Origin of the sequence: Gordonia malaquae NBRC 108250 (genome assembly GCF_000344135.1) — a bacterium.
In the GTDB taxonomy this organism is placed as follows: domain Bacteria; phylum Actinomycetota; class Actinomycetes; order Mycobacteriales; family Mycobacteriaceae; genus Gordonia; species Gordonia malaquae.
Genome location: NZ_BAOP01000003.1, coordinates 1 through 227,907 on the forward strand (window position 1 = coordinate 1; position 227,907 = coordinate 227,907).

Here is a 227,907-nt window from a genome sequence, read left to right on the forward strand (position 1 = left end):
TTGTTCCAACAGATTTCGCTCATCTCTTTGAGTTGATTAGTCAAGGCGCCGAGGATGTCTTCGCGAGTCAGCGCGGATCGAATCCGCAGCGCATCCATCATCTTGAGATGTCCGAAGTAGATGAAGTGACTCGAATCGATCCTGCTGTCCACGATGGTCTTGAGATTCGGCTTGATTGCTGCCAACGAATACCCGCCGGCGACCACCGCCAACGCGACAGACAGCGAGAGGAGCAACACTGAAATCGGTCCACTCGGGGCTAGTCGGCCGTCTTGACTGACGACGGCCGCTGCGATGCCTAGGAACGCACCGTCGATCGCCAGTACGAAGGATGCCTTCTGGTCGACCGACGAGGTCCAGGTAAGTAGGGCGGAATGAATTCTCCAGGCCGTGTCGACCGCTTGCGCATCGGAATGCGTCGTTTCATCGCCGTTGTTCTGCGGTTCTATAGCCATCGTTTGTCAAGGCTAGAGGCTTGATTTCGGACCAATCAAGCCTCAGGGGTTGATTGGCATCCTGGCGTCGACAATCAGTCCGATCACACCGACCGCGAACAGGCAGCCCGACAGCACGAGCATCATCGGGTTCGTCTTGCCTGTGAGCGCGTCGCCGAGGAACACCACGGCGGCTGTGCCCGGGGCCGATCCGAGCACGGTGGCCGCCAGATACGGGCCGGGTCGGATCGAGGACAGGCCGGAGAGATAATTCACAAGAGAGAACGGCGCCGCCGGAATCAGCCGAAGTGAGCCGACGGCGAACCATCCGCGTCGTTCGAGCCTGAGTTCGACAGTCTCGACCACCGGCTTGGCCAACCACGGCTGGACTCGTTCACGACCGAGGCGACGTGCCAGATGGAACGCGACGATCGCCGCAACGGTGGCCGCGGCGAGCGATCCGATGAATCCGACCACCGGCCCGAACAGCACGCCGGACATCACGGTGAACGTGGATCGGGGGATCGGCCCTATCGTCACGACCGCGTATGCGACGAAGAACACGGCCACGAACCACGGGCCGAGTGTGTCGGACCAGCCACGGGCCTGGCCGATGGACGGCAGCGGCACAAAATACGCGCCGGCAAGAATGCCGACGACCACGACGAGGCCGACTACGGCACGACCGGTCACCCGGCGTCGTTGTGCTGTGACCTCGGGAGAGACGGCGGGGGACGCCGATTGTGGTGAAGGCTGTGCATCAGGGCGCATCAAGTGGGATTCTACGTCGTGGGTCACAGCCCGATTGACCGCCCGAGCGATCGATCGGTTACTGTGCCTGTGACACGTTCCAATTCCCGTCAAACGGAAGGCCCTGACCATGACGGCAGGTGAGAAGCCGGTGGCCCCGGACCTCGACGACCAGTTGAACCAGGCGTACGACCGCTGGACGACGGCAGCCGCAGGGGTGCTGGCGAAGTCGGCTCGGGTGACGCCCGCCGAGTTGCCCGACACTCCCGAGGCGATGCTCTCGACGGACACCCGCGACGGTGTCGCCGTCCGCCCGCTGTACACACGGCGTGACGAGACCGCCGAGGTCGGCGCGCCGGGTTCGTTCCCATTCATCCGCGGCGCGGATCCCGCGCGCGACGTGACTCAGGGCTGGCGCGTCACCGAACGATTCGGCGACGACGACGTCGATGCGGCGTCGGTGAACGAGTCGATCCTCGACGCCGCCGCGAACGGCACCAGTGGTCTGTGGCTGTCCGTCGCCGCCGACGACCTCGCCGCCGCTCTGCAGGGCGTCTACCTCGATTTGATGCCGGTGACACTCGATGCAGGCGCGGACGGGCTGGCCGCGGCCCGCGCGTTCCTCGCAACACTCGACGCCGCTCCGGACGCACCCGAGACCGCGCCGACCACGGCCGCGACCACACACAGCCTCGGGCTGTCGCCGTACACCGCGCAGTTCTCGGGACGGCCGACAGTCGCCGCGGCAGATGCCGCAGCACTCGCCGCACAGGTCCCCGCAGGCGTCCGCACCTTCCGCGTGGACGGAACCGACTTCGCGCAAGCGGGGGCATCGAACGCGCAGGAGCTCGGACTTCTCGTGGCAGCTGCAGTTGCGCATGTCCGTGACGCCGTCGACGCCGGACTGGACACGGCATCGGCCCTCGAGCAGATCACCTTCGCAGTGTCCGTCGACGACGACCAGTTCGCGGGCATCGCCAAGCTCCGTGCCCTTCGCACCGTCTGGGCGCGCGTCTCCGACGTCCTCGGCGCCCGGGAGTCCGGTGCCGCCATCACCCATGCGGTCACCGACCTCTCGATGTTCACTCAGCGCGACCCGTGGGTGAACATGCTGCGCAGCACCATCGCCGCGTTCGGCGCGGGAGTCGGCGGCGCCGACCAGGTGACCGTCCACACTTTCGACGCGGCGATTCCGCTCGACGCACGGACGTCGCGCACGTCGTTCACCCGTCGCATCGCCCGCAACACCCAGCTTCTACTACTCGAAGAGTCGAACCTGGGTCGTGTCCTCGATCCGGCAGGCGGATCCTGGTACGTCGAGTCGTTGACGAGCGACCTCGCCGCAGCCGCGTGGGACGTCTTCACCGCGATCGAGAAGCAGGGCGGATACCTCGCGGCCCTCGAGTCCGGTGCGATCAGCGATCAGGTCGAGGAAGCCCTCGCCGCTCGTGAGAAGGCCGTCGCACATCGCAAGGCGCCGATCACCGGTGTCAGCGAGTTCCCGAACCTGGGCGAGCCGACGCTGGCCGCAGGATCAGCTGATTCGGGCGACGTCCCGACGGCGACTCCGCGCCTCGCGCGCGTCGCACGACACTTCGAGGCACTCCGCGACCGCGCGGACACCGAGTCGACGCGGCCGAGTGTGCTGCTGCTTCCGCTCGGCTCCGTGGCCGAACACAACGGTCGGACCACGTTCGTCGCGAACCTGCTGGCGGCGGGTGGAATCGACGCGGTCAACCCCGGCCCGCTGAGCCCCGACACCGTCGGCGCCGCCGTCGCCGCCAACCCGGCGTCGATCGCTGTGCTGTGCGGAACCAAGGCGCGGTACGCCGACGAGGGCCCCGCCGCAGCCGATGCCGCCCGAGCCGCCGGAGTCGAGCGTGTCCTGCTCGCCGGACCTGAGCGTGAATGGCCCGCCGATTCCGGCATCGACGGTTCACTGCGGGTCGGCATCGACGCCGTCGCCGTTCTCACCGAACTGCTCGACTCCCTCACGACAGCCCGAGAAGGAGCGTGAATCCCATGAGCGACACCACGATTCCAAGTTTCGCCGACGTTGAACTGACGCCGGCAGCTGCCGAAGTCGGCTCCGGCGACGCGCTGACAGCTCCGTTGGCGTCTGCACACGGCTACACGGCCGAACAGGTCACGTGGAGCACTCCGGAGCAGATCGACGTCCAGCCGGTGTACACCCGCGCCGATCGCGACGCGATCGCAGCCGACGGCGGGTACCCGCTCGACTCGATCCCCGGTGAGACGCCGTTCATCCGCGGCCCGTACCCGACGATGTACGTCAACCAGCCGTGGACGGTCCGTCAGTACGCGGGCTTCTCCACCGCAGCCGAGTCGAACGCCTTCTACCGCAGGAACCTCGCCGCAGGCCAGAAGGGCCTGTCGGTCGCCTTCGACCTGGCGACACACCGCGGCTACGACTCCGATCATCCGCGCGTCGCAGGCGACGTCGGCATGGCCGGAGTCGCCATCGACTCGATCCTCGACATGCGCCAGCTGTTCGACGGCATCGACCTCGGCAACGTCTCCGTGTCGATGACGATGAACGGCGCCGTGCTGCCGATCCTCGCGCTGTACGTCGTCGCCGCCGAAGAGCAGGGCGTGCCGCCGGAGAAGCTGGCCGGAACCATTCAGAACGACATTCTGAAGGAGTTCATGGTCCGCAACACCTACATCTATCCGCCCGAGCCGTCGATGCGGATCATCTCGGACATCTTCGCGTTCACCAGCGCCAAGATGCCGAAGTTCAACTCGATCTCGATCTCCGGTTACCACATCCAGGAGGCCGGAGCGACGGCCGACCTGGAGCTGGCGTACACCCTCGCCGACGGTGTCGACTACATCCGCGCCGGACTGGCTGCCGGTCTGGACATCGACAAGTTCGCTCCGCGTCTCTCGTTCTTCTGGGGCATCGGCATGAACTTCTTCATGGAGGTCGCGAAGCTCCGCGCCGCGCGACTGCTGTGGAGCGAGCTCGTCGCCGAGTTCAACCCGAAGAACGCGAAGTCGCTGTCGTTGCGAACCCACTCGCAGACCTCAGGCTGGTCGCTGACCGCGCAGGACGTCTACAACAACGTGGCCCGCACCTGCGTCGAGGCGATGGCGGCGACACAGGGCCACACCCAGTCGCTGCACACCAACGCGCTCGACGAGGCGATCGCCCTGCCGACCGACTTCTCGGCCCGCATCGCCCGCAACACGCAGCTCCTGCTGCAGCAGGAGTCGGGAACCACGCGACCGATCGACCCGTGGGCAGGGTCGAACTACGTCGAGTGGCTCACCCACCAGCTCGCCGAGAAGGCGCGCGCGCACATCGCCGAGGTCGAGGCCGCGGGCGGCATGACCAAGGCGATCGAAGAGGGACTGCCGAAGCTGCGCATCGAAGAGGCCGCAGCGCGCACCCAGGCCCGCATCGACTCCGGTCGCCAGCCGCTCATCGGCGTCAACAAGTACAAGGTGGCCGACGACGAGGAGATCGAGGTCCTCAAGGTCGAGAACTCGAAGGTGCGCGCCGAACAGCTCGCCAAGCTGGAGAAGCTGCGCGCCGAGCGCGACCAGTCCGCCGTCGACGCAGCCCTGGCCGAGCTCACTCGTGCCGCGGACGACACCAGCGGCGGCATGGAGAACAATCTGATGGCGCTCGCCATCGACGCCGCGCGTCACGGCGCCACCGGTGGAGAGATCTCCGATGCGATGGAGAAGGTCTACGGTCGTCATCAGGCCGAGATCAAGACGATCAGCGGCGTCTACAAGAACGAGGCGGGTGACGCTGTGACCAACATCGACGACGCGCTGGCCGTGGTCGACGAGTTCGCCGAGGCAGAGGGACGTCGTCCCCGTGTCCTGGTCGCCAAGATGGGACAGGACGGCCACGACCGAGGACAGAAGGTGATCGCCACCGCGTTCGCCGACCTCGGATTCGACGTCGACGTGGGCCCGCTGTTCGCGACGCCGGAAGAGGTGGCGGCACAGGCTGCGGACAACGACGTCCACGTGGTGGGCGTGTCGTCGCTGGCGGCCGGTCACCTCACGCTGGTGCCCGCGCTCCGCGAGGCGCTGGCTGCGGTCGGTCGCGAGGACATCATGATCGTGGTCGGCGGCGTGATCCCCCCGGGCGACTTCGATGAACTGTACGAGGCGGGCGCCGCGGCGATCTTCCCGCCCGGCACGGTCATCGCCGACTCCGCGGTCGACCTCATCGGCAAGTTGGCCGACAAGCTGGGTCTGGAACTCGCGTCCCGGTCGGCATGAGTCCCGCAGGTGCCCGTAAGCCAGTGGATGTCGAAGCCTTGGCCGAAGGCGTCCTCGCCGGGCGGCGTGCCGACCTCGCGAGGGCGATCACGCTGGTGGAGTCCACCCGCACCGACCACCGCGAGGCGGCGCAGCGTCTGCTTCTGCAGTTGACGCCGCACGCCGGGAAGTCGTTCCGGGTCGGCATCACCGGTGTCCCCGGAGTCGGGAAGTCGACGACGATCGAAGCGCTCGGCATGCACTTGATCTCGCTGGGACACAAGGTGGCGGTGCTGGCCGTCGACCCGTCGTCGACTCGGACGCGCGGGTCGATCCTCGGTGACAAGACTCGGATGGGTCAGCTCTCGGCGGCGCCGGAAGCGTATGTCCGGCCGTCGCCCACGTCGGGCACACTCGGCGGTGTCACCAAGGCGACGCGCGAGACGATCGTCCTCGTCGAGGCTGCGGGCTACGACGTGGTGCTCGTCGAAACGGTCGGCGTCGGTCAGTCGGAGGTCAGCGTCGCCAACATGGTGGACACATTCACCTTCCTGACGCTGGCCCGGACCGGCGATTCGCTGCAGGGCATCAAGAAGGGTGTGCTCGAACTCGCGGAGATCGTCGTCGTCAACAAAGCCGACGGCAAGCACATCAACGAGGCGCGTGGCGCGGCCCGCGAACTGCGGAACGCGTTGGGCTTCATCTACCCGCACGATGCTCTCTGGACACCGCCCGTCCTCACGATGAGCGCCATCGAGAAGACGGGCGTCGACGATTTCTGGAACTCCATCCTCAAGCACCGCGGCGTGCTGACCGAGGCGGGCCAGTTCGATCGGCGCCGCGCGAATCAGCAGGTGGACTGGATGTGGACGATGGTCCGCGAGTCCGTTCTGCACCGTATCGAGTCGGCTTCCGATGTCCGAGCGGCCCGCGCCGAGGTCGAAGCCGGTGTCCTCGACGGGACTCTGACTCCGACGCTCGCCGCCGAGCAGATCGTCCGCGCCGCCGGCTTCTGACATCCCTCCTGCTCCTCGACGCTGCGCTCCTGCCCTGTTCCTTGACGCTGCACTCCTGCCCTGCTCCTTGAGCGAGCGAAGCGAGTCGAAAGGTCGGACGGTTCAGCGGACCTGGGCGCGGGAGCGAATCCGGCCGAGGACACCGAGGATCACCACGGTCACGAGTACCAACAGCAAGGTGTTCGCCGCGGCGGTGAACAGTTCACCGCGGTCGGATTGCGTGAAGATCGTCACCGGGAGGGTGCGCCACGAACCTGGGTAGACCATGATGGTCGCTCCGAGTTCGCCCATGCACAGCGCCAACGAGAGGCCGGCAGCGGCGGCGATGGCCGGGGCGAGCAGCGGAAGGGTCACGCGCAACAAGATCCGGGCGCCGGATGCTCCGAGAGAGCCCGCTACTTGGTCGAGCGCAGGGTCGAGCGACTTCGCCGCGGCCGATACCATCGAGAACGCGAACGACAGCACCAGCAAGGCCTGGACCAGAATCACGATCGACGCGGTGCCGTTCAACACGATCGGCGGCCGTGAGAAGGCGATGAGGACGGCAAGACCGATCACCACCGAAGGGACCGCGACCGGAAGGTGATAGGCGGCGTCGAGCAGACTCCGCAGCCGCGGCGGGGCCTTGCGGACGGCCAGCGCCGCCCACGTGCCGACGGCGACGGCGATCGCCGACGCGATGATCGCGGTCTGCACCGACACGGCGACGCTCTCGGCGTTCTCGGCCGACAGAACGTCGGACACGTGCGCCGTGGTCCACGCAGTCGGCAGGACTGAGGTCCACGAATCCGCGAACGCGGTGATGGCGGTGACGGCGATCGGCGCGACGATCAACACGCCGACGGCGAGGAGGAAGATCAGCCAGATGAGCGCTCTCGACGAGCGGCTGCGGACGAGCATGGGTCAGGCTCCCGTCGTGTCGAACCGGCGCACGACGGCCCGGTAGAGCAGGTAGGCGCTCAGTGAGAGCGCGAGCTGAATTGTCGCCAGCACCGCAGCGGTCGCGAAGTCGGAACCGACGATGGAGGTCGTGTAGATCAGCATGGGCAGGGTCGTCACGTCTTTTGCACCGGTGAAGAGGACGATGCCGAATTCGTTGAGCGTCAGCAGAAACACGAGTGACGCAGCGGCAGCGAGAGCGGGCCAGACCGCAGGCAGAATCACTCGGGCCGCGATCCGCAGCGGGCCGGCGCCGAGCGAGGACGCAACGTCGATCTGCGCGCTCGGGAACTGGCTGAACGCCGCGAGCAACGGCCGGACGACAAACGGGGTGTAGAAGGCGATCATCGCCAGGACGACGCCGATCACCGAACTCATGAAGGTGAACCGATGCCCGGTGCTCGACGACACGACGCCGACGGGCCCGAACAGGACTCCCAGCGCCAGCGGAATGAGGAACGACGGCAGGGAGACCACGGCCTCGATCACCCGCACCACGAACCGCGATCCGACGAACGGGATGAAGGCGAGCACAAACGCGACGAAGGTTCCGACGATCACGCAGCCGACGGTGGACAGTGCCGCGATCTCGAGGGTCCGCGCGAACGCCTTCTGCACGGCGCCGTCCGCGAGGGCGTTCGACCAGGTCTGCGTGCCGACATAGTTGTCGTCGCGGTCGGTGAACGATCGGGAGACGGCCAGTGCCAGTGGGTACCCGAGGCTCGCGATCAACACCACGAGTGGTCCGACGAGCACGGCGATCCGCGTGACTCGGGCGAGAGCGAGGCGAGGTGCAGCGGTTCTGACCACCGCGCTCCTGGAGGGTGCGACAGCGGTGCTCATCACGCGCTCTTGTCTGCCGGAACCATGTGGACGTCGTGTGGCGCCACGTCGACGAACAGGCGTTCACCGGGTTCGGGAGCGCGGTCGAGGACGGGCACGTCGACTCCGAGTCGCTGGTCGGTGGCCACGATCCGGACACGGACGTGTCGCGTGGACCCCCGCCACTGGACGTCGTCGACTTCGACCTCGAAACCGTTCTCTGGCGGCACACTGGTGAAGCGCCAGGCCCACGGACGGACGGCGAGCGCGACATGGCGGTCCGCCGCCACCCCGTCGACACTGCGGGCGCGCACGGGCAGACCTCCGTGATCGAGTACTCCGATCTCGCCGGCGGCGATGTCCGTGGTCGCGCGCACCGGGAGGATGTCGGCGCCACCGAGGAACGTCGCCGCGAACTCGCTCGGCGGGCGGTGGAAGAGACGGTCGGCGGTGTCGATCGACTCGAGCCTCGCGTTGCGCATCAGGGCGATCCGGTCGGCGAGAGCGAGTGCCTCCGCTTGATCGTGAGTGACGTGCACGATCGCCACGTCAGGCAGGTCTCGGCGCAGTTGCTGCAATTCGATCAGCATGTCCTGTCGAAGACGGGTGTCCAGGGCCGACAGCGGCTCGTCGAGTAGAAGGAGATCGGGACGTCCAGCGAGGGCCCTCGCGATGGCGACGCGCTGCTGCTGACCGCCGGACAGTTCTCGGGGGAGACGGTCGGCGTAGGAGAACATGCCGACCATGCGGAGGACTTCGTCCACTCGCGGTTTGATCTCGGCGCGTGGAGTGCGCCGAGCCTGGAGACCGAACGCGACGTTCTTCCGGACCGTCATGTGCGGGAACAGCGCGTACTGCTGGACGACGAATCCGACGCCGCGGGCCGACGGCGGGAGCGCCGTCACGTCTCGGCCGTCGATCTCGACACGTCCGGAGACGACGTTCTCGAAACCGGCGATCGCTTTGAGGGCCGTCGACTTCCCCGAACCCGACGGGCCGAGAAGGGCGAGCGTCTCGCCTCGAGCGACCTCGAAGGAGCAGTCCTGCAGGGCGACCGTCTTCCCGTAGGCGACGGACACGGAACTCATTCGGACAGCGGGAACCACACCCGTCGCCGCATGACTCGCTTCGGTGCTCGCTGCGGTCCGGCGTGCGCGTCCGGTCTCCATGCTCACTGCCCGGTCGCCTTGTTGTAGGCGTCGACCAGCGCGTCGAATCGGTTGTTCACATCGGTCCAGTCCGGGGACCAGACGTCGACGCCTGCGAGGGCCTTGGTGATGGCGTCGACGTTCGGGCCGGTGGCGTTGACGTCGGTGCGTGCTGAGATGCCGAACGCATCGGGTGCGAGGGACTTCTGGGCGTCGACCGACATCAGGAAGTCGATGAGCTTCTGTGCGTTGTCGGCGTGCGGCGCCTTAGCGGCCTTGCCCATGAAGTAGGGGAGAGCAAGGGTGGTGCGCTTGCCGTCCGGGCCCTTGGGGGCGAACGTCTCGTAGGCCATCTTGTCGTTGGCGATCGCCGCGAGGGCCATCTGGACGTCGCTGTTGGCCACGGACAGCTCGCCGGTGCTGACCTTCGGCCCCAGTTTTCCGGTGGACGCCGACGGGCCGACGTTGTTGGCCTGGAGCTCAGCGAGGAAGTCCAAGCCCTGCTGCTCGCCGAACACGTGCTGGACCAGGAGGAGCAGGGCTGTGCCGTCGCCCGCCTGTCCGGGTGTCGAGTACTGGAGGCGCTGCTTGAAACGCGGATCGAGGAGATCGTTCCACGACTCCGGCTTCGGATCGACGGTGGTGCCGCGGATCATCGTGAAGTAGTTGTTCGCGAGCGACACGTAGTGACCGTTGGCGGCCTTGGCGGTGGCGGGCAGCTTGTCGACGCCCGCGGGTGTGGTCTCGCCGATGACGCCCTTCTTGTCGGCCTGCTGGATGAACGGGGGAAGGGTCACCAGCACGTCCATCTGCGGGTTCGACTTCTCTTTGTCGGCGCGGGAGACGACCTCACCCGATCCGCCCTCGACGTAGTTGACCTTGATGCCGGTCTTGGCTTCGAAGGCCTTGAACTGCGGGGTGTACCAGTCGGCCAGGCCGTCGGCGCTGTACAGGGTGACGGTGTTCGGATCATCCGAGCTGCCGCCGGTGCCGCCGCAGGCCGCGACGGATGCGAGGGAGACGGCGGCGACCGCGACGGTCGCGGCCTTCAGATAGCGCTTCATGGGAGTCCTTCGAGGTGTTGTGGAGTGGGTTGTGCGGGGGAATAGGGGTCAGACGAGTTCGCCTGCGACGTGCCGGGCTGCGAGTTCGAGCCCGACAGTCATGCCGACGCCGGTGGTGACCGAGCAGGCACGGACGCCTGGCGCGAGTTCTGCGGTCAGGTACGGGCCGCCGGGGCGGGACGCGTACACGCCCTGCCAGCGGCCGATGACAGTGAGATCGGTGCCGAGGATCGTCTCGACCTCGTGGACGATGAGGTCGGCGACCCGCTCGTCGAGGAACGGGTCGAGGGTGCGGTCGAGATGATGGGAGTCGCCGATGAGGAGCGATCCGTCGGGTCGCTGGGTGAACATGATGTTCGTGTCGGCGGCTCGCAGGTCGGGTCGGTCGTCGTCGATCCGCGTGGCGAGTGCTCGGACGGCCGTCGTCTCGGCGAAAGCGCCATAGCGTAGGAACGACGTCGCGGTCAGGACGGCCGAGTTCACACGGAAGCCCGGGTCGGCCACCTGGAGCATGGACAGACCGCAGCGATGCACGTCGTGCTCCTCGGCGACCACCGGCGCGGTGTAGTCCAGGTCGTGCCCCACGCACACGAAGACCCGTGCCGCGCGTATCTGGCCGCGGGAGGTGCGGATGCGGACGTCGCCGTCGGTCGCGTCGTCGACGCCGAGGTACGAGGTGTTCCAGCGGAACTCGACGTCGTCGCGCGCGGAGAGCCATGCCGCCACGGCAGGCGCCGTGGTGCGCGGGTCCACCCGGAGGTCGTCGAGGAGGAGGGCGCCACCGACCACGTCGTCCGCACCCGCTCCGCCCAGGGCTTCGCGAGTCGTGTTCGCGTCGATCGGTGACACGCTGTCGCGTGTGGACGCGAGCTCGTCGAGCACCGCCATCTCGTCAGCTGCGCGGGCCACGCCGAGACCGGCCTGCGTCCGGACGGCAACTCCCGCCCTGGTGGCGAGGTTCAGCCAGCGTTCCCGGCTGCCCACGGCCAGATCGCGCAGTTCGCCAGTCTGCCCGGTCACGCAGATGTGCCCGAAGTTGCGGACCGAGGCGCCGACCGGGCGACGGTCGCGGTCGATCACGATGACGCTGTTCCCGGCATCGGCTGCGGCCAGTGCATGGCCGAGGCCGACGATGCCCGCTCCTACGACGAGTACGTCGCATTCGTTGTGGCTCACGCCGAGGAGTTCACCGCTGGACGCAAGTCTCCGCAACCGCTGGACGCAGTTGTATGTACAAGTTCTGAATCAGTTCACCGACTGTTTCATATGGTCTTGATCGTTCATCGTTCGTTCATTCGCTGGATCAGACGAATGGCGTTTGACTTGTATACTCAGCGGCATGTCGGCACCCATTCATCAACGACTCGCGGACGAGTTCCGTGCGCGCATCGCCACAGGTCAGTGGCCCGAGGGTGTGCGTGCGCCGAGTGAATCCGCATTGTGCGACGAGTTCGGAGTCTCCCGGGGGCCGGTTCGTCAAGCGCTGGCCACGCTCCGCGTCGAGGGACTGCTCGTCGGCGGACAGGGGCGTCCGCCGCTCGTTCGCACCGGCGTTCCGCTGCATGCTGCGAGTGCGCTCGGTTCGCTGACGGCGTGGGCGGCGGATGCTGGGCGGACCGCAGGGCAGCGGACGATCCTTCAATCGAGGCATGACGCCGACGCTGAGCTCGCGCGGCGTCTCGGCGTCGCGGCAGGCGACCCGGTGCTCACCATCGTCCGTGCGCGCTATTTGGACGACGAGCCCGCGGTGCTCGAACGGATGTCGTTCATCTGGGACGTGGGCCGAACCCTGATGGAGTTCGACCCCGACTCGGGGTCGATCAATCGCTTCATGCTCGACCGAGGCATCGACCTGTACAGCTCCAACCACGAGGTGGACGCGGTGGCCGCCGCCGACGACGACGTCCAGTACCTGGGGATGGCCCCAGGCGCGCCGATGCTCCGAGTGCGCCGCACCACCGAGGACTCGACCGGCCGGGTCATCGAGTTCGCCGAAGACCGCTACGTGCCGGGGCAATGCGCCATCAGCATCACCAATCGTCTGACCGCCGCCGGCGGCAGAAGTCACATCCGCCTGGCATGACGCCGGGCGTCCGACGAGGAGACCTCCACCCCATGATTGAACTCGCCGCATTCGACATCGCAGGCACCACGGTCGACGACGGCGGCGCCGTGTACGAAGCGCTTCGCACGTGTGTCACCGAACTGGGCGCAACCGTGTCCGATGCGAACCTCTCGCATTGGATGGGCACCGACAAGGTGACCGCCATCGAGAACCTCGCCCGTCTGGGAGGCGTCACCATCGGACGGGACGAGGCGCTCGGCGCCTTCGCCCGTTTCCAGGAGCTTCTTGCCGAGCGCTACCGCGCTGACCCGCCACGGCCGATCGCGGGAGTTGAAGAACTCATCTCCCGACTGCGTGGCGCGGGCGTGAAAGTCGCTCTGACCACCGGTTTCGACCGTGCTGTGGTCAATCCGCTGCTGGCGTCGCTCGGGTGGTCGCAGGGTCGGGGTGACGGTGTTGTGCTCGATGCCGTCATCACGACCGACGACGTGCCCGCCGGACGCCCTGCGCCATACATGATCTTCCGCGCGATGGAAGCGACCGGCGTCGTGGACGTGTCTGCGGTCCTCGCGGCAGGCGACACCGCAGTCGACGTCCAGGCCGCCAACAACGCTGGCGCGATCTCTGTTGGAGTGCTGACCGGTCAGACTCCTGCTGCAGTGCTCGAAGGGAACGGGGCCGACCACGTGCTGGAGAGTGTCGTCCGGGTCGCCACACTTCCCGGCATCCTCGACTGACATCCGCTTCCGCCTGGACGGGCGGGGTGTCGTGAATCCTCACGAGGCAATCAGTGTTGACACTGTTCACATCGAGTCCTACCCTCTGTGTTAGCAGTGTAAACATAGATCGTCTCGTGAGGAGCCCACCATGCCGTCCACCGCCCAGAAGACCGTCGACGTCGAGCTAGGACAACGTGTGGTCCCGGTCCCGGAGGGCGGTCTGTTCGACCGCTACCGCATGCAGACCGACCTCGACGAGGTGTCGCAGGACCCACGCGTGCAATCCGTCGACTTCTTCCGTCGGCTCCGCAAGACGCGCGTCGAGTCGCCCATCGGTCCGACGTACACCCCGAACTTCTACTATGCGATGTCTTCGGCGCGACTGACGATGCTCGCCCCGACCTCGGCCATCCGCAAGCGCATTCCCGCCGAACTCGAGCCGCTCGAGGTGCTTCCCGGACTCGGCATCGCGTCGGTCATGTTCTTCCGCTACGACGTGTGCGACATCGACTTCTACACCGAGGCCGCCGTCGGTGTGGCAGTCCGCCCCGCGCGCCACGGCGGGCCAGGCGTGCTCGACCTCACCACTGCGCTCGTCGACGACCACCTGCACTCTTATGTGCTGTCGCTGCCGGTCAACACCGACATCGCCCAGGTCCGAGGGCATGACGGCTACGGATTCCCGAAGTGGGTCACCGACCTCGACGTCGACATCGACGCCTCGCGCACCACCGCACGCATCGCAAACGCCGACGGGGGAGTAGACGTCGAATTCACCGCGCGAACGCCGCGCCAGAAGGCGTCGAGCACGGGGACGAACGTCTCGAGCCTCACCTCGTACACCCTGCTCGACGGCGTGTGGCAGTCGACGCTCAACCAGACGAACGTGCTCGCGACCGGTTCGTCGTCGCTCCCGCGTGGTGTCGACCTGACTCTCGGCGACGGACGCATGTCCGACGATCTCCGTTCGCTCAAGCCGATCCGCACCATCCGCTTCGACGTGACCACCAAAGCGCAGGCGGCGCTGCACATGCCCGTCCCCGTCCCCGCACTCTGACAAAACGAGGGGTGCACGCGACGCAAACGCGGACTTCCTCGACACAGACCGACGCTTCGTCGACAATCGCGGCCTTCCTGAAGGCCGCGTTTGTCAGTGAGGGTCGCGGCGAGTGGTTCGGCGGTCGTTCCCGGCGTTCGATCCCTTCGGGATCGGGATTCAAAAGATCCTTTGACCACATGCCCGCGGGACTAGGAATGCTCAACCGGCAATCTGCGCTGTCCCCAGCATCTTTGAACCGAAGCCTGCCACCGCGTGTCTCCTGCGACGAAGTCGGTCTCCGCCGCGTTCGGTGAGGTGCGACATGAACGACACAGGCCCTTCATCGTGAGATGAAGGGCCTGTGTCGTTGAAGAGTGTCCGAGGGGGGACTTGAACCCCCACGTCCGTTAATAGGACACTAGCACCTCAAGCTAGCGCGTCTGCCATTCCGCCACTCGGACTCGTTCAGGTATGAAATTGTCGCGCTCGCTTTCGCTTGCGCCGCATAACCATAACCAAGGTTGCCGTGAGATCCCAAATCCCCTAGTAATGGGGGTGTGACGACCCCTCAAGCAACCGAAGAAGTAGTCGATCTCGTCAGCCGCCTCATCCAGTTCGACACGTCGAACACGGGAGTGCCGGAGACGACCGTCGGCGAAGCCGAATGCGCCCGCTGGGTGGAGCAGCAACTCCAGGAGGTGGGCTATGAGACCGAGTACATCGAGTCGGGCATGCCTGGTCGTGGGAACGTCTTCGCTCGGCTCGCAGGCGCCGACTCGAGTCGCGGAGCGCTGCTCGTCCACGTCCACCTCGACGTGGTCCCCGCCCAGGCCGAGGACTGGAGTGTCCACCCGTTCTCCGGCGCGATCCGCGACGGCTACGTCTGGGGACGCGGGGCCGTCGACATGAAGGACATGGCCGGCATGGTCCTGGCACTGGCTCGCCAGTTCAAACGAGACGGCACCGTGCCGCCCCGCGACATCGTGTTCGCGTTCCTCGCGGACGAGGAGGCGGGCGGAACCTGGGGGTCGCATTGGCTCGTCGAGAACCGACCCGACCTGTTCGACGGAATCACTGAGGCAGTCGGCGAGGTGGGCGGCTTCTCGCTCACCGTGGATCGTCCCGACGGAACCGTTCGTCGGCTGTACCTCGTCGAGACGGCCGAGAAGGGCCTGTCATGGATGCGCCTGACGTGTGATGCGACCGCAGGCCACGGTTCGTTCCTGCACTCGGACAACGCCGTCACCGAGATCGCGTCCGCCGTCGCGCGCATCGGCGCCCACCAGTTCCCGCTCGTGATGACCGAGTCGGTGTCTGAGTTCCTGAAAGCGCTGTCGGAGGAGACCGGCCTCGATTTCAGCCCGGAGACGCCCGATCTGGAGACGGCGCTGTTCAAGATCGGGAACCTCGCTCGCATCATCGGCGCCACCCTGCGCGACACCGCCAACCCGACGATGCTGTCGGCCGGCTACAAGGCCAACGTGATCCCGCAGCAGGCGGAGGCGGTCATCGACTGCCGTGTGCTCCCGGGCAGGCAGAAGGAGTTCGAGGCCACCATCGACGAACTCATCGGGCCGAACGTCAAGCGGGAGTGGATCACTCACCTCGACGCGTACGAGACGACGTTCGACGGGCATCTCGTCGACGCGATGAACGACGCCGTCGTCGCGCACGACGCCGACGGACGCACGGTGCCCTACATGCTGTCGGGCGGCACCGACGCGAAGGCGTTCGCGAAGCTCGGCATCCGGTGCTTCGGGTTCGCGCCGTTGCAGCTACCACCGGACCTCGACTTCGCGGCGCTGTTCCACGGAGTCGACGAACGCGTGCCGGTAGAGTCGATCCTGTTCGGCACCAAGGTTCTTGAGCATTTCCTGCGTCACAGCTGACGTGGGTGAGAAGGAGACGATAGTGACCGCATTCGACCCGTACTCGGTGCTTCCGACGCTGCCGGAGATCTCCGTGACGTCGACGGACTTCACCGACGGCGACACGCTTCCGACGCCACAGGCGTCCGCGATCTTCGGCGCGGGAGGCGAGGACGTCTCACCGCAACTGAGCTGGTCGGGCTTTCCGGCGGAGACCAAGAGTTTTGTCGTGACCTGCTTCGATCCGGACGCTCCCACCGCATCCGGTTTCTGGCACTGGGCGGTCGTCGACATTCCGGCGACCGTGACGTCGTTGCCGACCAATGCGGGATCTCCGGGCTCGGCCGACCTGTCGGCGTCGGCAGTCACGCTGCGCAACGACGCGGGCCTGGCTCAGTTCGTCGGAGCAGGTCCGCCTCCCGGACACGGACCGCATCGTTACTTCTTCGTGGTGCATGCCGTCGACGTTGAGTCGCTCGGCCTTCCGGACGGCGCTTCGCCCGCCTTCCTCGGCTTCAACCTGTTCTCGCGCGCGATCGCCCGTGGAACCCTCACCGGCGTGTTCGAACTGCCCGGCGAGGAGTAACCCGCCCCGCTGCAACCCTACTGCTCGTTGCGGACCACTGCTTGTTGAGCGAGTGGGGCGTGTTCGTCCCGCAGAACCGCGACGTTGAGCGAACGGAGGACGCAGTTCCTACTGCCCGTTGAGCGAACGAGGAGGTCCTACTGCTCGTTGAGCGAACGAAGTGAGTCGAAGCGTCTGGTCGATCACGCATTCGTGGGTCGGCGAGGGACCTTTCGACTCACTTCGTTTGCTCAAGGAGCAGGGGATGCGTTCGCAAGGAGCGGGATGCGGTCGGTCAGGGAGTAGGGCGGGAGCCGACTGCCTCGGCGAGTGTGGCGAACCCGCCTGCACGGAGGCGAGCGGCGATGCCGTCGTTGAGTTCCTTGAGCCACACCGGGCCGCCGTAGATGAACCCGGTGTACACCTGCAGCAGATCGGCGCCCGCGATGATGCGCTCCCACGCCTGATCGACGGTCTCGATCCCACCGACGCTGATCAACGACACCTTGCCGCCGACACGGCCGTACAGCCGACGCAGGACCTCGAGCGAGCGGTCGGCGACAGGAGGTCCCGAGAGGCCGCCTGCGCCGATCGCGTCGACGTCCGAGGTCGGCGTCTGCAGGCCGGCCCGGCTGATGGTCGTATTGGTCGCGACGATCCCGGCCAGGCCGAGTTCCACGGCGAGGTCGGCCACCGCATCGACGTCCTCGTCGGACAGATCGGGTGCGATCTTCACCAGGACGGGAACCGTCGCTTCGTCGAGAACCGCCGCCAGGACCGGCCGCAGGGACTCGACGGCCTGCAGATCGCGAAGTCCGGGGGTGTTCGGCGAGCTCACGTTCACGACGACGAAGTCGGCGAGGGGCGCGAGCAGTCGGGCCGACACCCGGTAGTCGTCGACGGCGCCGTCGAGGGGCACAACCTTCGTCTTCCCGATGTTGGCGCCGATCGGGGCGCGGACCGGACCCGGTCGCGGCTCACGGAGCTTCACGGCGGCGGCCTCGGCGCCGGGGTTGTTGAAGCCCATCCGGTTGATCAGGGCACGGTCGGCGGGCAGCCGGAACAGGCGTGGAGCCGGGTTGCCCGGTTGAGCCTGCCCGGTGATCGTGCCGATCTCGGCGTACCCGAAGCCGAGCTGCCCCCAGGCATTGACGCACGACGCGGTCTTGTCGAAACCTGCGGCCAGTCCGATCGGAGCGGGGAAGTCGACACCGAAGGCGGTGCTTCGGAGAATCGGGTCCTTCGGTGCGAACACCTTCGCCAGAAGCGAACGCACGACCGGTGTGCGGCCCGCAACGCTGATCGCGCGGTGAATCACTGTGTGAATACGTTCGGGCTGAACGAGGAACATCACCTTCAGCAAGGCGGGGTAGATCAGTCGGTTGACGGTGCTCAGCATGATGTCGCCTTCTCCTGGCTGGGTCTGAGGGGACGGTGAAGCGCTACGGCGCGTGTGCGTCAGGGGGTCGTCGCGGTGGCGGGCACGAACTGGAGGCCGTCACCACGCGCCGAGACGAGCAGGAGCCCGCCGTTCGCCGGATCGACGGTCATCGCCGAGACCTGACCGACGGTCGCGATGCGGGCGCGTTCCTTGCCGTCACCGCGCGACAGGTCGTAGGCGACGGCCTCATTGACGCCGGTGGACGACACCCACAGCAGGTCACGCTTCTCGTCGTAGGCGAGGGCGTACGGGCTCGGCGACACCGGCCGCCGCAGGCGCATCACGATCGGTGCGCCGTAGTAGGCGTAGATCTCGTCGTCGCGAGTTCCGGTCGCCATGATTCGACCGAACCTGTCGACGACGGCGTTCGTCGCACCGTTGCCCGCACGCAGCGCAGCCTTGTGCTCGCCCGTCTCGATGTCGACCGGCAGGATCGCCGATTGAGCCCGATCGAGCACGGACACCTGGCCGTCGACGCCGTCGGCGGTGTCCGGCGCGACGAGGATGCGGTCGACCCGCACGAATCCGCCGATCGTTCGAGGCGACGCATGCGGGTCGGCCGGGTAGACCAACAAGGTGCCCTTCGCCGTGCCGACCAGAGTCTGGTCTCCCTTCACCGCGACGGACAGGGGGGAGTCGATCGAATCGCGGCGGATGGTGAAGGCGCCGTCGGGTGCGATCTCGATCAGACCGTCGGGCCCGACTGCGAGGAACGCGCCGTCCGCGGCGATCAGGTCGACGAGACCGGACACCGGCAGCGACACCGTCTTCGGCGGCGGGGTGTCCATCGCACCCGGTTGGACGTGCAACGTGACCGACCGTCCGTCGGCGTTCAGGACCGCCGTGGTCGAACCGACCTGAGCGATCGCGATGCCGGCGACCTGGGGGACGTTCACACCCGCAGGCGACGCCGGAGTCGCGGGGGACTCGGCCGCCACCGCCGGAGCCACAGTCTGCGCGTTGTCGGCGTTCTCCGACGCATTGTCGCCGCAGGCCGCGAGCGTCACCGCCATCGTCGTCGCCAACAGGACAGCCGCCACCTTGGTTCGCACATGCATGTCCTCCATTTTGCGTGACCGCCGCCCGCCGCCTCGTGATGGGTAGCATCTACGCCCGTGACTGAAACGATGAGCTGGCTTCAGGCGGTGGTCCTCGGGGCCCTGCAGGGTTTGACCGAATTCCTTCCGATCTCCTCGTCCGGACACCTGCGGATCGTGTCGCAGATCTGGTTCGGGCAGGACGCAGGTGCGGCATTCACCGCGGTCACGCAGTTGGGCACCGAACTCGCCGTCCTGATCTTCTTCGCCAAGGACATCTGGCGAATCGTTCTTGCTTGGTTCGGCGGACTGCGGAATCCAGAGCGACGCGGCGTCGACTACCGGATCGGCTGGTACGTGATTCTCGCCACCATCCCGATCGGAGTCCTCGGCTTCGTGTTTCGGCACCAGATCAGCACCGCCGCGCGCAACCTGTGGTTGGTCGCGATCATGCTGATTCTGTTCTCGTTCGTGTTCATCGCCGCCGAACGCATCGGTTCACGGTCGAAGTCGATCGAGACGATGACTCGCCGCGACGCGATCGCCATGGGCCTCGCTCAGTGTCTGGCATTGATTCCCGGCGTCTCTCGGTCGGGTGCGACGGCGTCGGCCGGTCTGTTCGTCGGCATGGAACGCGCGGCGGCGTTCCGCTTCTCATTCCTCATCGCCATCCCCGCGGTCGTCGCGTCGGGCCTGTTCAGCCTCAAGGACGCCTTCGAACCGGCCGCCGCCGGCCAGGTGACCGCGTCCGGGCCGCAGATCGTCGTCGCGACCGCCATCGCCTTCGTCCTCGGCTACGTGTCGATCGCGTGGCTGCTCAAGTTCGTTTCGCATCACTCGCTCGCGTGGTTCGCGGGTTACCGGATCGCGCTCGGTCTCCTCGTCATCGGCCTGCTCGCCGGTGGCGTCATCTCGGCGACATAGGCTCGGACCATGACGGTGATACTGGTCCGCCACGGGCGGTCGACGGCCAACACCTCGGGTGTCCTCGCCGGTCGCACACCCGGAGTCGCACTGGACGACGCGGGCCGTGCCCAGGCGACGGCTCTGATCGAACGCCTCGACGGCGTGACCGACCGGCTGACCGCAGTGGTGCGGTCTCCGCTGCAACGTTGTGCAGAGACCGTTGCGCCCCTCGTCGGCCATCTCGACGGCATGACCGACGTCGAAGACGCGCGGTTGGCGGAAGTCGACTACGGCGAGTGGAGCGGCCGCAAGTTGTCCGAACTCGTCGACGAACCCCTCTGGCGCACAGTGCAGCGTCATCCGTCGGCGGCGGTGTTCCCTGGCGGGGAGGGTCTCGCCGACGTGTCTCGTCGGGCCTGCGCCGCCGTCCGGGAGCTCGACCGAGTTCATGGCGGTGACGACGGGAACGGAGTCTGGCTGGCCTGTTCGCACGGTGACGTGATCAAGAGCGTCATCGCGGACGCCTACGGGATGCACCTCGACTCCTTTCAGCGCATCGTCGTCGACCCTGCGTCGATCACCGTGATCCGGTACACGCGGGATCGGCCCTATGTGATCACCGTGAACAACCCGGGAGCGATCGTGCTTCCCGCGCCGCGCCACCACACCGACGCCGATGTCGGCGGAGGCAAGGGCGCGTAGCCTTGCGGTCATTGGGCGTCGCAGTCATCAGCAGGAAGGTGGAGTAGCAGTGTCGCGCACGATTCATGAGTTCCGCAGCCCGGCCCGGTTCGTCGCCGGCACGGTCGGCGTCCCCGGGGATCGCACCTTCTTCCTCCAGGTGTCGCAGGACCAGCGGGTGATGAGCGTCGAACTCGAGAAGCAGCAGGTACTGATCCTCGCGGACCGCCTCGGGTACCTCCTGGACGAGGTGGCCCGCCGGTTCGGCGCGAGTGTGCCGCCGGAGACCGAACAGGTCGTCGACACCGAGCCTCTCGCCAATCCGATCGAATCCGAGTTCCGTGTCGGGTCGATGGGGTTGGGTTGGGATGCCGAAGCGTCGGCAGTGGTGGTGGAACTGCTCGCGATCACCGAGCAGCCACTGGACGAGAGCGTCATCCTCGACGACACGGAAGAAGGGCCCGACACGGTCCGGGTGTTCCTGTCGGCCGATGCCGCCCGGCAGTTCAGCGCGCGGTCGATGAGGGTGATCGCCGCAGGCCGTCCCCTCTGCCCGCTCTGCACGATGCCGCTCGACGCGTCGGGTCACATCTGCGCCCGCAGCAACGGTTACAAGCGGGACGTCGAGTTCTCGCGGTCCGACGAGTTCATCGATCCCGACGTGCTCGCCGCGCTCGGACGCGTGGTGCCGGGATTCGACGCGTCCTTCCAAGTGGACCACGATTCGACCACCGCAGACGACGACACAGACGACGACCGCCCGGAGTGAACCGGACCATCCTCGAGGTCCTCACCGATGGGGACCTGACGCTGTTGGGACGGATACCCACGGCGAGCAACCTCACCCTCGCGTGCCATGCCGGACCCGACGAGTTGATGTGCGTCTACAAGCCCGTCCGAGGTGAGGTGCCGCTCTGGGATTTTCCCGACGGCACCCTCGCCGGCCGCGAGGTCGCGTCATACCTGATCAGCGAAGCGCTCGGCTGGGGCGTCGTCCCGGAGACGGTGCTCCGCCAGACCGGACCGTCCGACGCCGATCTGGGGCCGGGAATGCTGCAACGCTGGATCCATGTTCCCGACGAACCCGAGGTGCGCGATCCGGTCGACCTGGTTCCCGTCGACGCCGTCGGCGACGATGTGATCCCGATACTTCGTGCATACGACGAGGACGGATCGCTGGTCGCACTAGTCCACTCCGACACCCCGAGCCTCAGACGACTCGCAGTCTTCGACGTGGTCGTGAACAACGCCGACCGCAAGGGCGGTCACATCCTCGTCGATCAGAACGGACACGTGTACGGGATCGACCACGGGATCTGCCTGCACACGGACGACAAATTGCGCACCGTCCTGTGGGGATGGGCGGGGCAAGCCGTTCCGGGCGACCTTCTCGTGGACTTGACTCGGGTGGCCGAGCGGCTCGCGGACGGTGACGACGCGCTGACCGTGCGACTCGGTGCGTTGATCACACCAGGCGAGATCGGCGCCCTCCGGGACCGCATCGCGCGCCTCCTCGACGGCGGGACGATGCCGCTGCCGCCGGGTGAGCGCGCGATCCCGTGGCCGCCGTTCTGACCCGAGCGAGAAGAACACGGCCCGTTCGACGGCCGACCGACCGCTCGACATACAGTTGTGGACATGCAGTCGTGGCCGTCGCCCCAGATCCCGTCCGTACCCGGCGTCTCACCGGCTCTACGTCTGTTCGACACGTCGTCGAAGCAGGTGGCGCCGCTCGCGCCCGGACCCGTCGCCGGAATGTACGTCTGCGGCATCACCCCGTACGACGCCACCCACCTCGGTCACGCCGCCACCTACGTGACGTTCGACCTGATCAACCGGGTGCTCCGGGACCAGGGACACGACGTCCATTACGTGCAGAACATCACCGACGTCGACGATCCGCTGTTCGAGCGCGCCGAACGCGACGGTGTGGACTGGCGAGACCTCGGCACGAGGGAGATCGACCTGTTCCGCGAGGACATGGCGGCGCTGCGGGTCCTCCCGCCGAGGGATTACATCGGTGCCATGGAGTCGGTCGACGAGGTGATCGCCGCCGTCGGCCGCCTCCTCGAGAACGGTTCAGCCTACGTCGTCGACGACGCCGAGTACCCCGACGTGTACTTCAGCGTCGATGCGACCGAGCAGTTCGGCTACGAGTCGGGCTACGACGCCGAGACGATGGCGAAGTACTTCGCCGAACGCGGCGGCGACCCGGACCGTGCGGGTAAGCGTAATCCGCTCGACGCACTCCTGTGGCGCATCCAACGGCCCGGAGAGCCGTCGTGGGAGTCACCGTTCGGCGCCGGGCGACCAGGCTGGCACATCGAGTGCTCAGCCATCGCCCTCAACCGACTCGGCATGGCGTTCGACGTGCAGGGCGGCGGCAGCGACCTGATCTTCCCCCACCACGAGTTCTCTGCGGCGCACGCCGAAGCCGAGACGGGGGAGCGCCGCTTCGCCCGCCACTACGTCCACACCGGAATGATCGGTCTGGACGGCGAGAAGATGTCGAAGAGCCTCGGCAACCTCGTCAAGGTGTCCGTCTTGAGGCGCAATGGAGTGGACGTCGGCGCCGTTCGACTCGGCCTGATCAGCGGGCACTACCGCGACGACCGCATGTGGACCGATCTCGTCCTGTCAGACGGCGAGCGTCGGCTCGCCACCTGGCGTCGTGCCGCAGCTCTCGAGACCGGACCCGACGCGACTGACACCGTCGCACGCCTCCGTCAGCATCTCGCGGACGACCTGGACACACCGAAGGCGCTCGCGGCCGTCGACGCGTGGGCCGCCGACGCCATTCTGGGCATCGGTTCGTCGACCGAGGCCCCCGGACTTGTCGCCGCCGCCGTCGACGCCCTCCTCGGCGTCGACATCAACCCGAGTGCGTAGGAAGCCATGACCCGCGTCAGCGAGATTCCATCCGGCACCTCAGACGGTGTCTGGACGGTGATGACCCACACGTCGACTTACGTGCTCGACTTCGAGGAGATGACCCTGCTCCGAGCTCCGGGCGTGGGGCGCAATGAGGATCAGCGCTGGGAGGTCAGCGAACTGCGGCGCGACTCCGAAGACATCCCCCTGATCGGCGTCAAGCAGTGCGTTGTCGGAGAGCCCGCACAGTTCTGGGTCACCGCGGCCGACGATCCGGACGTCCGTACCTGGCGTATCACCACGCCGGTCGTCGACATTGAACGCATCGGCTAGCTAGTGTCGCGTGTTGAAAGTTCCTTAATGGTTGGCGGCACCCCGCTGCACACCTGGCGGCGTTGTCGTCGGTCGTGATACCTGCCGGTATCCCTCCCTCCTCCGCCTTGCCAGCTGCACAGCGGAGCACCTCCAACCGTCTAGGAACTTTCAACACGCGACACTAGTCCGAGCCCTCGTTCCTTCTGCGGAGGTACTTCTCGAACTCCGCGGCGAGGGCGTCGCCGTCTACTTCGACCATCGGGTTCTCGTCGCCGGCCTCGTCGTCTTCCCGTTCCTCGAGATCACGGACGTAGGCGGCCATGTCGTCATCGTCGGACATCATCTCGTCGACGTCCTCCTGCCAGTCTCGAGCCTGCTGATCGAGACGGCCGAGAGGTATAGGGACCTCGATGATGGGCTCAAGACGCCGAAGCAGCGCGACGGTGGCCTTGGGGTTCGGCGGGTGCGCGATGTAGTGGGGGACCGCAGCCCACAGCGAGATGGACGGTACTCCGGCCTGGACGAATGCGTCCTGGAGGACGCCGGTGATGCCGGTCGGGCCCTCATACTTGCTCGGGGACAGCCCGAAACGCGTCGCGGCCGCGCTCGTTTCCGCCGATCCGGACACCGGGACGGGCCGGGTGTGGGGCGTGTCGGCGAGCAGCGCCCCCATCATCACGACGAGCTCGACGTCCAACGCGTCAGCGAGTTCGACCAGTTGGGAGCAGAACGCGCGCCACCGCAGGTTCGGTTCGGGTCCGAGGACGAACACCACGTCTCGATCGGCGTCCGGAAGGCGCGCATACGAGACAGACGTCGACGGCCACGCTATGCGACGCGTCACACCGTCCACGGTCGTGATCGTCGGCCGGTTGGACTGGTAGTCGTAGAAGTCGTCGCCGTCGATCTCGCGGAGATCCGTTGCGTCCCAGGTCAGGGCCAGATGTTCGACTGCGGACGAGGCTGCGTCTCCGGCGTCGTTCCATCCGCCGAACGCGGCGATCATCACCGGGCGGCGCAGTTCGGGCAGACCGGACGGGCGTGGAGAGTTCATCGAGAAGAGCCTACGGCGGACCGCGTTCGACGGCGAACTACGCTGGAGGGATGCCATACTCCGTTTCGCGCCAGGATTCGTACGACTCGACATTGCTTCAGGCCATGTCGCGTCGTGTACTGATCGGTGACGGGGCTATGGGCACGATGCTTCAGGCCGCCGATCTCACGGTCGACGGCGACTTCCTCGGGCTCGAGGGCTGCAACGAGATCCTCAACGACACTCGCCCCGATGTTCTCGCCGACATCCACCGCAGTTACTTCGAAGCCGGGGCCGACGTCGTCGAGACGAACACCTTCGGCTGCAACCTGTCGAACCTCGGTGACTACGACATCGCCGACCGCATCCGTGAGCTCGCTTACAAGGGGACCTCGATCGCCCGCGGCGTCGCCGACGAGATGGGTCCGTCTGCCGACGGAACCGACCGCTACGTCCTGGGCTCCATCGGACCCGGCACAAAACTCCCCAGCCTGGGACACACCACGTTCGCCGTGATCCGCGACGCGTACCAGGAGTGTGTTCTCGGCATGCTCGAAGGCGGCGCCGACGGCATCCTCATCGAGACGTCCCAGGATCTGCTGCAACTCAAGGCGGCGGTCATCGCGGCACGTCGTGCGATGGACGAGATGGGTCGCCATCTCCCCATCATCGCGCACATCACCGTCGAGACCACTGGAACGATGCTCGTCGGATCGGAGATCGGCGCCGCACTGGCGGCCATCGAGCCGCTCGGAGTGGACGTCATCGGCCTCAACTGCGCCACCGGTCCGGCCGAGATGAGTGAGCACCTCCGGTACCTGTCGAAGCACGCGCGAGTACCCGTGTCAGTTATGCCGAACGCCGGGCTCCCCGTACTCGGGGCGAACGGTGCCGAGTACCCGCTCACGGCTCCCGAGATGGCGGAGGCGCTCGCAGGGTTCGTCCGGGACTACGGCCTGCAGTTCGTCGGCGGCTGCTGTGGCAGCACCCCGGAGCACATCCGCCAGGTGGCCGCGGCCGTCGCCGCCGTCGAGCCCAAGCCGCGCACCCCGGAACACGTGTCGGAGACGTCGTCTCTGTACACGGCCGTGCCGTTCGATCAGGATGCAAGCTTCCTGGTCATCGCCGAACGCACCAACTCGAACGGTTCCAAGGCGTTCCGCGAGGCGATGATCGCAGGCGACTATCAGAAGTGCCTGGAGATCGCGAAGGACCAGACGCGCGACGGGGCGCACATGCTCGACCTCAACATCGACTATGTGGGCCGCGACGGCGCCGCGGACATGACAGAGCTCGCGTCGCGATTCGCCACCGCGTCGACGTTGCCGATCATGATCGACTCCACCGAACCCGAGGTGATCCGGGCCGGACTGGAGCATCTGGGCGGTCGGTGCGCCGTGAACTCGGTGAACTACGAGGACGGCGACGGACCCGATTCCCGTTTCGCGCGCATCATGCGGCACGCGGTGGAACACGGTGCCGCGGTCGTCGCGTTGACGATCGACGAGGAGGGGCAGGCCCGAACCGCCGACCACAAAGTCGCCATCGCCGAACGGCTCATCACCGACATCACCGAGAACTGGGGCCTCGCCGAAGAGGACATCATCATCGACGCCCTCACGTTCCCGATCTCGACGGGCCAGGAGGAGGTTCGCCGCGACGGCATCGAGACGATCGAGGCGATCCGTCGTCTCAAGCAGTCCCACCCCACGATCCACTTCACACTGGGCATCTCGAACATCTCGTTCGGTCTCAATCCGGCGGCCCGCCAGGTGCTGAACTCGGTGTTTCTGCACGAGTGCGTGCAGGCCGGACTGGACACGGCCATCGTGCACGCTTCGAAGATCCTGCCGATGGCGCGCATCCCAGACGAGCACCGGGAGACGGCTCTCGACCTCGTGTACAACCGCAGGCGTGAGCAGGGGACTGACGGTCCCGACGACAAGGGCTACGACCCCTTGCAGAAGCTCATGGAGTTGTTCGAAGGCGTGTCGGCGGCGTCGGCCCGCGAATCCCGTGCCGCGGAGCTGGCGAAGATGCCGCTGTTCGAGCGACTGGAACGCCGGATCGTCGACGGGGAGCGCAACGGCCTCATCGAGGACCTCGACGAAGCTCGTGAGACCGTCCCGCCGCTGTCGATCATCAATGACACCCTGCTCTCGGGCATGAAGACCGTCGGTGAGCTGTTCGGCTCAGGCCAGATGCAGCTGCCGTTCGTCCTGCAGTCCGCCGAGGTGATGAAGGCCGCTGTCGCCCATCTCGAGCAGTTCATGGAGGCCTCGGACGAGGACGGCAAGGGGCGGATCGTGCTCGCCACCGTGAAGGGCGACGTCCACGACATCGGCAAGAACCTGGTCGACATCATCCTGTCGAACAACGGCTACGACGTGGTCAACATCGGCATCAAGCAGCCCATCGCCACGATCCTCTCGGTCGCAGAGGATCAGCGTGCCGACGTCATCGGGATGTCCGGCCTGCTCGTGAAGTCGACCGTCGTGATGAAGGAGAACCTCGAGGAGATGAACTCGCGCGGTAAGAGCGAGTTCCCCGTCCTCCTCGGCGGTGCGGCGTTGACTCGTACCTATGTCGAGGGTGATCTCGCCGACATCTACGAGGGAGACGTCCGTTACGCGCGTGATGCGTTCGAGGGTCTGACGTTGATGGACGAGATCATGGCGATCAAGCGCGGGGAGGGACCGGACCCCGACAGCCCGGAGGCCAAGGCCGCTGCAGCGAAGGTCGCTGAGCGCAAGGCCCGCCGAGAGCGGTCGCAGCGGATCGCAGCGAAGCGCAAGGCGGCCGAGGTTCCCGTCGAGGTTCCTGCACGGTCGGACGTCGCCGCCGACAACGAGATCCCGGAGCCGCCGTTCTGGGGCACCCGGATCGTCAAGGGCATCCCGGTCGCCGAGTATCTGACGATGCTCGACGAGCGCGCGCTGTTCCTCGGCCAGTGGGGGCTTCGCGGCACGCGCGGCGACTCGGGTCCCGACTACGACGAGCTCGTCGAGACCGAGGGTCGTCCCCGCCTGCGCGAATGGATCTCGCGACTGGCCACCGAGGGAATCCTCGCCCACGCGGCTGTCGTGTACGGGTACTTCCCGGCTGTCAGCGAGGGTGATGTGGTGCATGTCCTCGAGTCGGCCGACCCGTCGTCGCCGATCCGGCACAGCTTCGAGTTCCCGCGCCAGCAGCGGACTCGTTTCCTGTGCATCGCCGACTTCATCCGGTCCCGCGAGGACGCGATCGAGGCCGGCCGTGTCGACGTTCTGCCGTTCCAGCTCGTGACCATGGGCCAGCCGATCGCCGATTTCGCGAACGAGCTGTTCGCGGGCGACGAGTATCGCGATTACCTGGAAGTTCACGGCATCGGCGTGCAGTTGACAGAAGCGCTCGCCGAGTACTGGCACCAGCGGGTGCGGAGTGAGCTGACGTTCGACGGCGGTTCGATGGCCGACGGCGACCCGGATCGGCCGCAGGGCTTCTTCGATCTCGAGTACCGCGGCGCACGCTATTCGTTCGGCTACGGCGCCTGCCCGAGCCTCGAGGATCGCGCGAAGATGATCGATCTGCTCGAGCCGGAGCGCATCGGCGTCGAACTGTCGGAGGAGCTCCAGCTGCATCCCGAACAGTCGACCGACGCGTTTGTGCTCCACCACCCGGAAGCGAAGTACTTCAACACCTAGGGTGGGGGCGGAGACATCATTCGCCACCAACCACCAGGAGGACACAGTGATCGACGAAGCAGGCCAGCCCGGAGCGGTCTTCTGGGACATGGACGGCACCCTGCTCGACACCGAACCACTGTGGGAGCAGGTCCTGGTGGAGTTCGCCAACAGACTCGGGATCGAGATGACCCCGACGTTGCGCGAGTCGACGATGGGGAACAGTTCTCCCGACGCGATGACGAAGGTGTACGACGCCGCGCTCGTGCCCGAATCGGGCCGGGACTTCGAGGCCGACGAGGCGTGGATGGTTCAACGAGTGATCGACCTGTTCGCGGCCGGTACGCCGTGGCGTCCCGGTGCGGTCGACGCACTGGACATGGTGGCCGCCGCCGACATCCCCATGGTGCTGGTCACGAACACGATGCGCGAGGTGACCGACGTCCTGTTGGAGACGATCGGCGCCGACCGCTTCGTCGCGACCGTCTGCGGGGACGAGGTGGAGGCGGGCAAGCCCGAACCGCATATCTACCGTCGTGCGGCGGAGATCGTCGGGCTTCCCGTGCGCCGCTGCCTCGCCATCGAGGATTCTCCGACGGGTGCGGCGTCGACGTTCGCCGCCGGTGTCCGAGCGATCATCATCCCGTCCGCGATCCCGGTTCCGCCGCGCCCGACATTCACTTTCCGCGAGTCGCTCGTCGGGCTCACCCTGGACGACCTCGTCGCGGCTTTGGCCTGATGACTGAAATCGTCCCCGAGCCTAGACTCCAAGGGCTATTCGCCCTCTGCGAGCCGCCTCGGGGACGATTTCAGTCATAGTTGGTTGCGCCGAAGAGATCGGTCGACCGCACGGCGGGAGCGAACGCTCCGGACTCGGTGTCGGTCGTCGTCCGTGACGCCGCGGATGTCGGCGAGTGTGTCCGCCCAGCCGAAGATGACGTCGTCGTAGATGAAGCGCATCGACATCCACCCGTCCTTGAGGGACCGTCGATCGCGCCTGCGGTCCTTGGCGTACTGCTTTTTCGTCTCGTGATACTGCCGACCGTCGCATTCCAACAGCAGACGACCGATGCGCATGTCCGCCCATTCGTATTCGGCGATACCCGGTTGGACGACCACGTCGAAGCCGGTCGCACGCAATCGCACTCGCATGATGCTCTCGGTGCCCGACTGCGAACGCTCGTCGACCTTCTCCAACAGACCGGCCAGTCTGTACCCGGTGAACGGTTCGAGCCGGAATCGAAGGTCGTCGACCGAGGTCCCCGTCGAGTTCAGATACGAATCGCATACGGCGATCCAGTCCTCGGCCGTCATACACGATGCCGCACATGCCAGCGCGTACTCGACCGGATCGACCGCGGTCAGTGTGGCCGGCGCGCGGCCGACCGGAGTGGTGCAGCCGGCGCGCTTCCCCGCACCGCGCAACGCCTTGCTCCGCCGCACATGGACGTTCGAATACCCCGGTGGCACCCACAGGCTGTTGAGGGTCAGCGCGGACACGCACCCGAGAACCCCACCCGCCTTGACGGCGGACACGACGGTGGGATCAGCATCGTCGAAGGCGAACCACCCCTGACGGAGTCGCCGTACCCTGCCCTGCCGGATCGCTGTGCGCAACGTCGCATCGGTGAAGCCCAAGCGGCCCATCTGCGCCCGGCTGAACACCTTCACATCCTTCACATGAGGTAAGACGCACGACACGACCGACCGGTTCCACCGACACACTCGGGGCGTGAAACAATACGTCCCGTGAAGACCTTCGACGAACTGTTCGCTGAGCTGGCCGAGAAGGCGCAGACGCGCCCCGACGGGAGCGGCACCGTCGCCGCACTCGACTCCGGCATCCATACCCTCGGCAAGAAGATCATCGAAGAGGCCGGCGAAGTGTGGTTGGCCGCCGAGCATGAGTCCGACGACTCGCTCTCCGAAGAGATCTCCCAGCTCGTCTACTGGCTCCAGGTGATGATGATCAAACGTGGTCTGACTCCCGCCGATGTCTACAAGTACCTCTGAGCCGACCCGAACACCTCTAGGAACAACCACTCATGTTGCGTGTTGCAGTCCCCAACAAGGGCGCGCTGTCCGAAGCCGCCGCCGCGATCCTCTCGGAGGCCGGTTACCGTAAGCGGTCCGATCCGAAGGACCTGTCGGTCATCGACGTCAACAACGACGTCGAGTTCTACTTCCTGCGCCCGAAGGACGTCGCGATCTATGTCGGCGCGGGCACACTCGACCTCGGGATCACCGGCCGCGACCTGGCGGCCGACTCCGGTGCCGAGGTCATCGAAGAAGTAGCGCTCGGGTTCGGGTCGTCGACGTTCCGGTATGCGGCCCCGAACGACCAGACGTGGACCGTCGACGATCTCGCGGGCAAGCGGATCGCGACGTCGTACCCCAACCTCGTCCGCCGCGACCTCGCCGCCCGCGGGATCGACGCCGAGATCATCCGGCTCGACGGCGCGGTGGAGATCTCCATCCAGCTCGGTGTGGCCGACGTCATCGCCGATGTGGTGGGTTCAGGTCGGACCCTGCGTCTACATGATCTGGCAGCCTTCGGAGAGTCTCTCTGCGATTCCGAAGCGGTCCTCATTCGGAACCCGGAGTCGGCGGAGGCGTCGAAGGCGGCCAAGCAGTTCATCGCTCGCGTGCAGGGTGTCGTGTTCGGTCAGCAGTACGTGATGATCGACTACGACTGCCCCAAGGCGCTCCTCGACCGCGCCGTCGCCATGACGCCGGGCCTCGAATCGCCGACGGTGTCACCGATGCTCGACCCCGATTGGCTCGCGGTCCGGGCGATGGTGCCGCGCAAGACCCACCAGTCGCTCATGGACGACCTGTCGGAGATCGGCGTCCGCGCGATCCTCGCCTCCGACATCCGTTCCTGCCGCTTCTGAGTGGAAGCGTCAACGGACGTCGACGATCATGTCCGTCTGCGCGGACCGGCCGAGGAAGCCGGCCACGTCGTACAGGTCGGCGAACGTGGCGCCGTAGCCGTCGCGTCCCACCGCGAGATCGGAGTCGAGACCCAGCCACGGGCTCGTCGGCTGTCCGACGAGGTGGACTGTCGTGTCCATGTTCATCCATGACCACTTCGTAGGGTCCAGGCGCGTTCCGACGCCGTTGGCCACATCGAGCACGGTGAAGATCGACTCGAGGTGCGATGGCGTCTCACCTTCGACGAGCTCGCGGTCCGGCCGGATCCAGATCGACGGCGTAGAGCCGGTGCGACCCTCCTGCCGGGCGATGACGGTGGTGCCGATGAACCCGACGCGTCCCCACGCGACGGCTTCGTCGCCCTCTGCGGGGAAGCCGACGACCTGTCGGAGGTCATCAGGTCCGGCAGGCAGCGGTTCGCGCGGGATGCTCTGGGCGTCCGCCGAGTCGGCCGCCAGGATCCGCCAGGCCACGGTGCGACCGGCGAGCCGGAACTCGCCGTCGGGCATCTGACATTCCAGTTCGGCCGTGACCTGCGAGATGCGGCGGCCGGGCCGCGACACCCAGGCGCGGACGCGGTTCACCCCCAGGCCCATGGCCCCGAGGATCTCCGTGGTCACCCGCGTGAAATGCTGGCCGTCGTCGGCGACCGCCCGGACCATCGCACGCATCATCAGGCCTGCAGGCGGGCCGCCGTGCTGCAAGTCGGCCGACCAGACGCTGATCGTCGCTTCAGTGGGCTGGAAGTACTCGAACTCGGCGTCGGCCCCGGCGGGCGCCGCCAGCGGGACGTAGTAGCTCGTCGCCGTCGATTCACGATCTGCCATGGGCGTCACTCTATGCTGATAGCAGTTCATGCCCTGCTCTCGACCCGTAAGGAATCAGCCACCGATGCCGACCACCGGCCCGTTCGCCGAAGGCGACCGCGTACAGCTCACCGACTCCAAGGGACGCAAGTTCACGGTGGTCTTGGAACCCGACAAGCAGTTCCACACCCACCGCGGCGGGATCGAACACAACTATCTGATCGGCGCAGACGAAGGCACGATGGTGAAGTCGGCCAACGGAACCGAATACCTCGCACTGCGGCCGCTGCTGACCGACTACATCCTGTCGATGCCGCGCGGAGCGCAGGTCATCTACCCGAAGGACACCGCGCAGATCGTCGCCGAGGGCGACATCTTCCCCGGGGCGAAGGTCCTCGAAGCAGGCGCCGGATCGGGGTCGTTGACCCTGTCACTGCTCCGCGCAGTCGGCACCAGCGGCTCGGTCACGTCGTACGAGGTGCGTGACGATCACGCCGAACACGCGGTCCGCAACGTCGAGACGTTCTGGGGCGGCGCTCCGGACAACTGGAAGCTGATCATCGACGATCTCGCGAACCACGACCCGGCCGACCAGTTCGACCGGGTGATTCTCGACATGCTGGCGCCGTGGGAGCACCTCGAGCTCGTCTCGAAGACACTCAAGCCCGGGGGTGTGCTGACCGTGTACGTCGCGACGGTCACTCAGCTCTCCAAGGTGATGGAGGGCCTTCGTGAACTCCAGTGCTGGACCGAACCGCGGGCGTGGGAATCGTTCGTTCGGGATTGGAGCGCTGTCGGTCTGGCAGTGCGTCCGGAACATCGCATGCAGGGGCACACGGCGTTCCTGATCACTGCACGACGACTCGCCGACGGCACCGAAACCCTGCGCGTGCAGCGCCGTCCGACGCGCGGGTAGCGTAGAAACACGTAGCGATGAAGGAGGCCCGATGATCCCGACTGTGCAGTCAGGCGCGGAGTCCGGTGCGAGTGGCGACAGCCCGCAGGAGCGGATCGAGAAGCTCACCACCCGGAACACGAAGCTGACCGAACTCCTCAAGGAGGCGCGGCAGCAGTTGATCGCCCTTCGCGAAGAGGTCGACAACCTCGGCCAGCCGCCGAGCGGATACGGCGTCCTCCTCGGGGTCACCGACGGCGACACCGTCGACGTCTTCACCTCGGGCCGCAAGATGCGTCTCACCGTCTCCCCGAACATCGACACCGACACGCTGCGTCGCGGACAGTCGTTGCGGCTCAATGAAGCGCTGACTGTCGTCGAAGCGCTCGGATACGACGAGGTCGGCGAGATCTCCACCCTCCGCGAGATCCTCGCGGGCGGACGCCGCGCGCTGGTCGTCGGCCACACCGACGAAGAGCGTGTGGTGCAGTTGGCCGACGCACTCGTCCACCAGGGCGACGGTGGCGAGAGCGAGCGCAAACTGCGGCCCGGCGACTCGCTGCTCGTGGACGGCAAGGCCGGGTACGCGCTCGAACGGATCCCGAAGGCCGAAGTCGAAGACCTGGTTCTCGAAGAGGTCCCGGATGTCGACTACGAAGACATAGGCGGTCTCCGTCGTCAGATCGAACAGATCCGCGACGCCGTGGAGCTGCCGTTCCTGCACAGCGATCTCTTCGCCGAGTACTCGCTGCGGCCGCCGAAGGGAGTGCTGCTGTACGGCCCGCCCGGCAATGGCAAGACGCTCATCGCCAAAGCCGTCGCCAATTCTCTCGCTCGCCAGATCGCGCAGGCGCGCGGCGACGATTCGAGTGAGGCGAAGAGCTACTTCCTGAACATCAAGGGGCCGGAACTGCTCAACAAGTTCGTCGGTGAGACCGAGCGGCACATCCGCTTGATCTTCCAACGTGCGCGGGAGAAGGCGTCCGAAGGCACTCCGGTGATCGTCTTCTTCGACGAGATGGATTCGATCTTCCGCACTCGTGGCTCGGGTGTCTCGTCCGACGTCGAGACCACGGTCGTGCCGCAGCTTCTGAGCGAGATAGACGGCGTCGAGGGGCTTGAGAACGTCATCGTGATCGGCGCGTCCAACCGCGAGGACATGATCGATCCCGCCATTCTCCGACCCGGTCGACTGGACGTGAAGATCAAGATCGAACGGCCCGACGCGGAATCGGCCGTGGACATCTTCACCAAGTACTTGACCACGGATGTGCCGCTGCACGCCGACGAGGTCGCGGAGTTCGGTGGTGATCCGCAGGCCTGCGTCGACGCGATGATCCAGCGTGTGGTCGAGCGGATGTACGCCGAGACCGACGACAACCGCTTCCTCGAAGTCACGTACGCCAACGGCGACAAAGAGATCATGTACTTCAAGGACTTCAACTCGGGAGCGATGATCCAGAACATCGTCGACCGTGCCAAGAAGTACGCGATCAAAGCGCATCTCGAGAGCGGTCAGCGCGGTCTGCGGATCGGGCATCTGCTCGACGCGATCCTCGACGAGTTCGCCGAGAACGAAGATCTCCCGAACACCACCAACCCCGACGACTGGGCCCGCATCTCGGGCAAGAAGGGCGAGCGGATCGTGTACATCCGGACGCTCGTCACCGGCAAGGGAAGTGGCGCCAGCCGCGCGATCGACACCGAATCGAATACCGGCCAATACCTGTGACCAGGTTCCGGGGGGGCCGGACACGCCGTGCGGTCATTCCGGTGAACGGGGTGCTCGTCATTGACCGGCTAGTCTGATTCGGTGACGAGCACTCCAGGTATCACTCCGCTGCAGGTTCGGGTCGGGCAAGGCAACGCTCAGGTCATCCGCACCTCGCCGGCATCCCTCGGCCGGACGCCCGACAACGAGATCGTGGTCAACCATCCGCTCGTGTCGCGCAGGCACCTGTCGGTCGAGTGGTCGGCGTCGGCCGGGTGGCAGGTCATCGATGCGGGCAGCACCAACGGCATGTATGCGAACGGGGTGCGACAGAACGTCGTGACCGTCGGCACCGGCGCTCGTGTGCAGCTCGGTGACGGCCAGACCGGACCGATCCTCGAACTCACCCCGCAGGCGCCCGCACCGAAGACGCTCATCGGTCCGGGCGGTGATCACGCGCCACGAGCAGACGCCTCCGGTCGCCTGCCCGAGCAGCGGACCACCCCGATCCAGTCCGGCCCACAACGGGCGCAACAGCCCCCGCCGTCGTCGACGCCTCCGCCGAAACCGCCGACCCGCCCGTTGGGCGGCCCGGCGTCTGCACCGTTCGGCGCCCAGCCGGCCCAGGCTTCCCAGCACCCGCAGTCGGCGCCGTTCCAGGCTCAGCCGGGCGAGCGGGGCTGGCGTCCGGCTCCGCGTTTCGGTGAGCTCCAGAACGCACCTCACCTCGCGGCGCTTCACCAGAACGCCTCGGCGGTGTTCCAGGTGCCGGGGGAGCTTCGCAACAATGGCCGGGAGACGATCTCCCTGTCCGGCGTCCAGTCGATCGGCCGCACCCCGGACAACGACATCGTGGTCAGCGACGTCCTCGCGTCGCGGCATCACGCGCGACTCTCGTCCAGCCCACAGGGACTGCTCCTCGAAGATCTGGGCAGCGTCAACGGCACGTTCGTCAACGGCCAACGTGTCATGGCGCACCGACTCAGCGAGAACGACGTCGTCACGATCGGAAACTCCGACTTCGTGATGTCCGGCGGGGCACTCGTCCGAGGCCGCCCGCAGGTCGAGGTGGCAGGCGGTGTCCAGGTCGACTCGGTGAGTCTCACCATCGACGGCAAGACACTCCTCAACGACATCTCGTTCAACGCCGCCCCAGGCACGCTGACGGCCATCATCGGTCCGTCGGGTGCGGGCAAGTCGACGGTGTCGAAGATCGTCGCCGGTCTCGGAAACCCGACCGTCGGTCTCGTCACGTTCGAGGGACGTGGCGTGCACACCGAGTACGAGGCGCTCCGCACGCGTATCGGCATGGTCCCGCAGGACGACGTCCTGCACCGCAAGCTCACGCTCCGCCAGGCCCTCCGGTATGCGGCCGAACTACGGCTCCCCGCCGACTTGAGCACGGCCGACCGCGATCAGGTGATCGACGGCGTGCTCAGTGAGTTGCAGCTCACCGAGCATGTAGACACCCGGGTCGACAAACTGTCCGGCGGTCAGCGAAAGCGCGCGTCCGTCGCGATGGAACTCCTGACAGGTCCGTCATTGCTGATCCTCGACGAGCCGACCTCGGGACTCGACCCCGCGCTCGATCGTCAGGTGATGCAGACACTGCGCCGACTCGCCGACGCCGGTCGTGTGGTGCTTGTGGTCACCCACTCACTGACGTACTTGAGCCTGTGCGACCAGGTGCTCCTTCTCGCACCAGGTGGCAAGACCGCCTACTGCGGTGCTCCGAAGGAGGTCGGAGCAGAGCTCGGCACCACCGATTGGGCGGAGATCTTCGCGTTCACCGCCGATCAGCCCGACGCCGCGTGGGCGCGTTACCGACAGCGGCATCCGCACACGTCGAAACCGCCCGCGGCGCCGCCGAGCGGGCCGCCGATCACGGTGCCGCAGGCCTCCGGTGGGCGACAGGCGAGCACGGTGTTCCGCAGGCAGCTCCGCTTGATCCTCGCCGACCGCGGCTATCTCGTGTTCTTGCTGCTGTTGCCGATCGTTCTCGGTCTGCTGACGAAGGTGATCCCGGGCGACCTCGGCTTCGGCAAGGCCGAGGTAGGTCTGCCGGGGCCGGGCGAACTGCCGAAGGTCTCGGTGGAAGCGGTCCAGCTTCTTGTCGTCCTGGTGATCGGTGCCGCCTTCATGGGTGCCGCGCTGACGGTCCGAGATCTCGTCGGCGAACGCCCCATCTTCGAGCGGGAGCGTGCGGTCGGCCTCCGTCCCGGTGCCTACCTCGTGGCCAAGGTAGTCGTGTTCTTCCTGCTCACTGCGGTGCAGAGCGCGATCATGCTGGGCATCTGCTTCGCCCTCAAGGGGGTTCCGGAGGAAGGCGGCGTGTTCCTTCCGCCGCCGGTCGCGCTGTTCGCGGCGATCACCGCACTCGCGTGTGTCAGCACACTCGTCGGTCTCGCGATCTCGTCGATGGTGAAGTCGAACGAACAGACGATGCCGCCGTTGGTCATCGTCGTGATGGTGCAACTCGTGTTCTGCGGCGGACTGTTCCCGATCACTGCGGCCGGCGCCGCTCAACTCGGGTGGATCTTCCCGGCCTACTGGGGTTACACGGCCGCCGCTCAGGCTGTCGACATCCCGAAGATCAATCCCGATGCGGCGCAAGTGAAGACGACTCAGACCGAGAGCATGAAGTATCCGCTGTGGGAGCCGACCGCAACGCACATGATGATCTCCTACGGTGTGCTCGCACTGATGGCCGCACTGCTCATCGGGCTGGTGTACTCGCGCCTGCGGCTGCGTCGACGCTGACCGTTACGCTGAACTCATGGAGCGCATCATCGGCACGGAGGTCGAGTACGGCATCTCGGCGCCCGGAGACCCCTCGGCGAACCCGATCATGACCTCGACGCAGGCCGTTCTCGCGTATGCGGCGGCCGCATCGGTCCCGCGGCGTGACCGTCGGACGAGGTGGGACTACGAGGAGGAGTCGCCAATGCGCGACGCCCGCGGGTTCGACCTCGGGCGCCATTCGGGGCCCGCGCCGATCATCGACGCCGATGAGATCGGCGCGGCGAATATGATCCTCACCAACGGTGCGCGGCTCTACGTCGACCATGCGCACCCGGAGTACTCGGCGCCCGAGGTCACCGATCCGCTCGACGCCGTGATCTGGGACAAGGCGGGGGAGCGAGTGATGGAGGAGGCCGCGCGTTTCGTCGCCAGCGTCCCGGGCGCTCCTCGCCTGCAGCTGTACAAGAACAACATCGACGGCAAGGGCGCGTCGTACGGCACCCACGAGAATTACCTCATGCGACGGGACACCCCGTTCGAAGCCGTCATCACCGGGTTGATGCCCTTCTTCGCGTCACGTCAGGTGATCACCGGTTCGGGTCGTGTCGGGATCGGGCAGCGGGGGGAGGAGCCCGGTTATCAGCTGTCGCAGCGGGCCGACTACATCGAGGTGGAAGTCGGGCTGGAGACGACTCTCAAGCGCGGCATCATCAACACGCGGGACGAACCGCACGCCGACCCTGACAAGTACCGTCGCCTGCACGTCATCATCGGCGACGCTAATCTCGCCGAGACCGCGACGTACCTCAAGGTCGGCACCACCTCCCTCGTCCTCGACTTGATCGAGGCGGGCGTCGACCTGTCCGACCTGGCGCTCGCCTGGCCGGTGGACGCCGTGCACCAGATCAGCCACGACCCCTCACTGCGAGCGACGGTGGCTCTCGCCGACGGTCGTGAGATGACCGGTCTGGCACTGCAACGCGAGTACCTCGCACGCGTGACGGCGTTCCATCACGACCGGGACTCCGGCGACGAGCGCGCCGCGCACGTGATCGAGACCTGGGCCGACGTGCTCGACAAGCTCGAACGCGACCCCATGGAATGCGCAGACATCCTCGACTGGCCTGCGAAGCTCCGCCTGCTGGAGGGATTCCGGCAGCGTGAAGGACTGTCCTGGTCGGCGTCACGCCTGCAGCTCATCGATCTGCAGTACTCGGACGTCCGGCTCGACAAGGGGCTGTACAACCGACTGGTGGCCCGGGGCTCGATGAAGCGTCTCGTGACCGAAGAGCAGGTGCTCGCCGCGGTCGCGAACGCACCCGAGTCGACCAGGGCCTACTTCCGCGGGGAGTCGGTCCGCCGATTCGGCGCCGACATCGCGGCCGCGAGCTGGGACTCGGTGATCTTCGACGTCGGATCGGACAACCTGGTCCGCATACCGATGCCGGAACCGTTGCGCGGCACCAGAAAGCATGTTGGTGAACTGTTGGAGTCCGCGACGTCGGCAGCCGCTTTGGTCGAGGAGCTCACTGCGGGCTGAAACCGGCGGTTCGCGGCCTCGGGCCCGGTGCGGCACCGGTAGGGTTGATCACACGACGATCCTTTCCAGGAGGCGAAGATGGCGCAGGAGCAGACCAACCGCGGTGGCGGCGCAGGTGACGACGACGTGATCGGTGGCGGAGCCGCCGGTCAGGAACGCCGCGAGAAGCTCACCGAGGAGACCGACGATCTGCTGGACGAGATCGACGACGTCCTCGAGGAGAACGCCGAAGACTTCGTGAAGGCCTACGTCCAGAAGGGCGGGCAGTGATCGCCGATCGCGGCGGCCGCTCAACACACGACATCTCGTCGTTCACCGAGTTCTTGCGGGTCACCGCCCCTGATCGATTGCCCGGCGCAACCGCTTTCGGGGGTGCGCCGATCAACGTTGAACAGGTGCCGCACGGCACCACGATTGTGGCGATCGCCTACCGAGGCGGCGTGATCCTCGCCGGTGATCGGCGCGCGACGATGGGGAACCTGATCGCCACGCGCGACGTCGAGAAGGTGTACGTCACCGACGAGTATTCTGCGGCGGGCATCGCGGGCACGGCCGGCATCGCCATCGAGATGGTGCGGCTGTTCGCGGTTGAACTCGAGCACTACGAGAAGATCGAGGGCGTTCGGCTCACTCTCGACGGCAAGGCGTCACGCCTGGCCTCGATGGTGCGGGGCAACCTCGGCGCCGCCCTTCAGGGACTCGCGGCGATTCCGCTGCTCGTCGGCTACGAACCGGCCGACGACGACCAACGACGGGGACGGATCTTCTCGTTCGACGTCGCCGGCTCGCGGCACGAGGAACGCGGCGGCTACGAGGCGATCGGATCGGGCTCGGTGTTCGCGCGATCATCTCTCAAGAAGTCGTACCGGTCGGACCTGACCGCTGCCGAGGCGCTCTCGGCAGCAGTCGAGGCTCTGTACGATGCGGCCGACGACGACTCCGCCACCGGCGGACCGGACCTCGTCCGACGGATCTTCCCGACGGCCGTGCGCATCGACGACGACGGCGCTCTCGCCGTCGAGGAGTCGGAGATCGCGGCCGCCGCGCAAGCCGTCATCGACCGACGCGTCGAGCGGGAGGAGAACGCATGACGTTTCCGTACTATGCGAGCGCCGAACAGATCATGCGTGATCGTTCGGAGCTCGCGCGAAAGGGCATCGCGCGCGGGCGCAGTGTCATCGCGGTGACGTATGCCGACGGAGTGCTGTTCGTCGCGCACAATCCGTCCAACACCCTTCGGAAGATCAGTGAGATCTACGACCGGATCGGGTTCGCGGCGGTCGGCAAGTACAACGAGTTCGAGAGCCTTCGCAAAGCCGGAATTCAGCTGGCTGATCTCCGCGGGTACTCCTACGACCGAGCCGACGTGACCGGATTGTCCCTCGCGAGCGCGTACGCGAACACTCTCGGCACGGTCTTCACCGAACAGGCGAAGCCGTTCGAGGTCGAGTTGTGCGTCGCCGAAGTGGGTCGCGTCGGGAGCACCACACCGTCGCAGTTGTACCGCATCGGATACGACGGCTCGATCGTGGACGAACGGTCGTTCCTGGTCATGGGCGGATCCACCGAACCGGTGATCGCCGCGATGAAGGACTCGTACCGGCCCGACATGACCCTCGCCGAGGCGTTGCGAGTGTCCGCTCTGGCGCTCGCACCGGTGAATGCGGATGCCGAGGGCGCGGAGGCGGCGCCGTTGACCGCCGACGACATCGAGGCCGCCGTCCTCGACCGAACCCGACCGCGGAGAGCGTTCCGACGTCTCACCGACGACCGGGTGACAGCACTGCTTCGAGAGGACTGACGTGGAACGCCGCATCATGGGCATCGAGACCGAGTTCGGTGTCACCTGCACCTTCGAAGGGCAGCGTCGACTGAGCCCGGACGAAGTCGCCCGGTACCTGTTCCGACGTGTCGTCGCGTGGGGTCGGTCGTCGAACGTGTTCCTCGAGAACGGCGCACGTCTGTACCTCGATGTCGGGTCGCATCCCGAGTACGCGACGGCCGAATGCGATTCGGTGGCGCAACTCATCGCCCATGACCGCTCGGGCGAGCGGATCCTCGAGGAGCTGATCATCGACGCCGAGCAGAGGCTGGCCGACGAGGGGATCGGTGGTGACATCTATCTGTTCAAGAACAACACCGACTCGGCAGGAAATTCGTACGGTTGCCACGAGAACTACCTCGTCAACAGGATGGGCGAGTTCGGCCGGGTGTCGGATGTGTTGTTGCCGTTCCTCGTCACGCGCCAGTTGATCTGTGGCGCCGGAAAGGTCCAGTCGGTCGGCCAGGAGACCCGGCTCTGCCTCTCTCAGCGCGCAGACCACATCTGGGAGGGCGTCTCATCCGCGACCACCCGCTCGCGTCCCATCATCAACACGCGTGACGAGCCGCACGCCGACGCGGAGAAGTACCGACGGATGCACGTGATCGTCGGCGACTCCAACATGTCCGAGACGACCACGATGCTGAAGGTCGGCTCCGCTCTATTGGTGTTGGAGATGATCGAGTCGGGCATCTCCTTCCACGACTTCGCGCTGGACAACCCGATCCGGGCGATCCGCGACATCAGTCACGACACCACCGGTCGTCGCGAGGTTCGCCTGGCGGGCGGACGGACGGCGACGGCACTTTCGATCCAGCGCGAATACCACGCACGAGCGGTGGCCCATCTCGCAAACCGCACACCCGATCCGGTGATGGACAGGGTGGTCGACCTGTGGGGGCGCACGCTCGACGCCGTCGAGTCGGGCGATTTCAGCGGAGTCGACACCGAGATCGACTGGGTGATCAAGCAGAAACTGTTCCGTCGCTATCAGGACCGGTACTCGATGGACCTCGGCGATCCGAAGATCGCGCAACTGGACCTCGCATATCACGACATCCGCCGGGGTCGCGGCGTGTTCGATCTCCTGCAGCGCAAAGGCCTCGCGGCGCGGGTGGTCACCGATGAGGAGATCGACGCCGCCGTCACGACGCCGCCGCAGACCACGCGAGCGAAGCTTCGTGGCGACTTCATCGCGGCGGCGACCAAGGCGCAACGCGACTTCACCGTGGACTGGGTGCACCTCAAGCTGAACGACCAGGCTCAGCGCACAGTTCTGTGCAAGGATCCGTTCCGAAATGTGGACGAGCGCGTCGATCGACTCATCTCGTCGCTCTAGCCTCTACGATGGCCGCGTGGCCACCGGAAAGAATGAGCGCCTGCTCAACCTCGTCATCTGCTTGATGTCGGCACGTCAGTACGTGACCGCCGACTATCTGCGGAAGAACGTGATCGGGTACAAGGACGCGCCCGACAAGACCGACGACACCTTCAAGCGGATGCTCGAACGCGACAAGAACGAGCTCCGTGAGATGGGGATCCCGGTGGAGACGGGCCGCAACCCGTTGTCAGCGGAAGACGGCTACCGCATCAAGCCCGCCGACTACGCGCTGCCCGCGGTGTCCTTGGAGGCGGACGAAGCGGCCGCAGTGGCGGCCGCCGCAGCGGTGTGGCGCGATCCGGACGTCAGTGTCGTGTCGCAGACCGCGGTGCTGAAGCTACGCGCTGCAGGGGTCGAGGTGGCGTCGCCGGACGAACTTGCCGTCATGTCTGGTGGAGCGACCAAGTCGATGGGGTCGGAGGCGACAATTCGTGGTCTGCTGAGCGCGATCGAGGCGCGGCAGTCGGTCACCTTCACGCACCGGACCGCGAAGGGGCGGGCTGAGCGCAGACTGGAGCCGTGGGGTGTGGTCGGCAATCGTGGACGCTGGTACGTCGTCGGTCACGACCTCGACCGTGACGCCACGCGAACGTTTCGGCTGTCCCGGGTGGAGAACGTTGCGACTGCATCCGATCGGGGATCGGTGCACGTGCCGACGGACGTCGACCTGAACGCACTCGTCGAGTCTGCCGTCTCGGGCGCGAACGGCGCCTCCGGCGTGACGGCGTCGATCTGGCTCGCCGCCGACCGCGGGCACGCCCTCCGCCGGCTCGCGACCACCACGACTCCTCATTCGCTGTCCGGCGACGAAGGCGACGTCGTCCAGATCGAACTCCGTTCGCCGTCCGCCGTGATTCGGGCCGTGCTCGACGCGGGCGCCGACGCCGTCGTCCTCGAACCCGCTGACCTGCGCGCCGAGGTGATCGCCGAGCTCGATCGGCTCGTCGACATGGAGGTGACCCGATGAATGCCGCAGCACCCACCCGACTGTCCCGCCTGCTGGCGATGGTTCCGTACTTCCTGGCGCGTCCCGGCATCAAGCTGTCGGTCGCCGCTGCCGATCTCGGTCTCACCGAACGTCAGCTCACCAAGGACCTCGAGCAGTTGTTCGTGTGCGGTCTGCCCGGCTACATGCCGGACGACCTGATCGACATCGAGTTCTCCAGCGGATGGGTGCATGTCGGTTTCACCGCAGGCATGGACCGCCCGCTGCGGCTGACCGGCGCCGAAGCGAACGTGCTGCTCATCGCCCTGCGTATGCTCCTCGACGCGGGGGCGGTCGACGCGGACGCGGTCCGCCGTGCGATGGCCAAGATCGAAGCCGCGGTCGGCGAGACGCTGCGTCCGTTCGCCGCAGCCGACGTTGCCGGACAGATCGCCGACGATCCCGTCCATAAGACGATCCGGTCCGCAGTGGCCGCCGGTCGGGCGCTCGCGATCCGCTACTACACGCCGAGCCGCGACGAAGTGTCTGATCGGGTCGTCGATCCGATCATGATCCAGGCGATCGACGGGCAGAGTTACCTCGAGGCGTGGTGCAGAACCTCCGGTGGAGTCCGCCTGTTCCGCTTCGACCGTGTGTACTCGGCGGAACAACTCGACGAGGCAGCCAACCCTCCGAAACGTGCCGACCTCGAACCGATCGGTGGGACGTCGTCGTTGACCGGTGATCTGCCGACCGTACGGGTCGAGATCGACGCCGATGCACTCTGGTTGTTGGAGTACTACGCCGCGGAGGCCGAGACCGAACTGAACGGTGAACCGGACGGCCCGATCGTCGCAGTCCTCCATTACGGCTCGGCCCAGTGGCTCGAACGCTTCCTCCGCAGCTTCGGCGGTCGGGTGCGGCTTCTCGAAGGTGAAGCCGACGAGGTGGCCGCGGCAGTGCAGACCACCGCGGTAGCGGCTCGGGCCCGATACTGACTGAACGACTCGATACGCCCGCACCGGGCAGAATCGACCACATGTCGCCATCTGATCGAGTCCGTGCCGCAGCGTTCAGTGCAGGTTGGTGGCTGGCGTCGGTTGTCGCACTCATGGCGCCCACCGCCGGCAGTCGCGACGTCATCGCCGACTCGTGGCGGACTCCAGTGACGGGTGCGGCATTCGCTCTCGCCGCGGTGTGCGCGCTGGGCGTGTCGCTGACCGCACCAACTGTCGGCGATGCGTCTCGCGTATGGACAGCGGTGGCGGCCTTCGGCGCCGTTCTGACGCTTGTCCCCGAGGTGACCGCGATTGCCGACGACCGGATGAGCTCGCTGTTCCAGGACGAGACGCCGGGGAGTCTGGTCGCGGCCGGATACGCATTGATGTTCGTCGCGTGGGGCGGTAGGCGTCGAGCAGCCATTCGATCGGTGCCGGCTGGCGCGGTCGTCGGGTTCATCGTTGCGATCGCGATGTCCGAGGCCGTGTGGCGCACCACGTTCAACGATCAAGGCATGGTCGAACGAACCCGGACGGCGGAGTTCCTCGACGATCTGTGGCCGGTGCTCGGGTCGCAGAGTGTGTCCGTTCTGGTCACGGTCGGGTCCGCGTGGCTGGTCGGCGTTCGCCGATCGAGCGGCGTGCAGGGGCGCGACACCCTCACCGCGTGACACAGATCGGGCGAAATCTCGCGCGCCGGGTAGAGTCGGAGACGACATCTGTTACTCGTGTGGAGGTTTTGGTCATGGGCGCCCTTTCCTGGTGGCACTGGGCAATCGTTCTGGTGGTTCTCGTTGTGCTCTTCGGCTCGAAGAAGCTGCCCGAGGCCGCACGTGGACTCGGTCGTTCGATGCGCATCTTCAAGTCCGAGATGGCCGAGATGGCCAACGACGGATCCGACAAGAAGGCTGCCGAGGATGCTCCGCGTGAGCTTCCCGCGGTCGACCCGGCCGTCGAGGTCAACGTCGACGTCGAGAAGAAGAAGTCGGCCTAGCCGCCATCTGTCACTCGCGTGGGAATCAACCTCCGTCGACTCGATCCGCGCAAGCGGCGCAGTAAGACCAATCCGAACGGCTCGATGCCGCTGGCCGAGCACTTGTATGAGCTCCGCTACCGGCTGCTGCTGTCGCTCGCTGCGATCGTGCTGACGACCGTTTTTGGATTCATCTGGTACACGCACGGCCCCGGGCCGATCGAGTCGCTCGGAGAGCTGCTTCGCGGCCCGTATTGCGAGCTCGACCCGTCGGTCCGTGCGACGCTCACTCCGGACGGATCGTGCCGCCTTCTCGCAACCGGTCCGTTCGACCAGTTCATGCTTCGGCTGCAGGTGGCGCTGACCGCGGGAATCGTCATCGCCTGTCCGATCTGGTTCTACCAACTGTGGCGTTTCATCACCCCCGGCCTGCATGCCAACGAACGCAAGTACGCGGTCAGCTTCGTCTCCGCCGCCGCGGTCCTGTTCGTCGCAGGCGCAGTGCTCGCCTACATCGTCGTCGCGAAGGCGTTCGAGTTCCTCCTCACCGTCGGACAAGACGTCCAGGTGACGGCGCTGTCCGGCGATCAGTACTTCAGCTTCATGCTGCACCTGCTGATCATCTTCGGCATCAGTTTTGAACTGCCCCTGTTGATCGTCGCGTTGAACATGGTGGGGATCGTCAGTTACAAGCGGCTCAAAGCGTGGCGCCGCGGTCTGATCTTCACGATGTTCGTCTTCGCCGCCATCGTGACGCCGGGTCAGGACCCGTTCACGATGCTTGCGCTGGCGTGCGCGCTCACGGTGCTGCTCGAGTTCGCGATCCAGATCGCGCGCATCCACGACAAGCGCAAGGCGAGGCGGAACCCGGACTGGGCCGACCTGTCCGACGACGAGGCGTCTCCGCTCGACCTCGCGAGTGACCGCGCGACGACAACCGCGGTGCCCGCTCCGACGCAGGTGGCGTCGTCGGGTCCGATCGGCGCCACGCGGAGCCGGAATTCCGTTCGCACAGATTCGGCGTTCGATGAGATCCTGTAGGGGATGAGCACAGACGCACCGGCCTCCGGACCAGAACTGACCGCTTTCACATCCCGACTCGACTTCGGGATCGACGACTTCCAGCGTCGGGCGTGCCAGTCCCTCGAAGAAGGCCGTGGAGTTCTCGTCTGTGCTCCCACCGGAGCAGGCAAGACGATCGTCGGAGAGTTCGCCGTCCACTTGGCGCTCGCCGAGGGCGGCAAGTGTTTCTACACCACACCGATCAAGGCGCTGAGCAACCAGAAGTACCACGATCTCGTCGAGGTGCACGGCGGTGAGAACGTCGGTCTGCTGACCGGCGACAACTCGATCAACTCGTCGGCCCCGGTGGTCGTGATGACGACCGAAGTGTTGCGCAACATGATCTACGCGGACTCTGCTGCGCTCGTCGGCCTCTCCCACGTCGTGATGGACGAGGTCCACTTCCTCGCTGACCGGTTCCGCGGTGCGGTGTGGGAGGAGGTGATCCTCGGGCTCGACCAGAGTGTCCGCGTGGTGAGCTTGTCGGCGACGGTCAGCAACGCCGAGGAGTTCGGCGATTGGATCACCACAGTCCGCGGCGACACCGCCGTGATCGTCGACGAGCATCGCCCGGTGCCTCTGCACCAGCACATGCTTGTCGGGAACCGGATGTTCGAACTCTTCGACAGGCGCGGGCGCGGCACCGAGAAGGGGAAGCGGCAGGTCAACTCCGAACTGTCGCGGTACATCAAGCACCGCATGCTCAGCCCGGACGCGGTCGGCGGGTACGAGGATCGCCTGTCTCGGGAACGCAGGCGGCGCGGCAACCGGACCGGGGGAGTGAACCGGCCCCGCATGATCGCGAATCTCGAGGCAGAGGGTCTGCTTCCAGCGATCGACTTCATCTTCTCCAGAGCCGGTTGTGAAGGCGCTCTTGCGCAGTGCCTGCGTTCCGACCTGCACCTGCTCGAACCCGACGAGGTGGCGAAGGTCGATGCGGTGGTCGACGCACATCTCGCCGAACTCGCGCCCGGCGACTCCGATGTGCTCGGCGTCGACGACTGGCGGTGGGCGCTGAGACGGGGATTCGCCGCGCACCACGCAGGGATGCTCCCGACATTCCGGCAGGCAGTCGAGGAGCTCTTCTCCCTCGGCCTGATCAAGGTGGTGTTCGCAACTGAGACGCTTGCACTCGGCATCAACATGCCGGCCCGCAGTGTTGTCCTCGAACGCCTGGTGAAATACAACGGCGAATCGCATGTCGACCTGACACCAGGGGAGTACACCCAGCTGACCGGACGAGCAGGCCGACGCGGCATCGACGTCGAGGGACATGCGGTGGTGATCTGGACACCCGAGGTGCAGCCCGAACGGGTCGCCGGACTGGCGGGCGCCCGGACCTTCCCCCTGCGGAGCTCGTTCGCACCCGAATACAACATGGCGATGAATCTGATCGACCGCCTCGGCGTGGACGGCTCACGGGCTCTCCTGCGTCAGTCGTTCGCTCAGTTTCAGACCGACAGGTCGGTGGTGGGCCAGGCGCGTCAGTTGGACAACGCCGATCGGACGCTTCGCAAGCTCAACAACGAGATCGACGCTGCGGCGGGACGCAGCGGCATCGACCCGGAACGGTTCACCGAGTACGTGGGTCTTCGTGAGGACATCCGTCGAAAAGAACGCGCCCAGAAGTTCGTGCGCCGTGTCGACGGTGCGCACGCGATCGCCGAGGATCTGTCGGCGTTGACGCGCGGTCAGGTGATCTCGGTCGAGACCGGCCGGCACAAGGGCCTCGCCGTGGTCCTCGAAAGCGCGTGGAAGGGGGCCGACCCGAAGCCGCTCGTCCTCTCTGAAGACGGGTGGGTCGGTCGAGTCGGGACCGACGACTTCGTGAACCCGCCGGTTGTCCTCGGCGGTATTCGTATTTCGAAGAACGCCGACACTCGCTCACGCCACGCCCGACGCGAGATCACGGCGGCGCTGCAGAAGTCCGGGATCGAGCGGCCCCGCGGCAAGGTCAAGAAGAAGGCCGCCGAGCCCGACTACGAACTCGACGAACTCCGGCGCAGACTGCGAACACATCCGATGCACAAGGCGTCCGGACTGGACGAGCTGTACCGGATGTCGGAGCGACGCGCCCGCGTGCAGCGCGAAGTCGCGGCGCTGGAGAAGGCCGTCCACGAGCGGACGTCGCAACTGGAGACCGATTTCGACGCCGTCGTCGGTGTGCTCGTCGAACTGGACTACCTCGAGGACGACGGAGCGGGGTCGCTACGCGTGACGCCCACCGGCGCCGTGCTACGTCGCATCTACAGTGAGAGTGACCTGCTCGTCGCCGAGTGCATCCGAGCCGGCGTGTGGAACGGACTCTCGCCGTCGGACCTCGCTGCCGTCGTGTCGTCGGTGCTGTTCGTCTCCAGACGCGAGTCGTACGGAGCCGGTGTCGACTCGATGCCCGGCAATCCAGCGATGCGGGACGCACTCACCGGGACGATTCAGGTGTGGGAGGCGACCAATCGGGTCCAGGACCGACACGGAGTCGTTCAAACGCGTGAACCGGATACCGGATTCTGCGCTGCCGTGTCGGCGTGGGCGTCGGGCCGATCGTTGCGCGAAGCGTTGGGCGCGGCCGGTTCTCAGGGGAATCTGTTGTCGCCGGGCGACTTCGTGCGGTGGAACCGCCAGGTCATCGACCTGCTGGAACAGATCCGGCTCGGTGTGGATCCCGCCGATCCGCTCGCGGGCGCCGCGAAACGAGCGGTTGCCGGAGTTCGCCGCGGAGTGGTCGCGTCGGAGCTCAGCTGACCTGCGCGACACCGCCGTTCGTCCCCGGCGTCGAGTGTGCACTGGGGTAGCCTGACACCCGATAGAGAAACGGGCATTCCCCATCGACGAGGAGAGGTCTGCGATGACCACTGGTAACGAGCCGACCGACGCGGGCGCGAACGCGCCTGGGCCCGACGCGAACAACGACGCGACGTCGATCGTCGAGCGTCCCGACCTGTCGACGAACGACGACAATGCAGATGCGACGACGATCTCGCAGCTTCCGGTGACCCCTGCGCCGGCTCAGCCGACCGAGCTCAACAAGCCGTTGCCCGCGACTGAGATCAACCAGCCTCTGCCGCAGCAGAACGCACAGACGACGCAGTACACGGCGCCCGGTGCACCCGCGGCGCCGGCTCCGGGTTTCCAGCCGCCTTCCGCAGGCCAGCCCCAATACGGTCAGGCCCAGTACGGTCAGCAGCCGGCGTACGGACAGGCCCCCGGCTACGGTCAGGCTCCTCAGTACGGCAACCCGGCACAGCCGCAGTACGGGGCTCCGGCCGCTCCGCAGTACGGCGCACCGGGACAGGCGCCGCAGCAGGCCGCACCCGCGCAGCCGGGATTCGGTCAGCCTCAGTACGGCGCGTCTGCGCAGCCCCAGGGCGGTGCGCCCCAATACGGTGCTCCCGCATACGGCGCGACAGGCCAGCCGCAATACGGAGCGCCCGCATACCCCGGCGGTGTGGACCTGAACGCGACACTGGATCCGAATGCGCCGAACCCGGCAGCACCCGGCGCGAAGGGCGGCAAGGGCAAGCTCATCGCCGCCATCGTGGGCGGCCTGGTCGTGGTGGCGGCGATCGTGCTGCTCACCGCGTTCGTCTGGCCGAAGTGGGCCCAGGGAGGACTCTCACAGAGTGCCGTTCAGGACGGTGTCCAGAAGATCCTCACGCAGCCTGAACCCGACGGCTACGGGATCTCCGACGTCAAGGACGTCAGCTGCCCGGACGGTCAGAAGGTCGAGTCGGGCACCACGTTCACCTGCTCGGTGAAGGTCAACGGCGAGAACAAGCACGTGACCGTCACCGTCAAGGACTCCGACGGAACGTATGAGGTGTCCCGTCCCGTCAATTGACCGGTGACATACGAATCGGCCCGAACCCCGGCATGGGTTCGGGCCGATTCGCGTTCGCGACGCGGACCGTGAGATCAGCTCAGCTGGACGAGTCCGTGTGGTCGGGTGTTGACCGGTTCGCAGCCGTCGGCGGTCACGATCACGATGTCTTCGATGCGTGCACCCCAGTCGCCGGTCACATACACGCCCGGCTCCACGCTGAACGCCATGCCTTCGCGGAGGACGTCGGTGTTGCCTTCGACGATGTAGGGCTCCTCGTGCACGGACAGGCCGATGCCGTGTCCCGTCCGGTGGATGAAGCGGTCCCCGAGGCCTGCGTCGACGAGGACCTGCCGGGCGGCGGCGTCGATGCTCTCGGCAGTGACTCCGGGGCGGACCGCGGCGACGGCCGCCGCCTGCGCCCGTTCCAGAACGGCATACGCGTCGGTGATGTCCCGTCGTGGGGGAGCGAAGCAGTAGGTACGCGTCGAATCGGAGTTGTAACCCGGTGACACGGGTCCCCCGATGTCGATGACGACGATGTCGTCGACGCTGATCACGCGGTCGGACTGCTCGTGGTGCGGGTCGGCGCCGTTCGGCCCTGACCCGACGATGATGAACTCCGCTCCGGTGTGGCCCTCAGCTCTGATCGCCGCGTCGATGTCGGCGGCGACGGCGGCTTCGGTCCGGCCGGGCCGTAGGAACTCGCCCATTCGAGCGTGGACCCGGTCGATCGCGGCACCTGCGCGACGAAGCGCGTCGAGTTCGGCGTCGTCCTTGATCATCCGCAGTTCGCGGAGGATGTCGGTGGCGAGCTCCGGCGGGGTCGAGGTGCGCGCTGCGAGCGGAATCAGATGCAGGGCGGGCAGTGAGTCGGACACCGCGATCCGTGCGTCGTTCCGAAGGCCGTCCATCGCGAGCCGGTACGGATCCTGGCCGTCGACCCAGTCCGTGACCGACAGCTCGAGGTCGCCGATGGCGGACTCCCGGAGCGCGGCGAGTTCGAGCTTCGCGGTGACCACGCGCGGATCGCCACCTGCGGGGACGACGAGCGCGGTGAGGCGTTCGAATGTGTCGGCGGTCGATCCGGTGAGGTAGCGGAAGTCGGGCCCGGTGCCCACGATCAACGCGTCGACGCCCGCTTGTGCGGTGAGTTCCGCGGCGCGCTGCAAGCGCTGCCGGTACACGTCCGAGGGGAATCGGTCTGCGGTGTCAGCCATGCCCGCCAGGCTACGCGGGCCCACCCGGTGGCGCGTTCGGTCGGTCCGATGTCCCCGGAGTGTGGAACAGTGTCTTCCATGACCGGATCAGTGATGCTGCTCGATGGCGCCAGCCTGTGGTTTCGTTCCTTCTTCGCCCTCCCGGAGAAGATGACATCGCCGGACGGGAGACCGGTCAACGCCGTGCGCGGGTTCGTCGACACGATCGCCGCCCTGGTCACCGATCATCGCCCCGACAGGCTCGTCGTGTGCCTCGACCTCGATTGGCGCCCGTCGTTCCGCACTGATCTGATTCCCTCGTACAAGGAACATCGAGTCGCGACGGTCGGATCCGGGGACACGCCGGATGTCGAGGAAGTACCCGACACGTTGACGCCACAGGTCGACATGATCATGAACGTCCTCCGGTGTGCGGGCATCACGACGTCGGGAGCGGTCGGGTGTGAAGCCGACGACGTGATCGGAACGCTCGCCTTCGCAGAGGCCGAGGACGCCGTCCTCGTCGTCAGCGGGGACCGTGATCTCTTGCAGGTGGTGGCCGACGATCCGGTCCCGGTGCGTGTCCTCTACGTCGGACGCGGATTGCGCAATGCTGAGTTGATGGGACCGATCGAGGTCGCCGCGAAGTATGCGGTGCCGACCGAACGCGCGGGCACCGCATACGCTGAGATGTCGATTCTGCGTGGTGACCCGTCGGACGGGCTGCCAGGCGTTCCGGGAATCGGGGAGAAGACCGCCGCGAAGCTCATCACCGCGTTCGGCGACCTCGACGCTCTTGAAGCGGCCGCCTACCAGCCGGAGTCGACGATGGCGGCGCGGGCTCGCAATTCGATCCAGGACTCGAAGGACTATCTGCGTGCGGCGCGCACCGTGGTCGCTGTCCGAACCGACGCCGACACCGTGGAGAGCAGGCCCGACGATCGCCTTCCCACGCAACCTGACGATGCAGACGGATTGCGAGCCCTCGTCGAGGAGCTCGGGATCGACGCGAGCGTCGGCCGCCTCGCCAAAGCCCTGGAGTGGGACTTCTAGCCTAGTCTCCTGCGAACATCGGCGCCGCACCCATCACTCGGGTCACCGTGACCTCGATGACCACGCGTCGGGGATTGGCGCGCGGCTTGCGGTAGCGCGCTTCGTATCGGTCCTCCGCGTCGCGTACCGACGCCGAGTCGCGGAGCACTCGCGCGGGTCCTTCGAGCGTGAGCCACCGCGCACCGTCGACGTGGGTGAGTGCCGCGTACCGGCCGCGTTCAGCGTTCTTGACCTTCTGGTTGCCGTCGGACGTGATGACCCGCGCGACGCCCGCGTCGCGGTCGATGGTGAAGCCGACCGCGCACACGTGTGGAGTGCCGTCCGCACGGGTCGTGGCAAGGCTGGCGAGTTGGTACTCCGCCAACAGTTCATCGGCTGCGGGACTCAGATCGGCGAGAGTACGGGGCATAGATCGAGACTAGTGGCTCATCCTCCTGCTTCCTGAGCCGGTCAGACGCCGCCCGGCCGTCGCCCGGAGTGGACACGCTGGAATACTGCAGGGGTGGGAACCATTGTGCTCTTCGGCGGACGCAGTGAGATCGGCGTCGCCACCGCTGCCCGGCTCGCCTCCGGCAAACGTGTGGTCCTCGCGGCCAGACGCCCCGACGACCTGACCGTCGAGAGTCGAATCCTGCTGGCGGCGGGTGCCGACGACGTGCACACGATCGAGTTCGACGCCGATGACGTTTCCGGCCATTCCGCACTCGTCGAACGGATCGTCACAGATCACGGGCCGATCGAGGCGGCGATCATCGCATTCGGCATTCTCGGCGACGCGGCGCGCGCCGAGAGGGACGTCGAACACGCACTGCAGATCGCTCACACCGACTACTACGCACAGATCAGTGTCATCACACCGTTGGCCGTGGCACTTCGCCGACAGAAGTCCGGGACGATCATCGTCTACTCGTCGATCGCCGGCGTGCGGGTCCGCAAAGGCAACTACGTGTACGGCTCCACCAAGGCGGGCCTCGACGGGTTCGCTAGTGGACTGTCCGACGCCCTGCACGGGAGCGGTGTGCGAGTGCTCCTCGCCCGTCCAGGGTTTGTCGTCGGCGCCATGACCAAGGATCTGATGGAGTCCGGCGTCAAACCGGCACCCATGTCGTTGACGCCGGACGACGTGGCCGACGCGGTGGCAGTCGCGTACCGCAAGGGACGCCGCGAAGTGTGGATTCCACGCCGTCTGAGTCTCGTGGGCTTCGCCACGCGCTTCGTGCCTCGCGCGATCTGGCGGCGGATGCCGCGGTGACCGGACGCTTCGTGGTCGTCGGCATGGGCGCCGACGGGTGGGAGTCGTTGTCGTCGACTGCTCGGCGTTCGTTGGAGGCGGCCACCGACGTATACGGCTCGGCTCGTCAGCTCGACCTGCTGCCGGCCGATCTAACCGCGGTCCGGACCCCGTGGCGCAGTCCGATGTCCGAGCATCTCGCCTCGCTGGCCGCAACGATCGGCGGCGCCGACGTCGTCCACGTCCTTGCCAGCGGCGATCCGATGTTCCACGGCGTCGGGGCGTCGCTCGTACGGCTTGTGGGGCCCGACAGGGTGACCGTGCATTCGTCGCCGTCGAGCGTGTCACTCGCCGCCGCCAGACTCGGCTGGGATCTCGCATCGACGATGGTCGTCAGTCTGGTGACGGCGCCGGTCGAGACGCTCGCGCTGAACTTCACGGACGGCGCACGTCTTCTTGTCCTCTCTCGTGACGGGTCCACGCCTGCACAGGTCGCCGAACTGCTCAGGTCTCTCGGCTTCGGCTCCTCCGAGATGACGGTCCTCGGCGATCTCGGCGGAGCCGCCGAACACGTCGTCACCGGCCGCGCCGACGTCTGGAACGACGGTGCGCCCGCTCTCAACGTCGTCGCCGTGGATTGTGTCGGACCGGCCGTCTCCCGGGCGCCGGGACTGCCCGACAGCCACTTCGCGAACGACGGACAGCTCACGAAACAACCGATCCGTGCCCTCACGGTCAGTGCTCTCGCGCCCGCGGAGGGACGCCTCCTGTGGGACGTCGGCGCGGGGTCGGGGAGTATCGGCATCGAATGGCTGCGCCAGCTGCGTACGGGGCGAGTCGTCGCGTTCGAGTCGGACACCGACCGGGCCGCCGTCGCCACGGCGAACGCATGCAGGCACGGAGTCGGAGACCGTTACGAGATGCGAGGTGCAGCCCCCGCATCACTCGACGGCGCCCCCACGCCTGATGCCGTGTTCATCGGCGGCGGAATGACTGCTGACGTCCTCGACGCCGCTTGGTCGGCGCTGTGCGTCGGCGGCCGCATCGTAGCCAACGCCGTCACCATCGAGACCGAACGACTCCTCGTGGAGGCGGCCGGTGCACGCGGTGGCGACCTGATCAGAGTGAGCGTCGAACGGGCCGCTCCGCTGGGGCGGTCGACCGCATGGCGCCCCGCACTCCCCATCGTCCAGTGGACGGCCGTCAAGGAATCAGGAGCCGGACTCTCGTGACCGTCTACTTCATCGGCGCAGGCCCCGGCGCTGCCGACCTCATCACCGTTCGCGGTGCGCAGCGCCTGGCCGAGTGCCGGACCTGCCTCTACGCTGGTTCCCTCGTTCCTGCGGAACTGCTCGAGCGTCTGCCCGCCGGTGCTGTCACGATCGACACGGCGAGGATGCCTTTGGACCGCATCGTCGCGGAGATCGCGAAGGCCCATGCCGCGGGACACGATGTCGCACGTCTGCATTCGGGTGATCTCTCCCTGTACTCGGCGATGACCGAACAACTGAGCCGTCTCCGCGCGCTCGACATCCCGTACGAACTCGTGCCGGGTGTGCCTGCGTTCGCAGCAGCAGCGGCCGCTATCGACGCCGAGTTGACCGTGCCCGGCGTCGGTCAGAGCCTTTTGATCACGCGAGTCTCGACCCTGTCGACCGACATGCCCCCGGGCGAGGACTTGGCGGCCCTCGGACGCAGCGGCGTCACGCTCGCCCTCCACCTGGCGGCTCACCGCACCGAGCAGATCGTGGAGGCTCTCGCGGACAGTTATGGTTCGGACTGTCCGACGGCTACTGTCGCCTTCGCCTCGCGCAGCGATCAGCTCGTGGTCCGTGCACCGCTCGCCGAGCTCCCTGCGGCGCTCGCAGCGGCCGGCATCACCAAGACGGCGGTGATCTTCGTCGGACGTGCGCTCGACGGCGCCGCCCATCCAGACCTCGTCGACAGTTACCTGTATTCGCAGGCCCGCATGACCAAACTGCGCACCGATGGCTGACGTTCTGATCCTCGGCGGAACCGGTGAGGCTCGGGCTCTCGCGAAGACCCTCGTGGACAACGGTGTCGACGTCGTGAGTTCACTCGCAGGACGTGTCGCATCGCCGCGACTGCCCGTCGGCGCCGTGCGCATCGGCGGCTTCGGCGGACGGCGTGGCCTCGCGGAGTTCATGCGGGACAACGGCGTCCGTGCCGTGGTCGACGCGACGCACCCGTTCGCGGCGCGGATCACGCCCAATGCGCATGCGGCCGCTGCCGACGAGGGGGTGCCCCACCTTCGACTCACCCGACCCGAATGGGTCGAAGGGCCGGGCGACGTCTGGACGCGGGTCCCGACAATCGGTGCCGCCGCCGCTGCCGTGGGCGGGCGCCGCGTCTTCCTCACCACCGGACGTCAAGACGTGTCGGCGTTCGCCGACGTCGCGGACTCGTGGTTTCTGATCCGGGTCGTCGATCCACCCGAGCGCACTCTGCCGCCACACCACGAGGTGCTGCGCTCGCGCGGCCCGTACACGCTGGACGGCGAACTCGACCTGATGCGTCGGCATCGGATCGAGGTCGTGGTCACGAAGAACAGCGGCGGATCATTGACCTCAGCGAAGCTGGCCGCCGCCCGCGAACTCGGACTGCCGGTGATCGTGGTCGATCGCCCAGCGGAATCTGACGGCATCCAGTGCGTCTCGACAGTCGACGAGGCCGTGGTGTGGCTGCAGGCTCAGCTGTAGTGACGCGGTGTGAAGACCAGGTCGCCGGCTGATCGGGGCACCGCCGTCGTGGTTGAGGAACCGACGATCACCAACGTCCGCATGTCGACGGTGGCAGGCTCGAAACCGGCAGCGGTGGTGACGGTGACCTTCTCGCCCGGTCCGCCGACGTCGCGCCCCTGAATGATCACCCGATCGGCCGGAACCAACTCCGTCAGCAGTTCTTTCAAACGGACTATCTGCTCGGTCCGCTTCGACGACGCCGGGTTGTAGATCGCGACGGCGAGATCGGCGGCGATCGCGTGACGCAGACGGTTCTCGATGACGGCGTCCGGTTTGAGAAGGTTCGACAACGAGATGATTGCGAAGTCGTGACCGAGTGGAGCGCCGGCGGCGGCGGCGACCGCGTGAGCGGCGCTCACTCCCGGCACCACACGCACCGCGACGTCGTGCCACCGGGGCTCGGCAGCCACTTCGCTGACCGCCGAGGCCATCGCGAACACGCCCGGGTCACCGGACGACACGACGACCACGCGCGCGCCGCGGGCGGCGAGGTCGAGGGCGAACTCGGCCCTTTCGGCCTCCACCCGGTTGTCGCTGGCGTGCACCCGCTGACCCGGCCGAGGAGTGACCCTTCGGAGGTACGTCGTGTACCCGACCAGGTCGGTGGCTGCGGCGATCTCTGCGGCGACCTGCGGTGTGGTCTGTTCGACGGGCCCCGGGCCGAGTCCCACCACGACGACTTCACCCGCAGACGCATCCGACTGTCCCGCGTAGGGGTTGTTGCGTCCACCCGGAACGACGATGAGCGAGAAGTACGGGACGGACTCGGGATCGACGTCGACCACACGCTCGACTCGCTGTCGATCGGTCGACGCACGCTCGACATACCATGCCTCGTCGAGCCTGCCTGCCGACTCGAGAGCATCACGGACCTTCACGAAGGTGCGACCCAACTTCATGATCGCCAGCGCCTTGCCCGACCGCATGTGCGCGATCAGTTCACCCGGTTCCGCGGTACCGGGGAGCACGGTGAGCGTCTCCTCGCCCTCCACAAGCGGGATTCCGACCGCCGCCGACGCCGCACTCACCGACGTGACGCCCGGAATGATCTCGGCGTCGAATCGGTCGACGAGCCGTTTGTGCATGTGCATGTACGAACTGAAGAACAGCGGATCACCCTCGGCGAGAACCACGACGGTCCGCCCGGCGTCGAGGTGCGCGGCCAGACGCGCCGCGCTCTCGGTGTAGAAGTCGGCCATCGCACCGGCGTATCCGCCGGGATGATCGGTGGTCTCGACGGTGAGCGGGTACATGAGACGCTCGTGGATCTGGCCTTCGCGCAAATACGGCTGAGCTACCGAGAGCGCGATCGAGTTCCCGTGCCGCGCACAGTGGAACGCGATGACGTCCGCATCGCCGATGACTCGCGCGGCCTTGACCGTCACGAGTTCGGAGTCGCCGGGACCGAGTCCGACACCCCACAGCTTGCCGTTCATTCGACTGCCCTTCATTCGACGGGGCTCGCGAGTGCGTTGAGAGCGGCCGCGGTGATCGCCGACCCGCCGCGTCGGCCGGTCACGGTGATGAACTCGAGATCCGCGCGGGCGGCGAGCGCTGCGCACGATTCGGCGGCCCCGATGAATCCGACCGGTGCACCGATGATCGCCGCCGGTCGCGGCCAACCGTCGTCGATCAGGTCGAGCAGCGCGAACAGGGCAGTGGGCGCGTTCCCGATCGCCACGACAGACCGCTCGAGGTCGTCGCGCCAGAACTCGAGCGCCGCCGCCGTGCGAGTGTTCCCGATCCGTTCCGCGATGTCAGAGATTCCGGGTTCACGCAGGTGGCAACGCACATCGTTGTCGGCAGGCAGTCGGAGGCGGGTGACGCCGGACGCGACCATGTTCGTGTCGCACAGGATCGGTCCGCCTGCTTCGAGTGCGCCGCGTGCGGCGGCGACAACACCGGGGGAGAAGGCCACGTCAGCTGCGAGGTCTATCTGTCCCGACGCATGGATCATGCGTACGACAACTGGTTCGAGGTCCGCGGGGAAGCGGGCCAGATCCGACTCCGCGCGGATCGTTGCGAATGACTGGCGATAGATCTCCGCGCCGTCTCGGATGTAGTCGGTCATAGTGCGTTCGACACTACTGAGTGCCCGCACACGGCCACTGCCGTGGGTACACGGGTTGCGTGCGGCGGAATCAGGTCGGCCCTGGCGCCGAGGCGCGGGGCGCGGTGTCACCTGCGTCCACGGCCGTGCCGACCTCGTCGATCGCCTGCCGAATCATTCGACCGTACCCGTCTGATCCGAGTTCAGGCGACGCTGCGCGCGCCGCCGCCAGGTGTTCGCGGGCGGCGTCGAACGAGCCCAGACGCCGGAAGTCGTCGGCCAGATTGAGGTGGAGCGAGGGGTAGAAACCCGCGACCGTGACACCGTTCGCGTGTTCGGCGACTCGTTCGTCGGTCAGGGCGTCCGCCGCGTCGAGCGCCCGAACGTTCCACACGAGTGATTGCGCGGGATCGGTGTACAAGTCGGCGAGATAGTGCGCGAGGGTGCACCTGTGGAGTGCGTCGCCGCCGGGACCGGTCGCAGCCCAGACGGTCAGGAGATCGGTGCGTGCACCGGCGACGTCTCCGGTGCGTCCACGCATCACTGCGTCGGACATCGCGGCCATCGTGCGGTCTGTTTCGGGAGTTGTCATCGGAGGTCCTGTCAGTGGGGACGGGTTGAGCCGTCGACGGGCGGCCGCGTGGGCATCACGAGGGCGGTCAGGTCACCGCCGTCCGCGGATCGGATGGTGGCAGGCATGTCCGGGCCGCGAAGATCGATCAGCACGTCGGCTCCGATCGCCGAGCTCACGGCCGGGTACAGAGTTCTCAGTTCGAACCAGACGTCGGTCGGGTCGCCGTCGACGGTCGCGTCGATCGTCGTGGTGTTCCCCGATCCGCCCAACTCGACACCGGCCCGGCCGACCCGTACCGCGACGACGTCTGCCGACGTCGTTTCCAGAGCGCGACGGATCGCCGACGTGCCGACGGCGACCCGAGTGGTGACGGCGGGGAGTGCGTCCAGCATGGCGCGATGATCGGGAAACGGTTCGTCGATCAGGCGGCATCGACGGTCGATTCCGCCGTTCGACGTGATGCGCATGTCGCGCAGTCCTACTTCGATGTGCGCCCGAGGAGACCGGCGGAGGTCGGCCAGGCACAGCCGGAGGTCATCGCCGTCGACGGTGACGGACCATTCGACAGCCGTCGGGTCCAGCGTGGGCAGCGTTCTTGTCGCCAGTCGATATCGATCCGTCGCGGTGATGGTGACTCCGGTGGACTCGGCATCGAACCGTACGCCGGCGAGGGCCCGGAGAAGCCCGCCGCTCGCGGCGGCCGTGAGTACCTGATCGATCGCCGCAGCGGTCACCGGCCCGTTGACGGTGAGCGCCATCGATGAGGTCTGTCGGACATGGTGGCCGAGATCGGCTTTGATCTCCTCGGCATGCGCGGCCGCTGCGCGAGCGGCATTCACAACGTGGTCGATGTGGTCGTCGACGAGCCGCGCCGCGTGCTCCGGCCCGGCGTCGAGTACGTCGGCGACGGCCGACAGCGGCATGTCGACGTCCCGGAGGCGGCGGACCAGTTGTGCGCGATCCACCTGCTCGAGCGCGTAGAAGCGGTATCCAGAGGAGGGATCTGTCCTCGCGGGGACAAGCAGGCCGGCGTCTGCGTAGAAGCGCAATGCGCTCGCGGTCAGGCCGGTTCGTCGAGCGAAGGCGCCGATCGCCATGAGTTCGGAATCGTCCACGCGCCCATCTTCAAGCCTCAACCCACCTGAAGGTCGACACCATCCCCTTATTCGGGCGACGTTCACCGCGAGAGCAGTGGCACAGCAGTCGCAGATTCGGTCAGAAAGTCTATTGACCGCACCGAAATGTCAGATTATAATCGAATGTACGTTCGAATCAGGGGGTTGATGTGAGCACCACACTCGCCGATCAGGCCGGGGCGACGCTCACCGTCGAAGGCGGGATGTTCGTCTTTCGGATGGTGATGCCGGACCTTGCTGAAGGGTCCGATGCCACTGATGCGGCATTGATGTTGTTCGCTGCCCGGTCGGATCTGTTCCAGGGCATGGTCTTGTGGGATCAGTACGAGGCGATTTACCGCGTGTATCAGCGTCGTCTCGCCCAGGTCTGCGAGGAGGCGGGTGCGTTCACCAATCTGTATGACCCGCTGTGTCAGGTCGCCGCGTCGTACGCGACTGTGCGTGGGGTTCGTCAGCACACTGGGGAGAAGTTCGTCGATGAGGCTGTCTCGTGCATGGAACGTGTCCCGGCGATCGGCGTACTGCTGCGTGGGGGTCTCCTCACGCCCAAGCAGTTCCGTCTGGCTCTCGATCAGACCGCTGCGGTCATCGACACCGATGTCCTCGCGGTGATCGACGCAGAGGCCGCCGACCGGCTCCGTGGCGCCGGGAATCTGACTGGTCCGCGGGTGACCGAGATCGTCGCTGCTGTTGTCGCCGAACACGATGCCGACGCCGCCCAGGCGGCTCGTGAGGCCGCCAAGCCGCGGAAGAAGGTCGTGGTGGAGCCGGTCGACGGGACTCTGGCCGATCTGCGGGTGACCGGAACGGTCGAGGACGTTCGTCTGGCGCAGGACTCGATCGATGCAATCATCGCGGGCGTGTGCCCGGATGATCCGCGTGGCAAGGCTGTGCGGCGTTCGGACGCGGTGATCGCGCTGCTCACCGGCAAGGTCTTCGCCTGCCAGTGCGCGGGCGACGACTGCCCGTCCCGGGCGGGCGTCGATGTCGCGGCGCGTCTGGCGACCGTCGTACTGCATGTGGTGGCTCGGCGGGAGTCGCTGACCGGGGAGTCCGATATCCCCGCCTACCTCGACGGGTTCGGGCCGATTACCGCCGAGCATGCCCGCGACATCGCCGCCGACACCGATACCGTGGTCCGTGACCTCGACGTCACCGACCTGCTCGGCGGGGCGTCACAGCCGAGCAACGGGTATCGGCCGACCGCGGCGTGCGATGCCCTCGTGCGGGCGGTGCACGGCAGGTGCACCCATCCGGGGTGCGATATGCCCGCCTACCGGTGCGATCTGGATCATGTCGCCGAGTACAACCACGACGACCCGGCCGCGGGTGGTCCGACGTGTCCGTGCAACCTCAATCCGAAGTGCCGGTTCCACCACGGTCTGAAGACGTTCGTCGACGGCTGGTTGGACGATCAGATCGTCGACGCCAACGGAGTTATCTGGACCGAGACCACCACCCCGGAAGGCATCACCGTCCGGTCGCGGGCATTGAACCACTGGCTGCTGCCCGAACTCGGGCTCCTCCCGTGCGTCCACCACGACGCCCCGACAACCTCGCGGCCGACCACCGAGTCAGACCCCGGGCGCCCGCGGGCGCGCACCGCCGCCAAACACCGGTACCGCATGCGGATGCGGGCCTACAACCGCCGCACACGGGAACGACCAGCCGGCCCGTCGAGCGCAGTCGAGACGCCCCCGTTCTGACCCGACACAGTTCAGGTTCGATTCGTCGACACAGTCTCGACTGCGCTCGACAACGTCAGGACTCGACAAACGACCGGGCGCGACCGGAGGAGCTAGTCGACACGTCGAAGGGTGCCGTCGGCGGATGCGAGGACGCGGACATGGCTCCGAGCCGGAGATCCGCAGCCGCGATCACATCCAATCCAGTGTCCGTGCGGCGGTGCATCAGCGTCCGGGTCGAGGTCCGCGACGTGATCGCGCAAGGCAGTCCGGACATCGGCGGCCGACTTCGCACAGCCGGGTGATCCTGTGCACGCGGTGAGCGTGGTCCAGGGGGAGCGGGAGTCGAAGATGAAACCCAGGGGAGCCAGCACTCGGACGACGGTTTCGGCGACCGCTTCGTCGAGGTCACCGATCAAGATCTCGCGTTCGGTCGTGATCGACACATGCACTCCGATCGCGGCCGCGTATCGCGCTTGTTCGGCGCTGAGGTTGCCGAACGGCACAACTGCACCGAGCATCACGCGGCCGTCGGTCTGGTCGAACCATCCGACACGGGGTTCGGGATGACGTGGCACCGGCAGCGGCCCCTCGGCCGATGCCCCGAGGGCGGAGAACAACGTGGTACGACGGTCCTCGTCGAGGTCGGAGATCCGCCACGCACCCTCGGCGACGTCGAGGAACGCCCGAGCGGCCGCGACCATCTGATCGGGAAGATCGCGCAGCGGTACCGGTCCGATGACGTGTGAGCCGCCGATCACGACGACGGCGTGGTCCGAGTCGACCGCGACACCCGCGACGTCCGTCGTCCTGGCGAGGACGTCACCGCGTCCGTCGTCCAAGCCGAACCAGAACCGGCCCGACAGGACCGCCGACCAGTCAGCGGCCACCAGTGTGTCGACGAGAGCATCCGCGAAAGGCCGCAGGTCGGCGAGCCCGCCGACCCTGCCGCTGAACGGAGAGACGATCACGTTGCGGACCCTGTCATGGGCCGAGTCCGACGCGAGGCCCGCCGCGATCACGGCCTCCGCGAACGCCGCGACATCGTTCTCTGCAATCCCCCTGACCTGGAGGTTTCCGCGGACCGTCAGTTCGATGGTGCCGTCTCCGAACTCGTCAGCCGCCAGCGCGAGGGCGTCGAGAGCTTCGGACGCGATCACGCCGCCCGGCACCCGAATCCGGGCCAACGCGCCGTCGGCGGCCTGGTGGGTCCGGAAGACACCGGGGCAGCGGTCTGCGGGAATGCTCACCCGTTCAGCCTAGTTGTCGCCGGGCTGGCTACGATTGGCGGCGAACTCGATGTGGAAGCCGGTGTGAAACCGGCGCGGTCGCGCCACTGTGAGGATCCGGTGTTCATTGGCCGGTCCGAGCCAGACCCACGTCGTCAGGCCGAGAAGCCTCGGCCGTCCCCACGATGCCGGGCGCGTATTCCCGGCGAGGAGTACGCCGTGATCACGCTGCTGTCCACGTCCGACACCGATCTGCGCACCGCCGCCACCTGCGGCGCCGACTACCGGGTGGCGAACCCGAGCCGCATCCTGCTCGACGAGATCCCCGCCCTCATCGACGGCGCCGATCTCGTCGTCGTCCGAATCCTGGGTGGTCGACGGGCGTGGGAAGAGGGGCTGGACGCCGTCTTGGCCCAGCAGGTTCCGGTGATCGTCCTGTCCGGTGAACTCAATCCCGACCCGGACCTGATGGCCATGTCGACGGTTCCGACAGGCGTCGCCGCTCAGGCCCACAGCTACTTCGTCGCAGGCGGTCACGCGAACCTCGCCGCCGTGCACGACTTCCTGTCCGACACCGTGCTGCTCACCGGCCTCGGCTTCGCTCCTCCCGTCGAGACTCCCGCCTGGGGAATCCTGGAACGCACCCCGTCCGGCCGATCAATCGACTCTTCCGGCCGATCGAGCGAGTCTTCCGGCTCATCGAGCGAGTCTTCCGGCTCATCGAGCGCAGTCGAGATGCGCGTCGGCGTCCTGTACTACCGCGCCCAGCATCTCGCTGGAAACACCGAGTACGTCGACACCCTGTGCACCGCGATCGAGAACCACGGCGGGCAAGCAGAAGCGGTGTTCTGCGCTTCGCTGCGTGCCGCCGACGACGAACTGATCGCACATCTCGGCACCTTCGACGCGTTGATCGTGACTGTGCTCGCGGCAGGCGGCATCACGCCGGCCACGGCGGGCGCAGGCGGAGACGACGAAGCATGGAACGTCGAACGTCTTGCGGCTCTGGACATTCCGATCCTGCAGGGGCTGTGCCTCACATCGTCGCGTGACGATTGGGAGTCACAGGACGACGGGGTGTCGCCGCTCGACGTCGCTAGCCAGGTCGCGGTACCCGAGTTCGACGGCCGGATCATCACCGTGCCGTTCTCGTTCAAGGAGTTCGACGACAACGGTCTGCCGTTCTACGCGCCCGACGTCGAGCGCTGCGCGCGCGTCGCAGGAATCGCCGTCCGGCACGCTCGGCTGCGTCACCTCCCCGCGACGGAGCGCCGCATCGCGCTGCTGTTGTCGGCCTACCCGACGAAGCATGCACGAATCGGCAACGCCGTCGGCCTCGACACCCCGCGCAGCCTCGTTCATCTGCTGAGGGCGCTCGGCGACGCCGGTTACCAGGTCGCCGGCGACGTGCCGGGCCTCGGCGCGACCCCGGATGCCGACGATCCCGATGCACTGATGCACGCACTGATCGACGCCGGAGGCCAGGACGCCGACTGGCTCACGGAGGAGGCACTGGCGGCCAATCCGATCCGGGTGGGCGCGGCCGACTACACCCGCTGGTTCCAGACGCTGCCCGACGGTCTCCGCGGAGCGGTCATCGAGCATTGGGGACCGCCACCCGGCGAGCTCTTCGTCGACCGGTCGGCGAATCCGGACGGCGACATCGTGATCGCCGCCATGACGTTCGGGAACATCGTGCTCCTGGTTCAGCCGCCCCGCGGCTTCGGCGAGAACCCCGTCGCGATCTACCACGATCCGGATCTGCCGCCGAGTCACCACTACCTGGCGAGTTACCGCTGGCTCGCATCGCGGGCCGACACCGACGGGTGGGGTTTCGGAGCCGACGCCGTCGTCCACGTCGGCAAACACGGAAACCTGGAGTGGCTGCCCGGTAAGACCCTCGGGATGTCGGCGGACTGCGGCACCGATGCTGCGCTGGGCGATCTTCCGCTGATCTACCCATTCCTGGTCAACGACCCCGGCGAGGGCACGCAGGCCAAGCGTCGAGCGCACGCTGTCCTCGTCGACCACCTGATTCCGCCGATGGCCCGGGCCGAGTCGTACGGCGACATCTCCCGCCTCGAGCAGCTTCTCGACGAGCACGCGAACATCTCGGCACTCGATCCGGGCAAGCTGCCAGCCATCCGACAGCAGATCTGGACCCTCTTGACCGCAGCGAAGATGGACGCCGACCTGGGCCTCGCGGAACGGCCGGAGGAGGACGTGTTCGACGACATGCTCCTGCACGTCGACGGATGGCTGTGCGAGATCAAGGATGCCGCGATCCGCGACGGTCTCCACGTGCTCGGCCAGGCGCCGGACGCCGAGACCGAAGTGGACCTGGTCCTCGCCATGCTCCGGGCCCGTCAGCTGTGGGGCGGTTCGCAGAGCCTGCCGGGCCTGCGCGAAGCACTCGGTCTGGTCGAGAACGACTCGTCGCGCGGCGACGTCGATCGTGTGGAGCAGATCGCTCGCGACCTCGTGTCGACATGCGCCGACGACGACTGGTCGACGGAGGCCGTCGCTGCTGCGACGGCCGATCATCCGGACGAGGTGGGGGAGATCCTCACGTTCGCCGCCACCGAGGTGGTTCCACGGCTGCGTCAGACGAGTCGCGAGATCGACCAGGTGCTTCACGCGCTCGACGGCGGTTTCATCGAGGCCGGGCCGAGCGGCTCCCCGCTTCGCGGTCTGATCAACGTGCTCCCGACGGGTCGCAACTTCTACTCCGTCGACCCCAAAGCGGTCCCGTCGCAGTTGGCTTTCGAGACCGGCCGCGCGATGGCCGACTCGCTCGTCGAACGGTACCTCGCCGATCACGGCGAGTATCCGGCGTCAGTGGGACTGTCGGTCTGGGGAACCAGCGCGATGCGGACCTCGGGCGACGACGTCGGCGAGATCCTCGCGCTCCTCGGTGTGGCACCCGTGTGGGATGAGATGTCCCGCCGCATCACGGGTGTCGAACTGGTCCCGCTCGCTGAGCTGGGCCGCCCGCGCATCGATGTGACGATCCGCATCTCCGGGTTCTTCCGCGACGCCTTCTCACATGTGGTCACCATGCTCGACGACGCCGTGCGCCTCGCCGCCGACGCCGACGAGCCGGACTCCGACAACTTCGTGGCCGCCCATGCTCGGGCGGCGCTCGCCGAGCACGGCGACGCGCGACGCGCGACGACCCGCGTGTTCGGCTCTCGTCCGGGCACGTACGGGGCTGGACTCCTGCAGTTGATCGATTCGAAGCAGTGGCGGACCGATGACGACCTCGCGGCCGTCTACACCGAGTGGGGCGGCTACGCGTACGGCCGCGAACTCGACGGTGTCGCCGCGGTCGACGACATGCGTGCGGCGTACCGCAGGATCGCCGTCGCCGCGAAGAACACCGACACCCGAGAGCACGACATCGCCGACTCCGACGACTACTTCCAGTTCCACGGAGGGATGATCGCCACCGTCCGATCGCTCACCGGATCGAACCCGGAGGCGTACATCGGTGACTCGACCCGCCCCGACGCGGTGCGCACTCGCACGCTGCACGAGGAGACCTCACGGGTGTTCCGGGCTCGCGTGGTGAACCCGCGCTGGTTGTCGGCCATGCGGCGGCACGGCTACAAGGGCGCGTTCGAGATGGCGGCGACGGTCGACTACCTGTTCGGGTACGACGCCACGACCGACGTCGTCGCCGATTGGATGTACGAACAGCTCACCGAGCAGTACGTTCTGGACAAGACCAACCGCGAGTTCCTGCAGCAGTCCAACCCGTGGGCACTGCACGGGATCTCCGAGCGGCTCCTCGAAGCCGTGGAGCGCGACATGTGGCACGAGCCTCCCGCCGAACTCCTCGACGAGCTTCGTCGCGTGTACCTCGACGCCGAGGGCGACATCGAGGAGCGCACCGAGAGCTAGCGCGGGCTTGTCGTGAGCGAGCGAAGCCAGTCGAAGGGCTTGTCGTGAGCGAGCGGAGCGAGTCGAAGGGAACTCTTTTGTGGACGCAAGCGTTGTAGCTACAGACAAGCGCACGTGACACGACAGAGAGACACGGACATGATCAGGCTTCTACTCGCGGGCTACGTCGTCGTGGAGATCGCGGCGTTCGCAGCGTTGACCTACTTCCTCGGCTTCGGGTGGGCGTTGCTCATCACCCTGGGCGCTGCGGCGGTCGGCTTCGCTGTCCTGGGCCGTCGCGCTCGCGGGCTCACCGCAGATCTTCGACGAGCCTCCCGTCGCGAGCCGACAGACGGGGAACCCGCGTCCGACGCTGCGTTGTTCGCCGGTGCCGCGTTGTTCACGATCCTTCCGGGTGTGGTGTCGACCATTGTCGGACTCGTGTTGATGACACCGCCGGTCCGTCGCATGCTCGCGCCTGCCGTTGAGCGGAGCCTCGTCCGACGCGCGTCGTTCGTCGTCGCCGGGGTCCCCGGTGGCATGGGCCGTCGTTACGTGGACGGAACCGTCGAGGGAGACGTCGTCGACCAGACGTCCGACGTGGTTGACATCACGCCCCGCAACCCGGACGGAAGCGTCTACATCGACCTGCCCCGGCTGCCGCAGTCGCCGGTCACCCAACCCTGACGGCACGCTCGCCGGGCCTTTGACACAATCGAGGGTGTGACCACACAGCTTCTGGTCGGTGGAATGGTCTATTCCTCGCCGGCCGTCCCCGATGCCACTGCACTCGCGATCACTGACGGAGTCGTCGTCTGGGTCGGGACCGACGATGTGGGTCGGGCGCTGCATCCGGACGCGGAGGTGGTCGACCTCGACGGTCACTTCGTCGCACCGGCGTTCGTCGACTCGCACGTTCATCTGACCGACATGGGGCTTCGACTTACCGGCCTCGACCTGACCGACGCGACGAGCCGAACAGACTGCCTCGATCGGCTCGCCGCGCACGTCGCCGACTCCGATCAGGCGATCGTGTGGGGTCTCGGATGGGACGCGTCCACCTGGTCGGGAGACCGACCCGACGACGACATGCCGCCCACCACCGACGACATCGATCGCGTGGCCGGTGGACGCCCGGTCTACCTGGCGCGTGTCGATGAGCATTCGGCAGCGGCCTCTACCGCACTGCGGGAGCTCGTTCACGGCATCGAGGCCGCCACCGGTTTCGACGCGCAGGGACCGCTCGTCGCAGACGCCCACCATCGTGTCCGTGCTGCGGCACGGGCGCTCATCACTCCCGAAGCTCGCCACGATGCACAGATCAAGGCACTCGACCACGCGGCGTCACGCGGTGTCGTCGCCGTTCACGAGAACGGCGGCCCCGATATCAGCGGGGTCGACGACTTCCGCTCGCTCGCCGACCTCGACCACGGCGTCACGGTGCGCCGATACTGGGGCCAGCCGGTCAGCACGCTGGAGGAGGCGCGCGCAGTCGTCTCCGCGATGGGTGCCGACGGCATCGGCGGAGACCTGTTCGTCGACGGCGCTCTCGGGTCGCGCACCGCGTGGCTGAGCGCGGAGTACAGCGATGCACCGGGTGAGTTCGGGGTGAGCTACCTCGACGAGGAGACCATCGCCAACCATCTGCGCGCCACCACCCTCGCAGGTGTGCAGGCCGGGTTCCATGTGATCGGCGACGGAGCCGTCGCGGCTGTTGCGGCCGCAATGACCCTCGTCGCCGACGAACTCGGCACTCCCGCGCTCGCACGATGTGCCCACCGTCTCGAACATGCCGAGATGGTCACCGCGGAGCAGGCGGAGGTGTTCGCACGATGCGGTGTGGTGGCGAGTATGCAGCCGCTGTTCGACGACGAATGGGGCGGGGACGACGCCCTGTACATCAAGCGGCTCGGCGATCGGGCTCCGACGCTCAACAACTTCGCCGGACTCGCCAAAGCCGGTGTGGCCCTCGCGTTCTCCAGTGACGCCCCGGTCTGCGACATCGACCCGTGGGCGACCATTCGTGCCGCCGCGCATCACCACACGCCTACCAACGCGATCTCGCCGCGTGCAGCGTTCGCCGCCTGCACGCGTGGCGGATGGCGCGCCGGAGGTGTCAACGACGGGCTCACCGGCACACTCGTGCCGGGCGCCCCCGCACACTACGCGGTCTGGGACGTCGACGAACTCGTCGTCGCCGCCTCCCATGCCGGTGTCCAGCGCTGGTCGACCGATCCCAGATCACGCGTTCCGGCTCTCCCGGACGTCGCACCCGGTGCGCGACTGCCCGAATGCGTCCGGACGGTCGCTGCCGGCGTCACCATTTACGAGCGGCCGACTGCGTGAGGCTTCCCGGCTGGGCGTGGCGACTTCTAGCGTCGGCCGCGTCCGGCGGGCTGATGTACGCCGCATTTCCGCCGCGTGACCTCTGGTTCCTTGCTCCGCTGTCGCTAGCAGTGCTCTACGCAGTCCTGCGTGTCGGGCGCCCCAGGATTCGAGTCGGCGCTCTGTCGGGGTTCGTGTTCGGCGTCGCGTTCTTCGTGCCGCTCCTGCCGTGGATCGGGGAGTACGTCGGCCCGCTGCCATGGCTTGCTCTGGCGGTGGTGATGGCCCTCTATCTGGCCGCGTTCGGCGCTGTGGCAACGCTCACCATGCGCCTGCAATGCGCGCCTGTATGGTTCGCCGTCGCCTGGGTCGGAGTCGAAGCGATCCGTTCGTCGTTCCCGTTCGGTGGATTCCCGTGGGGACGAGCGGCATTCAGTCAGACGACCGGCCTGCTTCTTCCGTTGACGTCTCTCGTCGGAGCACCGGGGCTCTCGTTCCTGGTCGCGATCGTCGGAGCCGGCGTCGGTGCTTGCGCCCTTGCTCTTATCGATCTTAAGCGGGCGAGCGGCGGGCGTCTGCGCCCGGCCGCGGGTGCCGCGGTGGTCGTAGCCTCGTTGATCGCGGGCGCGGTGATGAGCTTGGTCGGTGCACCCGGAACGCATGCAACGGGGTCGATCGAGGTCGCCGCCGTTCAGGGCAACGTTCCGCGACTCGGCCTCGACTTCAACGAACAACGTCGTGCAGTGCTCGACAACCACGTTGAACAGACGATGGAACTCGCCCGCCAGGTTCGAGACGGCAGCCGCCCTCAACCCGACATCGTGCTGTGGCCGGAGAACGCATCCGACATCCCACCGTCGCTGAACCCGGACGCCGCCGAGTTGATTCGCTCAGCGGCGACCTCCGCCGGTGTGCCGATCGTGCTCGGCACCCTCGTGCCGAACGACGACGGTCGGCCGTCCAACTCAGTCCTGCTGTGGGGGGTCACCGACAGGGTCGCCGACTCCGATCCGTCTGGCCGCTACGACAAGCACATCATCCAGCCCTTCGGCGAGTACCTCCCGTGGCGGGGATTCTTCCGGCACTTCTCGTCGTACGCCGATCGTGCAGGCGACTTCCGTCCGGGCACCGGACCCGCGATCCTCACCGCTCAGACGTCTGAGGGGCCAGTTCGTCTCGGCGTCTCGACGTGCTGGGAGGTCGCGTTCGACCGTTCCCCACGTCAAGCGATCGACGACGGCGCACAACTCCTGTACGTACCGACCAACAATGCGACGTTCGGGCTCACAGAGATGAGCAGCCAGCAGCTCGCGATGTCGCGCATCCGCGCCGTTGAGACCGGCCGCGACGTCGCCGTCGTCTCGACCAGTGGACTCAGCGCCCTGATCCGGTCCGACGGAACGATCATCGACCAGAGTGAGCTCTTCGAGCCCGCCCTGTTGCAGAGTCCGCTGGAACTGCGCGACGGACGCACCGTTGCGGTCCGACTCGGGGCCTGGCCGGAACGCGCGATACTGCTGATCTTGGTGGTCGGTTTTTTGTACGCACTGATGCGAGCGACTAACCTCGATGTGTTCGCCGGTCGACGCCGACCGGCCGGAGGGATGAAGGAGCACGATGAGCGGTAGCGGTCAGGAAGTGATCGGACAGCGGGGCGCGGGGGCGCTCGTCGTCATTCCCACATTCAACGAACGTGAGAATCTGCCCCTGATCGTCGGACGCCTGCTCGACGCGATGTCCGACGTCCACGTGCTGGTGGTCGACGACTCGAGTCCCGACGGGACCGGTGACGTCGCCGATCAGCTTGCAGCGGACGACGCTGCGGGCCGTGTCCACGTGATGCACCGCACGGCGAAGGACGGCCTCGGCAAGGCCTACCTCGCGGGTTTCGCGTGGGGCCTGGACCGCGATTACCGCGTGATCGTCGAAATGGACGCCGACGGCAGTCACGCTCCCGAGCAGCTGCACCGGCTGTTCGACGAGATCAACGCAGGCGCCGACCTAGTCATCGGCTCGCGTTACGTCCCCGGCGGTGCATTGGTCAACTGGCCGAAGCGGCGCGAGGTGCTGTCGAAGGGCGCGAACACCTACGCGCGTCTGGCACTCGGATCCAAGATCAAGGACATCACCGCCGGTTACCGGGCGTTCCGTCGTGAGGTCCTCGAGAAGATCGGGCTCGACCAGGTCGATTCCGCGGGCTACTGCTTCCAGATCGATCTCGCCTGGCGCACCATGCAGGCCGGGTTCGTGATCCGCGAAGTCCCCATCACGTTCACCGAACGCGCCATCGGCGAGTCGAAGATGGACGGCGGCGTGATCGCCGAGTCGTTCCTGAAGGTCGCCCGCTGGGGCATCGAAGGCCGCACCGCTCGATTCCGTCGCTGAGCGACCAGACAGATGAGTGAGGCCCCGTCTTTCGACGGGGCCTCACTCTTTGTTTCGCGGTGTTATGCGGTGCCGCCGCGGCGACGCTGCTTGAGCAGGTCGAGACGCTCGGCGAGCAGAACTTCCAGTTCCTCTTCAGAGCGGCGCTCCAGCAGCATGTCCCAGTGGGTGCGTGGCGGCTTGCCCTTCTTCTCCTCCGGCTCGGCGCCTTCGAGGATGGTGCCCTCCATGCCGTTCTTGCACGGCCACTTCGACGGGATCTCGGCGTCGTCGGCGAACGGGATGTCGAAGATCTCACCATTGTCGGTGCGGTACTGGACGATCCGCCGCGGCGCGAGGTCGTGGTCGCGGTCGGTCTCGTAGCTCACCGCTCCGAGCCGGCTACCGCGCAGTACTCGATCAGCCATTCATGGGTCCTCTCAAAAGACAGTGGTCCGGCCATTCTACGCGTCCCGCGCGAGTGATGCGCGGACCGGGCCGTCTGGGCCGGTAACGTAGGCAAGCGTGTCAGAGACGTCGACTCACAAGCGGCCGTACGCCTGCGCGTGGTGCGGTCGGCAGATGGTCGACTCCGAGACTGGTCGACGGCGGAAATACTGCAAACGATCGTGCCGTCAACGCGCTTACGAACAGAGAACACTCCTGGAGGGCACGGCTATTCCCGGCGACGCCCTCATCCTGTCGGCGGCCGAGGCCGAAGCTCTCGGCGATCGACTGTTCGAACTCCGATGCGCCGCCGAAGACATCCGTACCGCGCTCGCCGAGAACGCCGACCAGGCGTCGTTGACCTCGATGGCCGACGAGCTTGTTCGGATGGCTGACGAGGCAGAAAGGCTCCGATGACCACCTTCCGAATCTTCGGGGCGTCGATCGCCGTCACCGTCGTCGCGCTGATCGTGGCCTTCCTCTACGGAGGCTGGGCCGGGGTCGCCGTGGCCGCCATTCTCGGCATCCTCGAGATCTCGCTGTCGTTCGACAACGCCGTCATCAACGCCACCGTCCTCGAACGGATGAGCCCGATCTGGCAGCGGATCTTCCTGACCGTCGGTGTCCTCATCGCGGTGTTCGGCATGCGTCTGGTGTTCCCGCTCGCCATCGTGTGGGCGACGTCCGGGCTCAACCCGGTCGACGCGATGGATCTTGCGCTCAATCCTCCCGCGGACGGAGCATCACACTTCCCAGACGGGTCCGCGAGCTACGAGACACTCCTGACCGACGCTCACCCACAGATCGCGGCGTTCGGCGGAATGTTCCTGCTCATGCTGTTTCTCGACTTCCTGTTCGACGACTCCGGGATCACCTGGCTCTCGCCGATCGAGGACCCGCTGACGAAGGTCGGAAGACTGCCGAACGCATCGACGATCCTGGCCCTCGGAGCGCTGGTCATCGCGGCACAGTTCGCAGAATCTGATCACCTCGTCGGTGTGCTCACCGCAGGGGTGCTCGGCCTGTTCACATACCTGCTCGTCAACGGGCTCACGGGACTGGTCGGCCAGGGCGATCCGGACGAGGGCCGCGCCGGCGCCACCGAGGTGGTCAAGGCGGTCGGCAAGGCGGGGTTCTTCCTGTTCCTCTACCTCGAGGTCCTCGACGCGTCGTTCTCGTTCGACGGTGTGATCGGCGCGTTCGCGATCACCTCGGATCCGATCCTCATCGCGCTCGGACTCGGATTCATCGGCGCGATGTTCGTGAGGTCCATCACCGTGTACCTGGTGCGGGCGGGAACATTGGCGGAGTACCGCTACCTCGAGCACGGTGCACACTGGGCGATCGGCGCTCTCGCGGTGATCATGCTGGTCAGCATCCACCTCGAGGTGCCAGAACTGGTCACCGGACTGATCGGAGTCGCCTTCATCGGGGCGTCCGCGTTGTCGAGCATCGTCGCCAACCGTCGTGATGCGGCACGCACCGACGACACGGACGATCTGCCCACCGTAGAATCTCGTACGTGACACCACCGCGCCCGGAGCCGAGTCCAGAGGACACCTCGTGGTCGTCGTTGAACCGGGCGAACAAGTTTCTGACCCGCACGGATTCGAGCGAGGCGGCACTGAAGGCCGCTCGATTCGCACGCAGCCTCGCGCCGGGGGAGACGATCGCACCGAAGACCGACCGGACGTCCGATCGAGTCGCGCGGATGATCGGCGACGCGAACGCCGACCGACCGAGCGCGGTACGCGAGCTCGGGCTGGCATCGGTAGCCGTGTGGCAGAACATCGTCGAACGCCGCAGACCTGCACCCGACAGCGCACCTGTGCCCGCGACGATTCTCTTCACCGACATCGTCAGCTTCTCCACCTGGGCGCTCCGCGCGGGCGACGATCACGTGCTCGACCTCATCGGCCAGGTCAACGAAGCGTGTGCGCGCGTGATCCGACGGCGGGGCGGACAGGTCGTCAAAACGCTCGGCGACGGAACGATGGCCGTGTTCGTCGACGCCGAACAGGCGATCTCCGCTGCCTACGAGTGCGGTGAAGCCGTCAACGCGATCACCGTCGCAGGGCATCGTCCGGCATTGCGAGCAGGCTTGCACACCGGCGCGCCGCGCGCGGTCGGCGACGACTTTCTCGGCGTCGACGTCAACATCGCGGCCCGCGTGTGCGATGCGGCCGGGGCGAGCGAGGTGTTCATCAGTGACGCGACACTCGCCGCCGTCGACGCTGACAAGTATGTGGTCAAGCGCCGTCGATTCCGTGCGAAGGGTGTGCCGAAGGAGATGACCGTGTACCGCGTCCTCCCTCGGTACGACGAGGAGTGAGCTGTGATGCCGCTCTTCGACGACGACGAGCTTCGCGAGTACTACCAGCGGATGGAGGACAGGACGGCGGCCGCGCACGCCCGTCCGCGTCGACGCCGTCGCGAGGTCCCGACTGTCACGTTCACCTGCCCGACGCCTGAGAAGATCGCGTACGACGACTATCCCGCGGTGATGGGCGCGATTCTCGCCATCAGCCGCGCATCACGTGCGCGTCCGTCTCTGCGTTGTTACGAGTGTCGCTGCGGTTTCTGGCACCTGACAAGCGGTATTCCGCGACCGTCGTAACCCTCGGGAAGAACGAAAAGGGCCACGACCTCGGGTGAGGTCGTGGCCCTTCGCGGGTGTTGAGGCGAGTCAGCGGCGGCGCTGCGTGGGTCCGAGCACCGAGACCGGCGAGTTGGACAGCTGCAGGTTCGTGCGATCAGCGTGGCTCATGTTCATCGCCCGGTTGATGCGGCGTCCGTAAACGCGAATCGTCGAGCCGATAGTGGGACTGGTGCGGTTGTTGCGCATGGTGGAGTCCTCCTCCGTCGTCTTCAGTCCACACAAATGTAACCAACGAGAAAGCCCACGTCAACTTTCATTACCGGCGTGTTCACTTTGTGTTCACCTTGTGGGTAACCCGGCGCACACCAGACGCGAGAGAAGTCACTCGGCGACGAGAGCCGCCAGTCGTTCCACTTCGGCAGGCGATCCGGGGGAGACGAGCATCGTTGTCACGCCCGCGGCCTCCCAGCGCTTGATCTCCTTCTGGACGTGCGCCTCGTCGCCGATGATGGCCGAATCGTCGACCGCTTCGTTGGGAATGATCGCTGCGGCTTCGGCCTTGCGGCCGGAGCGGAAGAGTTCGGTCACCTCGTCGACGACGTCGCCGTAACCCATGCGGCGGTACACCTCGGCGTGGAAGTTCGTGTCCTCGCTGCCCATGCCGCCCATGTAGAGCGCGAGGAACGGCTTGATGCCGGCGTACGCGGCCGCCGGGTCGTCGGTCACCACGATCTGCGCAGTCGCACAGATCTCGAACGTCTCGCGGGTGTTGCGCGCGCCGGGACGGTTGAAGCCTTCGTCCAGCCACTCGTTGTACTGATCGGCGAGGCGGGGTGTGTAGAACAGCGGCAGCCAGCCGTCGGCGATCTCTGCAGTCAGCGCGATGTTCTTGGGCCCTTCGGCTCCGAGGAAGATCGGGATGTCCTTGCGAAGGGGATGCACGATCGACTTGAGCGGCTTACCGAGTCCGGTGGTTCCCTCGCCCGCCAACGGAAGTCGATAGTGCGGTCCGTCGCTGGTCACCGGCGCTTCACGAGCCCAGACCTGGCGCATGATGTCGATGTACTCGCGGGTCCGCGCGAGCGGCTTCGGAAACTTCTGGCCGTACCACCCTTCGACAACCTGCGGACCGGACACGCCGAGCCCGACGATGTGACGCCCTCCGGAGAGGTGGTCCAGCGTCTGAGCGGCCATCGCACACGCGGTGGGTGTGCGAGCGGACAGCTGAATCACCGACGTGCCGAGGCGGACCCGCTCCGTGGAACTGCCCCACCAGGACAGGGGAGTGTAGGCGTCCGACCCCCACGCCTCGGCGGTGAACACCGCGTCGAAATCGTGCTCTTCGGCGGCCGCCACGAGTTCGGCGTGATTGTGCGGGGGCTGTGCGCCCCAGTATCCGAGCTGCAATCCGAGTTTCATTCCGCCAATGTAGCGCGCGCCACAATCACAGCCGGGCCGGGCCCATGAAGGACCCGGCCCGGCATGTGGCAAGCGTCAGCGCAGGTCGAAGCGATCTGCGTTGATCACGTGATTCCACGCGGCGACGAAATCGTCGACGAACTTGCGGCCCGCATCGTCGGCGCCGTAGACCTCGGCGACGCCGCGCAGCTGCGAGTTGGCGCCGAACACGAGGTCGGCACGACTGCCCGTCCACTTCTGCTCACCGGACGCATCGGTGCCGACGAACGTGCCGTCGCCCTGGTCCGTCCACGACACGTCCATGTCGAGGATGTTGACGAAGAAGTCGTTCGACAGCACTCCCGGACGGTCGGTGAGCACACCGAGCGACGAGTCGCCGTGGTTCGCGCCGAGCACACGCAGTCCGCCGACGAGGACCGCCAGCTGGGGCGGCGTCAGCTGCAGCAGGTACGCGCGGTCGAGCAGGAGGTACTCCGCAGGCGTGTCGACACCGTCGGCTACGTAGTTGCGGAAGCCGTCCCAGCGGGGCTCCATCTCGGTGAACGATGCGACGTCGGTCTGCTCCTGGGTCGCATCTCCGCGACCGCCTGCGAACGGCACGGTCACGTCGTGACCGGCGGCGGCGGCCGCCTTCTCGATGGCTGCAGCGCCGCCGAGCACGATCACGTCTGCCACGGAGACAGTCGTCGACGACGACGCGTTGAACTCCTCGGCGACGGTCTCGAGGACCGGCAACACCTCCGACAGCGCCTGCGGATCGTTCACCGACCAGCTGCGCTGCGGCTCCAGTCGAACGCGGGCGCCGTTCGCGCCGCCCCGGTAGTCGCTGCCGCGGAACGATGCGGCGGACGCCCACGCGGTGGAGACGAGCTGCGAGACCGACAGCCCGGTGGCGAGAATCCGTGCTTTCAGATCGGCGACGTCCGCGTCGGTGATCGGCGCTCCGGCCGGAGCGTCGACGACGTCCTGCCAGATCAGCTTCTCGGAGGGCACCTCGGCGCCGCGGTAGCGGGCGAGCGGTCCCATGTCGCGGTGCGTGAGCTTGAACCATGCACGAGCGAACGCGTCGGCGAACTCGCGAGGGTTGTCGAGGAAGCGACGTGAGATCGGGCCGTAGATCGGGTCCTCACGCAGGGCGAGGTCGGTGGTCAGCATGACCGGCTGGTGGCGCTTCTCGGGGTCATGTGCGTCGGGAACGCTGTTTGCGCTCGCGCCGCCCGCCGGCACCCACTGCTGTGCGCCTGCAGGGCTCTTGGTCAGCTCCCAGTCGTACGCGAACAGGGTCCAGAAGAAGTTGTTGTCCCAGGTGGTCGGGGTGCTGTTCCATGCGCCCTCCAGACCGGAGGTGATGGCGTCGCCGCCCTTGCCCGACTCGTACGTGCTCTTCCATCCGAGGCCCATCTGCTCGAGCGGAGCAGCTTCGGGCTCCGGGCCGACGTTGTCTGCGGGGCCCGCACCGTGAGTCTTGCCGAACGTGTGGCCACCGGCGATGAGGGCGACGGTCTCCTCGTCGTTCATCGCCATGCGGGCGAAGGTCTCGCGGATGTCCTTCGCCGCGAGCAGCGGGTCGGGGTTGCCGTTGGGGCCTTCGGGATTGACGTAGATGAGGCCCATCTGGACGGCTGCGAGCGGGTTCTCCAGATCACGTTCGCCGGTGTAACGCTCGTCGTCGAGCCATCCGCGTTCAGGGCCCCAGTAGACCTCTTCCGGTTCCCACTTGTCGGGGCGTCCACCCGCGAAGCCGAATGTGTCGAAGCCCATGTCCTCGAGTGCCACGTTGCCTGCGAGCACGATCAGGTCGGCCCAGGAGAGAGCTGCACCGTGCTTCTTCTTGACCGGCCACAGCAGACGACGCGCCTTGTCCAGGCTCGCATTGTCCGGCCAGCTGTTCAGCGGCGCGAAGCGCTGCATGCCGTGGCCTGCACCGCCGCGGCCGTCTGTGACGCGGTAGGTGCCCGCGGCGTGCCATGCCATGCGGATGAAGAACGGTCCATAGTGGCCGTAGTCGGCGGGCCACCACGACTTCGAGTCGCGCAGGACCGCGGTGATGTCGGCCTTCACCTCGGCCAGATCCAGGGTGTCGAACGCGGCGGCGTAGTCGAATCCCGCTCCGTTCGGGTCGCCCTCGGCGGGGTTCTCGGACAGGACCTTCAGGTTGAGCTCATTGGGCCACCAGTCGCGGTTGCCGCCGCCTGCAGTCGGCGGCTGCATGCGTCCTTCGTGCATCGGGCAACCGGTGACGACGGGGACTTCCTGCTCGGGCGCTGCTTGATCGGACACTGGGATTCCTTTCGGTGGAACGGGCTGAAGTTGGGGAGAGTCTGGAAGCGGGTGCGCTACTCGGGCGCATCCGAGGCGGCGACGCAGTCAGCGCAGACGCCCCAGTAGATGACCTCCGCCTCGTCGATGTGGAAGCCGTGATCGTCCGATGCGGCGAGGCAGGGCGCCTCACCGACGGCGCAGTCGACGTCGTGCACTGTGCCGCACACGCGGCAGACGAGATGGTGGTGGTTGTCGGCGATTCGCGTCTCGTACAGCGAGACGTGACCTGAGGGCTGGATGCGGCGAACGAGTCCCACATCGGTCAAGGCGCGGAGGACGTCGTAAACGGCCTGTCGAGACACGCCGTCCAGCGTGTCTCGCACGGCGGCGAGGATCGTTTCCGTGTCGGAGTGAGGGTGTGCGTCGACCGCTTCCATCACGGCCAGACGCGGGCGGGTCACACGGAGTCCGGCAGCCCGGATGGCTGCTGTGTGCTCGTTCGTGACCATGCCTCGATCATGCCCTGTTTTCTGGACTGAGTCCAGTCTTTTCGGGATGAAGATCAACAAGATCCGCATGAACTCCTGGTGACAGCAGGCGGGCGGGCACGTCGACGAGCATCGATTCGATGGCGGTCTCGGCGACTCCGCTCGCTCGCAGATCCGGAATCACTCGACCGGTGACCTGGAAGAAGTCCCAATCGCCGACGTGCGTCATCGCCGTGGCGTCGAACCAGTCGCTGACGCAGAACGCGTCCTGCGACAACACCATCCGGTCGGCGTACCCGTGTTCGAGCATCGTCAGCAGGGTCGCCAGACGGTCGCCGTAGGGGAGCAGCAGATCAAGACCGAAACGATCCATGCCGATGATCGAGCCGGCGTCGGCGATCCGCATCAAATAGTCGACATCGGTCGAGTCGCCGCTGTGCGCCAGCATCACCCGCGTCAGATCGACGCCCTCCTCGGCGAGTACGCGCTGTGCGACCAGACCCGACTGCGTGTGCGGATTGGTGTGAACCACCACTCCGATGCCCGTGGCGGCCGCGACGCGCCCCACCGACCGCATCACCCGCTCCACACCTGGCGTGAGCCCCTCGGACTCCAGCACGCAGACGAGAAAACCCGCCTTGATCGACGTGGTCCCGATCCCCTCGGTGATGTCTCTGGTGAGCATCTCGTCCAGCGGGTCGTCGACGTCGAATCCCAGTCCCGGCCCCGTGTAGTGCAGTTGGAAGGGCAGGTCGTTGAACGTGAACACCCCGGTCGCCGCGACGATGTTCAGGTCGACCCGTTCGGCCACCTTCGCGACCCGCTCGATGTCTCGACCGATGCCGAGAACCGACACGTCCATGATCGTGTCGATTCCGGACTGCTTCACTCGGGTCAGCGTCTCGACCGCACGATCGATCTCAGCGGTCTCGTCCCAGTCGCGGAGATAGTTCAGCCGGAAGTCCTCCTGGACGGCGAAGACGTGCTCGTGGGCGAGCACCCTACCCAGCTGATCGGCGCCGACGGCTCCGGCGACCGTGTTGATGCGGTCCAATATGACCTCTCGTCGAGACAGGCACCCGACGGCCTGTAGTAGTGACGACCACGCTAACTGTTCCGGACTGCGCGCGAAGGGTGTTCGCCCGACCCGAGCGAGGACCACAGCACTCTCTCAGGACCGGTGGTCGATGCTGGAGTGATGCACTCGACTGACACCACGACGCGACGGCCCCTTCGGTGGGCGGCAGCCGCGACCGGCGCACTCCTGGTCCTCATCGCCGCTGTCGCCGTTCTCGGCGGCCCACTCCGCAACGATCGACTCGTCACCCGGTTCGTCGCGGGCCACCGGACCGACTGGCTCATCGACACGGCGAAGGCGATCTCGACGATGCTCAGTCCGGTGACGACGGTCGTCTTCGCCGTCACCATCTCCGTGGTGTTCATGTACCGCGACCGCTCTGTTCGGCGGGCGGCTGCACTCCTGACGGGAGTGTGCGGGGCGGCTGGAGTCGCCGAACTCCTGAAACTGCTCGTTGATCGTCGTCGGCCTCCGTTCGCCGTTCAGGTCGAGACCCACGAGGCGGCCCAGTCGTTCCCGTCCGGACACGTCACCGGCGCCACGGCGCTGGTGGTCGGTCTCGCGGTGCTCGCTGCGCCGGCGGCATCGGCAAACCTTCGGGCGACGATGCTGTCGATGGCCGCAGTCGTCGCAGTCGCGTCAGCCGTCTCTCGCGTCTACTTGGGCATGCACTGGACATCGGACGTCGTCGCAGGGCTGCTCCTCGGGGCGGCAACGTCTCTGACGGCGCCTGCGATCGTGAACCGCCTCGACCGTGTGATCGATCCGATCGACGCGCGGTTGTTCCGACGCGGCACGGCGTCGGCATAGAACCATCGCCCGGTGGCACTGGTGTCGCGTGTTGGAAGTTCCTTAATGGTTGGCGGCACCCCGCTGCACACCTGGCAGCGTTGTCGTCGGTCGCGATACCTGCCGGTATCCCTCCCTCCTCCGCCTTGCCAGCTGCACAGCGGAGCACCACCAACCCGTCTAGGAACTTCCAACACGCGACACTAGGCTGTCCTCATGTTGAGTCCAGGTCAGCTGTTCGCCGGTTACCGAATCGTGCGCTCGCTCGGAGCCGGAGGAATGGGCGAGGTGTACCTCGCGCAGCACCCCCGATTGCCTCGTCAAGACGCATTGAAACTTCTGCCCAGCGAGTTGACTGCGGATCCGACGTACCGTGCCCGGTTCATCCGGGAGGCCGACCTCGCGTCGGCGCTCGACCACCCGAGCATCGTGAGCGTCTACGACCGAGGTGAGGATCGCGGTCAGCTGTGGATCACGATGAAGTACATCCCCGGCGCGGACGCCAACGAGCTGATGAAGCAGAATGGTCCGTTCAGTCCGTCTGACGCCGCGGAAGTGATCACTGCAGTGGCGGACGCGCTGGACTACGCACACGGCAAGGGCCTGCTGCACCGGGACGTGAAGCCGGCGAACATCCTCATCGACAGCACCCAGGCGACGCACCGCAAGGTGTACCTCACCGATTTCGGCATCGCGCGGACCGTCGGCAACGAGACCGCGCTCACTGCCGCAGACCTCACCGTGGGGTCGATCCAATACACCTCGCCCGAACAGCTCCGAGGCGGCGACCTCAACGGACGTGCCGACCAGTACTCCCTGGCGTGTACCGCATTCCGACTCCTCACCGGGCGTGCGCCGTACCCGGAGCGCAAGCCGACCGAGATCATCAACGCGCACCTGCACAACCCGATCCCGCACGCCAGGTCGATCCGTGCCGACCTGCCGCCGAGCGTCGACGCAGTGCTCGCGCGGGGGATGGACAAGCAGGCGGTCAATCGTTACCCGACCTGCATGGACTTCGCTCGCGACCTGCGAGCCGCACTCAACTCCGGTGCAGCGACCCCTGGCGGGTACCAGCCGACGATGATCAACCCGGGGTCGGTCGGCGTTCCGGCACAGCCGCCGCAGCAGCCGAACCTGGCGAAGCCTGCACCTGTGCCGCCACAGACGCCATCACCGCAGTCCGCTCCACAGCAGCCGTACACGCGGCCCTACACTCAGCAGGCCGCCTACCCGCAGAATCCTTACCAGCAGGCGCAGTCGTCCGGCTACCAGTCGGGACAACCGTACGGGCAGCCGCAGTACACGCCGCAGTACGCGCAACCTGCGTTCTCGGGTCCCGGCCAGCAGGCCGGAGACAGCAACAACAAGAAGACGATCATGATCGTCGTCGCCGTCCTCGCCGTCACGATTCTTGTCGCGGCGCTGATGGTCTGGTTGATCAACCGTGACTCGGACTCCTCGACAGACACCGCGTCCAGCAGCAGTTCGACGACAACCACGACATCCACGACATCCACGTCATCGCGACCGACTGACCCGGCGGTGGTGGCCGGAGTGCCCACCCAGTGCGTCGACGGCCGGGCGACGAGCACCGTCGGCACCTCGCGAATCGAGTCGGGAAGGATCGAGATCCCGGCATCGGCGATGCCGCCCACTGGCTGGACCGCCGACTCCGGTTCCTCGACTTTCCCGTTCGTCACCGACGCCGAAGGGGTCTACAAGCGGACGGTGGGAACATGGATCGCTCAAATCGCGGTCGGTACGCTTCCATCCGACTTCAGCACCAACACTGACGGAGTCGCGCGCAAGATCCTCGAATGCCTCGCCGTCGGCCCCGGATACAGCTCCGTCACCACAACCGGGCCTACGGGCACAGTCGTCGAGCCGAATCGGTTGGAGAAGTCGAAGACCGCGGTCAGCCTGTTGACCAGTACCATTCCGGTGACCGGCAGACCCGGAATCATCGGTGACGACATCATGATCGCGGTTGTGAACAGTTCCCCGATGACCGTTGCCATCGGAATCAATCCGACGGGCGACTCGGCCACGCGTACAGCTGTGAGAAACGCCGTTCAGGGACTGCTCGTCGACAGCTGACGCTCGGCGCCAGGACAGCGGTTCGTCCCATCGGTCACAATAGTGCGCATGGCTGACATCGCTCCTCCCGCAGACTCGCACGACCAGATCCGGGTGCACGGCTCCCGAGTGAACAACCTCAAAGAGGTCTCGGTGGTGCTGCCGAAGCGCCGTCTGACGGTGTTCACCGGCGTGTCGGGCTCCGGCAAGAGCTCACTCGTGTTCGGGACTGTGGCGGCGGAGTCGCAGCGACTGATCAACGAGACGTACAGCTCGTTTGTGCAGGGCTTCATGCCGAGCCTCGCTCGCCCAGACGTCGACCTCCTCGACGGGATCACCACGGCGATCATCGTCGACCAGGAACGAATCGGCGGCAACCCTCGATCGACCGTCGGCACGATCACCGACGCGAATGCGATGCTCCGCATCCTGTTCAGTCGCCTCGGCGAACCACGCGTCGCGTCGGCCAACGCCTTCTCGTTCAATGTCCCGACTGTCAGCGGCAGCGGCGCCATCAAGGTGGGCGACAAGAAGGCGTCCAAGGCGACTTTCGAACGACTCGGCGGCATGTGTCCTCGATGCGAAGGAATGGGCACTGTCTCCGACATCGACCTGACGCAGATCTACGACGGGGAGAAGTCGCTCAACGAAGGCGCCATCACCATTCCGGGGTTCAGTTCGGACGGCTGGTACGGGCGGGTGTACGGCGGTTCCGGCTTCTTCGACGCCGACAAGCCGATCAAATCGTTCACCAAGCGTGAGCTCGACGATCTGCTGTACAAGGAGGCCGTCAAGATCAAGGTCGACGGCATCAACATCACCTATGAGGGCCTGATCCCGAGGATCACGAAGTCGATGCTCTCGAAAGACATCGACTCGGTGCAGCCGCATGTTCGGGCGTTCATCGAGCGGGCGGTCACCGCCGACACCTGCCCCGAGTGCGACGGCACTCGCCTCGCCGAGCATGCCCGCAACTCGCGCATCGCGGGGATCAGCATCGCCGACGCGTGCCGCATGCAGATCTCCGATCTGGCGACGTGGGTGGCCGGCCTCGACGATCCGACAGTGGCGCCGCTGCTGGACAAACTCGGTGCGACCCTCTCCTCGTTCGTCGAGATCGGGCTCGGCTATCTCGCACTGGAACGCCCGACGGGCACCCTGTCCGGAGGTGAGGCCCAGCGCACCAAGATGATCCGCCACCTCGGGTCGGCACTGACAGACGTCACGTACATCTTCGACGAGCCGACCATCGGGTTGCACCCGCACGACATCGCGCGGATGAACACCCTCCTGCTTCGCCTGCGCGACAAGGGGAACACCGTTCTGGTGGTGGAGCACAAGCCGGAGACCATCATGATCGCCGATCACGTCGTCGACATCGGCCCCCGAGCCGGCTCGAACGGCGGTGAGATCTGTTTCGAAGGCAGCGTCGAAGGCCTGACCTTGAGCGATACTCTGACCGGCAGGCATCTCGGGTACCGAAGTTCTCTCAAATCCGGATTCCGTGCACCGGCCGGACACATCCAGATCCGGGGTGCCTCGACCAACAATCTTCGCCAGGTCGACGTCGACGTGCCGCTCGGTGTGCTCGTCGTGGTCACCGGTGTCGCGGGTTCCGGAAAGAGCTCACTGATCCACGGGTCGATGCCGTCGGACGCCGATGTCGTCACCATCGACCAGACCGCGATCCGAGGCTCCCGGCGGAGCAACCCCGCAACCTACACGGGCCTCCTCGAACCTGTCCGCAAGGCGTTCGCCAAGGCCAACGGGGTCAAGCCCGCCCTGTTCAGTGCGAACTCGGAGGGCGCCTGCCCGACCTGCAAGGGCGCGGGCGTCATCTACACCGACCTGGCCACCATGGCCGGCGTGGCCACGCCCTGCGACGACTGTGAGGGCAAACGTTTCAACTCCGACGTCCTGGAGTACCGCCTCGGGGGCCGCGACATCAGCGAGGTGCTCGCCATGTCGGTCGACGAGGCGCTCGAGTACTTCGCGGACGGAGAAGCCCGTACGCCGGCCGCGCACAAGATCCTCGTGCGGCTGACCGACGTCGGACTCGGTTACCTGACCCTCGGCCAGCCGCTGACCACGCTGTCCGGCGGCGAGCGCCAGCGCATCAAACTCGCAACCGCTATGGCTGAGAAGGCGTCGACCTACGTGCTGGACGAACCGACGACCGGCCTTCACCTTGCCGACGTGGCGCAGCTCTTGGGCCTGCTCGACCGACTCGTCGACGCGGGCAAGTCGGTGATCGTGATCGAGCATCATCAGGCGGTCATGGCGCACGCCGACTGGATCATCGACATCGGCCCTGGCGCGGGACAGGACGGTGGCACCGTGGTCTTCGAGGGCACTCCCGCGGATCTGGTCGCTGACGCGACGACGCTCACCGGGCAGCACCTCGCCCAGTACGTGACCACCGACTGACCCGCGCAGCCGGCGTCAGTCCACTAGTTCGGAGGGGGCCTCGCCGCTCGCGACACTCGCGGTTGCGGCGAGTTCCTCGCCGACCGATTCGTGGTGTCGCTCCGCGAGGGGCACGTCGTCGGGTGCCGCCGGCTTCGAATCAGTGAACAGCGAGAACACTGCTCCCAGCACGCAGCAGACGAGTGCGAAGGTGAACGCTGCACTCAGACCGTCCGAGAACGGGTCGGAGATGAGATGCGGGAAGAAGTCCAGGCCGGTCAGGTGATCGACATCGACACCCGGCACGTGACCGCCCGTGCTTCCGAGCAGTTCTTTGATCGGGTTGTAGCCGAGGAATGCGGCGAACAGCACACCGACTGTCGGAAGGTTCGCGATGTCCGTCGCCTGACTCGCCGGAAGCCCGTTCTCGGTGAGTCCCGAGTACATCGCGTCAGGCAGATGTGCGCTCAGTCCGGCGATCATCAGCGAGAAGAACACACCGATCGACAGGACCATGGCCGCGTTCTGGAACGTCGTCATCATGCCGGCACCCGACCCGCGCGCGTTGGCGGGCAGCGAATTCATGACCTCGGCGCGGTTGGGGGAGGCGAACAGCCCCATGCCGACACCGTTGATCAACAGGATGATCGCAAACCACACGTACGAGAAATCGACAGGCAACGCGATCAGCGCAACGAAGGTCCCCGCGGTGATCAGCATGCCGAGCGTGGTGAACCACTTCGTCCCGAGGCGATCGGACAGTGCACCGGACACGGGAGCCACGAGCAGGAAGCCGATCGTCATCGGGACCATGTAGATACCGGCCCACAGCGGTGTCTGCGAATAGTCGTAGCCGTGTTGGGGGAGCCAGATTCCCTGGAGCCAGATGATCAGGATGAACTGCAGTCCGCCGCGTCCGATCGAGGCCATCAGGTTGGCGGCGTTGCCTGCGCTGAACGACCGGCTCTTGAAGAGGCTGAGGTCGAACAGCGGACTGTCGACACGGGTCTCGATCCAGAGGAAGAGCACGAGGACCGCAAGGCCGCCGATGAGGCCCGTGAGCACCCAGGGGTTGGTCCAGCCCATGTCGGAGTCGCCGTAGGGCTGGATGCCGTAGGTGATGGCGATGAGAATCGCGATGAGACCGACGGCGAAGGTCACGTTGCCCCACCAGTCCATGCGTGCGGTGGTCCGGACCCCGGTGTCGCGGAGCTTGAGGTACGCCCAGACGGTGCCCACGACGCCGAACGGAACCGAGACCAGGAAGATGTAGTGCCACTGGATCGGCGCCAGCACTCCGCCGATCAACAGACCGAGGAACGAACCCGCGATGGCTGCGACGCCGTTGATGCCCATCGCGAGCCCTCGCTGGTGCGCGGGGAACGCGTCGGTCAGGATGGCCGACGAGTTGGCCATCAGAAACGCGCCGCCGATGCCTTGGATCACGCGCCAGGCGATCAGCCAGATGGCCGCGGCCGGTCCGTCGAACCAGGTGATCGCCAGGAAGATGGACGAGACCGTGAACACGGCGAAGCCCATGTTGTACATGCGGGCACGCCCGAACATGTCGCCCAGCCTGCCGAAGCTGACGACCAGGACAGCCGTGACGACGAGGAAGCCCATCATCATCCAGAGCAGGTAACTGGTGTTGGCGGGCTCGAGCGGGTTCAGCTTGATGCCCTTGAAGATGTCGGGCAGGGCGATCAGAACGATCGAGCTGTTGATGGTGGCGATCAGCATCCCGAGGGTGGTGTTCGAGAGTGCGATCCATTTGTAGTGCGGATCGGGTTCGTCAGCGGTGACGGCGGATGCGGGTGCGGTCATGCGCGGTTCTCCTCGGAGTCGGCGGCGATTGCGTCGGCGAGCAGACGCAGACCGTCGTCGACGGTGGCTCGTTCGATGGGGGACAGGCGTGTGAGTGCGTCGGCGAGTGCACGTGTGCGGACGAACCGCATCTCGGTGATCACCTCACGGCCCGCGTCGGTGGGTTCCAACAGGATCACGCGCGCATCGTCCGGGTCTTTCACCTTGGCGACGTAGCCGCGGTCGACGAGGGACGTGACGATCTTCGACATCGTGGGCACAGCCACCGACTCACGTTCGGCGAGCGTGGTGACTCGGATCGGCGCGTTGTTGAGGATCGTCCAGAGGCTGCTCGCAGTGCCCGCCGACAGCCCGGCGCTGGCACCGTGGGCGCGCAATGTGCGGTTCACCCTGGTGAGGTGTTGGTACATGGTCGCGACGTCGTGACTTGTGATGTCGGTCAATGCGGACTCCTGGATGTGTCGGAACACCCGCGACTCTATTAGTTTCCAACAGCTAACTAAAAATCAGACATGCCGGATCGTCGAAGAGACGGCCCGTCAGTGCAGGTCAGGCCGCATGTGAAGCGAGGTGAGTTGTCGCCCCGATCGTGACCGGTGCGGCTTCCATCACCGACAGAAACCGTTGTTGCGCACGCACGCCCCGGGCTGCGGAGCGCTCTCGCCCACCCGGCAGAAGGCGGAGGGCGGACTCGACGAGGTTCACCGGGATCTTCACAAGCGGGTACCACGGCAGGGTGTTCGTGGGGAGGCCGAGAGTGCGCATCGCACCACGCCCGAGGAAGAACGTGCTGATCGACAGGTGCTGAGATCGAGCGATCCGCCTCCTGGCCGCCTGCATGCGCGGATAGTTCCAGGTCAGCGGATCGTCAGCCATCGGCCTGGCGAGTTGCTTCGAGGTGCCGTCCGGAACGGCGAGTGCCGCGGAGGTGTGATGGAGGAGTCGCACGGCGCCGGAGAAGTCGGTCGGCAGGAACTCGTCGGAGATGCCCATCAACCAGCCGACATACCTGGTCAGATGAGCGATCGCCGCGTACTCGGCCGGCGTGTGGAAGAGGCCGATGCCGAGGCCGCCCAGCGCGGGCGCCACAAGAGAACCGACGATGGTGGCTGCCATGTCGGTCTGATTGATCGGAAGGCCGTACAGGTCGGAGTCCCAATCCTCCATTGCGACGACGTGGCGTCGGACGAGCGAGTGAATCAATCGGACTCGTAGAGTCGACCGGTAGCCCGCGCCGAAACGGTCGAGGCCACCCGCGCTGATCACATCGATCGCCCACTGCGAGGTCTCGGCGAACCGGGTGTTCGAGCCCTTCTCGAGAGCTCCCGTGCGCAGCAGAGTCTGATTGAATCCGGAGAACGTGTAGCCGCCGACGAGGGAGACGTCCCGCGCGATATAGAGGCCGTCGACACCGCTCGAGTTCATCGCCAGCCCCGCAGTGCGGAGCGCATCGTGGTCGACCCACGACGGTGTGCCCTCGACGACGGCGAAGAAGTCGCGCAACTCTTGTGGTGCGTCGTCGACGTGAGCGATGCCGCGCTCGAGTGCGAGCTCGAACTTCGGACGGATCGTCTTGACGCCCACGGCGACCATCCAGTCGACGAGGTCGTCCATGAGGGGATCGCCTTCGTTCAGTGCTTCGCCGTAGCGGCGGAACTGAGCTTCGTCGGGCGCACTGATCCGGAGGAGACGAGCAAACGCCGCGACGCCCGGCGGGACCGCGGCGGGCGTCGTGGGATGCCGTCGGGGGATCTGACTCGTCAACGTCGTGCCTTCCGGTTCACCGAGGTATTGGATAACACCTGTGTGCCGAATCTAGAGCGACTAGACTCTGCTGTCAATGACTCGACCAGCAGCAGTGCGCGATTACGCGGGCGTGACCGCCGACGACCGGCGGAACGAACGCCGAACACGCCTGCTCACCGTCGGCCGGACCACCTGGGGCCGAGCGGGAATCGGCGACATCAGCATCCGCGGGGTGTGCCGGGACGCCGAACTGGCCGCCCGCTACTTCTACGAGAACTTCGACAATCGGGACGCGTACCTCGTCGCGATCGCCGACGGCGTCCGGGAACAGATGGTCGCCACCATGTTGCAATCGAGCTCCGAGACGGGCGGCTCGATCGGCAGACGACTGCACGCAGCGCTCACCGCGTTCCTGCGCGCGGTCGCCGACGACCCCGAGGCGTTCCGGATCATGACAACGGACGTGTCGAGCGTCCCCGGCCTCGAGCACCGGAGGAACGAGACGCTCGACCTGGTCGCCGACATCGTGCTCGCACACTTCGTCGAGATCGCGGGCGAGCCCGATGGGAGGGCTGTCGACGACGCCGAACTCCGACCCGCGGCGCGGTTCGTGGTCGGGGGAGTGAATCGTCTCATCGAGGCGTGGATCGTCGAACGCGACGTGTCGATCGACGACCTCGCCGCCACATGCACCCGTCTCGCGCTCAGCCTCGCAAGTCCCGCGACCTAGCGTCGAACGACCATCGGGGTGCCGGTCACCGGATCGTCGACGACGACCGCCTCGATCCCGAACACGTCGTGCACGCGCTCTGCGGTCAACAGTTCCGACGGCGAACCGGTCGCCACGACCTCGCCGTCCTTCATCAAGATCAACTGATCGGCATACCGCGCCGCCTGATTCAGGTCGTGCAGGACTGCGACGACCGTCTTGCCCCCGCGGTTCAGGTCGCGGAGCAGGTCGAGCAGCTCGAACTGGTACGCGATGTCGAGGAATGTCGTCGGTTCGTCGAGGAGCATCACATCGGTCTGTTGAGCCAGGAGCAACGCGACCCAGACGCGTTGCCGCTGCCCGCCGGACAACTGGTCGACGAATCGTTGGGCCAACGCAGTGGTCCCGGTCGCGGCCATCGCGGCTCGCGTGGCCTCGTCGTCCTCGGTGGTCCACCGTTGCACTGCCGAGTGGTGAGGATGCCTTCCCCGGGAGATCAGATCGGCGACGCGCATGCCCTCCGGCGACACCGCATCCTGCGGAAGCAGACCGAGTCGCCGGGCCAGCTCCTTGGAACCGTATGCGTCGAGGCTCTTGCCGTCGAAGACGATGTCGCCGTCGTCACGCTTGTGAACCCGGGCTAGCGAGCGCAGCACTGTCGACTTCCCGGATGCGTTCGGCCCGAGGATCACCGTGAAGGCGCCCTCGGTGAGCGCGACGTCGACGCTGTGCACCACCGCGCGGCCGTCGTAGGAGATGGACAGGCCCGTGGCGGTCAACACAGCGTCGTCGTGCTTCATGAATCTGCTCAGGCCAGCAGCTTCTCGACCTGGTCGGTGACCAGACCCGCACCGATGACGCCGATGCCGACCATCCAGGTGTCGTCGTCGACACTGAACGCCTTGTTCGCCTTGACCGCAGGCAGGCCGGACCACAGCTTGGTCACCGACGCCTGAGTCGTCGCCGCCGGATCGCCGCCGGGGCTCGTGTAGAACACGACGTCGCCGTTGATCTGCTCGTACAGCTCGGGGCTCAATTCAGCCATCGAGTACTCGTTCCACTGGCGGTCACCGAAGGTGAAACCCATCGTGGACAGGACCGATCCGGAGAACGTTCCGGGTCCGTAGAGGCGGAAGTTGTCGGTGCGGAAGCGCACGATCGAGACGCTCTTGCCCTTGGCGCCGACCTTCGTTCCGACTTCGGCCGCGCGCTCGTCGACACCTGCGAGGAGTTCGGTCATCTTGGCCGACTGGTTGACCGCTGCGGCGGTCAGTTCGGCCTGCTCGTGCCAGTTGGTGCCGGTGTCGGCGGAGAAGACCGTCGGCGCGATGGCCGAGAGTTCCTTGTACAGCGCCTCGTGCCGCACCTTGGATCCGATGATCAGATCGGGGGCGAGGTTGGCGATCGCGTCGACGTTCGGTTCCGCGATGTAGCCGACGGCAGCTACATCGGTCAGCTTGTCGGCGAGGTAGCCGGGAAAACCGCGGCCCGCACCGATCTCCGGGGCGCCGACCGGCGTGATGCCGAGTGCGATGAGCGCGTCGAGGTGCGGCGAGTCGAGCACCACGATGCGCTGGGGGACTCCCTCGAGCGTCGTCTCGCCCATGGCGTGCTTGACGGTGTACGGGTCGCCGCCGCCGGATGCGCCGTCATCGGACGAGCCGCACCCGGAGACGACGAGGGCGATCACTGCGAAGGCGCCGACGACTGCGGCTACGAGTCCGCGTCGACTGCGTGGGGAGGGACGCTGAGATAGTTGCATGTTCAAGGACAATAGTAGGGTTGGCTACACTTCCCAAACATGCCCTCTTCAACGGCCGTGAAGCGACCGGACGACGATCTGTCCGCCGGCGCTCGCCGGCGAAACTGGATCGCGATCCCTGCGTGCGTGGCCCTGCTCGTTGTCGCCGTCGTGTTGAGTCTCGCCGTCGGCGCACGCTTCACACCCATCGGGGACGTCGTCCAGGCTCTCCTCGGCACCGGCGACCAGAACGTCGTGAACATCGTCGGCACACTTCGCGTCAACCGAACCGTCAACGCTCTGATCTGCGGAGTCGCACTCGGACTGGCGGGCGTCCTGATGCAGGCTGTCACGCGCAACCCGCTCGCCGACCCCGGCGTCCTCGGTGTGAACGCAGGCGCGTCGTTCGGCGTCGTCGTGGGCCTCACGGTGTTCGGTTCGCTCGGCGCCGTCGGATCGGTCTGGCTGGCGCTGGCCGGGGCAGCGGCTGCGTCCATCGTGATCCTGGCATTCTCGTCGAGCCGAGTCGTCGCAGGCTCACCCGTGCGCCTGACACTCGCGGGCGTCGCATTCGCCGCAGTGTTGTCCGGGGTCACTCAGACCCTCGTCCTGACCGACGAGTCGGTTCTGGACGTGTACCGATTCTGGCGAGTCGGATCGTTGACCGCACGACCGGTCGAGGAGGCGCTTCCGCTGCTCGGATTTGTGGTCGCCGGTGCAGTTCTCGCTCTCGCATCAGCGTCGTCGTTGAACGCGTTGGCCCTCGGTGACGACACCGCGCGGTCGCTGGGCGCCCGGCCCGCACGAGTCAGGGTCCTTGCCCTCGTGGCGGTGACTCTGCTGGCAGGCACGGCCACGGCACTCGCCGGCCCGATCGCGTTCGTCGGACTGGTGGTGCCCCATCTGTTGCGTCCGGTGATCGGCCCTGATCACCGGCTCTTGCTGCCGTTGTCGATGCTCGCCGCGCCGACGCTGTTGCTGGTGGCTGACGTGGTCGGGCGGGTCATCGGCAGAGGCGGCGAGGTGCAGGTCGGTGTTGTGATGGCGCTCATCGGCGGCCCGATGCTCATCTTCTTCGTCAACGGTCGACGAAAGGCTGGTCTGTCGTGATCTCCTCACACACCGTCACCGACCACGCCCTCACATCCGACGATCGGGTCATTCGGTCGCGGTATGGCACCTGGTCGATGCGATACAGCAAGCGCACCGCGATCACCACGGCGGCCCTGGTGGGTCTGCTGGCAGTCGTCTTGGTGGCGTCGCTCCTGTTGGGTGAATACCGGGTCAGTCCGGCCGCGCTGATCGACACCCTGCTCGGTGATCCGCCGAACCGACTCACCGACTTCTTCGTCCTCACCCGACGACTGCCGCGTGCCCTCGTGGCGATCACCGTCGGCGCGGCACTAGCCGTCTCGGGTTCGCTGTTTCAATCGACGACGTGCAACCCGCTCGCCGGGCCCGACATGCTCGGCGTGAGTCACGGCGCCTCGGTCGGCGCCGTCGTGGTGATCCTGGTGCTCGGTGGTTCGCTGACTCAAGCCGCTGTCGGAGCGGCGATAGGCGCGGTCGTCGCAGCTGCTCTGATCCTGCTGATCAGTGCACGATCCGGATTGCAGGGCGTCCAGCTGATCCTGTCCGGAATCGCGATCGCCGCGATGGCGACGGCGATCGTCGACTACATCCTCACGCAGGTGTTCGTGGCCAGTGCGACCACCGCGCAGGCCTGGCTCATCGGATCGCTGCAAGGTCGCGGTTGGGACCATCTGTGGCCGATGCTGATCGCGCTCGTCATCGCAGCCCCGATTCTCATGGTCACCTCGGCTGCGTCGCGGCTGTCGGCGCTGGGGGAGAGCGTCTCGGTCACGCTGGGCGTCCGGACCGTCGGTCTTCGGTGGGTGCTGATCGGTGTGGCCACACTGCTGGTCGCGGTCGCCGTGGCCGTCGCCGGCCCGATCGCCTTCGTCGCGCTGGTGTCCCCGCACATCGCGTACGCGCTCGCCCGGACACGGAGTCTCGTCGTGTCGGCGTTGACCGGGGCGACCATCCTCGCGGTGTCCGACCTCATCGCCCAGTACTCACTGCCCGGACCGATTCCCGTCGGCGCGGTCACCGTGGTCATCGGCGGCGTGTTCTTCCTCTGGCTTCTGCTGGCGGGCGGTCGGCGGCGTGGCTGACGGTCGAGTGTATGCGGCGACGGTGGGCGCGGTGGCCGACCTGACGCCGCGGATGAGACGCCTGACGCTGAGGGCGCCCGAACTCGCCGGCTTTGTTCCGTCCGGCCCCGACGAGTACATCGGGCTCCTCATGCCGACCACGGCGGATCAGCCGCTGATGCTGCCGTCCCTCGACGACGGCCCGAACATCCGGGCCGCGGTCAGTGCGATGGACGACGACGTCCGGCCCGACCTGCGGTGGTACACCGTGAGAGCACACCGCCCCCAGATGTGCGAGGTCGACGTCGACGTGGTCGTGCACGGCGATCAAGGCCCCGGCACACGGTTCGCTCGTCGAGCCCGAATCGGGACCGCTGTCGGGATCCGGGAGAGCACTGCGATGTACTCGTCCGCTGTCTCGCCGGTGTCGCGCCTGCTTGTCGGCGACGAGACGGCGCTCCCGGCGATCGCGCGGATCCTCGAGACGACACCGTCGTCGCCGACTCGGGTTCTGATCGAGGTCGGCACGGCGTCGGACCGAGTGGCCGTCGATTCGGCGACGTCGATCGAGTGGATCGTCCGCGGTTCGCGAGTCCCGGGCGCGGCGCTCGACGAAGCGCTCCGCGCAGCGTCTGTCCCATCTGATGTGGGTCTGGTGTGGCTGTGCGGAGAACGGTCTGCGATTCGCCGCATGCGGCGACACCTCGTCGAGGATCGAGGAGTCGGGCGCGAGCGGATTCTCTTCTCCGGGTACTGGCGACTCGGCGAAGCGCGCGGCTGACTTTCCATCCGGAGAAGCCCTGGCCAGGGCCCTAAAGCCGCGTCCTGGGATCGTCGATAATCGTATGAACGAACGATTGACTGTGCGAATTGGGCTACGGTCGATATCGATTAGAGGAGAAATCCACTGAACGATATCTGGAATTTCATCAGCCACCGGCGGTCACAACTGGCCGTCGATTCGTACCTGCACGTCAGTGCCGTGATTCAATGCCTTCTTCTCGCGACGGTCATCGGGGTCCTGGTCGGAATCGCCGTGTATCGGAGCCCGGCCGGGTCAGCGATCGCCACCGCTTTGTCGAGCACCATTCTCACGATTCCGTCCTTTGCACTCCTGGGCCTGCTGATCCCGATTCTCGGTCTGGGAGTTCCTCCAACTGTCATCGCGCTGACCATGTACTCGCTGTTGCCGATCGTGCGGAACACGATCGTCGGTCTCGGCGCCGTCGACCCCGCCGTGACAGACGCGGCACGCGGCATCGGCATGAGTCGGCTCCGTGTCCTCACCCGAGTCGAGCTGGTTCTCGCATGGCCTTCGATCTTGACCGGCATGCGCGTCAGCACTCAGATGGCGATGGGAATCCTCGCGATCGCGGCCTACGCCAAGGGCCCCGGTCTAGGAAACCTGATCTTCTCCGGACTGTCCCGAGTGGGCAGCCCGACAGCGATCCCACAAGCACTCACCGGCACGGTCCTGATCGTGATCCTCGCGCTGATCCTCGATGGGATCTACGTTCTGATCGGCCGGCTCACCACCTCGAAGGGAATCCGATGACCGAGAGTCCAGAATCGAGATCCGGTGACGTCTCCGGCGTGGAGATCGTTCTCGATCATGTCTCGAAGACGTATTCCGGCCAGAAGACGCCGGCGGTCGCGGACGTGTCGATGACGATTCCCGCCGGTGAGATCGTGGTGTTCGTCGGGCCGTCCGGCAGTGGGAAGACGACCACAATGAGAATGATCAACCGGCTGATAGAACCGACGTCCGGCCGGATCACCATCGGTGGACGCGACGCGTTGTCGCTCGACGCGAACAAGCTCCGGCAGAGCATCGGGTACGCCATCCAGCAGGGTGGACTGTTCCCGCACATGACTGTCGCCCAGAACATCGCGGTGGTCCCGAAACTGCTGAAGTGGGACAAACAGCGGATCGCCGATCGCGTCGCCGAACTCCTCGACATGGTCGGACTCGACGCCGACCAATTCGCACATCGCTATCCCCGTCAGCTGTCCGGAGGGCAGCAGCAGCGGGTCGGCGTGGCTCGCGCGCTGGCGGCCGACCCGCCGGTCCTCCTGATGGACGAACCGTTCGGCGCGGTTGATCCCATCACCCGCGGCCTGCTCCAAGACGAACTCATGCAGCTTCAAGAGGAACTGCGCAAGACCATCGTCTTCGTGACCCACGACTTCAGTGAAGCGGTGAAACTCGGTGATCGCATCGCCGTCCTCGGCGAACAGTCCCGAATCCTCCAGTACGACACACCCGAGGCCATCCTCGCCAATCCCGCCAACGACACGGTCGCGGGCTTCGTCGGGCAGGGTGCCTCACTCCAGCAGTTGAATCTCAAACGGGTCCGTGACGTCGACATCGAAGACCGTCCGACTGCCAGAGAAGACGAACCTGTGTCCGACTTCGCTGCACGCATCGACGATTGGGGCGTGATCCTGGACAACCGGGATCGTCCCGTCCGGTGGACGGACCGCGCTCACCTCGCGGGAGCGACGTCGCTCCGGAACGTCGGGCTCCCGCTCGGGGAGATGGTCACCACCTCTTCGACTCTCCAGGACGCGTTGGAGGCGATCCTGGCCGAACGGAACGCGTCGACAGTGGTCACGGGCACTCGTGGCCGGTACGCAGGAGTGGTCACGATCGAGACGCTGATCGACGCGATCAGGTCGATGCGTGACGAGCACCGCGGCGATCCGCCGATCGCCGAAGCCGGGCTCGTCGCGAATCCCGTCGAGACTCCTGCGGCGACCGACGGCCCGGGCCGATGACCACCGAGACGAAGGTCGCGCGCTCGACGACCATCCAACTCTGGGCGCAACCGCTCGTGGTGGCAGTTCTCGCGGGCGGCGTCCTCACGTGGGCGTTGAGCAGAGACTTGACCGACACGCAGAAGGCGACGATCAACACCTCGTACATCGCCCAGTTGATCGGCGAGCACCTCGCGCTGACCGTGGCGATCACGGCGATCGTGCTGGCCGTGTCCGTTCCGCTCGCCGTCCTCGTCACCCGGAACCGCTTCCGCTGGCTGGCGCCGTTGTTCGTCGGCATCGCGAACATCGGGCAGGCGGCGCCCGCCATCGGTCTGCTGGTGCTCTTCTTCCTGTGGACGGCGACCACGGGCTTCTGGATCGGTGTGCTGCCGGTCGCGTTCTACTCACTGCTGCCGGTGTTGCGGAACAGCATCCTCGGCCTCAACGAGGTCGATCGCGCGTTGATAGACGCCGCGCGCGGCCAAGGAATGTCGGAGGTCCGGATCCTGCTGACCGTGGAATTGCCGCTGGCCGTGCCGTTCATCCTCGCGGGACTGCGGACCTCCCTCGTCCTCGCAGTGGGCACGGCGACCCTATGCTTCCTCGTCGACGCGGGTGGTCTCGGCATCCTGATCGACACCGGCTACAAACTCCGGGACAACGTGACGCTCGTCCTGGGGGCCGTGCTCGCGGTGAGTCTCGCTCTGATCGTCGACTGGTGCGGCGCACTCGCCGAACGGTACCTGGGACCGAAGGGACTCCGATGAGAAGACGTTCACTGCGCATCGCGGTCGCCGCGACCGTCGCGACCGTCGTGGTCGCCGCTGGAGCCGCGTGCGGCCTCGAATCGGGTGGTGCGCTTCCCTTGCCGGTGAAGCCGGGGTCGATCACCGAACAACCCGACCTGGTCGGCGCCAAGATCACCGTCGGCTCGAAGGATTTCACCGAACAGGTGACGCTCGGTTACATCCTGGAGTTCGCGGTGGCCGCGGCGGGCGCGGACGTCCGGGATCTGACGAACATCCAAGGATCGAACTCGTCCCGCGACGCGATGGTGGCCGGACAGGTCGACCTCGCGATCGAGTACACGGGAACCGGATGGATCAACTATCTCGGCAACGAGAAGCCGATCGCCGACCCGACCGCACAGTTCGACGCGGTTCGCGATGCGGACCTCAAGCAGAACGACGTCGTATGGGTGAACCCCGCGCCGCTGGACAACACGTACGCGCTCGCGGTCAATCAGAAGAATCTCGCCTCGCTGGGAGTTCGGACGCTCTCGCAGTACGCGGACCTGGTCAAGCGTGATCCGGGTTCGGCCAGCACATGTCTGGAGACCGAGTTCAGGAGCCGTCAAGACGGTTTCCCCGGGATGGCCAAAGCGTATGAGTTCCCGGTGTCGGCTGCGCAGACGCAGATCCTGCAGACGGGGATCATCTATCAGGCCACTGCGAACGGCAACTGTGCGTTCGGCGAGGTGTTCACGACGGATGGCCGCATCAAGGCGCTGAATCTGGCGCTTCTCGAGGACGACCGCCACTTCTTCCCGCACTACAACGCGGCGGTCACGATGCGGTCGGAGACTGCCGAGGCTCACCCGTCTATCGCGAGGGTCACCAAGCCGGTGATGGACGCGTTGACGTCCGAGGAGATGAGCGAACTCAACCGCCAGGTGGACGTCGACGGACGGGAACCCGCCGACGTCGCACGCGACTGGATGGTCAAGAAGGGATTCGTCACGGTCTGAGGTCGGTGATCTCGGCAGCCGCACGCCGGCCTGCGCAGATCGCCCCCTCCAGATAGCCGGGGTGATCGTCGGACGTCTCGGTTCCCGCCCAATGGACCCGACCGGACGCCGTCGAATATGCGGGGAGGTCTGCGCCGACGGTTTCAGGCAGCGGCATCGCGACGTATCCGCCCTCGACGAAGGCGTCCAGATGCCACACCTTGTCGTGCCAGTCGGCAGGAGTGCGGGCGTCGTCTCCGAACAGGTCTCCGAGGACGTCGAGAATGCGAGCCCGGCGTTCCTGCGGGCCGAGATCGTCGAACGTCCGAGCGTCCGATCCTCCGACAAGCACGGTGAGGTGACCTGCCCCGCCGGGGGCAGACGAATCGAAGACGCCGATTCCGATGTCGCCCATCGCCAAGGTCTCCGCGGGACCGTCCTTTCGCCAGAACGGCCTCGGGTAGACCGCGACGGCTTTGTACACCGACCCCATGCGCATCGACCGCTCCGCGTTCGTTCGGCCGTCTGGCAGTGGCGGGTGATGGGCGATGCGCTTCGCCACCGGCGGCGGCACCGCGATCACCACATGATCGGCTGCTATCCGCCCCGCCGAGGTCGATACGTCGACTCCCTCATCGCCCCGTCGCACCGCGGTGGCCCTCACACCGAGCACCACTCGCGCGCCGAGGTCGTCGGCCATGCGATCGACCAGGTGACCTGCTCCTTCAACGATCAGGGACTCCTGTGCGCCACCCTGTGACGAGAGCATTCCCACGGCGCCACCCATCACGCCCACTGTGGTCGCGAGCGCACCCAGAGTGACTTTGTCGAGTTCGGCCGTCGACGACACGCCCGCCACCAACGAGAGCAGTCTGCGGGTCCGTGCACCGGGGACACGTGAGATCAGTCGGTCGAGTGTGAGGCCGCTCCACTTGTGAGGCACGCGGGTCCGCGACATCAGTTCGAGCGCGGCGATACTCGCGACCCCGATGAGCACGGCGGGGGAGTACGGCCGAACCCGGCGACCGCAGTCGACGATGCGTGGAACGCGCGGAGTCTCCATCGGGTAGACCGTTCCGCCGAGTTCGTCGGTCAACGCGAGCAGCCGCTCGTGCCCGGCCCCGACCCACTGCCCGCCGAGGTCGAGCCGGGAGCCGAGGCCCGACGTGACACCGTAGGCGCGTCCGCCGGGTCGATCCGCTGCCTCGACGACGCAGACGTCGAGGCCGGCGCGCGTCAGATCACGCGCGGCGACGAGTCCCGACATGCCTGCGCCGACGACCACGACATCCACGCGATCCGGGAGGCCACTCATGCGTCCGCGCGTCCCGAATCGCGGATCTCGGCCGCAGCGCGGCGACCGGACCTGATCGCGCCGTCCATGTATCCGTTCCAGACATCCGACGTCTCGGCGCCCGCCCAGTGGATGCGGCCGACCGGTGCCGCCAGCGCCCGGCCGTACTGGGTCCACACGCCCGCACCGAGCCGACCGCCGTAGCACCCGCGGGTGAACTCCTCGGCCATCCAATCCTGTTCGATCACCTCGATCGGCTCAGAGGCCTGCGGTCCGAAGTACTCGACCAACTGCGCGATCACGGCAGCCCGACGCTCGTCGGCGGTCTGCTCGGCGGCCGTGCGGGCGTGCGCGCCTTCGATGAATCCGACAAGGACGCCGCAGGAGGCGTCGTTCGGCGAGTTGTCCAGGACCACTCCGAACGCACTGTCCAACCCGAGGACGAACCCGCTCAGACCGTCTTCACGCCAGAACGGGGTGTTGTACGCGACGTGGTACTTGATCACCGATCCCGCAGGCATCTGCTGCGTGAGGGCGTCGCGCGCGGACGGCAGCGGCGGCGAGTACCGGAAGCGTGAGGCCAGTGTGGTCGGCACTGCGACGACGACATGCGACCCGGACACCTGTCCGCCCTCAAACGTGACGACCACGCCGTCGTCGTCCTGCGCGATGTCACGCACCACAGTGTTCAAGCGAACGCGCTCACCCAGTTCGGCGGCCATGCGCTCGGAGATGAGATGTGTGCCGCCGACCACGCGGTGCTCCTGCGCGCCGCCCGTGGTGGCGGCGAGGATCTCGAGGCTGGTGCCCGACTTCACATAGAACAGGAAGTGGAGAAGCGACAACTCGGGAGTCTCGGCGGAGAAGATGGCCGGCACCAGGGTGCGGAACATCCGGATCGCGATTGAGTCGTCGGAGATTCCGGTGAGCCACCCGTCGAGCGTCTGCCGGTCGAGAGTCTCTGCGTCCGGAGAGGCCCATGGCTGTACGAGGTCGACAGTCGACGCCAGGATCTCGATCTGCTCCCAGATCCGCCCGACTTCGACCGCCACCTCGACCGGCAGACCGAACGTCTCGTCCGAGTACCGCAGCCGCTGACCGTCGACGTACGTGATCGCCTCGCCGTCGTCGTAGGTGGGGAAGGTCTCGAGACCGAGTTCGTCGATGAGGTCGAGGACCACATCCTGCGTCGCGCCGACCCACTGACCGCCGAGTTCCACTGGGACACCGTTCGAGAGGAATCCGCCGTGGTTTCGACCGGCGACACGGTCGCGCGCCTCCAGCACCACAACGCTCTTGCCGTCCGCCACAAGGGAGCGCGCAGCGCTCAGCCCCGCCAGTCCGGCCCCGACCACGATCACATCGACGTTCTCCATGCCGCTCTCCTCAGCGCTAGTCACGAACTCAGTCAGTCGTATGACTGTGCGAGGAGCGTAAGGCAGATCACACCAAAGATCAAGAGCCGTGGATCAGGCAGAGATGCCCGCGACGGCGACGACCATGTCGATGACGCGTTCGAGGTCTCGTTCTGAGCGGGCGTTGTCCGGATTCACGACACTCTGCAAGAGCAGCCCGTCGATTCCGCCGACAAGAAGACGTGCGAGCTGACTGAACTCGAGCGCCGCCGTTTCTCCCGACCGGTCCGCGGCCGCGGTGAACCACGAGGTGACCGCATCGACGTACGAGTCGTATTGGCGGCGCGGAAGTTCTTGCAGCCCGGGCGTTCTCAAAGCGTGAGTGACCAGTTCGTACTGCAGAAGCTGGAGATCCGCATGCTCGACGACAAGCCTCGACCAGAACGTCCTGACGCCCTCGCGAATCGAGTTCTCCAACCCTGATTCGACCGATCCGGATGCCCGAAGAACACGTGCGATCTCATCGACGAGATCATCGATCACAGCCTCGAGGAGACCGAGCTTGGTGGGGAAGACGTACTGGAGGGTGCCGAGCGGAATCCCCGCCTCCGCAGCCACCACCCGCATCGACACACGACCGACCCCCTCACGCATCAACGCGACACGCGCAGCGTCGATCACCTGCCGACGACGTTCACCCGACTCGACGTAGACCATGCGGAATCCCTCCGATCACGAGCGGCACACCGTGACCGGCGGACCCATCAATCGAGTATCGCAGTCACCTGCCGTCAGACCGCGCAGCCCGCCACTCACGTGGGGTGCAGTCGAACCGCGCGCGAAACCACCGCGAGAAGTTCGACGGGCTCGCGAACCCGAGAATCGAGGCGATCTCGGTCAGCGAGTAGCGGCGACCGGCCACCAGATGGCCGGCGAGGGCCGCCCTGGTGTCGCCGACGACGGCGCTGAACGTCGTCCCCTCCGCACTCAATCGGCGGTGGACGGTGCGACGGTCGACACCAAGACTCCGCGCCACCTGATCGACCGAACACCGTCCGGTCGGCAAGAGCATCTCGACAAGCTGACGGGTTCGTTTGGCGACCGTGGGCGCATTCTCGGCACTCGTGTCGGCAAGCATCCGGCGTGTGTACTCGAGCAGCTGCGGATCCGACGCGCCGATCCTCGTGTCCAGGTCGGACGCGTGGAACGTGACTCCGTCGAAGTCACGGTCGTATCGTGCGAGGCCGGAGAACATACGCGTCGCCATCGCCTGGTCGACCGGAGGCGAGTGGGTGAACGACACCGACAGCGGACGCCACGTCGCAGGAGACAACTCCCTCATCAGCGAGTAGAGCACACCGACACCGAGGTCAATGGACTGCCGGTCCGGAGCCGGAACGCCCAGATCGATCTCGATCCGCACAGTGGCGACACCCTCGGCCTCCGACAGGCTGGTGTGCAACGCCTCGTTGTACATCCGCTCGTGACGAATCAGAAGTGTCAGCGCGTTCCGCATGCTCGACTCTTCGCGGAGCACAAGGCTCAACGGCCCGAGGTGTGACAGCCTGCGGAGTTCGGCGAGCCGCAGGCCGATGTCGTCGCGCTGCGCCTGTGCCGCCGTCGCTTCGAGCAGTTCGACGACGGCCTCCGCGGGAATCCACCTGTCCTGCAAGCTGATTCCGCCAGGATCGAGCCCAACCGATCGGAGCATTCCGAACGGGTCGACTCCGAGCGACCGCGCCAGATCGACGTAGTTCGCCAGCGAGGCGTACCGAGCCAGTGGTTTCACATCACTCCTTTCGACGATAGTGACTGCAATCACGACAGTGTCCCGATGTGAATAGTTCCGCGTCCCGCCAGGAACAGTTTATCGAGTTTGCGGCCCATAGTGTCGTTCGCATCACATCACGGCGAGGCCCCCGGGCCACTGAGAGGATCACGATTCACATGGCACAGGCGATTCGCTTCCACAAGGTCGGCGGACCCGACGTCCTCCAGCTCGAAGACGTCGTCGTCGGCGAACCGGGCGCAGGCGAGGTCCGCGTCCGCCACCACGCGATCGGCCTCAACTTCGCCGACACGTACTACCGCACCGGCCTCTACCCGGTCCCACTGCCCAACGGCATGGGCGTCGAAGCGTCCGGCGTGGTCGAGGCGGTCGGCGAGGGCGTCTCCGACTTCGCCGTCGGCGACCGGGTCACCTACACCTACACCGGCAGCCCGCTCGGCGCGTACAGCACCCACTTCGTGCTTCCGGCCTGCCACCTGATCGCGCTGCCGGACGAGATCTCGTTCGAGACCGCCGCGGCCTGCACCATGCGCGGCCTCACCGCCTCGTACCTGATGCGCCGCATCACCCAGTACCGCGAGGGTGACACCATCCTCCTGCACGCGGCCGCGGGCGGAGTCGGACTCATCGTCGCCCAGTGGGCCAAGATTCTCGGCCTCACAGTGATCGGCACCGTCTCCACCCCGCAGAAGGCCGCCGTCGCCGTCGCGGCCGGCGTCGACCACATCGTCTACTACCGCGATGAAGACACCGCCGCCCGGGTCCGCGAGATCACCGGCGGCAAGGGCGTCCCGGTGGTCCTCGACAGCATCGGCAAGGCCACCTACGAGACCTCGCTCGACTGCCTCGCCAAGCGTGGGCTCCTCGTCTGCTTCGGCACCTCGTCGGGCCCGGTCCCGCCGATCGACCCGATGCAGCTCGCCATCAAGGGCTCCCTGTTCGTGACCCGCCCAGGTCTGGCCGACTACATCGCCGACCCGGAAGAGCGTGCCGAACTCGCGGGCGAACTGTTCGGGCACATCGCCGCGGGCCGAATCACGGTCCAGGTCAACCAGAGCTACCCGCTCGCCGAAGCGTCGCGGGCCCACACCGAACTCGAGTCCGGCGCCCTCACCGGCTCGTCCATCCTCACCATCTGACCGCACGGAGGAGACACCGCCATGACACTCATGCACGACGCACCGCGCACCGCGATCCGGGCCGAACGCCTCACCGCTCACCTCGGAGCCGAACTGTTCGACGTCGACCTGGCCGCAGTCGCCCACGACGACGAACTGTTCGCCCAACTCCGCGGACTGCTCACCGAGCACAAAGTCCTCTTCGTCCGCGACCAGCCGATCAGCCGCGCCGACCACGTCGCACTGGCCCGCCGCTTCGGCGAGTTGGAGGACCACCCGGTCGCCTCGTCCGATCCCGACCACCCGGGACTCGTCCAGATCTACAAGGACCTCGACAGCCCGGCCGAACACTATGAGAACGCCTTCCACTGCGACGCCACCTGGCGCGAGTGCCCGCCGTTCGGCTCGATTCTGCGGTGCGTCGAAGGACCCGCGGTCGGAGGCGACACCATCTGGGTGGACATGGTCGCCGCCTACAACGCGCTTCCGGCCGACGTCAAGACTCGCATCGAGGGCCTGACCGCTCGGCATTCCATCGAAGCCAGCTTCGGCGCCGCGATGCCTGCCGAGAAGCGCGCGGGTCTGCACGCGTTGTACCCCGACGCCGAGCACCCCGTGGTCCGCACCCACCCGGACACCGGCGAGAAGATCCTGTTCGTCAACGCGTTCGCCACCCACCTGACGAACTTCCACACCCCCGACAACGTCCGGTTCGGCTACGACTACGCGCCCGGTGCGTCCGAGCTGCTGAATTACCTGGTCCGCCAGGCGTCCGTACCCGAGTTCCAGGTGCGCTGGCGATGGACGCCGAACAGCTTCGCCATCTGGGACAACCGCTGCACCCAGCACTACGCCGTCCAGGACTACTGGCCTGCCGTCCGCCGTATGGAGCGCGCAGGCATCGTCGGCGACCGGCCGTACTGACCCCTCGACTGCGCTCACAGACCACCCCTCGACTCCGCTCGGGGAACCTATCAATCACACAAGGAGATCACCATGTACTTCCACGACGACTCGTTCTTCCCGGAGACCCAGGAGAAGCAAGTCATCACCGTCGCACCGTACGGCCCGGAGTGGGAGGTCGACGACTTCCCGGAGGACCTGCCACTCAGCATCGACCAGCACGTCCAGCAGGCCGTCGACTGCTACGAGGCAGGCGCCACCGTGCTGCACATCCACGTCCGCGAACTCGACGGAAAGGGCAGCAAGCGGCTCTCCAAGTTCAACGAGCTCCTCGCCGGTCTGCGTGAGGCCGTGCCGGACATGATCCTGCAGGTCGGCGGCTCGATCTCGTTCGCACCCGAAGGGGAGGGCGCCGACGCGAAATGGCTGTCCGACGATACCCGCCACATGCTGGCCGAGCTCGACCCGAAGCCCGATCAGGTCACCATCGCCATCAACACCAGCCAGATGAACATCATGGAGCTGATGACCGAGGACGACATCGCCGGCACCTCGATGCAGCGCCCCGAGCTGTACGACACGTACCGAGAGATGACCGTGCCGGCCGGCCCCGCATGGGTTGAAGAGCACCTGCGTCGTCTCACCGCCAACGGCATCCAGCCGCACTTCCAGCTCTCGAGCATCCCGCAGTTGGAGACCGTGGAGCGCTTGATCCGTCGCGGCAAGTACATGGGCCCGCTCAACCTGACCTGGGTCGGCATCGGCGGCGGCTTCGACGGCCCCAACCCGTACAACATCACCAACTTCATGCAGCGCGTCCCGGACGGCGCGATGCTGACCCTCGAGACGCTGATGCGGTCGGTGCTCCCGGTCAACACCCTGGCCATCGCGATGGGTCTGCACACCCGCTGCGGCAACGAGGACACCATCTGGCGCCACAAGGGCGAGAAGATCACGTCGGTCGAGCAGGTCCGCCAACTCGTCCGCATCAGCAACGAGCTCGGCCGCGAAGTCGCCACCGGCAAGGAAGCCCGCGACATCTACCGCATCGGTGAGCAGTACGACTCGGTCGACGAGACGCTCGCCAAGCTCGGCTACGCGCCGAATCGTCAGCCCGGTCAGCTCGGTTTCACCCAGCACGCGTAAGGATTGAGACGACAATGGCCCTCATGACGCCTCGCGCGGCGCTCGATGCACCGGCCACGGTTGATCTGCCTGTGGGACGCACCTCGTCCCGCAGGCGGATCTACCCGTGGATCGTGTTCGGACTCGCATTCGCTCTGCTGCTGTCGGACTACATGTCCCGGCAGGTGCTCGCCGCGGTCTTCGTGCCGCTCGGGGAGGAGCTGGCCCTCGACAAGGGACAGCTCGGTTCGCTGATCTCGGTCGTCGCTCTGATGGTCGGACTGCTCACACTGCCGATCTCGATTCTCGCCGACCGGTGGGGCAGGGTCCGCAGCCTGGTGGTCATGGCGATCCTGTGGTCGATCGCCACACTGGCGTGTGCGTTCGCGCAGAGCTACGAACAGCTCCTGATAGCTCGCTTCTTCGTCGGTGTCGGCGAGGCCGCATACGGCAGTGTCGGCATCGCCTTGGTGCTGAGCCTGTTCGCTCCACGTGTTCATGCGGCCCTGTCCGCGGCGTTCATGGCCGGCGGATCGTTCGGGACCATGATCGGGACCGCCGTCGGCGGTGTCGTCGCCGTCCACTTCGGATGGCGCTGGTCGATCGGCGCGATGGCTGTGCTCGGCCTGCTCCTCGTCGCAGCGTTCAAGGTGATCGTCACCGAGACGAGGGTCCGCCGGCATCAGACCGTCGACGACGCCCCCGCCACGCCCGCGAAGGTCGAAACGCCCAAGGGTGCCAGAGCTCCGCTGTCGAGTCTGTTCACCAATCCGGCTGTCATCTGTGCCTATCTCGGGAGTGGCCTCCAGATGTTCATGGCCGCCGTGATGCTGACGTGGCTGCCGACGTTCTTCAAAGAGGAGTACACGATGACCGTCGACAAGGCGGGCGGCGCAGCAGCGTTCTTCGTCCTCCTCGTCGGCACCGGCATGATCGTGTGCGGCGTCATCGCCGACCGCGTCAGTCGACAGGACCCCACCCGCAAATGGACCGCAGGCATCGGATTCTGCTCGTTCGCATTCGTCTCGTTGATGATCGCGTTCCAGCTTCCGACCGGCGGACTCCAATTGACGCTGATGGCGGTCGGCGCGTTCTTCTCGGCAGGTTGTTCCGGCACCACGGCCGCGATGGTCGCGTCGCTGACCCACAAGTCGGTTCAAGCGTCAGCCATGGGAACGCTGACCTTGGCGAACAATCTCCTCGGCCTCGCCGCGGCGCCGTTCATCATCGGCGTGCTCGCCGACCACATGTCGCTTGCCGACGCCCTCGCGATCGCGCCGTTGGTCTACCTCCCGGCAGCCGCCGCGATGTACATCGGACGACGTCTGCACCCGCGTGGCCTAGCGAAGCTGCAGGCGCTGTCGACACGAGTCGACCGATGAGCGCGCCGACGGTGGTGATCGTCCCCGGCCTCCGCGGCGATGCACCGGCGCACTGGCAGGAGTTGTACGCGGCCCGGACACCCGGAACCGTCACCGTCGGATTCCCGCCGACGGACCGGTGGCACGACCTGCACGCCCGCACCGCGCTCATCGAAGACGCAGTCGCCGACGTCAACGGTTCGGTCATCCTGCTCGCCCACAGCGCAGGTGTGCTCGCCACGGTTCACTGGGCACGGACTCACGGTACGTCGACAGCCTCGGTGATCGGTGCCGTGCTGGCGACGCCGCCCGACTTCGACGTCGTCTGGCCCGCACCGCACCCGCGGCCCGCCGAGTTGGCCGCCGAGGGGTGGGCGCCGATTCCGCGTTCCAGGCTCCCGTTCCCGTCGGTCCTGGCTGCCAGTCGAAACGACCCGCTGGCACGTATGCGAACCAGCGCCGGATTGGCCGAAGTGTGGGGCAGCAGGCTCGTCGACCTCGGAGACGCGGGGCACCTCAATCCCGCATCGGGATTCGGCGAGTGGCCGCTGGTAGACGACCTGATCACCGAGATCGCGCTTCAGCGCACCTCGTAGCGGACTTCCGGGGAAGTGCGAGCCTGCCACCCGAGCCGTTCCAGCTCCGGTGTCTGCTCCAGCGTCTCCGGATAGCCCACACACAGATATCCGACAAGAATCCAGTCGCCCGGGACGTCCAACGCCCGGGCGACTGCGTCTGGTTCCACGATCGACACCCAGCCGACACCCACACCCCGAGCGCGGGCGGCCAACCACAGGGTGGAGATCGCCGTGACCACGGAGTACTCGAGCGTTTGTGGCATCGTTCGTCGTCCGAGGCCTGCGCCCTGATCCGGTTCGGGGACACAGAAGACCGCGAGGTGGACGGGTGCGTCGTCGAGTCCGGCGAGCTTGAGACCCGTGTACATCTTCGCCTTCTCGCCCCGATAGCCGTCCAGGGCTTCGGCGTTGCACCGCTCGAAGTTCGCCTTGACCGCCGCGCGGGGAGCGTCGGACACGACCTGGACCCATCGCCAGGGTTGACTGTTGCCGACCGACGGGGAGAGTTCCGCGGATGCGAGGATCTCATCGAGGACGCCGTCGGCGAGCGGATCGGGCCGAAACCGACGGACGTCGCGGCGCCAGCGAAGAAGTTCGTCCAGTTCGTCGACGAACTCAGCGCTGAACGTACCGTCCTTGTTCGTACCCATCGGCCGACCGTACCCCGTGGTGACGACTCAGTTGACCGCCGGTCCCGGTGTGATGTGCCATCCGCCTGCCGACAGGATCCCGACGGCCTCGTAGGTTCGGTCGTAGCCTGTCGAGGAGATCTTCCAGCCGCCGTCGGTGCGCCGGTACTCGTCGCGATAGAAGGCGGCTCCGATGATCATCCGGTCGTAGTCGGGGACGATCACTCGGTCCTGCAGGTACCAGGATCCGGTTGCGGTGTCGCCGTCGACGCGGATCACGGGGTGGTCCACACGGTGCTCGGTGATCAACGTGCCCTTCATCGCGCCGCGGAAGTAGTCGAGCACCGCATCGCGGCTCGTGAACGCGAGCTTCTTTCCGCCCATCTGAGTGCCGTAGTCGGTCACCACGTCGTCGGTGAGCGTCTCCGCGAGGGCGTCCCAGTCGCGGGTGTCGACGGCTCGCAGATAGCGGTACTTAAGTTCTTCGATCTCGCGGATCGTGTCGGGAGTGGTCATCGGGAGAGCCTTTCATCGGGGAGTGGTGTGGCGGGTTGTCGGCGAGTGTCACAGGTCGGGGATCGGCAGTGCGAAGTTCGGGGCGCCGAGACCGCCGTCCACCTCGACGATCTTGCCCGTCATATATCGGCCGGCGTCGCTGGCGAGGTAGACCGCGGTAGCGGCGATCTCGTCGGGTTCACCGATCCGGCGCAGCGGTGTCTTCTGCTCGATGGCGGTCCGCATGTCGTCGTTCTGTGCGACGTAGCCGAGCGCGGGCGTGAGGATCGACCCGGGTGCGATCGCGTTCACTCGAATGCGCGGGGCGAGGTCTTCCGCCGCGAGCCGCGTGTAGTGGGCCACTGCGGCCTTGGCGGTTCCGTACGCCAAATAGCCGCGGCCGGCGAACCGTCCGATCGATGACGACACGTTGATGATGGATCCGCCGTCGTCGTTCTTCAGCATTTCGGGCACAGCAGCGAGGCAGAGTGCGTGTGCTGTGCCGACGTTGAAGGAGAACGCTCCCACCAGGTCGTCGACCGATGTGTTCATGAACGGTTTGGGCATCGCGCCGCCGACGTTGTTGACGATCACGTCGAGCCTGCCGAAGTTCTCCGTTGCGGCCGTGACCAGAGCTGCCGGATCCGCGGACGCCAGATCGAGTGGGACGCTCACTGCACGACGTCCAATGGCGGTGATCTGCGACGCCACGTCCGCGAGGTCGGAGTCGGTGCGCGCGGAGATGACGACATCGGCGCCCGCCTCGGCGAATCCGAGCGCGATCGCCGCGCCGATTCCACGTCCGGCCCCGGTCACGATCGCCACGCGCCCGTCCATCTGAAACTTCTCGAGCATGTTCCTTTGACCCCTTGCTAATCGAATATTCGATCAATACGGTGTGAATATCCGGCACACCGTAGCCGCATCAACCGTTCGAAACAAGAGGGGACGCGCCGCACATGGCCGGTTCACCACCCACTCGTCGTGTGGTCGAGACGATCCAACTGCTCAGCGAGACCGACGAGCCTCGCACGATCGCTCAGATCGCCGACACCCTAGGCATCACCCGACCCACGATGTCTGCGATCCTTGCCGAACTCGACAGCGCGGGATGGGTGGTCCGCGACTCGTCGCGCGGCTACCGTGTTGGCGCCGCGGTTGCCGGACTGTCGCGCAGCGGGCCGGGGGAGTCGTCGATGGTCACTCCCGACGTCATCGCTGTCATGGAGGAACTCGCCGCCGAGACCGGCTGCGGCACCACCCTCAGCAGATTCACTGCCGACCGGATGACGGTCGTCGGCAAGGTCCACTCGCAGACTCGCCCGGTTCCCGGACTCGGTCTCGGACAGTCGTTGACCGTCGGCTATCCCGCGGGTGCAGCCGTGATGGCGATGCGCGGGGAGGACGAGCAAGCGGCGTGGGCCGGAGCGCATGGCGCTGACCCGGACCGTCGTCACGGTGTGCTCGACGTCGTGCGGGCGCTCGGCTATGCGGCGTATCGTCCCGCGTCCAGCGACGCGTCCCTTGTCGAATCGCTCGCGGATCTCCTCGGGGCGGTCGGGCCGATGTTGATCGACCCCGCCGTCCGTCGATCGGCGACGCGACAGCTCTCCGAGTTGAGTTCGCGCGCATATCGCTTGGACGATCTCAACACGCGCAGCCCGCTGCCACTCAGTTATCTCGCTGCGCCGGTTGCACAGCGCGGTTCGACCGATTACGAGTTGCAACTCGGTGTTCTGAGATCGGCGGTGCCTGCCGCCGAACGCACCGACCTCGGTCGTGCACTGGTGGAGGCAGCGTCCCGCGTGAGCGCCCTCTGGTGACCGCCCGGCCATCTCACGCCGCGTAGGCACTAGAGGTGAGGATTCTCCTCGCGTGGGACCTGATCGGGATCCGCGGTCGATCGGGCCGTGCCGGGTCGGCCGGTTCGAGGAACCAGGGGTGGCCGTCGTGGCCGATGAACACCTCCCACCCGCTCTGGTGGATCAGTGTGTGGTGCATCCGGCACAACAGCACTCCGTTGCCCAGGCTGGTCGCGCCTCCTTCTGACCAGGGCGTGCAGTGATGGGCGTCAGTCCAGGTCACTGGTCGTCCGCAGCCGGGGAATGCGCATCCGCAGTCCCTCGCAGCGAGGGCCTTCCGAATACCGGGTGTCATCAACCGCTGCTCCCGCCCCACATCCAGCGGGACGCCTCCTCCGTCGACGGTGATCCTGGTGACCGCCGAAGTGCACAGACTCAACGCGACCGTCGCCGGAGAGACGGGCCCGGTGAACCCGAGCCTGGCGACCCCATCACCAGGCACCCCGGAGGCCGGGATCACGATGCTCGCGTGCGGTAGGACACCGCCGCTGGTAGGCCTGTCCGATCCGGACAGGTACGTCCGGATGATCTGCCCGAGCGCATCAGCCCTGCGCTGCCTCGCGGACCGCGGATCAGCCGTGCCGTCCGGCAACGGCACCGGCCTGCACAGCGGATCTAGAGCCGCGTTCAACTCTTCACCGGTCACGACGTCGAGATCCATGGTGGCCTCGACGCGTCCTTCGTCGTTCAGATACAGGGACATCTCGTTGAGTTCCGGATTCTCCGACGCCGGAATCAGATCCGGATCATCCGAGTCCGCGGCCAACGCGATCGCCTCCCGCTTCGCCGCGGCCTTCACCTCGGCCGGCGTGGTGTTCAACGCGAGCTTGCGGGCCAACCGTTGCTGCTCGTCGGGGTCGAGCGGAACCCGCTTCGCAACGGTCGCAACACCGACTCCGATCGCATCGGCGATTTCCGCGGACATCGACCCGTCGCGCATCCCGCGTCCGACGTTGGCGAACCGCTCGGCGTGGTGACCATTGCGAACAGTTCGATCCGCCACGGCGGGTGGGACACCGATCTCGGTCAGCAGCATCTTCGCTGACCGGAGGTGTTTGCGGAACGGGATCCCCGCCCGCTCCGCGGTGCGAACCAGTTGTGCTTGGGCCGCGTCGAGAACATTGCGGGCCCGGGCGACTTCCACGATCGCCGACAGAATGTCGGCGTCGTCGGCGCCGACCTTGCTCGCCGACGCCAGACGGCAGGCCAACCTGGTCGACTGCCCGGAGTCGGTCTCGGTGGCGGTGGGTGGTGCGAGTTCGTCGACGATTCTGTCGGTGAGCTCGCGCACAATAGACATGAACATGACAAACCTCCTAAAACCAAAGGGGTGGCAACAAGCGTGAACCACCAGCGGTTCGGCAGCGACCTCCGACAGCACCACCCACCCACAAGCGGGTGGTGCCCGTCGGCTGTCACGAAGTGCCGGGTCACCAGCCCGGCCAATGCCGCTGCGAGTCTCCCTTGGCTCGCACTCTCACCCGAGGAACGAGCAGTCTGTAACGGGTTCGCCTGACTGCAGCGCGCTATCGACTTGTCAAAGAACCTTCGCCCCCGGCGTCAACCGGAAACTAGCTAAATGATATAGATCACCTCTGACAAAAACGTTTGTTCGATTACGCGGACCGCTGAGATCGCCTCGACGAAAGCCGAACGGGCAAAATCAAACACCCTCGGCACGTCGTGCGGTAGAACCGGTTACAGAAATCGGAGACGGAAGAGGAACAAGAATGGCAGGCGACAGGGTCTTCGTCATAGGTGTCGGGATGACCAAGTTCGAGAAGCCCGGGCGACGTCGGAACGACGACGGCTCGGTGTGGGATTACCCCGACATGGCTCGAGAAGCAGGAACGGCAGCTCTGGAAGACGCCGGCGTCGACTACACCGACATCGAGCAGGCCTACGTCGGCTACGTCTTCGGTGAGTCGACCGCTGGTCAGCGTGCCGCGTACGAACTCGGCCTGACCGGCATACCGATCGTCAACGTCAACAACAACTGTTCGACGGGGTCGACTGCGTTGTTCATGGCGGCTCAAATGATCCGCGGTGGGCTCGCCGACTGCACCCTGGCCTTGGGATTCGAAAAGATGCAGCCGGGCTCCCTTGGAGCAACGTTCGACGACCGCGAGAACCCCCTCGCACAGCACATGACCGCCCTCGGGAAGATCGCCGAGTTCGCGATGCCGCCCGCGCCGTGGATGTTCGGCGTCGCCGGCCGCGAGCACATGCAGCAGCACGGCAGTACCGCCGAGCACTTCGCGAAGATCGGCGTCAAGAACCACCGGCACTCGGTGAACAACCCGTACTCGCAGTTCCAGGCCGAGTACACCCTCGACGAAGTCCTCGCGTCGCGCTCGATCTATGAGCCGCTGACGAAGCTGCAGTGTTCGCCGACGTCGGACGGTTCCGGCGCCGTTGTGCTCGCGTCCGAAGCGTTCGTCGACAAGCACGGCCTCGCTGGGCGAGCGGTCGAGATCGTCGGACAGTCGATGACGACGGACTTCGCGAGCACCTTCGACGGATCGGCGAAGAATCTCATCGGGTACGACATGAACGTGCAAGCGGCACGACGCGTGTACGACCAGTCCGGCCTCGGCCCGGACGAGTTCCAGGTGATCGAGCTGCACGATTGCTTCTCAGCGAACGAACTGCTGTTATACGAGGCTCTCGGACTGTGCGCCGAAGGCGACGCGCCGCGGCTGATCGACGGCGGCGCGACAACCTACGGCGGCAAGTGGGTCGTGAACCCGTCCGGCGGCCTCATCTCGAAGGGCCACCCCCTCGGCGCAACCGGTCTCGCCCAGTGCTCCGAACTCACATGGCAGCTTCGCGGTGACGCTGACAAACGCCAGGTAGACGGCGTGACCGCAGCACTCCAGCACAACATCGGGCTGGGCGGCGCCGCAGTGGTCACGGCCTATCAGCGAGCGGATCGATGACGATCCGCCTCGCGCGTTCATCAGAACTGTCGACGATCGGAGAGATCGAACGGGCAGCGGGTGTGCTCTTCGCGGAGATCGACATGGCGCCGGTCGCGTTCGACGAACCGATGACGATTGAGGAACTCGAACCGTTTCTTGCGAACGGTCGTCTGTGGGTGGCGGTCGACGCGGACGATCAGCCGATCGGCTACGCCTGCGCCGCCGAGGTCGACGGAGTGGCCCATCTCGAGCAGGTGTCGGTGCGCCCCGCCCACGGGCGCTCCGGGATCGGCGCGGCGCTTATCAAGACGGTGATCGACGATGCCCGGACGAGCGGCTCGTCCGCGGTCACCTTGACGACATTCGTCTCCGTCCCATGGAACGGGCCGTACTACCGACGCCTCGGCTTCGAGTTCCTGCCGATCGCCCGCGAAACACCGGGACTGCGCGCAATTCGCGCAGCGGAGGCCGACCACGGCCTCGACCGATGGCCACGCGCTTGCATGCGCCTGGATCTGGACTGACCACGGATGGCCTTCTTCACGGTCCGAGACGACACGTCCTTGCACGCGGAGCCGCTCGCGATCAGTCCATGGTCGGCCACCCAGGTCGGCGGATACGCGGTCTGCGGCGCCCTCGCGCGGGCCGTCGAAGCCGAGATGGCCGACTCCGGATTGTCGCCCCTGCGGTTCACCGTCGACCTTGTGAAACCGGTCCGGTCCGACGGATTCACGACGCGATCCTCGGTGGTCAGGCGGGGCCCGCGGATGTCCGTGGTCGACGCCGCAGTAGTGCAGGACGGCGAAGTGCGAGCGCGCGCGACATCGGTGTTCGTCGTGCCGAGTGACGAACCGCCGGGGGAGTTGTGGCAGTCCGCCGAACCGCTCCCGACTCCGCCGGAAGGTGCGGACGTCGTCGGTCCGCCGCTGATCACCAGCGGACACAACGGTTGGTCACGCGACTACCGAATGCACCAGAACGCCGGACGCAAATCTGCGTGGCAGACGTTCCCGCCTCTCGTCGCGGGAGAAGACATGACGCCGTTCCAACGTGCGGTGACGATGTCAGAGACGACCAGCCTCGTGTGCCACTGGGGTACGGAGGGCGCCGGCTTCATCAACACCGACGCCACGCTGGCGCTGGTCAGGCTCCCGATCGGCGGCAGCGTGGGTCTCCGCGCCGACAGTCAGACCAGCAGCGCCGGGCTGTCGGTGGGCACAGCGACGATGTTCGACAGGCACGGCGTCGTCGGACATTGCACAGTCACCGCGATCGCCAACGCGCGCCGCCAGGTGGACCTCGGCGGGATCATCTGAACTCGGCGAGTCGAGCCTGGCAGAACCTGTCGATGGCGTCGACCATCTGATCCAGGCCAGGCTGCTCCAGCGGATAGTGTCCGGCGTTCTCCAGCATCACGATGTCCACCGGCACCCGCGAGACGCGATTCAAGAACGGCGTCGACAGCGCCAGCGGCGTCCATCTGTCGGCAGCCGGCTGGGTCAGCAGAATCGGGCAGACGTCGAACTGCTCCGGCGATTCGGGCGCACGGTAGTTGAGGTACGAGTCGAGGAACGCCACCGACACCGAGTTGCCCGCGGATGTGCGGTCGCGGTAGCAGTCCTTCTTCGCGGCAGGCGAGTTGACCAGGGCCCGCATCTTGCTCACCCAGCGCATCGGGACTCGTGCCCGCCGGGCGGGGGTACGGGCCAAGAGTTTCATGACGGGCCCGCCCACGGCGCCTGTCACCGGGTCGAACGCCGTGTCGCGACGCACCTTCGCCGACGACTGGTCGAGGAACGTCATGCCGACGATCCCCGCGACGCTCCGGTTCGTCGACGCCACGTGGAACGTCTCCATGCCGCCAGCGGACAGACCGTACAGCACGATGGGCCGACCGTCTCGTTCCTTCTCAACCAGCGCCGATCCGATCCGGACCCAGTCGTCATACGTGACGAGCGAGTCTTCGGCGACGTCGGTGACGCCATAACCCGGCATGTCGATCGCCACTGTCTCGTAGCCGCGGGACGCGAGCGGCCGCCCGAGGATGAGTGACATCTGGCGGCCGTTCGTCCCGACGCCGTGCAGCAGGATCACCTTCACCGGCGCATCCGGATTTCGGTAGGCGTCGAGATGGATGCGGTGACCGCTGTGCTCCCACCACTCCTCGGCCGGCTCCGTCTCCGATGTGAGCCGATAGTCCTCGGGAAGGTGCCGCTGAACAGTTCTCCAGGCGTCCTGAGTTCGGTAGTCCACCCGACCAGTGTGACCAATCGCGACGCGCGTGACCAGACCCAGCCAGTCGCCACCACTGTCGAGCTAGGTGATGGTCACCCCGCCGTCGACAGTGATCGTCTGTCCGGTGACGTAGCCACCGGCGGGGGACGCCAGCCAGACCATGGTCGCCGCGATCTCCGCCAGATCGCCCATGCGGCCGAGGATCACGCGGGGCAGCAGTGATTCGATGTACCCCGGGTCGTATTCATCGGTCATCTCGGTGGCGAAGAAGCCTGGCGCGATCCCGTTGACGCGGATGCCCTTCCGCGCACCCCACTGCTGCGCGAGGTCACGGGTCAAACCGATGACACCGGCCTTGCTCGCGCTGTACGCGGCTTGGGGGAGACCGGCCGTGGTGATGCCGAGAATGCTCGCGATGTTGATGACCGAGCTTCCCGGCCGCATGACCCGACCACAAGCCTGAGCAGCCCAGTACGACCCGTTGAGGTTCACGTCGATCACCGAACGGAACTGTTCGGGAGTCTCGCGGGTGGCCGGGTACGCGCTTCCGACGCCGGCATTGTTCACCAGCACGTCGACCTTGCCGAACTCGGCCACCGCGGCCTCGACCATCGCGCTGCAGGAGTCGGGGTCGGAGACGTCGGTCTGCACGGCGAGCGCCTTGCGACCGGTCTTCTCGACCAGCTCTGCGGTGGCGACCAGCTTGTCGACCCGGCGGGCGGCGAGCACAACGTCGGCCCCTGCTTCAGCAGCCGCCTGCGCAAACGCGACGCCGAGGCCGGACGACGCACCGGTGACGATGACGACGCGGTCGTCGAGGCGGAAGGAATCAAGAACACTCATCTGATCAGCTCCTCGGGAAGGTCGGGTGGGGTCAGAACCACGCGGGGTTCATGTCGGTGGTGGTGGTGTCACGCGATGCGAGCAGGTCGATCCACGGGCCGGTCTGGGGCAGTTCGTGAGCGAAGAAGTACCGCGTCGCCATGCGCTTGCCGTCGTAGAAGTCGCCGACCTGTCCGTCGGCCGCGAGGAACTGCTCGAGCCACAGCCACGCGACGACACCATGACCGAAGGCCTCCAAGTAGACGCTCGCATTGGCCAAGGCGGAAACTGGATCGGCGTCGGCCCACAGTGCATCGGTGACACTGACGATGCGGGTCCATGCGGTGTCCAACTGGTCCGCGTATTCGCTCGCGTCGCCGTCCGCCTCACGCCCTGCGGCGACGGTGGCCGCGATCCGTTCGGTGAGAAGGGCGAGGCCCCGGCCGCCGCGCATGATCACCTTGCGGCCGAGCAGGTCGAGCGCCTGCACACCGTGGGTTCCCTCGTGAATCGGGTTGAGTCGATTGTCCCGGTAGTGCTGTTCCACGTCGTAATCACGGGTGTACCCGTATCCGCCGTGCACCTGAATCGCCAGGTCGTTGGCTTTGAGACACCACTGCGACGGCCAACTCTTCGCGATCGGCGTCAGGACGTCGAGCAGCAGGCCGAGGTCTGCGGCCTTCTCCGGATCGGTCTCGACTGCGAGGTCGTCGACGATTCTGGAGCTGTAGAGGCCGAGGGCGAGTCCGCCTTCGACGTACGCCTTCTGCGCGAGGAGCATCCGCCGGACGTCCGGATGCTCGATGATCGCAACCGGCGGCGCCGACGGATCTTTCGCCCCGAGCGGCCGACCCTGCGTGCGGCCCGCAGCGTACTCGACCGCCTTCAGATAGCCGACGTAACCGAGGGCGGTGGCGAGGAATCCGACGCCGATGCGAGCCTCGTTCATCATGTGGAACATGTACGAGAGGCCCTTGTGCTCCTCCCCGACGAGGTAGCCGACCGCGCCCGCACGGCCGCCCGGCAGATGCGTGCCGTCACCGATCGCGAGGGCTGCGTTCGTGGTGCCGCGGTTGCCCATCTTGTGGTTGAGTCCAGTCAGCGTGATGTCGTTGCGTTCGCCGATCCCGTCGCCGTCGGGGAGGAACTTCGGAACGATGAACAGCGAGATGCTCTTGACGCCGGGTTCGCCGCCAGGCGTCTTCGCGAGCACGAGGTGGACGATGTTCTCGGAGAGGTTCTGGTCTCCTCCGGAGATCCACATCTTCGATCCAGTGACGCGGTATGTGCCGTCGTCCTGCTTCTCTGCACGCGTCGCGACATCGGCGAGCGACGATCCGGCTTGCGGCTCCGACAGGCACATGGTGCCGAACCAGCGACCCTCGAGCATGGGCTTCACAAAGGTCTCGACCTGGTCGCCGGTCCCGTATTCGGCGAGCAACGCGGCGTTCGCGGTGGTCAGAAGCGCATAGGACGACGTTCCCGCGTTGGACGCCTGCAGCCAGGCCATGGATGCGCGGGCGACCGTCGTGGGCAGTTGCATGCCACCGATCGACTCATCGAAGGTTCCGGTGATCAGACCCGACTCGCCGTAGGCGTCGAGGGCGGCCTTGACCGCCGGGATCGTCTCGACTGTCCCGTCCGGCAACATGTGCGGCTCGTTTGCGTCGGCGTCCCGGTTGTGGGGGATGAAGTGCTTCTCAGCGAGATCGGCGGTCAGGTCGAGAACAGCGTCGAACGTGTCCCTGGAATGTTCGGAGAATCTGCCATGCGCTGTCAACGACTCGACGTCGAGCCATTCGTACAGGAGGAAGTCCAGATCACGTCGAGACAGTGCGTGCGCCATGAGAGTTCCGATCGGAGATGTCGCGTACAGGAGACAGAAAACTATGCGTTCGTATAGTTTCTATTCATACGCATACTTCAGCACAGTTGCCCGAGTGTCAAGGACCAAGGAAGGATATCCACGTGTCGAACATGACGGAGGCCGAACTGGCCGAGCATCTCGGAACATCGAAGGCCGCAGCCCGCATCCGCACAGCGGCCGGAGACGTGTTCGCAGCACGCGGCTACGGCGTCGCAACCACACGCGAGATCGCCGCGAGCCTCGACCTGAGCCCCGGTGCCGTGTATCCGCACTACAAGACCAAGGAGTCACTGCTCTTCGCCATCGCACTCGAGGGGCATTGGCGGGTACTGCAGACGGCTACAGACGCCGACGATCCAGCATTGCCGCCGTCGGAACGTCTATCCGCAGTGACGCAAGCATTTGTCCTCTGGCACGCGCAACGCACCGCGATCTCCAGCGTCATTCAACACGAACTGCGGTCACTCGAACCCGAGCATCTCGCCGTGATCGCCGACATCAGGCGCTCGACGACAGCCCTCTTCGACTCGATACTTCAAGCCGGAGTCGACGCCGATGTGTTCCACGTCGACGACGTGTCGACGGCGACCCTCGCGATCACCTCGCTCGCCATCGACGTCAGCCGCTGGTTCCCGACCAAGCGGGTCTCCGACGCCGAAGAACTGTCGCGACGCTACAGCGACATCGCGCTTCGCATCGCGGGCGCCACGCCCTAAAGAGTCTCGACGATGAGCTTGGCAGTCGCCTTCGCCGATCCCGGGTTCTGCCCGGTGACGAGGTTGCCGTCAGCGATCGCGTACGACATGAACGGAATCCGCCCCTTCTCGTACAGTGCGCCGCGAGCCTTCATCTCGTCTTCGGCGTTGTAGGGCACGAGTTTGTCGACCCGGGCCAGCTTCTCCTCCTGCCAGGCGAACCCGGTGACGCGCTTGCCGTCGACGAGGTTCGTGCCGTTCGACAGGGTGATGTCGAGCAGTCCGCAGTAGCCGTGGCACACCGAGGCGACGACCCCGCCGTTCTCGTAGATCTCTCGGCTGATCCGCTGCAGCCCTTCGCTGCCCGGGAAGTCGTACATCACCGCGTGACCGCCGGTGTAGAAGATCGCGTCAAAGTCGGCCGGATCGATCTGATCGGGACTGCGCGTGTCGTCCAACAGCGCCATTCGAGCCGGGTCACGGTGCCACGCCTTGGCGCTCTTGTCGTAGTTCGGAAACTTGAGCGACCGCGGTTCGAGCGGCGAATGACCACCGGCCGGACTGACGATCACCTGCTCAAAACCCGCTTCCTCGAACACGTCCCACGCGTGCGTGAGTTTGGACAGCCAGAGGCCGGTCGGATGTGTCGGATCGTCGTAGTGGGCGATGTTGGTGACAACGTTGAGAATGCGCATGGTGACTCCAGGTTCGTCAGTGGACGGCGAGGACTGCAGAGAACGCGGCATGAACTCGCTCGGCGATCTCCTCGTTGGACTCGGCGGGCAGCTTCCCGTCGAGGAACAGATACGCGAGGCCGTGAGCGAGGGCCCAGCCGCCGGTCGCGAGGTTCTCCGCGTCCGAATCGGGGTAGACCGTCGCCATGCCGATGCGGAGGAGCTCTCGGATGTCTTCGGCCGCCTGCACTCGATCGGCGTTGCCCTCGTCGCACGCGTTGTTGAACATCAGCCGGAACAGTTCCGGTCGGCGTAGACCGAACTCGACATAGGCGACCGCGAAGTCGGCGAGATCCGTGGGTTGGGTCAGCATCGAGCGGCCATTGAGCAGGTCTGCCTTCAGGTCGCGCAGCCCCTGCGCGGCGAGAGCGGATTCGAGAGCATCCCGGTCCGTGAAGTGGCGGTACGGAGCCGTCGGCGAAACGCCCGCCTCGCGAGCGATCGCGCGCAGCGAGAAGGGCTCGCCCGCCTCGAGCAGGCCCATTGCCGCCTCCAGCAGCGACGCACGCAGGTCGCCGTGATGGTACGCACTCTTGGTCGATGTTGACACCGCTAACTTCCCTCTCTAGCGTGATGTGTACACCGTCAACATACCGTAGAAGGAAGCACGATGCCAGCGACAGCCGATTCTCCCGTCTTCACACCGTTCAGGCTGCCGAGTGGCGCGCTGATCCCGAATCGCCTCGCCAAGGCCGCCATGGAGGAGAACATGGCCGTCTTTGGACAGCTTCCCGACGAGTCGCTGCTCCGCCTCTACCGCCGCTGGAGCGAGGGCGGCGCCGGACTGCTCATCACGGGCAACGTGATGGTGCACGCCGAGGCGCTCACTGGCCCGGCGGGCGTCGTCCTGAACAACGATTCGCCGATCGAGCCGTTCCGCGAGTGGGCGAGTGCCGCCAAGTCGGGCGACTCGCAGGTGTGGATGCAGATCAATCACCCAGGACGCCAGGTCCGCGCCGACATGCCGGGCGTAGCGTGGGGCCCGTCAGCCGTCCGAGTCGAACTGGGCAAGAACACCAAGCGCTTCGCCCAGCCCGTGGCCATGACGGAAGAGCAGATCCACCAGACCGTGACTCGTTTCGCCGACACTGCTGCACGCGCCGAGGAGGCAGGCTTCGACGGAGTCGAGGTTCACGCCGCACACGGCTACTTGCTGTCACAGTTCCTCTCGCCGCTGTCGAACCGGCGCGACGACGACTGGGGTGGACCGCTGGAGAACAGGGCCCGCCTCCTTCTCGACATCGTTCGGGCGGTGCGCGCCCGCGTGTCGCCAACCTTTGCGGTCGCAGTGAAACTGAACTCGGCCGATTTCCAACGCGGCGGATTCGACGCCGACGACGCCGCAACCGTGATCGGAATGCTCGCACCGCTGGGGGTGGACGTCGTTGAGCTGTCCGGCGGCAGTTACGAAGCACCGGCGATGACCGGCCAGGCAGGTGACGAGCGCAGCCGATCGCGCGAGGCGTACTTCCTCAGCCTCGCCGAAGAGCTCGCCGCAAGCAGCCCGCTGCCCCTCATGTTGACCGGCGGCGTCGTCCGACGGTCCGTCGCCGAGGAAGTTCTTGCCGGGGGAGTCGACATAGTCGGCATGGGCACGGCACTCGCGATGAACCCGGAGCTGCCGAATCAGTGGCGACACAACGCCGACGAGGCCGTCGAGGTGGCTCCGGTGCGCATGAGCGACAAGGCCGTGGCGTCTGCCGCAAGCATGACGCGTGTCCGCCGCCAGCTGCGACGACTCGGAAAGGGTCACTCCCCGAAGCCGGGCGCCGATCCGAAGGTCGCGCTCGTCGTCGAGACCGTACTGCAGTCGTTCGCGCTTCGCCGCTACCGCCGATGGCTCGCCGACTAGTCTTCGGGACATGACGAAGACACCCTCATCGGAGGAGATCACCGACTCTGAAAAGGTCGGATACCTCAAGGAGCGGGTGTACGTCGCATTCACCGGCCTCGCCATTGTTGTCGCTCTGTACACGGGGGACGTCCATCATCGAACGCCGGGCCAGTCGTTCGCGACGCTGATGCTCGGAGTCCTCGGGGTCACGTCGGCAGCATTCGCGTCGGACGTCATCGCTCATCTCGCGGTGCACAAGCACTTCCCGGACGTCCGCACGCTCGGCGTGATCGCTCGGACCACACTCGGCGCTCTGAGCTCGCTGGTGCTGCCCGCACTTCTCATCCTGGCAGCGGCGTGGGACGCCATCGAGATCGAGACCGCACTGCTCGTAGCGGGCGGCATCTACGTCGCCGAGCTCGCGTTGATCGTGTGGCTCTCGGTACGCAGCGCGGCGATCAGCTGGCAGCAGCGGGCCGCCGCGATGCTGATTCTTGTCGGGATCGGTGTCGCCGTGTTGGCGATCCAGGTGCTCGCACACGCCTAGGGCGTGTCTGCGATGACCGAGGTCAGTCGAGGGCCGGGACGGCCGAAAGGTGCAGAGCGACGAGTTCGCGCAGCCTGATTGCAACCTCGGTCAACGGGCGGGTCGAATGTTGCGCCTGCGAGGCGATCACCGCGCCTTCGATGGCGGAGACGATGGTGATCGCCAAGGACTTCGCGGTGTCCGTGTCGATTCCGTCGTCGACCATTCGATCACGGACGAGCTCGTGCCACTGATCGAAGATGTCGCCCGCCAAGTCGGCGGCCGACGGCGCGTCGGCGCGGCCCAGTGCTGCGGCGACCACCGGACACCCCGCGTCGAATTCGGTGGAAGTGAGGACCTCCACCCACATGTCACTGAATGCACTGATGGGATCGGGCGAGTCGAGAATCCCCTCAATCGTCTGGGTGATGATCGCGCCGGACGCACGTGTCGCTTCGGTGACGAGCTCCGACTTTCCATCCGGAAAGTTGAGGTAGATCGACCGGCGAGCAACCCCGCTCGTCGACAGAATGTCCGACAGCGATGTGCCGGCCACGCCGTGACAGCGCATCAGCGATGCCGTCGCCTCCAGCAGCCGATCCTTCACACTCATCTGACTCCCTCTCATTCCGCCCTTGAAATATACCAATCGGTCTCCTAGTGTGGGCGAAGTAGACCGATCGATATAGTTCGTTCGGCACCCGACCCCGTGAGGACTCCTTCGATGACCGACCTCGACACAGCCGCCATCACTGCACCGCTCACCTTGCCGTCCGGGCAGACGCTCGCCAACAGGCTGATGAAATCAGCGCTCAGTGAAGGACTCGCCGACGGCGACGGGTCACCCGACGACCGACTGGTCCGGCTCTACTCCCGGTGGGCCGACGGCGGCTTCGGTCTTGTGGTGACCGGCAACGTCATGGTCGACCGGCGCCAGCTCGGAGAGCCGGGCAACGTCGTCATCGAAGACGAGAGTCGTCTCGCCGAGTTCGCGCGATGGGCTGACGCGGCGAAGCGCGGAGGTTCACGCGTGTGGATGCAGGTGAATCATCCCGGCCGACAGGCGAACCCGCTCCTCGGAGCGTCGTACACAGTGGCGCCGTCGGCGATCGGCATGAATCTGCCCGGCATCCCCACGCCACGCGCGCTCACCGGGGACGAGATCGTGGACCTGATCGAACGGTTCGCGACGGCTGCGCGGGTCGCCGAAACGGCTGGATTCGACGGTGTGCAGATCCACGGAGCACACGGATACCTGGTCTCGCAGTTCCTGTCGCCACTGAGCAATCGGCGCACCGACGAGTGGGGCGGCAGCGTCGAGACCCGAGCACGCTTCCTCCTTGAGATCATTCGCGCCATTCGCTCGGGCGTCCGGCCCGACTTCGGCGTCGGTGTGAAGCTGAACTCGGCAGACTTCCAGCGCGGCGGATTCACCGAGGACGACTCGAGAGCCGTTATCTCCCTGATCACGAACGAACAGATCGACATGATCGAGATCAGCGGTGGTAGTTACGAGTCTCCCGCCATGATGGGACGGCCCGTCCAGTCGGACCAGACCCGAGCCCGCGAAGCGTACTTCCTCGAATACGCCGACACAGTTCGTGAACTGGCGGGAGACATTCCTATAGCAGTGACCGGCGGATTTCGGTCGCGGGAGGCGATGGCCGACGCTGTCGACGGCGGTCATTGTGACCTCGTCGGTCTAGGTCGTCCCACGACAATCACCCCGGACGCGGCACGCCGAATCATCGACGGAATCGCCGACGTGCTGCCGTCACGAACCGTGCAGCTCCCTCTTCCCAGCAGCGTGCGGACGGCTGCGAGTCAGGCGAAGACCATCGAAGGTGCGCTCGACCTGCAGTGGCACGCTGACCAACTGCGCCGGATGGGCGACGGGAACGAACCCGATCCGCAGCGCGCGATCTGGCGCACCGCGGTCGGCGCAGTGCGGCACAACGGCCTCGACGCCTTCCGCAGCCGGCGCGGGGGAGCAGCGTCCGCGGATACCAAAGCGCTGCGAAAGTTCCGATTCGAGCGTGCCGTCGGCAGGCGGCTGATGAACCCGACGGTGGCATTCGCTCAACGACTCGGCTTCGGCGGGCGGCTGGCGACGCACCTCGAGACCACCGGCCGCAAGAGCGGCGAGACCCGGGTGGTGCCGGTGTCGGCGGTGTTCGACGATGAGGGCGCCTGGGTGATCAGCCAGCACGGAACGCGTTCGGGCTGGGCTCTGAACGTCCTCGCCGATCCGAGCGTCCGGATCCGCCAAGGCGACGAGTGGCGTACCGGTACCGCAACGGTCGTGCACGATGACGACGTCCGCGCCCGAGCACGGACCTTCGCACCGCATCCGGCGCTGGCCGGGGTCACCGCCGCCACCTTCCAGGCGATGGAGAGCGACCCAGTCTCGGTGCGGATCGTCTTCGATCGCGACATCGACTGACGGGCACAGTACTTAGTTCGGCGGAACAAACTCCGGCTGTTCCCACCCGCGTAGAATCCGGTCGATCCCAGCATCGGACACCGCGTCTCGGAACTCCGGGGTTCGTTTCTCCAGGAACGCCTCGATGCCCTCCTGAGCATCCTCACTCACACCGCGGATGTTGAATGCAAGCGTCTCCAGTTGGTGCGCCTGCATCGGATGAGCAGCGGTCATCATCCGCCAGAGCATCGCGCGACTCAGACTGACCGACACAGCTGAGGTGTTGTCGGCGATCTCCCGGGCGAGACGCCTCGCCACGTCGAGGACCTCATCTGCGGGGTGAACGCTGCGGACGAGGCCTCCGGCCAGCGCCTCCGCGGCATCGAACGTTCGGCCGGTAAGCATCCACTCGAGCGCCTGCTGGGGACCGACGACGCGTGGAAGGAACCACGACGAACAGGACTCCGGCACAAACGCTCGCCTGGTGAACGGGAACGCGAACTTCGCTGTGTCCGAGGCGATTCGGATATCAGTCGGAAGCGTCATCGTTGACCCGACACCGACCGCGTGACCGTTGATCGCGGAGATGATCGGCTTGATCGATTCGAAGATCCGCATCACCACGCGACCTCCTCCGTCCCGGCGGAGCGGGAGCCCGTCGCCCGGGGAGTCGAAGATCAGTCCGTCAGGGATGTCGGTGGCCGACCGCCAGTCGCGGAACGAGTCACGAGGATCATCTGCGGCGACGAGATCCGCACCTGCGCAGAAGGCTCGTCCCGCGCCGGTCAGAATCACGACTTTCACGTCGTCGTCGGCGTCTGACCGATCGAAGACCTCGACGAGTTCCTGTTCCATCTGGTCGTCGAATGCGTTCAGGCGGCCTGGGCGATCGAGAGTGACGAACGCGATGCCGTCCTCCACCCGATAGTCGACATGAGAGCGGTCGGTCACAAGCAGTCCTTTCGTCCGGCAGGGTCGTCCCCTTTAGCTTTACACGAGCGTCAATGAGCGCCTGGGTGGGCCTGTGGAATTCGTGGTGGCCAATGCTCGGGATCGGGCATATCTTCACGCCATGACAAATCTCGGGGGAGCACAGCACACATGGAACTCGACGCAGACGAGTCGTCTTCGCGACGAACTGATGGTCGGATACGAACGGATTCTGGCAACACTGCCGGGTCTCGACGGTCCGGGCGTCGGACAGATCGAGGTGATGGTGACGGCCGCGCAATCAGCCCTTCGGGAATCGCCGCCGACATGGCTGAGCGACGCGGCAGCCGGCGCTCTCGGTCGGGGACTGGCGACCCCGGCAGCCGCCACCGACCTCACTGCGGCAGGCGGATCGGGGTTCCTGCTGTTCGAGTCGCCGGTCACGATGACCACGCTCGGCTACGCCGGACCCGCAGGCGTCGCACCGCTCGACGCCATGCCGTGGTGGTCGGCCTCGTTCGACGGCCACGACCTGCACCACGACGCCGATCATGCGGATCTGGTCGTCGTCCACGGCCTGTCGACATATGTCACCAACGATGCCCCGTGGCCTGCGAGCGTCTGGGCAGACTCGACGCTCACCGATATCGGAATGTTCCCGCTACCGCTTCTCGGCGAGGTGACACCTCCTCATCCGGACGACGACGATCTCGCCCCGGCGATCGTGACGCTCCTTGGACTCGGTGCCGCAGTTCGTGAGGATCGAGTGATGTTCTCCGCGGCCGGGCCGTCGACCGTCGGATCAGCGGCGCCGCGAGCTGTTGAGGTTGTTCTGTAGGCCCGTTGCAAATCGGGCATGGCGGCGGCGTTCGACCTCGATCCGTCGTCGGCCTGACAGCCTCGAGGCCAGATGAAAAGTTCTGGCACTCTCTATGCGAGAGTGCTAATCTCGGCTTTGCACAGTGATGAAGATCATCGGCCACCAGGGCCGATGCCGAACGATTGGAGGTGTATTGCTGTGCTTGGATTCGACCCTTTCAACGACCTCGACGCCCTGACTCGAGGCCTTCTGACCGGACAGCAGAGCGGAACCGTGCGAACTCCGCGATTCATGCCGATGGACTTGTGCAAAGTCGAGGATCATTACCTCCTCACTGCGGATCTTCCCGGCGTCGATCCCGGATCCATTGATGTCAGCGTCGACAACGGCGTTCTCTCGCTCTCTGCACGACGCTCTCTGGCGTCGGACGACGGTGTGAAATGGCTGGCGAGCGAGCGGTTCGCCGGGACGTACCGCCGACAAGTCACCCTCGGCGACGGCATCGACTCCGCGGCGATCAGCGCGCAGTACAACAACGGCGTCTTGACCGTTTCGATCCCGATCGCGGAGAAGGCCAAGCCACGCAGAATCGCTGTCGAGCATTCCAGCGAGCAGCAGGCCATCGCCGCTTCCGCGGGATGACATGGCACCCCTGACAACCCGTTCGATGCAGGAGGTTCATCATGCTTGCAGCGTTCGAATCCGACCTGATCGACTGGTCTGACCAGCAAATCGAGGTCGATCGCGACGACGGATTGGACGAGTTCCCGGTAACTTGGCGCCAAGTCGAGCGCCGGGGGATTGGTATCGAACTCCACAGCTGAGTCGCATCCTCACGCCTGCCGCGGAAGGGCCCCGCACTGTTCATCACAGGATGGAGGTGCCTATCGAGTATCACCGGATCAGTTGTTCTCTTGTCTCCGAGACGCCTGGCGACCGCTTGCCCCTTGGCGGATCGCCAGGCGTCTCGCCTGCGCACCACCTGAAGCGCGACGAGACGAGAACGCCGGTGGTGACTGCAGGTTTCGCAATCTCGAAGGAGGGTATTCGGACATGATTAGTCGACTCGTTGATGACAGGGGTGAACATGGTGGCCGATCCCGAGGACCGCATACCGACTGACGAGAAGGTGCGCGACTTGTGCGAAGAGCTGGCCGCGGCTGCCGGGCGCACCAGCTTCACGGTCGCCACCGCCGAGTCGCTCACTGCGGGCAATCTCGCCGGCCACTTGGGGCGGGCGACAGCGTCCGGCGAATGGTATTGCGGGGGCGTGATCGCGTATCGAAATGAGGTCAAACATCGGCTTCTCGCAGTGCCCGAAGGGTCGGTGGTCAGCGAAGCCGCCGCGCAGGCAATGGCCTCGGCGGTCGCCGAACTGATGGGCGCCGACTTCGCCCTCGCCGTGACCGGCGAGGGGGGACCCGAGACACAAGAAGAAGTCCCTCCAGGCACGGTATGGTTCGGGCTCTACGACAGGGGAGAGGTTCGTTCGCAGCATCGTCATTTCACAGGTGACCCGCCGGACATTCTGGCTGCGACTATCGAGACCGGGCTCGAACTGATTTTGGCCGCTGTCGGCCGACGATGACAGGTTGAGTGATGAGTGGACTGAACGAGGAGATCCGGCGCGAACTGCACGTCGCAGCGACGATTGACCCGGCGGAGGAGATCGAACGACGCACGTCATTCCTAATCGACTATTTGCGGAGCAGTCCGGCCCGCGGATTCGTGCTGGGAATCAGCGGCGGGCAGGACAGCACACTCGCCGGACGGCTGAGCCAACTGGCGGTGGACCGCCTTGCCGACGAGGCCGCTGACGCGACGTTCATCGGCGTGCAGTTGCCGTACGGACGTCAATCGGATCAGTCCGACGTCGACATCGCGCTCGAGTTCATCGCGCCGACAGAATCGCTCGTCGTCGACATCAAACCAGCAGTCGACGCCTCCGCGGAGGCTACTGCGGCCGCGCTCGGGGTCAATCAGCTCAGCGACTTCGTCCGTGGCAACATCAAGGCGCGGCAGAGGATGGTCGCTCAGTACGCCACCTCCGGCCAGCGGAACCTCCTCGTCGTGGGCACAGATCACGCCGCCGAGGCGGTCACGGGATTCTTCACCAAATACGGCGACGGCGGCAGCGACCTCAATCCACTTGCCGGGCTGACCAAAAGCCAGGGTGGAGAGCTGCTTCGACATCTCGGAGCGCCGGAGAGCACCTGGACAAGAGTGCCGACTGCAGATCTCGAGGACGATCGCCCAGCTCTTCCCGACGAACAGGCTCTGGGCGTCAGTTACGCCGACATCGACCGGTATCTCGAGGGACACGACGTCGACCACTCGGCCGCCGAGGTGATCGAGTCCGCGTATCTACGGACTCGGCATAAGCGAACACTCCCGGCGAGCCCGCGAGACCACGGCCGGCTAGGGGGATTCGCAAAGCCTAATTACGTCACAGTGACGTAATTAGGATGCCGTTCTTACATGCCGGATGGATGGATTCGAAAGACCACCTCCGACGTTGAAAGCCGACACCGCATCCAGCCGTCACCAACATGCCGAGCGAGCCAGTCCACAAGGCGCGCCCGCCGACTAAGGCGACAACGCGCGACACATAGCCAGCTATAGCTCGAAGCGTCGCCCAGCAGACCTCGCAACTGGCGGACGACTAGACGACAACAACAGTTGAGCCCAATTAGACCGCACGTCACGGTTCGTGCCGATAAGATACATTATGTCAACTTGAACCCTGCGTATTGCAACAGCTGAATCACTGCGGCTCCCCCATGCCCGGGCGCTTCGTTCAGTCTATGGCGTCGGGACCAGCGGATACGTACCGGTTAGGCCAGCCGCCTTCCGGCGAGGCCCCATGAGTCGCGTGGGCAGTAGCCTGGTCTCGATCGATTTCGTCGTCATTTGACCTGCAGGTATTGACCTGCCGTCTCATTGGATGCATCATTGAATCATCAGATGAAACCGTTTCTGGTGGAGGTTCCGATGCGAATCGATGAGGTTGGCCGAGTACATCTGGTTGAATCTGTGCCACTTCTGCGGCCGGAGGAGCGTGTCGTCGAGCTGATGCTCGACGGGTGGCGGAACCAGCAGCTGTCCAGGAACTTGCAGTTCTCGACAATCGATCGGCGAGTGGGCTGCGTGCAGAGGTTCATCGAGCATTCGAACGAGGAGCCGTGGAACTGGACACCGGCGATGGTTGAGGAGTTTTCCGCCGATCTTCGGTCGGTTCGTCATGTGATGCACTCGACGTTGCGCGGCTACCACGGCACACTGCGGGCATTCTGTTCCTACATCAGCAACCCTGACTACGGGTGGGACCGCGTCTGTGAGCAGCTCTTCGACGCGTACCCGGCCCAGGTTTTTTCCGCCTGGAACACCGCGAGCCACGTCCAGGAGTACGACGGGCGGGCGAGCAAGCGCCCGTACACCAAGGACGAGCTTCAAGCCTTGTTCGAGTACGCCGACGATGAGGTAGCTCGGATCGGTACGACCAGCAGGAAGGGCTGGCAGGCGGCCTACCGGGACGCCGCGATGATGAAGGTCGCCTACGCCTACGGCTTGCGGTTTAACGAGCTCACGCACCTGCAATTGGTGGACTTCGCCCGCAATCCCCACGCTCGCGAGTTCGGGAAGTTCGGCGTGTGCAAGGTCCGCTACGGCAAGGCGTTCCGCGGATCACCGCCGAAACCCCGGTCGGTGTTGACTGTGTGGCGGTGGACACCTCCGATCATCGAGGACTGGATCGCCAACGGCCGAGGTGATCCCGACAGTCTTGATCTGTTCTCCAGCGAACGAGGTGGGCTGGTGGTGGGGTCGACTCTTCTTCGTCGTGTACGCCGCTACTGTGTTGATCTGGGTATCCCCGACGGCGTCGATCTGCATTCGTTTCGGCGGTCGTACGCCACGCATTTACTCGAGGATGGCTGGGATCCCAGGTTCGTGCAGGACCAGATGGGGCACGAACACGCCTCGACGACGGGAATCTATCAGTTCACATCTGACGAATTTCGTCGGTCAACATTGAGATCGGTGTTGGACCGGACCGTGAGAGAAGCGTTGGACAGCACGACGAAGGGCACTCCCGAATGAAACGCAAGGTCGATTACACGTGGCGGCTGGCGGAATTGATGGCTGCGCGCGGAATGAACACGACCACGGACTTGATCCCCTTGCTCGCCGAACGCGACATCACGTTGTCCCGTCCCCAGGTGTATCGGCTGGTCAACCAGCGACCTGAGCGGGTGTCGCTGCAGTTGATGTCGGCGTTGTGTGACATCTTCGGGTGCGGCCCCGACGCGCTTCTCACAGTCACCGCCGTCAATGCTCGCGAGCACCACCGAGCAGCCAATGCCGGCCCGAACGTCATGCGGCTGGACCGCGCTGTGCGTCCGCGGCGCGCGAACATCCTCGACGAGTAGCACCACGCAATGAGGTGAAGACAGGATGGAACCTGACGGCCTAGTCCCCTATCGGCCAGTACGCGGCCGACCGCGACAGGCGAGTGGAGCGTGGGTCTGCGACCGGTGCGGCAGATCGACCACCCGGACGCAGGCACACTGGCCCGAAGGCCGAATCTGCTTCACCTGCTGGTTCACCGCGATCCACACTCACGGAACATGCCCGGTATGCGGCGTCGAACGACTTCTACCTGGACCACCCCTGCCCGACGGCACCCCGGTGTGCGGGCCGTGCGCAGGTATCGTCGACGACTTTCGATGCAGCCGCTGCGGCGAGGAGTCCGGTCACCACCGCGGGACGATATGCGCTCGCTGCGCCGTCCGGGACGACCTACACGAGATCATGGGCGGGCCGCCGTCCGACCCAATCCTCAGCGGCCTCGTCGACGCGCTATGCGTCGCTAAGCGACCCGAGTCGACGATGATCTGGAAGCGGTCACCGAAAGTCCAGGAACTGCTCAAGGGGCTAGGAACCGGCGCCATCGCCGCCACGCACGAAGGCTTAGGCACCCTACCCAGTCGGGCAGCAGAACATCTGCGGACATTGATGGAATACCACGGCCTACTGCCTCCCCGAGACCGGTGGCTGCCACGCTTCGAACAATGGATCGATGACAAGCTGATCGACCTGCCGACCGAGGTCGCCCGGCCCGCTCGCCACTTCGCGACGTGGCACCATCTGCGGCGGATTCGCGCAATCGCCGATGCCGGCGGCGATACCCAGCCATCGGTGCGATCGGCCAAACAAGAGATCACCGAGACCGTCAAGTTCCTGAGCTGGCTGAGGTCCACCTACGGACGCACGATCGAGACCTGCACGCAACACGACGTCGACCAGTGGATCGCAACAGGTCCGACAACGCGATACACGATCCGAACGTTCCTGGTCATCTGCAAACAAGACAGACTCAATACCGCCGTGCAGCTCGGCCACCGGGCTCCGAAGACGACACCATCCTTGACTCAAGCCCAGCGGATCGCCTGGATCAGCGAACTGCTCACTGGTGACAGTGAGACTCTCCCTTACAGAGTCGCTGGGGTCCTGATTCTGCTGTATGCGCAGCCGCTGAAAAGCATTGTCCGACTGCAGACATCATCGATCATCGACGGCAATCCGATGGCGATCACTTTCGGCAAGCACCCCGTCGACGTGCCCAAACCGTTCGCTCAACTCGTCCGCGACGTGCTCGCCCATCGCACGAATCTACGCACCAGTGGACACGGCAATCCCTGGTTGTTTCCCGGCACGCATGCCGGAGATCATCTCCATCCCGACACGATCATGCATCGCCTGCGCCTGATCGGCATGAGCAACCTCGGTGCCCGCAACAGCGCACTCGACGACCTCGTGCTCGAGTGCCCTCCGTCCGTCGTCGCCGACGCATTGGGCTACAGCCATCAGGTTGCGTTCCTTCACGCTGAACGCTCCGGCGAAACGTGGGCTCGGTATGCCGGTCGACGACTGCGGTGACGTCGGCCGGACCATCACGGTCCGGAGACAGCACAACATCGCACCAGCTCACTGGTCCTCAGCCGGTACCTGCCCCTCGTTCTGCGATGGTGATTCGTGTGGGTCGACAATGATGCACACGACGAGGGTGAGGGCGCCTAGGACGATGAACGTGTCGGCGAGATTGAACGTGGGCCACCAGCCGGTGTGTAGGTAGTCTGTGACTTTTCCGTCCGGTATGCGGTCGATGATGTTAGCGATCGCTCCGCCCAGGACGGCGGCAATCGCGACGCGCCAGAGCAGTCCGTGGGAGTCTGCGGTACGCCAACCGAGGACCGCGACTCCACACGTGACCGCGGCGGGAATGACCAGCAGTACCCACCCCGGAGCGGTGGCGGCAAAGGAGAAGGCCGCGCCCGAATTGAACGCTAACTGCAGGTCCACCGGCCCGGCCTCTATTCGGGTGCCGTCAAGTGCATCGACTGCCCATGCCTTGACGGCCACGTCAACGATGACGAAGGTCAGGGCCAGCAGCAGCATCCCCAGGCGGCGGGCATATCCCGACCTACCGCCTGACACCGCCGGACCAGACGGGGTCATCGGTTCGCCCCGACTGCTACCGATGCTCCAGCGGTATCGGCCATCGTCAGGCGGTTCTTGACCCGCCCAGCACGGACGCCGTTGGCGATGACGACGATCTCACCGAGTTCGTGGACAGCGACCACCGCGGCCAACCCGAGCAACCCGAACAGTGCGAGCGGGATGAGAACGGCGATCAGACCAAGGGACAGCCCCACATTTTGCAGCATGATGGTCCGCGCCCGACGAGCATGATCGAGCGCTTGAGGCAGCACCCGCAGGTCCTCGCCCATCAGTGCCACGTCCGCGGTTTCAATCGCGACATCAGAACCCATCGCGCCCATGGCGATTCCCAAGTCAGCTGTGGCCAGTGCGGGAGCATCGTTGACCCCGTCACCGACCATTGCGATGAATCCGTCGCCGCGCAGCGTGGACACGATTCGTGCCTTGTCTTCTGGACGCAGATCCGCATGGACATCGTCGATCCCGGCGATCTGTGCAAGAGCAGTCGCCGTCGCGGCATTGTCACCGGTGAGCATCACCACGGCATTTCCAGAATCGTGCATGTGCGTGATGACCTCCCGTGCTTCGGGGCGAAGCTCATCACGTACCGCGACGACTCCGAGGAGACGTTGGTCTTCCTCGACGAGAACCGCGGTTGCACCATCAGCTTGAAAGGCCGCGACCCGGTCGGCCAGAGCACCCGCATCGATCCAACCCGGCCGCCCAAGCCGAGCGGGGCGACCCTCGACCAGACCGGTCAGACCCGCTCCTGGCACCGCCTGTACATCAGTCGCAGCCCTACTCACCCCACCGTCAGCTGCAAGGATCGCACGAGCCAGAGGATGTTCACTGTGAGCTTCCAGCGCCGCGGCAACCGCGAGCACTCGCGCCTGCTCAATCGAATGCCCAACGTCGCCGGTCACACCGGGTTCTCCCGCGACCTCGTTCGCCTGACCGCCAACAGCAACACCGACAACAACCGGCTTGTTCGCGGTGAGCGTTCCCGTCTTGTCAACAGCCACGATCCGGACCCGGCCGAGAGACTCCAACGCCGCACCACCTTTGACCAGCACACCAATCTTGCTGGCGGCGCCGATAGCAGCAACCACTGTCACCGGAACCGAGATTGCCAGCGCACAGGGTGAGGCTGCCACCAGCACCACAAGAGCTCGTTCCACCCACGTCGCCGGGTCGCCAAACACTGCGCCGATACCCGCGATCACAGCGGCCATGAGCATGATTGCCGGAACCAGCGGCTTAGCAATCCGGTCAGCTAACCGCTGCGCATCGCCTTTTCGAGACTGCTCCGCCTCGACAATCTGCACAATCTTCGCCAGCGAATTGTTCTCCGCAGTAGCGCTGACATCAACGGCCAACACACCAGTGCCGTTGATCGATCCCGCGAACACGACGTCCCCAGGATTCGCTTCAATCGGCACCGATTCGCCAGTAATCGCCGATACATCCAGCGACGATCGCCCCTCGCTTATGCGCCCATCAGTGGCGATACGCTCACCCGGCTTGATCAGGATCTGATCCCCGACACGAAGAACTGACGGCGACACCGCTGTCGGGACGCCCGCCCTCAACACCATCGCCGAATCTGGGACCAGATCCAACAACGCCCGCAGGCCCCGACGAGTACGACCAACGGCGTACTCCTCAAGGCCCTCGCTAATCGAGAACAACACCGCGAGCATCGCCGCTTCCCCGACCTCACCGAGAATCACCGCACCCACCGCAGCGATCGTCATCAGCGTTCCAACGCCGATCTTCCCCGATGCCAGCCGCCGCAGTGTCGACGGGACAAACGTCGCCGCGCCTACTAGCAGAGCACCCCACTCCAGGGTCGTACTGATCGTCCTCGGACCATCTGCCCAGCCAGTGAGATAGGCGGCCACCAACAACAATCCGGCAACCGCAGCTGCCTGAAGTTCTCGGACGTTCCACCAATGTCCAGGCGCCTGCTCATCCTCCCCGATCTCGTCGTGCCCACATCCACATGCATCACTCATCGTCGATCACCCCCCACACCGCGGATCTCCTCAACGACCGCGCCGGCAGTGGCCTCACCATCGCAGGCACTGTCCAACCCATAGTTGGGACACAGCACTACGGCACTGCCCGTCGCAGCAAGCACCGTCTCAGCCGCCGCCAGCAGGTCGAGAAGCTCCGGCCGCGCCAGACGGTAGAACACCTGCCTGCCCTCTGGCCGACCCACCACCAATCCGCAGTCCCGCAGGCACGCAACATGCGCGGACACTGTCGACTGAGCAAGACCCAACTCAGCCATCAGATCAGCCACTCGAGCCTCACCACTGCGGGCCAATCGAGCCGCGATCGCTAGCCGGGTCCCGTCAGACAAACTCCGAAACAACGCGACCGCAGGATCGAGCTCCGTCCCCACCATCACCGAACATCTATTCATCGTCATACGACGATGATAGCGTCCAGGCACGGTGGAATCGAAGCTCCCACCTCACCCGCACCCCGAAGGAGCAATCCGCGATGCCGTCGATGTCACAAGTCGAAGCACTGTTCTGCCGAAGCGCACCATGGGAGACCGCGACCAGTCGGTGGGTGCTCCCTTGGGCTCTACAAGGAGTCCAGCCCAACGGCGCCCTCCTCGAGATTGGCGGCGGCGGTGGCGCTATGGCGGCCCACATTCTGGCGGCAAGCCCAGAACCGCAGACGACAACCATTACCGTCACCGACTTCGACCCCCGAATGGTCACAGCCGCTCAAGACCGCCTCCGCGCCTTCGGTGACCGCGCGCACACCCGGGTTGCATACGCAACTGCTTTACCATTCGCCGACGGCCAGTTCGACATGGTCGTCTCGTTCATCATGCTCCACCACGTCGTCGACTGGGAGCAAGCACTAGCCGAAGCAGTCCGAGTGCTTTATCTGTAACTTGGCCACAGCGTATCCGACTGTGAATCACATAACGGTTTAGATCGTGGGTGACACCCCTCCAGTCGGGTGTACCCGTCGATAGGGCTTACGGGGCGTCGGGGTGAGTCCCCTGGAGTGGTGGGGTTTGGTGGCTCGGTGACGGTGGTGGACACGCCGCACGGGGTCGGTGTCGCCGGTTGGGCGGGCCATCGCGTGATGATCAGTGAGTTACCGGCAAGTGACTCAACTGAAAGGCATTCACGCGATGACCCACGACCATTCTGCCCTGCTCGACCAACTGACCGAAATCGCCTCACTGCGCTCTGATGAACTCGCCCTGGTCGGGGTGCTCCCGGAGATCCTGCGGGCCGGCCTGCAGGCCCTGATCGAGGCCGAGGCGACCACCAAGATCGGCGCCGGCCGCTACGAGCGCTCCGCAGACCGCACCACCGTCCGCAACGGCCACCGACCCAAGACGATCTCGACCCCCGCCGGTGATGTGCAGGTGAAGATCCCCAAACTGCGCGCCGGGTCGTTCTTCCCGGTCCTGTTGGAGCGACGACGCCGGATCGACAAAGCCTTGTACGCGGTGATCATGGAGGCCTACGTTCAGGGCATCTCCACCCGCAGCGTCGACGATCTGGTGCGCGCCATGGGCGTGGACTCCGGCGTCTGGAAAAGCGAGGCGTCCGGCGATCTGTGCAGGTCTAGACGCCGAGATCGCCGAATTCCGCGGCCGTTCGCTGACTCATGCCGAGTTTCCGTATGTGTTCTGTGATGCCACGTTCTGCAAGGTCCGCGTCGGCGCCCACGTGGTCTCCCAAGCGTTGGTGGTGGCGACCGGGGTGTCGGCGACCGGGACTCGCGAGGTGCTCGGTACCGCGGTCGGCGAGAGTGAGTCCTTCGAGTTCTGGAAGGACTTCCTCACGAGTCTGAAAGCCCGTGGTCTGCACGGGGTGCACCTGGTGATCTCTGACGCCCATTCAGGTTTGAAAGCTGCTGTGGCACAACAGTTCGTGGGCGCGGCGTGGCAGCGGTGCCGGGTGCATTTCATGCGGAATCTGCATGGGGTGGTGCCGGCCAAGCAGCAGCCGGTCGTGACTGCCGGGGTGCGGACGATCTTCGCGCACACTGACCGCGAAGACGTTGCGGCGCAATGGGATCAGGTCGCGGACAGTTTCCAGGCACCGATGCCGAAGGTGGCGGCGATGATGCGAGAAGCCAAACCGACGTGCTCGCGTTCTTGCCGTTCCCGAAATCCCATTGGCAGAAGATTTGGTCGAACAATCCGATCGAGCGGCTGAACAAGGAGATCAAACGCCGCGCCGACGTCGTGGAGATCTTTCCTAACCCGGACGCGTTCCTCCGGCTGGCGACAGCGGTGGTGATCGACGCCCACGACGAATGGCAAGTCACCCGCCGCTACATGTCCGAGGTGTCCATGGACGAGCTCCGCGCGGTCCTCGCCGAGAAGGCGAAAGCCGCCGCACTACTGGACGAGCAAGCCCAGCTCGCATAGCGTTCACAACGACTCGTTGATCAGAACGCGTGGGCCCCACGCCCGATCCGAAGTCCACCACCCCACGGGGCTCTATCCAATGCTGTTCAGTCCAGGGCGGTGTGACATGGGGAAGGCATCGTTGGGCCGTGATGGCCGAATGCCTGAAGTTGTCGGCCTGTGCCCCGGTCGGTGCAGGCGAGACTCGGTCTGCCACGGTCGGCGGCGTACTGTTGGATCGACGGTGAGTGAGGTGTAGCGATGATGTTCTCTAACGGCGGCCACATGGGCAGTTTCGGACACGGTTGGATGCTGCTCGTACTGATCGCAGTCTGGGCGTTGATCGCCGTCGGAATCACTCTGGCGATCCGTTCGTCGATACGTGCCTCTTCGGTGCTGGACCCCGAGTCTGTCCTCGGCCAGCGTTTGGCGTGCGGGGAGATCTCTGACGTGGACTACACGCGGATGGTTCGGCTGATTCGCGACGACCCCCAGGGGCCTCCAAACTGGTGAGAGCCGACGAGTCGGCGCAGTGGTCAGGCCTGTGGGGTTGGTGATACTTCTCGTTGAACGGTGAGCCAGGACATGCCGTTGTGCGTGCTCCAATGTCGGTGACGGTGATCGGCCACATTCGTATCGTCAGCATCGATTCAAGGTTTCCTCAAGATCGTCCGCGAGAGTCGCTACCCGGCGCGTCGGAGACGACTATGGGAGTGGACGTCCGCGATACATGCTCGCGGATTCAGCGCGGACCAGAAAGGCTGATCAGGATGGTTGAGGTTTCGAGGCGATCGGTGCTCATCGGAGGGTTGGCGGCGCTGGGGGTCGGCGTACTCGGCGCGTGCAGCCCGGACCGCCCTCAACGCCCTGAGTCGTCGCCGTTGCCGGGACCGCCGTTGCAGGCGTCGCCGAAGCCGGGGCAGAAGGTGGTGGAGGCGTCTTTGACGGCCCGACCGGTGGCTGTCGATCTCGGTGCGGGCATTATCGCGAACACCTGGGCCTACGGCGACGAGGTTCCCGGGCGAGTGGTTCGCGCCACGGCGGGCGACTTCCTGCGAGTCAACGTCGACAATCAACTTCCTGCGCCGACGACCGTTCACTGGCACGGCATCCGACTTCGCAACGAAGCCGACGGAGTCCCAGACGTCACGCAGCAGGCGATCGCACCCGGAAACCGGTTCGTGTACGCCTTCACGGCCCCCGATGCTGGGACGCACTTCTTCCACCCCCACGTCGGGGCACAGCTCGATCGGGGTCTGTACGCGCCGATCATCATCGATGATCCGGCCGATGCGGGCGACTACGACGCGGAATGGATCGTCGTCCTCGACGACTGGACGGACGGGGTCGGGAAGAGCCCCGATCAGATTCTGGCCGACTTTCAGGCCGAGTCCGGACCGTTGAAGTCGGGCATGGGCGGGATGGATCACTCGTCGATGCCGGGAATGAACCACGGCAACTCGTCGCTGGGTGACGCCGGAGACGTCGCCTACCCGCACTATCTCATCAACGGCAGGGTTCCGGAGGCGCCGACCGAGTTCCGCTGCCGACCGGGTCAACGAGTCCGGGTGCGACTGATCAACGCGGCATCGGACACGGTCTTCAAGGTCGCACTCGCCGACCACACGATGACGGTGACGCACAGTGACGGCCATCGGGTCAACGACAAGCAGACCGGAGCCCTGTACGTCGCGATGGGCGAGCGCTACGACGTGACCATCACCGCCGGAGATGGTGTGTTCCCGCTTGTCGCGGCAGCCGAAGGCAAGAGTGGCCAAGCCTTGGCGTTCCTGCGGACAGCTTCGGGACAGGCCCCGCCGAGCACCATCCGCCCGCGCGAACTCGAGGGCCCAGTACTTCTTGGCGCCGATGACCTGGCCGCGGCGGAATCGGCACGATTGCCCGACCGCGATCCCGACACCACACTCAAAGTCACTTTGAACGGGCAGATGTCGCCGTATGCCTGGGGGATCAACGGCAAGAAGTACGGCGAGGACACACCGCTGACTGTCCGGCCCGGCCAGCGGCTGCGAATGCAGATCACGAACTCGACGATGATGGTGCATCCGATGCACATCCACGGCCACACCTGGTCACTGCCCGACCGCTCGGGTTTGCGCAAGGATACGGTGCTGATCCGTCCGATGGGCCGCGTCAACGTCGACCTCGACGCCGACAACCCGGGCGCCTGGGCTCTGCACTGCCACAACATCTATCACATGGAGACCGGCATGATGACCACGCTCCGATACGCGTAGACCCACCAGCCCTGCGGCGCCTAGACCGGTACACCGCGGGCCGACTGCGACACCTCGACCACCCCATCTACTAAGCTGCTTAGTAGATGGGGTGGTTTCGCCCCTCGCGGTCGCGTTCTGTGCACACGAGAGGTCGTATCTCATGGTCAAAATCCCTAGAGGCGGTCCCGTCGCCCTCCTTCTTGCTGCCGTCCTGATCATCGCAGGGTGTTCGCAGCCATCCCAGGATCCGGTGGCCGATCCATCGATTGCGTCGGCCGCGCCGTCGATCGAGCTCACCCCCGACGACGGCGCGAGCGGAGTCGATCCCCTCGCCCCGGTCACGGCCACCGTTCGGGGCGGCACCCTCGAGGAGGTGACGCTCGTCAACGAGGAGGGGCGGCCCGTAGTCGGCATTATGACACCGGACCGCACCTCCTGGAAGGTCGGTGAACCGCTCGGCTACGGCCGGAACTACACCGTGACCGCCACGGCTCGCGGCGGCGGACAGGGCGCCTCGCGCACCGGGTCGTTCACCACGCTCACCCCCGACAATCAGGCCGGCGTCACCCTGCAGACGACCGGCGGCACGCCGCTGTCGACCGGAGGGACCTACGGCGTCGGAATTGTCATCGTTGCTCACTTCGACGAGCCGATCGGCGACCGCGCCGCAGCCGAGCGGCGACTGTCGGTCCGCACCACGCCCGGAGTCGAGGGCTCCTGGTACTGGCTCGACGACCAGAACGCCCACTGGCGGCCGCGCGAGTACTACCGTCCTGGCACCGAGGTCACCGTCGAGGCGCGGATCTACGGCGTCGACCTCGGCGGCGGCCTCTACGGTCAAGAAGATGTCGAGGCGACTTTCACGATCGGTGACTCGCACGTAGCGATCGCCGACGATCGCACCAAGCAGGTCAAGGTGTACGAGAACGGCAACCTCGTCCGCACGATGCCGACCTCGATGGGGATGGGTGGCACTGAGGTCGTCGGGGGCACCGAGATCAGCTTCTGGACTCAGCGTGGCATCTATACGGTGCTGGATAAGGCGAATCCGGTCGTCATGGACTCGTCGACCTACGGTCTGCCGATCAACTCCAGGCTTGGCTACAAGCAAACCATCGCCTACGCCACGAGGATCAGCACCGACGGTGTCTACCTGCATCAACTGGACGAGACCGTCTGGGCGCAGGGAAACACGAATCTCTCGCACGGCTGCCTCAACCTCAATGGCGCCAACGCCCGCTGGTTCTACCATTTCTCGATCCCGGGCGACGTCGTCGAGGTCCGCAACACCGGCGGGGCGCCGCTGGAGGTTTGGCAGAACGGCGACTGGGGCGTGCCCTGGGAACAATGGCGAGCAGGCAGTGCGCTGGCCTGATCAGAACTCCTGCGAGACGATCACGAATAGATCTCACTCCGGCAACGATCTACTAAGGCGATTAGTAGATCGTTGCGGTGACATTGACGGCGTTGCGGCCCGCGCTGACGTCGGCCCGTCGACCGCGCTGACCTTCATGTTCTGTGATTGAAGGCGGGTCACACATGCATTCTCCGTCTGGTCGAATGTCCAGTTTGTTACTGGTGGTGCCAGTGGTGTGCAAGTGTCATAGTGACGTCCATGACTAGAGATCCCCTCGTCGGACTCACCTCCTCGCGATCATCGGCAACGCTCACGCCTCGGGTGCGGCACTGGGTGGGCACGGCCCCTGTCGCTCTTGGCCTGGCCGCGGCTGTTGCGGCGGGGACGCTGAGTCCAGCGCCCGCCGTGGCTGAGACCGCCAACGGTGTTGACGGTCACGTTGTGGTCGAGCTGGCGGCCATCGTCAAAGACAGCGTGCGGGCCGTGGCCGGACCTGACGGACTGGTGAAGCTGCTGGCCCCGATGGCCACCGTGACTTCATGTCTGACCGTCTCTGCCGAGACCGACCCCGCCGCAGGCGATCGGGTCGGAGCTCTGGGGTGCTTCGCGGCCGCCGGGACTGCCTTCGGTGGGCAGGCGCCATTGATCCTCGACGCGGTCCCTGTCAGGCGCCTACTGGCGACACTCGCTGCCGCCGTCGCGCCGCACGACCCGTCGATTTCGCACGGGGGATCCTCCGATCGGCCGGCCCCGGACGACGCCCGCCCCGCTCCCGGGCAGACTGCGGCCACCCCCACCCCCGGCGGGGTCTTGACCTCCACGTTCGGTGACGGTCGCGGTCATCAGGGCATCGACATCGGCAACCGCCTGGGAGCGCCCATCCTGGCGGTCGAGGACGGCGAGGTCATCAACTCAGGGCCCGCGGAGGGGTTCGGCCTGTGGATCCGCATCCGCCACGCGGACGGTACTGTCACGACCTATGGTCACAACGATCAGAACTCGGTCAACGTCGGCGACCGTGTGCGAATGAGTCAGCAGGTCGGCACTGTCGGCAGCCGCGGGGTCTCAAGCGGGCCGCACGTGCACTTCGAGGTCGCCGACCCCGCCGGGACGGCGATCGATCCGCTGCCGTGGCTGCAGGCCCGCGGCGTCACCATCGCCACCGAGGCATCGCCGCCGCCGACTGTGACGCCTCCGGACGTGTCGGTGCTGGCTCGGGGGCAGGTGCGCGACCGCCGACCCTGACCTACTATGTCTCTTAGTAGATGGAGAGGGGTTGGCAGTGACGCGAACAAGGGTCAGTCATCAACTCGCCGTGGCGGTCGGCGTTCTCGCAGCAGTCCTCAGCGGTGCAATGATCATGGTTTATGCCGAGACCGTTGACGTGCGAGGGCGCCCACATGCGCACCGCCTCGACTGGCCGCCGACCTGGCATTGGGTGTGGGCGGCAATAGGAGCGGCGATCGTGGCGCTCGTCGCGCGAGCGCTGCTGCGGCGACTGGTATTCACCGCGCACTTTCGCCGTGCTTCGACGACTGCCGACCCGGCGGACGGGACCGACTCGGCGGGCTGAGACACAGATGCTGACCAAGACAAGAAGGAGTGGCCATGCTGCGTGAGTGGTCCCTGGTGCGCTGGGTGGTGGCAGCAGTCACCGCCACCGCGATCGGATTGGCCGTCGGTATTCCGTCCGGGCTGATTGACACGCCGTGGTATTCACGCATGACGCCGACCCTGTGGTGGAACTACCCGATCTGGCTGGCGACCGCAGTGTTGGGCGGCCTGATCGCGGCCACCTACATTCAAGCCCGGACGGCGCCGCGGATGGAGAAGAAGCTCTGGGCGACGGTCGGTTCGGCGTTGGCTGTCGGATGCCCAGTGTGCAACAAGGTGGTGGTCGCGGTCGTCGGTGTCAGTGGAGCCTTGACTGTCTGGGCGCCGTTGCAGCCGATCCTGGCTGTGGTGTCCGTGGCATTGTTGGGTTGGGCCCTTCAGCGACGGCTGCAGGGCGAACGGCGATGCGCGGTCGCGGGCTGACCGCGCCGTTTGCCGCAGTCAGTGCGGTGGGGTGAGGGAAAGGTGTGCGATGCACGGTCTGGGCGAGCTGGAGGCGCGCATCATGGAGGTCTTCTGGCGCGATGACGCGGACAAGCGCGTCCGCGATGTGCTCGAAGGGCTGGACGCGGAGCGCGAACCTGCGTACACGACGGTGATGACGGTGATGGACAACCTGTATCAGAAGGGCTGGCTGGGACGCGACCGGCGAGGCCGGGCGTATTGGTATCACTCGCTCAAGTCGCGTGAGCAGACCGTCAGCGATGCCTTGCGTGCGGTGCTGGCCGACGCCGGCGACCCGTCTGGGGCGCTGCTGCATTTCGTGCGGCACGCCTCCGACGAGGAAAGTGCAGCAATCGCTCAGGGCCTGCGGGAAAGGGACTGACACGGTGGTCACGGCAGCATTGTTGGGCGTGAGTGCGCTGGCTGCGACTCTGGTCGGTGACCGGGTCCTCGACGTCCTGATCGCGCGTGATCGACTCACGGCCAGGACCCTGCTGCGGGTGTGGGCCGCGCTGACCGCTGGCGTGTTCGTCGCCGCTGCGAGCTCGGTGGCCATCGTCGCCGTTCCCGGCCATGCGAGCGTCGTGGGTGGGGCGCTGCAGACCTGCCTGAACGGTCTCGACAGTGCGGTCAGCCGCACCATCGAGTTGGTCGCCGGGCCAGGCGTGTTCGCACTCGTCCTGGCCGTGTCCGGGTGGCGGGCTGCGGCGTTCTGGCAGACCGCCCGTCGCCGTGACCTCGAGATCGGGGCGCACCACGCACTGTTGGCGCGATTGCTGAACCCGACGGGCGCCCGGTCCCCGCTGTGGCTGCCGACGAGCACACCCATGGCGTACAGCACGCCCGGACGGACCCGGGGCCTGATCGTGGCCAGCGAAGGGCTGAGGCAGCGACTGGACCCGGAGGCGTTGTCGGCGGTGATGGCTCACGAACAGGCGCACGTGCATGGTCACCATCATCTGTTCGTCCGCGTCGCCGACTGTCTCTCCCACGCGGTGCCCTGGCTACCACTGACTCGGCAGGCGAGTCCCATCGTGCGCGCCCTGGTCGAGTTCGACGCCGACGCACACGCCGCGCATGAGCACGGCGATGATGCCGTCGTCCGCGCGATCACGCACGTTCACCCGACCGCGCCGGCGGGCGCTCTAGGGATCGCTCGTGACTGCGTCGAACTGCGGTTGCATCGACTAGGCCGTTCCGCCGCTCCCGGCACGCGACCGTCGCGTAGTTCGTCTTACGCTGCCCCGACAGCCGCCGCGATGTTCCCAGTTCTGCTATTCCTCGCCGGTCTGGCCACCGTGGTCCTGGCCGCCTGCCCTGCCTGACCCTCCCAGGAACCGACCGGTGCTCGCCGGCCCGTGGCATCGATCGCGATCGAGAGTCCGCACGCCGACGCGCACCGTCAGCCCGGGGCCAGGCTTGTTGGTCGCCCGGTCACACGGGCAGGACGACGTCGTTGACCAGCGCCATTCGAACCCAGTCCACGAATACATTCCACAAGCCCGTCACCAACATCACGCCGACACCGACCAACAGGACGCCCCCGACGATCTGAATGGTGCGGGCGTGGCGGCGGAGGAAGCCAAGGCTGCGGACAGCCCATGCCGATGAGAACGCCAGGACCACGAACGGGACGCCGAGGCCGAAGCAGTACGCGACGACCATCAGCGCGCCGCGGAACGGCGCGTCGCCGTTCGTGCTGATCGCTAGCCCGATGACGGCACCGAGGGTGGCACTGCTGCACGGTATCCACCCGATGGCGAATACGGCCCCCAGCAGTGGCGCGCCGACCATACCCGTGCGGCGGTGAGGCGTCATGCGACGTTCGCGCCGGAAGAACGGAACCACGCCGACGAACACCAAGCCCATCACGATGGTCACGACCCCGCCGATGCGTTGCATCACTGCCAGGCGGGCCTGATCGAGGAAGATCGAGGTCATACCGAACAGCGCCACCGTGGCCAGGACGTAGACGAGCGTGAAGCCGAGGACGAACAGCCCTGCCGCGGCAACCACCCGCCACCGGCCGGACTTGGGGCCCTCACCGACATGGACGGCGGGAGCTTCGGCGCCGACCAGCCCCGCCAGATACGACAGGTAGCCCGGTACCAGGGGCACCACGCACGGCGAGGCGAACGAAATGATCCCGACCAGCGCCGCGACACCCAGGCCCAGCAGCAGCGGACCACTGGTGACCGTGGCCGCGAACGTCGTTCCCAGATCCGCCAAATACAACTGACTCACTTCGGTGCCGCCTTCTCCTCGGCCACCGTCAAAACGGCGGCACGCAATTCGGCCTCGGTGATCGCTCGCAGGAACAGCTTCGCCGGGCGGTGCTGTCGGTCGAGGATCAGAGTGGTCGGGACAACGCCCACGGGGACTCCGAGTGCGGCGAGGGTGGCGCCGCCGTAGTCGAAGATCGACCGATAGGGCACCTTGCGGTCGGTGGTGAAATCCTGCGCGGTCGAGCGCGAATCACGAAAGTTGATCCCCACGAACTGCACCCCACGGGCGCGGGTGTCGCGGTAGACGTTCTCCAGTGCCTGAAACTCGGTACGGCACGGTGGGCACCACGAAGCCCACACGTTCACCACAACAACGTCACCGCGGTAATCGGCGAGCCGGACAGTTCCCCGGTCGAACAAGTCCTCACCCTCGACCGCGCCGATCGCGCGCCGCTTGGCTGGCGCGTAATCGATGACCGTCTTGCCGTCAGGGGAGACGAACTGATTGGCGCGCACCGCAGACACGGCATCAGTGCCTGTACCGCACGCGGTCAGCACCGTGGCACCGATGAGCATCGCGCCGACGAGCGCCTGCACGCGTCGCCGACGGCCACGCGCGCAGTCCGGCATCCTCTCTGCGATCCGGTACCGGTCCTCGGGAATTTGTCTGGGTTCCACAACCACCTCCATCTACTAAGAAGCGTAGTACTAACCGGCTTAGTAAATGGTGAGAGTGATCGATGCTCCGGCGCTGACGGCGGCCTGGCTGCGGATTAACCCGGCCAGCGGTCCAAGACTGCGCGCGTCGTTGATCCTGGATGCAGGTCGAGTCTGCGCAGCAGTTGTGCGTTCAGGGCCACGACGATGGTCGACACCGACATGAGGATCGCACCCACCGACATCGGCATGACAAATCCGATGGGTGCGAGCACTCCGGCCGCAAGCGGGACGGAGATCAGGTTATAACCGGCCGCCCACCACAGGTTCTGTTTCATCTTGCGGTACGCCGCTCGCGACAGTTCGATAACCGAGAGCACGGAGCGAGGATCGTCGCTGGCCAGGATGACACCGGCCGAGGCGATAGCGACATCAGTGCCTGCGCCGATCGCCAGGCCGATATCGGCCTGGGCGAGCGCGGGAGCATCGTTCACCCCGTCTCCGACCATCGCCACCCTGCGACCTTCGTCCTGCAGTTGAGCTACCTTGGCGGCCTTGTCTTCGGGACGGACACCGGCGAAGACACGGTCGATGCCGAGTTCATGAGCAACGGCATTCGCGACAGCTTCAGCGTCACCGGTGATCATCACGACCTCGACACCCTGCGCATGAAGCGCATCGACAGCCTCGCGTGACTCGCTGCGGATCTCGTCGGCGAGTTTCAACGCTCCGATCAGTCGCCGGTCTTGAATGACATGCAAGATGATCGCCCCGTCCGCACGCCAGCGATCAGCAACCGGCAGTTCGTCGAGGTGTTCTTCGGCGAGCAGGTGCGGGCCCCCGACCCGCACTGTCGTTCCCTCGATCGTCGCGGTGACCCCTACTGCGGGCGATGAGGAGAAATCGCTGCTGGTCGGGACTCTGAGGCGGTGGCGATCGGCGGCACCGACGATCGCGCGTGCGAGGGGATGCTCGCTGTCGGACTCGGCGGCCGCCGCCAACGCCAGCAACTGATCCTGGTCGACGTCGTCGACGGCAAAGACGTCCGTGACAGTGGGTTCGCCCCGGGTGAGCGTGCCGGTCTTGTCGAACAGGACGCTGTCGACCGTCCGCATGCTCTCCAACGCAAGTCGGTCTTTGACGAGTACGCCGCCCCGAGCCGCACGCTCGGTCGCGATCGAGACGACGAGCGGAATCGCCAGGCCCAGAGCGTGCGGGCACGCGATCACCAAGACGGTGATCGTGCGAACCACCGCTTCATCGGGCAAGCCGATCGCCGTCCACACAATCGCGGTGATCGCCGCGGCTCCGAGCGCAAACCAGAACAGCCATCCGGCCGCGGTGTCGGCGAGTCGTTGAGCACGAGACGACGAGTTCTGAGCATCGGCGACAAGCCGTTGGATCCCGGCGAGAGTCGTCTCGTCGCCGGTGGCGGTGATCACGATTCGTAGTCCTGAATCGGAAGCGACGGTCCCCGCGGTCACGCTGTCGCCATCACTACGGGTGACCGTCTGGGACTCACCGGTGACCATCGATTCGTCCATCGCCGCACGCCCCTCGACGATCCGACCGTCGGCCGGGATGCTCCCGCCGGGGCGAATGACGACGATGTCGCCGACCTCCAGATCAGCGGGGGCCACGGCCATGATTTGCCCGTCTCGGACACGTTCTGCTTGATCGGGCAGAAGCGCGGCCAGGGAGTCCAGAGCCGAGGTGGTCTGAGCCAGCGACCGCATCTCGATCCAGTGGCCCAGCAGCATGATGACGATCAGCAGCGCCAATTCCCACCAGAACTCCAGTTGATGACTGACAAGTCCCAGCGTCGCCGCCCAGGACGCAAAGAACGCCACCGTGATCGCTAGTGCGATCAGAAGCATCATCCCGGGTTTCCGCGTCCGCAGCTCGCTCAGGGCACCGGCCAGGAACGGCCAGCCGCCCCAGAGGTACATCACGGTGCCGAGCGCGGGCGCGATCCATTCGGCCCACCCAGGGACCGAGTAGCCGACCAACATCGCGAACATCGGTGAGAAGGCGACCACCGGAACCGCGATGATGAGGTTGATCCAGAACAGTCGGCGAAACTCCCCGACGTGGTCACCGTGACCGCTGTGGTTCCCATGCTGCCCGCCGGGGTGCCCGTGCCCACTGTGGTCCCCGTGCTCACCGTCGTGGTCCAGGTGCCCGCTATGCCCGCCGGGGGCGCCATGCTCACCATGATGGTCGGCGTGGTCGTTGTGACCTCGGCCGTGCTCGCTGTGCCCGCCGTGCGTGGGGTCAGCGACAGCATTGTGGCTCTCAGGCACTGCCGCGTCATGGCGGTCGATGCCGTGTATGGGGGCGCCGCCGACATCTCGGTGGTGGTGGTGCGCGTGGGGGTTAGTCATCCTGCTGCCTTCCTCATCGTCATTCCCCAGCTGGGTTGGTGACTGCTGAAGTCGTCACCAACACCCCGCTCAGGGCATCGGTTGAATTTCGCTCTCGACGACCCACTTATGGTTGGTCATCGTCATGCCGTCCGCCTCGTAATCGACCATGTAGACGGTCTGGTCGGTGGAGCTGGCGATTGTTGCCTTCGCCCCCTTCATGCCCGTCATGTGATCGGCCTCGAGGGTGACTTCGGTGCCATCGGCCAGACGTCGATCTCCTGCGTTCTTGATCTCCTGTTGGACTACCCACTTGTGATCCTTGACCGGCTGGCCGCCGGTGGTCGGGGTGAAGTTCACCGAGTAGGCGCACGTGTCGAAGGCGCCGACGATTGTGGCCCGCGCACCGTACATGCCTGCCATGTGGTCTGCGGTCAGCATGACCTGGCTGCCGACCGGAAACTTGGGTGCCGAGGCCGCCTTGATGCCGGCAGGTGCCGGCCCGCCGTCCATCGGGTGGTCCATCGGCGAATCGCTCATTGCGCCGACACTGCTGGCCGTGCTGCCACCGTCATAGCCTTGGTGGTCCTGGCTTTCGCCGGCACTGCAACCGGCCAGAACCAGTACTCCGACGAGTATTCCCGCCGAGACGGCCGTCATGAGAGGCTTGCGCATGTGGTCTCCTATCCACTCTGATCTCACCGAACGCGACGCACCGGTGTGGTGCATCGCCGTTCTCTCCGTTGTCGGCCGATAGCGATTTGCTCGGCGGCCGCACAGAGCTGAAGGTGTAAAAGTTCGCTAAACCGCGAACGTCACGCCGACAGCAGGAAGCGAGCTGGCGTCCATCAAATCCGCACTGCCGAATAGCCGGCCGCTGTGACTGCGTCGACCACCGCGGCCTCGTCGACGAGGCCGACGGAGGTGACCACGAGCCTGCCGGTCTGCGCGCTCACCTGAGCGTCCTGAACACCCTCTACGGCTGCGACTTCCTTGCGCACCGAGGCCTCGCAATGCCCGCACGTCATGCCTGCTACCTGATACTCGCTCGACGACATGTCTTTCCACCTCTCCAGTTGATACCCCATGGGGGTATGATGTTCTGATGAACATATACCTGCCATCGGCTGTGATGCAAGGGGTGCCGCCACGCATCGCAGTCTGGGGGTCTGGTGGGAGCTGCCAGGTGGGCGGCTTGGTCAGTTTGCGTTTGACTAGATCGGGCACTGACCAGCGGAGCCTCCGAAAACGGCGGCGAATCAGGCGGCTTGTGTGTGGCGACGATGGCATCCATGGAATCGGTCCGACTCTCGGTTGCCGCCGTCCACGATCGTGTGACAGCGCATCTGGACGCCTTCGACGACGCGACACTGGTCGACCAACTGCGCACGCTGCTCGGTGCGCGTTTGGTTGCGTATCTGGCCGGCGCCCAGCACCGCTGCGGTCAGCGACTACATCACACGCGCGGCCGCAGTCCCGGACCACGTCCGAGCCCGTTTGAAGGTGGCCTACACGGTGGCGGCCCTGCAACACCAGCTCGGCGCTACCCCATCGTTGATCCAAGCCTGGTTTCAGGGACGCAATCCGCGCCTGGATGATCGAGCACCGGCGCAGGTCATCGCCGACGATCCCTGCCGCTTCCGAGGCACGCTCATCGCGGCCGCCGTTACTCTGGTGGGTGGCTAGGTGGACACTGACGCCGCGTTTGCGGCCACCTGGCGGATCGGCAGTCGAATCTATGCCGTTGCTCAAGCCGAGATCCTCGTCGACTCCGTGGTGGGACCGCCCCAGCACATTCGGCGACGACTGGATGCCGTCATCGACGACCTCCTCGATCCTGCTGACTAGGCTGGCGAACAGACGGATCAGCCGATGGCCCTACGGTTGGGCGCGATGTGCGCAATGACGTTCTCGAACCGTGGGACGGGACGTGCGCCGGTTACCCGAGAATCGTCGGCGGTCTGTCGTCACTCGTCCGCCGTGTCTAGCCGGCCGTAGAGTGTGGCGATCAGCACATCCTTGGCGCGAAGTTCTGCGCGGAGACGATGGAGTTCGGCATCGTTGGCCGTCAACTGAGCCCGAAGCGCCGACACGATGGAGCTGTCGGTGGCTGCAGCCTCGGGTGGCGGGGCGATGGTGGTGTGGGCGCGGATCTTCTCCCATAGGTCCGGATGGTTGTAAATCGTCTTGCGGGTGACGCCGGCACGTACAGCGACGGCGTTGATGTTGATTGTGGCCCCCGATCTCCGCATCGCGGTGAGGGCCTTCTCAATCCGAGTCCGGACGTCGGCGGAGCGCTGCCGTGCGTGGGCGTTGAGCGCGGCGATCGCCTGATCAGTCGGTGGCGTCATGCCCCATCACCTGGGTTCTCGGCTTTCCCGAGTGCGATCTCGTGCAGCCCTCGAGTCTGGATCTGCAGCAGCGGTCGCCGATCAGAGGTGCCGGCCCCGGCCACCGCCGACTCGCGATCGGCCGATGCCTGGTCACCTTCGGCAGCGAGTCGGGCGATGATGGCATCGAGCGAGGCGATCTCGCGGAGTCGTTCGTGGACCCAGACGTTCTCGTCGGAGAGTTCACGTCCGGTGCGCTCGTAGTACTGACGGCGACAGACTTGCATCCATCGACATACAGGACCTCAACTTGCATAGCTCGAGTTTCCCCGACTCGCCCAGAAAAGAGAGATCCGAACTGCTGACACCCGCGAACTTCGGGTTTCCCGACTCCGTCGTCGTCCGGCTGCGTACGTGGCTCGACGCGTGGACGGCGAACTTCGCCGACGCACCGAGCGACGACCAGCACACGTGGCGTCGCGGATTCGACGTCGCCGGCTGGCTTCACGAAGGCGATACACTGGCCGACCTCATCGCCGAGTCGCTCCCCGACTACACCGTCGAACGCCAGTATCGGACTTACGCAGCTAACGCCGTGCGGCGCGATGCCGATCACCCCGGCTAACAGCAGGTGTCGAGCACTCCTCTCAGTGCTTCCAGCGAGTCCGGTTCGGCGCGATGCAGGACGTTCACGCCTCGACGCTCGGAGCTGACTAGGCCCGCCTTTTTGAGTTGACCGAGGTGGTGGCTCACCGTACCCGCCGAGAGTGCGAGCGCCTCGGCGAGATCACTGGTGCTGATCGCACCTGGTCGGGCGCCCATGAGGATGGAGACCAGCTGAATTCGCGCCGGATCGGCCAGCGCCTTGAGCCGGAGAGCCAGCTCTAGGGCCGCATCCGCTTCCATTGGACCTGCGGAGATCGGTGCACAGCAGATCGGAGCACTGATGTCGACCACAGGGAGCGTCTTGGGCATGACCCCAACCTACCCATCCGTTGACATATGTCAAACTCTGGTCTAGAACTTGAGTCGCAACACTTTTGATGTATGTCGAATCCTTGGAGGATCTCATGTCACGCGTGCAACTCGCCCTCAACGTCGACGATCTCGACCAGTCGATCGCCTTCTACACCAAGCTGTTCGGCGTCGGCCCGGCGAAGGTCAAGCCGGGCTACGCCAACTTCGCCGTCACTGAGCCCGCACTGAAGTTGGTGCTGCTGGAGAATCCCGGCCAGGGCGGCAGCATCAATCACCTCGGCGTTGAGGTCGATTCCAGTGAGAAGGTGCACGCCGAGATCGCCCGATTCACCGAAGAGAAGCTGTTCACCGAAGAGGAGATCGGAGCAACCTGCTGCTTTGCCACTCAGGACAAGGTGTGGGTCACCGCTCCCGACGCCGAGCGCTGGGAGGTCTACACCGTGCTGGCCGACGCTGAGACCTTCAACGGCGAGCCGCTCGCTGCCGCGGTCCCCGTCGGCGAATCTACGTCCGCGGCATGCTGCACTCCCGCGGCGAACTGCTGCTGAACGCGGCCTTCTCTTTGGGCGCCAGGCTGGTCGCCACCCGATATCCGGGTGGCGACCAGTCCCGTTTCGAACGTGGACTGCATGCACCCTTGCAACCAGTATCGATATCTGTCAATATCGATGTATGTCGAACTCGATTCCGTTGACCGATGTCACCGTGCGGTGCTCACCGTTGGTGCGTGAGCCCCTCACGGAACGGCAGTCGGTTGATCTTGCTGTGGTGTTCAAAGCACTCGCCGACCCGATCCGGTTGCGACTGTTCAGCTTGATCGCCAGCCACGAGGGCGGAGAGGCGTGCGTGTGTGACATCTCCCCGGCCGTCGACGTTTCGCAACCGACGATCTCCCATCACCTGAAGGTCCTCAAGAACGCCGGTCTGCTCGAGTCTGAGCGCCGCGCGTCGTGGGTGTACTACCGCGTTATCCCCGATGTTCTGTCCTCGCTCGCCGGGATCCTGCAGTCCGGCGAGCTCGCCACCTCGATGGAGGTTCACTCGTGACCAGCCCCACCCCGACGGCCGGGCATCAGCCGGTCGTCGGCAAGCTCTCGACTCTGGACCGGTTCCTGCCCGTGTGGATCGGCGTCGCCATGGTCGCCGGCCTGCTGCTGGGCCGGATGATCCCCGGTCTGAACACCGCGTTGGAGAAGATCCAGGTCGACGGCGTTTCACTGCCTATCGCCTTGGGCCTGTTGATCATGATGTACCCGGTCCTGGCCAAGGTGCGCTACGACCGCCTCGACACCGTCACCGGCGATCGCAAACTACTGCTGGGATCGCTGCTGCTGAACTGGGTGCTCGGCCCAGCGCTGATGTTCGCCCTCGCCTGGATCTTCTTGCCCGACCTGCCCGAGTACCGCACCGGCCTGATCATCGTCGGCCTCGCACGGTGCATCGCCATGGTGATCATCTGGAACGACCTCGCCTGCGGCGATCGTGAGGCCGCCGCCGTCCTCGTCGCACTGAACTCAGTGTTCCAAGTGATCATGTTCGCCGTCCTGGGCTGGTTCTACCTCTCGATCCTGCCGGGCTGGCTGGGCCTGGAACAGACGACCATCAGCACCTCGCCGTGGCAGATCGCCAAGTCGGTGCTGATCTTCCTCGGCATTCCGCTGCTCGCCGGGTATCTGTCACGCCGGATCGGCGAGAAGACCAAGGGCCGCGACTGGTACGAAGCGACGTTCCTGCCCAAGGTCGGGCCGTGGGCACTCTACGGACTGCTGTTCACGATCGTCATCCTCTTCGCCCTGCAGGGCGAACAGATCACCTCCCGTCCCTGGGACGTCGTCCGGATCGCCGTGCCACTGTTGGTCTACTTCGCGGTGATGTGGGGCGGCGGCTACCTCCTGGGCGCGGTCATGGGCCTGGGCTACGAACGCACCACCACGCTTGCGTTCACCGCGGCAGGCAACAACTTCGAACTCGCCATCGCCGTCGCGATCGCCACCTACGGCGCGACCTCCGGACAAGCCCTCGCCGGCGTGGTCGGTCCGTTGATCGAGGTCCCTGTGTTGGTCGGCCTGGTCTATGTCTCCCTTGCCCTACGCAAACGCTTCCCCCTCACCCCGTCCTCTACCTCCGCTTCCGCGGACTCTTCTAGGAGCATGAACTGATGCCCGACGACCTGACGATCACCGAGAACGCGGCCGCACCGAGTGTGCTGTTCGTGTGTGTGAAGAACGGCGGCAAGTCTCAGATGGCCGCCGGACTGATGGGCAAGGCGGTCGGCGAGGCCGTCGAGGTGCACTCGGCCGGAACCAAACCCGGCACCGCGGTCAACGGGCTGTCTGCCGAGAGTCTGGCCGAAGTTGGCATCGACATCACCGGCGAGACTCCCAAACCTATCGATCCCGAGTTGCTCGCCCGCGTCGACCTGGTGGTCACCCTCGGCCGCGAAGCCGTGGTCGATGCCCCCGCCGGGGTGACGCTGATCAACTGGGACACCGACGAACCGTCCGAGCGCGGAATCGACGGGATCGAACGGATGCGCCTGGTCCGCGACGACATCGCCGCCCGCGTCACCGCGCTGGCAGCCGAACTCACCGCGCGCTAACGCCGGAACGGGTCGGGATCTACGAACCGGGAGAAGCCTGATGAACGCCGACGCCACGACCGAATCAGCCGGGACACCAGATCTGCTGATGCCCCAAGCCCTGCTATCGCGAACCGCGGAGAGGCTCGCCGCCCAGTACCGCGGGATCGTGTCCGAACAGACCGTCGAACGGGTCGTATTCGAGTCCTACACCGCACTGCGGCGCACCTCCCGCATCCACACTCACCTGGTGACCCTGACAGGCAGGTTCGCCGCAGAACGCCTCGCCGCCCTCGCGCAGTCCACCGGCGCAACCACCACGACTGTGCCCGAAGTGCTGTTCATCTGCGTCCACAACGCTGGCCGCTCACAGATGGCCGCCGCGCTCCTGACCCACCACGCGGCAGGACGAGTGCACGTACGTTCAGCCGGGTCTCTACCCGCGGCGGACATCAACCCGATCGTCGAGCGAGCCATGGCAGAGATCGGCCTTGATCTCGCCGCCGAGTTCCCCAAGCCGCTCACCGACGATGTGGTCGCGGCCGCGGACGTCGTGATCTCCATGGGCTGCGGCGACGCCTGCCCGATCTACCCGGGCAAGCGGTACCTGGACTGGCAAGTCGCCGACCCCGACAACCACCCCATCGAGACCGTTCGTCTGATCCGCGACGACCTCAATTACCGCGTCCGTAACCTCCTCGTCGAGCTACTACCTGCCACTACCTGACCGACGCTGATCGGCCTGCTCGCACGCTCCCGCGACTTCTCCCAGCAGCGCGGTGTCCTGCTCTACCTCACATACCCCGTGTCCCTTCGGAAGGAACCGACACTCATGCCTGCACGCAAGATCATCGCTATCGGCGGATCAGACGCCGGAATCTCCGCCGCTCTGCGGGCTCGCGAGCTCGACCCAACCAGCGAGGTCACCGTCGTCGTCGCCGACGCCTACCCGAACTTCTCCATCTGCGGCATCCCGTACTACGTCTCCGGCGAAGTCACGCACTGGAGCAACCTCGCCCACCGCACCGCCGCCGACCTCGCCGCCACCGGCATGACCGTTCATACCGACACCCGGGCCACCGCGATCGACACCGCCGGGCACCGCCTCACCGTCACCGGGCCCGACGGTGTCTCGCGAGACCTCGACTATGACGCACTCATCGTCGGGACCGGCGCGGTCTCAGTGCGGCCACCGATCACCGGCCTCGACCAACTAGGCCCTGACGACGGCGTTCACCTCCTGCACTCGATGGGCGACACCTTCGCCGTCATGAACACCCTGACCACCACCGACCCGAAGACCGCGATCATCATCGGCGCCGGCTACATAGGCCTGGAGATGGCTGAAGGGCTCACCACCCGAGGCCTAGCCGTCACCCAGATCGAAGCCCTCCCCGAAGTCCTCCCCACCGTCGAACCAGAACTCGGCGCCCTCGTCCACGACGAACTGGTCCGCAACCGAGTCGACGTGCGCACCAACACCCTGGTCACCGCCATCGACCGCGCCGACAACGGCGACCTGACTGTCACCACCGCGAGCGACGGCCACACTGATCACCTCACCGCCGACCTCGTGCTCGTCGTGGTCGGCGTGCGCCCCGACACTGACCTCGCCGCCGCCGCCGGTGCCAACCTCGGAATCAAGAACACCATCGCAGTCGACGAACGGATGCGCACCAATCTGCCGGACGTCTTCGCCGCCGGCGACGCCGTCCACACCCACCACCGCCAACTCGGCATCACCTGGCTCCCACTCGGAACAACCGCACACAAGCAGGGCCGCGTCGCTGGCGAAAACGCTCTCGGCGGCAGCGCCCGCTACACCGGCTCCCTCGGAACCCAAGTCGTCAAGATCTTCGACCTCGTCGCCGCCCGCACCGGCCTCAAAGAAGCCGAAGCCCTCACAGCCGACCGCGGCTGGACACCGGTATCGACCACCTCGACACCCGACGACCACAAGGCCTACTACCCAGGCGCCACCCCGATCAACATCCGCATCACCGCAGACCAGAAGACAGGCACACTGCTCGGAGCCCAACTCATCGGCCACCGCACCGCCGAAATCGCCAAACGGATCGACACCTACGCCACAGCCCTGCACCACGGCATGACCGTCGAAGCGCTCAGCGAACTCGACCTGTCCTACACCCCACCCCTGGGATCACCATGGGACGCCGTCCAAATCGCCGCCCACAACTGGGTACACGAGCACCGCCTGCACGCCCAGCGCAGCGAACTGAACCCAAACCAGTGACCACCAGCAGCAACCCCACCGAGCCCAACACAACACGCGCGGTCATCGCACCAATGGAGCCCGAACACGGACCCCAAGTCCTCGCGATCTACCAAGCCGGCATCGACACCGGCAACGCAACGTTCGCGACCGCCGCCCCAACCTGGCCCGACTTCGACCGCGATCACCTACCCGACCACCGATTCGTAGCCCTGGACCCCAACGGCAACGTCACCGGATGGATCGCCGCATCACCGGCATCGAGCCTGTGCGTCTACACCGGCGTCATCGAACACAGTGTGTACGTCGACCCCAACCACTCCGGCAAGGGCGTCGGCACCGCCCTCCTACAAGCGCTCATCGACTCCACCGAAACCGCAGGAGTGTGGACCATCGAAACAGGAATCTTCCCCGAGAACCACGCCAGCCTCGCACTGCACCACGCCCACGGATTCCGCACCGTCGGAACACGAGAACGCATCGGCCAACACAACGGCCACTGGCGAGACGTCGTCCTCATCGAACGCCGAAGCAACACCTAGCCGTATACTTCGCAGAGAACCCTCGAGCCAACCGACGTTCGACACGCTCCTGAGTTCCGATCACGGTGATCGGACATGCCGACCCAGGCGCGAAGTGCCCCAAGGGTTCTAGTCAGGACCTCTGCGGGCCCGCAACACCGACACCAGATGCTCGACCGTCGGTGACCCCGCGAAGCCTGAATCGGTGCGATAAACACGACACGCAAGTTCGTCAACCTGAACCGCGTCGTCAAAAGCGTCGCTTCCGTCAACCAGAACCGTCGACGAGCCAGCCAACAACGACGCGGACGCCTCCGCATCCGACGAGATCGGCCGACAGCGTATGTCGATCTCACACCCTACGATTGCCGCAGCCTCCCGTACCCGCGATAGGGTCTCCTCCCAATTCGGGCACGCTTCGAAGTACAGAATCTCAACCTGCATCGCCCTATTCTCTCAAGTTGATGCCCGTCGAAGGACAGCAATACGCATCAGAGTGATACGCAAGGTATCCAGTACTGACCGGTGAGCGTACGTTGGATTCATGGACCCCACCTGCTCCGACTGCGGGTACGACTACCGGACCCTGAGCAACGACGACGCGTCGTCCACACTCGTGCACGAAGTCGCCGACACAGTCCGCACGCTCCGGTATCGACGCCAGACGGCACCCACTCCGGACGGTTCGTGGTCGGCGCTCGAATACGCCGGCCACCTCCGTGACGTACTCATCGTCACTCGAGAGCGCACGTTGCACGCACTACGGGAAGAGTCACCGGCAGTCGTCACCATGGGTGCGGACGATCGCGTCCGACGCGGCGAGTACGCCAACCTCTCGTACTTCCAGACTACGGCCGAGATCTCAGAGGCAGCCCGACGGCTCGCAGCCACCTGGAACCGTCTGAGCACCCAGGACTGGGCGCGGACACTGCGGTACAACTACCCCACTCCTGCGATCCGCGAGTTGTCATGGCTCGCCGCGCACATCGTCCACGAAGTGGTCCACCACCGATCAGACATCGAACGGCTGACCACCGCCAGGAAAGCAGTCTCACTGAGCCCCGACTACGGTGCGCCGTGGGGACTATGGTCGAGCAACCCTCCGCGCCCGTCCCCACCCGCGAGCACCGAACTGCTGACACCCGCGAACTTCGGGTTTCCCGACTCCGTCGTCGTCCGGCTGCGCACGTGGCTCGACGCGTGGACGGCGAACTTCGCCGACGCGCCGAGCGACGACCAGCACACGTGGCGTCGCGGATTCGACGTCGCCGGGTGGCTTCACGAAGGCGATGCACTGGCCGACCTCATCGCCGAGGCGCTCCCCGACTACACCGTCGAACGCCAGTATCGGACTTACGCGGCCAACGCCGTGCGGCGCACCCCGTGACCCGAGCAAACGTCGACACCTTTCATTTGCCTCTGTCGAGGATCGCTCGCCGGTCACGCCGCTGAACGGCACCTATGCGGCCATTGTCGATGCAATTCGTCGATCACGAACGTGTGGGTGTGCACGTATCCGACCGCGGTCGCCGCAGTGCCGCGAACGTGATCGAGGTCGGTGATATCGGCCGGATGCACGTGCTCGAGCGCCTCCGGCTCCCGCGCGGGCCAGCACCACAGCGCTACACACGCGCCAGTCCCGGCCAGTCCTGCCAACACCATCCACGTCACCGAGTAGCCAGCCACGGTCGCGCCCCAGCCGGCGATCGGATACGCAAGGAGCCAGCAGGCGTGCGACAGGGAGAACTGCGCGGCGAACACCGCGGGCCGATCGTGCGGTGCGCTCGACCGGCGCAGCACGTTGCCCGTCGGTGTCAAGATCGCGCCACTGCCGACTCCAATAGCCGCCCACAGCACCAGCAGCGCGGGCCACTGCCACTGGTCGGCGCTGGTGAATGTAAATCCCCCCGCGGAGGCCGCAGCGAGAAACAGCACGCCGCCACCGGTGAGCATCACTGCACGGTCACCGAATCGAGCGGACAGCATTGGCACGGCGAATGCGATCACCAACACTCCGAGCCCGTTGGCGGACAATAGCCACGCAACATCAGCAGCCGGTCGACCTAGCGTGTCCTGTACGAGATTGACCGTATTGACCATCACGATCGCTCCTGCCCCGGCGACTGCCAGATTCAGGCCCATCAACCCACGTAGTCGCGGGGTCGCAAGGAACACCCGCGCCCCCGACACCACGCGATCACGAACCCGATAGCCACCGACAACCACAGCATTGGGAACCCGACTGGACACCACCAGCGCCGCCGACCCGAGGAACCCCGCCGCCGTTCCAGCGAACAGCCAGTGGAAGTCGATCACACTGATCAACAGCGCCGCCAGCAACGGACTCGACAAAGTCTCCATCGTCGAGGCGAGCTGCGAATACGACAGAGCGCGAGTGTACTGCTCCACATCGGGCAGAACATCAGGCAACGCCGCCTGAAACGTCGGAGTGAACGCGGCCGACGCCGACTGCATCAACGCCACCAGCACGTACACATGCCACACCTGATCAGCAAACGGCAGCGCCACCACCACGGCGGCACGCACAACATCCAGACTCACAAGCAGGCCGCGCCGATTGAACCGTCCCGCGTAGGCACCCGCGACCGGCGCCACCAGCACGTACACCACCATCTTGATGGCCAATGCCGTCCCCAGTACCGCCGCCGCATTCGCACCGGCGACCTTGAACGCCAACAGTCCCAACGCGACGGTCGTCAGCCCATTGCCCGCCAACGCCACCACCTGCGCACCAAACAGATGCCGGTAGTCACGCACCTCAAACAACGATCTCGTCATATGCCCTGCCGCCTCCTGACCCGCCACGCCGATCGGGCTCGATCGGAACAGGTTCACTATGACAGACTGGTGCACATGTATGCACACGATGAAGTTAGAGGTTGGGGTGCACAAGGACCGTCCGACGACGTCATCGACGCCGCCTCAGTCCTCCTCCGAATGCTCGCCGACCCCACGCGGATGCGGATACTCTGGCTCCTCGGACGACGCGAATACGACGTAGCCACCCTGGCCGAGGACCTGCAAACCGCGCGGCCTGCGGTCTCCCAGCACCTCGCCAAACTCAAGCTCGCAGGACTCGTCCAATCAAGCAAAGATGGACGGCGCAGCGTCTACAGCCTCCGAGGCCTCCATCTCCATGAACTACTAACCGAAGTGTTCAGCGCCGCGGACCATCAAGCCAACGCGCTGCCGGACCATCGGTACAACGCATCGATGAGTCCTGGGCGCGGCCGGGCCGGCTGAAACGAGAGTTGTCGATCTCTTGCTGAACTGAATTGCGGACGCTTCCAGCGCGGTCTCGCCGACCCTGTCCACCCATACCCGCGGAACCTGCCCATCATGCAGCGTAAAAGCGCTTCCATCTGGCCCACCTATCCCCGACTACACTCCAGCTGCGGGCCATGTTCGGGCACCACCGACGACTTACGGTGCGGTCAGTCTGCAGCCCGCCGCGGACCTTACCGGCGAGCGGTTTGTCGGTGCCGATGAGGTTTGTGACTCACACACGGCGCCGGGCAATAGTGCAGGTCGTCCGGCTAGCGAAATCGCGATGCCGATCACCCCAGCTAACAGCAGGTGTCGAGCACTCCCCTCAGTGCTTCCAGCGAGTCCGGTTCGGCTCGATGCAGGACGTTCACACCTCGACGCTCGGAGCTGACAAGGCCTGCCTTCTTGAGTTGACCGAGGTGGTGGCTCACCGTACCCGCCGAGAGCGCGAGCGCCTCGGCGAGATCACTGGTGCTGATCGCACCTGGTCGGGCGCCCATGAGGATGGAGACCAGCTGAATTCGCGCCGGATCGGCCAGCGCCTTCAGCCGGAGAGCCAGCTCAAGAGCCGCATCAGCCTCCATTGGACCCGCGGAGATCGGCGCACAGCAGATCGGAGCACTGATGTCGACCACGGGGAGCGTCTTGGGCATGACCCCAACCTACCCATCCGTTGACATATGTCAAACTCTGGCCTAGAACTTGAGTCGCAACACTTTTGATGTATGTCGAATCCTTGGAGGACCTCATGTCACGCGTGCAACTCGCCCTCAACGTCGACGATCTCGACCAGTCGATCGCCTTCTACACCAAGCTGTTCGGCGTCGGCCCGGCTAAGACCAAGCCGGGCTACGCCAATTTCGCCGTTGTCGAGCCGGCACTGAAGCTGGTGCTGCTGGAGAACCCCGGCCACGGCGGCAGCATCAATCACCTCGGCGTAGAGGTCGACTCCAGCGAGAAGGTGCACGCCGAGATCGCCCGATTCACCGAAGAGAAGCTGTTCACCGAAGAGGAGATCGGAGCAACCTGCTGCTTTGCCACCCAGGACAAAGTGTGGGTCACTGCTCCCGACGCTGAGCGCTGGGAGGTCTACACCGTGTTGGCCGACGCTGAGACCTTCAACGGCAAGCCGGTCGCTGCCGCGGTCCCCGTCGCCGAATCTACGTCCGCGGCATGCTGCACTCCCGCGGCGAACTGCTGCTGAACGCTAATTTCTGGTAGGCCGCTGGACTGGTCGCCACCCGATGCCAGGGTGGCGACCAGTCCCGTTTCCGCACGTCAAGGCAGTATGGAGCGCGTTGCGGCCGCTTGTTTGCCTCGGCGGTTTCGAAGCGCCAGCACCGCACCCGCCAATACCGCTGCCAGTGCTGATGCAATCACGACGGCCGTCTTGCCGTGCTCCAAGGTCGTCGAATCGGCGGTGAGGCTCAACTCGGTGACGAGAAGCGACACGGTGAATCCGATGCCGGCGAGGACGCCGACGCACGTGAGGTCGGCCCAGCGCACGGACGGATCCAGTGCGCTGCGCGTGAAGCGCACCGTCAGCCACGTCGCGGCTAGGATCCCGACCGGTTTGCCGATCACGAGTCCGATCAGAATGCCTAGCGCTACCGGGTCGGTGAACACCTCCCCCAGACCTGTCAGGCCGCCGACCGCCACGCCGGCAGACAGGAAGGCGAAGGCGGGTACTGCGAACCCGGCCGAGATCGGACGAAAGCGATGCTCGAACTGCTCGGCGAGACCGGATCCGCCGCGGCGAACCGGAATCATGAACCCGAGCGCGACACCGGCGATCGTGGCGTGGATTCCAGAGGCGTGCACCAGCGCCCAGGCGACGACGCCGAGTGGAAGCAACACCGCCCAAGCCGCCCAGCGCCGCAGCGCGAACCAGTCCGCGTACCGGTGAGCGAGAATGCCGAACACCGCGACCGGAACGGTGGCCGCCAGCAGCGGCGTCAAGTTGACCTTCTCGGTGTACACGACGGCGATGATCGCGATCGCGATCAGATCGTCGACCACAGCCAGGGTCAGCAGGAACAGCCGAAGAGAGGCGGGGAGGCCTCGTCCGACGACTGCGAGCACCGCGACCGCGAAGGCGATGTCGGTCGCGGTCGGAATCGCCCACCCGTCGACGCCTTCGTGACCCCAGTTGATGGCCAAATACAGGACGGCAGGCGCGATCACGCCGCCGACTGCGGCGAACACCGGAACGATCGCGGCGCGGGCTGATCGGAGCTGTCCGGCGACCAGTTCGCGCTTCAACTCCAGGCCGACGAGGAAGAAGAAGATCGCCAGCAGCCCGTCGGATGCCCATTGTCCGACGGTCAGCTCGAGATGCCAGGGCTCGTAGCCGATCCGGGTGTCGCGGAACCTTTGATAGAGATCGGCAGCCGGGCTGTTCGCCATGACGATCGCGGTGATCGCGGCGCCGACCAGCAGGAATCCACCGACCGCTTCTCGGCGAAGAAGTTCAACAACTCTGCGTGTCTCGGCGACAGGGCCACGGCGAAACACGCGGCGCGTCAGGTGATTGTCGGTGTGGGGCATCGATCTCCTCTGGTCGGTACGACAAACGTCGACGCCGACCAGACTTCCCGGCACACCAGAAGGTCACACTACCGGACTGGCAGCAATGTTTCCCCGAGGTCCGTCAGCCCGCCGGAACTGCGGTAGGCACCGGAAACGACCACGTTCCATCCAGAATCTCCGCACGCGGGCGGTAAAGCCGAACGAGGTAGTTCCAGTCGTTCGGAGTCACGATGACATTCGGCGTCCCGGCCGGATACTGTCCGAACCGCACCGTCACAGTGCCGTCGTCATCTTTCTCAGCGGTGACGCTGTTGATCGTGTATGAGTCGGCATCGTTCGGTTCGAAATACCCTGATGAGTTATAGACCGAGATGGACCAGAACCCGTCCACCGGAACATCCTCGACGGTCATCTCGTATCTGCCGTCGGGCTGCGGCACTGCCCCGCCGACGTAGCAGGCCTCCGTGGTGGGTAGCCCACCCCAGCCGGCTGCGGTCCCGATCAGGTGGCGCACCGGATCGGTCTGCTCCACAGAGCCGAACATTCGGTCGTATCCCGTGAGATTGCTCGCCAGCGCGAGCAAAGCGTCGCGCGTGTCGTCGAATGTCGCCGCGTCGTACTCCGGAGTCTCGAACGGCACGGCCGAATTGCTGGTCAATCCAAGCATGTCTTGAATGGCGCCGACCTCCGCGATGTCGGATGGATCCGACGGGTCGGCGAGAATCCGGACCGCGAGAGCGACGTACTGGGACCCGAATTCGCCGACGGAAAGTTCGTATGAGCCCGGTGAATGATAGGTCCGATTGATGTGGTGAGCCTCATTGACCACCATGGCCGACAGGTATCGATCCCCGTGTTCTGGGATCGTGAACGATGCGCCACGCGAAATATCGACGATCGCAAAGCTATAGAGCGTGTCCCGATTCAGCCGTATGACTGTCTGTTTGTCGATCTCAACCGGTCGCCGGTTGTGAAGGAAAGTGTTGACCCCTCCAGCATCTCGCTGGAGATCCTGGAACATGCGCGCATTCTCTGCGTGTACGAAGTTGTCGACATTCACGAGCGTTTTGGCCATACCGACCAATACCACGCCGTGCGTGTGGTCATGTCGACTTCGGCTCGAACAGTAGACTTCATACACTCACGACCGATGGGAGTTGACTCAAGTGCCGAAGATCAGCACGGGAACTGTCGTTGAGCACCGGGAGGCGGTCCTGTCCTCGTTGATGGACGGCGCGCAGCGAATCCTGCTCGGCGAGACCGGGAGCAGACTGACGGCTTCTGCGGTCGCCGCGGAGGCCGGGATCGCCCGAAACAGCATCTACCGGTATGTGTCGTCCATTGATGACCTGGTCGATCTCGTGTTGGCTCGCGGCTTCGCCGAGTGGGCGGCAAGAGTGGCCGAGGAGGTCGACGCCGCGGCCAGTCCCCAAGAAGCGGTGATCGCCTACGTTCGAAGCAACCTGACCCAGGCGGCCGAGGGCGAACACGCACTGCAGCAGTCCCTTGCCGGCTACGCGCTGTCGGAGTCGGCACGCGAACGGATCACTGCACTTCACAAGCAGATCGCCGCCGTGCTTCATACGGCCGTCATCGACCTCGAACCCGCAGACCCGGACCTCCTTGAGGAAGCCGTGCAGGCCCTCGTCGACTCGATGATGCAGAGAATCTCCCCCGAGGAACCTGCCGATCGCGTGATCGACTTCGCGTGCGCGTCGACGGAAGCGCTCATCAGCATGAGCTGAACACACTTTTGCGACACCCTGTCGCGCTGCTGTACGTTCTCCTGGAGACACGGTGTCTCGAAGGAGGTGCGTTCATGTTCATAGCAGTGCGGGAGCTACGAGCGGCGTGGGGCCGCTTCGCCATGATGGGACTGGTGATCGCGTTGGTCGCGGCACTGGTCGGCATGGTTTCCGGGTTCACACTCGGCCTCGGGAACGACACCGTGTCGGCGCTACGCGCATTGAACGCCCAGGCGATCGCATTCTCTGACGGCGCGACCGACTTCAACCGGAGCGTGGTCAGCGAGAAGGACGTACGGGCGTGGACATCATCCGCCGACGTCGACGCGACGCCTCTGGGCGTCAGCATGACGCACGGCACCAACGAATCCGGGATCGCGGTCGACATGGCTGTATTCGGAATCGATCCGAGCAGCTCCGTGAATCCGGGGGCGGAACAGGGTTCGGCGCTGACCGCCGGTCCCGACGAGGTTGTGATCACAGCGGATCTGCTTGAGGAGGGCCTTGCGGTCGGCGACCTGGTGTCCGTAGACGACAGCGACGTCCGACTCCGCGTCGTCGGAGCTGTAGACGACCGGTCGTTCGGCCACGTGCCTGCCGTCTACACGTCGCTCGACACATGGCGCGCCATTCGTTACGGGACCACTGACCTCACAGATCGTCAGCAAGGAACCGCCGCGGCGATACTGATCCTCGGCGGAGATGCGCCGAACAATCTCGGCGGTACAACGCTGTCGGGCACCGACGTCATGCTGGAGGCCGCGCCCGGATACTCCGGGGAGCGACTGACGATGAACTCGATCCTCGCGTTCCTGTACGTGATCGCCCCGCTCATCGTGGCCGCATTCTTCGCCGTGTGGGTGCTCCAACGCCAAGGTCTGTACGCGTTGCAGCGCGCCCTCGGCGTCTCCCGATGGTCACTGGTCGGGTCGACCCTGGCTCAGGCCGCGATCATCGTCACCGCCTCGACGATTGCGGGATCGGTCGCCGCCTACGGTCTCGGAATCCTGCTGGGGGACGCCGTGCCTTTCGATCTACCGCTCGGGTCCCTCACGATCACCACCCTCGCCGTCATCGGCGCATCACTCGTCGGTTCGGCCGTGACTCTGCGTTGGGTCGCTTCCGCCGATCCGCTGACCATGCTGGGAGCCTTCCGATGAGCCTGCACCTGACAGAAGTGCGCGTCGACTACGAGACCGCCGGAGAAAAGCTCACCGTCCTCGACAGTTTCTCGGCCACCTTCGCTCCAGCAACGATGACTGCCATCGTCGGTCCGTCCGGCTCAGGCAAGTCCACTCTGCTCGGCGTATGCGGGGCACTGCGTCGCCCAATCAGCGGCCGCATGGAACTCGACGGGATCGACGTGACCGGGCAGTCCGACCGCGAGCGCAGCCGTGTGCGACGCACGATGATCGGCTACGTGTTCCAGAGTGGAAACCTCTTCCCTGGCCTTCGGGTGATCGATCAGGTGGTCGCAATGGCGTCGATCGCGGGTGAGCGGCCACGCGCCGCGCGCGCACGGGCTGCGGAGCTTCTCGATGCGGTCGAGTTGTCCGATCATGCGAACCGGCGTCCCGACGAACTGTCCGGCGGCCAGCGCCAGAGGGTCGCGATCGCCCGCGCCCTCGTTCATCGCCCTCGACTTCTGCTCGTGGATGAACCAACTGCCGCGGTCGACCGTAGCCAAGCCGGCCGGATCACGGAACTCCTCCGCGCGATCACTGTCGACTCCGGCTGCATCACAGTCGTTGCGACTCACGATCCCGAGGTCGTCGATGCTGCAAGTCGGACCGTCGAACTGGGCTGACCCGCAGCGCGTGGTCGACCGTTCGTTGAGCGGCTGACGGGCTGTGCGGGCCAACTTGACCTGGATATCGACAACTGTCAATATCGATGAATGTCGATATCGATTGGATCGACGGATGCGTCAGTGCGGTGTTCGCCATTGGTGCGGGAGCCGCTGTCGGAACCGCAGTCCGTTGACCTCGCGCTTATGTTCCGGGCCCTCGGCGACCCGGTTCGACTACGCCTGTTGAGCCTGATAGCGAGTCACTCGAACGGGGAGGCGTGCGTCTGCGACATCTCCCCGGCCGTCGACATCTCCCAACCGACGATCTCCCATCACCTCAAGGTCCTCAAGACTGCAGGGCTACTCGACTCCGAGCGCCGAGCATCGTGGGTGTACTACCGCGTCGTTCCAGAGGTTCTGTCGTCGCTCGCCGAGGTCCTGCGAACAGGCGAGCTTGCTCCCGCGATCGAGACGAAGGCCCAACAGTGAGCACCTCGGAGCGCCAACAAGTCGTCGGCAGATTGTCGACACTCGACCGGTTCCTGCCCGTGTGGATCGGCGTCGCCATGGTCGCCGGACTGTTTCTGGGCCGGATGATCCCCGGACTGAACACAGCGTTGGAGAAGATCCAGGTCGACGGCGTCTCCCTCCCCATCGCCCTGGGCCTGTTGATCATGATGTACCCGGTTCTGGCGAAGGTGCGCTACGACCGCCTCGACACCGTCACCGGTGACCGAAAACTGCTTCTGGGGTCACTGCTCCTGAACTGGGCGCTGGGTCCAGCACTGATGTTCGCCCTCGCCTGGCTGATGCTCCCCGACCTGCCCGAATACCGCACCGGGCTGATCATCGTCGGCCTTGCCCGATGCATCGCCATGGTGATCATCTGGAACGACCTCGCCTGCGGCGATCGTGAGGCCGCAGCCGTCCTCGTGGCCCTCAACTCGATGTTCCAGGTGGTGATGTTCGCCGTCCTGGGCTGGTTCTACCTCTCGGTTCTGCCCGGCTGGCTCGGCCTCGAACAGACGACCATCAGCACCTCGCCGTGGCAGATCGCGAAGTCCGTGCTGATCTTCCTCGGCATCCCACTGCTCGCCGGGTACCTGTCACGCCGGATCGGCGAGAAGACCAAAGGCCGCGACTGGTACGAAGACCGCCTCCTTCCAAAGGTCGGGCCGTGGGCGCTGTACGGTCTCCTGTTCACCATCGTCATCCTGTTCGCGCTTCAGGGTGAACAGATCACCAGCCGCCCGTGGGACGTCATTCGCATCGCACTCCCCTTGCTCGTCTACTTCGCGGTCATGTGGGGAGGCGGATATGTGCTCGGCGCAGCCATGGGCTTGGGATACGAACGGACGACAACACTCGCGTTCACCGCGGCAGGCAACAACTTCGAGCTCGCCATCGCCGTCGCGATCGCCACCTACGGCGCCACCTCCGGGCAGGCACTCGCGGGAGTGGTCGGCCCGTTGATCGAGGTCCCGGTGCTGGTCGGCCTCGTCTACGTCTCACTTGCTCTCCGCAAGCGCTTTCCTTCTGCCCCGACATCCCCCACGGCCGCCGCCGGCGCCGACCCGACTAGGAGCGTGAACTGATGGCCGACTCCCCCTCCGTTGCCGACATCGCGGCAACACCGAGCGTGCTGTTCGTATGCGTGAAGAACGGCGGCAAGTCCCAAATGGCTGCCGGCCTGATGCGCAAGGCAGCCGGCGAGGTCGTCGAGGTGCACTCAGCAGGAACCAAGCCCGGGACCACTGTCAACGGGCTGTCTGCCGAGAGCCTCGCCGAAGTCGGCATCGACATCACCGGCGAGACTCCGAAACCCATCGACCCCGAGTTGCTCGCCCGCGCCGACCTCGTGATCACCCTCGGCCGCGAAGCCGTTGTCGATGCCCCCGCCGGGGTCACGCTGATCAACTGGGACACCGACGAACCGTCCGAGCGCGGGATAGACGGCATCGAACGGATGAGGCTCGTGCGCGATGACATCACCGCCCGTGTGCTCGCGCTGGCGGCCGAACTCACTGCTGGGTAGCGACCGTCGGTCTACGAGACGCAATATCGACCGTGGACAGCGGACCGAGATCAGATTCCGCGCAGCACCCCGTCGTCGTCCGATGCGTCAATGAAGTCTTCCGGGTCGAGATTCGCGATGAGGAGATTGTCGACGACCGATGAGAGCATCCGAGGGATCACTCGAAGTTCTGCGAGTTCCGCGCTGTCTTCGCCCGCGAGCAGGTCGACTACGAGGATCGGGTATTCCGGAGACGACAGAGTGCGACAGTCTGCAACGTACGCGAAGTCGTTGTAGTCACCGCCTGAGTCCTTGGCCAGTCGGGCCAGGAAACCCCGATCTGCACCCTCGAATGCGCGGTCATCGACGAACGTGAAGTCCGATTCGCCTCTCGTGAGCTCCGTGACGACATCGATCAATTGCCGCCACTCCGCGTCACTGTCCGAATAGTCGGTCCGAAAGATGAGTACTGATCCTGTGGGGTACGCAACGGCCATACGCCAGCACGCTACCTGGGCAAACATTTGGAATCTGCGAAGTCGCTGGGACGAGATACTTCTGTCTATTCGCCCAGCAGTTACGACGTCAGACGGACCGCTCCGACGTTGCTTGAGCATTCGAGGTATGGAACGCCGGTTCCGCTCTCGCCGCACACCCACCTCTGCCCCGCCGCCGACACGTAGGTGACGCCGCGATCTCCCGCTTCGCGCTTCGCCCCGAGAGCAGCCGAAACGGCCATCGCCGTGGCGCATTCCGGGCCGAATGACCACACGGCGAGCTGGTTGTAACCGTCGCCGCAGTATGTTCCGGCGGCGGACGGTTCATTCGGGTCGACCGGACTGGCCTCCGTCGGCTCGGACGGTGGCGTGGTGGTCGCGGTGTCGGCAGCCTCCGTAGCGGTGTCCGGAACGAGGACGGACGGCCGAGCGGACGACGGATGAGGTTGCGGCGCTTGCGTGCTCGGTGACGATTTGAGGGTCGATGCCGACGTCGGTTCAACGTTCGGCCCGCATCCGACGAGTAGCACCGCCGTCACGGCCGACACCAGAACGCCGGCCGGTGCACGACTCTGCGCGAAGGTGATCATCATCCTCTGCTCCTGACACTCACGGAACGATCAATGCATTGAGGCCGGGAATGATGCTGCTGGGCGAACTCCCCTTGTACTGCTCACGCACCACGGTCACTGCCGCCACCACCAGACCTGCACCGGTGCGGGCCGTCGCCACAGTCGGCAGTGTGGCCGGGTAACCGGTCACTGGAAAGCTCGGTCGCCGCCAGTGCCGCAATGCGACAGTTCCCGTCGCGCCGGTGGATAGGTTGTGCCACGCCACCGAGACATACCGGTAGGCGTACTGGTAGAACCACGGCGCCAGTCCGGTCGCGACGAACACGACAGAAGCCTCGCCCTGTGGTCGGGCGGTCACTCGAGTCTGTTGAAACGACCCGCCGGGGACTCCGCCGGGTCCGATCTCCACTCCGCCGATCGCCGGGATGGCGAAGGTCAATTGCCCGGCGGCTTGATTCGCTTCGGGTGCTGCGGACGCGACTCCGTCGGTCAGAGACGACGCGAGGATCGCGCCGCCAAGTGCGACTGCTGCGAACGAGAGCGTCCCGGTTGATGTCGACATCTCTTCCATCTCCTGTCCAGCGGTTGCCGCGACGCGGATCGGTCGCAGCCGCAGATCTACTCGACGCCCGACCCGGCGTCAGACCTCGACACCTCCGGTCGTTCAAGCTCCTCAACAGGCGCCGAAGACTCGATGATGTCTTTGAGTGCCCGGACGTGATCGCGGTAGGCCTGGAGCCCGTCCTCAGTCAGAGCGAGTCGTAGCCGCGAACGCCCTGCTCGCGTCACGTACTCCTCACTGAGGTACCCGGCTTCTGTCAGCTGGGCGACCTGCTTGCTGAGGGCCGACTTCGACAGGTCCAACCGCGTCTGCAGTTCGCCGAACTCGACGTAGGACGAGGCAGCGGCGATCGCGCAGATCCGGAGGCGGGCCGGCGCGTGGATAACAGGATCGAACCTCGGCTCATGCATGGCCGAACCTCGCGCGGTACCGGCGGCCCATGTCAAGAGTCGTCGCACCAGCGAGCGCGCCCGCGACAAGCCACAGCCACGGCCGCTCGAGCCCGATTGCGAGAGCTGCGGGGGTTCCGGCCAGAACACACATCGCAACGACATAGGGTGCTGACTGCCGCGCGTCCGGCCGCACGTAGCCGTAACCGGGCCTCCCATACACCCTCCGAATCCCGACGCCGACGACGCCGACCAGGCAGACGACGGTCACGGCCTTTCCGATGTCGTGAGGAAGGACCTGAGCCCAACACGCCACGGTGAGGAGCGTCGCCTGGACGACGAAGAACACCCACGGCAGCGGCGGGTTGCGAGTCGACTTCTCCGACTCGAGCGCCCACTGGATCATTCGTCGTGCGTCGTCGCGGTCGGACGCTCCCCTACTGTTTCCATAAAGGAAACAGTAGCACCGTTCTCGAGCAACTCAAACAGTCGGACGACGGACCCCCCGCTCGTTGGGCGAGTCGAAGCAGCAGGGGGAAGGCCATGCTCGCCTCAACCGCAGGAGAGACTACTGCCCGTAGGTGTACCGAAGGTTCGCGTTGATGAGCGTTCCGATGCGTTGGCAGACGTGTCGGAGTTGAGAATCGGGAACGGGACTCTCCGCGAGCAACGTCCATCGCAGATCGGTTTCGCCGTCGACGTCGATCAAGTCGAACGCGACCTGTAGGTCAGGTCGCCTGGTCCACAGTGACGACCAGACCACACGCAGGGGTCGTTCAGATTCGATCATGGTCGGCTCGACCTCGTCATCGAACAGCGTCAGCCACTGCCTGGCGGGCTGCCGGTTCGGGGAGGTCAGATCCTCGAACACCACCGACGGCGGCGCCGGTTGCCTGCGGCGCTTGGTGGCTACCGGTTCCACACCCGGGCGTCGGTCATCGCTTCGGGGTGAGGAGGAACGATCCGATGACCGCGCCGCCGAGGTATGCCGGTCCGCGGTAGCCTCCGCGCCCGTCGGGATTCATGATCACACGATGGCCCGGAAAGAAGTCGACGTAGTAGCTGCCGCGGCCCATCGGGTGGATCCGGTAGCGGCCGATCAAGACGAGGTCGTGACCTTGCACGCGACCGTCACGTTTGAGCAGAACGGCACCGCCAGACAGCGTCGTGGATGTGTAGGCGCCCGGCTTGACGTCGGCAGACGCTTGGCCCGCGACTCCGCCGACGGCCACGGTGGCGGTGACCGCGACCACGACTGCAGCACTACGGAAAACCGCTGAACGCGATGGTGTGGTCATCATGTTCTCCTGACGTCTCGGGAATCTCAGTGTACGCCGCGATCACACCGCAAGCGCCGAATATCCGCTGGCCGCACAGGTTTTCGCGTGTTTGACCGCTTCGCCGCACACTCTTCCTCCGTAAGATCAGGCAATGATCGCATCTGAGCGCACACCGCGAGGCCGGACTGCCGATGACCTCCTCTCCATCGCGCCGGACACGTCATGGACAACCGCCGACATTCACCTCCACCAGCCAGGCACGGTCGGGAGCTGGTGCCACCGATCGACATACATCGGAGCGAGCGCAGCGGTTGTCGAACAGTTGCTCCTCACACCCGGGATCGAGGCGTGGGCGACCGATCAGAACCACAGGATCACCTGGGATGCAGACAGGCTCAACAGTTCGAGCTGATCCAATTTTTAGATGGTCTTCCAATTTTAGTTCTCAATCTATATTCTGGTCTAACCAACGCTCCTGGAGGAGACCTGAATGCCCCCTGACCAGACACCGGCACCCCGCACCGACGTCACTTTCGCATCCGGCGACGCCCAGTGCGCGGCATGGCTCTACCTACCCGCGGGGTACTCGCCGGCCGCCCCGGGACCGATCATTGTGATGGCCCACGGCCTGGGCGGCGTCCGCGAGGAGCGGCTCGACGCATTCGCTGACCGTTTCTCTGCAGCCAGCTACGCCTGCCTCGTCTTCGACTACCGATACTTCGGCGCGAGCGGCGGCGAGCCGCGCCAACTGCTCGACGTCGCCAGCCAACGCGCCGACTGGAAAGCCGCCGTCTCCTACGCCCGCAGCCTCCCGGAGATCGACCCCGACCGCGTAGTCGTGTGGGGCACGTCGTTCAGCAGCGGTCACACGATCGTGACAGCCGCCGACGACAAGCGGATCGTGGCGGCAATGGCACAGTGCCCCTTCACCGACGGTCTCGCCTCAGGCCTCACGATGTCGCCACTCGTCAGCGCAAAGGTCACCGCGCGGGCAGTCCGCGATGTGATCGCCTCTCGCCTGGGCAAGGGTCCGGTCATGATCCCGACGTACGGAGCACCCGGCTCGACCGCGCTCATGACCTCGCCCGACGCCGCCGCAGGCGTGCAAGCCCTCATTCCGGAGGGAGCGAGCTACCCGAAGGACGTGGCCGCTCGCATCGCCCTGCAGATCCCCCGCGAGTTCCCCGGACGCAAGGCGAAGGACGTCACGTGCCCGCTGCACGTGGTGATCTGCGAACGCGACACCGTCGCTCCCCCGAAACCTACGCAGAAGCACGTCGCCAAGGCGCCGAACGCCGAGATCAAGCTGTACGACGCCGGCCACTTCGACATCTACGTCGGCGACTGGTTCGAGCGCAACGTGACCGAACAGCTCGACTTCCTCACCCGTACCGTCCCCCTCGCCTGACGCCGATCGGAACTTCTGATTACTCGATACGAACTCAGCGGACGCACTGTCGTCCTCACTGGATCCACCGGCGGTCTCGGCGCCGCACTCGCCACCGAACTCCGCTCGCGCGGAGCCAATCTCGCTCTCCTCGACCTCCACGCAGAGGCGGTCCGGGATCAGGCGACATCGTTCGGCTCCGACTCCGTGGCGCGGGCCTGGACCGTCGACGTCCGGGACATGACGAGCATCCAGGCGGCCGTCGATGAGGCGGCCGAGCACTTCGGCCGAATCGACGTCGTCATCGCCAATGCCGGCGTCGGATCGATGGCAGCGTTCGTCCCACTCACCGCTCAACGGTCCGTACGTGGCGAGCAAGGCCGGAGTCTGGGCATTGGCCGACGCCACCCGACTCGAACTCCGCCACCACGGCGTGGACGTCGGCAGTGCACATCCGACGTTCTTCGAGACCCCGATGATGGACGACGTCCACGCCGACCCCGCAGGTCGGCGCCTCTGGGGCGGCAACACGTCCGGACTCTGGAAGATGATTCCGTTGGACGAGGTGGTGGCCACGATCGTCGACGGCATCGAACGACGGAAGCCGTTGATCGTCGCACCGAAGAGCAACTCGCTGTTCGCGCGGATTCCCGGCTTGATCCGACCGATCGTTGATCGAATCGGCTTCCGCGGCAACACGATTCCCGATGCGGCGGCGCTTGCGAGCGAAACCGGCTGGATCAGCTCCCGGCACGACTGACAGTTCGGGTCGCGTGACAGAATGCAGTCGTCGAGAGGAGGCCCGGTGCCCGACGAGAAGTCCCCGTCCCGCCAGATGCGCAAACGCACGGCGACGCGTGAAGCGATCATCGACGCCGCCGAGGCCCTCCTCGACGACGGAGGACTCGACGCAGTGACCCTGCCCGCGGTGTCCGATCGGGCGGACGTCGCGCTGCAGACCATCTACAACCGCGTCGGTACGCGTGACGCCCTTCTGCTCGCGGTCGCCGAACGAGCACTCGCCGCGAACCGCGAGTACATGGACGCCGCTTACGCCCGTCCGGGAACGGCTGAGGAGCGTGTGATGGGCGCGGCTGCGGCGTATGCCGCCTTCGCTGCCGAGCGACCGCACCAGTTCCGTCTGCTGGCATCGCCGCCGGACGTCCCGGAAGCGTTGGAGCGCATCGCCGATCTCACCGACGAGCAGAACGGCAAACTTGCGGACGCGATCCGCGATGGAGTCGCCGACGGCACCGCCCGAGCCGATCTCGACCCCGACTTGACCGCCACCCTGCTGTGGGCGGCGGTCAACGGGGTCCTGAGCCTGAGTTGGCACGTCGGACGCTATCGGCACGACGTGGACGAACTCCTCGCGCTGTTCGCATCATTGGTCGCCGACGGCCTCCGACCGCGGTGATCTGCTAGGCGTGATCGGCTAGGCCGACAGCTTCCGTTCGGCGCCGCCAGCGACCGTGTGAAACTCGTGGTCCCACCGCAGAAGAGGCGCGTGGCCCGCCCCCAGCACACCTCGGACCACACTGCCGACAACGAGGACCTGGTCGTTCACGGGCGTCGTCGACGCCGTCACGCACGAGAAGGTGGCGAGTGCGTCCGCCAGACGCAGGGTCCCGTCCGGTGACCGTTCGGCCCCGGCAGCGCGCAACGCGGCAAGGCGTTCGGCGTGCGTGGTCTTCGCCGTGAGGCGACGGACCAGTTCCAGATGATCTGCAGCGAGCACGGATAACGTCCATGGCCCACCCTTGCTGATAGCGGCGAGTCCGGGCCGCGTCGCCCCGACCGAGACGGCCAGCGCGAACGGATCCACCGACGCCGTCAGCACGGATGCGGCGACGAAGAACGCGTCGTCGCCTCCGTCTCGGACGGTCACCAGACCGACTCCGCTGCCATACGTCGCGAATGCGTCGTACAGGTTCGTGTCCGACCCCATCGGTTCAGAAGACCAGACGTCCGGGCGTGATCGCCGCGTCGAACCGCTCTTGCGCGTCGGCCCAGTTCGCGATGTTCCAGAACGCCTTGACGTAGTCACTCTTCACGTTCAGGTAGTCGAGGTAGAAGGCGTGCTCCCACATGTCGAGCTGAATGATCGGGACAAGCGTGGCCGGGATGTTGCTCTGCTGGTCGTACAGCTGAACGATGTGCAGTTTGCCGCCGAGCGTGTCCCACGCGAGGATCGCCCAACCCGACCCCTGAATGGTGAGTGCCGTCTGCTCGAAGTGCGCTCGGCTTGTCACCGCCGTCCGGCGAGAGGTTCTTCCAGAAGATGGAGTGGTTGATGTGACCGCCGAGGTTGAACGCGAGAGTCTTCTCCAGACCGACGATCGCACCGAAGTTCCCCGAGTCACGTGCCTCGGCCAACTTCTCGAGAGTGGTGTTCAGTCCGGCCACGTAATTCGCGTGGTGCTTGGAGTGATGCAGTTCCATGATCTTGCCGGAGATGTGCGGCGCGAGTGCGTCGTAGTCGTACGGGAGTTCGGGCAGCGTGTAGTCGGTCATGTCGACGTCCTTTCGAAGAGGTGCGTTCGCCACGCTATGACTTCAAGTGCACTTGAGGTCAACGGCTACAGTGGAGACATGGACCACACGGGCGTCACGCACCACGAGCCGGACGAACTCCTCACCGTCGGCGAGATGAGTCGCCGTACCGGCGTCGCAGTGTCCGCACTCCACTACTACGAGTCACTCGATCTGATCGCGTCACAACGAACGGCAGGCAACCAGCGCCGCTACCCGCGCCACATGCTGCGGCGAGTAGCGCTGGTGTCCGTGGCGAAGCGTCTCGGCATCCCGCTGTCCGATGTACAGGACGCCTTCGCCGAGGTCCCGCTCGACACGAGGCCGAGCCACGAGGACTGGCAACGCGCCTCACGCCGATGGAAGACCACACTCGAACAGCGCAGGCTCGGCATCGAGAAGCTCGAGAAGGAGCTCACCGGATGCATCGGCTGCGGCTGCTTGTCGATGAAGGCGTGCGGTCTGCTCAATCCGGACGACGAATTGGCCCAGACAGGATCGGGCGCCCGGCGTGTCCCGTTGTGAGCGTCGTGTGATCCCCGACCAGGACGAATGAGTGATCTCACCGGAGTGCCACTTCGGCGCCGACGGCCAAGAGGTCCGAGACGTCGGCGATCTTGATGCGCGGACGCCCTTCCGCACTGCCCGCAGTGCGGAAGGGCGTCGATGCGACGCCAGCCGTCAGCGTCGATGACACACGCGCCATTGCGTTCGGCCAGGGCGACGACATCGTTGCCCACGCGTCGATCGGTGCGCGTCGCCAAGTCGTCGATCACCGATCGCGCCGTCTCTTCGGCGCATCGCCGATTGGCGCCGATTTCGCCACGCGCACCACGCTTGATCCACCCCGCGACGTACTGCCCGGCGATTGTCTCGCCCGATTCTGCGTCGACCACGCGGCCGTCCCGATGGGGAACTGTTCCGGCCCCCGAGTCGAATGGGAGTCCGTCCAGCGGGGCACCCCGGAAACCGACCGCTCCGATGATGAGTCCGGTCTCGATCACGTCCGCGGATCCGTCGTGGTCCACTTCGAGGCCGGTCACCGACCGATCACCCAGGACGGCCCGGGGAGTCGTGTCGAAACGGAACACGAGGCGGCGGTCGTGGTTGCGTGTTCGAGTGTCGACGAGGGTGCGCAAGAGCGCGACCGCCGAGTTGTCGGCGTCCGACTCGTCGCCGACTGGATCGCCGACGACGATGTCTGCCGGAAGGTCGACCAATGCGGCGACCTCGCCGACGGTGAACGCGGCTTGCGCCGGGCCGCGTCGTCCGAGGATGACGACTTCTCGCACGGTGCTCGTCCGGAGGGCATCGAGCGCGTGATCGGCTATGTCGGTGGTCGCGAGCGCGTCGGGGTCGGCGAGGAGAACGCGTGCGACGTCGAGCGCGACGTTCCCGTTGCCGATCACCACCGCGCGGTCAGCGGACAGATCGACGGCGAGACCTGCGGCGTCGGGATGACCGTTGTACCAGGCGACGAAGTCACCGGAACCGATGTATCCGGCACGGTCCTCGCCGGGGACTCCGACCGTCTTCGACACCGGCGCGCCGTGCGCGAACACGACCGCGTCGTACGACGACGAGAGGTCGTCGGGAGTCACGTGCACGCCGACATCGATCCCGAGCAGGTACCGGAATCGCGGTGACGACGTGGTCGAGTCGAGAACGTCGCCGACTTTCTTGGTAGTCGGGTGATCGGGCGCGACACCGGCGCGGATCAAGCCCAGTGGCGTCGGCAATCGCTCGATGACGTCGACGTACACGTTCGGCTCGGTGAGCAGCTCTGCGGCCGCGTACAACCCCGCAGGTCCCGCGCCCACGACGGCGACTCGGGCCGGCGAATGGACACGAGTCGGCGGCGCGGGTCGGAACGGGACGAGTCCGTCCCGCACATCGTGATCGCGGTAGTACGCGGCGTTGATGTCGACGAACACCTGCTGATTCGGGCGGAGAGCGTCAGTATGAACGATCGCATCCACCGGGCACTCCGGAACGCACGCGCCGCAGTCGATGCAGGTGGCCGGGTCGACGTACAACATGTCGGCGGTCGCGAAGGCCGGTTCGTCGGGTGTGGGATGAATGCAGTTCACCGGACACGCAGCGACGCACCCGGCGTCGTTGCAGCACGATTGGGTGATCACATGGCTCATCGGACCACCGTCACCCGGCCGCCGCGGCCCGGTGTGAACGGCAGCCCGCGGAACACCACCCGTTCTGCCCGTTCGGTGGTCGGCAGCACACGGAACTCGCTCAACACGGTTCGCAGGATCACCGCCATCTCCATGTTTGCGAACGACGCCCCGATACAGCGCCGATTTCCGCCGCCGAAGGGCACCCACGCATAGGTGTCGGGCATGCGGCCGAGAAAACGTTCGGGCATGAACTCGTCGGGTCGCGGAAAGTTTCGCGGATCATTGTGCGCGACAGACGCCGCAACGTACACGTTCATACCGTGCGGGATCACCCACTCGCCGAGCGCCATTCGATCGGCGCGCACCGTTCGCACGGTCCCGTCGATCACGGTGCGCGAGCGCATCACCTCGTGAATGGTGGCCTGCAGATAGGACGACCCGCCGCCCTCGATCTCAGCGACGAGCCTCTGCAGAACGTGAGGATTGCGGCTCAACCGTTCGAACGCCCACGCGAGCGACGTGGCAGTCGTCTCGTGACCGGCGGCGAGAAGCGTCACGAGCTCATCACCGATCTCCTCGTGTGTCATCGCCGATCCGTCGTCGTACCGGGCTCGGAGCAGGAGCGACAGGACGTCGGTCCTGGTGTCGAACTCCGGGTCGGATTCAGCCCGGCGGATGAGCCGCTCCAGAATCTCATCGAAATGCTTCCGCATGGCGAGGTGACGGCGCCACGGGCTCAACGGACCCCAATCCCACTGCAGCGGACGGATTGCGAAGATCGTCGCACCGAATCTGATCCACCTGGGCATGAGTTCCCGGAGTTCATCGAACTCGGCGCCCTCGGCCCCGAACACCGCCCGCAGAATGATGTTCAGTGTGATGCTCATCGTCGACGGGTGCGTCGGAAACTGCTTCCCGATCGGCCAGGTGGCGATCTCCTTGCGGGTCTCCTCCTCCGCGATCGACTCGAAGTCCCGAAGGCTGCGACCGTGGAACGGTGGGGTGGTGGGGTGAGCAGTTTCCGGTCCCGGCGGTGTTCGGAGGTCTGTTTGCCGAAGATCGACCCGGATCCGAACATGACGTCGAGACTCGGTTCGATCCCGCCCGCGACGTCGGACGGGACGTGGAACAGTTCGTCGAACATCGTGGGCTCGGTGATCACGACGGTCCGCCCGAAGCTCAGCAGGGGCATGGTGAACGTCGGCCCGTAACGCTCGGCGAGTTCGGCCAACGATCGCGGCCGGTCGGTGACGAACCGGATCTGCGCGCGAGGACTGAAGCGCGGACCGTCAGGAAGTCGAACAGGCGCCTGCGAGGTCGTCGAGGTGTCGGTGGACAGTCGTGTGGTCATGAGGGCCTCCCGCGGCGTCGCGCTGTGATGTGCTTCTCATGGTCTTCACTCCTCGTTCACATCGGTAGGTGCATTCGCACCAGAGCACCTTCATGTGAGTGCACTCTGCAGCGGATAGTCTCGGGCAATGGACTCCTCCGAGTGCACGCCTGCTGTGAAAGACTTGATCCGTCGAGCCGCGCAGGCGGTGATCGACGCACCGCCCGATTGGTTCGACGAGATCGATGAGGCCGCGTTCCAGGCGCCCGACACGCGACCGGTAGCCGACGACCCCGCGCTGCGTGCCCTGACAGTCCGCAACACCCACGCCATGCTCACTCGCTGGGCGACGGCCAACGTCGACGCTCCCGGTGTGCCCGTTCCGCCGTTCATCGACAACATCCAGGAGACCGCGCGCCTGATGGTCGCGCGCGGGCACACCGACGCCAGCGGCGAGGCGTACCGATTGGGCCAGAACGTCGCGTGGCGTCGATGGATGAAGATCGCGTTCGGCCTCACGTCCGACACGGACGACCTACGGGACATGCTCGACGTGTCCGCCGAGCTCATCGGAACGTTCGTCGACGCGACGATCGAGGCGCTGACCGCGCAGATCGCCGTCGAGCGTGAACACGTCGTACGAGGCCGAGACACCGCACGACTCGACGCGGTGTCGTTGATCGTCGACGGCGGCGCCGTGGACGTGCCTGCGGCCGAACGGTTGCTGGGATATCGATTCGAGCAGCCGCACACCGCGATCGTCGTGTGGACGACAGCACCGTCGCCTCGGCTGTCCGAACTCGAACACACCGCCGACACTCTCGCTGCTCATCTGGGTGCCACTCGGACCGTGCGCGTGGTGGCGAGTCCCGGAGCAGTGTGGGCGTGGTTCGCATCCGTCAACCGCGACCGACTCCACGACGTCGAGTCAGCTCTGGCCATCGGCAACCGGCGGCACGTCGCGATCGGCTCGACAGGTACGGGCATCGACGGCTTCCGGACGTCGCACCTCGACGCCGTGAGCACTCAGCGGATGATGGCCCGGATGGACACCGACCACGCCGTCGCGACCTTCGACGACGTGGAAGGCGTCCTGCTGGCAACCGCATCGCCGGACCGCGCCGACCGGTTCGTCTCGCACACCCTCGGTCCGCTCGAGAACAGCCATCCGGATGTTCGAGCAGCGGTGCGGGAGTACCTTCGCGCCGAGTGCAACGCGTCGCGCGCTGCCCAGACGTTGTTCACTCACCGAAACACGCTGCTCCGCCGGATCAAGCGAGCGGACGAACTCCTCCCCCGCCCACTCGGCGAGAATGCGCTCAACATCGGAATCGCACTCGAGATCCGCCACTGGCGCGGATCGGCGAACGAAACGATCAGCGAGTCTCGCAGATGACCACCGGGATGTCGCGGGAGGTGCGCTTCTGGTACGACGCGTAGCCGCCGTACGCGGCCACGATCTGCGGCCAGAGCCGCGCCTTCTCGTCCGGGGTGGCGGTCCGAGCAGTCACGGGGCGGGTCACGCCGTTGATGACGATCCCGGCGTCGGGCGTCGCCTGCAGATTCCGATACCAGTCGGGATGGCGATCGTCGCCGCCCTTCGATGCCACCAGGACGATCCGTTCGGCGTCGTGAACGGGGCTGGTGAGGAAACATGATCGAGGGAGGCCGGACTTCCGTCCGACCGTGTGGAGTTCCACGGTCGGCATGCCGAACGGGGTCGACAGCAGTCGGCCGCCGCTGACCGCCAGGATCAGTCGGTGACCGCGGTTCATCAGTTTGCTTCCGAGGTCTTTCACGGTGTTCGAGTTCATCGGCGTTCCTCATGTTGTGCCCACCAGTCGACGATGCGGTCGACGACGTGCTGCGGTGAGCGGACCCAGTTGATGTGATCGTTCGACGCACCGTCGGGTACGTCCTGGTCGCGGTAGTGCCATCGTGTGACGGCTGTCGGTGTGAACAGGCGACCGGCGAGATCGTCGACGGCGGTCGTCGGCGACAGTCGATCGTGGTCGAGGCTGATGACCAGCGCCGGGGTGTCGATCTGCCTCGGCACGTCGAACGGAGGTGTGCCGGTGAGGACCATCCGTGACCATTCACGCATCAGCGTCCGCGCGCCGGGTCCCCCGAAGGCGGGCTTCGGGAGGTGCCCGAACAATGCAGTGGCGACCGGGACGATCACGCCGGCCATGAACGCGATCAGCAGACCGCCGTGCGGGAAGTGCCGGTAGAACGGATAGGCGCCGCCGACGGTCACCACGCCCTCCACGGGAGTCCGGGTCAGCTCGTGGCCCGCCGCCAATTGTGCGCCGAGACTGTGGCCGAGCAGGATGACCGGGCGGTCGGGGTTCTCCCTTCGGACCACCGCAACGGCTGCCTCGATGTCGCCTATCTCGTCGTCATAACTCCAGTCCGCTGCACGTCCGGCCCGCGGCTGATCACGCTCGAACCCTCGACGGCCGAGTGCGCGCGCATCCCATCCGTGGGTCGCGAACGCCTCTGTCACTGGTCTGTAGAAGCCGGACCCGATCGCCATCGCCGGGGCGATGAGAACAATCGGCGAGGTCATCGCGCGTGGGCGACGGCCATCGGCACGCCCGTCAGTTCCTCCGACACCGCCCACAGCCGCCGGATCCCTTCGTCGGTGCCCGGACGGATCATCGGGCGTCGGACGGGTGACCCGAAGCCGGCAAAGGTCGGACCGTAGAGCGTCCCGCCGACCGCCGCGGGATCAGTCGCCGCGCGAAGTTGGCTGAGGGCCCCGCGTGGGACCGACATCCCGAAGAACCGCGCCGTGTAGCCGCCGAGTGCGCCGAAGACGCCGCCTCCACCTGCCTGATGAGTTGTCGTCTGCAAGTCGGAATCGGTCCAACCGGGATGGCCCGACAGCGCCTTCGCGCGAGCGCCCGCCTCGACGAACAGCCTGTTGAGGCCGATCGCGAAGTGCAGATTGGCGAGTTTGGAGTTCCCGTACGCGCGCCACGCGTTGTACGTGCCGGCGAGGAACGGATCGGCTGGGTCGAGATTTCGGCCTTGGTGGCGCGCGACGCTGGTCACGGTCACCACGCGACCGGAGTCGGCGGCAAGCACCGCGGGCAGGAGGTCGGCTGTCCAGGTCCAGTGGCCGAGGTGATTGGTTCCGAGCTGCGTCTCGAAACCATCGACGGTTCGGCCCTCGGGCGTCGCCATGACGCCCGGGTTGTTGATCAGCAGGTCGATGCGATCATGCTGGTCGAGGACGCGGGCTGCCGCAGCCCGCACGGATTCCTGCGATGAGAGGTCGAGCGGCACGATCTCGATCGATGCGCTCGGGGTCTGCGCGAGAATCGCCGTCGTGGCGCCGTTCGCCTTGTCGATGTTTCGAGCGCCGATGACGACATGTGCCCCTTTGCTCGCCAGGGCGGTCGCCGTTGCGAGCCCGAGGCCCCCGTTGCCGCCGGTGACGACTGCGACGCGGCCGTCCTGCTGTGGAATGTCCTAGGAACGATAAGTGAGCAGTGTCAACATTCACGGGCGGATCGGCTCGAAATCCGCACACCGGGACCATTTATCGACATACCGTTTCGATCGTGGACACCGATCACGACGACGCCGACACCCGCGCCCTCGCCGAAGCCATCGAGTCGATCCTGCTCGGCGGGGACCGAACGCTCAGTCCGAACGATCTCGCCGAGCGCACCGGAATCGACGCCGACTACAGTCGCCGACTCTGGCGATCGATGGGGTTCCCCATCACCGACGACGACGCGATCACCCTGACCGACAACGATCTCGCCGCGATGAAACGTGTGAAACACGCACTCGATCTCGGAGTGGTCAGCCCCGCGACCATGACCGCTCTCGCTCGGCAGACCGGTCAGGTGTTCTCTCAGCTCGCCGAAAGCGAGGGGAACGAGCTGTTTCGCGTGGCACTGTCGGCGGTGAACGACGATCCCGATGGAAAGGACGCGCTCGTCCGGCTTCTCGCCGACGACCTCGTCCCGCTTATCGAGAGCATGCACTCGTACGTCTGGCGCCGACAGTTGGCCGCCTATGTGGCGCGGACGGTCGCCCGCTACGAGCGGTCGGGGACCGCCGACGTCGATGTGACGGTCGGATTCGCCGACATCTCTGGTTACACATCATTGTCGAGGCACGCCACGGAGTCGGACCTCGCCGGACTCCTCGAGCTGTTCGAGTCCGTGGCGACGGACGCGGTCGGCGCACACGACGGTCGCGTGGTGAAACTGATCGGCGACGCAGTCCTCTTCACCACGGCCGAACCGACCGCCGGAGTCGCGATCGCAGCAGAACTGCTCGCCCTGTGGCCCGCCGACAGGCCGCCGGTCCGCGCGGGGCTGGCGACGGGCACCGTCTTACGAAGGGTCGGCGACGTGTTCGGTCCGACGGTCAACATCGCCAGTCGACTCACCTCATTGAGTCGACCGAACGAGGTCCGAGTCGACGAGAAGACCGCGGCTGCGCTCGTCGATCGACACCGATTGGTCGAACAGGATCCCCAGGACGTCCGCGGATACGACGGCCTCCGATCGTGGACACTAATGTCGGGACCGTGATCACTGCAGACGATGTCCGCGCCGCCCGCCGTCGAACCGGCGACTATGTGAGACGCACACCCATTCTACGCGCGGACGCCCACGAGTCCGGCGCCGACATCTGGTTCAAGGCCGAGTTCCTGCAGCGCTGCGGAGTGTTCAAAACCAGGGGCGCCTTCAATCGTCAACTGCGCGCCCGGGAGAACGGACTCCTCGACGCCGCGACCGGAATCGTCGCGGCGTCAGGCGGAAACGCGGGCCTCGCCAATGCGTACGCGGCCTCGGTGCTGGGCGTGCCCGCCACTGTGTTCGTCCCCGAGACCGCACCCCGGGTGAAGGTGGATCGGCTCCGGGCGTTCGGCGCGGACGTGCGGCAGGTCGGCACCGAGTACTCCGAGGCCTACGCCGCGTCCCAGAGTCATGTCGCCGAGACCGGTGCGCTGTTCTCCCACGCATACGACCAGCCCGACATCGCCGCAGGCGCGGGCGTGATCGGTCTCGAGATCGTCGACGACGTGCCAGACGTCGACACTATCGTCGTCGCCGTGGGCGGCGGAGGCCTGTTCGCGGGCATCGCCGCTGCCGTTCACGATCACGGCGTACGAGTGGTCGCCGTCGAACCAGAACTGATTCCGACCCTGCACGACGCTCTCGACTCCGGGCATCCCGTGGACGTCTCGGTGTCGGGCGTGGCGGCCGACTCGCTCGGCGCCCGCCGGATCGGCGACGTCGGATTTCAGGTTGCTCAAGCCACCGACCCGATCAGCGTGCTCGTGACCGACGACGACATCGTCGATACTCGTCGAGCGCTGTGGGACGAGTACCGGATCCCGGCGGAGTACGGTGCTGCGGCAGCACTCGCCGCGTTGCGCGGCGGCGCGTACGTTCCCGCACGGTCCGAGACCGTGGCGGTGATCGTGTGCGGCGCGAACACCGACCCGTCGACCCTCCGGTGACAACCCGGTTAGCATGGCCCGCATGACGTCTGACCGCCCCTGGCACGAGCTCGACGCCCACGACTGGCGCGAGCGAATCACGTCGGGATCGGCGACGACGGTGGACGGCATCCGCGCGTCGCTGCAGCGGATCGACGACCTCGATGATTCGCTCAACGCATTCGCCGTGGTTCTCGCCGACGAAGCACTCGCCGCTGCGCGGACACTCGACGCACTCCCTGACAGTGAGCACGGACCGTTGCATGGCGTGCCGATCGCGATCAAGGAGGAGAACGACGTCGCCGGCTGTGTCACGACTTTCGGCACATCGGCCAACAGGACCCCGGCATCTGCCGATTCGCACATCGTGGCATTGCTGCGGAAGGCGGGCGCGATCATCATCGGCAAGACCCGGATGCCTGAGTTCGGGGCATGGCCGTTCACCGAATCCGCTTCGGGCGGGATCACTCGCAATCCGGTCGACCCTTCACGCACACCGGGCGGGTCGAGTGGCGGCACCGCCGCCGCGGTGGCGTCCGGCATGGTGCCGGCGGGCATCGGCGGCGACGGAGGCGGCTCCATTCGCATCCCGTCCGACCGGTGCGGCCTGTTCGGGCTGAAGCCGCAGCGCGGGCGGGTGAGCCCCGCGCCGTACCCGCACCTGTGGTGGGCCCTGGGCACGATCGGACCGCTGACCAGGACGGTGCGCGACTCTGCGCTGATCTACGACGTGATCTCCGGATCGACGCCCACCGATCTGTTCACGACCGAACCGATCGGTTCACTCGTCGGCTCTCTGGAGAGGGGCCCGCGGCTGCGCATCGGATGGTCGATCGCGTCCGGCACTCCTGGGTTGCACCCGCATCCCGACAACGTGGCGGCGGTCCACCGCATCAGCGAACTGCTTCGATCGGCAGGCCACACAGTGGTCGAGTATCACCCGAAACACTCCGACCCGACGGCGGCGTTTGTCCCTCAGTTCTTCGCAGGCATCCGGAGCGAGGCACAGGCCGTCGAGGACTACAGCGCTCTCGAACAGCGGACTCGGTCGGTCTACCGGCTCGGGTCCTGGGTCACCACGGCGGTGCGGGAGAGCGCGATCCGGCGCGGAGAGAGAATCGCGGGCCAGGCGGACCGGATGTTCGACGACGTCGATGTGCTTCTCACCCCGACTGTCGCCGATCGGCCGCGGCCTGCCGGTGTGCTGAGTGGCGCGGGGCCCGTTCGTGCATTGATCTCGTCACGCCCGTCGATCGCGTACACGGCTGTGTGGAACGTGACCGGCCATCCCGCAGCCACCGTGCCTGCAGGACTTGGAACCGACGGACTTCCGGTGTCCGTGCAGATCGTCGGACCCCGCAACGGCGAACCCCGCCTCATCTCACTGGCGGCCGAGATCGAAGCGTCCGTCTGACCGACGACGGCAGCCGAGCTCGAGCAGTTGCTCGAGCTCGGCTGCCTCGTGTCGGGACCTGCAGAAGGTCCTACTTTGCGGGAACGACGGCGCCCTTGACCGTGACCTCGACCTTGTTGGTCTTCGAGTCCCAGGTGATGGTGCCGTTCTCGAAGGTCGACTTCTTGACGGTGCCCTCCTCGGTCTCGTCGCTCGTCGCGGCGCCAAGAGGTCCATCGGAACCGGACTCTCCGTCGTCGGACGGCTTGCCCGACGCGTCGCGTTCGACGTTCCAGGCGTCGCGGATCTTGCCCCACGTGATGAATGCGGGCGTGCCGGCATCCGCGTTCTTCGCTGTGATGACGCCGCCGTCGAACTGCTGGAACACGACACCGCTGTCGCTCGTGCCCGCGTAGTCGTCGTCACCGGCCTTCGGCTTGCCGAGGTCGGTGCGCTGCTTGTCCGTCGCGGCCGAGTACTTCGCGGCGATCGGTCCGGTCAGCGTGACCTTGGTGCCGTCGGCGGCGGTCAGCTCCACGTCCTTCGCCTTGTCGGCGCCTGTCGAATCACTCGAGCTCGTCGACCCGTCGGCGCTTGTCGAAGCGACCGCAGTCGACGAGTCGGCTCCGTCGTCCGACTTGTCGTCACTGCAACCCGCCACCACTGCCGCGGTGAGCGCCAACGCTGCGGCGACCCCCGCCGTCCGTCGCATGATGTCTCGCATGATGTCCTTTCGATCTTCGTCGAGTCGATCTCCGGTCGAGGCCGGTGGATGTTCTTCGATCCCACCGACTCCGCTTGACGAGACTAGCCAAGGTTTGCTGGTTGGGAGCCGTTCTGACTCATAACAGTTCGAAGAATATTCATTCAATCGGACTACAACGGGCATAGTCGGCCCAGTTTCGACTCGAAACACCTTCTCCTATACGTTCGTATAGTCGCCTGTAAGGAGCCTCACGTGACCGATATCAACATCGAGACCATCACCGTCGACGTCGACGGAATGCACCTCGTCGGAGACCGCCGCCGCACCGCGTCGACAACGGGCTCACCCATCGTCCTGCTCCACGGCGGCGGCCAGACCCGCCACTCGTGGGATCGCAGCGCCGACGCCCTCGCCGTCCGCGGCCGGGACGTCTACACGTTCGATCTGCGCGGTCACGGTGACAGTTCGTGGGCGCACGACGGTTACGGCATCGGCGGATTCGTCACCGATCTTCGCGGGGTCTTGCTGACCCTCGACGCGCCTCCCGTGTTGATCGGGGCATCGCTCGGAGGCATCACCAGCCTCTGCGTGACGGGTGAACAGCCCGGATCAGTGTCGGCGCTTGTCATGGTCGATGTCGTGGTCGACGTGGAACCCGCAGGCATCGACCGCATCAAGGCGTTCATGAGCGGTCACATCGACGGCTTCGACACCTTGGACGACGTCGCCGACGCGATCGCCGCGTACACCCCCGGCCGGGCTCGCACGCGGAATCTCGACGGTCTGCGCAAGAACGTCCGGCAGCGTGACGACGGACGCTGGTACTGGCATTGGGACCCCGCGTTCATCCTCGGTGACGGGGATGAAGCCCGGACCGTCACCGACCCCACCCGCCTCCGGGCAGCCGCCACGAGGGTCGATGTCCCGACGCTCATCGTGCGGGGCGGCAAGTCCGACGTCGTGAGCGACGCGGGTATCGCGTCGATGAAACAGCTGATCCCCCACGCCGATGTGGCCGATGTCGCCGCGGCGGGCCACATGGTGGCCGGCGACGACAATCAGGTGTTCGCGGCGTCCATCGAAGAGTTCCTCGACCGGCACGGTCTGTGATGCGGCTGCGTCTGGCCGATCTCGCCGACCCGCGATTGGACGCGTTCGCCGCGGAATCGCGCGCCCACCACGCGACCACGAACGGAGCCCGCGGTCCGGCCGACCTCGACGGACTCCGCGCCATGCGTGCTCAGATCGCCGCACGGCCATCCGTGGCGGACCCGGCGGCCCGCACCTCGACCATCGACGGTGTTCCGGTCCGAATCCTGGAACCGTCGTCAGGTCTGAGCCGCGGGGTCTACCTCGCGCTCCACGGAGGCGGCTTCTACCTCGGCTCGGCCGTGCGCAACGATCCACGTCACCGGGACCTCGCCGAATCGCTCGACGTCACCGTCGTCGCGCCCGATTACCGACTCGCGCCAGAGCATCCATGGCCCGCGGCAGGCGACGACTGCGAGACGGTCGCACGGTGGCTGATCGACCATGCGGGAGCAGAGTTCGGAACGGACCGCTTGATCATCGGCGGCGCGTCGGCAGGAGCGACGCTGGCACTCACCACACTGTTGCGTCTCCGAAACCACGATCTGTCCGGCGAGTATCGCGGCGCCGTCCTGACCTTCGGCACCTACGACATCAGCGGCCGAACACCGATGGGTCGCGCGATCGACGACGAGTACTTCATCGAGGCGTACGTCGGACACGTCGACGACCGGAGCCACCCCGACATCTCCCCCGTGTTCGCCGATCTCCGTGGACTCCCGCCCGCTCTGCTGACCGTCGGCGCCGACGACGTCGTGCTCGAGCACAGCCTGGTGCTGGCGGCACGCCTGACGGCCGCTCGATCGGACGTGACCCTGAACGTGTATCCCGACGCGCCCCATGCCTTCACCGGAGCTCCGACGGCGATGGCGTCCGCCGCGTGGGACGACATGTACCGATGGATCGACGGTCTCCTATGACGCAGCCACATCCGCGGCTCGCGGTTGTCGTCCTCTGCGCAGCGGGCATCGTGGTCGCACTGATGCAGACGATCATCGTCCCGCTGATCCCGAGCCTCCCCGCGCTGATCCACACCTCGGACAACAATTCGTCGTGGGCGCTGACGATCACCCTGCTGGTCGGGGCGGTCGGAACCCCGATCGCAGGTCGTCTCGGCGACATGTTCGGCAAGCGGCGCGTCCTCGTCGGCAACATGCTCGCCGTGACCCTCGGCTCCGTGGTCTGCGCGGTGTCGACGAGCCTCATTCCGTTCCTGATCGGCCGCGGTCTGCAGGGCATCGGAATCGGCACCATCGCGGTCGGCATCAGCATCATGCGCGACATCGTCCCTCCCGCGCGTCTCGCGTCGTCCGTCGGCACGATGAGCGCATCCCTGGGAGTCGGAGGCGCGTTGGGTCTGCCGTTCTCCGCGATCATCGCTCAGCACATCAGCTGGCACGCACTCTTCTGGATCAGTGCGGCGACGGCCCTGGCCTGTGCGCTCGCGATCCTCGTCTACGTTCCGGAGAGTCCGTCGATCGCAGGCGGCCGCTTCGACGCCGTCGGCGCACTCGGCCTCGCCGCCGCACTGACCTTCATCCTGCTCCCGGTGTCCAAGGGAGCCGCGTGGGGTTGGACGAGCCCGATCACCGTGACCGGGTTCGTCGCGTTCGCTGTCGCAGCTGTGCTCTGGTGGAGATATGAGCGCCGGGTCGCCAATCCCCTGATCGATCTCGACACTCTCACCAGTAGACCGATTCTGCTCACCAACATCGCATCCGTCGCGACCGGCTTCGCGTTCTACGCAATGCAGATGGCGCCGATCCAGATCCTCATGGCGCCGGAAGGAGCACCGGCGGGCCTTGGCATGAGCATGGTGCTGGCGAGTCTCATCCTGATGCCGACCGGACTCGTGATGTTCGGTTTCTCGTATGTGAGTGCCTGGCTCACACGTCGACGGGGCGCCCGGGTGTCGCTCGCGACGGGTGGACTCGTGATCGGCGCAGGGTACATCGTGTTCCTGGTGATGCTCCTCGGTCCGTGGGCCATCGCCTGGTGGTGGATCATCGGCTCGAGCAGCCTCGTCGGCGCCGGTCTCGGCATCGCCTACTCGGCGATGCCCGCTCTCATCATGCAGGTGGTGCCGGTCAGTCAGACCGGTGAGGCCAACGGCGTCAACGCCCTCATGCGTTCGGTCGGCACAGCTGCCGCCACCGCGGTCGTCGGCATGGTCCTGACGGCGTCCACGGTGGCCGTCGCCGGGCACCACGTCCCCACCGTGGCCGCCTACACCACCACCACGGTCATCTGCGTCGGCGTGTGCCTTCTCGCCTTCGTGACCGCAATCGCGATCCCGAAACGGACCGCGCTCGTCATCGACGAGGTCGCGTAGGCACCGAACAGAAACAGCGGGCCCACCCTGTGAAGGGTGGACCCGCTGATGTCACTTCGCCGTCGATCAGCCTTGAGCTGCGGCGAGGGCGGCGTTGAGCGTCGCACTCGGACGCATCGCGGCGTCCAGCTTCTCGAGATCGGCCTGGTAGTAGCCGCCGAGTTCGACGGCGTTGCCCTGCACTTCGCCGAGCTCGGCGACAATCGTGGCCTCCTGAGCCGCGAGCGTCTCGGCGAGCCCTGCGAACGTGGCCGCCAACTCGGCGTCCTCGGTCTGAGCGGCCAGTTCCTGGGCCCAGTACAGCGCGAGGTAGAACTGGCTGCCCCGGTTGTCGAGCTCGCCTGTCGTCCGCGACGGCGACTTCCGGTTGTCGAGCAGCTTGCTGGTCGCGGCGTCGAGCGTGGTGCCGAGGATCGCGGCCTTCGGGTTGTCGTTCTTGCGACCGAGGTCGTCGAGGCTCGCCGCGAGGGCGAGGAACTCACCGAGCGAGTCCCAGCGAAGGTGGTTCTCTTCGACGAGCTGCTTGACGTGCTTCGGCGCCGAGCCGCCCGCACCGGTCTCGTAGAGGCCGCCGCCCGCCATCAGCGGGACGATCGACAGCATCTTGGCGCTGGTGCCGAGCTCGAGGATCGGGAACAGGTCCGTGAGGTAGTCGCGGAGGATGTTGCCGGTCACCGAGATGGTGTCCAGACCGCGCATCGCACGCTCGAGGGTGTAACGCATCGCGCGGACCTGCGACATGATCTGGATGTCCAGACCCTCGGTGTCATGATCGGCCAGGTACTTCTTGACCAGCGTGATCAGGTTGTTCTCGTGCGGGCGGTACGGGTCGAGCCAGAACACTGCCGGCATTCCCGATGCACGCGAACGGTCGACGGCGAGCTTCACCCAATCCTGGATCGGCGCGTCCTTGACGATGCACATGCGCCAGATGTCGCCCTGCTCCACGTTCTGCGACAGCAGAACCTCACCGGTCGACGCGTCGACGATGTTGGCGACGCCACCCTCCGGAATCTCGAAGGTCTTGTCGTGCGAGCCGTATTCCTCGGCCTTCTGCGCCATCAGGCCGACGTTCGGCACGGTGCCCATGGTGGTGGGGTCGAACGCGCCGTTGGTCTTGCAGAAGTTGATGATCTCCTGGTAGATCCGGGCGAAGGTCGACTCGGGCATCACTGCCTTCGTGTCCTTCTTGCGGCCGTCGGCGCCGTACATCTTGCCGCCGATGCGGATCATCGCGGGCATCGACGCGTCGACGATGACGTCGCTGGGCGAGTGGAAGTTCGAGATGCCGCGTGCCGAGTCGACCATCGCCAGCTCGGGACGGTGCTCGTGGCAGCGGTGCAGATCCTCGACGATCTCTTCGCGCTTCGACGCCGGGAGGCTCTCGATCTTGTCGTACAGATCGACCATGCCGTTGTTGACGTTCACGCCCAGTTCGTCGAAGAGGTCGCCGTGCTTGGCGAAGGCGTCCTTGTAGAACACCTTGACGCAGTGGCCGAAGACGATCGGGTGCGAGACCTTCATCATCGTCGCCTTGACGTGGAGCGAGAACATGACGCCGGTCTCCTTGGCGTCGTTGAGCTGCTCCTCGTAGAACTCCAGGAGCGCCTTCTTGCTCATGAACATGCTGTCGATGACGTCGCCCTTGTCGAGCGGAACCGTCTTCATCAAGTGCGTCTCGCCGTCGGGGGTCACGACCTCCATGCGGGCTTCGCATGCGTGATCCATGATCATCGACTTCTCGCCGGCGTAGAAATCGCCGTGGTGCATGTGTGCGACGTGCGACTGCGATGCCATCGACCACTTGCCCATGCTGTGCGGGTTCTTGCGAGCGTATTCCTTGACGGCCTTCGGCGCGCGGCGGTCCGAGTTGCCTTCGCGCAGCACCGGGTTCACGGCGCTGCCCAGACACGCCGAGTACCGGTCGCGGATCTCGACCTCTTCGGGAGTCTTGGGATCCTGCGGGTAGTCGGGCAGATCGTAGCCGTGCTCACGCAGCTCGGCGATCGCGGCGTTGAGCTGCGGGACCGACGCGCTGATGTTGGGGAGCTTGATGATGTTGGTGTCCGGGTCCTGGGTCAGTCGACCCAGTTCGGCGAGGTTGTCGGGGACTCGCTGGTCCTCGGTCAGCCGCTCGGGGAACGCCGCGAGAATGCGGGCGGCCACCGAGATGTCGCTCGTCTGGACGTCGATCCCGGCGGGCTCGGCGAAGGTGCGGATGATCGGCAGGAACGCTGCGGTGGCGAGGCGAGGCGCCTCGTCGGTGAGCGTATAGATGATCGTCTGCTTCTGGGAGGTCATGGTTGCAGCCTCTTCTGATCGTCGTCGTTCTTGTGGAACTCGTTGCTATCGCTGACATTGTCCCGCCGAACGTGACCCAGTGCGCGCGGTCCCGGGAATTGCGAGGCAGCACACACAGCGATCGGCCACTGACCTGCACTGCTTGCTGTGTACAGCAGTTCGGGTCGTCTGGTGGGACGGTTTTCTTTCGATCGGCCGGTATGACCCGGCGATTCGGGGCGCTCGGCGGAGTGATTGTCCGTCTCCCGCTTCGCTATTCATTCTAGCGATGTCGATATTCGCCATGCCCGGCACGCCTGCACCGCGACAGGCCGATAACCTCGGCGTAGATCCCCCGTGAAGGAGTCCGATGTCAGCCTCGTCCGCACCGATCACGTTCAGCCATGGCCCGACATGGCGAAACCGAGTCGCACTCGCCCCGCTGACCAACCTGCAAAGCGGGTCCGACGGCGTTTTGAGCGACGACGAACACACCTGGCTCACTCGGCGTGCCGAAGGAGGCTTCGGTCTGGTCATGACGTGCGCGGCGTTTGTCAGCAGCGCAGGCCATTCGTTTCCGGGCCAACTGGGCGTCTCTGACGACACGCACCTCGCAGGGCTGACACGCCTCGCCGACGGTCTCCGCGCGGCGGGTTCGGTGTCGTCGCTTCAGCTCCAGCATGGCGGTCGTCGCGGTGACCGTGCCCTGTCCGACGATCTCGTCGCTCCGTGGGACGACGCGAAGTACGGTGCCACCGCACTCACCACCGAGGGCGTCGAGCAGATGGTCGACGACTTCGCGACCGCTGCGCGCCGCGCCGAGCAGGCCGGCTTCGACGGTGTTGAGATCCACGGTGCTCACGGATACCTGATCGCGCAGTTCCTCGACGGACGAAGCAACACGCGCACCGACCGATACGGCGGCAGCGCCGACAACCGCTTCCGGGTGGTTCACGAGACGGTCGCCGCCATCCGAGCCGCCACGGGCCCCGACTTCCAGCTCGGTCTGCGTCTATCCCCCGAGCGATACGGGATCGTGCTCGACGAGGCTCGGGAACTCGCCGCACAGGTGATGGCCGACGGCGCCATCGACTATCTCGACATGTCGATGTGGGACGCGTTCAAGATGCCGCACGGTGAAGAGCCCGGCGATCGACCACTGCTCGACCTCTTCACCGAACTCCCCCGCGGCGACGTCCGCCTCGGGGTGGCAGGCAAGATCTTGACCGCGGCGCAGGTCCGCGAATGCCTTGAGCGGGGCGTCGACTTCGTGCTCGCAGGCACCGCGGGCATCCTTCATCACGACTTCCCGAGGCGCGTGGTCGGCGACCCCGACTTCGCCGCCACCCATCCGCAACCGGCTTCACATTTCGTGGCCGAATCAGTCGGACCGTTGTTCCTGGACTACCTGTCGACCAACTGGGACGACTTCGTCACCGCCGACGGCGTTCGATGATCGACCGGGACGACGTGGCGGCAGGTGTCGCCACCGCAGCGGACCTCATCGTGGTCGTCCTGGCGCTGTACAGCCTGTTCGCCGCGAATTTCTACGCACTGCTCGCGTGGGAGATCGCGGCCGCGGTGTATCTGCTGTGCACCGGCGTGGTCATTCGGCGCCGGGTCCGACGGGGGACGTCGGACCCCCGCACCGGACTCCTCAGCCGGTTGTCGTGGATCGTTCCGTTGGCGACCAGCCTGGCCGGAGTGAACGCCGCCGTCGTCGCTCTTCTCGGGCAGTCGTACGCGGAGAAGTACGCGGACAGCGCAGGATCGGCGGCTTTGCTCGGAGTGACCGGAATTGTGCTGTCCTGGCTGCTTCTGCACGTCGCGTTCATGCACATCTACATGAGCCGCTACAGCGAATCAGCTGCGCCTGCGCTGTCGTTCCCCGAGGATCGTGGTCCCGATGACGACGACGTCCCGCCGCGTGAGCCGGGATACCCGGAGTTCATCTACTTCGCGTTCACGCTTGGCACCACGTTCGCGACGTCCGACGTCGAAGTCCGCACCCGGCGAATGCGGTCTGCCGTCGTCGTGCACAGCGTGTGGAGCTTCTTCTACAACGCTCTCGTCGTGGCGGTGGCGTTCCAGGTGCTGCAGCGGTTCGCGACCCTGTGACCGCCTCCACCTGGTGGGCACTCCTCGGTGCGGCTTGGTGATTGAGCCGGACGGAGCGGAGCGGAGTCCGTGTCGAAATCTGGTGACGTGCGCTGAGTCGGTGGACGTGCCTGTGGATAACGTGCTAGTCAGATCCAAGCAGGCGGTGGATGCTGTCGGAATGGCCGGGTATCTGTACATGCTGGAATGCGCTGACGGATCGTTCTATGTCGGGAGCACTCGCAATATGTTTGAACGTCTCCGACAGCACCGCGCGGGCGAGGGTGCCGCGTACACGAGTCGACGTCTCCCCGTCCGCCTCGTGTACGTGGCGGAGTTCCCGACGGTCGCCGAGGCGTTCGCGCGCGAGAAGCAGGTCCAAGGGTGGGGAAGGTCCAAACGAGTCGCGCTTGCCCGCGGTGACTTCGATCAGCTGCACATGCTTTCACAGCGTGGCCAGCGCGGTGCCGTCCCGGACGACGCTCCGCTGCCGTCGATCACGATGTTCGACGAGTAGGTGTGGGGCCCCAGCCCGGGTGGCGGCGATTTCGACTCGCCTCCTCGGCTGCGCCTCGTCAACGGCTCAATCACCAAGCAAGGCCTCCGCGAGGTATTCCTTGATCTCCTGTTCGCGCGCATCGTCGAGAGCTCGATCGAGGGCGGCGTAGGCGTTCGCCGTCGCCGAGGAACGCATGGTCGCGAGGAGATCCGTCACCCACTCCACCTCGTCGGACGTAGTGGGCAGCCAGCCGACGCCCTCCCGCCGAACGATCTCGTCGCGCGCGCCCGACATCAGCACTCGAACGGCGTCGGCGAGACGATCGGTGAACTCGCGGTGAACTCCGATCAGGGTGCGCAGTTCCATCCCGCGCTCGACGAGTCGCCCGAGGTTCTTCAGGATGTGGTCATCGACGGCACGGACCCGCGACGACCCGTCGACGCGTGTGACGATCCGCGCGTCGACGAGTGCGTCGAGAGTCTCGGCGTCGACCGGGCCGAGCACGCGTTCCAACTCGTCATGCGTGATCTCGTCGGGCCGCCGTTGCGCCCACCGGAGATCCAGCAGATCCGGCAGATCGAGCGCCTCGGCGACCATTGCACGGGGGTTGGTGAGAAACGTCCCGATGTGCTTGAGCGTGAAGCCGTTGCCCAACAACCGATTGATGGCCCGCAGATTCGCAAGATGGCGCTCGGTGTAGATCGCCACACGCCCCCGGCGCAGGGGCGCGGGCAGCAGCCCACGCTCCTGGTAACCGCGAATGTTGCGCGTGGTGGTGCCGGATGCCCGCGCGAGGTCGTCGATCCGGTACTCGGTCATCGCACGAACCTACCCGGACATCACCGGAGTCGCGACAGCCGCCGCGTCGGTGTGCACCAGGATTCGGTAGTCCTGCAGGTCGACTTCACGGAGTTGATTCGCGTACTGGGTCGCGAAGCCGGGGAACATCGTCGCGTTGAAGCCGTCGTCGGTGAGATACCAGCTCTGGCAGCCCGAGTTCCACGTCGTCGATCGAAGCCGACGTTGGATGTCCTCGTTGTACTCCGCCTGCACGTCGGCGCGAACGTCGAGTGCCTTCCACCCGTTCGCCTCGACCAGACCGATCGACTCGGTGAGATAGTCGATCTGCGCCTCCATGTAGACCAGCGCGGAGTTGTGTCCGGGGCCGGAGTTCGGTCCGAACGTCACGTACAGGTTGGGGTAGCCCGACACGGCGACGCTGCGGTACGCGTAAGCACCGCCCGACCACTCGTCGGCGAGGACTCGCCCTCCGATGCCCGTGACGGGGAACGGTGTGCCCTGCTTTCCGACCTCGAACCCGGTTGCGAAGACGATGCAGTCGAACTGATGCTCGATGCCCTCGACGGTGCGGATACCCTTGGGTGCGATCCGGGCGATCGGCCAGGTCACGAGCTTGCAGTTGTCCTTCTGCAGTGCCGGGTAGTAGTCGCTTGTCATCAGCAGTCGTTTGCAGCCGGCCGAGAAGTCGGGTGTCAGCTGACGACGCAGCCACGGATCCTTGACTGTCAGGCGCAGGTTGAGACGGCTGACCGCTTCGACGACGCGGGTGATCGGACTGTCCCAGACCAGACCGAGAGCCATCGACTCGTGTCCCCAGTACCAGGCCGACCGTGCGAGGCTCTGAGCGCCGGGAACGTGACGGTAGATCGACTTGGCGAACTCGCCGGTCTCGACGTCGACGCGCGGAAGAACCCAGCCCGCGGTGCGTTGGAACACCTTGACCGAGCCGGCCTGCTTCACGAGGTGGGGCACGATCTGGACGGCACTGGCGCCGGTCCCGACCACCGCGACCTTCTTGCCCGCGAAATCGTAGTCGTGATCCCATCGTGCGCTGTGCACGACGTGCCCTTCGTAGTCGTCCAGACCCTTGATGTCCGGCAGTGACGGATTCGCGAGCGGACCGGCGGCCATGATCACCGAACGCGCTCGAACCGCACGACGACGTCCCGCGAACCGGATCGTCCACTCGCCGGTCTTCTCGTTGTATTCGAGCCCGGTCACCTCGTGACCGAACTTGATGTGCCGCGCGACGTCGAAGTCGGCGACCATCGAGTCGATGTAGTCGAGGATCTCCGCACTGCCCGAATACGTGTGCGACCACTCGGGATTCTGCGCAAAGCTGTACGAGTACAGCCGTGATGGGATGTCGCATGCGGCGCCCGGGTACGTGTTGTCCCGCCAGGTGCCCCCGACACGGTCACCCCGCTCGAAGACGACGACGTCGTCGATGCCCTTCTGCTTGAGGCGGATGGTGGCGCCGATGCCCGCGAACCCGGCGCCGATTACTGCAACTGCAATGGTCATGTGTCTGTAGTCCTCAGGCGGCCGGCTCGTAGGTGAGTTCCTGCGACCACGACGGTGTGCGGTGCACGAGGTCGAACGGGATGTACGACGTCACCTTGACCAGCGAGTCGGCGACGAGGTGGTACGGAACGTTCTTCCGGTCGATCACCCAGCTGCCGTGCATGGCGACGACCTGGAACATCGGGAGCCGGCGGACGTACTCGGAACGCTCGCCGACGGCACGGTATTTCCGCATCGCACCGTAGAGCTTCTCCTCGTCGACGCCCATCGCCACGATGTTGTCGCGCATCTTGTTCAGCAGCGGCATGTAGCTGAGGAAGCCGACCATGAGCGACGGCTTGACCCAACCGCCGACGAAGTCGGCGGTGCGCTTGCGAAGATCGGCGTGGCCGAGGATCTCCATTACCTCGTAGTCGACGGCGAGGTGACGGGACTCGTCCGAGTTGATGTGACGGAACACCTCCTGGGCCACCGGATCCTTGACCTCATCGGTGATGAACTTGATGAGCGCACCGTCGAGCGCCACCTCCAGCATCGGAATCACGGTGCCGAGGAACGACAGCGACATTCCGTCCGAGTACTTGTCCAGCCAGTTGATGATGAGCTGCACATTGACGTTCGGCGACGGGATCTCGTCGTTCTCGAGCATTCCCCACCGACGCATCAGGGCGAGCTCCGCGTTCGCGTGCTTCTGCTCCTCGGCGTGGAAGTGCTCGTAGATCGACTTCAAAGTCGGGGTCGGGGCCTTCTTCGCCATCGCCGCGAATCCGCGGGCGCCGACGTTCTCGATCCACATGAGGTCGGAGAGGAACGGCTTGAGCTTGGCGTGGAGTTCCGGCTCGATGAGTTCCGCGCCCGGCGCGTCCCAGTCGATGTCGGCGAGCGCCCACTGACGGTTCTTGATCATCGCAAGCATGCGATCGAGGTCCATGGCCATGATGTGTCCTTAGTCTTATCGGTGGTCGGCGGGTTCGGCGGCGTCGGTCTCCAGGGGCGCGACCCGTCCCAGAAGACCTGCGCCCCAGGTGTAGACGCTGGGAGTATGACGTTTCAGGTGCCAGATGACGTTGGCGTCGAACTGCGGGACGACATAGAGGCGTCCGAGGTCGTTCGCGTCGAGGGTCGATGCCGCGACGCCGGCCGGCGACATGCCGGTGAGTTCCATGAGGCGCCCGGCCAGGCCCTGCCCGGCTTCGGTGATCCGGCCGTCGCGGGCGACGTTGGTCTTCACGAACGTCGGGCACAGGACCGTCACGTTGACACCGCTGCCGCTCATCTCGGCGGAGAGGGTCTCCGACAGGGACATGACTCCAGCCTTGCCCACGTTGTACGGCCCCATGGCAGGCGCCGCGGCGAATCCGGCGGCCGACGCGACGTTGATGATTCCGCCGTGGCCGGTGGTGCGGAGCATCGGCGCGAACGTCTCGCACCCGTGGATGACGCCCCACAGGTTGATGCCGAGGGCCCAATTCCAGTCGTCCATGCCGATCGCGCCGACTGCCTTGCCTCCGATGCCGACGCCGGCATTATTGATGACAAGCGTCGGCGGCCCGTCGAACTCCCGGACCGCGAGGTCGGCGAGTTTCGTCACGTCGTCGCGGATCGCCACGTCACACACTGCGGCGACGGCACGGCCGCCGCTCCGAGTGATCTCACGGACTGTGTCGTCCGCGCGTGAACCGTCGATGTCCGCACACACCACGTGGCCACCGCGGTTGGCGAGTTCGAGCGCGAATGCACGGCCGATTCCACTTCCCGCGCCGGTGACGACAGCTTTCGCGTTGTGGCTGCGTCTGTTGCGGACGAAAGTGGACAGCACTGAGTCGATGCCGAACATCAGGCGACTCCTTCGGTGGTGGTGGCAGGTGTGGCGTTTGGCGCGCTGAGTGCGGCGACGACGAAGTCGCGGATCCGGAGCAGGGCGGCGTCGGCGTCGGGCGTCAGACGTGGCAAAGCCTGGAAGACGTGCATCTGGCCAGGCCAGACCTCCAATTGAGCCTGACCTCCGCGTGCGTTGACCTGGGCCACGAAGTGGCGGGAGTCGGCGGAGAGCATCTCTGCGCCACCCGCCTGCACGAGCATCGGCGGAGCGTCTGCTGCGGCCCGGTAGTCGAGTTCGAGTCTGCGGTCGGTCAGATCGGCGTCTCGTGTGTACAGGTCGACGAGGCGGCGGGCCGCGGCGGCAGTGATCATCGGGTCGCGGCGACGGCGCTCCTGTTGGGCGGACAGTCCGAACGTCAGGTCGACGACCGGTGAGAGCAGGACCGCGGCAGCAGGACCCGGTTCACCGTCCGCCGCACGGTTGAGCACAAACGCTCCCGTCAGATGCCCGCCCGCGGAATCGCCCGCAACGATCAGGTTCTGCGGTTCGTATCCGCGGTCGAGCATCCACTGCCACGCGGCGTCGACGTCGTCGGCCGCAGCCGGGAACCGATGTTCGGGCGCGAGCCGGTAGTCGGGGACGAAGCACGGCAGGCCGACCACTCCGGAGAGTCGCGCGACGAAGCTTCGGTGCGTGCCGGGCGAGCACATCATGTAGGCGCTGCCGTGCAGGTAGAGGACTGCGGACTCACTGCGCCGGTCGACGCCCGGTCCATACACCCACTCTCCCACCACGTCGCCATCGCGGACCTGAACCACGGACGCGCCCCGCGGCATCCGGCCGGCGGCGCCCATGAGCCCGGCGATCAGACCCCGGGACACGGCGACACCGGCTCTGCTCGTACCGATGCATCCGGTCACGGAGCCGACGCCGACTCGAGTGATCAACGCGTTCAGTCGGGTTCGAGTCGCCGCCGTTGCGGGAACCCGCGGAGCGGGCACGGTGTGTTCAACCATTTCTCGATGACACCACCCACCGTGCCACTTGTCAATGGCACGGTTGCCGATGTCAACCGAGTCGTTCGGGCAGACGGTGCCGAACGTCCGATGTGCGAGAATGAAGGCACACGAAACACGTAGCGGATTGGGGTGCCGTGCTCGGAATCGTCTTACTCGCAATAGGTCTCGTCGGCTTGGTGCTCACATTGCTCTCGCTGATCGGGTTCGAGTTCGCCCAGTTCGACGTGCACGTCGGAGACTCTGGAGCGGGGCTCCTGTCGGTCGCAACGCCGTTCCTCACCGGATTCGGGCTCCTCGCAGGCGGCCTGATGACGTTCAGCGACACCTCCACTCTCGTGGCGCTCGCAGCCGGAATCGGCACCGGAGTGGCGCTCAGCGTCGTCGCGATCGTGATCCTCGGTTACCTCGTCGGCTCCGAGGAGGAACTCCCCTCGTTCGACCTGATCGGTTCGACGGTCCGGATCGTCGAACCCGTGTCGGACGGCCGTCTCGGCACCGCCGAAGTGGCGACGCCTCTCGGATCGCGGCAGATCACCGTCCGATCCGACGATCCGCTCCCCCACAATGCCCAGGCCGTCGTCCTCGAGAAGGCCGACGGTCGAGAGATCTTCACCGTGTCGCCGATAACCTTCGGCGACGTTCATCCAGAAGGGAATTGATACACCCATGACCACTGTCATCTGGGCTGTCGCAGCCGTGGTGGTACTGCTCGTGCTCGTCGTTCTGCTCCTTCTGTCCCGGTACCGCGTGCCGGGCGCCGAGGAGGCGTTCATCGTCACCGGTACCGGCAAGGGGCATCAGGGCAAGGTGTACCGCGGCACCGGCACATTCGTGCTGCCCGTGGTTCAGCGTGCGACCCGCGTCCAACTGTCCTCGATCAAGGCCGACCTCGACACGTCGACGCCAGCCAACGACGGCATCGAACTGAAGGTGCGTGGTGTGGCCGTCGTGAAGGTCGGCGACACGCCCGAGGACATCCTCAAGGCCGGTCCCCGCTTCGGCGACGACCTCAATCGCGTCAACGCTCTCGTCACCGAGCAGCTGTCGGGTGAACTGCGTTCGATCGTCGGCACCATGACGGCCAAGAGCATTCTCGTCGACCGCCAGCAGCTCGTCGATCAAGTCGCGCAGTCGATCAAAGAGATCCTCGGCAACCAGGGTCTGGTGCTCGACAGCTTCTCGATCAACGACGTCCAGGACTCGGACGGCCAGTACTTCAGCGATCTCGCCGCCAAGGAGCGGTCCGATCAGTCGGCGATCGCCGCCCAGTCGCGCGCCGAGGCGCATCGTGTCGCTGAGCAGAGCCGTATCGCCAACGAGCAGGCGATCATCGAGCAGCAGCGTGAGCTGGACATCCAACGTGAAGCCGCCCGTCAGGCGACCGACCGCGCTGCGGCCGAGGCCGACGCCGTGCGTCCGCTCGTCGAGGCGGAGCGTCGTCGCATCCAGGTGGAGAAGGACAACGAGGTCGCCGAGCAGGCCGCTCGTCTGCGCGACACTCAGCTCGACGCCGAGGTGCGACGCCCGGCAGAGGCCGAGCTGTACGCCGCACAGCAGCGGGCGGAGGCACGCAAGGCCGAGATCACCGCGGAAGCCGAAGCGAAAGCCGCAGGCATTCGGATCACCGGTGAGGCCGAAGCCGAAGCTCTGGAGAAGCGTGCCGACGCACTCGGCAAGCTCGACAAGGTCGGCCAGTTGGAGCTCGTCATGAACAAGCTCCCCGACATCGTCCGTGCCGCAGCAGAGCCGCTCGCCGACTCGAACATCACACTGGTCGGCGATTCGGTGAGCCCGCTGACCCGCAGCGCAGGCGCGGGTGTTGCCAGCACGCTGGAAGTCATTCGCAGCACGACGGGCATCGACGTCGCGTCGATGCTCGCCGATCTCGGCCGATCCGAGACGACTGCGGTCGAGAAGACTCCGGACACGGCCTCGACCGACTAGCGTCCTAGGCGTGAACAGACGCCGCCGCTTGTACAGATTCTCCATCGCTCTCATCGTCGGAGGTCTGGCAGCGGCGGCGTTGTCGTCTGCTCCCGCGCACGCGGACACCTGGCGCAGCAAGTCGGTGAGCGACCACTTCACCCTTCTGTACAACGAGGGGCTCGCAACCGACCGGATCGGGCTGCTGCATCCGAGGGGCACCCTGTCGATCCGGCCCGACCTATGGCAGGCAGGCTGGCAGCACATCGGCGACCAGGACATCCACGCCGGATACACCTACGACGACTACGAGAACCTCCGTGCGAGCCGCAAGCTGTACACGATCACCAGCCCGCACGGAGTGATGACCAAGTACTACCACCCGCTCGAGCCCGGCGAGATGGCGAACAACTCGTTCGTCACCGTCGACCCGACCGGCGCGTACCTGGTGAGCGGCGAGTGGTTCACCGAGCAGCGATTCATCGTGTTCGCCAACCCCAAGGGTCGGCCTGCAGGCTCGACAATGCCGATCCTCAGCGAGATCCGGCTCGACACCCCGCTGACCAACGTGCAGAGCTGCGACTTCATGACCGACGACCGTCTGCTGTGCGCCGTGGACGAACCCGTGAACCGCGTCGTCTCCGTCCACCTGTCCGCTCCCGTCGGGGCGGCGTCGGTCGACGGCACCGTGGAACCGGAGTTCACCATCCCCAAGCGGAGCGTCTGTCGTGGAAGTTACGAATCCGAGGGCATCGATTACGACGTCTCGCGGCGGATTCTCAGCGTTGCGATGATCAACCCGAGCCCGTGCTTCGTGGGGACCAAGGTGTTCCGCTATCGCGCCAACTGACTGACCGACGCAGGCACGTCCGCGTCGCGACCGGTGTACGTGATCGGCGAGTCGTAGACCGTCCGCATCGGAATCACACCCGTCCAGTCGTCGGTCTCGACACCCGGACCACCGGTGCGCGCGTTCGCGATCCATTTGCCGTCTTCGACCGGCAACCTGAGGGCGATCGTGGCGGCCAACTCTTTCGGCAGGATCGCAGTGGTCTCCGCCGAGCGGCCGGGAACGATCCGATCGCTGAGCGCGGTCAGCGCCGTCGCCGGATCGTCCACCGGCTGGAGCACACCGCGAACGACGACGGCACGATAGTTCGCCGAATGGTCGAAGAGGGTGTCGGAGACGACAAGACCGTCGACCACAAACGCGGTGAGGGTGACTGCCGCGCCCGCGGCGACGTGTCGGAGCATCCCGGCTCCGGTCGATCCGTGGACGATCACGTCGTCGCCGATTCGAGCGAACAGCAGCGGCACGGACCAGGGCCAGCCGTCGACGACGGTCGACAACATGCCCACCATGGCCTCGTCGAGCACCTCGTCGAGGAGCGCACGATCACCGCCCCGATCGGTCTTGCGGGTGAGCCTGTGCAGCTGCTGAGGTTCGGTGCTCATGTATACGTTGTGTCATGCCGACTCCGCGCGTGTCCATCGATAAACAGACCCCGGCCATCTACAAACAACTGGTGGCGGTGTCTGCCGCCGCCAAACAGGCCGCAGCCGACGCCGGCCTGGACCGGACCGTCGTCGAACTCGTCAATCTGCGGTGCTCGCAGATCAACGGTTGTGCGTTCTGCCTGAGCCTGCACCACGCCGACGCTGTGGCCGCAGGGGTCACCGAACAACAGATCGCCGTGCTGCCGGCGTGGCGTGAAGCTCCTGCGCTGTACACCGACCAACAGCGAGCAGCACTCGAACTGGCCGAATCGACGACCGAACTGCCGTCCGTCGACGACGCCGACTGCGCGTACGAGCGCGCAGCCGACATCCTCGACGCAGCCCAGATCTCAGCTGTCACCTGGGCTGCAGTCGCGATCAACGCCTTCAACCGCGTTTCCATCATGAGCCGCTACAACGTCCACCCGCGGCCGTAGGTTCGGCGGTCGCCGCACATTCCCCTGCTCGTTGAGCCGACTCCGAGGCGATAGCCGAGGCGTCGTGTCGAAGCGTGCCCTCCCCGACAGAAAGCGCTCAGCGACTGCGGAGGAACTCGAGGATCTCCGGCGTCGGGCGGTCGACGATGTCGGAGAGTTCGTCGTGCTTGGAGACGTATCGCGCAACGAGCGGGCACACCGGCACCACACGCAGTCCGGCGGCTCGTGTGTCTGCGAGGGCGTCACGAACCAGAATCGAGCTCAGGCCGCGACCGGAAAACTTCTCGTCCAGTTCGGTGTGCGGAAAGATCCGCTGCTCGCCCCGGTCGACGAACTCGGTGAAGCCTGCGAGTTCACCGTCCACGCTGATGTCGTAGCGCCCCTGGGCGTCGTTGCGAGCGACGGTGATCTGCTCGGTGCTGTCAGTCATTCCGATTACCTCTTCCTCGGCTTGAGCCGACTAGTCGGGAGTGGTGGCGCGGGAATCCGGTCATCCGGCGTCCACCCGTCCACTGTGCCGAAACGCGTTGCGGCGCTCTCCCATTCCTCGCGGTACTCGACGATCTCTTCGTGGGTCCGGCCGACGAAGTTCCACCACATGATGATGTCCTCGCCGAACGGAGTGCCACCGAGGAGGATCACCCGGGCGACGGTGTCCGACGGGTTCGCCAGCCGGATCGTGGACACTCCTGGACCGACGTAGGCGAGGTCACCGTGGGCGAGGTCGACATCGTCGACCACCAACTGCTCAGTGTCGAGGAGAAACCCGTGTTCGAAGTCGGACCGGACCGGCAGCACGACCTCGGTGTGCGGCTCGAGTAGGATCTCCGCGCCGAGCAGCGGCGTCGCGGTGACGATCGGCGACGACGTCCCGACGAGCTCGCCGATGAAGACCCGCACGCTCCCGGCGTCGCCGAGAGGCGCCGACTCCGGCGCGTGATGCTGGAAACCGTGCGGATCGTCGCGAACTGCGTCGGGCAGGGCCACCCAGAGCTGAACACCGTGCAGGACCGTTGTCGCGTCGGTCGACATCTCCGAGTGACTGATCCCGTGGCCCGCCGACATGAGGTTGATCTCGCCGGGTAGCACCATCGCGTGGACTCCGGCGCTGTCGCGGTGTTCGATCTCGCCCTCGAAGAGCCAGCTGACGGTCTGCAGTCCGGTGTGCGGATGCGGGTAGACGCGCATACCGCCGCTGTCGGACACCGGATCCGGTCCGTAGTGGTCCGCGAAACACCAGGCGCCGATCATCGAGCGGTCACGGGTCGGCAGCGTTCGATTGACGATCATGGCGCGGATCCCGCCGAGGGGAACCTTTCGCGGTGTCACGACGTCCACTCCGGTGGTCGGACGGCCGGAACAGTCGATCTCGCCAGGTTCTGCGTCGAGGTTGCTCACGCCGTCGAGACTAGTCCCGATCTGCCGGTCGTGTCGTAGGCACGAGCGGACGCGCCACCACGAGCGAGAGCTTGAACACCAGGCTCTCCAGAGGTCCACGACCGATGGTCGCCGCCCACGCCGTGCACCCGATGATCACGCCGACGGTGATCGGCCAGAACGGGTGCAGCGCCCGGAACTCGGTGATGTCGTCCACCGGTCGGATCGCGATCCAGACCCACCAGATCAGGAGGTGTGCGGTGTACGCCGTCAGCGGCATCGAGCCGACGGCGCGGAGCGGGAGGCTCGCGGCGCGCAGCGGTGTCGCCACCACGAGTGTGCACAGGCCGATGACGACCAGAGCGAAACCTCCCGATCCGAGTGCTTCGCCGACGCCCGACGAGTGCGGTGCCGAGCTCATCTCGGCGATGCCGTGGTCGGCGGCGATCCCCCCGACGACACCGTCGCCGAGCAGCACGAACAGTGCGCCGACCCCGACGAGCAGCGCTGCGTCGCCGGTCCGGCGGCGAGTGAGCGCTCGACCTGCGGCCATGCCCGCCGCCAGGAAGCCCGCCCACAACACAAAGGGGAAGTACCAACCGATCAGACGGCCTCCGGCGATTGCCGTGTCGCCGTCGGCCGGCCACGGCACAGCGTCGATCGCGGTGAGCAGGAACGGCGCGACCACACCGAGCCCGACGGCCGTGGCCCACAGGAGGGACGTCCGAAGATGTTGGAGTCCGATGCCGATCAGAAAGAGCACACCGTATGCGGGCAGGATCACCTCGACCGGCAACCCGAGGAACAGAAGCAGGACACCGGCGGCCCAGATGATCGCCGCGCGGGCGGCCAGCATTCTGTTCGGGCCGGCCGACCCGGCACCGCGGTCACGAGACGGATCACCGACCAGGGTGATCGACACACCGGCCAGCATGGCGAAGAGGATCGACGACCGCCCCGTCGCCGCCCCTGCCCACGTCGACGGCGAACTCCATTCGAGGTCCGGCAACGTCGTCAGGTGGACGGCGAACATGCCGATGACGGCGAGACCGCGTGCGAGGTCCACGCCCGCCAGTCGATCGGTCGCGTCGAGACGCGCAAGGCTCATACGGGCACCACCGATCATGGTTGCAGTCGGAATCGGAGCGCGGCGATCAGGTCGTCGACCGCCGAGATCAACACGTCGACGCGTGCCGCCGGATCCGGCGCGGACAACGCCCGATGACGGTCGGCCGCTCCGAGCGGAAGGTCGGACGCCGCACGCCACGACGCCTCTTCACGGTCGGGTCCGCTGTAGTCGACGGGTTCGGCGAGTTGAGAGGCGATCCACCGCAGTTGTGGATCGAGGCGGCCGCCCTGACCGCACAACAACTGGAGTTGCGCACGGCCACCCGTCAGTGAATCCCAGTCGGGTTCACCGCCGGTCTCGTCCGGGAGCCGTCGGGTCGCCGCGCGCGGATACGGGTCGTCCGGCAGCCACTCGTCGACGACGATTCGCTCGATACCCGCGCAGTTCAGCGAATAGCGTCCCGGGCCCGTTTGAGCCCAAGTGTCAACGCGTGCGAGGGTCCCCACGGTTCCCCGCTCGTCGCCGCCTCCGACCTCCGACCCCCGCTCGATCAGCACGACGCCGAATGTGCGGTCACCTGCGAGCAGGTCGTCGAACATCGCCGCGTAGCGCGGCTCGAAGATGCGTAACGGCAGAGTCTCTCCCGGCAGCAGCACCGAGCCCAACGGGAACATCGGAGTCATGGCTTGGGCGTCTGTTCGATCAGCAGGGTCGGCGTCCCGAACGCGCGATCGCGAAGTGTGCAGACGCGGGTGCCCGGTTTGCGCCCGATCCGGACTTCACTGACGTCGAGTCCGGCGTCGACGAGGCGGTGTTGTTCGGCGTCGATGTCGTCGACGAGCCATGCGACTCCCCCGAATCGGTCGCGGTCGGCCATCGACGGTCCCGCCACGACTTCGACGATCACCGACGAGGTCCGGAAGAACAGCTGGGCGACGCCTTCGGCGATCTGACGGTCCAGCCGCAAGTCCATCCCGAGCCTGCCCGCGTAGAGCGCAACCGCGGCGTCCACATCGTGGTGATACATCACGACGTGGTCCACACGCGGGCCGTCGCCGCGACCGTTGCGGACGGTGATCCCCACCGGCTCCACGCCTTCGAGTTCGTACGACGTCTCGTCGCGAAGAACCGCGGCGAGTCCACGTCGGCCGAGCAGTCTGACACTCTCGTGCAGATCCGCGACAGCGAAGTCGACGGCCGCCTCGGCATCTCCGGGCAGCAACTCCACGCGGCCGTTTCCGAATGTCCAGACTCCCGCGTCGAACGGCTCGCCGAGCAGTATTCGATACGCGTCGGACGATGCCGCCATGTCGGAGACGGGAATCCCGAGGACGACGTCGGACGTGCGGAGAGGATCAGTCGAAATGCTCACGGCGCTAATCGTTGCACAACCGGCGATCAACCTCGGGTGTCGTGTGCTCACGCGTCGTACGCTGCAGGTATCTTCATCGTGAATCTCTCGAATACGAAGGAGGCGGCGTGGTCACTGACGACGCAGCCGGAACGGATGCTCCGGAGCCGACCGACCCGCTCGACACCGCTTCTGAGACGGAGGCCGCTGAGCCGTCCCCCGCATCCGGTGCGCGCAGCCGAGTCGCGACCTGGACGAGCGACTACGTGAGCCGCCTGTCGTACACCGGAGCCGTCCTCGCGACGCTGTTCCTCTGGCTGTCGACGACGCCGTCGCTGTTGCCTCGCGGCCCGTTGTTCCAGGGAGTGGTCGCCGCAGGCGCGGCGGCCATCGGGTACGGGCTCGGAGCCTTCTTCGCATGGTTCGCGCGGTACCTCGTCTCTCGACAAGAGGCGTGGCCTCGCCCGAGCCGGATCTGGTGGATCGGACTCGGCGTCGTCGCCTCCGTCGGCACGGTGGTCGCGTTGTACTGGTTCCACCGATGGCAGGACGAACTCCGCGACCTGATGGGAGTCGATCACCTCACGTGGACGTCGTATCCGCAGATCGCGATCATCGCCGTCATCGTGTTCGCGATCCTCGTCGGTGTCGGTCAGGCCTGGGGCGCTCTCGTTCGGTTCATCGCCCGAAAGCTGACAGCCCACATCCCTCCACGCATCTCGGGAGCCGTCGCGGCACTCGTAGTCATCTTGGTCAGTATCTTCGTCGTGAACGGCGTGGTGACCAACTACGGCATGAAGGCGCTGAACGAGACGTTCGCCGCCGTGAACGACGAATCGACTCCGGACTCGTCACCTCCGTCGTCCCCCTTGAAATCCGGCAGTCCCGAATCGCTGGTGAGCTGGGAGAGCCTCGGCCGACAGGGCCGAGCGTTCGTCTCGACCGGGCCGACCAAGGAGGAGATCGGCGAGTTCAACCACAAGCCCGCACTCGAACCGATCCGCGTGTACGCAGGTCTCGAATCGGCGCCCACCATTGCCGAAGCCGCGACTCTGGCCGCCGATGAGCTGGTTCGAGCGGGCGGTCTCACCCGCAAGGTGATCGCGGTCGCGTCGACCACCGGCACCGGGTGGATCAATCGAGCCAACCCCGACTCCATCGAGTACATGTACAACGGCGACACCGCGATCGTCGGCATGCAGTACTCCACTCTGCCGAGTTGGCTGTCGTTCATCGTCGATCAGGAGCGCGCACGCCAGGCCGGTCGAGCCCTCTTCGAAGCCGTCGACCGACGTGTCCGGGACATCCCCGAGGCGACGCGGCCGAAGATCGTCGTCTTCGGCGAGAGCCTCGGCTCGTTCGCCGCGGAGGCCCCGTTCGGTTCGATCCCGACGATGTCCGCACGCACCGACGGCGCTCTGCTGACCGGCCCGACGTTCAGCAACACACTGTGGCGAGACACGACGAACGGCCGCGACTCGGGCTCCCCGGAGTACCTGCCGATCTTCGACAACGGTGATCAGGTCCGGTTCATCATGGACCCCGCCGACCTCGACCGCCCGGCGGGCCAGCCGTGGACCAAGGGACGCATCGTCTACCTCCAGCATCCCTCCGATCCGATCTCCTGGTGGTCTCCGGATCTGCTGTTCGACGAACCGGACTGGCTTCGTGAGCAGCGCGGCCCGGACGTGCTCGATTCGACGACGTGGTTCCCGATCTTGACGTTCCTGCAGGTCGCTGCGGATATGGCCGTGTCGGTGGACGTCCCCGACGGCCACGGCCACAACTATCTGGCGGCGATTCCGAAGGCGTGGGCGCAGATCCTCGAACCGCCCGGCTGGACGAATGAGGACACGATCCGACTTCTCCCCCGCCTGACCCGCGACTAAATCTACCGGCGAGTAACATTCGAGAAATGAGCGAGATGAGCATCCCCGAATACCGCGACAGCGACCAGTACAAGGCGTTCGACGTGACTGTCGCCGACCACGTCGCCGAGGTGACCTTGATCGGTCCCACCAAGGGCAACGCGATGGGCCCGGACTTCTGGGCCGAGCTCGTTCCCCTGTTCCAGGGCATCGACACCGACCCCGACGTCCGCGCGGTGGTCCTGACCGGCTCGGGCAAGAACTTCTCGTTCGGCCTCGACCTTCCGGCGATGGCCGGCGACTTCGGTCCGGTGCTCGGCGGCGACGGCAAGGCGGCCAAGGCCCGTACCGACTTCCACAACATGATCGGCCGCATGCAGGCGGGCATCAACGCGGTGGCCGACTGCCGCAAGCCCGTCATCGCCGCGGTCCAGGGCTGGTGCATCGGCGGCGGCGTCGACCTGATCACCGCCGCGGACATCCGCATCGCCAGCGCCGACGCCAAGTTCAGCGTCCGCGAGGTGCGCGTCGCGATCGTCGCCGACATGGGATCGCTCGCGCGCCTCCCCCTGATCATCGGCGACGGCCACACCCGCGACCTTGCCCTGACCGGCAAGGACATCGACGCGGCACGCGCGGAGAAGATCGGTCTCGTCACCGACGTCTTCGACACCCCCGAGTCACTGCTCGACGCCGCACGCGCGAAGGGCGCCGAGATCGCGGCACTTCCGCCGCTCGTCGTCCAGGGCACGATGAACGTGCTGGACCACTCACGCCGCTCCCGCGTCGACGAGAGCCTGCGCTACGTCGCGACGTGGAACGCCGCTTTCCTCCCCAGCAACGACCTCGGCGAAGCCATCGCCTCGGTCTTCGAGAAGCGTCCCCCGCAGTTCAAGGGCGAATAGGTCCCTTCCCGCACCAGTTCTCTATTCACGCCTGATGCGCTGATTCCCGCTAATTGTCAGACAATTAGCGGGAATCGACGCATCAGGCGTGAGTTCGATGAGGCTGTCGTAACGAGCAGGACGGCGGGGCGTCGACCTGCTCACGCTCGACAATCTCCCGCAGTGCCTCTACACAAGCGGACATGCTCGAAATCGGCACGACCTCGACGGTGACGTCGAGTACCCGGACGACGACTCGCCCACGGCTCTGTACTCCTACGAAGCAGCCGTCATCCGAACGGCTCTGCATGTCCTGCACGATCCCGGACGAGCCGAGCCGTGGGAATCGCTCGCAGCCGACCCGACTGACACCACGGTGGTCGACGCCCTCGCGGGGTTGAACCGCCAGCCGGAACGACTGTTCGAGACGACGCACGTCGTCCAACGCGCGCAGGTCCCCACGCCGGCAGACCTTCTCGCGAGCATCCCGAACGGATACTTCGAGGGCGACTGGTCGCCGTTCGCAAGCCATACGGTCGCGCGTCGAATGCACGACCAGCACGGCTACGCGTTGATCGGTGTCGGAGCGTCGACGCTCGCGTTCCACCGGACGGCAGCCGCATCTCCCGACCCGACAGCGCTGATCGCCGACGTGCAGCACCTGTACGGCGCCGCGGACTCCCCCGCGTGGGACGAGGTCCGCGACGCCGTGACCGACTCGCCGATCCTCGTCCTCGGGTACGCCGAGGACTTCGTCGAACTCGCCGACTAGCTCGGCGAGAGCCGGAAGAGGGGAATCGTGCGGTCGGTCCGCTGTTCGTAGAGAGTGAAGTTCGGCCAGACGCCGAGCAGACAGTCCCACGCCCGGGCGCGGTCCTCTCCCGACAGCTCGGTGGCCGTCATCGGCACATCGACACCCTTGACGCGCAGTGTTCCGCTTGCGGCGGCACGCATGTTGAACACCCACGCCGGACTCTTCGGGCCACCGAAGTACGACCCGGCGACGATCCAGTCGTCGCCGTCGGGCGCGGCGAGCACCGTCGTCGTCCGCGGCTCGCCGCTCTTGCGGCCCACGACGGTGAACGTCACGCTCGGCAGACTCGCAATCCACAGCAGGTCGATCCGACCCCGGCTGATCCGCTGGATCCACCCGTCGACCTTGACGATCTTCGGGAGATACGGCGGCAGCCAGGGCCAGGATCCGATCCAGATCGCGGCCCGCGTGATGATCGACATCAGGCGAGCGAGTCGGCGACCTGCTGTGCGATCAACTTCGCGACGGCGGCGGGATCGGTGAGCTCACCGCCCTCGGCGAGGACGGCACTGGCGAACACCAGCGACGCGGCGGGCGCCAGCGCTGTGTGATCGTCGTCGGCCGACCCGAACTTCTCCTTCAGACGCGTCACGACCGCGTGGCTCGGATTGAGTTCCAGGATCCGCTTGCTGTGCGGAACCGGCTGCCCCGACGCCCGGTACAGCTTCTCCAACTGCGGGGTCATCGAGAACTCGTCGCCCACCAGGCACGCGGCGGAATCGGTGAGGCGCGACGTCAGACGAACCTCCGAGACGTCGTCCGACAAGGTCTCGCCCAGCCACGTGAGCAGCGGCGCGAACGCCTCGTCGCGCTCGGTGTCGGCGGCGTCCTCATCTCCGTCCAGGTCGACGACACCCTTCGCGATCGACACGAACTTCTTGCCGTCGAAGTCGGGAACGTTCCCGACCCACACCTCGTCGACCGGATCCGACAGCAGGAGCACCTCGATGCCCTTGGCGGCAAACGCCTCCAGGTGCGGGCTTCCGACGATCTGCGCACGCGACTCGCCGGTCATGTAGTAGATGACGTCCTGGTCGTCGGCCATCCGCGTCACGTAGTCGGCCAGTCGGGTCGGCTCCGTGTCGCTGTGGGTGGACGCGAACATCGACGCCTTGAGGATGGCCTGCGCGTTGTCCGCGTCGTTGATCAGGCCCTCCTTGAACACTCGACCGAAGTTCTCCCAGAACGTGCGGTAGTCGTCGGGTCGCTTGTCGGCGATCTCCTGGATCGTCGAGATGACCTTCTTCACGAGGCGACGACGGATCGCGCGGATCTGTCGGTCCTGCTGCAGGATCTCGCGGGACACGTTGAGCGAGAGGTCCGCCGCGTCCACCACGCCCTGCACCCAGCGAAGGTACTCCGGCATGAGGTCGGTCGCGTCGTCCATGATGAAGACACGCTTCACGTACAGGTGGATTCCGCTGCTGCGTTCCCGCATGAACAGGTCGAACGGTGCCTGCGTCGGGATGAACAACAGCGCCTGGTACTCGAACGTGCCCTCGGCGTGCAGTGAGATGGTCTCCAGCGGCGCGTCCCACGCGTGCGAGATGTGGCGGTAGAAGTCGGCGTACTCCTCCTGGCTCACCTCGTCCTTCGACTTCGACCAGAGGGCCTTCTGCGAGTTCAGCGTCTCGTCGACGGGCTCCGCGGGAGTCGCAGGCTCGTCACCCTCGGCGGGCTCCGGCGTCTCACCGAGCATGCGGATCGGCCACGCGATGAAGTCCGAGTACTTCTTCACCAGTCCCCGCAGCACGTAACGGTCTGTGTAGTCGTGGACGGCGTTCTCGTCGTCGACGTCACTGAGGGCGAGCGTGATGGTCGTGCCCTGCGGAGCGTCGGCGACGTCGTCGATGGTGTACGTGCCGTCACCGGTCGACGTCCACTTGGTGCCGACGCTCTCGCCGGCCTTGCGGGTGACGAGGGTCACCTCATCGGCCACCATGAACGTCGAGTAGAAGCCGACGCCGAACTGGCCGATGAGGTCCTCGGTCGTCGACTTGTCAGACTCGGCGAGCTTGCGACGCAGTTCCGCGGTCCCCGACTTCGCGACGGTGCCGATGAGGTCGATCACTTCGTCGCGCGACATGCCGATGCCGTTGTCGGTGATCGTGAGAGTGCGCGCTTCGGCGTCTGGGATCAGCCGAATGTGCAGGTCGGAGATGTCGGCGTCGAGATCCTTGTCGGTCAACCCGGCGAGTCGCAGCTTGTCGAGAGCATCCGACGCGTTCGACACCAACTCTCGCAGAAAGCTGTCCTTGTTCGAATAGATCGAATGGACCATCAGGTCGAGCAGTTGGCGGGCCTCCGCCTGGAACTCGTGAACCTGTGACGTCAAGGCAGTACTCCTTTCGTACCCTCGGTCGGAGGGCATCGGCTGATCGGCACAGAACAGTTTACTGACCCTCGACGCGTACTGTGGAGCACGTGTCCGGCATACCGAGCGCCTTGTTCGTCCACGCCCACCCCGACGACGAATCGTTGTGGACAGGCGGGACCATCGCCGCCCACATCGCCCGCGGCGGCGACGCCGACCTCATCACCTGTACGTGGGCTCCCGGGACGGTCCGGCACAGTGAACTCTGTGACGCCGCCAGAGAACTCGGCCTCCCCCGGCCACCGATCGCACTCGGGTACGCCGACAGCTTCGTCCCCGAGTCGGCACCCGACGCGCCGTCGATCATCGACGTTCCGTTCGACGAGGAGGTCGGCGTGCTCGTCGACCACATCCGACGTGTCAGACCGGACGTCATCGTCACGTACGACGCGTTCGGCATCTACGGCCACCGCGACCACATTCACGTCAACCGACTCGTCTGCGCTGCCGCCGACGCCGCGAATCTCGTCCACTACCGACCGGAGACCGGCGACCCGTGGCAGGTGAAATCACTGTACTTCGCGACGATTCCGGTCAGCGTCGTCGACGAAGTGAGCCCGCATCTGCCCGAAGCGTCTCACCTTCCACTCATCGGCACACCTGACGAGCAGGTGTCGGTGACCCTCGACCTCCAGGCGCACATCGGCGCCAAGATCCGCGCGATCACCTCGCACCGCACGGAGATGGCGCGCAGCGCGTCGATGAAGGGCTTCGCCTCGCTGCCCCGTGATCAACAACGTCAGTTCCTCGCGTGGGAGTCGTACCTGCGCCGCGACCTCGTCCCCGGCGGAGCCGACCTCGGCTGACCGGGTTCAAGGAGCAGGACGCTCCACGGCGCGGGTCCGGAGACCACTGGCTCGAGCGACGCGCCGACCCACGGCTGCGCGGAGTGCGTCGGCGGTCCCGACGATCCTGACTCTGCTCTCGGCACGGGTGATCGCCGTGTACAGGAGTTCGCGGGTCAGGAGTTCCGCGCCCGCAGGCGGCAGCACGACGGTGACCTCGGTGAACTGACTACCCTGGCTACGGTGGATGGTCATCGCGTACACCGGCACCACGTCGGCGAGCTGGCTCGGATGCAGGCGTTTGATGGAGTCGCCGCGTTCGAACACCGCCACCAACGAGTCCCCGTCGGCGATCACCACGCCGGAATCACCGTTGTAGACGTCTTGCGCACGATCATTGGCTGTCACGAGCAGCGGCTCACCCGCGTACCACGCTCCACCGTGCGTCGTCGCGCCTCCCAGATCGTCCGTCGTCCATCCGGTGATCCGTCGGGACCATCCGGCGACTCCGAAGCGGCCGGCCCGATGTGCACACAGCACCCGATGTCCGCGGAGCGCCTCTACCGCGAGCCTGGCGTCGCCCGACCCGGCGGCCTCGCGGAGGCTGCGAGCCCAGGCGACAACCGATCCTCTGACTCCGGCCAAATCATCGGGGTCGACAAGCGTCACGGGGTTGTCGTCGCCCGGCGACCCGATGAGCTCCAGCACCCTGTCGGCGTCGCCTGCGTTGACCGCTTCGGCGACCTCACCGATCCGGTCGCCGTACCTGTGCCCGCGACGCAGCGTGATGACACCTCCGCCGAGTGCCGCCTGTTCGGCATCGGTGAAGTCGGCGTCGTCGATGCCGGCGGCCGCACCGAAGGCCGAGGACTTCTCGACCGATGCGACGTCGGCCGGGTCTCGTTCCACCAGGTCGGCGAGCACCGCGCCCGCCTCGACCGACACCAATTGGTGCGGGTCTCCGACGAGGATCAGTCGGGTGTCACCGCGCAGGGATTCGAGGAGTCGGCACATCATCGTCACCGGCAACATCGAGGTCTCGTCGACGACCACGACGTCGAACGGCAGTCGGTTCCCCGAACCCCGTACGAACGTCCCGTCCGGCCGCGAGCCCAGCAGCCGGTGAACGGTCACCGCCGCCGGATCACTGGTGAGCCGACGCCGGGTCCGGCTGTATTCGCCGATCGCCGACTGCAGCTGCGCTGCGGCCCGACCGGTCGGCGCGCACAGGCCGATGCGGATGTCCGGACCGAGAACGGTCTCCATGACCGCGAGGATCCGCGCGACCGTGTACGTCTTGCCGGTCCCGGGGCCTCCCGCGAGGACCGTCGTCCAACTGGTCGCGGCGAGTGCCGCAGCGGCGCGCTGCCGGTCGTACAGCCCCGAGTCGTCGGAGGTGAACGCCTCGTCCAACGCTCGGGTGAGCACGTCGACGTCCACGTCCGGTCGAGTCGCGGCGCGATCGTCGAGGATGGTGCGGATGCTCTGCTCCTGGCGGAAGTACTTGCGCAGGTACAGAAGTGGCCCGTCGGCTGATTCGGCCAACGCCAACGGGGTCAGCGGTCCCGACGATGCGCCCACCACCAGGGGCGACGTCGCAAGCGCGGCGGTCAACCGCTCGACAGGCGGCCACGGCAGTTCGACGGGCTCGCCGTCAACGGTGTGCTCGACCGAATTCTCTGCGATGCGATCGAGTTGCACACAGGTCGAACCAGTGCGGACAGCACGAACGGCCAGGGCGGTCGCCAGGAGCACGTCGTCGTCGGTCGTGCCGCCGGCGAGCGCGGCCACTCTGCGGGCCACGTGGACGTCCGACGCGTGCAGCACACCCGCCTGATTGAACGGCGCCAGGACACCGGTCTCGGAGGTGACGATCATCGGTTCACTCCCTTCCCGGCGAGCAGGTCGCTCATCGATGTGACCAGATCCACCGGCATCCGCCACTCGAACACGCCGCACCCGGGCGGTGTCGTCGGGCCCGCCATGCCGCGCACGAAGTGGTATTGAACCGGCCCGAGGTGCTGCTCCGGGTGATAACCGGGCAGTCGCCACAACAGGTACCGATGCAACGCGACCGAGTACAGCAACGCCTGCAGCGGATAGTGGGCCGTCATCATCTCGGCCGCCATCGCCTCACGACCGAAATCCTCAACGGCGAGTTCGCCCGGCCTCAGTCGGTTCGTCTTGTAGTCGACGACCACGAAGCGTCCGTCCGGAGTGCGCAGCACTGAGTCGATGCTGCCGGTCAGGAAGCCGCGGAACCGGTCGTCGGACACCGCACGGACGAGATCTGCGTACGGGGCGAGCGGGTCGTCCCCGGGCAGATGCTCGGCGAGCAGATCACCGACCTGATCGAGCCCGAAGCCGCCTCCCACCGCAGACAGGGGGAGTTCGAAATCCAGTTCGGCGAGCCGATCGCGAGGCGCGACAGACCACAGGTCTCCGAAGCCCAGCGGTGTGGTCAGCACACCGACGAGCGCTGTCGCGAGCACATCGACGTCGATGTCGACACCGCGCCGAGCAGCCCCCTCCTCGGTGAGCTGTCGGACGTGCACCGTGATGTCGTCGGCAGACGTGTCGACGTGTTCGAGCACCTCGTGCACCAGGGTTCCGAACCCCGCGCCGAACGGCAGACCGTTCATCGGCGACGCGATCCCGGCCGTCACTGTCTGGTCGCCGAGTGTCGGATCGGGGGCGTCGACGGGTTCGTCGCGGCGGTCGACGTCGTCGGGCTCGCTGCCGGTCCCGATCACCGACACCGCCGTGTGCTCAGCGTGCGCCGCCGCGTGTGCAGCGGCGACGATCGCGGAGTACGACGTGCGACGCCAGGCGTCGTCCACCCGACGGGTGAACCGCGACACCGTGAGACGCGGCGCGGGACCGCTCCCGGTCACCGCACGGGGGACCCGGATTCCGTCGCGTCCACCCGCGTGTTCAACGCTGATCGCCGGGCTCAACGACGCCGCCTCACGCAGGACCCCGGCGCAGTCCATGTCGTCGGCCGGGATGGGCACCATGTCCGGGATCGTGGCGACCTCGCCGGACCGAACCGCTGCCCGCCTGTGCTGTCCGGTGAACAGGAGTCGGTGCAGCGCACCACGTGCCGTGGTGGTGCTCGGCGCCCACCAGAGCACCACCATCGACCGTGCTCGAGTCGCGGCGACGTACATCAGCCGCAGGTCTTCGCCTGCCGACTCCGACCGCGCGAGCGCGTCGCGCCTGCCGTAGCCCGGCGCGCCCTTGCCCGCCACGTCGAGGCACCGGGTGTCGCCGTCGTCGTGGAACACGAACGTCGCCGGGTTGACGCGGGACGCCCCGTCCCAGCCGAACGGCACGTAGACGATCGGGAATTCGAGACCTTTGCTGGCGTGGACGGTCATGATCTGAACGGCGGCGGTGTCCCGGTCGAGTCTGCGGGTCGCATCTGATCGGCCGGACCACTGGGAACTGTCGGCGATCTGTTCGCCCAGCCAGTCGACGAGCGAGGTCAGTCCACTCCCGCTGTCGGCGGCGTACCGGTTGCAGACATCGGCCATCTGGCGCACATCGGTGAACAGTCGCTCGCCGCGTGCCGAGCCGAGGAGCCGTTCCGCGGTGGTGAACTCGTCCAGAAGTCGAGCCGACATCGCGGCGAATCCACCGTCGACGAAAACGCGCCCGAGTTCGGCGAACTGCGCCGCAAGGGTGCCGATGCCGGTCTCGCCCTGTGTCTCCAGAGTCTCCGCCGTGAGCCCGACCAGGGGCGTCAACGCGGCGAGCCGGACCCTCGGCTGCCGAGACGGCTGGTCTATCGCGGTGAGAACGTGCCACCAGTGGCGGGCCGCATCGGTGGTGAAGACCGACGTCCCGGACGTCACGACAGATGCGACACCGCGGTCGGCGAGAGCTCGCTGCAGTGGCTCGATCGTCCGGTTCGCGCGTAGGAGCACCGCGATGTCGCCGGACTCCACGGGCCGGGTCAGCCCGTCGACGTCGATCGTGACCGACGACTTCAGCAGCGCCGCGATGTCGCCCGCGACATCGTCGATCACCCTCTCCCTGACCTGGGCCACCTTCGGGGTGGTGCCGTCCTGCGTGTGGACGGTGAAGTCGTTCTTGTCGAAACGTCGGATGCGCACCGCGGGCGCACCGTGGATCCGCGATCCGGAGTGATAGGCGGTGACCGGGCGGTACACGATGTCGGGATGCCCGAAAGCGGCGCCGTCGAACAGCACGCTGAGCCCTTCCACGACGTTCTGATCCGAACGGCGGTTGACGTTCAGGATCCGCCGGTCCCCCGCCGCCTGCACGGCGTGGAGGTAACTGAGCACTTCGGCGCCACGGAATGCGTAGATCGACTGTTTCGGGTCACCGACGAGGACCAGCGGGAGGTGGTCGTGGAAGCAGCGGCGGACGATCTCCCACTGCTGCGGGTCGGTGTCCTGGAACTCGTCGATGAGAACGACAGAGAACTGATCGCGGATGCGGTCACAGGCTCTGTCGCCGATGGCCGGATCGGTCACGATGTCGTACAGCGTGTTCTGCAGGTCGTCGTACGTCCGCAGTCGCGCCAACCGCTTCCGGATCTCGGTCTGACGGCGCACGTGTGTCGCCATTGCCACCCGCAGGTCGGAGTCGTCGTCGCGTTCGCCGGGCCGGAACGGCGCGAGGGTCGCGGTGGGATTGCGGACGGCCTCCTTCGCGATCTCCAGAGTCTCGTCGAAGGCCGGGGCATCGGACGAGTCGCCGGCGAATCGTGCGATGTAGGCGTCGCGCGCCACTTCCGCGACGATCTCGTCGACGTTCTCGACGATCGGGTACTGCTGTTCACGTTCGCCGAGGAAACCGAGCGCGGCGAGCATCCGATTGCAGAATGTGTGAGTGGTGGCCATCGTGGCTGCGTCGAAGTCCGACAGCGCCGAGACCAGCCGCGCGCGACGTACCGCGATCGTGTCGTCCGTGCCGTCGAGGAGCCATTCGACGAGGACGTCGTCGCCGGTGACCCCCTGATCGACGGCGGCGAGGCACTCGCGCAGCCGTGATCTGGTCCGGTCGCGAAGCTCCGCAGACGCCGCATTCGAGAACGTCGCCATCAGCAGTCGAGACACCGGGACGCCTTCGGCGACGTAGCGGACCGCGAGCGACACGATGGCGTACGTCTTGCCGGTGCCCGCACTCGCCTCGAGGACGACGGTCCCGGTCGGCAGCGGATCGCGGAGGTCGAAACCTCGGGTGTCGAGGGTGTTCATCGGTCCTCCTCGTTGCTCAGCAGCGGCGAGAACAGAGCACATGCCAGCCGCAGATACATCGGCGTCGACTGATCACCGGGCAGGAGGTGCTCCACGTCGCCGAGCGTGTCGAGCGATGGAACTGCAAGGCACAGTTCATCGAACTCGACCGACGCGTCGGGGTCGCCTCGGAACACCAGACCCGCGTAGCGGTTCTTGTCGCCGAACGACTTCTCGTAGGTGAACTTCGCTCGCTGCATGGCCTGCGGCGCACGACCGCGACGGTTGAACTCGGAAGCCGCCGACGCCGCTGCATCGAGCGTGAGGCCGATCGGCGCTCGAAGGCCTGCATCCCGCAGAGCGACGAGGAGCGTGAGTATCTCGAGCGCGTCGTCCGGTGCGGACAGGCGACTGACCTTGGCCGACGGCGTGTGGCCGCCTGCTCCGCCGACCACGACGGCCTGCGGAACGCGTCGGCTGGAGCCCGCGGCCATGGCCAGCAGTCGTATCCAAGCCCCGACCCGATGCTTGGCGCCGAGGCGGGAATAACTCACAGGCACGAGACGGTCGCCGAACACGTCGCCGACAGTCCCGTACAGGCGACGGCCGCCGGGCAGATCGACTCGGACGTCGACCGCGTCGGCCGAATCCGTGCGGTAACCGTCGGCAGCAATGGATATCGCTTGAGCCTTCCCACGGATCGGGCCGAACGTGTCGGCGCCGAACGTGAACGGCGGAAGGGACCCTCGCCGCAGTTCCGCACCCGCTGCGGCCGCCGGATCGCGGCCGTCGAGCAACGCCTGCAGGTACCGATTGCCGACACTCCACTGTTCGAGGCCGTCGAGTGACACCGCCAACTGATCTGGATGCCCGTCGGCACTCTCCGGCAGTCCGACGCCGAGCCGCTGTCGCGCGAACCCTTCAACCGGCGCGCACAGGAAAGTGATCAGATCATCGAGGTCGACGTCACCGAGTTCGAGTTCGCCGAGGCGTGCGTCGGCCAGCCGGGGCAACGCGGGAGCGGGCGCACCGGAACGGTCGATGTCGCTCAACGCTCGAGCTCCCGCGAGCAGCGACGAGTCGTAGCTGAACGGCGCAGCACCGTCGGCCGCGACGAAGTTCCGCGTGTCGAACGCGTGCAGAGTGTGCCGATGCACGATCGGCGACGGCCCGTCGGAGTGCCCGACGATGACATTCGCGGCGTCGATCAGTTCGCTGACCACAACCGCAGGCGGCAGCACGGTTCCGGTGAGCGGATCGGCGCCCGTGTAGAACACGAGCAGATGTTGTCCGGCGGCGCCGACGGCGTCCAGGAACGCCTGACGGTCTTCGTCTCGTCGGTCGCGTTCGCCGACGAGGGGCGCGACGGCGAGCACATCGTCTCCGTCGACTGACGACGGACGCGGATACGCGCCCGTGTCCAACCCGAGGACGACGATCGCGCGATGCGGAACGGACCGCATCGGCACCATCGTGCAGACGGTCAGTTCACCCGTGCAGAAATTGGAACGTGTCGGGCGCGCCACCAGTAGTCCGGCCATCAGATCCCGAAGGTCGGCGAGTTCCAGCCGCAGATCGTCGGCCGAACTCAGCGCGTCCGAGATCATTCCGACTGCTTGCGCGCGTTGCCACTCGTCGTCGTCGGCGACGTCGGTCAGGCCGTCGACGGCGCCGTTGAGGATGTCGGCCCATTCGCCTGCCGTGTGGGGGCGCCCGACCGCGTCGATGAGCGTCGTCAGGCGGTCGGCGAATTCGGCGAACCGGCCGACGAGGTCGGTGTCGGTCGAATCCACGCCCGCGAGCGGGAGTGCGGTGGCCAGCCACTCGTTCTCCGACTCTTCTGCCACCACGCCGAGAAGCATGCGGTCGAGCCCGGACGCGACCGTGCCCTGGGGGAATCCGCCGAGCCCGAACCGGCCGCGCTGCGCGGAGTCGACCCCCCATCGGATTCCGGATCGGTGGATCCATCCGGCGAGAGTGTCGACGTCGTCGTCGGTGAAGCCGAACCGTGTCCGAACCGGCGTCGACGATGCGAGATCGAGGAGTTCTCCCGCCCGCATCCGGCCTGCCGCGAGATCGAGGACCCGTGCCACGACGTCGAGGACGGCATTCGATTCGCGCAGACCACGATCCGCGAGCCGAACCCGCAGTGTGTACGCGGGATGATGCAGGCCGGATTGGCCGAATGCGCCGCGTATCAGCGGTGCGAACGCTTCGACGTCCGGGCACATGATGAGGACGTCGCGTGGTTCGAGAGTCGGATCGTCGTCGAAGAGACGGAGGAGCCGGTCCCGCAGAACTTCCACTTGACGTTCCGGTCCATGGCAGGCGTGGACCTCCAGGGAGGTGTCGGCGCGCACTCCCGGCGCCGGTTCGAGGGCGTCGCGCCGAAGTCCGTCTTGGAGGGCTTCGAGCACCGTGATCGGAGCCGCCGCCTCCGGCTGCGGATGGTGGACGTCCACACCGATCGACGGTGTCAGCACCTCCTGCAGTTCTTGCACGTCACGCGACAATGCAGCGAGGAGTGGGTGGTCCGGCGCGTTCACCCGTCGGTCCGCACGCCTGCGTCGCGACCGTGGTGGTTCGGCGGAGATCCGCCGCCACAGCGCATCAGACGAGTGCGGGAGGTACAACGCCACGTCGCGTTCCGCACTCAGTGCGTCGAGAACCACGTGCATGGTCTGCGGAATGCGGGTCGGACCGAACAGCGCGAGCCGTTCGGGCAGATCGACTACGCCGGGTTCGTCACGAAGACGTGCTGCGAGGGCGTCGATGTCCTCCGCCGGGTGGGGATGATCGATCTCCTCGCGGACGAGCCGCCAGAACCACGGTTGCCAGGTGAGGTGTTCGGCGAGGGGGTTGCCTGCCCCATCGGTGTCGCGGCCGAGTGCCCAGTCGGCGATCATCGTCGGCCGTTGCCAGCCGTACGCACCGAACAGTCCGGCGATCGTCGCCGCGGTCGAGAACCGTCTGCCGCGTCGAAGGAGTTTTCGAGTGGCGTCGTCTCCGGTCATCCCGAGGTGCGCTGCGATCACACTGAGCCGCGGGTCGTCGACGTTGGCGTCGAGAACGCGCAGCACCGGCCACCGGAGCCGGTCCGTGTACCAGCGCTCGGCCGCCTCCGGGTCGGCGGACGCTGAGACGGTCACCGTGCGCAGAAGCGCCGACGGTGAGTCGAAGTCGATGTTGGCGGCTATCCCCAGCCGCAGCGACAACTGTTGCCGGAGCCAGCGTTCGACGCCACGCTCGGGTACGGCGACGATCTCGGGCCGCATCGGGTCGGCGGACGGTGTCGCCAGCACGTCGGCGAGCACCCCGACCAGCGTGTCGGCGCGTTCGGCACGATGCACTGTCAGCACGTCATCTCCCCCTGTCGCACAGTGTGTAGGGCTATCGCTCAGCGACGGCGACGTAGCGGAACCGGGTCTCCGCTGTTCGCCTGCAGCACCGCGACGACGTTCTCGGGCATCACCATCTTGTGCCCGGTCCGGAGGTCGAGTCCGGCCAGCGTCGTCTCCGCCAGAGCGGCGAGTGCTCCGTCGGCCCCGTACAGGGCGCATCCGAAGTCGAACGAGGTGGTGCCGATCCGGGGCACCCACACGTCGACTCTGACCGGCTCGTCGGAGTAGTGCAGGATCGACGCGAACTCGATCTCCTGGCGCGCGATCACTCCCGCGTACCCGCTGCGGGCACCGCCGAACCACGAGCTCATCGTGCGGACGCGCGCCTCTTCGAAAAGCCGCGCGATCTGCACGTTGTTGATGTGACCGAGCGAATCCTGATCGCCCCAGCGGAGGGCGATCTCGACGCTGTGGGGCCGAGGCGAGTTCGACGAGTTCTGTATGTCCGACACGCGACTGACCATATCGCTGCCATCCGACACGAACTCCACGCGCATCGATAGACTGCTGTAGATGGCAATCGACTCGGAGCGTCTACGACTACGACCGGTGTCGCACGCCGATGCCGACCGGCTCCTCGAACTCGACGCCGATCCCGAGGTGATGCGGTTCGTGAGCGGCGGTGAGCCGTCGACGCGCAGCTCGGTGGAGGACTGGGTGATCCCGCGTTCCGAAGCACAGTTCCGCACCCACGGCACCGGGCTGTGGACGTTGACTGCGCGGCGCGGCGGAGAGTTCATCGGCTGGGCGCAGTTGCGGGTGCCCCGCCACACCGGGATCCGGGAGCTCGAACTCAGTTATCGGCTGCACCGCCGATTCTGGGGTGGAGGGCTCGCTGCGGAAGCTGCCACGGCGTTGATCGCAGTGAGCTTCCTGACGTCGGACACCGATCGGATCTTCGCCAGCACCCACACCGACCACGCCGCCTCGCAGCGGGTGATGAGCAAACTCGGCATGCGACTGTCGGCCGGTTCACTGTCGTCGGAGCAACTGTCCCCCGGTCTCCCCGACGGCGACGTCGAATACGAGATACTGCGCGAACAGTGGCTGCGAACGCGTGGCCGACACAGCGGCATCACCGCGGCCGGATCGCACGACGAGTCGAATCGCACAGCCTGAGATGCCCCGCATCCGGCCAACGACTACCGTTGGACTCCTCGGGCCACAAGCCGACGACTAACCCAAGACGACACTGGAGAAGACACCGATGAGCAACACCATTGCCACCGACCCGATGCGACGCCGACGGGTCGTCATCATCGGATCGGGCTTCGGCGGTCTGTTCGCGGCGCAGCGCCTCAAGAAGGCCGACGTCGACGTGACCCTGATCGCGAAGACAACCCACCACCTGTTCCAGCCGATGCTGTATCAGGTCGCGACAGGCATCATCGCCGAAGGCGAGATCGCTCCGGCGACGCGTGTGATCCTCCGCGACCAGCGCAACGCAAGCGTGATCCTCGGCGAGGTCTTCGACATCGACCTGGCGAAGCAGGTGGTCCGATCGCAGCTGCTCGAGCGCACCACCGAGACCCCGTACGACGATCTGATCATCGCCGCCGGCGCCGACCAGTCGTACTTCGGAAACGATCACTTCGCCGAGTTCGCGCCCGGCATGAAGACGATCGACAACGCCCTTGAGCTCCGCGGTCGCATCCTCGGCGCGTTCGAGCAGGCCGAGCTGTCCGACGATCCCGCAGAGCAGGAGATGCTGATGACGTTCGTCGTCGTCGGCGCCGGCCCGACGGGCGTCGAGATGGCCGGCCAGATCGCCGAGATGAGCGACAAGACGCTCAAGGGCGCCTTCCGGAACATCGATCCGACCAAGGCGAAGGTGATCCTGCTCGACGCCGCCCCCGCTGTTCTCCCGCCGTTCGGCGAGAAGCTCGGTCAGAAGGCGAAGGCTCGCCTCGAGAAGATCGGCGTGGACGTTCGGCTCGGTGCGATGGTCACCGACATCGACGACGACAGCCTGACGGTGAAGTACCCGGACGGTCAGATCGCCACGATCGCCAGCCAGTGCAAGGTCTGGTCAGCAGGCGTGCAGGCGAGCTCGATCGGCAAGATCCTCGCCGATCAGTCGGACACCGAACTCGACCGCGCAGGCCGCGTGAAGGTCGGACCGGACCTGACGATCCCCGGCCACTCCAACGTTTTCGTGGTCGGCGACATGATGGCCGTCGAGGGTGTCCCCGGCGTCGCACAGGGCGCCATCCAGGGCGGACGATACGCCGCCGACGCCATCCGCGCGTCCCTCAAGGGGCACACTCCGCAGGAGCGGAAGCCGTTCAGCTACTTCGACAAGGGCTCGATGGCGACGATCTCGCGGTTCAGCGCCGTCATGCAGGTGCCGATCCCCGGGACCAGCAAGAAGTTCGAGACCGAGGGCTACATCGCGTGGCTCGGCTGGCTGTTCCTGCACCTGATCTACATCGTCGGCTTCCGCAACCGCGTGAACACCTTCGTGAACTGGTTCTTCGCGTTCAGCACCCGCGGCCGCACGCAGCTCGCCGTCACCGAGCAGCAGGTGTACGCACGACACGCCCTCACCGAGTTGTCGTACCTCGAGCGTCTCCGGCTCGCCGACGACGAACGTGCCAAGGCGAAGAAGGACCTCGAAGAACGCAACTCCTCCGCAGGCTGACGCCTCGACCGAACGACAAACGCTCCTGCCAGGATCTGACAGGAGCGTTTGTCGTTCGGGGACCTGCGGCCTAGGTGGACGGGTCCGGCTTCACGGAACTGTCGTCCGCGTGGTCGGCATCATTTTCGACGTCGGTCTCCGTGTCGACGCCTTCCATGTGCTTCACCGGGTCTGTTCCGGTCTCGCTGTAGCGGGTCACCAGATCGAAGTTGTCGCCGTAGCTGTCTTCACCGATGGCGACGGCGCGCTCGACGAGCAATGTGCTTCGATCACTCACTGCGACGATCCGGTCGCTGCTCAGGTCCTTGTACAGCGCGACACACAGCACGATCATGACTATGACGAACGGAACCGACGCCACGATGGTGATGTTCTGCAGGCCGGTGAGCGCCGTGGCGCCGCCGTCGCCGACCACCAGCATGATGGCGGCAACAGCACCCGTCAGGGCACCCCAGAAGATGACCGTCGACTTCTGCGGTTCGTGCACACCGCGCTCCGACAGCGACCCCATCACGATGGACGCGGCGTCGGCGCCCGACACGAAGAAGATCGCAACGAGCATCATCACGACGACAGTGGTGATCCCCGCCCACGGCATCGTGTCGAGCAGGGAGAACAACGCGCCCGTGGAGTCGACCTTGCCGTCGGAGGCCAAGTCGCCTACTTCGTGCTGCCGGTTGATCGCCGCGCCGCCGAAGATCGCGAACCAGACCAGGCTGACGAGCATCGGGACGAACAGCACACCGCTGACGAACTGCCGGATGGTCCGGCCGCGGCTGATGCGCGCGATGAACAGTCCGACGAAGGGCGTCCACGAGATCCACCAGGCCCAGTAGAAGATCGTCCACGACGACAGCCACTCGGCGAGTTGTGCGTCGCCGTCGGCGTTGGTGCGTGTGCTCATCTGGACGAAGTCCTGCGCGTAGTCGCCGAGCGCGGACGGCAGCAGGTTCAGGATCAGCAGCGTCGGCCCGGCGACGAACACGAACACCGCGAGCGCCAGGGCGAGAACCATGTTGATGTTCGACAGCCACTGGATGCCGCGCGCCACGCCGGACACGGCGGACAGGATGAAGCAGAACGTCAGCACCGCGATGATGATCACCAGGATCGGTGTGCCGACCGTGCCGACCCAGCCCGCGAACTTCAGACCGTCGCCGATCTGCAGCGCGCCGAGGCCGAGCGACGCCGCCGACCCGAACAGGGTCGCGAAGATCGCGAGGATGTCGATGATCTTGCCGCCGATGCCGTTGGCGCGGTCGCCGAACAGCGATGTGAATGCGGCGGACAGCAGCTGTGAACGTCCCTTGCGGTACATGCCGTAGCCGATGGCGAGGCCGACGACCGCGTAGATGGCCCACGGGTGGAGTCCCCAGTGGAACATCGTGGTGCCCATCGCCGTCTTGAACGCTTCAACAGTCTCTGGGTCGACCGTTCCCGGCGGCGGCGAGACGTAATACGTCAGCGGCTCGGCGACGCCGAAGAACATGAGGCCGATACCCATGCCGGCGCTGAACATCATCGCGATCCACGAGCTCGTGCGGAACTCGGGCTGGTCGTCGTCACCGCCCAGTGGAATGCGGCCGAACCTGCTCATCGCCAACCAGATGACGAAGATCACGAACCCCGTCGAGGCGATGACGAAGAGCCATCCGAGGTTGGTGATCACGCCGTTCTTGGCGTTGGCGGAAATCGTCGAAAGGCTGTCCTTGTCGACGAACCCCCAGACGACGAATGCGATCGAGAACGCGGCCGTGATCGAGAAGACGACCCAGTCGCGCTGCGATCTCTTTGTAGTGCTCTCAAGCTTTGACACGACTCCCCTTCGCATGAGCTCCGTTGATCAGTGCCGTCTGACCGTAACAGGTTCTTCTCAGGTGGAAACGGACCGCGTCATGCACCGACGCCGACCCCTGTCGGTTGAACAGAGGACGGCGACGGAGGGGGCGATGTCAGAGATTCTGCATGCGAACCTTCGACTGCGCAAGCAATCTTCCCTGGTCATCGGTCATGTCGATGAGCCACAGCTGCTGACGCTTTCCACGGTGCACGGGGGTTGCCACGACACTGATGACCCCCTCGGAAACGGACCGCAGAAAATCAGTCGAATTGTTGACGCCGACGGCATGGCCGCCGATCCCGCTCTCCTGCAGCCAGCAGAACGCGCTCACGCTCGCAGCGGTCTCGGCGAGCGCACAGTACGTTCCGCCGTGGACGATTCCAAACGGCTGATGATGGTCGGAACGCACAGAGAGAGTGCCTCGCAGACCCTCGCCCGTCGCTTCCGCGATCTCGAATCCGAGAAGCGCGTCGAGTCCGGTGGCCGTCTTCACAAGAGCTTCATAGTCTTCAGTCATGACCTCAGCGTGCCAGCGTGCTGGGCGGCAAAGTCAACGGCCCCCGGAGCTCCTCATCGGAGCCCGGGGGCCGTCGCCGCGGATCGGGGGTCTCTGCAGCCCTCAGGACACTCACGCGATCGCTGAGATTGAATGTAGGCTAGCCTTACTTACATTGTC

The 227,907-nt window shown here is 66.0% G+C and carries 225 protein-coding genes, 1 tRNA gene, 4 pseudogenes and 1 riboswitch; of the genes and pseudogenes, 133 read left to right on the forward strand and 97 right to left on the reverse strand.

Going from position 1 to position 227,907, the window contains the following annotated elements; genetic code table 11:
- The coding region (locus GM1_RS01895; RefSeq protein ID WP_008376157.1) for a Pycsar system effector family protein at window positions 1-455 on the reverse strand (455 nt) is incomplete at its 3' end.
- 42 nt (window positions 456-497) lie between these two features.
- Entirely contained in the window at window positions 498-1,205 is a 708-nt protein-coding gene (locus tag GM1_RS01900; protein WP_052005274.1) for a TVP38/TMEM64 family protein, read from the reverse strand.
- 109 nt (window positions 1,206-1,314) lie between these two features.
- On the opposite strand from GM1_RS01900, the gene GM1_RS01905 reads away from it, so the two are divergent.
- Genes GM1_RS01905 through meaB form a run of 3 tightly spaced genes read left to right on the forward strand, consistent with a single transcriptional unit; the run spans window position 1,315 to window position 6,442 of the window.
- On the forward strand, window positions 1,315-3,201 hold the full coding sequence (locus GM1_RS01905) for a methylmalonyl-CoA mutase family protein (RefSeq protein ID WP_008376161.1): 1,887 nt from the start codon (window positions 1,315-1,317) through the stop codon (window positions 3,199-3,201).
- 5 nt (window positions 3,202-3,206) lie between these two features.
- Window positions 3,207-5,447, forward strand: a complete 2,241-nt coding sequence (gene scpA, locus GM1_RS01910) for a methylmalonyl-CoA mutase (protein ID WP_008376164.1) — start codon at window positions 3,207-3,209, stop codon at window positions 5,445-5,447.
- On the forward strand, window positions 5,444-6,442 hold the full coding sequence (meaB, locus tag GM1_RS01915; protein WP_008376165.1) for a methylmalonyl Co-A mutase-associated GTPase MeaB: 999 nt from the start codon (window positions 5,444-5,446) through the stop codon (window positions 6,440-6,442). Before scpA ends, meaB begins: the two co-directional genes overlap by 4 nt.
- 102 nt (window positions 6,443-6,544) lie before the next feature.
- Here the strand turns inward: meaB and GM1_RS01920 are convergent, their stop codons facing one another.
- Genes GM1_RS01920 through GM1_RS01940 form a run of 5 tightly spaced genes read right to left on the reverse strand, consistent with a single transcriptional unit; the run spans window position 6,545 to window position 11,591 of the window.
- Window positions 6,545-7,342, reverse strand: coding sequence for an ABC transporter permease (locus GM1_RS01920; RefSeq protein ID WP_008376166.1), 798 nt, complete (start codon window positions 7,340-7,342; stop codon window positions 6,545-6,547).
- A 3-nt stretch (window positions 7,343-7,345) separates the two neighbouring features.
- A complete protein-coding gene (locus GM1_RS01925) occupies window positions 7,346-8,224 on the reverse strand; it encodes a 2-aminoethylphosphonate ABC transporter permease subunit (protein WP_008376167.1) in 879 nt (292 codons plus the stop codon).
- A complete protein-coding gene (locus GM1_RS01930; RefSeq protein WP_040519322.1) occupies window positions 8,224-9,372 on the reverse strand; it encodes an ABC transporter ATP-binding protein in 1,149 nt (382 codons plus the stop codon). Before GM1_RS01930 ends, GM1_RS01925 begins: the two co-directional genes overlap by 1 nt.
- Window positions 9,373-9,374: 2 nt before the next feature.
- The gene (locus tag GM1_RS01935; protein ID WP_008376170.1) at window positions 9,375-10,415 is read right to left on the reverse strand and encodes a 2-aminoethylphosphonate ABC transporter substrate-binding protein; all 1,041 of its coding nucleotides are present in this window, start codon (window positions 10,413-10,415) and stop codon (window positions 9,375-9,377) included.
- A gap of 48 nt (window positions 10,416-10,463) precedes the next feature.
- Entirely contained in the window at window positions 10,464-11,591 is a 1,128-nt protein-coding gene (locus GM1_RS01940) for a TIGR03364 family FAD-dependent oxidoreductase (protein WP_008376172.1), read from the reverse strand.
- Between the two features lie 163 nt (window positions 11,592-11,754).
- Here GM1_RS01940 and GM1_RS01945 point away from each other — a divergent pair, with 163 nt between their 5' ends.
- The 3 genes from GM1_RS01945 to GM1_RS01955 all read left to right on the forward strand — a co-directional run bounded on the left by GM1_RS01945 (window position 11,755) and on the right by GM1_RS01955 (window position 14,256).
- Window positions 11,755-12,498, forward strand: a complete 744-nt coding sequence (locus GM1_RS01945; protein ID WP_008376174.1) for a GntR family transcriptional regulator — start codon at window positions 11,755-11,757, stop codon at window positions 12,496-12,498.
- Window positions 12,499-12,530: 32 nt separating this feature from the next.
- Entirely contained in the window at window positions 12,531-13,217 is a 687-nt protein-coding gene (locus GM1_RS01950) for a phosphonatase-like hydrolase (RefSeq protein ID WP_008376175.1), read from the forward strand.
- Window positions 13,218-13,347: 130 nt separating this feature from the next.
- Window positions 13,348-14,256, forward strand: coding sequence for an acetoacetate decarboxylase family protein (locus tag GM1_RS01955; protein ID WP_008376177.1), 909 nt, complete (start codon window positions 13,348-13,350; stop codon window positions 14,254-14,256).
- Window positions 14,257-14,613: 357 nt separating this feature from the next.
- Here the strand turns inward: GM1_RS01955 and GM1_RS01960 are convergent.
- Window positions 14,614-14,699: transfer RNA gene (locus GM1_RS01960), tRNA-Leu, on the reverse strand.
- A 96-nt stretch (window positions 14,700-14,795) separates the two neighbouring features.
- On the opposite strand from GM1_RS01960, the gene GM1_RS01965 reads away from it, so the two are divergent.
- Window positions 14,796-16,127, forward strand: coding sequence for a M20/M25/M40 family metallo-hydrolase (locus GM1_RS01965; protein ID WP_008376179.1), 1,332 nt, complete (start codon window positions 14,796-14,798; stop codon window positions 16,125-16,127).
- Window positions 16,128-16,149: 22 nt separating this feature from the next.
- A complete protein-coding gene (locus tag GM1_RS01970) occupies window positions 16,150-16,692 on the forward strand; it encodes a YbhB/YbcL family Raf kinase inhibitor-like protein (protein WP_008376181.1) in 543 nt (180 codons plus the stop codon).
- Window positions 16,693-16,966: 274 nt separating this feature from the next.
- On the opposite strand, the gene GM1_RS01975 is transcribed toward GM1_RS01970, so the two are convergent.
- Window positions 16,967-18,070: a quinone-dependent dihydroorotate dehydrogenase gene (locus GM1_RS01975; RefSeq protein WP_008376183.1), complete on the reverse strand. Its 1,104-nt coding sequence runs from the start codon at window positions 18,068-18,070 to the stop codon at window positions 16,967-16,969.
- Window positions 18,071-18,129: 59 nt separating this feature from the next.
- The gene (locus tag GM1_RS01980; RefSeq protein WP_052005286.1) at window positions 18,130-19,170 is read right to left on the reverse strand and encodes a YncE family protein; all 1,041 of its coding nucleotides are present in this window, start codon (window positions 19,168-19,170) and stop codon (window positions 18,130-18,132) included.
- Window positions 19,171-19,227: 57 nt separating this feature from the next.
- Here GM1_RS01980 and GM1_RS01985 point away from each other — a divergent pair, with 57 nt between their 5' ends.
- The 6 genes from GM1_RS01985 (at window position 19,228) to GM1_RS02010 (ending at window position 23,940) form a co-directional block, all read left to right on the forward strand.
- Entirely contained in the window at window positions 19,228-20,073 is an 846-nt protein-coding gene (locus GM1_RS01985; RefSeq protein ID WP_008376186.1) for an undecaprenyl-diphosphate phosphatase, read from the forward strand.
- A 9-nt stretch (window positions 20,074-20,082) separates the two neighbouring features.
- Window positions 20,083-20,757 carry an MSMEG_4193 family putative phosphomutase gene (locus GM1_RS01990; protein ID WP_008376188.1) on the forward strand — a complete coding sequence of 225 codons (675 nt, stop codon included), beginning with the start codon at window positions 20,083-20,085 and terminating at the stop codon, window positions 20,755-20,757.
- 49 nt (window positions 20,758-20,806) lie between these two features.
- On the forward strand, window positions 20,807-21,505 hold the full coding sequence (locus tag GM1_RS01995) for a DUF3090 domain-containing protein (RefSeq protein WP_008376189.1): 699 nt from the start codon (window positions 20,807-20,809) through the stop codon (window positions 21,503-21,505).
- The gene (locus GM1_RS02000) at window positions 21,502-22,311 is read left to right on the forward strand and encodes an SCO1664 family protein (RefSeq protein WP_008376192.1); all 810 of its coding nucleotides are present in this window, start codon (window positions 21,502-21,504) and stop codon (window positions 22,309-22,311) included. Before GM1_RS01995 ends, GM1_RS02000 begins: the two co-directional genes overlap by 4 nt.
- A gap of 63 nt (window positions 22,312-22,374) precedes the next feature.
- The gene (gene mshC / locus GM1_RS02005; RefSeq protein ID WP_040519363.1) at window positions 22,375-23,625 is read left to right on the forward strand and encodes a cysteine--1-D-myo-inosityl 2-amino-2-deoxy-alpha-D-glucopyranoside ligase; all 1,251 of its coding nucleotides are present in this window, start codon (window positions 22,375-22,377) and stop codon (window positions 23,623-23,625) included.
- A gap of 6 nt (window positions 23,626-23,631) precedes the next feature.
- Window positions 23,632-23,940, forward strand: a complete 309-nt coding sequence (locus GM1_RS02010) for a hypothetical protein (RefSeq protein ID WP_008376195.1) — start codon at window positions 23,632-23,634, stop codon at window positions 23,938-23,940.
- Window positions 23,941-24,103: 163 nt separating this feature from the next.
- Here the strand turns inward: GM1_RS02010 and GM1_RS02015 are convergent, their stop codons facing one another.
- The gene (locus GM1_RS02015) at window positions 24,104-24,976 is read right to left on the reverse strand and encodes a PAC2 family protein (RefSeq protein WP_008376196.1); all 873 of its coding nucleotides are present in this window, start codon (window positions 24,974-24,976) and stop codon (window positions 24,104-24,106) included.
- Window positions 24,977-25,026: 50 nt separating this feature from the next.
- Here GM1_RS02015 and metH point away from each other — a divergent pair, with 50 nt between their 5' ends.
- Window positions 25,027-28,638 carry a methionine synthase gene (metH, locus tag GM1_RS02020; RefSeq protein WP_008376198.1) on the forward strand — a complete coding sequence of 1,204 codons (3,612 nt, stop codon included), beginning with the start codon at window positions 25,027-25,029 and terminating at the stop codon, window positions 28,636-28,638.
- Between the two features lie 46 nt (window positions 28,639-28,684).
- Window positions 28,685-29,356, forward strand: coding sequence for an HAD family hydrolase (locus tag GM1_RS02025; RefSeq protein WP_008376199.1), 672 nt, complete (start codon window positions 28,685-28,687; stop codon window positions 29,354-29,356).
- A gap of 74 nt (window positions 29,357-29,430) precedes the next feature.
- Here GM1_RS02025 and GM1_RS02030 read toward each other — a convergent pair whose 3' ends face one another.
- On the reverse strand, window positions 29,431-30,288 hold the full coding sequence (locus tag GM1_RS02030; RefSeq protein WP_244874748.1) for an endonuclease domain-containing protein: 858 nt from the start codon (window positions 30,286-30,288) through the stop codon (window positions 29,431-29,433).
- 78 nt (window positions 30,289-30,366) lie between these two features.
- On the opposite strand from GM1_RS02030, the gene GM1_RS02035 reads away from it, so the two are divergent.
- Entirely contained in the window at window positions 30,367-30,630 is a 264-nt protein-coding gene (locus GM1_RS02035; RefSeq protein WP_008376203.1) for a phosphoribosyl-ATP diphosphatase, read from the forward strand.
- 32 nt (window positions 30,631-30,662) lie between these two features.
- Window positions 30,663-31,511, forward strand: coding sequence for an ATP phosphoribosyltransferase (gene hisG / locus GM1_RS02040; RefSeq protein WP_008376204.1), 849 nt, complete (start codon window positions 30,663-30,665; stop codon window positions 31,509-31,511).
- A gap of 9 nt (window positions 31,512-31,520) precedes the next feature.
- Here hisG and GM1_RS02045 read toward each other — a convergent pair whose 3' ends face one another.
- Window positions 31,521-32,378: a thioesterase family protein gene (locus tag GM1_RS02045; RefSeq protein WP_008376206.1), complete on the reverse strand. Its 858-nt coding sequence runs from the start codon at window positions 32,376-32,378 to the stop codon at window positions 31,521-31,523.
- 64 nt (window positions 32,379-32,442) lie between these two features.
- Here GM1_RS02045 and GM1_RS02050 point away from each other — a divergent pair, with 64 nt between their 5' ends.
- The 15 genes from GM1_RS02050 (at window position 32,443) to GM1_RS02120 (ending at window position 50,244) form a co-directional block, all read left to right on the forward strand.
- The gene (locus GM1_RS02050) at window positions 32,443-33,273 is read left to right on the forward strand and encodes a tRNA (adenine-N1)-methyltransferase (RefSeq protein ID WP_008376207.1); all 831 of its coding nucleotides are present in this window, start codon (window positions 32,443-32,445) and stop codon (window positions 33,271-33,273) included.
- Window positions 33,274-33,304: 31 nt separating this feature from the next.
- Entirely contained in the window at window positions 33,305-34,984 is a 1,680-nt protein-coding gene (gene arc / locus GM1_RS02055) for a proteasome ATPase (protein WP_008376210.1), read from the forward strand.
- Between the two features lie 81 nt (window positions 34,985-35,065).
- Entirely contained in the window at window positions 35,066-37,723 is a 2,658-nt protein-coding gene (locus GM1_RS02060) for an FHA domain-containing protein (RefSeq protein ID WP_008376212.1), read from the forward strand.
- Window positions 37,724-37,739: 16 nt separating this feature from the next.
- A complete protein-coding gene (gene dop, locus GM1_RS02065; RefSeq protein WP_008376214.1) occupies window positions 37,740-39,245 on the forward strand; it encodes a depupylase/deamidase Dop in 1,506 nt (501 codons plus the stop codon).
- A 78-nt stretch (window positions 39,246-39,323) separates the two neighbouring features.
- A complete protein-coding gene (locus GM1_RS02070) occupies window positions 39,324-39,515 on the forward strand; it encodes a ubiquitin-like protein Pup (RefSeq protein ID WP_008376216.1) in 192 nt (63 codons plus the stop codon).
- Window positions 39,512-40,336, forward strand: a complete 825-nt coding sequence (gene prcB / locus GM1_RS02075) for a proteasome subunit beta (protein WP_008376217.1) — start codon at window positions 39,512-39,514, stop codon at window positions 40,334-40,336. The genes GM1_RS02070 and prcB overlap by 4 nt, the downstream gene beginning before the upstream one ends.
- Window positions 40,333-41,046 (forward strand): proteasome subunit alpha, encoded by a 714-nt coding sequence (gene prcA / locus GM1_RS02080; protein WP_008376219.1) that lies wholly within the window; start codon window positions 40,333-40,335, stop codon window positions 41,044-41,046. The genes prcB and prcA overlap by 4 nt, the downstream gene beginning before the upstream one ends.
- A gap of 1 nt (window position 41,047) precedes the next feature.
- Entirely contained in the window at window positions 41,048-42,406 is a 1,359-nt protein-coding gene (gene pafA, locus GM1_RS02085; protein WP_008376221.1) for a Pup--protein ligase, read from the forward strand.
- A 16-nt stretch (window positions 42,407-42,422) separates the two neighbouring features.
- Entirely contained in the window at window positions 42,423-43,415 is a 993-nt protein-coding gene (locus tag GM1_RS02090) for a helix-turn-helix transcriptional regulator (RefSeq protein ID WP_008376223.1), read from the forward strand.
- On the forward strand, window positions 43,412-44,371 hold the full coding sequence (locus GM1_RS02095; RefSeq protein WP_008376225.1) for a helix-turn-helix transcriptional regulator: 960 nt from the start codon (window positions 43,412-43,414) through the stop codon (window positions 44,369-44,371). The genes GM1_RS02090 and GM1_RS02095 overlap by 4 nt, the downstream gene beginning before the upstream one ends.
- Window positions 44,372-44,412: 41 nt before the next feature.
- Complete coding sequence (locus tag GM1_RS02100; protein WP_008376226.1) at window positions 44,413-45,042, forward strand: hypothetical protein; 630 nt, start codon at window positions 44,413-44,415, stop codon at window positions 45,040-45,042.
- 74 nt (window positions 45,043-45,116) lie between these two features.
- On the forward strand, window positions 45,117-45,365 hold the full coding sequence (gene tatA, locus GM1_RS02105) for a Sec-independent protein translocase subunit TatA (RefSeq protein WP_008376228.1): 249 nt from the start codon (window positions 45,117-45,119) through the stop codon (window positions 45,363-45,365).
- An 84-nt stretch (window positions 45,366-45,449) separates the two neighbouring features.
- Window positions 45,450-46,385, forward strand: a complete 936-nt coding sequence (gene tatC / locus GM1_RS02110) for a twin-arginine translocase subunit TatC (RefSeq protein ID WP_052005290.1) — start codon at window positions 45,450-45,452, stop codon at window positions 46,383-46,385.
- A gap of 3 nt (window positions 46,386-46,388) precedes the next feature.
- On the forward strand, window positions 46,389-49,148 hold the full coding sequence (locus GM1_RS02115; protein ID WP_008376232.1) for a DEAD/DEAH box helicase: 2,760 nt from the start codon (window positions 46,389-46,391) through the stop codon (window positions 49,146-49,148).
- A 103-nt stretch (window positions 49,149-49,251) separates the two neighbouring features.
- The gene (locus tag GM1_RS02120) at window positions 49,252-50,244 is read left to right on the forward strand and encodes a DUF4333 domain-containing protein (protein WP_008376233.1); all 993 of its coding nucleotides are present in this window, start codon (window positions 49,252-49,254) and stop codon (window positions 50,242-50,244) included.
- Between the two features lie 74 nt (window positions 50,245-50,318).
- Here GM1_RS02120 and GM1_RS02125 read toward each other — a convergent pair whose 3' ends face one another.
- The gene (locus GM1_RS02125; RefSeq protein ID WP_040519367.1) at window positions 50,319-51,443 is read right to left on the reverse strand and encodes a M24 family metallopeptidase; all 1,125 of its coding nucleotides are present in this window, start codon (window positions 51,441-51,443) and stop codon (window positions 50,319-50,321) included.
- A 93-nt stretch (window positions 51,444-51,536) separates the two neighbouring features.
- On the opposite strand from GM1_RS02125, the gene GM1_RS02130 reads away from it, so the two are divergent.
- On the forward strand, window positions 51,537-52,475 hold the full coding sequence (locus GM1_RS02130; protein WP_008376236.1) for a 5'-3' exonuclease: 939 nt from the start codon (window positions 51,537-51,539) through the stop codon (window positions 52,473-52,475).
- A gap of 1 nt (window position 52,476) precedes the next feature.
- Here the strand turns inward: GM1_RS02130 and GM1_RS02135 are convergent, their stop codons facing one another.
- Window positions 52,477-52,884: a pyridoxamine 5'-phosphate oxidase family protein gene (locus GM1_RS02135; protein ID WP_008376237.1), complete on the reverse strand. Its 408-nt coding sequence runs from the start codon at window positions 52,882-52,884 to the stop codon at window positions 52,477-52,479.
- Between the two features lie 93 nt (window positions 52,885-52,977).
- Between GM1_RS02135 and GM1_RS02140 the strand changes: the two genes are divergently transcribed.
- Genes GM1_RS02140 through GM1_RS02155 form a run of 4 tightly spaced genes read left to right on the forward strand, consistent with a single transcriptional unit; the run spans window position 52,978 to window position 56,426 of the window.
- Window positions 52,978-53,727, forward strand: coding sequence for an SDR family NAD(P)-dependent oxidoreductase (locus GM1_RS02140; protein WP_008376238.1), 750 nt, complete (start codon window positions 52,978-52,980; stop codon window positions 53,725-53,727).
- Window positions 53,724-54,938 (forward strand): bifunctional cobalt-precorrin-7 (C(5))-methyltransferase/cobalt-precorrin-6B (C(15))-methyltransferase, encoded by a 1,215-nt coding sequence (locus GM1_RS02145; RefSeq protein WP_008376240.1) that lies wholly within the window; start codon window positions 53,724-53,726, stop codon window positions 54,936-54,938. Before GM1_RS02140 ends, GM1_RS02145 begins: the two co-directional genes overlap by 4 nt.
- Entirely contained in the window at window positions 54,935-55,702 is a 768-nt protein-coding gene (locus GM1_RS02150; RefSeq protein ID WP_008376241.1) for a cobalt-precorrin-4/precorrin-4 C(11)-methyltransferase, read from the forward strand. Before GM1_RS02145 ends, GM1_RS02150 begins: the two co-directional genes overlap by 4 nt.
- Window positions 55,695-56,426 carry a cobalt-precorrin-6A reductase gene (locus tag GM1_RS02155; protein ID WP_008376243.1) on the forward strand — a complete coding sequence of 244 codons (732 nt, stop codon included), beginning with the start codon at window positions 55,695-55,697 and terminating at the stop codon, window positions 56,424-56,426. The genes GM1_RS02150 and GM1_RS02155 overlap by 8 nt, the downstream gene beginning before the upstream one ends.
- On the opposite strand, the gene GM1_RS02160 is transcribed toward GM1_RS02155, so the two are convergent.
- The 4 genes from GM1_RS02160 to GM1_RS02175 all read right to left on the reverse strand — a co-directional run bounded on the left by GM1_RS02160 (window position 56,417) and on the right by GM1_RS02175 (window position 60,207).
- The gene (locus tag GM1_RS02160) at window positions 56,417-57,904 is read right to left on the reverse strand and encodes a precorrin-2 C(20)-methyltransferase (protein WP_008376244.1); all 1,488 of its coding nucleotides are present in this window, start codon (window positions 57,902-57,904) and stop codon (window positions 56,417-56,419) included. The two genes, GM1_RS02155 and GM1_RS02160, sit on opposite strands and share 10 nt — an antisense overlap.
- Before the next feature lie 11 nt (window positions 57,905-57,915).
- On the reverse strand, window positions 57,916-58,539 hold the full coding sequence (locus GM1_RS02165) for a precorrin-8X methylmutase (protein ID WP_008376245.1): 624 nt from the start codon (window positions 58,537-58,539) through the stop codon (window positions 57,916-57,918).
- A gap of 70 nt (window positions 58,540-58,609) precedes the next feature.
- Complete coding sequence (locus GM1_RS02170; RefSeq protein ID WP_008376247.1) at window positions 58,610-59,110, reverse strand: hypothetical protein; 501 nt, start codon at window positions 59,108-59,110, stop codon at window positions 58,610-58,612.
- An 11-nt stretch (window positions 59,111-59,121) separates the two neighbouring features.
- Window positions 59,122-60,207 (reverse strand): DNA polymerase III subunit beta family protein, encoded by a 1,086-nt coding sequence (locus tag GM1_RS02175; protein ID WP_008376249.1) that lies wholly within the window; start codon window positions 60,205-60,207, stop codon window positions 59,122-59,124.
- A gap of 170 nt (window positions 60,208-60,377) precedes the next feature.
- Between GM1_RS02175 and GM1_RS02180 the strand changes: the two genes are divergently transcribed.
- Complete coding sequence (locus GM1_RS02180; protein WP_008376251.1) at window positions 60,378-61,934, forward strand: HNH endonuclease signature motif containing protein; 1,557 nt, start codon at window positions 60,378-60,380, stop codon at window positions 61,932-61,934.
- Window positions 61,935-62,026: 92 nt separating this feature from the next.
- Here the strand turns inward: GM1_RS02180 and cobG are convergent, their stop codons facing one another.
- Entirely contained in the window at window positions 62,027-63,163 is a 1,137-nt protein-coding gene (gene cobG / locus GM1_RS02185) for a precorrin-3B synthase (protein WP_008376253.1), read from the reverse strand.
- Between the two features lie 11 nt (window positions 63,164-63,174).
- Window positions 63,175-63,313, forward strand: a riboswitch (cobalamin riboswitch).
- 48 nt (window positions 63,314-63,361) lie between these two features.
- Between cobG and cobN the strand changes: the two genes are divergently transcribed.
- The 5 genes from cobN (at window position 63,362) to GM1_RS02210 (ending at window position 71,734) form a co-directional block, all read left to right on the forward strand.
- Entirely contained in the window at window positions 63,362-67,045 is a 3,684-nt protein-coding gene (gene cobN / locus GM1_RS02190) for a cobaltochelatase subunit CobN (protein WP_008376255.1), read from the forward strand.
- A gap of 138 nt (window positions 67,046-67,183) precedes the next feature.
- Window positions 67,184-67,711, forward strand: a complete 528-nt coding sequence (locus tag GM1_RS02195; RefSeq protein WP_008376257.1) for an FxsA family protein — start codon at window positions 67,184-67,186, stop codon at window positions 67,709-67,711.
- 36 nt (window positions 67,712-67,747) lie between these two features.
- A complete protein-coding gene (locus tag GM1_RS02200) occupies window positions 67,748-69,370 on the forward strand; it encodes an amidohydrolase (RefSeq protein ID WP_008376258.1) in 1,623 nt (540 codons plus the stop codon).
- Between the two features lie 53 nt (window positions 69,371-69,423).
- Entirely contained in the window at window positions 69,424-70,977 is a 1,554-nt protein-coding gene (gene lnt / locus GM1_RS02205) for an apolipoprotein N-acyltransferase (protein WP_008376259.1), read from the forward strand.
- On the forward strand, window positions 70,967-71,734 hold the full coding sequence (locus GM1_RS02210) for a polyprenol monophosphomannose synthase (protein WP_008376261.1): 768 nt from the start codon (window positions 70,967-70,969) through the stop codon (window positions 71,732-71,734). Before lnt ends, GM1_RS02210 begins: the two co-directional genes overlap by 11 nt.
- Window positions 71,735-71,796: 62 nt before the next feature.
- Here the strand turns inward: GM1_RS02210 and GM1_RS02215 are convergent, their stop codons facing one another.
- Complete coding sequence (locus GM1_RS02215) at window positions 71,797-72,141, reverse strand: RNA polymerase-binding protein RbpA (protein WP_008376263.1); 345 nt, start codon at window positions 72,139-72,141, stop codon at window positions 71,797-71,799.
- 154 nt (window positions 72,142-72,295) lie between these two features.
- On the opposite strand from GM1_RS02215, the gene GM1_RS02220 reads away from it, so the two are divergent.
- From GM1_RS02220 to GM1_RS02235, 4 genes are read left to right on the forward strand one after another with little or no spacing between them, the layout of a single operon-like run.
- Window positions 72,296-72,577, forward strand: coding sequence for a hypothetical protein (locus GM1_RS02220; RefSeq protein WP_040519371.1), 282 nt, complete (start codon window positions 72,296-72,298; stop codon window positions 72,575-72,577).
- Window positions 72,574-73,686 carry a DUF475 domain-containing protein gene (locus GM1_RS02225; RefSeq protein ID WP_008376266.1) on the forward strand — a complete coding sequence of 371 codons (1,113 nt, stop codon included), beginning with the start codon at window positions 72,574-72,576 and terminating at the stop codon, window positions 73,684-73,686. Before GM1_RS02220 ends, GM1_RS02225 begins: the two co-directional genes overlap by 4 nt.
- The gene (locus GM1_RS02230; protein WP_008376268.1) at window positions 73,683-74,492 is read left to right on the forward strand and encodes an adenylate/guanylate cyclase domain-containing protein; all 810 of its coding nucleotides are present in this window, start codon (window positions 73,683-73,685) and stop codon (window positions 74,490-74,492) included. The genes GM1_RS02225 and GM1_RS02230 overlap by 4 nt, the downstream gene beginning before the upstream one ends.
- A 6-nt stretch (window positions 74,493-74,498) precedes the next feature.
- Window positions 74,499-74,777 (forward strand): hypothetical protein, encoded by a 279-nt coding sequence (locus GM1_RS02235; protein ID WP_040519329.1) that lies wholly within the window; start codon window positions 74,499-74,501, stop codon window positions 74,775-74,777.
- Between the two features lie 69 nt (window positions 74,778-74,846).
- Here the strand turns inward: GM1_RS02235 and GM1_RS22220 are convergent, their stop codons facing one another.
- The 5 genes from GM1_RS22220 to GM1_RS02255 all read right to left on the reverse strand — a co-directional run bounded on the left by GM1_RS22220 (window position 74,847) and on the right by GM1_RS02255 (window position 79,982).
- Window positions 74,847-75,005, reverse strand: coding sequence for a hypothetical protein (locus GM1_RS22220; protein WP_008376272.1), 159 nt, complete (start codon window positions 75,003-75,005; stop codon window positions 74,847-74,849).
- Window positions 75,006-75,140: 135 nt separating this feature from the next.
- Window positions 75,141-76,178: an LLM class F420-dependent oxidoreductase gene (locus GM1_RS02240; protein ID WP_008376274.1), complete on the reverse strand. Its 1,038-nt coding sequence runs from the start codon at window positions 76,176-76,178 to the stop codon at window positions 75,141-75,143.
- A gap of 75 nt (window positions 76,179-76,253) precedes the next feature.
- On the reverse strand, window positions 76,254-78,404 hold the full coding sequence (gene katG / locus GM1_RS02245) for a catalase/peroxidase HPI (protein WP_081604222.1): 2,151 nt from the start codon (window positions 78,402-78,404) through the stop codon (window positions 76,254-76,256).
- 110 nt (window positions 78,405-78,514) lie between these two features.
- A complete protein-coding gene (locus tag GM1_RS02250; RefSeq protein ID WP_008376279.1) occupies window positions 78,515-78,949 on the reverse strand; it encodes a Fur family transcriptional regulator in 435 nt (144 codons plus the stop codon).
- A 7-nt stretch (window positions 78,950-78,956) separates the two neighbouring features.
- A complete protein-coding gene (locus tag GM1_RS02255) occupies window positions 78,957-79,982 on the reverse strand; it encodes a phosphotriesterase family protein (protein WP_008376281.1) in 1,026 nt (341 codons plus the stop codon).
- 144 nt (window positions 79,983-80,126) lie between these two features.
- On the opposite strand from GM1_RS02255, the gene GM1_RS02260 reads away from it, so the two are divergent.
- The 3 genes from GM1_RS02260 (at window position 80,127) to GM1_RS02270 (ending at window position 85,301) form a co-directional block, all read left to right on the forward strand.
- The gene (locus GM1_RS02260; protein ID WP_008376283.1) at window positions 80,127-80,816 is read left to right on the forward strand and encodes a phosphatase PAP2 family protein; all 690 of its coding nucleotides are present in this window, start codon (window positions 80,127-80,129) and stop codon (window positions 80,814-80,816) included.
- A 195-nt stretch (window positions 80,817-81,011) separates the two neighbouring features.
- Window positions 81,012-82,895, forward strand: a complete 1,884-nt coding sequence (locus tag GM1_RS02265; protein WP_008376284.1) for a serine/threonine-protein kinase — start codon at window positions 81,012-81,014, stop codon at window positions 82,893-82,895.
- Window positions 82,896-82,943: 48 nt separating this feature from the next.
- Complete coding sequence (locus tag GM1_RS02270) at window positions 82,944-85,301, forward strand: ATP-binding cassette domain-containing protein (protein WP_008376285.1); 2,358 nt, start codon at window positions 82,944-82,946, stop codon at window positions 85,299-85,301.
- Between the two features lie 15 nt (window positions 85,302-85,316).
- On the opposite strand, the gene GM1_RS02275 is transcribed toward GM1_RS02270, so the two are convergent.
- The 3 genes from GM1_RS02275 to GM1_RS02285 form a co-directional block, all read right to left on the reverse strand.
- Entirely contained in the window at window positions 85,317-87,104 is a 1,788-nt protein-coding gene (locus tag GM1_RS02275; RefSeq protein ID WP_008376286.1) for an MFS transporter, read from the reverse strand.
- Window positions 87,101-87,547, reverse strand: coding sequence for a MarR family winged helix-turn-helix transcriptional regulator (locus tag GM1_RS02280; protein WP_223291371.1), 447 nt, complete (start codon window positions 87,545-87,547; stop codon window positions 87,101-87,103). The genes GM1_RS02275 and GM1_RS02280 overlap by 4 nt, the downstream gene beginning before the upstream one ends.
- Before the next feature lie 106 nt (window positions 87,548-87,653).
- Complete coding sequence (locus GM1_RS02285; protein WP_008376289.1) at window positions 87,654-88,868, reverse strand: oxygenase MpaB family protein; 1,215 nt, start codon at window positions 88,866-88,868, stop codon at window positions 87,654-87,656.
- A gap of 76 nt (window positions 88,869-88,944) precedes the next feature.
- On the opposite strand from GM1_RS02285, the gene GM1_RS02290 reads away from it, so the two are divergent.
- On the forward strand, window positions 88,945-89,580 hold the full coding sequence (locus GM1_RS02290) for a TetR/AcrR family transcriptional regulator (RefSeq protein ID WP_040519332.1): 636 nt from the start codon (window positions 88,945-88,947) through the stop codon (window positions 89,578-89,580).
- Here the strand turns inward: GM1_RS02290 and GM1_RS02295 are convergent.
- Together GM1_RS02295 and GM1_RS02300 are read right to left on the reverse strand one after the other, a co-directional pair.
- Window positions 89,577-90,359, reverse strand: coding sequence for an ABC transporter ATP-binding protein (locus GM1_RS02295; RefSeq protein ID WP_008376293.1), 783 nt, complete (start codon window positions 90,357-90,359; stop codon window positions 89,577-89,579). The two genes, GM1_RS02290 and GM1_RS02295, sit on opposite strands and share 4 nt — an antisense overlap.
- Before the next feature lie 8 nt (window positions 90,360-90,367).
- Window positions 90,368-91,321 carry an ABC transporter substrate-binding protein gene (locus GM1_RS02300; RefSeq protein ID WP_052005276.1) on the reverse strand — a complete coding sequence of 318 codons (954 nt, stop codon included), beginning with the start codon at window positions 91,319-91,321 and terminating at the stop codon, window positions 90,368-90,370.
- Window positions 91,322-91,360: 39 nt separating this feature from the next.
- Between GM1_RS02300 and GM1_RS02305 the strand changes: the two genes are divergently transcribed.
- The 7 genes from GM1_RS02305 (at window position 91,361) to GM1_RS02335 (ending at window position 97,960) form a co-directional block, all read left to right on the forward strand.
- Window positions 91,361-92,410 carry a FecCD family ABC transporter permease gene (locus GM1_RS02305; RefSeq protein ID WP_081604219.1) on the forward strand — a complete coding sequence of 350 codons (1,050 nt, stop codon included), beginning with the start codon at window positions 91,361-91,363 and terminating at the stop codon, window positions 92,408-92,410.
- Window positions 92,407-93,474 carry a FecCD family ABC transporter permease gene (locus GM1_RS02310; RefSeq protein WP_008376298.1) on the forward strand — a complete coding sequence of 356 codons (1,068 nt, stop codon included), beginning with the start codon at window positions 92,407-92,409 and terminating at the stop codon, window positions 93,472-93,474. Before GM1_RS02305 ends, GM1_RS02310 begins: the two co-directional genes overlap by 4 nt.
- Window positions 93,467-94,234, forward strand: coding sequence for a siderophore-interacting protein (locus GM1_RS02315; protein WP_008376300.1), 768 nt, complete (start codon window positions 93,467-93,469; stop codon window positions 94,232-94,234). Before GM1_RS02310 ends, GM1_RS02315 begins: the two co-directional genes overlap by 8 nt.
- Before the next feature lie 126 nt (window positions 94,235-94,360).
- A complete protein-coding gene (locus GM1_RS02320) occupies window positions 94,361-95,008 on the forward strand; it encodes an ABC transporter permease (protein WP_174316856.1) in 648 nt (215 codons plus the stop codon).
- Entirely contained in the window at window positions 95,005-96,231 is a 1,227-nt protein-coding gene (locus tag GM1_RS02325; RefSeq protein ID WP_008376303.1) for an ABC transporter ATP-binding protein, read from the forward strand. Before GM1_RS02320 ends, GM1_RS02325 begins: the two co-directional genes overlap by 4 nt.
- Window positions 96,228-96,980 (forward strand): ABC transporter permease, encoded by a 753-nt coding sequence (locus tag GM1_RS02330; protein WP_008376305.1) that lies wholly within the window; start codon window positions 96,228-96,230, stop codon window positions 96,978-96,980. The genes GM1_RS02325 and GM1_RS02330 overlap by 4 nt, the downstream gene beginning before the upstream one ends.
- Complete coding sequence (locus GM1_RS02335) at window positions 96,977-97,960, forward strand: glycine betaine ABC transporter substrate-binding protein (RefSeq protein ID WP_008376306.1); 984 nt, start codon at window positions 96,977-96,979, stop codon at window positions 97,958-97,960. Before GM1_RS02330 ends, GM1_RS02335 begins: the two co-directional genes overlap by 4 nt.
- Here the strand turns inward: GM1_RS02335 and GM1_RS02340 are convergent.
- The 4 genes from GM1_RS02340 to GM1_RS02355 form a co-directional block, all read right to left on the reverse strand.
- A complete protein-coding gene (locus tag GM1_RS02340) occupies window positions 97,950-99,254 on the reverse strand; it encodes a flavin monoamine oxidase family protein (RefSeq protein WP_008376308.1) in 1,305 nt (434 codons plus the stop codon). The two genes, GM1_RS02335 and GM1_RS02340, sit on opposite strands and share 11 nt — an antisense overlap.
- Window positions 99,251-100,609, reverse strand: coding sequence for a flavin monoamine oxidase family protein (locus tag GM1_RS02345; RefSeq protein WP_040519334.1), 1,359 nt, complete (start codon window positions 100,607-100,609; stop codon window positions 99,251-99,253). Before GM1_RS02345 ends, GM1_RS02340 begins: the two co-directional genes overlap by 4 nt.
- A 93-nt stretch (window positions 100,610-100,702) precedes the next feature.
- Window positions 100,703-101,305, reverse strand: coding sequence for a TetR/AcrR family transcriptional regulator (locus GM1_RS02350; RefSeq protein WP_008376311.1), 603 nt, complete (start codon window positions 101,303-101,305; stop codon window positions 100,703-100,705).
- Between the two features lie 64 nt (window positions 101,306-101,369).
- The gene (locus tag GM1_RS02355) at window positions 101,370-102,377 is read right to left on the reverse strand and encodes an AraC family transcriptional regulator (protein ID WP_008376313.1); all 1,008 of its coding nucleotides are present in this window, start codon (window positions 102,375-102,377) and stop codon (window positions 101,370-101,372) included.
- A gap of 158 nt (window positions 102,378-102,535) precedes the next feature.
- On the opposite strand from GM1_RS02355, the gene GM1_RS02360 reads away from it, so the two are divergent.
- The 5 genes from GM1_RS02360 to GM1_RS02380 all read left to right on the forward strand — a co-directional run bounded on the left by GM1_RS02360 (window position 102,536) and on the right by GM1_RS02380 (window position 107,480).
- Window positions 102,536-103,516 (forward strand): quinone oxidoreductase family protein, encoded by a 981-nt coding sequence (locus GM1_RS02360; RefSeq protein WP_008376315.1) that lies wholly within the window; start codon window positions 102,536-102,538, stop codon window positions 103,514-103,516.
- A gap of 21 nt (window positions 103,517-103,537) precedes the next feature.
- Window positions 103,538-104,419 carry a TauD/TfdA dioxygenase family protein gene (locus GM1_RS02365; RefSeq protein WP_008376317.1) on the forward strand — a complete coding sequence of 294 codons (882 nt, stop codon included), beginning with the start codon at window positions 103,538-103,540 and terminating at the stop codon, window positions 104,417-104,419.
- 72 nt (window positions 104,420-104,491) lie between these two features.
- Window positions 104,492-105,544: a beta-keto acid cleavage family enzyme gene (locus GM1_RS02370; RefSeq protein WP_008376320.1), complete on the forward strand. Its 1,053-nt coding sequence runs from the start codon at window positions 104,492-104,494 to the stop codon at window positions 105,542-105,544.
- A gap of 23 nt (window positions 105,545-105,567) precedes the next feature.
- The gene (locus GM1_RS02375; RefSeq protein WP_040519376.1) at window positions 105,568-106,905 is read left to right on the forward strand and encodes an MFS transporter; all 1,338 of its coding nucleotides are present in this window, start codon (window positions 105,568-105,570) and stop codon (window positions 106,903-106,905) included.
- Window positions 106,902-107,480 (forward strand): RBBP9/YdeN family alpha/beta hydrolase, encoded by a 579-nt coding sequence (locus tag GM1_RS02380; protein WP_008376324.1) that lies wholly within the window; start codon window positions 106,902-106,904, stop codon window positions 107,478-107,480. Before GM1_RS02375 ends, GM1_RS02380 begins: the two co-directional genes overlap by 4 nt.
- Here the strand turns inward: GM1_RS02380 and bluB are convergent.
- The 3 genes from bluB to GM1_RS02395 are packed head-to-tail and all read right to left on the reverse strand — an operon-like array spanning window position 107,465 to window position 109,441.
- Complete coding sequence (gene bluB / locus GM1_RS02385) at window positions 107,465-108,112, reverse strand: 5,6-dimethylbenzimidazole synthase (protein ID WP_008376326.1); 648 nt, start codon at window positions 108,110-108,112, stop codon at window positions 107,465-107,467. The genes GM1_RS02380 and bluB overlap by 16 nt on opposite strands.
- A gap of 27 nt (window positions 108,113-108,139) precedes the next feature.
- Window positions 108,140-108,607 carry a nuclear transport factor 2 family protein gene (locus GM1_RS02390; RefSeq protein ID WP_008376327.1) on the reverse strand — a complete coding sequence of 156 codons (468 nt, stop codon included), beginning with the start codon at window positions 108,605-108,607 and terminating at the stop codon, window positions 108,140-108,142.
- A 48-nt stretch (window positions 108,608-108,655) separates the two neighbouring features.
- The gene (locus GM1_RS02395; RefSeq protein ID WP_008376329.1) at window positions 108,656-109,441 is read right to left on the reverse strand and encodes an SDR family oxidoreductase; all 786 of its coding nucleotides are present in this window, start codon (window positions 109,439-109,441) and stop codon (window positions 108,656-108,658) included.
- Window positions 109,442-109,545: 104 nt separating this feature from the next.
- Between GM1_RS02395 and GM1_RS02400 the strand changes: the two genes are divergently transcribed.
- Entirely contained in the window at window positions 109,546-110,409 is an 864-nt protein-coding gene (locus GM1_RS02400) for a MarR family transcriptional regulator (protein ID WP_008376330.1), read from the forward strand.
- A gap of 13 nt (window positions 110,410-110,422) precedes the next feature.
- On the opposite strand, the gene GM1_RS02405 is transcribed toward GM1_RS02400, so the two are convergent.
- Window positions 110,423-111,754, reverse strand: a complete 1,332-nt coding sequence (locus GM1_RS02405; RefSeq protein WP_008376332.1) for an HNH endonuclease signature motif containing protein — start codon at window positions 111,752-111,754, stop codon at window positions 110,423-110,425.
- Between the two features lie 424 nt (window positions 111,755-112,178).
- Between GM1_RS02405 and GM1_RS02410 the strand changes: the two genes are divergently transcribed.
- The 3 genes from GM1_RS02410 to GM1_RS02420 are packed head-to-tail and all read left to right on the forward strand — an operon-like array spanning window position 112,179 to window position 114,685.
- Entirely contained in the window at window positions 112,179-113,387 is a 1,209-nt protein-coding gene (locus GM1_RS02410; protein ID WP_008376333.1) for a lipid-transfer protein, read from the forward strand.
- Window positions 113,384-113,893 carry a GNAT family N-acetyltransferase gene (locus GM1_RS02415; protein ID WP_008376334.1) on the forward strand — a complete coding sequence of 170 codons (510 nt, stop codon included), beginning with the start codon at window positions 113,384-113,386 and terminating at the stop codon, window positions 113,891-113,893. Before GM1_RS02410 ends, GM1_RS02415 begins: the two co-directional genes overlap by 4 nt.
- A 6-nt stretch (window positions 113,894-113,899) precedes the next feature.
- Window positions 113,900-114,685 carry an acyl-CoA thioesterase domain-containing protein gene (locus GM1_RS02420; protein WP_008376335.1) on the forward strand — a complete coding sequence of 262 codons (786 nt, stop codon included), beginning with the start codon at window positions 113,900-113,902 and terminating at the stop codon, window positions 114,683-114,685.
- Here GM1_RS02420 and GM1_RS02425 read toward each other — a convergent pair.
- The 3 genes from GM1_RS02425 to GM1_RS02435 all read right to left on the reverse strand — a co-directional run bounded on the left by GM1_RS02425 (window position 114,678) and on the right by GM1_RS02435 (window position 118,272).
- On the reverse strand, window positions 114,678-115,622 hold the full coding sequence (locus tag GM1_RS02425; RefSeq protein WP_008376337.1) for an alpha/beta hydrolase: 945 nt from the start codon (window positions 115,620-115,622) through the stop codon (window positions 114,678-114,680). The two genes, GM1_RS02420 and GM1_RS02425, sit on opposite strands and share 8 nt — an antisense overlap.
- A gap of 63 nt (window positions 115,623-115,685) precedes the next feature.
- Window positions 115,686-116,447 carry an SDR family NAD(P)-dependent oxidoreductase gene (locus GM1_RS02430; RefSeq protein WP_008376338.1) on the reverse strand — a complete coding sequence of 254 codons (762 nt, stop codon included), beginning with the start codon at window positions 116,445-116,447 and terminating at the stop codon, window positions 115,686-115,688.
- A 31-nt stretch (window positions 116,448-116,478) separates the two neighbouring features.
- Window positions 116,479-118,272 carry an acyl-CoA dehydrogenase gene (locus GM1_RS02435; protein ID WP_008376339.1) on the reverse strand — a complete coding sequence of 598 codons (1,794 nt, stop codon included), beginning with the start codon at window positions 118,270-118,272 and terminating at the stop codon, window positions 116,479-116,481.
- 131 nt (window positions 118,273-118,403) lie between these two features.
- Between GM1_RS02435 and GM1_RS02440 the strand changes: the two genes are divergently transcribed.
- On the forward strand, window positions 118,404-119,009 hold the full coding sequence (locus tag GM1_RS02440; protein WP_040519377.1) for a TetR/AcrR family transcriptional regulator: 606 nt from the start codon (window positions 118,404-118,406) through the stop codon (window positions 119,007-119,009).
- Here the strand turns inward: GM1_RS02440 and GM1_RS02445 are convergent.
- A complete protein-coding gene (locus GM1_RS02445) occupies window positions 119,006-119,683 on the reverse strand; it encodes a type 1 glutamine amidotransferase domain-containing protein (protein ID WP_008376344.1) in 678 nt (225 codons plus the stop codon). The two genes, GM1_RS02440 and GM1_RS02445, sit on opposite strands and share 4 nt — an antisense overlap.
- Window positions 119,684-119,699: 16 nt before the next feature.
- Window positions 119,700-120,272: a TetR/AcrR family transcriptional regulator gene (locus GM1_RS02450; RefSeq protein WP_008376346.1), complete on the reverse strand. Its 573-nt coding sequence runs from the start codon at window positions 120,270-120,272 to the stop codon at window positions 119,700-119,702.
- Window positions 120,273-120,332: 60 nt separating this feature from the next.
- On the opposite strand from GM1_RS02450, the gene GM1_RS02455 reads away from it, so the two are divergent.
- The gene (locus GM1_RS02455; protein ID WP_008376347.1) at window positions 120,333-121,574 is read left to right on the forward strand and encodes an NADH:flavin oxidoreductase/NADH oxidase family protein; all 1,242 of its coding nucleotides are present in this window, start codon (window positions 120,333-120,335) and stop codon (window positions 121,572-121,574) included.
- Window positions 121,575-121,584: 10 nt separating this feature from the next.
- Window positions 121,585-122,103, forward strand: coding sequence for a hypothetical protein (locus tag GM1_RS02460; protein WP_008376348.1), 519 nt, complete (start codon window positions 121,585-121,587; stop codon window positions 122,101-122,103).
- Window positions 122,104-122,125: 22 nt separating this feature from the next.
- Here the strand turns inward: GM1_RS02460 and GM1_RS02465 are convergent, their stop codons facing one another.
- Window positions 122,126-122,695 carry a TetR/AcrR family transcriptional regulator gene (locus GM1_RS02465; RefSeq protein WP_040519336.1) on the reverse strand — a complete coding sequence of 190 codons (570 nt, stop codon included), beginning with the start codon at window positions 122,693-122,695 and terminating at the stop codon, window positions 122,126-122,128.
- A gap of 111 nt (window positions 122,696-122,806) precedes the next feature.
- On the opposite strand from GM1_RS02465, the gene GM1_RS02470 reads away from it, so the two are divergent.
- On the forward strand, window positions 122,807-124,525 hold the full coding sequence (locus GM1_RS02470; RefSeq protein WP_008376350.1) for a nitroreductase family deazaflavin-dependent oxidoreductase: 1,719 nt from the start codon (window positions 122,807-122,809) through the stop codon (window positions 124,523-124,525).
- A gap of 12 nt (window positions 124,526-124,537) precedes the next feature.
- Here the strand turns inward: GM1_RS02470 and GM1_RS02475 are convergent, their stop codons facing one another.
- On the reverse strand, window positions 124,538-125,455 hold the full coding sequence (locus GM1_RS02475) for an enoyl-CoA hydratase-related protein (RefSeq protein WP_008376352.1): 918 nt from the start codon (window positions 125,453-125,455) through the stop codon (window positions 124,538-124,540).
- A 121-nt stretch (window positions 125,456-125,576) separates the two neighbouring features.
- Between GM1_RS02475 and GM1_RS02480 the strand changes: the two genes are divergently transcribed.
- From GM1_RS02480 to GM1_RS23190, 8 genes are all read left to right on the forward strand, one after another.
- The gene (locus GM1_RS02480) at window positions 125,577-126,272 is read left to right on the forward strand and encodes a hypothetical protein (RefSeq protein ID WP_157435736.1); all 696 of its coding nucleotides are present in this window, start codon (window positions 125,577-125,579) and stop codon (window positions 126,270-126,272) included.
- 180 nt (window positions 126,273-126,452) lie between these two features.
- Window positions 126,453-126,896 (forward strand): Hsp20/alpha crystallin family protein, encoded by a 444-nt coding sequence (locus GM1_RS02485; RefSeq protein ID WP_008376354.1) that lies wholly within the window; start codon window positions 126,453-126,455, stop codon window positions 126,894-126,896.
- A 41-nt stretch (window positions 126,897-126,937) separates the two neighbouring features.
- The gene (locus tag GM1_RS22225; RefSeq protein ID WP_157435738.1) at window positions 126,938-127,078 is read left to right on the forward strand and encodes a hypothetical protein; all 141 of its coding nucleotides are present in this window, start codon (window positions 126,938-126,940) and stop codon (window positions 127,076-127,078) included.
- Between the two features lie 263 nt (window positions 127,079-127,341).
- The gene (locus tag GM1_RS02490) at window positions 127,342-127,842 is read left to right on the forward strand and encodes a CinA family protein (protein WP_008376356.1); all 501 of its coding nucleotides are present in this window, start codon (window positions 127,342-127,344) and stop codon (window positions 127,840-127,842) included.
- Between the two features lie 11 nt (window positions 127,843-127,853).
- Window positions 127,854-128,714 carry an NAD(+) synthase gene (gene nadE / locus GM1_RS02495; protein ID WP_008376358.1) on the forward strand — a complete coding sequence of 287 codons (861 nt, stop codon included), beginning with the start codon at window positions 127,854-127,856 and terminating at the stop codon, window positions 128,712-128,714.
- Window positions 128,715-129,245: 531 nt separating this feature from the next.
- Window positions 129,246-130,352, forward strand: a complete 1,107-nt coding sequence (locus GM1_RS02500) for a tyrosine-type recombinase/integrase (protein ID WP_008376360.1) — start codon at window positions 129,246-129,248, stop codon at window positions 130,350-130,352.
- Window positions 130,349-130,681: a helix-turn-helix domain-containing protein gene (locus GM1_RS02505; RefSeq protein WP_008376362.1), complete on the forward strand. Its 333-nt coding sequence runs from the start codon at window positions 130,349-130,351 to the stop codon at window positions 130,679-130,681. Before GM1_RS02500 ends, GM1_RS02505 begins: the two co-directional genes overlap by 4 nt.
- Window positions 130,682-131,267: 586 nt before the next feature.
- Window positions 131,268-132,191 carry a site-specific integrase gene (locus GM1_RS23190; RefSeq protein ID WP_009678408.1) on the forward strand — a complete coding sequence of 308 codons (924 nt, stop codon included), beginning with the start codon at window positions 131,268-131,270 and terminating at the stop codon, window positions 132,189-132,191.
- A 48-nt stretch (window positions 132,192-132,239) separates the two neighbouring features.
- Here GM1_RS23190 and lspA read toward each other — a convergent pair whose 3' ends face one another.
- The 3 genes from lspA to GM1_RS02525 are packed head-to-tail and all read right to left on the reverse strand — an operon-like array spanning window position 132,240 to window position 135,186.
- A complete protein-coding gene (gene lspA, locus GM1_RS02515) occupies window positions 132,240-132,770 on the reverse strand; it encodes a signal peptidase II (protein ID WP_008376365.1) in 531 nt (176 codons plus the stop codon).
- Window positions 132,767-134,767 carry a heavy metal translocating P-type ATPase gene (locus GM1_RS02520; RefSeq protein WP_008376366.1) on the reverse strand — a complete coding sequence of 667 codons (2,001 nt, stop codon included), beginning with the start codon at window positions 134,765-134,767 and terminating at the stop codon, window positions 132,767-132,769. Before GM1_RS02520 ends, lspA begins: the two co-directional genes overlap by 4 nt.
- Window positions 134,764-135,186 (reverse strand): ArsR/SmtB family transcription factor, encoded by a 423-nt coding sequence (locus GM1_RS02525; RefSeq protein ID WP_039855988.1) that lies wholly within the window; start codon window positions 135,184-135,186, stop codon window positions 134,764-134,766. Before GM1_RS02525 ends, GM1_RS02520 begins: the two co-directional genes overlap by 4 nt.
- Window positions 135,187-135,269: 83 nt before the next feature.
- Here GM1_RS02525 and GM1_RS22870 point away from each other — a divergent pair, with 83 nt between their 5' ends.
- The 10 genes and pseudogenes from GM1_RS22870 to GM1_RS02575 all read left to right on the forward strand — a co-directional run bounded on the left by GM1_RS22870 (window position 135,270) and on the right by GM1_RS02575 (window position 144,125).
- Entirely contained in the window at window positions 135,270-135,665 is a 396-nt protein-coding gene (locus GM1_RS22870; RefSeq protein ID WP_223291435.1) for a class I SAM-dependent methyltransferase, read from the forward strand.
- 247 nt (window positions 135,666-135,912) lie between these two features.
- Window positions 135,913-137,166 (forward strand): annotated as a pseudogene (locus tag GM1_RS02535) (IS256 family transposase).
- Window positions 137,167-137,406: 240 nt separating this feature from the next.
- Window positions 137,407-137,658 (forward strand): hypothetical protein, encoded by a 252-nt coding sequence (locus tag GM1_RS02540; RefSeq protein WP_008376372.1) that lies wholly within the window; start codon window positions 137,407-137,409, stop codon window positions 137,656-137,658.
- Between the two features lie 257 nt (window positions 137,659-137,915).
- Complete coding sequence (locus tag GM1_RS02545; RefSeq protein WP_040519338.1) at window positions 137,916-139,403, forward strand: multicopper oxidase family protein; 1,488 nt, start codon at window positions 137,916-137,918, stop codon at window positions 139,401-139,403.
- Window positions 139,404-139,545: 142 nt separating this feature from the next.
- Window positions 139,546-140,760 (forward strand): L,D-transpeptidase, encoded by a 1,215-nt coding sequence (locus GM1_RS02550; protein WP_008376374.1) that lies wholly within the window; start codon window positions 139,546-139,548, stop codon window positions 140,758-140,760.
- Window positions 140,761-141,063: 303 nt separating this feature from the next.
- Window positions 141,064-141,987, forward strand: coding sequence for a M23 family metallopeptidase (locus GM1_RS02555; RefSeq protein WP_008376375.1), 924 nt, complete (start codon window positions 141,064-141,066; stop codon window positions 141,985-141,987).
- A 37-nt stretch (window positions 141,988-142,024) separates the two neighbouring features.
- Entirely contained in the window at window positions 142,025-142,315 is a 291-nt protein-coding gene (locus GM1_RS02560) for a hypothetical protein (RefSeq protein WP_040519339.1), read from the forward strand.
- Window positions 142,316-142,350: 35 nt separating this feature from the next.
- Window positions 142,351-142,779 carry a hypothetical protein gene (locus GM1_RS02565; protein ID WP_008376376.1) on the forward strand — a complete coding sequence of 143 codons (429 nt, stop codon included), beginning with the start codon at window positions 142,351-142,353 and terminating at the stop codon, window positions 142,777-142,779.
- A 49-nt stretch (window positions 142,780-142,828) separates the two neighbouring features.
- Window positions 142,829-143,182, forward strand: coding sequence for a BlaI/MecI/CopY family transcriptional regulator (locus GM1_RS02570; RefSeq protein ID WP_008376377.1), 354 nt, complete (start codon window positions 142,829-142,831; stop codon window positions 143,180-143,182).
- Window positions 143,183-143,210: 28 nt separating this feature from the next.
- Window positions 143,211-144,125, forward strand: a complete 915-nt coding sequence (locus GM1_RS02575) for a M56 family metallopeptidase (protein WP_223291373.1) — start codon at window positions 143,211-143,213, stop codon at window positions 144,123-144,125.
- 109 nt (window positions 144,126-144,234) lie between these two features.
- Here GM1_RS02575 and GM1_RS02580 read toward each other — a convergent pair whose 3' ends face one another.
- From GM1_RS02580 to GM1_RS02590, 3 genes are all read right to left on the reverse strand, one after another.
- Window positions 144,235-145,044, reverse strand: coding sequence for a cytochrome c biogenesis CcdA family protein (locus tag GM1_RS02580; protein WP_008376379.1), 810 nt, complete (start codon window positions 145,042-145,044; stop codon window positions 144,235-144,237).
- Window positions 145,041-145,655 carry a TlpA family protein disulfide reductase gene (locus tag GM1_RS02585; protein WP_008376380.1) on the reverse strand — a complete coding sequence of 205 codons (615 nt, stop codon included), beginning with the start codon at window positions 145,653-145,655 and terminating at the stop codon, window positions 145,041-145,043. The genes GM1_RS02580 and GM1_RS02585 overlap by 4 nt, the downstream gene beginning before the upstream one ends.
- A gap of 143 nt (window positions 145,656-145,798) precedes the next feature.
- A complete protein-coding gene (locus GM1_RS02590) occupies window positions 145,799-147,703 on the reverse strand; it encodes a heavy metal translocating P-type ATPase (protein ID WP_008376381.1) in 1,905 nt (634 codons plus the stop codon).
- A gap of 69 nt (window positions 147,704-147,772) precedes the next feature.
- On the opposite strand from GM1_RS02590, the gene GM1_RS22725 reads away from it, so the two are divergent.
- Window positions 147,773-148,108 carry a hypothetical protein gene (locus GM1_RS22725; protein WP_008376382.1) on the forward strand — a complete coding sequence of 112 codons (336 nt, stop codon included), beginning with the start codon at window positions 147,773-147,775 and terminating at the stop codon, window positions 148,106-148,108.
- A 27-nt stretch (window positions 148,109-148,135) separates the two neighbouring features.
- On the opposite strand, the gene GM1_RS02600 is transcribed toward GM1_RS22725, so the two are convergent.
- Together GM1_RS02600 and GM1_RS02605 are read right to left on the reverse strand one after the other, a co-directional pair.
- Window positions 148,136-148,720 (reverse strand): YdhK family protein, encoded by a 585-nt coding sequence (locus GM1_RS02600; protein WP_008376383.1) that lies wholly within the window; start codon window positions 148,718-148,720, stop codon window positions 148,136-148,138.
- A gap of 173 nt (window positions 148,721-148,893) precedes the next feature.
- Window positions 148,894-149,133: a heavy-metal-associated domain-containing protein gene (locus GM1_RS02605; RefSeq protein WP_008376384.1), complete on the reverse strand. Its 240-nt coding sequence runs from the start codon at window positions 149,131-149,133 to the stop codon at window positions 148,894-148,896.
- Between the two features lie 598 nt (window positions 149,134-149,731).
- On the opposite strand from GM1_RS02605, the gene GM1_RS22230 reads away from it, so the two are divergent.
- Window positions 149,732-149,893 (forward strand): hypothetical protein, encoded by a 162-nt coding sequence (locus GM1_RS22230; RefSeq protein WP_157435742.1) that lies wholly within the window; start codon window positions 149,732-149,734, stop codon window positions 149,891-149,893.
- A 119-nt stretch (window positions 149,894-150,012) separates the two neighbouring features.
- On the opposite strand, the gene GM1_RS02615 is transcribed toward GM1_RS22230, so the two are convergent.
- Both GM1_RS02615 and GM1_RS02620 read right to left on the reverse strand, forming a co-directional pair.
- The gene (locus tag GM1_RS02615; RefSeq protein WP_008376386.1) at window positions 150,013-150,396 is read right to left on the reverse strand and encodes a hypothetical protein; all 384 of its coding nucleotides are present in this window, start codon (window positions 150,394-150,396) and stop codon (window positions 150,013-150,015) included.
- On the reverse strand, window positions 150,393-150,662 hold the full coding sequence (locus tag GM1_RS02620; protein ID WP_008376387.1) for a hypothetical protein: 270 nt from the start codon (window positions 150,660-150,662) through the stop codon (window positions 150,393-150,395). Before GM1_RS02620 ends, GM1_RS02615 begins: the two co-directional genes overlap by 4 nt.
- Window positions 150,663-150,685: 23 nt before the next feature.
- On the opposite strand from GM1_RS02620, the gene GM1_RS02625 reads away from it, so the two are divergent.
- The gene (locus tag GM1_RS02625; RefSeq protein ID WP_008376388.1) at window positions 150,686-151,000 is read left to right on the forward strand and encodes a hypothetical protein; all 315 of its coding nucleotides are present in this window, start codon (window positions 150,686-150,688) and stop codon (window positions 150,998-151,000) included.
- On the opposite strand, the gene GM1_RS02630 is transcribed toward GM1_RS02625, so the two are convergent.
- Window positions 150,997-151,350 (reverse strand): Rv2640c family ArsR-like transcriptional regulator, encoded by a 354-nt coding sequence (locus tag GM1_RS02630; protein ID WP_005206748.1) that lies wholly within the window; start codon window positions 151,348-151,350, stop codon window positions 150,997-150,999. The genes GM1_RS02625 and GM1_RS02630 overlap by 4 nt on opposite strands.
- A 95-nt stretch (window positions 151,351-151,445) precedes the next feature.
- On the opposite strand from GM1_RS02630, the gene GM1_RS02635 reads away from it, so the two are divergent.
- The 8 genes from GM1_RS02635 (at window position 151,446) to GM1_RS21840 (ending at window position 158,072) form a co-directional block, all read left to right on the forward strand.
- Complete coding sequence (locus GM1_RS02635) at window positions 151,446-151,901, forward strand: ArsI/CadI family heavy metal resistance metalloenzyme (protein ID WP_008376389.1); 456 nt, start codon at window positions 151,446-151,448, stop codon at window positions 151,899-151,901.
- Window positions 151,902-152,025: 124 nt separating this feature from the next.
- Complete coding sequence (locus GM1_RS02640; RefSeq protein WP_169332770.1) at window positions 152,026-152,400, forward strand: ArsR/SmtB family transcription factor; 375 nt, start codon at window positions 152,026-152,028, stop codon at window positions 152,398-152,400.
- Complete coding sequence (gene arsB / locus GM1_RS02645) at window positions 152,397-153,512, forward strand: ACR3 family arsenite efflux transporter (RefSeq protein WP_008376394.1); 1,116 nt, start codon at window positions 152,397-152,399, stop codon at window positions 153,510-153,512. The genes GM1_RS02640 and arsB (GM1_RS02645) overlap by 4 nt, the downstream gene beginning before the upstream one ends.
- Complete coding sequence (locus GM1_RS02650) at window positions 153,512-153,952, forward strand: arsenate-mycothiol transferase ArsC (RefSeq protein ID WP_008376395.1); 441 nt, start codon at window positions 153,512-153,514, stop codon at window positions 153,950-153,952. Before arsB (GM1_RS02645) ends, GM1_RS02650 begins: the two co-directional genes overlap by 1 nt.
- A 40-nt stretch (window positions 153,953-153,992) precedes the next feature.
- Window positions 153,993-154,658, forward strand: a complete 666-nt coding sequence (locus GM1_RS02655) for a phosphatase (protein WP_008376396.1) — start codon at window positions 153,993-153,995, stop codon at window positions 154,656-154,658.
- A 105-nt stretch (window positions 154,659-154,763) separates the two neighbouring features.
- Window positions 154,764-156,185, forward strand: coding sequence for an FAD-dependent oxidoreductase (locus tag GM1_RS02660; RefSeq protein ID WP_008376397.1), 1,422 nt, complete (start codon window positions 154,764-154,766; stop codon window positions 156,183-156,185).
- The gene (locus tag GM1_RS02665; RefSeq protein WP_008376398.1) at window positions 156,182-156,706 is read left to right on the forward strand and encodes a GNAT family N-acetyltransferase; all 525 of its coding nucleotides are present in this window, start codon (window positions 156,182-156,184) and stop codon (window positions 156,704-156,706) included. The genes GM1_RS02660 and GM1_RS02665 overlap by 4 nt, the downstream gene beginning before the upstream one ends.
- Before the next feature lie 523 nt (window positions 156,707-157,229).
- Window positions 157,230-158,072 carry a DinB family protein gene (locus GM1_RS21840; protein WP_008376401.1) on the forward strand — a complete coding sequence of 281 codons (843 nt, stop codon included), beginning with the start codon at window positions 157,230-157,232 and terminating at the stop codon, window positions 158,070-158,072.
- Between the two features lie 53 nt (window positions 158,073-158,125).
- Here the strand turns inward: GM1_RS21840 and GM1_RS02685 are convergent, their stop codons facing one another.
- Window positions 158,126-159,484, reverse strand: a complete 1,359-nt coding sequence (locus GM1_RS02685) for an MFS transporter (RefSeq protein WP_008376403.1) — start codon at window positions 159,482-159,484, stop codon at window positions 158,126-158,128.
- A gap of 75 nt (window positions 159,485-159,559) precedes the next feature.
- Here GM1_RS02685 and GM1_RS02690 point away from each other — a divergent pair, with 75 nt between their 5' ends.
- Window positions 159,560-159,949 carry an ArsR/SmtB family transcription factor gene (locus GM1_RS02690; protein ID WP_008376405.1) on the forward strand — a complete coding sequence of 130 codons (390 nt, stop codon included), beginning with the start codon at window positions 159,560-159,562 and terminating at the stop codon, window positions 159,947-159,949.
- Between the two features lie 323 nt (window positions 159,950-160,272).
- Here the strand turns inward: GM1_RS02690 and GM1_RS02695 are convergent, their stop codons facing one another.
- Window positions 160,273-160,626, reverse strand: a complete 354-nt coding sequence (locus GM1_RS02695; protein WP_005206748.1) for an Rv2640c family ArsR-like transcriptional regulator — start codon at window positions 160,624-160,626, stop codon at window positions 160,273-160,275.
- Between the two features lie 95 nt (window positions 160,627-160,721).
- Here GM1_RS02695 and GM1_RS02700 point away from each other — a divergent pair, with 95 nt between their 5' ends.
- Complete coding sequence (locus tag GM1_RS02700; protein ID WP_008376406.1) at window positions 160,722-161,177, forward strand: ArsI/CadI family heavy metal resistance metalloenzyme; 456 nt, start codon at window positions 160,722-160,724, stop codon at window positions 161,175-161,177.
- Between the two features lie 74 nt (window positions 161,178-161,251).
- Here the strand turns inward: GM1_RS02700 and nhaA are convergent, their stop codons facing one another.
- Complete coding sequence (nhaA, locus tag GM1_RS02705; protein WP_008376408.1) at window positions 161,252-162,520, reverse strand: Na+/H+ antiporter NhaA; 1,269 nt, start codon at window positions 162,518-162,520, stop codon at window positions 161,252-161,254.
- A gap of 103 nt (window positions 162,521-162,623) precedes the next feature.
- Window positions 162,624-163,577 (reverse strand): DUF1214 domain-containing protein, encoded by a 954-nt coding sequence (locus GM1_RS02710; protein ID WP_008376410.1) that lies wholly within the window; start codon window positions 163,575-163,577, stop codon window positions 162,624-162,626.
- A gap of 91 nt (window positions 163,578-163,668) precedes the next feature.
- Between GM1_RS02710 and GM1_RS02715 the strand changes: the two genes are divergently transcribed.
- The 6 genes from GM1_RS02715 (at window position 163,669) to GM1_RS02740 (ending at window position 168,071) form a co-directional block, all read left to right on the forward strand.
- Complete coding sequence (locus GM1_RS02715) at window positions 163,669-164,247, forward strand: TetR/AcrR family transcriptional regulator (protein ID WP_008376412.1); 579 nt, start codon at window positions 163,669-163,671, stop codon at window positions 164,245-164,247.
- A 74-nt stretch (window positions 164,248-164,321) separates the two neighbouring features.
- Complete coding sequence (locus GM1_RS02720; RefSeq protein ID WP_008376414.1) at window positions 164,322-165,407, forward strand: ABC transporter permease; 1,086 nt, start codon at window positions 164,322-164,324, stop codon at window positions 165,405-165,407.
- Window positions 165,404-166,054: an ABC transporter ATP-binding protein gene (locus tag GM1_RS02725; RefSeq protein ID WP_008376415.1), complete on the forward strand. Its 651-nt coding sequence runs from the start codon at window positions 165,404-165,406 to the stop codon at window positions 166,052-166,054. The genes GM1_RS02720 and GM1_RS02725 overlap by 4 nt, the downstream gene beginning before the upstream one ends.
- Before the next feature lie 90 nt (window positions 166,055-166,144).
- A complete protein-coding gene (locus GM1_RS02730; RefSeq protein ID WP_075051985.1) occupies window positions 166,145-166,525 on the forward strand; it encodes an ArsR/SmtB family transcription factor in 381 nt (126 codons plus the stop codon).
- Window positions 166,522-167,631 (forward strand): ACR3 family arsenite efflux transporter, encoded by a 1,110-nt coding sequence (gene arsB / locus GM1_RS02735; RefSeq protein ID WP_008376419.1) that lies wholly within the window; start codon window positions 166,522-166,524, stop codon window positions 167,629-167,631. Before GM1_RS02730 ends, arsB (GM1_RS02735) begins: the two co-directional genes overlap by 4 nt.
- On the forward strand, window positions 167,631-168,071 hold the full coding sequence (locus GM1_RS02740) for an arsenate-mycothiol transferase ArsC (protein WP_008376421.1): 441 nt from the start codon (window positions 167,631-167,633) through the stop codon (window positions 168,069-168,071). Before arsB (GM1_RS02735) ends, GM1_RS02740 begins: the two co-directional genes overlap by 1 nt.
- 50 nt (window positions 168,072-168,121) lie before the next feature.
- On the opposite strand, the gene GM1_RS02745 is transcribed toward GM1_RS02740, so the two are convergent.
- The 7 genes from GM1_RS02745 to GM1_RS02775 form a co-directional block, all read right to left on the reverse strand.
- Complete coding sequence (locus GM1_RS02745) at window positions 168,122-168,547, reverse strand: DUF6924 domain-containing protein (RefSeq protein ID WP_008376422.1); 426 nt, start codon at window positions 168,545-168,547, stop codon at window positions 168,122-168,124.
- Between the two features lie 80 nt (window positions 168,548-168,627).
- The gene (locus tag GM1_RS02750; protein ID WP_008376424.1) at window positions 168,628-169,140 is read right to left on the reverse strand and encodes a hypothetical protein; all 513 of its coding nucleotides are present in this window, start codon (window positions 169,138-169,140) and stop codon (window positions 168,628-168,630) included.
- Window positions 169,141-169,156: 16 nt separating this feature from the next.
- Complete coding sequence (locus GM1_RS02755; protein WP_008376426.1) at window positions 169,157-169,681, reverse strand: hypothetical protein; 525 nt, start codon at window positions 169,679-169,681, stop codon at window positions 169,157-169,159.
- Window positions 169,682-169,737: 56 nt separating this feature from the next.
- On the reverse strand, window positions 169,738-170,091 hold the full coding sequence (locus GM1_RS02760; protein WP_008376428.1) for a transcriptional regulator: 354 nt from the start codon (window positions 170,089-170,091) through the stop codon (window positions 169,738-169,740).
- The gene (locus tag GM1_RS02765) at window positions 170,084-170,476 is read right to left on the reverse strand and encodes a hypothetical protein (RefSeq protein ID WP_008376429.1); all 393 of its coding nucleotides are present in this window, start codon (window positions 170,474-170,476) and stop codon (window positions 170,084-170,086) included. Before GM1_RS02765 ends, GM1_RS02760 begins: the two co-directional genes overlap by 8 nt.
- A 162-nt stretch (window positions 170,477-170,638) precedes the next feature.
- Complete coding sequence (locus GM1_RS02770) at window positions 170,639-170,992, reverse strand: hypothetical protein (RefSeq protein WP_008376430.1); 354 nt, start codon at window positions 170,990-170,992, stop codon at window positions 170,639-170,641.
- 13 nt (window positions 170,993-171,005) lie between these two features.
- Window positions 171,006-171,371, reverse strand: coding sequence for a hypothetical protein (locus GM1_RS02775; RefSeq protein WP_244874749.1), 366 nt, complete (start codon window positions 171,369-171,371; stop codon window positions 171,006-171,008).
- A 469-nt stretch (window positions 171,372-171,840) separates the two neighbouring features.
- On the opposite strand from GM1_RS02775, the gene GM1_RS02785 reads away from it, so the two are divergent.
- From GM1_RS02785 to GM1_RS02795, 3 genes and pseudogenes are all read left to right on the forward strand, one after another.
- Window positions 171,841-172,758 carry an alpha/beta hydrolase gene (locus GM1_RS02785; protein WP_008376434.1) on the forward strand — a complete coding sequence of 306 codons (918 nt, stop codon included), beginning with the start codon at window positions 171,841-171,843 and terminating at the stop codon, window positions 172,756-172,758.
- A gap of 18 nt (window positions 172,759-172,776) precedes the next feature.
- A pseudogene (locus tag GM1_RS02790) lies at window positions 172,777-173,497 on the forward strand (SDR family NAD(P)-dependent oxidoreductase).
- 21 nt (window positions 173,498-173,518) lie between these two features.
- Entirely contained in the window at window positions 173,519-174,154 is a 636-nt protein-coding gene (locus GM1_RS02795; RefSeq protein ID WP_081604220.1) for a TetR/AcrR family transcriptional regulator, read from the forward strand.
- Window positions 174,155-174,172: 18 nt separating this feature from the next.
- Here GM1_RS02795 and GM1_RS02800 read toward each other — a convergent pair whose 3' ends face one another.
- Window positions 174,173-174,685, reverse strand: coding sequence for a flavin reductase family protein (locus GM1_RS02800; protein ID WP_008376439.1), 513 nt, complete (start codon window positions 174,683-174,685; stop codon window positions 174,173-174,175).
- A gap of 4 nt (window positions 174,686-174,689) precedes the next feature.
- A pseudogene (locus GM1_RS02805) lies at window positions 174,690-175,251 on the reverse strand (superoxide dismutase).
- A 78-nt stretch (window positions 175,252-175,329) separates the two neighbouring features.
- Here GM1_RS02805 and soxR point away from each other — a divergent pair.
- Complete coding sequence (gene soxR / locus GM1_RS02810) at window positions 175,330-175,794, forward strand: redox-sensitive transcriptional activator SoxR (RefSeq protein WP_008376443.1); 465 nt, start codon at window positions 175,330-175,332, stop codon at window positions 175,792-175,794.
- A gap of 899 nt (window positions 175,795-176,693) precedes the next feature.
- On the opposite strand, the pseudogene GM1_RS23195 reads toward soxR, so the two are convergent.
- From GM1_RS23195 to GM1_RS22875, 3 genes and pseudogenes are all read right to left on the reverse strand, one after another.
- Window positions 176,694-177,419 (reverse strand): annotated as a pseudogene (locus GM1_RS23195) (4Fe-4S dicluster domain-containing protein); the annotation flags it as partial.
- Window positions 177,416-178,363 carry a cytochrome P450 gene (locus tag GM1_RS02820; RefSeq protein ID WP_223291437.1) on the reverse strand — a complete coding sequence of 316 codons (948 nt, stop codon included), beginning with the start codon at window positions 178,361-178,363 and terminating at the stop codon, window positions 177,416-177,418. The pseudogene GM1_RS23195 and the gene GM1_RS02820, both read right to left, overlap by 4 nt.
- Window positions 178,285-178,752: a cytochrome P450 family protein gene (locus GM1_RS22875; RefSeq protein ID WP_223291375.1), complete on the reverse strand. Its 468-nt coding sequence runs from the start codon at window positions 178,750-178,752 to the stop codon at window positions 178,285-178,287. Before GM1_RS22875 ends, GM1_RS02820 begins: the two co-directional genes overlap by 79 nt.
- Window positions 178,753-178,879: 127 nt before the next feature.
- Between GM1_RS22875 and GM1_RS02825 the strand changes: the two genes are divergently transcribed.
- Window positions 178,880-180,127 (forward strand): PucR family transcriptional regulator, encoded by a 1,248-nt coding sequence (locus GM1_RS02825; RefSeq protein ID WP_008376449.1) that lies wholly within the window; start codon window positions 178,880-178,882, stop codon window positions 180,125-180,127.
- Here GM1_RS02825 and GM1_RS02830 read toward each other — a convergent pair.
- From GM1_RS02830 to GM1_RS02840, 3 genes are read right to left on the reverse strand one after another with little or no spacing between them, the layout of a single operon-like run.
- Window positions 180,108-180,545, reverse strand: coding sequence for a nitroreductase family deazaflavin-dependent oxidoreductase (locus GM1_RS02830; protein ID WP_008376450.1), 438 nt, complete (start codon window positions 180,543-180,545; stop codon window positions 180,108-180,110). The genes GM1_RS02825 and GM1_RS02830 overlap by 20 nt on opposite strands.
- Window positions 180,542-181,300, reverse strand: a complete 759-nt coding sequence (locus tag GM1_RS02835; RefSeq protein WP_008376451.1) for an alpha/beta fold hydrolase — start codon at window positions 181,298-181,300, stop codon at window positions 180,542-180,544. The genes GM1_RS02830 and GM1_RS02835 overlap by 4 nt, the downstream gene beginning before the upstream one ends.
- The gene (locus GM1_RS02840; RefSeq protein ID WP_040519348.1) at window positions 181,297-182,205 is read right to left on the reverse strand and encodes an oxidoreductase; all 909 of its coding nucleotides are present in this window, start codon (window positions 182,203-182,205) and stop codon (window positions 181,297-181,299) included. The genes GM1_RS02835 and GM1_RS02840 overlap by 4 nt, the downstream gene beginning before the upstream one ends.
- Window positions 182,206-182,300: 95 nt before the next feature.
- Here GM1_RS02840 and GM1_RS02845 point away from each other — a divergent pair, with 95 nt between their 5' ends.
- From GM1_RS02845 to GM1_RS02855, 3 genes are read left to right on the forward strand one after another with little or no spacing between them, the layout of a single operon-like run.
- Window positions 182,301-183,287 carry an adenylate/guanylate cyclase domain-containing protein gene (locus GM1_RS02845; RefSeq protein WP_040519349.1) on the forward strand — a complete coding sequence of 329 codons (987 nt, stop codon included), beginning with the start codon at window positions 182,301-182,303 and terminating at the stop codon, window positions 183,285-183,287.
- Complete coding sequence (locus GM1_RS02850) at window positions 183,284-184,222, forward strand: threonine/serine dehydratase (RefSeq protein ID WP_040519351.1); 939 nt, start codon at window positions 183,284-183,286, stop codon at window positions 184,220-184,222. The genes GM1_RS02845 and GM1_RS02850 overlap by 4 nt, the downstream gene beginning before the upstream one ends.
- 22 nt (window positions 184,223-184,244) lie before the next feature.
- Complete coding sequence (locus tag GM1_RS02855; RefSeq protein ID WP_157435744.1) at window positions 184,245-185,615, forward strand: amidase; 1,371 nt, start codon at window positions 184,245-184,247, stop codon at window positions 185,613-185,615.
- 70 nt (window positions 185,616-185,685) lie between these two features.
- Here GM1_RS02855 and GM1_RS02860 read toward each other — a convergent pair whose 3' ends face one another.
- Complete coding sequence (locus GM1_RS02860; protein WP_008376458.1) at window positions 185,686-186,318, reverse strand: LGFP repeat-containing protein; 633 nt, start codon at window positions 186,316-186,318, stop codon at window positions 185,686-185,688.
- A gap of 279 nt (window positions 186,319-186,597) precedes the next feature.
- Here GM1_RS02860 and GM1_RS02865 point away from each other — a divergent pair, with 279 nt between their 5' ends.
- Genes GM1_RS02865 through GM1_RS02875 form a run of 3 tightly spaced genes read left to right on the forward strand, consistent with a single transcriptional unit; the run spans window position 186,598 to window position 189,721 of the window.
- Window positions 186,598-187,410, forward strand: coding sequence for an alpha/beta fold hydrolase (locus GM1_RS02865; protein WP_052005293.1), 813 nt, complete (start codon window positions 186,598-186,600; stop codon window positions 187,408-187,410).
- A complete protein-coding gene (locus GM1_RS02870; RefSeq protein ID WP_008376462.1) occupies window positions 187,410-188,309 on the forward strand; it encodes an alpha/beta hydrolase in 900 nt (299 codons plus the stop codon). Before GM1_RS02865 ends, GM1_RS02870 begins: the two co-directional genes overlap by 1 nt.
- Window positions 188,306-189,721, forward strand: a complete 1,416-nt coding sequence (locus GM1_RS02875; protein ID WP_008376464.1) for an MFS transporter — start codon at window positions 188,306-188,308, stop codon at window positions 189,719-189,721. Before GM1_RS02870 ends, GM1_RS02875 begins: the two co-directional genes overlap by 4 nt.
- Window positions 189,722-189,787: 66 nt before the next feature.
- Here the strand turns inward: GM1_RS02875 and GM1_RS02880 are convergent, their stop codons facing one another.
- Window positions 189,788-192,022: an NADP-dependent isocitrate dehydrogenase gene (locus tag GM1_RS02880; RefSeq protein WP_008376466.1), complete on the reverse strand. Its 2,235-nt coding sequence runs from the start codon at window positions 192,020-192,022 to the stop codon at window positions 189,788-189,790.
- A gap of 349 nt (window positions 192,023-192,371) precedes the next feature.
- Here GM1_RS02880 and GM1_RS02885 point away from each other — a divergent pair, with 349 nt between their 5' ends.
- The 3 genes from GM1_RS02885 to GM1_RS02895 all read left to right on the forward strand — a co-directional run bounded on the left by GM1_RS02885 (window position 192,372) and on the right by GM1_RS02895 (window position 194,615).
- Entirely contained in the window at window positions 192,372-193,457 is a 1,086-nt protein-coding gene (locus tag GM1_RS02885; protein WP_008376467.1) for an NADH:flavin oxidoreductase, read from the forward strand.
- Window positions 193,454-194,119 (forward strand): DUF1345 domain-containing protein, encoded by a 666-nt coding sequence (locus tag GM1_RS02890; RefSeq protein ID WP_008376469.1) that lies wholly within the window; start codon window positions 193,454-193,456, stop codon window positions 194,117-194,119. Before GM1_RS02885 ends, GM1_RS02890 begins: the two co-directional genes overlap by 4 nt.
- Before the next feature lie 112 nt (window positions 194,120-194,231).
- Entirely contained in the window at window positions 194,232-194,615 is a 384-nt protein-coding gene (locus tag GM1_RS02895) for a GIY-YIG nuclease family protein (RefSeq protein ID WP_306302642.1), read from the forward strand.
- A gap of 66 nt (window positions 194,616-194,681) precedes the next feature.
- Here the strand turns inward: GM1_RS02895 and GM1_RS02900 are convergent, their stop codons facing one another.
- Genes GM1_RS02900 through GM1_RS02920 form a run of 5 tightly spaced genes read right to left on the reverse strand, consistent with a single transcriptional unit; the run spans window position 194,682 to window position 199,760 of the window.
- Entirely contained in the window at window positions 194,682-195,416 is a 735-nt protein-coding gene (locus GM1_RS02900; RefSeq protein ID WP_008376472.1) for a MerR family transcriptional regulator, read from the reverse strand.
- 9 nt (window positions 195,417-195,425) lie between these two features.
- The gene (locus GM1_RS02905) at window positions 195,426-196,922 is read right to left on the reverse strand and encodes a flavin-containing monooxygenase (protein WP_008376474.1); all 1,497 of its coding nucleotides are present in this window, start codon (window positions 196,920-196,922) and stop codon (window positions 195,426-195,428) included.
- Between the two features lie 13 nt (window positions 196,923-196,935).
- On the reverse strand, window positions 196,936-197,859 hold the full coding sequence (locus tag GM1_RS02910; protein WP_008376476.1) for a ferritin family protein: 924 nt from the start codon (window positions 197,857-197,859) through the stop codon (window positions 196,936-196,938).
- Window positions 197,860-197,874: 15 nt separating this feature from the next.
- Window positions 197,875-198,759 (reverse strand): SDR family NAD(P)-dependent oxidoreductase, encoded by an 885-nt coding sequence (locus tag GM1_RS02915; protein ID WP_008376478.1) that lies wholly within the window; start codon window positions 198,757-198,759, stop codon window positions 197,875-197,877.
- Window positions 198,759-199,760, reverse strand: coding sequence for an alpha/beta hydrolase fold domain-containing protein (locus GM1_RS02920; RefSeq protein ID WP_008376480.1), 1,002 nt, complete (start codon window positions 199,758-199,760; stop codon window positions 198,759-198,761). Before GM1_RS02920 ends, GM1_RS02915 begins: the two co-directional genes overlap by 1 nt.
- A 179-nt stretch (window positions 199,761-199,939) precedes the next feature.
- Between GM1_RS02920 and GM1_RS02925 the strand changes: the two genes are divergently transcribed.
- From GM1_RS02925 to GM1_RS02935, 3 genes are read left to right on the forward strand one after another with little or no spacing between them, the layout of a single operon-like run.
- Window positions 199,940-200,422 (forward strand): hypothetical protein, encoded by a 483-nt coding sequence (locus GM1_RS02925; RefSeq protein ID WP_223291376.1) that lies wholly within the window; start codon window positions 199,940-199,942, stop codon window positions 200,420-200,422.
- A 7-nt stretch (window positions 200,423-200,429) separates the two neighbouring features.
- Window positions 200,430-201,707 (forward strand): flotillin family protein, encoded by a 1,278-nt coding sequence (locus GM1_RS02930; protein WP_008376483.1) that lies wholly within the window; start codon window positions 200,430-200,432, stop codon window positions 201,705-201,707.
- Between the two features lie 10 nt (window positions 201,708-201,717).
- Entirely contained in the window at window positions 201,718-202,536 is an 819-nt protein-coding gene (locus GM1_RS02935) for a hypothetical protein (RefSeq protein WP_052005280.1), read from the forward strand.
- Here the strand turns inward: GM1_RS02935 and GM1_RS02940 are convergent.
- A complete protein-coding gene (locus GM1_RS02940; protein WP_008376487.1) occupies window positions 202,521-203,141 on the reverse strand; it encodes a pyridoxamine 5'-phosphate oxidase family protein in 621 nt (206 codons plus the stop codon). The genes GM1_RS02935 and GM1_RS02940 overlap by 16 nt on opposite strands.
- Window positions 203,142-203,155: 14 nt before the next feature.
- Here GM1_RS02940 and GM1_RS02945 point away from each other — a divergent pair, with 14 nt between their 5' ends.
- Window positions 203,156-203,620 carry a carboxymuconolactone decarboxylase family protein gene (locus GM1_RS02945; protein WP_008376488.1) on the forward strand — a complete coding sequence of 155 codons (465 nt, stop codon included), beginning with the start codon at window positions 203,156-203,158 and terminating at the stop codon, window positions 203,618-203,620.
- Between the two features lie 97 nt (window positions 203,621-203,717).
- Here GM1_RS02945 and GM1_RS02950 read toward each other — a convergent pair whose 3' ends face one another.
- From GM1_RS02950 to GM1_RS02970, 5 genes are read right to left on the reverse strand one after another with little or no spacing between them, the layout of a single operon-like run.
- Window positions 203,718-204,050, reverse strand: a complete 333-nt coding sequence (locus GM1_RS02950; RefSeq protein WP_008376490.1) for a GNAT family N-acetyltransferase — start codon at window positions 204,048-204,050, stop codon at window positions 203,718-203,720.
- A gap of 5 nt (window positions 204,051-204,055) precedes the next feature.
- A complete protein-coding gene (locus tag GM1_RS02955; RefSeq protein ID WP_008376491.1) occupies window positions 204,056-205,018 on the reverse strand; it encodes a pirin family protein in 963 nt (320 codons plus the stop codon).
- Window positions 205,019-205,028: 10 nt separating this feature from the next.
- On the reverse strand, window positions 205,029-206,105 hold the full coding sequence (locus tag GM1_RS02960) for a heparan-alpha-glucosaminide N-acetyltransferase domain-containing protein (protein ID WP_008376494.1): 1,077 nt from the start codon (window positions 206,103-206,105) through the stop codon (window positions 205,029-205,031).
- A 14-nt stretch (window positions 206,106-206,119) separates the two neighbouring features.
- Window positions 206,120-206,749 carry an LON peptidase substrate-binding domain-containing protein gene (locus tag GM1_RS02965; RefSeq protein ID WP_008376496.1) on the reverse strand — a complete coding sequence of 210 codons (630 nt, stop codon included), beginning with the start codon at window positions 206,747-206,749 and terminating at the stop codon, window positions 206,120-206,122.
- Complete coding sequence (locus GM1_RS02970) at window positions 206,746-207,438, reverse strand: VOC family protein (protein WP_008376498.1); 693 nt, start codon at window positions 207,436-207,438, stop codon at window positions 206,746-206,748. Before GM1_RS02970 ends, GM1_RS02965 begins: the two co-directional genes overlap by 4 nt.
- A 107-nt stretch (window positions 207,439-207,545) precedes the next feature.
- On the opposite strand from GM1_RS02970, the gene GM1_RS02975 reads away from it, so the two are divergent.
- The 3 genes from GM1_RS02975 (at window position 207,546) to GM1_RS21480 (ending at window position 210,941) form a co-directional block, all read left to right on the forward strand.
- Entirely contained in the window at window positions 207,546-209,306 is a 1,761-nt protein-coding gene (locus GM1_RS02975; RefSeq protein WP_008376500.1) for an alpha/beta hydrolase, read from the forward strand.
- Between the two features lie 26 nt (window positions 209,307-209,332).
- Window positions 209,333-210,190, forward strand: coding sequence for a crotonase/enoyl-CoA hydratase family protein (locus GM1_RS02980; RefSeq protein ID WP_008376501.1), 858 nt, complete (start codon window positions 209,333-209,335; stop codon window positions 210,188-210,190).
- 355 nt (window positions 210,191-210,545) lie between these two features.
- A complete protein-coding gene (locus tag GM1_RS21480; RefSeq protein ID WP_008376503.1) occupies window positions 210,546-210,941 on the forward strand; it encodes a hypothetical protein in 396 nt (131 codons plus the stop codon).
- On the opposite strand, the gene GM1_RS02990 is transcribed toward GM1_RS21480, so the two are convergent.
- Both GM1_RS02990 and htpG read right to left on the reverse strand, forming a co-directional pair.
- Window positions 210,938-211,405 carry a nitroreductase family deazaflavin-dependent oxidoreductase gene (locus GM1_RS02990; protein ID WP_008376505.1) on the reverse strand — a complete coding sequence of 156 codons (468 nt, stop codon included), beginning with the start codon at window positions 211,403-211,405 and terminating at the stop codon, window positions 210,938-210,940. The two genes, GM1_RS21480 and GM1_RS02990, sit on opposite strands and share 4 nt — an antisense overlap.
- Window positions 211,405-213,354 (reverse strand): molecular chaperone HtpG, encoded by a 1,950-nt coding sequence (htpG, locus tag GM1_RS02995; protein WP_052005282.1) that lies wholly within the window; start codon window positions 213,352-213,354, stop codon window positions 211,405-211,407. Before htpG ends, GM1_RS02990 begins: the two co-directional genes overlap by 1 nt.
- Before the next feature lie 44 nt (window positions 213,355-213,398).
- Between htpG and GM1_RS03000 the strand changes: the two genes are divergently transcribed.
- A complete protein-coding gene (locus tag GM1_RS03000; protein ID WP_008376508.1) occupies window positions 213,399-214,163 on the forward strand; it encodes a PIG-L family deacetylase in 765 nt (254 codons plus the stop codon).
- 6 nt (window positions 214,164-214,169) lie between these two features.
- On the opposite strand, the gene recD is transcribed toward GM1_RS03000, so the two are convergent.
- From recD to GM1_RS03020, 4 genes are read right to left on the reverse strand one after another with little or no spacing between them, the layout of a single operon-like run.
- Window positions 214,170-216,020: an exodeoxyribonuclease V subunit alpha gene (gene recD / locus GM1_RS03005; protein WP_008376510.1), complete on the reverse strand. Its 1,851-nt coding sequence runs from the start codon at window positions 216,018-216,020 to the stop codon at window positions 214,170-214,172.
- The gene (locus GM1_RS03010) at window positions 216,017-219,370 is read right to left on the reverse strand and encodes a UvrD-helicase domain-containing protein (RefSeq protein WP_008376512.1); all 3,354 of its coding nucleotides are present in this window, start codon (window positions 219,368-219,370) and stop codon (window positions 216,017-216,019) included. The genes recD and GM1_RS03010 overlap by 4 nt, the downstream gene beginning before the upstream one ends.
- A complete protein-coding gene (recC, locus tag GM1_RS03015; RefSeq protein ID WP_040519354.1) occupies window positions 219,367-222,708 on the reverse strand; it encodes an exodeoxyribonuclease V subunit gamma in 3,342 nt (1,113 codons plus the stop codon). Before recC ends, GM1_RS03010 begins: the two co-directional genes overlap by 4 nt.
- Window positions 222,709-222,746: 38 nt before the next feature.
- Entirely contained in the window at window positions 222,747-223,202 is a 456-nt protein-coding gene (locus tag GM1_RS03020; protein ID WP_223291377.1) for an acyl-CoA thioesterase, read from the reverse strand.
- 61 nt (window positions 223,203-223,263) lie between these two features.
- Here GM1_RS03020 and GM1_RS03025 point away from each other — a divergent pair, with 61 nt between their 5' ends.
- Both GM1_RS03025 and GM1_RS03030 read left to right on the forward strand, forming a co-directional pair.
- Entirely contained in the window at window positions 223,264-223,869 is a 606-nt protein-coding gene (locus GM1_RS03025) for a GNAT family N-acetyltransferase (RefSeq protein WP_008376517.1), read from the forward strand.
- 88 nt (window positions 223,870-223,957) lie between these two features.
- Window positions 223,958-225,391: an NAD(P)/FAD-dependent oxidoreductase gene (locus GM1_RS03030; protein ID WP_008376518.1), complete on the forward strand. Its 1,434-nt coding sequence runs from the start codon at window positions 223,958-223,960 to the stop codon at window positions 225,389-225,391.
- A gap of 70 nt (window positions 225,392-225,461) precedes the next feature.
- On the opposite strand, the gene GM1_RS03035 is transcribed toward GM1_RS03030, so the two are convergent.
- Together GM1_RS03035 and GM1_RS03040 are read right to left on the reverse strand one after the other, a co-directional pair.
- A complete protein-coding gene (locus tag GM1_RS03035) occupies window positions 225,462-227,222 on the reverse strand; it encodes a BCCT family transporter (protein ID WP_008376520.1) in 1,761 nt (586 codons plus the stop codon).
- A gap of 121 nt (window positions 227,223-227,343) precedes the next feature.
- Window positions 227,344-227,748: a PaaI family thioesterase gene (locus GM1_RS03040; protein ID WP_008376522.1), complete on the reverse strand. Its 405-nt coding sequence runs from the start codon at window positions 227,746-227,748 to the stop codon at window positions 227,344-227,346.
- Window positions 227,749-227,907 lie beyond the last annotated feature (159 nt).

Bases quoted from the DNA above. Each gene is read 5' to 3' on its own strand.
- GM1_RS02375 (WP_040519376.1), top strand. From the start codon at position 105,568: ATGACGCCTCGCGCGGCGCTCGATGCACCGGCCACGGTTGATCTGCCT.
- GM1_RS01950 (WP_008376175.1), top strand. From the start codon at position 12,531: ATGATTGAACTCGCCGCATTCGACATCGCAGGCACCACGGTCGACGAC.
- GM1_RS02225 (WP_008376266.1), top strand. From the start codon at position 72,574: ATGACCACCTTCCGAATCTTCGGGGCGTCGATCGCCGTCACCGTCGTC.
- GM1_RS01935 (WP_008376170.1), bottom strand. From the start codon at position 10,415: ATGAAGCGCTATCTGAAGGCCGCGACCGTCGCGGTCGCCGCCGTCTCC.
- GM1_RS02455 (WP_008376347.1), top strand. From the start codon at position 120,333: ATGCCAGCGACAGCCGATTCTCCCGTCTTCACACCGTTCAGGCTGCCG.
- GM1_RS02400 (WP_008376330.1), top strand. From the start codon at position 109,546: ATGGCCGGTTCACCACCCACTCGTCGTGTGGTCGAGACGATCCAACTG.
- GM1_RS02940 (WP_008376487.1), bottom strand. From the start codon at position 203,141: ATGAGCACCGAACCTCAGCAGCTGCACAGGCTCACCCGCAAGACCGAT.
- GM1_RS02265 (WP_008376284.1), top strand. From the start codon at position 81,012: ATGTTGAGTCCAGGTCAGCTGTTCGCCGGTTACCGAATCGTGCGCTCG.
- GM1_RS02775 (WP_244874749.1), bottom strand. From the start codon at position 171,371: ATGATGACCACACCATCGCGTTCAGCGGTTTTCCGTAGTGCTGCAGTC.
- GM1_RS02615 (WP_008376386.1), bottom strand. From the start codon at position 150,396: ATGACGCCACCGACTGATCAGGCGATCGCCGCGCTCAACGCCCACGCA.
- GM1_RS02015 (WP_008376196.1), bottom strand. From the start codon at position 24,976: ATGAACTCTCCACGCCCGTCCGGTCTGCCCGAACTGCGCCGCCCGGTG.
- GM1_RS02745 (WP_008376422.1), bottom strand. From the start codon at position 168,547: ATGGCCGTTGCGTACCCCACAGGATCAGTACTCATCTTTCGGACCGAC.
- GM1_RS02725 (WP_008376415.1), top strand. From the start codon at position 165,404: ATGAGCCTGCACCTGACAGAAGTGCGCGTCGACTACGAGACCGCCGGA.
- GM1_RS02695 (WP_005206748.1), bottom strand. From the start codon at position 160,626: ATGCCCAAGACGCTCCCCGTGGTCGACATCAGTGCTCCGATCTGCTGT.
- GM1_RS02135 (WP_008376237.1), bottom strand. From the start codon at position 52,884: ATGCCCCGTACTCTCGCCGATCTGAGTCCCGCAGCCGATGAACTGTTG.
- GM1_RS02910 (WP_008376476.1), bottom strand. From the start codon at position 197,859: ATGGCCATGGACCTCGATCGCATGCTTGCGATGATCAAGAACCGTCAG.
- GM1_RS02730 (WP_075051985.1), top strand. From the start codon at position 166,145: ATGTCGATATCGATTGGATCGACGGATGCGTCAGTGCGGTGTTCGCCA.
- GM1_RS02305 (WP_081604219.1), top strand. From the start codon at position 91,361: ATGCCCTCTTCAACGGCCGTGAAGCGACCGGACGACGATCTGTCCGCC.
- GM1_RS02365 (WP_008376317.1), top strand. From the start codon at position 103,538: ATGACACTCATGCACGACGCACCGCGCACCGCGATCCGGGCCGAACGC.
- GM1_RS02660 (WP_008376397.1), top strand. From the start codon at position 154,764: ATGCCTGCACGCAAGATCATCGCTATCGGCGGATCAGACGCCGGAATC.
- GM1_RS02905 (WP_008376474.1), bottom strand. From the start codon at position 196,922: ATGACCATTGCAGTTGCAGTAATCGGCGCCGGGTTCGCGGGCATCGGC.
- GM1_RS02045 (WP_008376206.1), bottom strand. From the start codon at position 32,378: ATGGCAGATCGTGAATCGACGGCGACGAGCTACTACGTCCCGCTGGCG.
- dop (WP_008376214.1), top strand. From the start codon at position 37,740: ATGGAGCGCATCATCGGCACGGAGGTCGAGTACGGCATCTCGGCGCCC.
- GM1_RS02410 (WP_008376333.1), top strand. From the start codon at position 112,179: ATGGCAGGCGACAGGGTCTTCGTCATAGGTGTCGGGATGACCAAGTTC.
- GM1_RS02095 (WP_008376225.1), top strand. From the start codon at position 43,412: ATGAATGCCGCAGCACCCACCCGACTGTCCCGCCTGCTGGCGATGGTT.
- GM1_RS02115 (WP_008376232.1), top strand. From the start codon at position 46,389: ATGAGCACAGACGCACCGGCCTCCGGACCAGAACTGACCGCTTTCACA.
- tatC (WP_052005290.1), top strand. From the start codon at position 45,450: ATGCCGCTGGCCGAGCACTTGTATGAGCTCCGCTACCGGCTGCTGCTG.
- GM1_RS02760 (WP_008376428.1), bottom strand. From the start codon at position 170,091: ATGCATGAGCCGAGGTTCGATCCTGTTATCCACGCGCCGGCCCGCCTC.
- GM1_RS02500 (WP_008376360.1), top strand. From the start codon at position 129,246: ATGCGAATCGATGAGGTTGGCCGAGTACATCTGGTTGAATCTGTGCCA.
- GM1_RS02700 (WP_008376406.1), top strand. From the start codon at position 160,722: ATGTCACGCGTGCAACTCGCCCTCAACGTCGACGATCTCGACCAGTCG.
- GM1_RS02165 (WP_008376245.1), bottom strand. From the start codon at position 58,539: ATGACCGACTACATCCGAGACGGCGCGGAGATCTATCGCCAGTCATTC.
- GM1_RS22875 (WP_223291375.1), bottom strand. From the start codon at position 178,752: ATGACCACACGACTGTCCACCGACACCTCGACGACCTCGCAGGCGCCT.
- GM1_RS02235 (WP_040519329.1), top strand. From the start codon at position 74,499: ATGCCGCTCTTCGACGACGACGAGCTTCGCGAGTACTACCAGCGGATG.
- scpA (WP_008376164.1), top strand. From the start codon at position 3,207: ATGAGCGACACCACGATTCCAAGTTTCGCCGACGTTGAACTGACGCCG.
- GM1_RS22220 (WP_008376272.1), bottom strand. From the start codon at position 75,005: ATGCGCAACAACCGCACCAGTCCCACTATCGGCTCGACGATTCGCGTT.
- GM1_RS01945 (WP_008376174.1), top strand. From the start codon at position 11,755: ATGTCGGCACCCATTCATCAACGACTCGCGGACGAGTTCCGTGCGCGC.
- GM1_RS01920 (WP_008376166.1), bottom strand. From the start codon at position 7,342: ATGCTCGTCCGCAGCCGCTCGTCGAGAGCGCTCATCTGGCTGATCTTC.
- GM1_RS02415 (WP_008376334.1), top strand. From the start codon at position 113,384: ATGACGATCCGCCTCGCGCGTTCATCAGAACTGTCGACGATCGGAGAG.
- GM1_RS02390 (WP_008376327.1), bottom strand. From the start codon at position 108,607: ATGACCACTCCCGACACGATCCGCGAGATCGAAGAACTTAAGTACCGC.
- GM1_RS23190 (WP_009678408.1), top strand. From the start codon at position 131,268: ATGGAATACCACGGCCTACTGCCTCCCCGAGACCGGTGGCTGCCACGC.
- GM1_RS02010 (WP_008376195.1), top strand. From the start codon at position 23,632: ATGACCCGCGTCAGCGAGATTCCATCCGGCACCTCAGACGGTGTCTGG.
- GM1_RS02170 (WP_008376247.1), bottom strand. From the start codon at position 59,110: ATGACAACTCCCGAAACAGACCGCACGATGGCCGCGATGTCCGACGCA.
- GM1_RS02240 (WP_008376274.1), bottom strand. From the start codon at position 76,178: ATGAAACTCGGATTGCAGCTCGGATACTGGGGCGCACAGCCCCCGCAC.
- GM1_RS02155 (WP_008376243.1), top strand. From the start codon at position 55,695: ATGGCTGACGTTCTGATCCTCGGCGGAACCGGTGAGGCTCGGGCTCTC.
- GM1_RS02435 (WP_008376339.1), bottom strand. From the start codon at position 118,272: ATGGCGCACGCACTGTCTCGACGTGATCTGGACTTCCTCCTGTACGAA.
- GM1_RS02900 (WP_008376472.1), bottom strand. From the start codon at position 195,416: ATGACCGAGTACCGGATCGACGACCTCGCGCGGGCATCCGGCACCACC.
- GM1_RS01905 (WP_008376161.1), top strand. From the start codon at position 1,315: ATGACGGCAGGTGAGAAGCCGGTGGCCCCGGACCTCGACGACCAGTTG.
- GM1_RS02330 (WP_008376305.1), top strand. From the start codon at position 96,228: ATGACCACCGAGACGAAGGTCGCGCGCTCGACGACCATCCAACTCTGG.
- GM1_RS02220 (WP_040519371.1), top strand. From the start codon at position 72,296: ATGGTCGACTCCGAGACTGGTCGACGGCGGAAATACTGCAAACGATCG.
- GM1_RS03030 (WP_008376518.1), top strand. From the start codon at position 223,958: ATGAGCAACACCATTGCCACCGACCCGATGCGACGCCGACGGGTCGTC.
- GM1_RS01930 (WP_040519322.1), bottom strand. From the start codon at position 9,372: ATGGAGACCGGACGCGCACGCCGGACCGCAGCGAGCACCGAAGCGAGT.
- GM1_RS02070 (WP_008376216.1), top strand. From the start codon at position 39,324: ATGGCGCAGGAGCAGACCAACCGCGGTGGCGGCGCAGGTGACGACGAC.
- GM1_RS02650 (WP_008376395.1), top strand. From the start codon at position 153,512: ATGCCCGACGACCTGACGATCACCGAGAACGCGGCCGCACCGAGTGTG.
- nhaA (WP_008376408.1), bottom strand. From the start codon at position 162,520: ATGCCCCACACCGACAATCACCTGACGCGCCGCGTGTTTCGCCGTGGC.
- GM1_RS02710 (WP_008376410.1), bottom strand. From the start codon at position 163,577: ATGGCCAAAACGCTCGTGAATGTCGACAACTTCGTACACGCAGAGAAT.
- GM1_RS02830 (WP_008376450.1), bottom strand. From the start codon at position 180,545: ATGAACTCGAACACCGTGAAAGACCTCGGAAGCAAACTGATGAACCGC.
- GM1_RS02800 (WP_008376439.1), bottom strand. From the start codon at position 174,685: ATGGGGTCGGACACGAACCTGTACGACGCATTCGCGACGTATGGCAGC.
- GM1_RS02635 (WP_008376389.1), top strand. From the start codon at position 151,446: ATGTCACGCGTGCAACTCGCCCTCAACGTCGACGATCTCGACCAGTCG.
- GM1_RS03010 (WP_008376512.1), bottom strand. From the start codon at position 219,370: ATGAACACCCTCGACACCCGAGGTTTCGACCTCCGCGATCCGCTGCCG.
- GM1_RS02750 (WP_008376424.1), bottom strand. From the start codon at position 169,140: ATGATGATCACCTTCGCGCAGAGTCGTGCACCGGCCGGCGTTCTGGTG.
- GM1_RS02470 (WP_008376350.1), top strand. From the start codon at position 122,807: ATGACCGACCTCGACACAGCCGCCATCACTGCACCGCTCACCTTGCCG.
- prcA (WP_008376219.1), top strand. From the start codon at position 40,333: ATGACGTTTCCGTACTATGCGAGCGCCGAACAGATCATGCGTGATCGT.
- GM1_RS02160 (WP_008376244.1), bottom strand. From the start codon at position 57,904: ATGAACGGCAAGCTGTGGGGTGTCGGACTCGGTCCCGGCGACTCCGAA.
- GM1_RS02460 (WP_008376348.1), top strand. From the start codon at position 121,585: ATGACGAAGACACCCTCATCGGAGGAGATCACCGACTCTGAAAAGGTC.
- GM1_RS02965 (WP_008376496.1), bottom strand. From the start codon at position 206,749: ATGACTCCGATGTTCCCGTTGGGCTCGGTGCTGCTGCCGGGAGAGACT.
- GM1_RS02540 (WP_008376372.1), top strand. From the start codon at position 137,407: ATGATGTTCTCTAACGGCGGCCACATGGGCAGTTTCGGACACGGTTGG.
- GM1_RS02785 (WP_008376434.1), top strand. From the start codon at position 171,841: ATGCCCCCTGACCAGACACCGGCACCCCGCACCGACGTCACTTTCGCA.
- GM1_RS02325 (WP_008376303.1), top strand. From the start codon at position 95,005: ATGACCGAGAGTCCAGAATCGAGATCCGGTGACGTCTCCGGCGTGGAG.
- GM1_RS02890 (WP_008376469.1), top strand. From the start codon at position 193,454: ATGATCGACCGGGACGACGTGGCGGCAGGTGTCGCCACCGCAGCGGAC.
- lnt (WP_008376259.1), top strand. From the start codon at position 69,424: ATGTACGCCGCATTTCCGCCGCGTGACCTCTGGTTCCTTGCTCCGCTG.
- GM1_RS02740 (WP_008376421.1), top strand. From the start codon at position 167,631: ATGGCCGACTCCCCCTCCGTTGCCGACATCGCGGCAACACCGAGCGTG.
- GM1_RS02875 (WP_008376464.1), top strand. From the start codon at position 188,306: ATGACGCAGCCACATCCGCGGCTCGCGGTTGTCGTCCTCTGCGCAGCG.
- GM1_RS02270 (WP_008376285.1), top strand. From the start codon at position 82,944: ATGGCTGACATCGCTCCTCCCGCAGACTCGCACGACCAGATCCGGGTG.
- GM1_RS02125 (WP_040519367.1), bottom strand. From the start codon at position 51,443: ATGGCTGACACCGCAGACCGATTCCCCTCGGACGTGTACCGGCAGCGC.
- GM1_RS01900 (WP_052005274.1), bottom strand. From the start codon at position 1,205: ATGCGCCCTGATGCACAGCCTTCACCACAATCGGCGTCCCCCGCCGTC.
- GM1_RS02920 (WP_008376480.1), bottom strand. From the start codon at position 199,760: ATGGTTGAACACACCGTGCCCGCTCCGCGGGTTCCCGCAACGGCGGCG.
- GM1_RS02210 (WP_008376261.1), top strand. From the start codon at position 70,967: ATGAGCGGTAGCGGTCAGGAAGTGATCGGACAGCGGGGCGCGGGGGCG.
- GM1_RS02550 (WP_008376374.1), top strand. From the start codon at position 139,546: ATGGTCAAAATCCCTAGAGGCGGTCCCGTCGCCCTCCTTCTTGCTGCC.
- GM1_RS03040 (WP_008376522.1), bottom strand. From the start codon at position 227,748: ATGACTGAAGACTATGAAGCTCTTGTGAAGACGGCCACCGGACTCGAC.
- GM1_RS22870 (WP_223291435.1), top strand. From the start codon at position 135,270: ATGTCACAAGTCGAAGCACTGTTCTGCCGAAGCGCACCATGGGAGACC.
- GM1_RS02335 (WP_008376306.1), top strand. From the start codon at position 96,977: ATGAGAAGACGTTCACTGCGCATCGCGGTCGCCGCGACCGTCGCGACC.
- GM1_RS02300 (WP_052005276.1), bottom strand. From the start codon at position 91,321: ATGCAACTATCTCAGCGTCCCTCCCCACGCAGTCGACGCGGACTCGTA.
- GM1_RS02465 (WP_040519336.1), bottom strand. From the start codon at position 122,695: ATGAGTGTGAAGGATCGGCTGCTGGAGGCGACGGCATCGCTGATGCGC.
- GM1_RS02640 (WP_169332770.1), top strand. From the start codon at position 152,026: ATGTCGAACTCGATTCCGTTGACCGATGTCACCGTGCGGTGCTCACCG.
- nadE (WP_008376358.1), top strand. From the start codon at position 127,854: ATGAGTGGACTGAACGAGGAGATCCGGCGCGAACTGCACGTCGCAGCG.
- GM1_RS02980 (WP_008376501.1), top strand. From the start codon at position 209,333: ATGAGCGAGATGAGCATCCCCGAATACCGCGACAGCGACCAGTACAAG.
- GM1_RS02290 (WP_040519332.1), top strand. From the start codon at position 88,945: ATGACTCGACCAGCAGCAGTGCGCGATTACGCGGGCGTGACCGCCGAC.
- GM1_RS21840 (WP_008376401.1), top strand. From the start codon at position 157,230: ATGGACCCCACCTGCTCCGACTGCGGGTACGACTACCGGACCCTGAGC.
- bluB (WP_008376326.1), bottom strand. From the start codon at position 108,112: ATGGGTACGAACAAGGACGGTACGTTCAGCGCTGAGTTCGTCGACGAA.
- GM1_RS22225 (WP_157435738.1), top strand. From the start codon at position 126,938: ATGCTTGCAGCGTTCGAATCCGACCTGATCGACTGGTCTGACCAGCAA.
- hisG (WP_008376204.1), top strand. From the start codon at position 30,663: ATGTTGCGTGTTGCAGTCCCCAACAAGGGCGCGCTGTCCGAAGCCGCC.
- GM1_RS02405 (WP_008376332.1), bottom strand. From the start codon at position 111,754: ATGTTCATGTCTATTGTGCGCGAGCTCACCGACAGAATCGTCGACGAA.
- GM1_RS02930 (WP_008376483.1), top strand. From the start codon at position 200,430: ATGACCACTGTCATCTGGGCTGTCGCAGCCGTGGTGGTACTGCTCGTG.
- GM1_RS02685 (WP_008376403.1), bottom strand. From the start codon at position 159,484: ATGACGAGATCGTTGTTTGAGGTGCGTGACTACCGGCATCTGTTTGGT.
- GM1_RS02945 (WP_008376488.1), top strand. From the start codon at position 203,156: ATGCCGACTCCGCGCGTGTCCATCGATAAACAGACCCCGGCCATCTAC.
- GM1_RS01955 (WP_008376177.1), top strand. From the start codon at position 13,348: ATGCCGTCCACCGCCCAGAAGACCGTCGACGTCGAGCTAGGACAACGT.
- GM1_RS02395 (WP_008376329.1), bottom strand. From the start codon at position 109,441: ATGCTCGAGAAGTTTCAGATGGACGGGCGCGTGGCGATCGTGACCGGG.
- GM1_RS02755 (WP_008376426.1), bottom strand. From the start codon at position 169,681: ATGTCGACATCAACCGGGACGCTCTCGTTCGCAGCAGTCGCACTTGGC.
- htpG (WP_052005282.1), bottom strand. From the start codon at position 213,354: ATGCCCTCCGACCGAGGGTACGAAAGGAGTACTGCCTTGACGTCACAG.
- GM1_RS02690 (WP_008376405.1), top strand. From the start codon at position 159,560: ATGTATGCACACGATGAAGTTAGAGGTTGGGGTGCACAAGGACCGTCC.
- GM1_RS02585 (WP_008376380.1), bottom strand. From the start codon at position 145,655: ATGCCGGACTGCGCGCGTGGCCGTCGGCGACGCGTGCAGGCGCTCGTC.
- GM1_RS02860 (WP_008376458.1), bottom strand. From the start codon at position 186,318: ATGCGAGACATCATGCGACGGACGGCGGGGGTCGCCGCAGCGTTGGCG.
- GM1_RS03035 (WP_008376520.1), bottom strand. From the start codon at position 227,222: ATGCGAAGGGGAGTCGTGTCAAAGCTTGAGAGCACTACAAAGAGATCG.
- GM1_RS02825 (WP_008376449.1), top strand. From the start codon at position 178,880: ATGGACTCCTCCGAGTGCACGCCTGCTGTGAAAGACTTGATCCGTCGA.
- GM1_RS02295 (WP_008376293.1), bottom strand. From the start codon at position 90,359: ATGAAGCACGACGACGCTGTGTTGACCGCCACGGGCCTGTCCATCTCC.
- GM1_RS02430 (WP_008376338.1), bottom strand. From the start codon at position 116,447: ATGAGTGTTCTTGATTCCTTCCGCCTCGACGACCGCGTCGTCATCGTC.
- GM1_RS02865 (WP_052005293.1), top strand. From the start codon at position 186,598: ATGCACCTCGTCGGAGACCGCCGCCGCACCGCGTCGACAACGGGCTCA.
- GM1_RS02360 (WP_008376315.1), top strand. From the start codon at position 102,536: ATGGCACAGGCGATTCGCTTCCACAAGGTCGGCGGACCCGACGTCCTC.
- GM1_RS02370 (WP_008376320.1), top strand. From the start codon at position 104,492: ATGTACTTCCACGACGACTCGTTCTTCCCGGAGACCCAGGAGAAGCAA.
- GM1_RS01980 (WP_052005286.1), bottom strand. From the start codon at position 19,170: ATGCATGTGCGAACCAAGGTGGCGGCTGTCCTGTTGGCGACGACGATG.
- GM1_RS02480 (WP_157435736.1), top strand. From the start codon at position 125,577: ATGACAAATCTCGGGGGAGCACAGCACACATGGAACTCGACGCAGACG.
- GM1_RS02275 (WP_008376286.1), bottom strand. From the start codon at position 87,104: ATGACCGCACCCGCATCCGCCGTCACCGCTGACGAACCCGATCCGCAC.
- GM1_RS02120 (WP_008376233.1), top strand. From the start codon at position 49,252: ATGACCACTGGTAACGAGCCGACCGACGCGGGCGCGAACGCGCCTGGG.
- GM1_RS02505 (WP_008376362.1), top strand. From the start codon at position 130,349: ATGAAACGCAAGGTCGATTACACGTGGCGGCTGGCGGAATTGATGGCT.
- GM1_RS03025 (WP_008376517.1), top strand. From the start codon at position 223,264: ATGGCAATCGACTCGGAGCGTCTACGACTACGACCGGTGTCGCACGCC.
- GM1_RS02445 (WP_008376344.1), bottom strand. From the start codon at position 119,683: ATGCGCATTCTCAACGTTGTCACCAACATCGCCCACTACGACGATCCG.
- GM1_RS02590 (WP_008376381.1), bottom strand. From the start codon at position 147,703: ATGTTCGCGATGTTGGTCGGCTACTCGGTCCCTGGGTGGGCCGAATGG.
- GM1_RS02545 (WP_040519338.1), top strand. From the start codon at position 137,916: ATGGTTGAGGTTTCGAGGCGATCGGTGCTCATCGGAGGGTTGGCGGCG.
- GM1_RS02130 (WP_008376236.1), top strand. From the start codon at position 51,537: ATGCTGCTCGATGGCGCCAGCCTGTGGTTTCGTTCCTTCTTCGCCCTC.
- GM1_RS02855 (WP_157435744.1), top strand. From the start codon at position 184,245: ATGACGTCTGACCGCCCCTGGCACGAGCTCGACGCCCACGACTGGCGC.
- GM1_RS02620 (WP_008376387.1), bottom strand. From the start codon at position 150,662: ATGCAAGTCTGTCGCCGTCAGTACTACGAGCGCACCGGACGTGAACTC.
- GM1_RS02100 (WP_008376226.1), top strand. From the start codon at position 44,413: ATGTCGCCATCTGATCGAGTCCGTGCCGCAGCGTTCAGTGCAGGTTGG.
- GM1_RS02950 (WP_008376490.1), bottom strand. From the start codon at position 204,050: ATGACTGACAGCACCGAGCAGATCACCGTCGCTCGCAACGACGCCCAG.
- GM1_RS02655 (WP_008376396.1), top strand. From the start codon at position 153,993: ATGAACGCCGACGCCACGACCGAATCAGCCGGGACACCAGATCTGCTG.
- GM1_RS02345 (WP_040519334.1), bottom strand. From the start codon at position 100,609: ATGGAGAACGTCGATGTGATCGTGGTCGGGGCCGGACTGGCGGGGCTG.
- meaB (WP_008376165.1), top strand. From the start codon at position 5,444: ATGAGTCCCGCAGGTGCCCGTAAGCCAGTGGATGTCGAAGCCTTGGCC.
- GM1_RS02600 (WP_008376383.1), bottom strand. From the start codon at position 148,720: ATGCGCAAGCCTCTCATGACGGCCGTCTCGGCGGGAATACTCGTCGGA.
- GM1_RS02420 (WP_008376335.1), top strand. From the start codon at position 113,900: ATGGCCTTCTTCACGGTCCGAGACGACACGTCCTTGCACGCGGAGCCG.
- GM1_RS02380 (WP_008376324.1), top strand. From the start codon at position 106,902: ATGAGCGCGCCGACGGTGGTGATCGTCCCCGGCCTCCGCGGCGATGCA.
- katG (WP_081604222.1), bottom strand. From the start codon at position 78,404: ATGCACGAAGGACGCATGCAGCCGCCGACTGCAGGCGGCGGCAACCGC.
- GM1_RS01925 (WP_008376167.1), bottom strand. From the start codon at position 8,224: ATGAGCACCGCTGTCGCACCCTCCAGGAGCGCGGTGGTCAGAACCGCT.
- GM1_RS02720 (WP_008376414.1), top strand. From the start codon at position 164,322: ATGTTCATAGCAGTGCGGGAGCTACGAGCGGCGTGGGGCCGCTTCGCC.
- GM1_RS02215 (WP_008376263.1), bottom strand. From the start codon at position 72,141: ATGGCTGATCGAGTACTGCGCGGTAGCCGGCTCGGAGCGGTGAGCTAC.
- GM1_RS01975 (WP_008376183.1), bottom strand. From the start codon at position 18,070: ATGCTGAGCACCGTCAACCGACTGATCTACCCCGCCTTGCTGAAGGTG.
- GM1_RS02340 (WP_008376308.1), bottom strand. From the start codon at position 99,254: ATGAGTGGCCTCCCGGATCGCGTGGATGTCGTGGTCGTCGGCGCAGGC.
- mshC (WP_040519363.1), top strand. From the start codon at position 22,375: ATGCAGTCGTGGCCGTCGCCCCAGATCCCGTCCGTACCCGGCGTCTCA.
- GM1_RS02765 (WP_008376429.1), bottom strand. From the start codon at position 170,476: ATGATCCAGTGGGCGCTCGAGTCGGAGAAGTCGACTCGCAACCCGCCG.
- GM1_RS02630 (WP_005206748.1), bottom strand. From the start codon at position 151,350: ATGCCCAAGACGCTCCCTGTGGTCGACATCAGTGCTCCGATCTGCTGT.
- GM1_RS02870 (WP_008376462.1), top strand. From the start codon at position 187,410: ATGCGGCTGCGTCTGGCCGATCTCGCCGACCCGCGATTGGACGCGTTC.
- GM1_RS02960 (WP_008376494.1), bottom strand. From the start codon at position 206,105: ATGAGCCTTGCGCGTCTCGACGCGACCGATCGACTGGCGGGCGTGGAC.
- GM1_RS02795 (WP_081604220.1), top strand. From the start codon at position 173,519: ATGCAGTCGTCGAGAGGAGGCCCGGTGCCCGACGAGAAGTCCCCGTCC.
- GM1_RS02605 (WP_008376384.1), bottom strand. From the start codon at position 149,133: ATGGGGTATCAACTGGAGAGGTGGAAAGACATGTCGTCGAGCGAGTAT.
- GM1_RS02520 (WP_008376366.1), bottom strand. From the start codon at position 134,767: ATGAGTGATGCATGTGGATGTGGGCACGACGAGATCGGGGAGGATGAG.
- GM1_RS02525 (WP_039855988.1), bottom strand. From the start codon at position 135,186: ATGACGATGAATAGATGTTCGGTGATGGTGGGGACGGAGCTCGATCCT.
- GM1_RS02350 (WP_008376311.1), bottom strand. From the start codon at position 101,305: ATGGTCTACGTCGAGTCGGGTGAACGTCGTCGGCAGGTGATCGACGCT.
- GM1_RS02990 (WP_008376505.1), bottom strand. From the start codon at position 211,405: ATGTCGATCATCACGCGGGCCGCGATCTGGATCGGATCCTGGCCCTGG.
- GM1_RS02915 (WP_008376478.1), bottom strand. From the start codon at position 198,759: ATGTTCGGCATCGACTCAGTGCTGTCCACTTTCGTCCGCAACAGACGC.
- metH (WP_008376198.1), top strand. From the start codon at position 25,027: ATGCCATACTCCGTTTCGCGCCAGGATTCGTACGACTCGACATTGCTT.
- GM1_RS02260 (WP_008376283.1), top strand. From the start codon at position 80,127: ATGCACTCGACTGACACCACGACGCGACGGCCCCTTCGGTGGGCGGCA.
- GM1_RS02835 (WP_008376451.1), bottom strand. From the start codon at position 181,300: ATGACCTCGCCGATTGTTCTCATCGCCCCGGCGATGGCGATCGGGTCC.
- GM1_RS01990 (WP_008376188.1), top strand. From the start codon at position 20,083: ATGACGGTGATACTGGTCCGCCACGGGCGGTCGACGGCCAACACCTCG.
- GM1_RS02570 (WP_008376377.1), top strand. From the start codon at position 142,829: ATGCACGGTCTGGGCGAGCTGGAGGCGCGCATCATGGAGGTCTTCTGG.
- GM1_RS02880 (WP_008376466.1), bottom strand. From the start codon at position 192,022: ATGACCTCCCAGAAGCAGACGATCATCTATACGCTCACCGACGAGGCG.
- GM1_RS02195 (WP_008376257.1), top strand. From the start codon at position 67,184: ATGATCAGGCTTCTACTCGCGGGCTACGTCGTCGTGGAGATCGCGGCG.
- arc (WP_008376210.1), top strand. From the start codon at position 33,305: ATGATCCCGACTGTGCAGTCAGGCGCGGAGTCCGGTGCGAGTGGCGAC.
- tatA (WP_008376228.1), top strand. From the start codon at position 45,117: ATGGGCGCCCTTTCCTGGTGGCACTGGGCAATCGTTCTGGTGGTTCTC.
- GM1_RS02565 (WP_008376376.1), top strand. From the start codon at position 142,351: ATGCTGCGTGAGTGGTCCCTGGTGCGCTGGGTGGTGGCAGCAGTCACC.
- GM1_RS02250 (WP_008376279.1), bottom strand. From the start codon at position 78,949: ATGGTCACGAACGAGCACACAGCAGCCATCCGGGCTGCCGGACTCCGT.
- GM1_RS02050 (WP_008376207.1), top strand. From the start codon at position 32,443: ATGCCGACCACCGGCCCGTTCGCCGAAGGCGACCGCGTACAGCTCACC.
- GM1_RS02885 (WP_008376467.1), top strand. From the start codon at position 192,372: ATGTCAGCCTCGTCCGCACCGATCACGTTCAGCCATGGCCCGACATGG.
- soxR (WP_008376443.1), top strand. From the start codon at position 175,330: ATGGACCACACGGGCGTCACGCACCACGAGCCGGACGAACTCCTCACC.
- recD (WP_008376510.1), bottom strand. From the start codon at position 216,020: ATGATCGTCACCTCCGAGACCGGTGTCCTGGCGCCGTTCAATCAGGCG.
- GM1_RS02490 (WP_008376356.1), top strand. From the start codon at position 127,342: ATGGTGGCCGATCCCGAGGACCGCATACCGACTGACGAGAAGGTGCGC.
- lspA (WP_008376365.1), bottom strand. From the start codon at position 132,770: ATGACCCCGTCTGGTCCGGCGGTGTCAGGCGGTAGGTCGGGATATGCC.
- GM1_RS02440 (WP_040519377.1), top strand. From the start codon at position 118,404: ATGACGGAGGCCGAACTGGCCGAGCATCTCGGAACATCGAAGGCCGCA.